This window comes from Thermoanaerobacter wiegelii Rt8.B1 (assembly GCF_000147695.2).
In the GTDB taxonomy this organism is placed as follows: domain Bacteria; phylum Bacillota; class Thermoanaerobacteria; order Thermoanaerobacterales; family Thermoanaerobacteraceae; genus Thermoanaerobacter; species Thermoanaerobacter ethanolicus.
In genome coordinates this window covers 1,710,687-1,941,372 of the sequence record NC_015958.1, presented here as the reverse complement: position 1 = coordinate 1,941,372, position 230,686 = coordinate 1,710,687, and the positions used below count along the sequence as shown (strand labels likewise).

Genomic DNA, 230,686 nt, shown 5'->3' with positions numbered 1-230,686 from the left:
TCCATTTAAGTTGATGGAGAAATGGTATCTTTTACTATGTTAAAAGAGGCTATGTTCTATAAAAAACTAGAGAATAATGTTGTAGAATGTTTATTATGTCCTCACAATTGCCGTATAAATGAAGGAAAGTACGGAGTCTGCAATGTGAGAAAAAATATAAACGGAACATTAGTGACTGAAAATTACGGAATTATAACCTCTGTAGCAATGGACCCAATTGAGAAAAAGCCTCTTTATCACTTTTATCCAGGCAGATATATATTTTCTGTGGGGACTTATGGCTGCAATTTAAAGTGTAAGTTTTGTCAAAATTGGGAAATAGCACATCAAAAATGGGAGGGAGATTACATCTCTCCTCAACAATTGATTGCTGCAGCAAAAAGACAAAGAGACAATATAGGGATTGCTTTTACTTACAACGAGCCTTTAATATGGTATGAATATGTACACGATGGATTGATTGAGGCTAAAAAAGAGGGGTTAAAAACTGTACTTGTGACAAACGGATATATAAATTTAGAACCATTAAAAAAGATACTTCCTTATGTAGATGCCATGAACATAGATGTAAAAGCCTTTATAGAAGATTTTTATAAAAAGATTGTCGGCGGAAGATTAGAACCCGTTTTAAAGACCGTCGAAGAAGTTTCGAAATATTGTCATGTAGAGGTTACTAATTTAGTTGTTACTGATTTAAATGACAAAGAAGAAGAAATAGAAAACTTAGTAAAATGGCTTTCTCAAATTGACAAAAATATACCTTTACATTTTTCAAGGTATTTTCCACGCTACAAACTAAATAATCCTCCTACTCCTATTTCTATTCTTGAAAAAGCCTATCAAATTGGGAAAAAGTATCTAGATTTTGTCTATGTAGGGAATGTAATGGGATTTGATAATAATACCCATTGTCCTTATTGCGGTAATTTGCTTGTAGAGAGGCAAAACTGGTATGTTAATGTGAAAGGATTGGAAGGCAATAAGTGTAGGAAATGTGGTAACAGTATAAATATAGTTAATTAAAGATGCAAATCAGTATCCATGCCTTAAGGTGCCCGCCTCCGCCCTCCTTGGCTTCGGCCCTGCCTCTACCATCGGTCTTGCTAAGTTTCCCGGCACTCAAGTAGGAGAGTTTGATAAAGCAAAAATAGAAAAAACAGGCATACTTACTTGAGTGCCGAGTCGCTTTGCAACAAGTCGCTCCTTATGCAAAATATCTCCTTTTACGAAAGTTTGTCTACAGTCTGTAAAAAGACTACAAAGCCTTTTCTTTTTTTGTGGCACTATCGTGATAATTTTCATATATTATCTTTAGATTATACTTTTTTGGAGGTAAATAATAATGGATGACATAAAAAAAGAATTTCAAAAGGCAGTTGATGCCTTAAAATATGCGATGGAATTGTCTTTTAAGGAATATAAAAAAGACCCGTCTAAAAAGAATGAAATAGTAAATTTATGGCAAGAGACAATAGGAGAATTTTTACAATATTTTTCTAAAATTAGTGAAAAATATAATGCAAAGGATTTATATAAAGCGATAACAAAAGTTATGATTTTTGGTAAATAACACATTAAATTATATAAAAAATTGAGGGCAAAATATTAATGGAACAAAAGAGAGGAGGAGAGAAGAAAATGGGTATTTTAAAATTTCTTTCCTCCAGAAAGCTTTACTGGGGGATTGGAGCAGCAGCTTTAAGTTTAATGCTCTACCCAAAAGCAAAAGAAAATATGAAACCATCAATAGAAAAGAGCATAGAAGAGATGCAAGATGCTGTTAATAGAGCTATGGAATTTTTTGACAATAGCAAACAAAAAATAGTTGAAACAGTTAAAAGTAAGATGGAAGAATTAAGGCAGCAAGGCAGTCAAAAAGAAGAGATGATGCAACAAAAACAACAAGCACTACAGCAATTAGAATACCTTAAAAATAAGATACAAGCTCTTGAAGAGCAGATAAAAACATTAGAATGATAGTTTTGCTCAACCGATAAGGTTGAGCTTTTTCGGTTCACAAAGAGGCGGAATAAATTTGTTTTGTATAAAAACTTAGCAATATGTACATACTGTACATATTGCACATAATATGATATAATGGAGGTGAAAAAGGGGGAATGAATGAAATGTTTACAGTGAATGCAACAGATGCTCGAAATGAATGGAGTGATTTTATCAATTCGGTCATTCGTGAAAAGCCAAAAATTATTAAGCGCACAAAAGATTATATTTTTGTTTCAAACTTAGAAATGGCAAAAGAAATGTTAAAAGTATATACATTTACAGCAAATATTTTTAAAGAAGAGGATGGGAGTGTAACAATTTCATTAAACGAAATTGATATTGTTGCTAATGGAAAAAACGAAGAAGAAGCTTTAAATCGTTTAGTAAATGATTTAATTGAATATGCAGAAGATTTTTATAACGACTTTCAATATTGGTATTCAGCTCCTAACCGTAAAAAACATTTACCATATATTTTAAATGTCTTATTACAAGATAGTCATGAAGGAGTAAAAAAACTAATAAAATGCCAACGTGGAGAGAATTAAAGCGTTTTTGTGAAAGAGACGGTTGGGAGTTATATAAACAAACGGATCATTATTTCTACGTTAAACGTGATAAAAATGGCAATGTTAGACGGACAAAAGTTTCAATGGGAAGTGGTGAAATTCCAAAATATTTATGGAAAGAGATTTTAAAAAATCAGCTTCAAGTTTCAGAAGAATATTTTAACAGCAAAATATAGTATCGAGGTACAGTATTTTTACTTCGATGCTTTTTATTTTGTTAGACTGCTTCGGCAGTCTTTTTTAAATAAAAAAACAAAATTTAAAATAAAAGTATGAAAATTTATTTGTTGCTATTGATTTTTTTTAATTTAGAGGTATAATAGTAAATGTAATGCGTTACACATTTTATTAGCTATGTCTCTGAAAATCAATGAAAAATATTATGTAATCTGTTACACAGGAGGTTACAATGGCTAATATTAGAGAAGTTGCTAAAAGAGCGGGAGTCTCTGTTGCAACAGTATCAAGAGTTTTAAATGGCAGTGACTCGGTGTCTGAAGAAACAAAGGAAAGAGTATTAAAAGCGATAAAAGAATTAAATTATCATCCAAATCTCCTTGGAAGAAATTTAAGACGTTCTGAAACGAAAATGATATTGGCTTTGATGCCTAATGTCTCAAATCCTTTTTATGCAAGGGTTGTAAAAGGAATAGAAGATGTAGCCCATAAAAATGGTTACAATGTAATGCTTTGCAATACTGATTCTGATATTAACAGAGAAAAAGTATATCTTGAAATTTTAAAAAACAGATTAGCGGATGGCGTTATTTTTATGGCGCCTGTGATGGGAAAAGAAGAATTGACATTGATAGGCCAAAATTATCCTGTCGTTCAGTGTTGTGAATACATAGAAGGAGCTGGCGTTTCATATGTATCTATAGACAACTTTTCTGCAGCTTACAAAGCGGTGAAGCACTTGATAAGTTTGGGACATAAAAGAATAGGAATGATAAGCTGTGAAAATAACTTTGTATCTACAAAGCAGAGGGAAGCGGGTTATAAAAAAGCTCTTGAAGATTCAGGGATAGAATTTGACGAAAAGCTTATAAAATACGGAGATTACAGCTTTAAAAGCGGAGTAAGAGCAGCGAAACAGCTTTTGGCGATGGAAGAAAGGCCTACTGCTATATTTGCAATCTCTGACATCATGGCTATTGGAGCTATAAGAACGATAAAGGAAGAAGGGCTTAAAGTCCCTGAGGATATAGCGGTTGTAGGCTTTGATGATATAAGCTTTGCTTCTATGTATGACCCTATGCTTACAACTATTTCACAGCCAAAATACGATTTAGGGTGTGTTGCTATGGAACTACTGATAAAACACATGAGTGGCAAATTAGAAGAACCACAGAGGATTTTTTTAGAGCATGAGCTAATAATAAGAGAGTCGACAGTAAAATAAAGAATAAAGTTTTGTCTTAAAAATACAAATTTAAATATAATTAGGGGAGGAATTTTTATGGTAAAAGAAAAACTTAGAGTAGGAATTATAGGTTGTGGAGGAATTGCTTTTGGCAAACACATGCCCTCTTTGACAAAACTAGACAATGTTGAAATGGTGGCCTTTTGTGACATCATAGAAGAGAGGGCTCAAAAAGCGGCAAAAGAATATGGAACAAAAGACGCGAAAGTATATACGGATTACAAAAAACTTCTTGAAGATAAAACGATAGATGTGGTTCATGTTTGCACTCCCAACAAGTCTCATGCAGACATAACTGTTGATGCTCTTTATGCAGGAAAACATGTAATGTGTGAGAAGCCTATGGCTAAGACTGCTGCAGATGCCAGAAGAATGGTGGAAGCATATAAGAAAACAGGTAAGAAACTCACTATAGGGTATCAAAATCGCTTTAGACCAGATTCTCAATATTTACATAAAGTTTGTCAAAATGGTGAACTAGGGGAAATATATTTTGCTAAGGCTCATGCTATACGTCGCCGCGCGGTACCTACATGGGGTGTTTTCTTGAATGAAGAAGAGCAAGGCGGTGGGCCTTTAATCGATATAGGAACACATGCCCTTGATTTGACATTGTGGATGATGAATAACTATAAGCCTAAAGTTGTAATGGGAAGCGCCTACTATAAATTAGGCAAAAGAGCAAATGCTGCGAATGCTTGGGGGCCATGGGACCCTGAAAAGTTCACAGTTGAAGATTCAGCTTTTGGATTTATAGTAATGGAGAATGGGGCTACCATTATATTAGAGTCCAGTTGGGCTTTGAATACTTTAGAGGTTGGCGAGGCTATGACCACTTTGTGTGGAACAGAAGGCGGAGCTGACATGAGAGATGGACTTCGCATAAATGGAGAGAAATTTGGAAGACTTTATACAACTAAAGTTTCTACTGATGTAGGTGGAGTAGATTTCTATGAAGGTAAATCAGATGACCCAGGATTTTTAGAAGCAAAAGCTTGGATTGATTGCATCATAAACGATACAGAGCCGGTTGTAAAGCCAGAAGAAGCTCTTGTAGTAACTGAGATACTAGAGGCTATTTATATATCTGCGAAAACAGGAGAACCAGTATATTTTAACAGGTAAATGGAGGCTTTTGTATGGAAAAACTTAAATATGCATGTGTTGGTGCAGGGTCAGTTGCTGATTACAAACACTTAAACGGTTATTCAAAAGTAGAAGATGTTGAAATTGTAGCCATATCTGATCCGGATATAGAGGCTGCAAAAAGATTAGCGGAAAAGTACAATATACCTCACGTTTATGCAGATTATGAAGAAATGTTTGAAAGAGAAAAACCAGACTTAATAAGCGTATGTACTCCTAATTATTTACATGCGCCTATTTCTATAAAAGCGATGGAAAATGGAATTCATGTGCATTGTGAAAAACCTATAACTCTAAACGCAAAAGAAGCTTATGAGGTCATTGAATCAAAAAATAAATACAAAAGGAAGTTTATGGTTGGACTAAATAATAGGTTTACAGATGAATCTTTCTTTGTAAAAAGATATATAGAGGAAGGGTATATAGGCGAAATATACCATGTAAAAAGTGGCTGGAGGAGAAGGAGAGGCATTCCTGGAAAGGGCGGATGGTTTACCAATAAGAAATTATCTGGGGGAGGCCCATTAATTGATTTAGGTGTACATTTTTTAGACTTAGTCTTGTATTTCATGGGATACCCTAAAGCTCAATCTGTGTCAGCAGCTACTTATTCTAAGTTTTCAAATAGCAATAGTTTAAACAGCTGGAATTATGCAAAAAGCGGGGATGGAATTTACGATGTGGAGGATATGGCAGTAGGCTTTGTAAGGCTTAAAAATGGTGCCACAATTGACTTTGAATTCAGCTGGGCTTCCAACATTGAGGGAGATTACAATTACTATGAAATTTTAGGTGATAAAGGTGGCATATGGTTTAAAAACGGACAGCTTAAAGTATTTTCGGAAATTGTTGATACATTGATTGACATAGTTCCCGACACCAATTATCCAAAATCGCCTTTAAATGAATTTGAACATTTTGTTGACTGTATAAAAAATGACAAAGAGCCTCTGGCTTCTGCTGAAGAAGGGGCAAAACTCATGGAAATAATAGACGGTGCCTATGAATCAGCTGAAAAAGGTAAGGAAATAGTTTTAGGTTAAAGGGGGAAAAATTAAAATGAGTATACCTATAGCACTTCAACTTTACACTTTGAGAGAGAAGACACAAAAAGATTTTACAGGTACTCTTGAAAAGGTTGCGGAAATAGGATACGAAGGAGTGGAGTTTGCAGGATATGGCGGTTTAAAAGCATCAGAATTAAGAAAAACGCTTGATAAATTAGGATTAAAAGCTGCTGGTAGTCATGTAGGAATAGATTTATTGAAAAACAATCTTGAGGAAGTGATAGATTATAACCTCGAAATAGGCAATAAATACATCGTCTGTCCATGGAATGAGTACAAGTCAAGAGAGGATTACATTGAAACAGCAAAGTTGTTTAATAGAATAGGTGAAAAGTGTAGGGAAAAGGGACTTGAGTTTTGCTATCACAACCACAATCACGAATTTGAAATATACGATGGAGAATATGGACTTGATATACTTTACAAAACTACAGATAAAGACCTTGTAAAAGCTGAAATCGATGCGTATTGGGTTACATATGCGGGAGTTGACCCGTTAGAATATCTTAAAAAATTCTCCAATAGACTACCTTTAATTCACTTAAAAGACATGGATAAAAAGGACAGGTCTTTTACTGAAATAGGAAATGGAATTATCAATTTTAAAGAAGTAATAAAAATTGCAAAAGAAAATGGAGTTAAATGGCTAATTGTTGAACAGGATGTGTGTAAAAGACCTCCAATTGAAAGTGTGAAAATTAGTTTTGAAAATTTAAAAAAGATTTTAGAGGAGGAAATGTAGATGTATTTAGGATTTTTAACAGTATGTCTTGGGAATATGCCTCTTAAAGAAAAAGCTAAGTGGGCAAGTGAAAATGGGTTTAAATCACTGGAAATTGCCTGCTGGCCTAAAGACAATACGAGGGATTATTCTGCCAGTGACATAGATGTAGAAAATCTCACACCTGAAGAGGCGGAAGAAATAAAAAAATATTTTAAGGAGTACGGGCTCACAATTTCATCTCTTGCATATTATGACAACAACCTTGACAGAGACCCAGAAAAGAGAAAGTTTATAAACAATCACTTAAAAAAGTGCATTGATGCAGCTAAAATGCTTGGGACTGACATGGTGGGAACTTTTGTAGGAAGAAACATTGAAAAGAGCATAAAAGACAATTTTGATGAATTTGAAAGAGTCTTTACTGATATAATAAGCTATGCGGAAGACAAAGGAATAAAAATTATAATCGAAAATTGCCCTATGGAAGGATGGCAGGTACCTGGCCTTCCAGGAACCATATCTTTTACACCAGAGCTTTGGGAGGAGATGTTTAGAAGGATACCTTCTAAAAACTTTGGTTTAAATCTTGACCCTTCCCATCTTGTTTGGCAGTTTATAGACTATATAGATGTGATACCAGAGTTTAAAGATAGAATATTTCATGTACACGCAAAAGACACAGAAGTGTTTGAGGATAAATTTAAGCGATATGGAGTTTTCAACAGACAGCTTTACACAGGAACGCATGGCGAATTTGGATACTGGAGATACCGAATGCCAGGTATGGGAAATGTAGATTGGGGCAAGTTTATAAAGGCGCTAAAAGACAATGGATATGATGGGGTAATAAGCATAGAACATGAAGACCCTCTATATGAAGGCAGTGAAGAAAAAGTAAAAGAAGGGCTTCTTTTAGGATTAAACCATTTAAGTCAGTTTGTAAAATAGGAACAAAAGAGCTCAACCACAGCGGTTGGGCTCAGACTGTAGACAAACTTTCGTAAAGGAGATATTTTGCATAATGAACGACTTGTGACAAAGCGGCAACAAAACTTAGCGAGACCAAGGGTGGAGGCAGGGCCGTAGCCACGGATGGCGGAGGCGGGCACTAAGACAAGGATGTCGAATGTGCCCGGTACCCTGCCGGAACCCGAAGGTCGAGTTTAGTTTTGTCGCTTTGGAACATCGGAGTGACGATGCAAAATATCTCCTTTGAATATTTTTTAACTTTGTCAATCGAGTAGGAGCTGAATAATTATTTTATTCAGCGTCCTCTCACACCACCGTACGTACCGTTCGGTATACGGCGGTTCATTAGGAATTATGTACAATTCTTAGTACATCATTTCTTCCATCCCTTGACGCCGATGATATACTATGCACTTCCGTTGTCTTTTGAAATTCCCTTTCTCTATCCAACGGATAGCCTCTTTGTTGAGTTGTCTGCAGTCTTCGCATATCTCTCGAGTTCATAAGATTTCCGAAACCTCCTAATGTTCAGTCCTTCCTTATCTATTCATGTCTAGATAAGTACTATGACCTCTGCTGACTTCTCAAGGTTCAGCCATACATCACTGTATGGGTTGTCACTTCATATTTTACTTCCATGACTTATCCTTGAGACCTCCCCGGGTAAGAACGATTGCTTTCATCTCATATATCTGCCAGATTTACTGTATGGGATTCGGGTAGTGTTGGACTTTGTTTTGATGTGCAAACTCATCCATCCCAATTCAGCCTCTTATCTGGTTCTTGTTCATCAGACCGAGATTTTGCCTTAAGCTTCCTTCAGATTCCACCTCACGATGGACACCCTTGCTCTCGGCTAGTGGTTCCCACTACCAAGCCCACAGCGGACTTTCACCGCCTAGCTATCGCCCATGCCGGGCGCACACAAACTGAGCTCAACCACAGTGGTTGAGCTTTTGCTTTTATTTATATAAAGTTAAAATTTATGGTATAATCAAAAGTAAGAGCAATTGAGGTGGAATAAAATGGTCATATCAAAAATGGCAGAGATACTTGTAGAGATTTTTATTGTAATGGCAGCAGGATATTATATCACCTATATAAAATTAGTTAAGCAAGAACATTTTAAAATGCTGGCGGATTTAATCATTTTAGTTACAACACCTTTACTTATCTTTCACAACATGTATTCTAATTATACGCCAGCACTACTTAGAACTGTTTACATACTGCCTTTTGTAAGCGCCTCCACGTTAGTTTTGACATTATTAGTTTCAATGGCTTTTTTTAAATTACTTAAAGCTCCAGAAGAAAAGAAAAACGTGTTATATGCGATTTCCTCTTTTAGCAATACTTTATTTTTAGGGCTTCCCATAAACATTGCCTTATTTGGAGATAAAAGTATACCTTATGTTATCCTTTACGATTTAGGGCACACAGCTTTATTTTGGACTTTGGGAATATGGGTTTTATCTGAAGAAAAATCTTTTGACATAAATGGTTTAAAAAAACTTCTAAATCCTTCTTTTGCTTCTCTTGCTTTGAGTTTTTTAATAGTGATATCAAGAATCAAAATACCAGATGTAATACTGAAAAGTGCACAAATGATAGGTAGTGTAACTATTCCTCTGGCTATAATGTTTATAGGGATGAACATGTATATAATCAAGAAAAGCAATATAGACTATTTTGTTTATCTTGCAGCAATAATAAAGCTCATTTTGTCTCCTTTAATAGCTTTTGGGATTGTGTACTTTTTAAATTTACCCCTTAATGCTAAAAAGGTTGCAGCTTTAGAGGCAGCAATGCCAACGATGATGACAGTAGCCATTGTTGCGAGGCAAATGAGCGAAAAAAATAGTTTTGCTTCTGCAGGGGTGTTTGTTACAAACTTGGTTTCGTTTTTGACAATACCAATATTTTTGGTATTGATTAATATATTTTAATTGGAGGAGTGATACAAATGTTTAAAGTCTTTGTGACAAGAGCTATTCCTGAAGAGGGACTTAATCTTTTGAGAAAGTATTGCGAGGTAGAAGTAAGCCCTTACGACAGAATGCTTACAAAAGAAGAGTTACTTGAAAAAGTACAGGGCAAAAATGTTGTAATTACACAGCTTACAGACAAAGTAGACAAAGAGTTTTTTGAAGCTGCAAAAGAAGTAAAAATTGTTGCAAATTATGCTGTAGGATTTGACAATATAGATTTAGAAGAAGCTACAAGAAGAGGAGTTTACATAACAAATACTCCTGACGTGTTGACAAACGCTACTGCGGAACTGGCTTGGGCTCTTCTTTTTGCAACTGCAAGAAGAGTGGTAGAATCTGATAAATTTATGAGAGCAGGAAAATTCCAAGGTTGGGCGCCAATGCTTTTCTTAGGAAAAGGCGTAACAGGCAAGACATTAGGAATAATAGGTGCAGGTCGCATAGGACAAGCTTTTGCTAAAATGGCAAAAGGCTTCGACATGAAGATTTTGTACACTGCACGAAGTCCTAAAAAAGAGTTTGAAGAAGAGACAGGAGCTCAATATGTAGACTTGGATACTTTGTTAAAAGAATCTGATTTTGTTTCCATACACGTGCCATTAACTCCTGAAACAAGACATTTGATTGGAGAAAGGGAATTAAAATTGATGAAAAAGTCTGCTATATTGATAAATACAGGGAGAGGTCCTGTTGTAGACGAAAAAGCCCTTGTAAAAGCGTTAAAAAACAAGGATATATATGCAGCAGGATTAGATGTGTACGAAAGAGAGCCTCTCTTTGAAGAAGAACTCGCACAGCTTGACAATGTCGTAATGCTTCCTCATATAGGAAGTGCAACAGAAGAAGCGCGAAGGGACATGTCAATACTTGTGGCTCAAAACATAATTGATGTAATAGAAGGAAGAGTGCCTCGCACTTTAGTAAATAGAGATGTATTGAATAAATAATAATTTAAAGGAATCCTTTTTGGAATTCCTCAGAATGTAGACAAAATCTTTATATAGGAAATATTTTACATAAGGAGCGACTTGTTGACAAAGCGTTAACTAAACTTAGCGAAACTGAGGGTGGAGGCGGGGCCGAAGCCAAGGAGGCGGAGGCGGCCACCCTGAGCCATGGAGGGCGAATGTGGCCGGCACCCCGCCGTAACCTCTAAGTTTCGCTTTAGTCTAGTCGCTTTGCAACTCTGGAGCGACAATGCAAAATACTTTCCTGTAAAACTTATTTTGCTACAAAACTCGGGAATCCTTTTATGGATTCCTTTTTTCAATTCCAGACATTCCATAAAAACCAAGAAAAAAATTTTAAAACAAAGAAGGATTTTTTGGATTTATGTAGAATTAGTACACTAAAAGCAATAGAATCCACAAACAAAATGTGTGTTTTTAATTTGTGCCCCGGAGAGGTGTTGGATTACGTTCTTTATGGAAAGAATAAAAATGACTAATAAGTGTAGGAGAGGAAGTAAATGCTTGTTTCAACGAGAAGAGATAAGATTAAAGAGATTATTTTAAAAAAGAAAGTCGTTAAAGTATCCGAACTCTGTGAGATGTTTAATGTTTCTGATGAGACAATAAGAAGAGACTTGGAAGAGTTGGAAAGACAAGGACTGGTGGAGAGGAACTATGGAGGAGCAGTATTGAAAGAAAATATCATTATACCTCCCCTTGTCAAAAGATTTAAAGAGCATATAGAAGAAAAACAAAAAATAGCAGCAAGGGCTGTGGCAGAAATACAAGAAGGCAATGTCATATTTTTAGATGCCGGTTCTACCACATATCACATAGCCCGTGCCATCAGAAATTTCAAAGGCATAACGGTAGTGACGAATGCATTAAACATTGCTACAGAATTAGCCAACAATACTGACATCAATCTTTTTATTACCGGCGGCAAATTAAAGCCTGATAATCATTCAATGGTAGGATTTGAAACCTTAAATTGTATAGGTAAATACAACATCGATATATTATTTTTAGGGACAGGTGGCATTTCATTAGAAAAAGGGCTTACCACCTCTGATATTTTTGAAGCGGAAGCGAAAAAAGCCATGATAAAGTCAGCCAGCAGAGTAATTGTAGTAGCAGATAGCAGCAAATTTGGGAAAGTCGCAATGGTATCTTTTGCTACTTTTGAAGATGTGGAGAAAATAATAACTTCTGGAGAGGAAAACAAAGAGATAATAGAGGAATTAAAAAATTATGTGAAGATTGAAGTCGTGTGAAAATAGAAAAGGAGTAGTAAACTGAATTTTAAATAAATACGAACACGAGCACTATGATTTGGTTGCAAAAAACATTGAAAATCACTTGAAAGAAATATTTAACATATAAAGAAAGGAAGATAAAAATGAGTGTAAAAATTGCGATTGTCAACTCTAGCAGTTTTGGCAAGCATTTCCCTGACCATATTGAGAAGTTAAAAGCATTGGGGGAAGTGGAAAGATTTGAACTTCCTCATGACATGAGGGGGAAGGCTTTAGCAGAAAAATTAATGGGCTATTCTGTGATTATTGCTAGTGTAAAACCTTATTACGACAGAGAATTTTTTGAATACAAAGATAAGACACTTTTAATAACACGCCACGGTATAGGATATGATGCTATAGACATAAAAAGCGCCACAGAAAAAGGTACTCTTGTCACAAAAGTTGCTGGAATTGTAGAAAGAGAAGCAGTGGCAGAAAATGCAATTGCCCTTCTTATGGATGTAATGAGGAGAGTAAGAGAAGCATCTTTAAGGGTAAAAGAAGGCAAATGGCAGGAAAGAGCGAGTTTCATGGGGTATGAAATAAAAGATAAAGTTGCAGGAATAATCGGTATTGGAAATATTGGAAGTAGAGTTGCAGAAATATTAAAATATGGATTTGGTGCAAAAGTAATAGCCTATGACCCTAATCTTTCAGAAGAGGAGATACAAAAAAGGGGAGCGCATCCTGTTTCTTTAGAAGAGCTTTTACGAACTTCTGATATTATTTCATTAAATTCCTCACTCAATGAAAAAAATTATCACATGCTGTCTCATAAAGAGTTTTCTATGATGAAAAAGGATGTATTTATTGTTAACACTGCAAGAGGTGAGCTTATGGATACAGAAGCTTTGATAAAAGCACTGAAAGAGGGGAAAGTTGCAGGAGCAGGATTGGACGTAGTAGAAGGTGAACCCATTGATGATAATCATCCCCTTTTAGCCTTTGACAATGTTATAATCACTCCTCATACATCCGCTTACACTTACGAATGTTTAAGAGGTATGGGTGACAAGGTTGTTTCAGATGTAGAAAAAGTCTTAAGGGGAGAAATTCCTGATGGCGTTATAAATAAAGAAGTCTTGGAGAGGGAGTCATGGAAAATTTAATTCTTTCTGTTGACATAGGTACTACAAATTTAAAAGCAGGTGTAGTGGACGAAAAAGGAAATATTTTAAGTTTATATAGAAAAGAAACGCCTATAGAAAGAGACAATGAAGGAAAAGCGGAGCATAATCCATAAGTCCTTTTTGGTGCTTTTGTAGAAGCAGTTAAAGAGGCGGCAAAAGGATTTGAAGATAAAATTTCTTTAATTGTGCCTTCTTCCTACATGTTTGGGCTAATACCTGTGGATGAAAATTTAAATCCCCTGATGGGTATGATGACTCTTTTGGACTTAAGGGCAAGAATCTCTTTTTTCTTTCCTATATAACTGGAGAAAAGGTTAAAGCGATAGGCAATATTGCTTCTGGAGTGTTTTTTGGATTGAAAAACACTCACAATAAAGGCCACATGATAAGAGCCGGCATGGAAGGAGTTGCATTTTCCCTAAGGATGCTTTATGAAGCTTTAAAGGATAACAATGTAAAAATAAAAGAAATTAGAGCGGGAGGAGGAGGCACAAAGTCGCCCATATGGATGGAGATTTTCGCTTCTACTTTAGGTTTGCCAATTAAGGTGTCTAATTTAGAAGAACCTGCTCTTGTAGGTTCTGCACTTTTAGGCTATTATGCAATGGGAAGGTACAAAACTTTGATTGAGGCCACAAGAGAAATGGTAAAAATAGAAAATACTTATGTGCCTTCCAAAAAAAAATAGAGTATCACGAAAAGAAATTTCAATTTTTTAGAGTTTTAACTAAAAATCTCAAAGAACTTTTTGAACTTCACAGCAAATTATAAAAACAGGAGGTAAAGTAAATGAATGAAATAGGTTTAATCGGCTTAGCAGTAATGGGACAAAATTTGGCTTTAAACATTGCCAGAAAGGGCTATAGCGTATCTGTATTTAATAGAACACCTGAAAAAGCACAAGAATTCATGCAAAACAAAGTAAAAGATGAACAAATTAAGCCTTATTATGACATCAAATCTTTTGTGGAATCTTTAAAAAGACCGAGAAAAATCATTCTCATGGTTAAAGCAGGAAAACCCGTAGATGATGTAATTCAAGAGCTTTTGCCTTATCTTGACAAGGGAGACCTAATCATTGATGGAGGAAATTCTTATTTTAAAGATACTTCAAGGAGAATTAAAGAACTAGAAGAAAAAGGCATACTCTATTTGGGAATGGGAGTATCAGGTGGTGAAGCTGGAGCTTTACACGGCCCTTCGTTAATGCCAGGAGGAACACAGGATGCATATGAAATGGTTAAAGATGTTCTTTTAAAAATTGCAGCTCAAACAGAAGCAGGGCCATGCTGTACATACGTTGGAAATGATTCAGCTGGACATTTTGTCAAAATGGTCCACAATGGAATAGAATATGCCATAATGCAAGCAATAGCTGAGGTTTACGATGTACTTCGAAAGGTGTTAAAACTTTCTCCCGAAGAGATAGGAGAGATATTTGAAAAATGGAATAATGGGGAGTTAAACTCCTTCCTGATGGAGATTTCTTATAAAATAATGAAGTACAAAGACAAAGAAACAGGAAAATACCTCGTTGACCTCATATTAGACGAAGCAGAACAAAAAGGCACAGGCAAGTGGACTTCCCAAACTTCTTTGGATTTAGGAATACCAACTCCCTCTTTGAACCTTGCAGTAGAAGCGAGAAGTTTATCTTTCTTTAAAGAGGAAAGAGTACAATTAGCTAAAAGAGTTACAAAAATATATCCTGAAATTGATATAGATAAAGAAAAAATAATAAAGGATTTAGAAAATGCATTACTTTTTAGTGTTTTTGCATCTTTTTCTCAGGGATTATGGGTTATATCTGAAGCTTCAAAAGTTTTTGAGTATAATATTGACCTTTCAGAAGTATTGCGTATTTGGAAAGGTGGCTGCATCATAAGAGCAAAGATTTTAGATTTCTTAAGAGACATTATTAAAGAAAATAAAGAAAATGTAAATCTTCTTAACAGTGAAAAGGCGTTATCTTTCCTAATGGATAAAATTGATTCAATAAAATATATCACTAATTTAGCAAAAGATTTTTACCTTCCAACACTTGTACTTAATTCTTCATTAGATTATTTTTTGAGCATGATAGAAGAAAACTTGCCTGCTAATCTAATCCAAGCTCAAAGAGATTTCTTCGGTGCTCACACTTACAGAAGAATAGACAAAGAGGGAATTTTCCACACTGAATGGGAGGCAGAATAATCAACATTGAATTAATAGGAATTTTTTGCTCTCCCTTTTCCTTTCAACAAAAATTCAATAAAAAAACTAAAAGAACACGAATAATTTTTTGGATTTGTGTAGAATATATATGATAAACACAAGATAATCTACAAAGTAAATAACTGAGAATTAAGCTGAACGCTTTAAACAATCAAAAGATTTGATCTTATCAAAATTGCCTGAAACGTTTAAAATTTGTTGAAGCTTATACATGTAGGGTTTTCATACTTAAAAGTAGTTTACTTAGGTTTTGGCAGAACCCCAAAATCCTCATAAATTAAGGGGTTCTGCTATATATTTTCAAAGAAATTCCCCTGATTTTGTCGAATTTTGTATATAGAAATACAAAATCCACAAAACGTAGGAAAACCTATGAAAAATAAAGCTAAACAATTTGTCTGAAATTATTCCGCCTTCTGTATTTGTCAAGTAAAAAATATACAGGGAAAACCTTGCCTCTTGAAGTTAATTTAAAAAGGTACTGGATTATTGATGAATTTTCTGCTATTCTTTTATTATGAGACATTTGCTCCACTCCCGACATAAATATTGTTATGGTAGTGTCTAACAATGTATAGCAATATTTATACAATGGAAACGGGCATTTGTCTCTACTTTTTTATAAATTTATTGCATATAAATTTATTATGGAAATTTATGTTATCAAATCTTCTCATCTATAGTTAATTGTTTAATTTGAGAAATTCTATAGGCTTTGAGCTAAATTAATTTGAGAAATAGAGTTTCACAACAACTTAGAAACTGGCTGATGAAATGGGGGCCGAATAGCATGTCAATTTTAAAAAGGAAAGATAAGATTTACAGAAAATTAAGAGAACTTACTGCTTCATTACCACTAAGTGTTGACAATAGCAAATTAGGATTTGAAGCTGGTTACATAGGCGAATTAATTGGAATCGATCGGGCTAATACAAGCAGAGAACTTAATAATTTATTAAAAGAAGGGAAAGTTCTAAAAATTAAAGGTAAACCTGTTTTATACTTAGATAGAATGTACTTACAAGAAAAGTGGAATATAAGCTTTGCTAATCCAGTTATAGAAAGTCAAGAAGAATTTACTTTGATGCTTAAAGAAAAGGGGGTATTAAAAAGTATAAAAAAAGAGACCGCAAAAAATAATATAACCACAAATAAGGTTAATCTCAATTTTGAGTTTTTAGAAAATAGTTTTGACAACCTTATAGGAGCTCAAGATAGTTTAAAAGACCAAATAACAAAAGCTAAAGCTGCAATATTATATCCTCCAGATGGACTCCATACATTAATTGTTGGACCAACAGGTGTTGGTAAAACTACCTTTGCGGAAGCAATGTACAAGTATGCAGTTCAGATAGGGATATTACATGAGAAGTCTCCATTTGTTGTTTTCAATTGTGCGGATTATGCTGAAAACCCTCAATTATTATTGTCTCAGCTGTTTGGATATGTAAAAGGAGCTTTTACTGGTGCAGATAAAGAAAAAAGAGGTCTTGTTGATGAAGCTGATGGAGGAATTTTATTTTTAGATGAAGTACATCGTTTACCTCCAGAAGGTCAAGAAATGCTTTTCACATTAATGGATAAAGGAATGTACAGAAGAATGGGTGAGTCAGAAAATACAAGAAAAGCAAAGGTAAGGATAATTGCAGCTACAACCGAAGAACCGCAATCAGTCTTATTGCATACTTTTTTAAGAAGGGTTCCTGTTATAATTCAACTTCCAAGTTTGGAAATGCGAACATTGAAAGAACGACTGATGTTTATATATCAATTTTTTTGGGAGGAATCTCGTCGTATTAAAGTGCCTATAAAAGTATCCAAAGAAGTTATAAAAGCCTTACTATTATACGATTGTCCAGGGAATATAGGTCAATTAAAGAATGATATTCGGCTTATATGTGCAAGAGCCTTTCTTGAATATATGATGTCTCCAAATACAGTAGTTGAGGTGAAACTTTCAATACTTTCGCGTCATATTCAAGAAGGGTTATTTAAAATAAGAGATAATAAAAGAAACGAAAGAATAATAGCAGAAATTAATAATTATAAAGATAAAGATATAGTATTTGATGGATATAATACGGAACTTATGAATGAATTTAATGATAAACTTTTTATAGGTGATTATAAAACAGAAGATAATTTTTATGAGATAATAATAAATAATTGGAAAAAATATAATGAAGAGGGATTATCTTCTGGGGAAATTAGAAAAAAAATAGAAAACCAGATTAAAGAATATTTTGATAAGTATTTATTTCCCAGTGAGTCAGAACTTAACATTATTAATCGAGATGTAGTATTAAAATTTGTAAGTCCCAATATACTAGAAGCTGTTGAATTTGCTTTAAATAGTGTAAAAGATAAATTTAAAGGGCTTATTGATCAACGAGTAACCTATACTATTGCACTTCATATTGCAACACTTTTAGAAAGATTAAAAATGGGTACAGTAATATCTCATCCGGATAGAGAAAATATAGCAAAAGATTACCAATTTGAATATACTGCTGCAGAAGAAATAAAGGCGAAATTAGAAGAGAAGCTATATATAAAAATACCAGAAGATGAAATAGCGTTTATAGCTATGTTTTTGCATGCGTTAAGAATAGGTAGAAGAGATGAAAGCATTGGTGTATTAGTCATAATGCATGGAGATTATGCGGCAAGCACAATGGCGAGTGTGGCAAATGCCCTTCTTGGGGTAGATCATGCAAAGGCTTTGGACATGCCTCTTAATGAAAAAGTTGAAGTTACCTTAAATAAAGCTATTAACATTGTTAGGCAAATAGATAGAGGGAAAGGCGTACTTATATTGGTAGATATGGGATCACTTACAACTTTTTCTGATATAATTTCAGAAAGAACGGGGATTATAACAAAAACGATAGAAATGGTAAGCACGCCCATTGTTATTGAAGCTACGAGAAAAGCTTTAATGCCTGATATGACTCTTGACGAACTGGTGCAAGAAGTTATAAGTTTGGGTTCTGCCATATATAGTAGTTGTAATAATAAAGTAATAGAATATACGCAAATAGATTTTGAAAATAATATACCTTTTTTAAAGAAAAACTTGATTAATATACTTGATAAAACGTTAACTTTCTTAAATCCCAATAAGGCATATAACATTCTAGAGAATGTATTAAAAAATATATTATCGGATATTGGTTCTGATGTGGACGAAGAAATATTGATAAAGTTCTTATTTCATTGTTCATGTATGGTAGAAAGAATTATAAAAGGTGATAGTTTGCCTTATAATAATTTGAATTTTATTAAAAATAATCAAAGTGTTATGTTTGAACTTATAAAAAAACATTTTGAAATAGTAGAAGAAGTTTTTGGAATTTTAATTCCTGACACAGAAATTGCGTATATAGTAGAAATGATCAGCACATATTATGGCACGCTTTTGACTAAGAACTGACACACATATTGAGATAAATATTTAAAGACAGCTACACAAATAAAGTTTTTTAACATACATTAGTGCTAATGCTTTAAAATAATAGCACTAATTTTTTTTCTATTGTATATACTAAGCAAAGACTTTCTTGAGGAATTTTTAATTAGCATTCATATGACAAAATACTTGGCATGAAATTTGCTAAAAAAATTAATAGAGATTTTAAAGAACCAACAATTATCATAATAAAGGGGTAATTTCATGATAGGAATTTTAGTAGTTACACATGGAAATTTGGGCAAGGAACTTTTAAAAAGCGCAGAACTTATTGTGGGAAAGCAAGAACGAACAATGGCTTTAGGACTTTTTCCAGGTGATAATATTGAGGAATTAAAAGACAATATATTAAAAACAATTGAAATACTCGATGAAGGTGATGGGGTTTTAATATTTATAGATTTTTATGGTGGGAGTCCAGCAAATGCTACTATTATTAGTAGTAAAGATCTAGGGGAAAATGTAAAAGTCGAATATATAACGGGTGTTAATATGCCTATGATTATAGAAGCATTGACAATGCGAAAAATTTATAATTTAAGTAGTTTAAAAGAACATTGTATTGAGAGAGGAGTCTGCGGAATAAAAGATTTGCGAAAGTTGTATTTCTAACCACAAAATAGTTTGTGAAGGAAGCTGATGTTATGGTAGATATTGTTTTGGCAAGAATTGATGATAGATTAATCCATGGGCAAATCATGGCTTCTTGGGTACTGCATACCCAAGCTCAAAAAATTATTATTGTTGATGATGAAGTTTCCAATGATGTGTTTCTTAGCAAAGTAATAAAAATGGCAGCTCCTCCAGGTATAAAAGTAGAGATTTATAGCATTAAAGGGGCGATTCATGTCTTAAAAGAGAAGTTTGTTGATAAGGAGAAAGTAATATTATTAGTGAAGAGCCCTTCTACAATGTATTCTCTGATAGAAGGAGGAGTTAAATTAAAAGAAATAAATATAGGTGGTATGAGTGCAGGACCAGGAAAGAAAATATTAGTTAAAAATATTTTTGTCTCACTTGAAGAAAAAGAAATATTAAAAAATATCTTAACAAAAGGTATACCTGTTTATTTACAGACTTTGCCTGATGACCCTAAGCTTAAGATAGACAAATATCTATGATATTTGCAATATTAGTGATTAAAAGCAGAATAAGGTATTCCCTCTTTTTGTAAGTTGTGTTTATATAATATTTAACAAAAGAGGGGGAATTCCTTTGAAAGTATATAACTGAACCACTTAATTTAAGGATTTTGGGGATTTGCAAAAGTTTAAAAATAATTTAAAACTGAAGGAGGTGGCGGGGGTTTTTGTTCACAATAGGAACTGCAAAAGCCTAAAAAATAATTAAAATGAAGGAGGATGTAAAGATGGATCAACAAATTACTCTTAGTGCTGGACAGGCAGCTTTAATAGCTCTATGGGTAGCAATAGTAGAAGCACGTGCTCTTGGATACTCTACGTTAATGCTTCGCTTTACTCCTATGATGACAGGTTTGATAGTTGGCATAGTTCTGCATAATATTCCTACTGCTATGACTGTTACTGCTGCTATTCAACTAATTTACATGGGTTTAATTGCTCCAGGTGGTACAATGCCAAGCGAACCGGCTGTGGCAACTGCTATAGCAGTACCGGTCGCGATTTTGGCAAAGCTAAGTCCAGAAGCAGCAATTGCTGTAGCTGTTCCTATAGGGCTTTTAGGTAGTTATCTTTATACTTTTAGGTTTTTTGTTAATACCTTTGTCGTTCGTTTAGCTAATAAATTTGCAGATCAGCTAAATGAGAGAGGTATAACTTTCTCTATTGTCGTTCTCCCCATCATTGTGAGTTTAGTTATCTTTTTTCCAACAATTTTCATTGCACTTTATAAAGGGACACCTTTAATAGCTGCATTAGTGAAAACAGTTTCTGCTGGCAAAGTTTTTCATATGTTGTCGGTTATAGGAGGAGGGTTGCCTGCGTTAGGAATTGCTTTGACATTAACTGTTATAGGGAAAAGAAAATTCGTTGTATTTTTCCTTCTGGCTTATTTTATGACAGTAATTTTGAAACCTCTTAATGTAAATACTGTAACATATGCAGTCTTAGGGGGAATAATAGCTTATTTGTATGTTATGTTAGCTAGCCCGCAACAAGTCGAAGAATAAAAATGATTAAGGAGGTAGATGAGAAATGGGGACAAACGAAAAGAGTAAAGATTTAAGTACTGACCAGGCTAATGGTTTTCCAGAGAAGATTACTAAGAAAGATTTACACCGGGCTTGGTTTCGATGGTGGTATGTAAATGAGATTCCTCATAATTATGAAACAATGATAGCTCCTTCATTTTTGTGGGCTATGATGCCTATTTTAAAGAAATTATATAAAAAGGCAGAAGACTTAAAAGAAGCATATAAAAGACACCTCCTATTTTTTAATACCCAATGTATCTGGGGAGGAGGTACTATACTTGGAATTACGATTTCTTTAGAAGAAGAGAGAGCTAAAGCAATAGCTGAAGGAAGAAAAGAAGAAGCCGTCACTCCTGAAGTTATTAATAATACAAAAGTTGGTTTGATGGGGCCGCTTGCGGGTATAGGAGATGCGATAGATTCTGGGACTGTTCAATATATTTTAATAGCTCTTGCTCTTCCTTGGGCACAAGCAGGCAATCCTTTGGGTGCTTTGATTCCGTGGGTTGCATTCGTTACAATAACATATCTTTACGGATTTTACTTTGTTAGGGCAGGGTATAGTTTGGGACGAGCTGCAGTAGCGGAGATAGTTAGTGGTAAACGCATAAGAAGCATCATAGATGGATTATCGGTTTTGGGTACCTTTATGATGGGCGTTTTAGCAGCTTCATATGTGAATGTAAGTACTCCACTTAAGTGGACTATTTCAGGGAAAGAATTTGTGCTTCAACAGATACTGGATAAAATATTACCTGGTATGCTACCTTTACTTGTGGTAATGTCAGTTTATTTATATTTCTCTAGAAAAGGATTGAAAATTATACAAGTGCTTATGTGGTTAATAGTTATCTTTGCTGTGTTAGGGTTTATAGGTATACTCTAATATTAAATATTAATGGTTTTTAAGAGTTAAAAATATAGACTTAATTGATATATTTTGTAATACATTAGTAGAATAATGAAAGATAAAATTTTAAAAGTTGACTATGATAAAATCGCAAATTGATAAACTTGTAATTCTCTGAAATTATAAGGGAGGAGGGATGTTTTGTTTCTCCCTCTTACCTTGTTTAGGGATAAACATATATACTAAAAAACTTGAATGAAAGACAAGCTATTTAATTAAAGAGTGAATATGCTATGTATGAATGAAACATTTTAACATTTAACGCCATTAAAAATAGAAAGAGGGGGAACAATGAAAGAGAAGGCTATTTTGATTATTACGCACGGAAATTTTGGTAAAGAGTTATTAAAGAGCGCTGAATTGATTATGGGAGACCAAAAAGATGTAGTTGCACTTGGACTTAATTTAGGGGATGATGTTGAATCATTACGGATGGACGTCGAAAAAATTGTTAAAGACAACCAAAAAGCGAATAAAGAAACAATTATTCTTGTAGATCTGTTTGGTGGAAGCCCATCAAATAGTGCTTTATCTGTTTCAAAGCAATATGATGTAAAAATTTTGACAGGGGTTAATTTGCCAATGTTGATAGAAATGTTATCATCTAGGGATAATTATGATACAGAAGATTTGATTGAAATAAGCTATAAATCAAGTGTTGATGGAATTAAAAAATTAGGATACAAAATTAGTAAAAAGGAGGAAAATAACTAGAAATGGGAGAAATACTTTTTGCTAGAGTGGATGATAGATTAATTCATGGCCAGGTTATGACTAAATGGTCAAAAGGATTTGGTTGTAATGCTGTTTTTGTAATTGACAATAATCTTGCGAAGGATGAATATATGAAAAGTATTTATTTAATGTCAGCTGCGACATCTAATTTAGCGGTAAAAATACTTGGCGTGGACGAAGCAATCTCGTTATGGAATAATGATAAGTTTGGGAATTACAGAGTTATTTTGCTTTACAAAGATATTGCTACAGTGAAAGAATCTATTACTAAAGGCTTGCCTATAAAAAAGTTGAATGTAGGAGGACTTGCTAAAAGTCCAGAGAAAAAATTTGTGATTCCGAGTGTTAGTTTAAAAAAGGAAGAAGCGGAGATGCTGTGGGAATTGGCAAATAATTTTGATGTCGAGGTATTTTTTCAAACACTTCCAGAAAGCAAAAGAGTTAACTTAGACGCTGCTCTAAAGCTATTTGGAATAAATATGTAAGTTTAGATACAGTGATAGAAAGGGTGATGTTAATGCCAAAGATTATAGATGCAAAAAAATTAATAGAATTAGAAGTAGAAATTTTTAAAAAACGGGTTTTAAAGAGTCAGATGCCAAAATAATAGCGGAGAACCTTATATATTCAGATTTAAGAGGAATAGAATCTCATGGAATATCTAACTTACCTATTTATGTAAAAAGAGCAAAATTAGGCTTGTATAATTTATCAGGTGATATAGATATCTTGAATTTAGATAAAGATATACCATTATTATTGATAGATGGTAAAAATAACATGGGACAGGTGGCTGCATATAAAGCGGTGGAACCTTTAGTAAATAAAGCAAAGAAAAGTGGGATTGCAGCAGCATTTATAGGGAATACAAACCATTGTGGTTCATTAGGGTATTATGGAAATATGATAGCAAATAATGACTGCATCTTTATAGGTATGACAAATGCTCCTGCATCAATGGCACCATGGGGTGGGAAAGTCAAATTTGTTGGGACAAATCCTTTATGTATTACAATTCCGTATAACGGCCAAGTAATAAATTTAGATATGGCAACTTCTACTGTAGCAAAAGGAAAAATTTATGTTGCATTGTCTAAAGGTGACAAAATACCAGATAATTGGGCTTTTGATGCAAATGGGAAGCCTACAACTGACCCTCAAGAAGCTTTAAAAGGAACACTATATCCGTTAGGGGGATATAAAGGATTTGGACTAGCAATGTTGATTGATATTATATCCGGTTTACTAACAGGTTCGTCATGGGGACCGGAGGTAGGATCACTTCATAACACATTAGATCGTGGTCAGGATGTAGGAATAGTATTTATAGCAATTAATATTACTGATCTAATGCCAATAAAAGAATATAATGAGAAAATTAATTGTTATATTGAAAAAATGAAATCTGTTCCAAGGTCAGATGATAATATTGAAATTATGTTTCCAGGTGAACCAGAACTAAGAAAGATGGAAGAGCGTTTGAAAAACGGAATTCCGATAAACGACAAAACGTATGAAGAAGTAATAGAGTTGGCAAAAGAGTATAATATAAATTTTGAAGTGTAAGGTAAAGTGAGTAGCAAATGTAAAGTTGACTAAATCGTGGTGGGTTAACAAAGGGCAATCCTATAGGAATTACAATTAAAGTAAAACAAAATATGTTATATTTTTAACGTAAATTATGTGTCTTGGTATTATAAAAAAACTATAACATGGGTGGTTCGAGATGAGAAAAAAGATATTAATAACACCAAGATCTTTTGGCAAGACAAGTAATGTTCCATTTGAAATGCTAAAAAAATACGATTATGAAATTATAAGAAATGAATCAGGGAAACCATATGAAGAATCTGAATTGATTAATATTATAAAAGATATAGATGGTATTATTGTAGGTTTAGACAAAATTACAAGTAATGTATTAAAAAACGCAAAAAAGCTAAAAGTTATAACAAAGTATGGAGTTGGGATGGATAATATAGATATTGAAGAAGCTGAGAAGTTAGGAATAAAAATCACTTTTACTCCTGGTGCGAACAAAGAATCTGTAGCAGATTTAGCCTTTTCTCTGATGCTGTGCTTAAGCAGAAATGTTATTAAGTTGGATAATATAGTGAGGAGCAATAAATGGGAAAAGATAGTTGGTTATGAGGTGTATGGTAAAACTTTAGGAATCGTTGGTACAGGGAGTATTGGCAAGGGCGTTGCCAAAAGAGCCGCAGGTTTTGACATGAAAATATTAGCTTATGATAAATACCCTGATTATGATTTTGCAGATAAAATAGGCATGAAATATGTTGACAAAAAAACGCTATTGGAAGAATCAGATTTTATAACATTGCATATACCGTTAAGTGATGAAACATATCACTTTATAGATGAAGAAGAATTTAATATTATGAAAAATACGGCATATATAATTAATACTTCTCGGGGTGGAATTATAAACGAGAATGCATTATATAACGCTTTAAAAAACAAAAAAATAGCAGGGGCAGCATTAGATGCTTTTGAAGAAGAGCCACCACTAAATAGCAAATTGTTTGAATTAGATAATGTAATTTTATCACCTCATTGTGGAGCGTCTACTAAAGAAGCTACAGACAGGATGGGAATTATGGCGGTAGAAGGGCTTATCAGTGTGTTAGAAGGTATGGAACCTAAATATCTTTATAAGAAATAAAAATTAAGAGGAGGATGCGAAATGAAAAAGCAGGAAATAATTGAAAAACTTAAACAACTTAAAATAACAGCTGTAATTAGAAATAGCGATATAAACACAATGTTTTCTTTAGCTGATGCCTTAAAAAAAGGTGGTATTGAAGCATTAGAAATAACTGTTGAAACTCCTGGTGCTTTAGATGTAATTAAAGAATTAAATAAAGAAAATAAATATTTTGTTGGAGCTGGAACAGTATTAGATGGAGAAACAGCGAGGGCTGCTATTATAGCTGGTGCGAAGTTTATATTCACACCAGTTATGAGACTTGATGTAATAAAATTGTGCAATAGGTATGGTATACCTGTAATTCCCGGTGCTACAACACCCACAGAAATTTTAACAGGTTATGAGGCAGGAGCAGATTTCATTAAAGTTTTCCCTGCGGGTGTATTTGGACCTCAATATTTAAAAGAAATTTTAGGACCACTTAAACATATACCTATTTTTGTAACGGGAGGAATTAATAAAAATAATATTAAAGATTTTATTTTAGCAGGTGCAACAGGTGTATCATTAGGTGGAGCATTAGTAGATAAAGATCTTATAGCAAAAGGCATGTTTGACAAAATAACCGAAAGAGCCAGGGAATTTGTAAATTTAGTAAATCAAGTTTAAATTTACGTTGGTAAGTAAAATTAGGTATACAATGCTTAATTTTACTTACCATATTTAATTTAATAAATGGGGGATTTAAAATGGAGAGGGGAAAGAAACGATAGAAAGAGCATTTGCAAGATTTTATCCAATATTTATCAAATTTATTCAAAAACAACGAAGACCCCACTTTTTGTATGAGTTAAAAATGGAGTTTGTCTTAAAACTGAAGTGCAGAGATTTCCTCTGCACTTTTAAAATATATTTTTCAAATCAATTTTTAAGTCATCGAATATCACCGATTTTAATACCTCATCTTTTGAAAAATTAATTGGTTCACCGTATACGCCGTCTTGCAAACTAAATATCTGAATTTCTTGGTTTTTTGGTGATACTATCCAGTATTCTTTTATTCTAAACCTCATATATAAATCCATTTTTATGATATAATCTTTTGATGCTGTGGAAGGAGATAGTATCTCCACCACAAGTTCAGGTACTCCAGTATAGTTATTTTCAGTGAGTCCTTTTTCATCACAAATAACAGTTATATCTGGCTGTACTTTGTGCTTTTCTTGGTCATTTTGTAGTATAACATCTAAAGGGGCAACAAAATGTTTGCACTTTTTATCTATAAAATATATTCCAAATTCTGTCGATAAGTTCGTTAAAATTCTTTGGTGTGCCACTGAAGGGGCGGATAACAAATATATTTCGCCGTTTATGAATTCGAGCATTTCATCAGTTTTAGAGTCTATTTCTTCGAATTCTTCATAAGTAATTTTTTTGTTTTTAGGTATTATATTTTCCATTATATCATCCCCATTTACTACGTTCTAAATATATTTTAGCACATTTTTCAATATTAACAATTATTCATTACCTTTATAAAAATATCTAAAAAACTTTTTATAAACTAGAAGGAATTTTTAAATATGTGTCGAATATAAAATAAAAAGAGGTTAATTAAAATAATAAACAAACTCTTTTAAATGTTTTTCATTGCATGTGAATGTCATGTTTTAATAAATCTGCTGTTTTAACAAAGTCATTGTATACTGTAGATTTCTTTTTTATTACAGACTTAATTAAAAAATATAATAAAGTCACTGGAGGATATATTATGGATTCCAGAGAGGTAGCATTACACATCGAGCGGCTTATAAAGTTTGCACTTAAAAAAGGCTTGATAGAGGAATTAGATGTGATTCCAAGCCGCAATGCACTTATGGATTTATTTAAAATAGAAAAACCTTATGAAGGTGAGGTTTCTGAGGAGGAATTAGAAAGCCCTTCTCCTATTTTAAACAAATTATTGGACTATGCGGTGGAGATAGGCCTTATTGAGGATACTGTTACCTATAGAGATTTAATGGATGCAAGAATTATGGGGCTTTTAATGCCAAGAGAATCAGAAGTTGTAAAAAAGTTTAATACCATTGCCTCTGAAAAGGGGATTGAAAAAGCCACAGAGTATTTTTACAAATTATCTCAAGCCTCCAATTACATCAGGATGGATAGAACTTCGCAAAATTTATATTGGCGTACTCCCACAGAATACGGTTCTTTAGAAATCACTATAAATCTTTCTAAGCCAGAAAAAGATCCAAAAGAAATTGAGGCGGCAAAGAAAATTCCTCAGTCAGGATATCCAAAGTGCCTTTTATGCATTGAAAATGTAGGTTTTGCGGGAAATTTAAATCATCCAGCAAGGCAAAACTTAAGAATAATCCCAGTAAAAGTTGCGGGAGAGCAATGGTATTTCCAGTATTCACCTTATGTATATTACAATGAGCACTGCATTTTACTTCATGAAGAGCACATTCCAATGAAAATATCAGAAAAAACTTTTGTGAGGCTTTTTGATTTTATTGAGCAATTTCCCCATTATTTTATGGGCTCCAATGCGGATTTGCCAATTGTGGGAGGCTCAATTTTATCCCATGAACATTTTCAAGGGGGAAGGCACATTTTTCCAATGGAAGAGGCTTCTATAGAAGAATACTTTATACATCCTCAATATCCTAACATTAAAGCAGGAATAGTCAAATGGCCTATGTCTGCCATTCGCCTTTCAAGTAAAGACAGGGATAAACTAATAGAGCTTTCTTCACATATATTGAATACCTGGAAGGACTACAGTGATGAATCATGTGACATATTGGCATATACTAAAAAGAATGGGGAACTCATCCCTCACAATACGATTACACCAATTGCGAGGATTAATAAAGATGGTGAATTTGAAATAGACCTTGTTCTACGAAATAACAGGACAACAGATAAATATCCCTATGGAATTTTTCACCCTCATGAAGAACTTCATCACATAAAAAAGGAAAATATCGGACTTATAGAAGTCATGGGGTTAGCAGTTTTGCCAGGCAGGTTAAAATTTGAGCTGGATGAGATAATGAAATTTTTAACAGGCGAACAAAAATTTGATCCAACTTTGTATGATAAGGATCATCCTTTATATAAACACATTCCATGGGTGGAAGAATTGCTTTTAAAATATGGCAATAAATGCACCAAAGAGGAGGCAGAAAGCTATATAAAGCAAGAAGTTGGGAACAAATTTTTGCAAGTTCTCTTTGATGCAGGAGTGTTTAAAAGAGATAAAAAAGGAAAAGAAGCCTTTGAAAGATTTATGAAAGAAGTAGGCTTTGAAAAAATAGATATGAAAGGAGATTTGGAATGAAAACTGCTGTAATTGAAGCACTTGAAAAATTCTATGGTAAAAATGATGCTGAAATACGGGTTTTCTATGCTCCGGGGCGAGTGAATCTCATTGGAGAGCATACAGATTACAATGGAGGCTATGTTTTTCCCTGTGCTCTTGACTTTGGAACATATGCTGCGATTAGAAAGAGAAATGACAAAAAAGTCTTTATGGCTTCTTTAAATTTTGATTTAAAGGTGGAGTTAGATATTGACAATATAATTTACGATAAAAGTCACGATTGGGCAAATTACCCTAAAGGAGTTTTGCAAGTATTGCAGGATGAGGGATATACCTTTTCAGGATTTGAAATTGTATTTGAAGGCGATATTCCAAACGGCGCTGGGCTTTCTTCTTCTGCATCAATTGAGGTTGTCACTGCTGTGGCGATAAATGAAGTTTTCAACTTGAATATTGACCGGATAGAATTAGTTAAAATGTGTCAAAGAGCTGAAAATACTTTTGTGGGAGTAAACTGCGGCATAATGGATCAATTTGCTGTTGGAATGGGAAAAAAAGATCATGCTATCCTTTTAAAAAGCGATACATTAGAGTATTCTTACGTGCCTTTGAAATTAGAGGATTATAAAATTTTGATAACAAATACAAATAAAAGAAGAGGACTATTGGATTCAAAATACAATGAAAGAAGAAGTGAATGTGAAAAAGCACTTTTCTACCTTCAAAAGGCTTTGCCAATACACAATCTTTCAGAGATTTCAATTGAACAGTTTGAAGAATACAAACATTTAATACCGGAGGAAGTGCTTATAAAAAGGGCAAGACATGTTATAACAGAAAACCAGAGGGTGTTGGAGGCTGTTAAGGCACTTAATGATAAAGACTTAATCAAATTTGGAAAATTAATGGTTGAATCTCACAATTCTCTAAGAGATGATTACGAAGTTACAGGGAAAGAACTGGACACATTAGTAGAAGAAGCGTTAAAATTAAAGGGAGTAATAGGTTCCCGTATGACAGGAGCAGGTTTTGGAGGATGTACTGTAAGCATTGTCAAAGAGGAGGCAGTACCAGAGTTTGTAGAAGTGGTTTCTAAAAATTACAAACAAAAAATTGGGTATGAGCCTACAGTTTATATAACTGGTATAGGCGAAGGGGCAAGAGAAATTGATTTAACAAAGGAGTGGTAGAATGGCAATTCTTGTATGTGGTGGAGCAGGATACATTGGAAGTCACACAGTGGTAGCACTTCTTAGAAGGAAAGAAGAAGTTGTAATTATAGACAATCTCATAACAGGCCATAAAGAGTCTGTTTTAGGTGGGAAGTTGTATATAGGGGATTTAAAAGATGAAGTTTTTTTAGACAAAGTATTTACAGAAAATGAAATTGAAGCAGTAATTGACTTTGCGGCATTTTCTCTTGTGGGAGAAAGTGTTTCTGAGCCTTTTAAGTATTATGAAAATAATGTCTGTGGTACTCTTAGCCTTTTAAAAGCAATGAAAAAACACAATGTTGGAAAAATTGTATTTTCCTCTACTGCTGCAGTATACGGAGAACCAGAAAGGATTCCTATAAAAGAAGAAGATAAAACCAATCCTACTAGTCCTTACGGTGAAACTAAATTGGCAGTTGAAAAAATGCTTAAATGGGCAGATGTAGCTTATGGAATTAAATATGTTGCACTGAGGTACTTCAACGTTGCAGGTGCTATTGAAACAGGTGAAATTGGAGAGGACCATTCCACAGAGACCCATCTCATACCGATTATACTTCAAGTTGCATTAGGGAAAAGAGAAAAAATTATGATTTACGGTGATGATTATCCTACAAAGGATGGAACCTGTATAAGAGATTATATCCATGTGATGGACCTTGCTGATGCTCACATACGTGCACTGGATAAATTGAGAAAAGATAATGAAAGTGCAATTTATAACCTGGGAAATGGAGAAGGATTTAGTGTAAAAGAAGTTATTGAAGTTGCAAGAAAAGTGACAGGACATCCTATTCCTGCAGAGGTCACAGGGCGCCGCCCTGGAGACCCCGCAGTACTTGTAGCTTCCTCAGAAAAAATTACAAAGGAATTGGGATGGACTCCTAAATACACTTCTTTAGAAGAAATAATTGAAAGTGCGTGGGAATGGCACAAAAATCATCCACAAGGATTTGGAAGAAAATGAAAGAAGGGATGTAGATGGAAAACTTGATACCTGTTAGCTATAAATTATTAAAAGGAATGAATGAATCGCTTATTTTAAATATTATAAGAAAAATGGGGCCAATATCCAGAGCAGACATTGCAAAAGAGACAAATTTAACTCCTCCAACTGTAACTAACATTGTAAACAAACTTATTGAAGAAAGAGTAGTTGTTGAATATAAAGTTGGAGAATCAAACGGTGGCAGGCCTCCTGTGCTTATCAAAATAAATCCGGAATTTATGACAATTATTATTGTTCACATAAGTACCAATAATTTGCATGAATATACTCTTGATGCTGAACTTAACAGAAAAAATGGGCAAAAGCATTCTATAAAAGGTTTAAAAGAAGAAGAAGTATTGGAACTATTGATGTCTACTCTTGATAAAGCGATAAAAGAATCTTCAGCCAATGTATCAGGAATAGGAATTGTTGTAAGAGGTCCTGTTAAAACAAAAGAAGGTATTTCTGTATTTGCGCCTAATATAGGTTGGAGAAACGTACCTTTAAAAGCATTGGTAGAAGAAAAATTTGGCATACCTACCTATGTCATGAATGACGTGAGGGCTATGGCATGGGGAGAATTTCAAATGGGAAAAGCTAAAGATGTTGAAAACATGATATTTTTAAAAGTTGGATATGGTATAGGATCAGCCATAGTAATAAATGGGAAATTATACACAGGTATTAACGATAGTGCAGGAGAAATAGGACATACCACAATTGATGTAGCAGGTCCTCAGTGTAGTTGTGGTAATTATGGCTGTTTTGAGGCTTTAGCTTCAGAAAGAGCTCTTGTAAATTTGGTTGTTAAATCTATCAAAGAAGGAAATGATTCTATTGTATACCAGATGGCAGAAGGGATGCTTGAGAGCGTCACACCAGAAATGATTTACGAGGCTGCAAAAATGAATGATGTGTTGGCTATTAATGCATTAAATACCATAGGAAGGTATTTAGGGATAGGTATTGCAAACATAATAAATTCTTTTAACCCTGAACTTATTTTAATAGGAGGTGGAATTGTACAAGGACGTGAGTTTTTTGAAGATATAATGAGAGAAACTGCTAAAAGGAAAGCTTTTGAAAATTCCTATTCTGCCTGCAGAATAGATTTTGCTGAATTAGTGGATAATGCTACATTGATTGGTGCCGCCAATATGGTTATGGATGAAGTTTTGTAAAAGGAGGATAACTATGGCAATAAAAATTGAAAAAATAAATTTTTCGGGATGGGAAAACAGTATTAAATTGTCAAATGGAATTATTGATGTTGTTGCTACAACTGATATAGGACCCAGAATTGTTAGATTTGGTTTTGAAAATGATGTAAACGAATTTAATTTGGACCCTAAAACTATTGGCTTAAAAGGAGGTGACGAATACAGATATTATGGCGGCCATAGACTGTGGCATAGCCCCGAAGACAGAAAAAGGACATATGTACCAGACAATGATGAAGTTGATTGGAAGGAAATTGAAAATGGAATAAGGCTTATTCAAAAGCCAGAGAAATGGGTCAACACGCAAAAACAAATTGATATAATATTAAATCCTAATGAAGGTAAAGTAAAGCTAATACACAGAATAACTAATCTTGGTGCATGGCCTATTGAACTTTCAGCATGGACAATAACAGTATTAAACACAGGAGGAATAGAAATAATACCTCAGCCAAACAAAGATACAGATTTACTTCCAAATAGGCAAATTGTACTCTGGCCTTATTCTAAGATGAATGACGAAAGAGTGTACTGGGGAGAAAAATACATTGCATTAAGGCAAAATCCTAACAATAAAAATCCTTTCAAATTAGGAATTAATAACGAAGCTGGTTGGGCTGCTTATGCCAGAGGAAGACATTTATTCCTTAAAAGATATTACCCACAACAAAATTTGATATATCCTGATTTTGGTGTATCTTTTGAAACATACACAAATGATTGGATGCTTGAAATAGAAACATTGAGTCCATTTACAAAATTGCAACCAGGTGAAACTGTTGAACACATTGAAGAATGGGAACTTTATGACAATGTAAGTGTGAAAGATGTAAATGAGGATTTGTTTGATGAAATTGCAAAAAAATATTGTGAGAGGTAAAATTTGGGCAACAAAAAGTTTATAAAAATTTTTAATAAATTACGTTTTAGAAGAAGGAATTTTTAAGTTCATGTCGAATATATAATATAGGAGTTAGTTAAAATAAAAAATAAACTTGCGCACATAGAAGCAAGAAACTGTTTAATATGTTGATATAATGATACAAATTTTATGTAAAGTATACAAAGCAAATAAAAATGTTTTAAATAAGTCAATAAATCAGGAAAGATTTTCGAGGATATGCCAAATATATTATATTAAAATAATTAATAAAGTCTGCATAGTATTCAATTAACTCAAAAACTCGAAGTTATTGTAACATTTGACAACGTTATCTATAAATTTTATCATCATAATCTAGTCCAAGATGAAAGAGGGTGAGACATTTTTAAAGACGACTTTATATTAATGTGTGAAGATAAAATTATCTAAAGGAGGAAAGTTTATGAAAAAGTTTGTTGCTTATGTTATTTCAGGCATATTTCTGCTGACAATTCTTTTGACAGGATGTGGAAGTTCGAGCAGTTCAACTTCTTCTAAAAATTCTGCTCAACAATCGAATACCACAACTTCTAGTACAAAAAAGATTACTGTATGGGCTTGGGATCCAAATTTTAATATTGCCATAATGAATGATGCGAAAGCAATTTATACTAAAGAACATCCCGATGTTCAAATCGATGTAGTAGAAATGGCGAAAGGCGATTTGGAACAAAAATTAAATACGGTTCTAGCATCTGGTGTTAAAGAGGGTTTGCCGGATATAGTATTAATAGAAGATTATAATGCACAGAAATACCTGCAAGCATATCCAGGCGCATTTGCGGATTTAACAGATAAAATTGATTATAGCAAATTTGCAAAATATAAAGTTGAACTCATGACTCTTAATGGGAAAATTTACGGTGTTCCATTTGATTCAGGAGTAGCTGGATTTTTCTACAGAAGAGATATATTAGAGCAAGCAGGATATAAGGCGGAAGATTTAAATAATATAACATGGGATCAATTTATAGAAATAGGCAAAAAAGTGAAAGAGAAAACAGGGAAATATATGCTTGGTTTTGATCCTGCTGATGGTGGGTTAATGAGAATAATGCTTCAGTCTGCTGGAGAATGGTATTTTGACAAAGATGGGAAACCTAATTTTACAAATAATCCTGCATTAAAAGAAGCAGTAATAACCTACAAAAAGTTACTAGATTCGGGTATAGTAAAAAAGGTAAGTGGATGGAATGAATGGGTTGCTGCGTTTAACAAAGGAGATACAGCTGCAGTTGTTACGGGCGTTTGGATTATTGGCTCAATTAAAGCGGAATCAAGCCAAAGTGGAAAATGGGGACTTGCTCCCGTGCCACGTTTAAACATTAGTAGCTCAGTTAATGCTTCTAATCTTGGAGGTTCAAGCTGGTATGTGATTAATAGTTCTAAAAATAAAGATGTCGCAATAGATTTTCTTAAAGAAATATATGCGGGAAATAACGATTTTTACCAAAAAATACTTGTAGAACGAGGAGCATTTGCTACTTATTTGCCTGCTCAGACAGGAAATGCTTACTCTGCACCTGATCCATTTTTCGGTAATCAAAAAATATATTCAGATTTATCGGAATATATGAAAAAAATTCCTCCAGTAAATTATGGTGTATACACATATGAAGCAGATTCAGCAATCATGGGTATAATGCCGGATGTATATTCAGGAAAAATATCTGTGGATGATGCTTTGAAAAAGGCAGAAGAACAATTGAAAAATCAGATTAACCAATAAATAATTACCTAGATTTAAAAATGGAATGAGGAATAGCAATTAGCTTTAATTGCTATTCCTCGGATTAAATAAGGGGTGAAATAATTTATGGTTGGAAATGAAGCACAAACTCCGTTAAAAAGCAAAAATGTTAGTTATGAAAGAATTTTAAACAGATATGGATGGGGCTTTACATTTTTCGCATTAATATTGCTTATAACTTTTCTATTTTATCCAATAATTTATTCTTTATATCTTTCAACTATGTCTTCTAGAGGTATTGTACAAAAATTTGTTGGATTAAATAATTATTTAAGACTTTTTAACGACCAAATGTTTTTGATAGCTTTGAAAAATACTTTTACGATTTTAATAATACAAGTGCCTATAATGCTCTTTTTAGCATTAGTCCTTGCCAACATTCTTAATGATAAAAGTATTAAATTTCGAAGTTTTTTTAGAACAGGTATATTTTTACCTGCAGTTACTTCACTTGTTGCATATGCTGTTTTATTCAAAATGATGTTTAGCTTGGATGGTTTTATAAATACAAGTTTGATAAATTTACATATAATAAAAGAACCTATTCCTTGGTTATTGGATCCTTTTTGGGCAAAAGTTACACTTATTATAGCGATGACATGGAGATGGACAGGGTATAATATGGTTTTTTATCTATCAGGGTTACAAAATATTCCATATGAGATATATGAATCGGCAGAAATAGATGGAGCAAATAAAATACAGCAATTTTTTTATATAACTATCCCGATGCTTAAACCTATTATTGTTTTCACAACTATCATGTCAACGATAGGAACTTTACAATTATTTGATGAACCTATGAATCTTTCAAGTGGTGGTGTAACGGCTTCTAGCATAGGTCCAGGGAATTCGTTACTTACGTTATCTGTGTATATTTATAATCTTGCATTCAAATATATGCCCAATTTTGGATATGCTGCTGCTGTATCTTATATCATAGTATTTTTTGCTGCTATACTTACTGTTATTCAATTTAAAGTGGCAGGTGAGAGAAGTTGAAATCAAAAAATTTTTTATTCACAATTATCATATACGTTTTTTTAGTTACAATGTTTATAATTTCTGTATTTCCGTTTTACTGGATGATAGTAGGGATGACAAATAGTGCTGTTGATGTGATAAAGGGGAAAATGACTTTTGGTGATCAATTAATTCATAATTTCATAACTCTCAATACGTCATACAATTTAGGCAGAATATTATTAAATTCAATAAAAATATCAGGTCTAACTGTGATTGGTACTTTAATAGTAGCATCGATGGCAGCATATGGGTTTGAAATATATAGTTCCAAACGCCGCGAAATTGTTTATGGAATAATACTTTTAACAATGATGGTACCATTGGCAGCACTTATGGTTCCTTTATTTAGATTGATCGTGGAACTCAAACTTTTAAATACCCATGCTGGAGTTATTTTGCCAAGTATTGCATCAGTCTTTATAATATTCTTTTTCAGACAAAGTTTCAAATCTTTTCCTAAAGAAATCATAGAGGCAGCGCGTGTTGATGGTGCAAGTGAAATAAGAACCTTTTTTTCTATAGTGGTACCATCAATGAAATCTACTTATGCTGCAGCAGCAATTTTTTCTTTTACAACAAGTTGGAATTCTTATTTATGGCCACTTATAGTGCTTCAAACAGATAATCAAAAAACAATGACTCTTTTGATATCAAACTTGTCATCTGCATATTTTCCTGAGTATGGAGTTATTATGACCGCAATTGTAATAGCTACATTACCTACCCTAATTATATTTTTTGCACTACAGAAATATTTCGTGCAAGGTATGACTGGAGCTGTCAAACAATAAAATGCTCAATTTTAAACTGGTCTTGATTTTTTACAGAAAGGAGGGAATGGCTTTTACCCAACCAAAATGGCTATATATTATGATGAAAAAACAAAAACGTTTCACCTTGTAGCAAAGGATACAAGTTATGTAGTATATGTGAGTACTTATGGTCGTCTGTTTCATGTTTATTTTGGCAAAAGGATAAAAGATGAAAGTACTATTCATTTAAGTTCTGAAGTAGAAAAAGTATATGTAGCAGTTGTGGAGCAAAGGAGAAATTTTTCATTTGAGGTAATGCCTCAAGAATATCCTGCGTATGGCAATACTGATTTTAGAAGTCCTGCGTATCAAATTCAGCTTGAAAATGGTTCTACTATTTCTGATTTAAGATACCTATCTCACAAGATCTATAAAGGTAAACCTAAATTAGAAGGGCTTCCGGCTACTTATGTTGAAAATGAAGATGAAGCTGATACTCTTGAAATAGAGTTATATGATAAAGTAGCAAATTTAAAAGTAAATTTAATTTACACGGCATTTAGAGATTATGATGTTATCACAAGGTCAGTGAGATTTGAAAACATGGGAAAAGAAGACATAAAATTGTTAAGAGCTTTGTCTATGAATGTTGATTTTAGTGATGATAAGTTTGACATGCTTCAATTGTCAGGGGCTTGGGCGAGAGAAAGACATGTTATAAGAAGACCACTTACTCTTGGAGTTCAGTCTATTGAAAGCAGAAGAGGTGCAAGCAGCCATCAGCAAAATCCTTTTATAGCACTTTTAAGGAAAGACGCTGATGAATGGCATGGAGATGTGTATGGATTTAGCCTTGTTTACAGTGGCAATTTCTTGGCACAAGTAGAAGTGGATCAATATAAGATGGCGAGAGTCTCTATGGGAATTAATCCATTTGATTTTTCATGGCTTTTAAAACCAGGTGAAACATTTCAAACACCAGAAGTCGTTATGGTTTATTCGGATAGTGGCTTAAATAAAATGTCAAATACCTATCACAAACTGTACAGAAATAGACTTATGAGAAGTAAATTTAAGGACAAAGAAAGACCAATTCTTATAAACAATTGGGAAGCCACTTATTTTGATTTTACCGAAGAAAAACTTAAAGAACTTGCTAAAGAAGCTAAAGATTTGGGTATTGAATTGTTTGTTCTTGACGATGGATGGTTTGGAAAGAGAAATTCTGACAATTCTTCACTGGGAGATTGGTTTGTAAATAAAGAAAAGATTCCAAGTGGTTTGGATGGCCTTGCAAAAGGGATAAATTCTTTAGGTTTAAAATTTGGATTATGGATGGAACCAGAAATGGTGTCTCCTGATAGTGACCTCTATAGAGAGCATCCCGATTGGTGTATACATGTACCTAATAGGCCGAGAAGTGAAAGCAGAAATCAACTTGTATTGGACTTATCACGAAAAGATGTACAAGATTATATTATAAAAGTAGTGTCAGATATTTTGGAAAGCGCCAACATAAGTTATGTAAAATGGGATATGAATAGAAATATGACAGAGATAGGCTCTGCACTTTTGCCTCCTGAAAGACAAAGAGAAACTGCTCACAGATATATTCTTGGACTTTACAGAATATTAGAAGAAATAACGACAAGGTTTCCTGATGTTTTGTTTGAAAGTTGTGCTGGTGGTGGCGGTCGTTTTGACCCTGGAATGCTTTATTATATGCCCCAGACTTGGACTAGTGATGATACAGATGCAATTGAAAGACTTAAAATACAGTATGGTACAAGTATAGTTTATCCTCTTATTTCCATGGGAAGCCACATATCTGCTGTACCAAATCATCAAGTTAACAGAATTACGCCGTTAAAAATACGTGCACATGTAGCAATGTCAGCTAATTTTGGCTTTGAACTTGATTTGGCAAAATTGAGCAGTGAAGAAAAAGAGGAAATAAAGAAGTATGTTGAGAAGTATAAAGAGATTAGGAAACTGGTGCAATTTGGAGATTTTTATCGATTGTTAAGTCCCTTTGAAGGGAATGAAACTGCTTGGTTGATTGTTTCTGAGGATAAAAGAGAATTTTTGCTCTATTATTTTAGAGTTTTGGGAGGAGCAAATGAACCTATTAAAAGACTTTATCTAAAGGGAATAAAACCAGATTTCAATTATGTTTTAGAAGATGATAATAGTGTATATTGTGGTGATGAGTTAATGTATGCAGGAATAATACTTCCAGAACTTAAAGGAGATTTTCAGAGCATTATGATGCATTTTAAGGAGGAGAGTATTAAAGATGGGTAGAGAAGTATTGAATTTTAATGTAGATTGGCTATATATTCCTGAAGACTTAAATGATGCATATAAATTTGATTTTGATGAGAGCAATTTTGAAGTTGTTAGTCTTCCTCATGCAAACAAAACATTTCCTCACCACTATTTTAAAGAAGAAGACTACAGGTTTGTTTCATGGTACAGAAAACACTTTAAAGTAGATGAGAGATACAAAGGGAAAAAGGTTTATATTCATTTTGAAGGTGTTATGACTGTTGCGAAGGTTTATGTAAATGGCGAATTCGTAGGAGAACATAAAGGAGGATATACTCCTTTTGAATTTGACATTACAGAATATGTCAAATATGGCAATTTTGAAAATTTAATTGCTGTACAAGTGGATTCAAGAGAACGTAAAGATATTCCTCCGGAAGGTCATCTTGTAGATTATATGTTGTTTGGTGGAATATACAGAAATGTATGGCTGAAAATTTTAAATGATACCCATATAAAAGATGTTTATTTTGTTGTTGATAAATTGCAAGATTCTGTTGCGGAAATTTCAATTACTACAACCATCGAAGGTAAAGAGGTAAGGAATGCAAAAATATTGACAGAGGTTATAAATAAAGAAGGTGTTGTGTGTTCATCTTCGGTTACTGATGTTAAAGACATGCAAAAGGAGATTGTACAGCGAATAAAGATGGAGAATCCATTAACTTGGCATCCAGATCATCCGTATTTATATAATGTGTCTGTAAAACTTGTTGCAGAGAATGAAATTTTAGATAATTATACTTTTAGAACAGGAATAAGGACAGTTGAATTTAGAGATGACGGCAAATTTTATATTAATGGTGAACCTTTAAAATTAAGAGGATTAAACAGACATCAGACTTTTCCTTATGTTGGCGGTGCTATGCCGGATAGGGTTCAAAAAAAAGATGCAGATATATTAAAGTATGAATTGGGATTAAATTATGTTAGGACGTCACATTATCCGCAGGCTGTTTCATTTTTGGATAGATGTGATGAAATAGGCTTGTTAGTTTTTGAAGAGATACCTGGATGGCAGCATATAGGCGATGAAAATTGGAAAAGTATTGCGAAAGAGAATTTAAAAGAAATGATTTTAAGAGATAGAAATCATCCTTGTATATTTATGTGGGGTGTGCGAATTAATGAGTCTCTTGACGACCATGACTTTTATGTACAAACAAACGAGATAGCGCATAAGTTAGATAGGAGTAGACCAACAGGTGGTGTTAGATATTTAAGAGATAGTGAAAAACTTGAAGATGTATTTACATATAACGACTTTATATACAATTTAGAAGGCAAAATACAACTTCCAAATCACAAAAAGTATATGGTAACAGAATATATGGGTCACATGTATCCGACAAAATCTTATGATAACGTTAATCGACTTATTACTCATGCAAGGTTGCATGCTCTTATCCAAGACAAACAATATGGGATACCAAACATGGCTGGTGCATCAGGATGGTGTGCATTTGATTATAATACCACAAGTGCTTTTGGTTCAGGAGACAATATATGCTATCATGGAGTCTGTGATATATTTAGACTTCCAAAATTTGCAGCTCATTTTTACAGAAGCCAGGCCGATCCTCACTTATATGGGCCCTATGTGTTTATAGCTTCGTACTTAATACCATCATTTAGAGAAGAAAACGGTGACAAATTGCTTGTATTTAGCAATTGTGAAGAAATAGAACTTTATATAAACGATAAGTTTGTAATGAAGCAAATGCCTAATAGAGTTGACTTTCCAAGTCTGCCCTATCCGCCATTCGAATTTTCATTAAATCAACTGGGAGTTAACTATATGGATATGGCGATAAAAGCTAATAATGCTTCTATTACTGCGGTAGGTTTAATAAATGGTAAAGAAGTAGCAAGGCATACATTAAGGACATATGGAAAACCCAATAAATTAATTCTCTCTTGTGATGATAATGAGATTATGGCAGATGGCGCTGATTGTACAAGGGTTGTTGTAAGTGTTGTAGATGAAAATGGATCTATTCTTCCATATGCTAATATACCAGTATCATTTGAAATAGAAGGTGAAGGAATACTGATTGGGGAAAATCCATTGACATTAGAAGCAGGAAGAGGAGCAGTTTATGTAAAATCAACACGGAAGCCAGGAGAAATTATTCTAAAAGCTAAATCTCATTATGTAGCGGAAGAAAGCAATGTATCTATAAAAACTAAGTCAATAGGATATTAAAAACCCACCCTTTGTGGTGGGCAAATTTTTTAATGTTCTTTTTTACACGTTAAGTTCTTCTGGTTTAAGTTTTAACACAAATTTTAACACGATATAGTAAATTATTCCTATTAAAATCCAGGCAGCGCCAAGAATTTTGGCATGTAGGTTAAGATTTATCCAAACATAGAAAATAACTAAAAATCCCAAAATTGGATATACTAAATGGTTTAATATATTCTTTGAATACTGCTTTATAACAAAGTATGTTATAACTGTAATATGCAAAACTAAAAATGAAGTTAATGCACCAAAATTTATAACAGAAGTCAGATCAGCTATTTTATCACTATAAATGATTACAAGAATAGCAGAAAGTACAGCGATTGCGATTGTTGCTATATAAGGAGTTTTATATTTCGGATGGACTTTTGACAAAAATTCAGGCAAGTTTTTGTCTCTAGCCATGCTGAACAGCACTCTTGAAACTGCAGCCTATGCTGCTAGTGAATTGGCTATTCCCCAAGCAAAAGCTGTTGCTAAAGAAGTAGTGAGCATAAGCCATTTTCCGCCTGCACGGTTAGCAACCTCATAAAAAGCAACATCGAGATTAGAAAAAGTTCTATAGTCAGGCCATATCATTGATGCTATCCATGTCTGAAGTATAAAGAGTGTGCCGGCGAATAAAAGCGCTAATACAGTTGCTCTTCCTACGGTTTTTTTCCCTCCTACAGTTTCTTCTGCAAGGGTGCTTATTCCATCAAATCCAAGAAAACTTAAAACTGCGATAGAGACAGCGCTCATTACAAGGCTTAAGCTAAAATTTTGGGGGTCATAAAAAGCTTTAAATGAAAATTTTGCTCCGCCAACGCCATGGGAAATTGCAAAAGCTCCAACAGCAATGAATACAGCTAATACTAAAAGTTCAAGTATTAATACAATTTTATTAAACTTAGCAGTAACTTCAATTCCTACAATATTGATTATTGTATTTATTACAATAAATGCTAGTGCCCATACTATGACAGGGACAGAAGGAAATATTCCATTCAAAGCGGCTGCACTGACAACATAAAGGAGCGCAGGTACTAATAAATAATCCAATAAAATGACCCATCCGGTAAAAAAACCGATAACTTTATTCAAACCTTGAGTTGCATATGAATAAACAGAGCCAGCAATCGGAAAAGCTTCAGACATTGACGCATAGCTAAAAGCAGTAAATATCATTCCCACTATTCCAATTGCATAGGCAAGTGCGACCATTCCTTTTGAGATATCAGCGACAAACCCATAAATACCAAAAGGTGCAATAGGAACCATAAATATAAGTCCGTATATTATTAAATCCCAAATTATCAAACTTCTTTTTAGTTCTTGCTTATATCCAAAACTTTCTAATGAGGTATCGTTTTTGTTTTCCATATCTTTTTCCTCCTCTAAAATGCTATTCCGTAACTATCTAATACCCAGTTTGGCAAAGAAAAGCGCACAGTTTTAAGTGGATCTACTACTTGTGAAATCTGTACATTTCCTGCTATGCTAAAAAGTGTAGCTATCTCTTCTATTGATAATTTAGTAAAGCTTCGGAATAGTTTTGCCATATCGTGAACTGCTACTTTTACTGCTTCATCTAAAGATTCATTTGATACTATTGTTGCTGTTACATCTTTTGTTTTTACTATTGGGTTAGAAAGTTTGAAGTTCTTCAAAACTCTAAACTCTACGGTAACAGAACCTGCCACTTCTACACCTGATACTCCTACTTCTCCATCTCCCATTGCAGCATGTAAGTCTCCCAAAGCGAACAATGCACCCTCTACGAATACTGGCAAGTAAAGTTTTGCGCCTTCACCAATAAGTGTTGTGTCCATGTTTCCACCATGAGAACCTGGTGTTCCACAGTTTATATTACCTTCTTTTGGTGAAACCCCTATTACTCCTATCATAGGTTTAATTGGCAGAGAAACTTTTTCGTTAAAAATAACGTTCCCATCTTTTATATAAACTACTCTGGAATACAGTTCCTCCATTAAATCTCCCAATACCCCTAAATCTTTACCTGTTGCTACTACTCCTTTATCTGCTATTTCAATTTTTTTAATTGTAATTTCCAAAACATTTCCTTCTTTTGCACCTTCAACATAAATAGGGCCTGTTGCAGGGTTTACCTTGTTCCAATCCATTGATTCGAGCTTATCTTCATTTGACTTGATTTGATTTGAAAAGCAATCTAATGTTTCAATCTCTACTTCATCGCCTTCTTTTACAAATAGTACAGGTTTATTATCTTTTGAAAAAATAAATATATGATTTTCGCTTGATATTTTGTAATGCATTAACACGACTCCCCTTTCGCATTTGTGGTGATTTTAATTTTCAATTTTGCAATTTGCAATAACCCCTTCTTTCTTTGGACATATTGCTTTCAAAAACTTTTATTTTCTAATTGAGAATATTATACTATCCCAAAATTCATTTTTGAAGTTAAAAATTTTTAAGAAAGACTAAATTTTTAAGTATTTCCTGCAAACGCGAAATGAATGATTAAGTAGATTTGATAAATGGTTAAATCTTCTATATTGACAGGTTTTTCTTGAATAAATATAATTAAAAATAAATAAGTAGATGGGTAAGAGACGGAAAGAACATAAATAAGTGTTTAAAATGACTGTAAGGGTTCATATTTATGGAATTAAATCGGAGAGGAGAATTAATTATGAAGCGATTGTATTTGTTAATTATTGCAGTAATTACATTTAGCATCATTTCTTCAGGTTGTTCTAATTCAAATTCACAAGAAAATCTGTACACAGGCACAATAGAAGCCACAACCGTATATGTACAATCAGAAGTTTCTGGTCGTATCACTGATTTATATGTAAAAGAAGGAGAAGAAATTAAAAAAGGAGATAAAATAGCTTTAATAGATGTAAGTCAATACAAGGAGCAGGCTAGAATTGCCAAAGCCAATTTAGAGATAGCTAAACTAAAATATGACCAGATTAAAAATGGGCCTAAAAATCAAGCGGATATAGCAAAATTAAATGTAGACGAGGCTCAAGCAAATTATGATTTAGCAAACCTTATGATTGAAAAGGGTACAATAACTTCTCCGATTGATGGTATTATAACTAATATTTACATTAATGCTGGAGAAATAGCAATGGCAGGAGGAAATATTGCACAAATATCTGATTTAAGCAATCTTTTTGTAAAGATTTATATACCAGAGAAATATTTATACAAGGTTTCTTTAAACCAGGAAGTAAGTATAAAAGTAGATTCTATAAAAGATTCAATTAAAGGAAAGATTACTTATATTTCATCAAACGGCGAATTCACTCCCAAAAATACTGTGACAAAATCATCGAAAGAAGATGTAGTATACCAAGTAAAAGTTCAAGTCCTCGATCACGTAAAGGATTTAAAACCTGGAATGCTGGCAGATGTAATTATCAATGAATAGAAGGTGGAGCTATGAAATATGTTATAAATTTAAGAGAATTGACAAAGCGATTTGGCAATATAACTGCTGTAGACAAGCTTACGTTACAAGTTCCACCTCATAAAATATTCGGCCTCTTAGGTCCAAATGGTTCAGGAAAATCCACGACAATACGAATGATTTGCGGTATTTTAAAGCCCACATCAGGAGAAGGAAAAGTATTAGGTTATGATATTGAAAAAGAAAGTGAAAAAATAAAAAAATCTATAGGGTATATGTCTCAAAAGTTTAGCCTTTACGAAGATTTAACTGTTATTGAAAATTTAAATTTTTATGCGAGTGTTTATGGACTTAATAAGAAAGAAACAAAGGAGAAAATTAAGCAGATTGTTGAATTGATGGGACTTCTTGGTAGAGAAAAACAGATGGTTTTTGCGCTATCAGGTGGATTAAAACAACGTCTTGCCTTAGGTTGTGCTATATTGCACAGTCCTAAGTTGTTAATTCTTGATGAACCTACATCAGGAGTTGATCCCTTATCAAGAAGGATGTTTTGGGACATTATAAAAAGCCTTGCTAATGATGGCATGTCAATTTTAGTAACTACTCATTACATGGAAGAAGCAGAAATATGTGATCTGACGGCATTTATATTTAATGGAAAATTGATGGCTTTTGGTACGCCTTCTGATATAAAAAAGGCTAATAATCTTGAGTCACTTGAAGATGTTTTTATTAAATATGTAAGGATGATGAATAATGAATAAAACTAGGCTTTTTGCAATTATTAAAAAAGAAATTATACATATAAAAAGAGACAGGATAAGTTTAATCATTTCCTTTATTATGCCTATAACAATGCTTTTGCTTTTTGGTTATGCTGTTGCGACAGAAGTTGAACATATACCTATGGCAGTTTTTGACCAAAGCAAGACATATGAAAGCAGAAGCTACATTGAAGCCTACAAAAATTCTCTGTATTTTAATCCAGATTTTTATGTAAGTAGTATAGATGAGTTAAATCGGTTGCTGGATGAAGGAAAAGTAAAAGCAGGTCTTATCATACCTCCGGATTTTTCACAGTACAAAGTTAAAACCGTACGACCGTTACTTAAAATTGACGGGTCTGATCCTACAACAGCAAGGACTGCTTTATCAAGTGGTATTATGGTATCTCAAATGTTTTCAAGCAATATTGTGCAAAAAGAATTGAAAGTCAAAGGCATGAAAATGCCTTCCATTGGAATAGACCTTTCTACAAAAGTAGAATACAATCCAGAACTCAACACGCAAGTGTTTACAATTCCGGGGCTTTTAGGTCTTATCATGCAAAACATCACCATAATATTGACGGCTTTTACACTTGTGAGAGAAAAAGAAAGGGGTACAATAGAACAATTGATTGTAACCCCTATAAAATCTTCAGAACTAATGCTTGGGAAACTTTTACCTTACATTCTAATTGGTTACACAGATTTTTTAATGGTTTTAGGACTTAGCATGTATTGGTTTGGTGTTCCTGTAAGAGGGAATATGTATTTATTACTACTTCTCGGACTTGATTTTATAACCTGTGCTCTTGCAATAGGAATACTTATTTCAACAGTTGCACAGACTCAAACGCAAGCAATGCAAGGAGCATTTTTTGTGCTGCTTCCCACTATAATATTGTCAGGCTTTATATTTCCGAGGGAACAAATGCCTACTGTCATAAGAGCAATTGGAGATATTTTTCCACTTACATATTTTCTAGTTATTTTGAGAGGGATAATAATAAAGGGAATTGATGCTTCTCTTCTTGTACATCAAATAGTGATAATTACTCTTATGTCAGTTTTTCTTTTGACAGTGGCCATGTTGAGATTTAGAAAGAGACTGGACTAATTTGAAAGAGTATTTATTACGAAGAAAGTTTTTATGATAAAATTAACATAGGAAAAAAGTATTTTAAAATTTTTTAGCAAAGGAAGGATTTTTATGAAAGGGACTTGCTATTTTTGTAAGAAGGAATTTGAAAAATCTTCAATATTGAGGCATATTCTTTCATGTAAGAGTATGAAAGAGTATTTTTCAAAACTGTCAGATAAAGAAGGGATAAAAGAAAAGGAAGTTTTTATTTTAAGCGTATATCCTAAATATGATTCATCACTTTATTGGCTATATGTTTCTGTGGATACAAAAGCCACCTTAAGAGATATTGACAAGTTTTTGCGTGATTTTTGGCTTGAATGTTGTGGACATTTGAGCCAATTTAAAATTGATGGGGAAATATATGATATAGATCCGAAAGGGTGGTTAGATGAACCTTTCTTTTTTGGGCCAAAACCGAAAAGTATGAACTATAAATTAGAAAATGTTATAACGGAAAATATGAAATTTGACTATAAGTATGACTTTGGTTCAACCACTTACTTGGAATTGAAAGTTTTAAAAAGACAATTACTTCCACAGAAAAAGAAAATAGTTGTTTTGGCACAAAATATTGCCCCGATTTACTATTGCGATAATTGTCAAGAAAAAGCTAAATATTTTTGCTATGAATGTGGAGAATTTTTGTGTGAAAATTGTATAGAAGAACATTTATATCATGAGGAAATGATAGAGAAAATTGCGAATGGCATTGCAAATTCTCCTCGTAATGGCGTTTGTGGATATGGCTTTCAAGATATGTCTTCTATGATGAAAAAATATTTACCTACGGAGTAGATGCTGAAATATGGTTTAATCATATAATAAATTTAAGCTAAAGTTTTTGCAAGTTTTGTCAATGAATAAAATAAACAAAAACAAAAGAGAATTAGGGGTGAAAATATGGCAAGCCTCATTGATACAAATTATTGGTATATGTATCCTTATTACAGTGAGTATAGTTATCTTTTTAATATGACCAATCCATTGACTTCAATACAAAATATTACACCAAGTAATATATTTGAAATTGCACAGCAAGCGATGTATATAAATAATGAGAATCAACAATTGCCAACGCAAATAACTAATGTTCTTGTAATGTTAAATAGTTATGCAAACAATCTAGCTGAGACAGCAACTCAACTTCAACTTACATCACCAAATAGTGTCTTTAATCAGATGATTGCTACATCCAGTGACCCAAATTCCATAAGTGCGACTGCTCAAGCGGGTGCAACTGCTTCTACTTATAATGTCTCTGTAAACCAGCTTGCCGTGGCTCAACAAAATATTGGAACGAGTTTAGCAAGTAATAGCATTACAAGCCTTACACCTGGGACTTACAGCTTTACTGTACAAGTAGGTGGTAAGCAGTATAATATATCCTTCAATGTTAATCAAGGAGATACAAATCAAACTGTTTTAAATAATATGGCTCAAGCAATTAACTTTGCTAACATAGGAATTACAGCTATTGTAAATAATGATCCGTATCTTGGTACAAGCCAGTTAGTATTGAATGCAAATAGTACTGGAACAAATAATGCATTTACGTTGACTGATGTTACTGGCAATGCAGTTTCCTATACCGGTGCAAATACAGTATCAGTGGCAGCAGCAAATGCAACTTATGCTATTAATGGTATAAGCAATACCTCTCAATCAAATACTATTTATCTTGACAATAACAATTTAGCCATAACATTTAATAAAACGGTAAGTAATGTCACTGTTACAGTTACACATGATATACAAGCTATAAGCAACAGTATCAATAATTTTGTCAATGAATACAACAAAATAATAACATATATAAATCAAAATCAGCAATATATAAGTCCCATTGTTACTTCGGAACTTGTACAAAGCTATGAATATCAAGCAGCAAATTTGCAAGCGATCGGAATTACTCAAAATCCAGATATGACTCTCTCTATAGATCAAAATACCTTAAACAATGCGCTGCAAAATAATTTTAATACGGTCCAAACAGCTTTTGCTGGTTACAATGGTCTAGCTGTAAATGTGGGTCAAATTGCCGAGCAAATAGCTGAGAGCCCCCTCACAGCCTATGCAAATGAAATGGTGCCAATAGGTAATAATTATATGGGGCTTTATAATTCACTTGGAATGCTGGATACTTCTTTAATCTGGTCAATGTTGCTGCCATCAGGGCAATTTGTAAATTCATTTATTTAAATTAAGGACAGCTCTATTGATTAAATATTTCTTAATTTCTATGTTGCTGTTTTTGGCATATGTAAAAACTAAAAGAACTATTTTTAGAATACCCCATTAAAAATTATGCATGCTTTCGAATAAAATATAAAAAATAAAAATGGAGGGAGATTTAATGTTTAAAAAAATTTTATCAATGATTTTAGTTTCGTCCATGACAATTTTTCCTGTTGCTGCATTAGCTAATGATACCACAAGTATTTTACAAAACAACTATATGACTAGTTATACACAATTATCAGATAATAACACCGTAAATAGCACTGTATACAACCAGGTATACAGCCAACCATCAAATGATACTACCACAACTTCACCGATGGATAACACTACCATAACAGAACCTTCGAGTTCACAATCGTCAGATCAGGGAACTACTGAAAAGATTAATGAAGTAAACAACCAAATTCAAAAACTAGAACAAGAGTTAGAAACTGCATTGGATAAAAATCAATTTGAGAAAGCTTTACAAATATCAAATAAAATAAAAGAACTCGAACAAAAACTTAAAATACTTAACCAAAGTAACAACATAGAATCACAAATTGCAGAACTAAAGATAGAAGCTATAAATTACTTACAAAGTGGACAAATAGATGAAGCAATTAATACAATAACAAAAATTCTTAAACTTAAACATTCGAAAGATAACTACAAACTACTTGGAAAGTTATATCATCAAGCTAAAAAAGATAAAAATCCACATGTTTTTGTAAATGGCAACGAGATTAAGTCAGATGTAAACCCGATAATCAAAAATGGAAGAACGTACATTCCTTTAAGAGCAGTGGCTAATGCCATTGGTGTTGATAGCAAAGCAATAAATTGGGATCAACATAATCAAGCTGTAAGCATTAAAACAGGTAATATAAACATATATATGCCTATAAATACTACACAAATAATAGTTAATGGACAAAAAGAAACAATCAATGCTCCTGCGTTTGAAACTAATGGAAGAGTTATGGTTCCGTTAAGAGCAATAAGTCAACTGTTTGGCAAAAATGTAGATTGGTATCAAGAAGGACAAATTGCAACAATAGGTGATTGAAAAAGAGGAATAATATAAATTCATTCTGTTTCCTTTTTACCCCACTTTTTGCTGTATATAAAAAGTGGGGTTGTGTTTATTTATTGAATTATTATAATTATGGATTTCTGCCTTACTTAATTTTGCTAAGTTCCTCAATAAATGCTGGTCTTTTTTTATATAAACTCATTAGCTCATTTATAATTTCTTTTTGGCTTTGCTTTCCTGCTATTTTTTTATATCTTTTAAGTATTCCACATACTTTTTGATAGTCTTTTCTATTTGATGAAGAGCTTGCAGCAAGTTTTATATATTTTTTGTACACTTCAATAACTTCATCTTTAAATCTATCTTTTAGCTTATCTGCATATTCTTCTATTCTTAGTGGGTTTTCTTTTACAAACTCCATAAGCTCATCTAAGTCATTTTCTTCTAATATAACCTTAAGATAAATATCTTTCCCATGCCATCCCTTATAGCTCTTTAATTCTTGTTTTAAATTATTGTAAAACTCTACCTTATCGCCAGTAATTAATTCCTTTAGTTCTCGAAAGTATTCAAAATTTCCATCAAACAAAAGCTCTTTTGCCAATTTCATTTGTTCTTCTTTTAATGAAAGCTTTTTATAGGCTTCATATCTCATCTTTTTCCATTTTGATACTAAACCAGGATATTGCCTGTCTTGTATCTCCCACTTTAAAGCTAACTCTATGACTTTCTCATAGTCTTTTTCTCTAAAAATCTTTTGAATAAACACTTCTTTAAAAAAGTCAAATTCAAGATGTTCTTGTACGAATTGTTCTGCTTCTTCTCTACTTCCATATCTCTCTTTTATCACAAAAAGAATTTGAAGTAATTTTTCAGTAATATATTTTCCATAGCGATTTTCGGAAGACCAATTACTTACAAGATATTCTATTTTCGATGCCAGTTTATCTCTCAGTTCCTCTATGTCGACAAAGTCAGCACAAAGCCGAAGTATATCAATTCTGTAACTTACCCATTCATCAAAAATTTTACTTTCACTTAATGTCAATAACCTATTAAATATTTCCTTTTTAAATTTATATCTAGGTTTTCGCTCCGGAATACTATGTCTCCTATAACTTCTATGGTTTCTGATGCCAACAAGCCTATACTTCCACCCGAATCATCTGCGTATTCAAAAGCCTGTATCGCTTCTTCAAGTACTAAAAATGCAATATCCAATGCTAAAAATATATCTTCAGTATCTCTGGCTTTCCACAATAAATCTCCCATTTCACTTACAAAATCATATGTTTCATTATAGGAAATAAAACCATCTCTGTCCTTATATTTCCTAACAATAGAATTTATTAGTTTTCTGCACCTTATAAGTTCCTGTTTACTGTCAACCTTTGAATATCTTAAGACAAGCCTATTTTTTAAAGTTTCATCGTCTCCTATTAAATCCATTATGATATCTATTAACTCTTCTTTTGAAAGACTGTCTAATACTTCTTTTATATCTTGTTGTTCTTTAGCTCTTTTTTGTACATTTGAAGCTTCGTTTTGATTGCCAAAAATCTCAACCAGTTTATAAAAAGCGGCTACCTGATGTTTACATACAGGACCATAATCATATGGGCAATTACATTCTGAATAGAGAATTTCTCCATTGTCATCTAGTTTTACCATAACCTCATAGTCATCACTACCTTGAATTTTAAAAATATATTCATTTTTTCCATGATTATAAAGGTCTATTATGTTTCCTCCAACATAATAATCGTAACCTCTATCTAAAATTATTTCATCGATATAGTCTTCAAAATCATATATAGTCATTTATACTTTCTCACCACTCTTTCTCAAAAAGACAACATTTAATAATACTGTGCAACACTCACTAAACTAATTAGCTATGCAAACAATTTTTTGCACTTTTATTATTTGGTCAATAATGTATACAATTGACCAATGCATTTACGATTGCATTTATATTATCATATATAATTGCCTTTTGCTCTTCAATTTTATCGTAGAGATGTTTTAAATATTGTACTTCTTCAAAATCCTTTGACTCTAAATAGGCTATGTAATCATTAAAAAATTTTCTTGATAATAGCTGTTCTAAATTTTCTAAAATCATATCGCTATCATCTATTCTTTGAGGTAAAGTATTAATATAGTTGGCTAGGGATATAACAAATCTTATCTTCATTAAATTGATCTGGAAAGTTGTTGGTATAGCTAAAAATTCTAATATGTTTTGGAACTTTTTTTTGAGGTCATCATCTTTTGTAGTTTTTTCTATTTTTACTATTTTGTCTAATATAGAAAAATACACTTTTTCTGCAACTATATCTTCATCAAAAATTTCATCTACCACTTCATCAAATATAGAATCAAAAAGTTCTTGTTGTTCTGTGTTTTTCTTTTTTAAGAATTCAACAGCTTTTGCAAAGAACTTTAAATAAAAAACATAAAATACATAAAATGGGATTTTAATTTCCATTTCAGGGTCTAAAATATAATTTAAATCATCTCCCATTTCCATAAGCATATTGGCACTTAAATATTCGGCAAATATAGGATATTTATAGAATATTTCAATTACTTTTTTATTTATTAAGTCTTGAGGTAATTTTTCTACATCATTTAAAACGTTTTCTAATTCATCTTCTCCATCCAAAATGTCAAATTCCGTTGCTTCTAAGATAGGTGTTGCAAATATCTTATAAGTTTTATCTATGACTGCTATCGAAAGCCAGATAAAGATATTTTTCATTTCTTCTTCGGTAAATTTTTCTGTACGTAGAGAATAGGCTAGATCCAATAAATAGTTTTCTAAAAAAGATATATTAGATATTTCTTCTAAAACTCCTTCCATTTCTTCCTCATTATCAAGGTCTACGTTTATTATAATATTAACCGGAATTCTTAATTCTTTCAATCCTTCATTTTTTCTGAATATACTTACAATTTTTCTAAATAACTCTTCACTTATTTCATCTTCATTTTCTTCATTAAGTTTTTCTAGTTGTTGTTTTCTTTCTCTCAATGATTCTATTAATAACACTTTTAATTTTTCTAAATTTAAAGTTTCACTTTTACTATCTAGCTTAATTCCGTACATTACACTTAATATTCGTATAAATTCATAGTCATAAGGCAAAAATACATCTTCTTTTTCTATTTCTTTTAAGAGGATTTTTTCCATTTTTTCTATGTTAGGAAGACAGCATTTTTTGTATTTTTTCCCACTTCCACAAATGCATTCATCATTTCTATCAATATCAAAAATTTTACTCATTTAAAGCCCTCCAAATTGATTTTTACTTTCTTTTTATAGATTATCACATTGTTTTTTTCTTGTCTATTATTTTTAAATATTTGTTTAAAGGAGATATTTTGCATCGTCACTCCGGTGTTCCAAAGCGACAAAACTAAGCTCGACCTTCGGGCTCCGGCAGGGTTACGGGCACATTCGACGTCCTGTCTTAGTGCCCGCCTTCGCCATCACAAGGCTACGGCCCTGCCTCCACCCTCGGCCTTGCTGAGCTTTGTTGACGCTTTGTCACAAGTCGCTCCTTATGCAAAATATCTCATTTACGAAAGGTTGTCATCAGTCTACCATATTTTTATGTAAAAATATGGTAATTTATAATATAATAGAATTTATAAAAGAATGATAAAGGACGCTGATTGTAAAAAGATGAAGACCTTTTACAAAGGGGTACTTATGAAACATATAAAACAATGCCAGATAAAAAACTGAAAAATATCTTTTCATATGTAATATCTTAATTATTATACTTTTAAGTATAATAATTTGTAGTATAATAATATTGAGGTGAAAAATTGTGAAAAAATTTGTTAATAGAGAAGCTGAAATTCAATTTCTAGAAACCCAATTCTCTAAAGAAGGGTCTTCATTTGTTGTTATTTATGGAAGGCGAAGAGTAGGTAAAACTGCACTCATTAAGGAGTTTATAAAAGACAAAAAAGCTATATATTTTTTAGCAACTGAAGAAATAGAGAGTCAAAATATTAATAATTTTAAAATTTTGGCGGCAAAGTTTTTTAATAATAGCTTACTAGAAAAAGCCCAAAATATTATGTGGGATGAAATCTTTGAATTTTTAGCTGATAACGTAAAAAATGAAAAGCTGGTCATAGTTATTGATGAATTTCAATATCTTTGCAAAGTAAACCCCTCTTTTCCATCAATTTTGCAGAAGATATGGGATGAAAAGTTAAAAGGAAAGAATATCTTTTTTATTGTTTGCGGTTCATTAGTAAATATGATGGAACAGCATGTTCTAAATTATTCAAGCCCATTGTATGGAAGGAGAACTGGTCAAATAAAATTAAAACCCTTAAAATTTAAATATTTAAAAGAGTTTTTCCCACAGTCGACAGAGGATGAACTTATCTGGCTTTATGCTATATTGGGTGGAGTTCCAAGGTATTTGGAAGTATTTAATTACAAGGGTAATATTTTTGAGGCTATAAAAGAGAATATGCTGAATAAACAAAGTTTTTTATATGAAGAACCTTTGTTTTTGCTTGAAAGGGAGATTCAAGATATTGGTACTTATTTCTCTCTTATTAAGAGTATTTCTTTGGGCAACCATAAACTTCAACAAATAGCTCAAACCCTTTCCGTTCCTCAGACAAGACTGACAAAATATATAAATACACTGATAGATTTGGATATACTACGGAGGGAAACCCCTGTAACAGAAGAATATCCTGAAAAAAGCAAAAAAGGATTATATTTTATTAATGATAATTTTTTAAATTTCTGGTTTAAATTTGTTTATACTTTCAAGGAACAACTAGAACTTGATAATGTGGAATTTGTTTTAGAAAACATAAAGAAAAGAATTATAACTGAGCACATAAGCTACGTGTATAAAGATATCTGCAAGGAATATGTTTGGGAATTGTCACAAAAAGGAGATATACCTTTGAAAATAAGCAAAATTGGAAAGTGGTGGGATAAAAATAATGAAATTGATATTGTAGGAATAGATACAACAACTGGCTCTTTTCTCTATGGAGAATGCAAATATACAAATTCTAAAGTAGATATTGATTTGTTCTACTCTCTAAAGCAAAAAGCAAGTAAAGTAAATGCAAAAAATAAAGCCGAGGAGTATTATATTATCTTTAGTAAATCAGGATTTACAGAAAGATTCTTGAGTTTTAGCAAAGAAATTGAAAATTTGATTCTTATTACTTTTCCTGACAAGACAAATTTAAATTTTTGAATTTATAGGGCTTAATTAAGCCTTTTTTATTTTGACCTAGTTGATTTAAAGTGTCTATCACCACCATTACAAACAATATATTGTAGAGATAGTTTTCAATAAAAATGTTCCAGATGGTAATTAATTATACATTACAAAGGCAAAAAAAGTACTTAAAAGAGCAAATTAATGTTCAAAACTGAAAAATTTATAAAAAAAACAAAATACTTTTGTTCAAAAAGTTTAGAATTATTGCTTAAATTATTTGGAATTAATTGAAAATAGATAGATTAATAGCGTAATTTTGAGTAAAAATTTAAAATAACTATAATTAATGATATATTTAGCTGTATAAAGATAAATTTAAGTTTTTTTAGTCAAAATCAAATAAAATTATAGTTTGACATATTTTCTAAAGAGAATTAAAATGAACGTAAATCAATCAATTACAATCATTTTATTGAACAATAATGTGAACAAGAGGTGGAGTTGTGAACAAAGCAGAGAGAATTCAAAAAATATTTGAAATTCTTTCAAGTGAAGGTAATGCATCAACAAAATATCTTGCAGAAGCATTGGGTGTGTCTGAGGCGACGATTAGAAGAGATCTTATAAATCTATCCCAAGAGAATACCTTTCCTTTCCAAAGAGTACGAGGAGGAGTAATTTATTCATTAGAAAAATCAGGTGTTGAACCAATGTTTGATCTTAAACTTTCTCAAATGGTTGATGAGAAAAAAAAGATAGCTAAAATGGCATTGGATTTGATTGAAGATGGTGATTCTCTTTTTCTTGATTCAGGGACAACTATTTATTATCTTGCTAAAATAATTGGAAGTAAAAAAGGTTTAAAAGTTGTTACGGTGGATGTAAAAGTTGCAGCGGAGCTTGCGAAGCATCCAAATATTAAAACAATTTTGGCAGGCGGGGAGGTGAGATCTGGATATTATAGTATAGGGGGAGACGATACAGTTAATTTTTTAAAACAATTTCGTGTAGAAAAAGCATTTTTAGCGACGGATGGCTGGAATATCGATGGTACTTTCAATTCTTCTAATTTTGAAGTTGGAATTAAGAGAAAAATGATTGAATTATCAAAAAAGAGATATCTTTTAGCGGATCATACAAAATACGGGAAAGATGCATTTATTAAAGTATCTGACCTAGATGTTTTCGATGCAATAATTATGGATGTTCCACTCTCTGATGATATAGTAAGTCGCCTAAAAGACAAAGGAATTTCTATAATTTTCTGATTAAGAAGGAGGATAAATATGGATATAAATAAAATATTTAAAAAGGATAAAGTTGTAATTGGGATGGTACATTTTCCGCCTTTACCCGGTTCTCCACTTTATGAAGATGAATCTGGTATAAAGAGCATTGTTGAAAGAGTAAGAAATGATCTAGTTAATCTTCAAGATGGTGGAATAGATGCTGTAATGTTTTGTAATGAGAATGATAGGCCATATAGGTTACATGCAGATTATGCTACTGTTGCTACGATGGGAAGGGTGATTGGAGAGATAATAGAGGAAATTAAAGTACCATTTGGTATTGATGTACTGTGGGATCCAGCAGCATCTATTGCACTTGCTAAAGCAACTGGAGCAAAGTTTATTAGAGAAGTATTAACTGGAACGTATATTTCAGATATGGGATTATGGAATACAAATATAGGAGATATTTATAGATATAAGAAATTATTAGATGCAAATGAAGTTGCAGTATTTTTTAACATTTCAGCTGAATTTGCTTATAATTTGGATAGAAGACCTATTGAAGAAATAGCGAAAAGTGTAGCTTTTTCTTCTCTAGCAGATGTAATTTTAGTATCTGGTCCTATGACAGGTGTTCCTCCTACTGCTGAAATGCTTAAGAAAGTTAGGGAAAACGCGAAGGTTCCTATTTTTATAAATACAGGAGTAAATGTTAATAATGTGCATGAGCTTTTACAATTTGCAGATGGTGTGATAGTGGGAACAGGATTGAAAAAAGATGGGATCACATGGAATCCAGTTGATAAAGAACGCGTGAAAAACTTCATGAAAAAGGTGGAAAATTTGAGATGAAAGATCTTACTTTGGGTATTGATATAGGAACAACAAGTGTTAAGTCAATTCTCATAAGTAAAGATGGCGATGTATTATTTGAGACTTCTAGACCGCACGATCTTATTTCTTCTGAACCTGGTTTTGCAGAGGAAGATCCCAATATATGGTGGAATAGTGTAAAATCAATATTAAAAGAAATATCCGAAAAAAAATTATCTAATAGAATTGCAGCGATAGGTATAACAGGGATGGTCCCTACTTTGGTTCTGATTGATGAAAAATTAGATGCTATAAGAAATTCTATTCAACAAAATGATGCTCGTTCTACGGCCGAAATAGCAGAACTAAAAAAATTTATTAAAGAAGATGAATATTTTTTCGAAACGGCAAACACCTTAAATCAACAAGTTATTTTTCCTAAAATTTTATGGTTAAAAAAACACGAACCGGAAAACATTGATAAAACTCGATGGATAATGGGATCATATGATTTTATTTCTACAAAACTTACCGGAAATCCTCATGTTGAGATGAACTGGGCTTTAGAAAGTGGGATGTGGCTTGTAAAAGAGAAAAAATGGCATGATGATATTTTAGAAGTTGCTGATATTAAAAGGGGAATTCTTCCGCCTGTTTTTGAACCAATCGAAATTGTTGGTGAAACAATTCCAGAAATAGAAAAAGAAATAGGATTTCCTGCTGGCGTTCCCGTAATAGCAGGTTCAGCAGATCATATAGCTTCTTCACTTGCTGTAGGTCTTAGAGATGAGGGGGATCTCCTACTAAAATTTGGCGGTGCAGGAGATATAATGTTTGTTACTGATTCATTAAAGATGGATAGAAGATTGTTTCTTGATTACCATGATATTCCATCAAAATATATATTAAATGGGTGCATGGCAGCAAGTGGTTCATTAGTTAAATGGTATATGAACATTGTACAAGAAAAAAGCTATGATGAACTTACAAAGATGGCAATGGAAAGTAGCATAGGATCTAGAGGACTGTTAACGTTACCGTATTTCTTAGGAGAAAAAACACCGATTTTTGATACTAAGGCTCGAGGTGTAATATTTGGATTAGGTCTTCATCATAATCGCGGTGACATTTTTAGGTCAATTTTAGAAAGCGTTGCTTTTGGGTTCAAACATCATATTGAGGTGCTTAAAGAAATAGGACTTGAAATTAAACGAGTTTTTATATCCGATGGAGGAGCTAAAAATCCACTTTGGAGACAAATTACGGCCGATGTAGTGGGAATGGATGTAAAATATATATTAAATAACCCAGGCTCTTCTCTCGGAGTTGCTTTTCTGGCAGGTGTTTCTGCAGGAATTTTTAAAAATTGGAATGAAATCGATAAATTTATTACAGAATCGGAAATAGTAATTTCAAATCAAAAAAGTAATTCGCAATATGAGAAGTATTATTATATTTACAGAAAATTATACGAAATTTTGAAACCGCTCTATGAAGAGCTTTACAATATTAAGGAGGGGAAATTAGATGAGGTTTGAAAATAAGGTTGTTTTTATTACAGGAGCTGCAAAGGGAATAGGGAAAGCAATATCTCAAGGATTTGCCGAAGAAGGCGCATTGCTAGCTTTATCAGACTTGGATATTGATGAGTTGGAACGAACTGCAAAAGAACTTAGTAATGTTGCTAAAGTAATAAAAACTTATAAACTTGATGTTACTAAAGAAATAATGGTAGAAAAAGTTATTGAAAAAGTTATAAAAGATTTTCAAAAGATAGATATTTTAATAAATAATGCTGGAGTTTCTACAATGAACTATTTTTGGGATTTAACCGAAGAAGAGTGGGATTTTAATATGAATGTAAATGCTAAAGGTGTATGGTTAGTAAGTAAATATGTGGTACCATACATGATTAAAGAAAAAAAGGGAAAATAGTTAACACTGCGTCAATGGCTGGGAAAATAGGAGCGCCTCTTTTGGCACACTATTCTGCTTCAAAGTTTGCTGTTATTGGATTTACCCAAGCTGCTGCAAAGGAATTAGCACCATATGGAATAAATGTAAATGCTGTATGTCCAGGATTTGTTAAAACTTCAATGCAAGATAGAGAAGTTATTTGGGAAGCAAAATTAAGAGGCATATCTGATCCAGAGGAAGTACGAAAAGAATATATAAAGCAAACACCTCTTGGAAGACTTTGCTATCCAGAAGATGTTGCAAGAGTTGTCCTATTTCTTGCATCTGATGATGCTGACTTTATGACTGGTCAAGCTATAAATGTAACAGGAGGAGCTTGTATGCATTAAAGCTAGTTAACCTAGTTATTATAATAATTAAATATATGAATTAAATATATGGAGATTGTGACTTGAGCAAAGTGGAGGCTGAATTGGGGCGGATGAGTTTGCACAGCAAAACGAAGTCCAACACTACCCGAACCCCATACAGTAAATCTGGCAGATAGATGAGATGAAGGTTTCGTTCTTACCCTGCAAGGTCTGAATGATATGCTCAAGTCGAGAATAAATTTTTCCATGAGTAACCTATATCGTGAGATATAGCTGAACATTCAGAAGCCAGTTCAAGTCATAGTACTGTTTGAACCTACCGAAAGGATAGGTAATGGAAGGACTTGACGGTAGTAATTAAGTAGATATTAGGATGGACTATTCATGCTTGAAAGCTGTCAACCCTGATAGGGACTGCCTAACAGAAAATAGAGTGGAACTCGAAGATAAAGGTTAGGAGTGCTTAGTGAAATCTATGCCTAATATATGGAGGTAATCTCACTTATTTACTTACCGAACCGCCGTATACCGAACGGTACATATGGTGGTGTGAGAGGACGGCGGTTAGTCACCGCCTCCCACTCGATTGCCATTAAAATATTTAGGATGCTTTGTAGGACAGGCAGAGTCTTCTTTAGAATTACAGAACTTGCAAACAAATTTTTGCTTTATAAATCCATCAAAATACTGCTTGCCGTCTTTGAGCATTTTAATACCCGCTTCACAGACCATATAACCATCTTCTAATAAAAAAGCAAGGGGGTGAATAGGGAATTTATATTTTTTGAAAATATTATATTATTTAGATTTATTTCAATAGAAAAGGAGGAGTAAAAATGTCAAACCAGTCTCATATGTTTGTGCGAAATGCTACGGGACTAGTAAGAGAATTAACAGCTTTTGATGCATTTAATTTAGTTTTTGCAGCTATATTAATTCCTGTAGGAATTTCACAGGCTTTAAATTTTGGTGCAGCTGCTTTCCCGGGTGCTAATGTTGCTTTAGCGTTTATTTTAGGAGCAACTTTACTTCTCATAGGGTTTGGAGCCGTATATATTTATTTTACAATGGCAATGCCACGTTCTGGTGGCGATTATGTATGGGTAAGCCGAACTCTGAGTCCTTTTTTAGGATTTGTAGTTAATGTGACATTAACCTTTGTTTTTGTAAATTGGGTGTCATTCAATTTTACTACAATGATGACTCTTTTTGGACCTGCAGCTGGTTATGTAATGGATTGGTCACCGAATGTTATTCAATGGTTTAATGTTCCAGTAAATCAATTTATAGTAGCTACTATTTTGACGATACTTTTCACATTATTGATGATTCCAGGTACTAAGTTTGTTGCTAAATTTATGCGAATTCTGTTTATTGTAGTATGGGCAGGAATGGCGTTGTGGTTTATTGGTTTATTAGTAACACCTAACGATGTTTTTGTAAAAAACTTTATTGAAATTACTAAGACAAATCCTACGCAGATTATCGAATTAGCTAAAAATTCTGGTTTTTCTGTACCAACAGGGCTTAATTGGGGAATGACTATATTAGCGATGTTATGGGCTTTCCAAAATCTAACAGGATTTCAATGGAGTGGTTATTTTGCCGGTGAACTTAAAAACGTGAGGCGAACAGTTGTGATTTCTGTATTAGGTGGATTAATTGTTGGAGCAATTTTATATGCTGCTGGGTCTTTCTTGGTATATAGAACAGTTGGATTTGAACTTTTTTCTAGTCTCTCATATATAGGAATAAATATGCCGGACAAAATGCCTTCTAATGTAACGTATATACTTCCATCTCTGACGAAATTTTTTGCTTTACCGACAATAATTAAAGATTTAATCGCTTTAACATTTATGCTAAGTATAATTTGGTGGACTCCAGCTGGTTTTATGCTAGGTACACGTAATTTATTTGCTTGGGCATTTGACAACTTGGCACCAAGTTGGGTAGCAGACGTCCATCCTACTTTTCATACCCCTGTTAATGCCACTATAATAATGGGGATTTTTATTGAAATTCTTAACTTTTTAAATATATATGGAGGATTAAGCAATTATCTGATTAATATTATCGCTGTCATGGCTTTAGCTTTTGTTGTTGTTGGATTAGCAGCGGTGATATTCCCATATAAACGCAAAGATTTATATGATAATGCTCCCGAAGTTGTTAGAAGTAAGATCGGTGGTATTCCTGTTATGACTATTGCTGGATTAATAACAATGTTGAGTTGGTCGTTTGTGTTAATTGCTGCATTTTCGACTTCACAATTTGGCCTTAGTGTTACTCCTATAGCTATGATCGAAGCATTTTCTGTTCCAGTCTTAGCATCAATATGGTATTTTGTAGCAACCTCAATTCGTAAACGGCAAGGTATCGATATAAGTAAAGTATTTTCTGAAATACCACCAGAGTGATATGGAGTGATGTTATGAGTTATTCTGTAGAAAAACTTCTCAATCTTGCAATAGAATTAATAAAAGAGGCGGAACAGCGAGGAGTTACTCTCCGCCTCTTAGGAGGATTAGCGTTTTATTTTAATTCGCCTACTGCTAGAAAGTTGCCAGCATTTCAACGCCAATACAAAGATTTGGATTTTGCTGTGAATCCTAAAGGAGCACGCTATTTAACAGAAGTTTTTAAAAAATTAGGATGGAAAGATGACCAGTATTTTAATGCTCTTCATGGAGCCACACGTATGCTTTTTTACTTTGAAGAAAATCAAGAACTTCAAGCAGATATTTTTATTGGCGTATTCGAGCAATGTCATAAACTAAATTTTGAAAAAAGATTATCTTTATCCTCAACAACATTACCTATTTCAGATTTGCTACTCACTAAATTACAAATTCATCAGTTAAATAGGAAAGATATCCTAGATATTATAATGCTTCTTTATGACCATGATTTTGGTCGTGTTACTCCAACAGAAAAGAATGAATTGGCTTATATAGTTGAATTAACTAGTAATGATTGGGGTTGGTATACTACAATTTCGGATAATTTAAATATAATTGAATCTATGATTTCAGAATTTGTTGAAGATACTAATGATTTAAAGCGAATCCAATCTAATATCAAATGGATTTATAATGCTATCCAAGAAGCCCCAAAATCAATTAAATGGAAATTGCGTAACATTATAGGGAGGAGAATTCGTTGGTATGATGAACCAGAAGAAATAAAACGGTAAAGGAGGATGACTGTGCCATTCAAAATTTTTTTTACAACTGATATTCATGGTTCGGAACGTTGTTTTAGAAAATTTATAAATTCTGCAAAGTTTTATGATGCTCAGGTGTTAATCCTAGGTGGTGATATAACAGGTAAAGTAATTATTCCAATACTAAAAAATGCAAATAAAATGTATCGAGCTGTAATTTCTAATCGCCCTCGAGAAGTAGCTGAGGATGAATTGAACGTGCTAATTGAGGAAATACGCTTTAATGGTTATTATCCGTATATAACAACTGCAGAGGAGTTAGCTGAGATTGAGGCTGACCCTAAAGGGAAAGAGAGACTTTTTAGATTAGCTATAAAAGAAAGTTTAGAAAAATGGATTGCTTTAGCTGAAGAAAGATTGAAACCATTAAATATTAAAGTATATATTTCCCCAGGAAATGATGATGATTTTATTGTGGATGAGGTATTGAAGTCATCGGATTTTATTATAAATCCGGAAGAAAAAGTCGTTGAAATAGCACCTGGTGTTGAAATGCTTACATTTGGATTTGCTAATCCTACGCCGTGGAATAGCCCGCGGGAATTATCTGAAGAAGAGCTAGAAGAAAGATTGACTGTTCTAGCAGATAAGATGTCATATGAGGGAATTTCTATATACAATATTCATGTTCCTCCTTTTAATACCCCGATTGATCAAGCACCTAAATTGGATTTTAATCTTAAACCTGTTGTAGAAGCCGGGCAAATCGTGATGACAGGGGTAGGCAGTAAAGCTGTTAGGAATTTAATTATGAAATATCAGCCGACTCTTGGATTACATGGGCATGTGCATGAATCAGCTGGTATAGTCCGTTTAGGTAAAACTGTCTGCATAAACCCTGGAAGTGAATATAATGATGGGGTACTGCGAGGTGCATTAATAACAATTGATGAAAAAAAGAAAAAAATTTCATATCAATTGACGGTGGGATAAAAGATGAAAGATGAGAAAGGAATTGTAGTAGATATTATAAAAAAAGCAGGAGAGATTCTTCAAGATGGGTGGAATAAAAAAAATTTTAAAATTTATCGGAAAGGAACAATTAATTTAGTTACAGAAATAGATAAGAAAATTGAATTTCTTATAATACAACTTTTAAAACAATATTTTCCTGATTATGGTATTCTTACAGAAGAAAGCAAAGAAATTAACAGCAAAGCAAACGTGCGATGGATTATAGATCCCCTAGATGGTACTACTAATTATATAAAACAATATCCGTTTGTAGCCATATCAATTGCTTTAGAGAAAGAAGGAGAATTAATTTTGGGAGTTGTTTATAATCCGATTTTAAATGAAATGTTTATAGCTCAAAAAGGATGTGGTGCGACTTATAATGGGAAGTCAATTCATGTTTCTAAAATAAAAGAATTGGGATCGGCAGTTCTAGCATCGGGCTTTCCTTATGATGCGTGGGAAAATCCTGATAATAATGCTAAACAATGGAGGCAATTTCTTACTCGTAGTTTATCTCTTCGATGCGATGGATCAGCAGCTCTCGATCTTTGTAGAGTAGCTTGTGGACAATTGGATGGTTATTGGGAAAAGGGAATTAGCCCGTGGGATGTTGCAGCTGGTATTGTAATATTGCGCGAAGCAGGAGGAATAATTACTGATTATTTGGGTGAGGAAAATTTCTTTAAACGTGGAGAAGTTGTTGCTGCAAATCCTGTTCTCCACGCACAAATGTTGAAAGTTTTAAATAATTAGTGAAGTTTTATTTTACTTTAGAATGAAAATCATGGCTTTCAGGATATTTCTCAGTTTGTTGACAAAATTAAAAAATTTTTCAAAGGAGATATTTATACTCAGTCTTGCAAAGTTTCCCTGTACTCAAGTAGAAGAGTTTGATAGTGCAAAAATAGAAAAAACAAGCATACTTACTTGAGTGCCGGGTCGCTTTGGAACAAGTTACTCCTTATTTCAAAATATCTTCTTTAGGAAGGTTTGTTTACAATCTGAGAGCCTTCAAGATAAGGCTCTCTTTTTGTGTGTGCTAGGCACATGATAAATTTAAACAAGTAAGCTATTTACGGTAGTGTGAGTGGGTGCTTAATAAAATATTCTTTAACCTTTTACTCAATATGTAATGATGGGGGTATGACAACATAAATTTTAGAAAATATCTTTTTTATGATATAATTTAATAGAATAAAGAGATAAAGTAGAAATTTTCAAAGTACGGTATAGGAGATGATATAATTGGAGAGTAAAGAAGAATTAAGAAATATTTTAAATAGGCTAAATGAAATAGTGATTTATAGAAATATCATTACTCATAGTCTGATAAGAAAAATGATTAAAATTTTACAAGAGCTTTCAAAAGAAAAACCCTCTATTGAGCTTATTTATGCTGAATATAGCAGTTTTTACAAAGATATTACTGAATATGCTTTTAAAAAGAGAATTTATAAAAACATTTGGCCTACTTTTTTAGCAGAAGAAATTGCTTACGATGAAAACCCCTTTAGCCGCATTTCAAAAAAACATGGTTTTGATGCTGTGAATGATTTAATGATTAAGGCTGTCGAAAAAGAAATAGGGATTTTAAAGGAATTTTGCTCTATAAACATAGCGGAAAGTGCAAATAATTTATTAAATACGGAATTGCCTGACTTTGAAAGGTGTATTGATGGGAGCTTTTTCAAGTCAGAGATTAGCTTCACGGAAAATCTCAATACTAGTCATACATTAGAGGATTTATGGGAACTGAGAGGAGATAACTTTGCTGAATATCTAGCTGATTATTACCATTCAAACGGCTGCGGCATTTTTGGAAAGTATAAAGCTTTTCGCTGGGTTACAGAAAATGGTTCAGGACAATTAAAAGGAATAGAAAATGTTGACCCTATAACCTTTGAGGATTTGATAGGATATGAAGAAGAACATAAAATAGTTATAGAAAACATGAAAGCTTTCTTAAAAGGTTTTCCTGCAAATAATGTGCTTTTATACGGCGATAAAGGTACTGGGAAGTCTTCTACTGTTAAGGCTTTGCTCAATGAATTTTACAAAGAAGGCTTGAGGCTTATTGAAATTAATAAAAATGATGTAAAAGAGTTATCATACATAATTGATATAATTAAAGACAGGGGAATGAAATTTATATTGTTTTTTGACGATTTATCTTTTGATGAAAGTGAGGCGGAGTATAAAGAACTTAAGTCAGTTTTAGAAGGTGGAGTAGAGATTCTTCCTTCAAATGTAGTAATTTATGCCACGTCAAATAGGAGACATATTGTCACAGAGAATATAGAGGACAACGAACTTCATAATACAGATGCGAGAGAAGAAAAACTTTCTTTAAGTGATAGATTTGGAATAACTATTACTTTTGTCACTCCAAGTCAAGAAGAGTATTTAAAAATTGTTAAAAGGTTAGCTCAAAAGTACAACATAGAAATAGAATGGAATTTTTTAAAAGAAAAAGCATTGCAATGGGCTATATGGCATAATGGAAGGTCTCCAAGAAGTGCAAAACAATTTATAGACCATTTGAGATATGAGTTATCTAAAAATACTGTTTGAGTTTTTGAAAGCTTGTTTTACAAATAAAATAAAATTGCACAGTATAAAGCATGGCTTTTATTTTTTTAAAGTTAGATATATAATAAAGGTAAATAAATTGATAACGGAGGGATGAAGTGATGAAATTTTTTCTTGACACTGCAAATGTTGACGAAATAAGAGAAGCTAATGCATTAGGTGTAATAGCAGGTGTTACTACAAACCCATCTCTTATTGCAAAAGAGGGAAGAGATTTTAAGGAAGTAGTAAAAGAAATTACTCAAATTGTAGATGGTCCTATAAGTGCAGAAGTTATAAGTGACGACCACGAAGGTATGATAAAAGAGGCAAGAGAACTTGCTAAGATACATAAGAATATAGTAATAAAGATTCCTATGACGGCTGAAGGCTTAAAAGCTGTAAATGTTCTTTCCAAAGAAGGAATTAAAACAAATGTGACGTTAATATTTACAGCAAATCAAGCATTACTTGCAGCTCGTGCAGGTGCGACGTATGTAAGTCCTTTTGTAGGAAGGCTTGATGATATAAATACAGATGGGATGCAGATTATTGAGGATATTGTTACGATATTCAATAATTACGACATAGATACAGAGATAATAACTGCAAGTGTAAGACATCCTATACATGTTTTACAGGCAGCAAAACTAGGAGCACATATAGCGACAGTACCATATAAAGTGCTCATGCAGATGGTAAAACATCCGCTGACAGATGCCGGAATAGAAAGATTCAAAGAGGATTGGAGAAAAGCGGGACTTAAAATATGAGGTAAAACATGAAAGAAAGCAGGGTAGATTTAATTCTATCCTGTTTTTTTAAGTTATTTATAGTCAATTTTTAGAATATAGATAGTAAGAGGTGATGCGTATGAAAAAACCTTTTACTATCTTTTTATATTTGTTAGTGATATTTTTTCTTATATATTGGCCTTACTATATGAATCTTTATGAAAAAGGGCAAATACAAGAGAAAAGCCAGGAAGAAAAGGAGTTTAGAGGAATAATAACTTTTTGGGATTTTCCTCATCCATCAATAGGAGATGTGGGAGGATTTGAATTTATAAAAAGAAAAATAGAAGTCTTCCAGTACAAATACCCGGGTGTGGTAATAGATTTTGAGCCTCTTTCATACAAAGACGGATATGAGAAACTGATTAACTCTTCTAAAGATGGTTCTTTGCCAGATATTTTACCTGTGGGTGCAGACTTTTACTTTATTTCAAATGATTATTTAAGCCCTATTAATAAATATATTGACGAAGAACTAAAAAAACAGTACAAAGAAGAAGTTTATAATGCGATAAGCTATAAAGGCAATATTTATGGAATGCCTTTAGGAATGTATACTAATGTGCTTTTTTTAAATGTGGATATGTTTGATGAAAAAGAAATTAAACTTCCTGAAAACGGCGAGTGGAATTACGAAGAATTTGTGGATAGTATGACAAAATTGACTTATACTGAAGGTAAAAAAGATAAAAAATACTTTTATGGATTAGGCATTTCTCTTGCACCTGATAATTATAATTTATGGGGGTTTTTACTTTTAGATGGCGCGAGGGCTTTTGACAAAGAAAAGTATTCTTTTTTTGGTCCTCAAGCAGTTTCAGGTGTGCAAAAAGTTTTAGATTTATTCAATAAATATAACGTGGTCAATCCTTTTTCACTTGATGGAGACAGAGAAAAGTTGTGGCAAGACTTTGTTACTACTAGAAACACTGCAGTATTAGTAGAGGAGAGCTATAAAATAGCGCAGCTTAAAAACTTACAGTCAAAGGGAAAGCTGCTTGAGTTTGATATAGCTATGTACCCCGAAGGGGAAAGTGGCATACCATTGACATTGTCACCTAAAATATATGCCTATGGCATAAAGAAGGAAAAAGATGAAAAAAAGCTTGAGATGGAGTATAAATTTATAAAGTTTCTTACAGAAGACCAACAAAAGGTGATTGAATTAGGTTATGTACCAGTTAAAAAAGATAAAATTATTGAAGACGATAAAATGAAAAGAATTGAATTAGCTATTAGTTATACAAATATCATCCCACGATTTGGCGGATGGAGAAAAATAAACAACACAGTGATGGCAAAAATAAAAGAAGGAATAGAAAATAGCAAAAATGCCTTTGATATAACAGAGGAAATAAAAAATAGTGTAAGTCAGTTGGTGCAGTACAAATAAGGGGTATTATTATTTTTTATTTTTTACTGTGTCATAATACCTAAGAGTATCTCTTAATATTTCTTGTGCTATTGGCGCGGCTACTTCTCCTCCCATATGTCCATTTTGTGTTGGATTTTTAACAAGAACTAATACGGCAATTTTTGGGTTTTCAACTGGTGCAAATCCAGCAAAAGAGGCTACGTATTTTCCAGGAGCGTAATTTTCAGTTGTACCTGTTTTTCCTCCAACTCTATAGCCGGGTACTTGTGCGGCTTGACCAGTACCCTCTGTTACTGTTTTTTCAAGTATATGTCTCATTGTATCGGAAGTTTCTCTAGAGATAACTTGTCTAACTATTTGAGGCTTATATTCTTTAATTATTTTATCACCGTTTTCGATATATTTCACAATATGTGGAGCCATGAGGTTTCCACCGTTTATCACGGCAGAAAAAGCTGTAATCATTTGGATTGGAGTTACAGCGATTCCCTGGCCAAAGGACATAGTAGCGAGGTCAACAGGATATATCTTAGATTTTGGCAAAATCATTCCACTGGCTTCTCCAGGAAGCTCAATTCCTGTTGGAGTACCGAAACCAAAAGCTTGTATGTATTTATAAAAAGTATCAAGACCTAATCGTTCTACTACCTGCATAAAAACTGTGTCACTAGATTTTTCTATGGCTTCTTCAAAGTTTATCTTCCCTAATTTTGTCCAGCTGTTAATTCTATGCCCCGATACAATATAATAACCGGGGTCGTCAAATTGCTCATCAGGTGTAACTACAGCTGATTCCAGCGCTGCGGAAGCAGTTATCACTTTGAATACCGAACCAGGTTCGTAAATACTTGATATTGAAGGATTTGACCAATATTCCTGTGAAGATACCTTTTGGGGATTATTGGGGTCAAAATCAGGCAAATTAGCCATTGCAAGTATTTCACCTGTTTTTGGATTCATAACTATTGCTGTTATACCATCTTCCGGTTTATATTTTTCATAAGCATTTTTTATAGCTTTTTCAGTATAACTTTGTATTACAGAGTCAATTGTAAGGACAATATTATTACCGTTTGTAGGTTTGTAAAACTTGTTTGGGACTCCTATTTTTCTACCTTCTGCATCCACAAGAGAGATTTCACGACCAGGTACGCCACTTAAGTATTTATCTAAAGAATATTCAAGGCCATACAAACCGTTGCCATCAATTCCTGCAAAACCTAATACTTGTGATAGCATTTTGCCGTTGGGATAATTTCTCATAAAAGTATCTTCTACATATATGCCTGGTATGTTAAGACTTTTTATTTTGTTTATATTTTCCAGAGGAATGGACCTGCCAAGTACAGCCCATTCTGAGTTTTTATTTGAAAGAATTTTATAAAGGGAATCTTTGTCCATATTTAAATAACTATAGAGTTCTTCTGAAACTTTTTTGGGTTTTTTATAAATTTAGGAGCCGCAAATACATCTCCTGCTGGAACATTACATGCAAGGATATTCCCGTTTACATCATAAATATTGCCCCGTTGAGGCTTTAATATGACATCAGCAGTACTTTGCCTTTCGACTGCCATGGCAAGTTTTGAAGAATTTATACCCTGTATCCAGATAAGCCTTACAATAAGGGCAAAAATCATGATAGTAAAAAAGATAAATATAACAAAAGTTCGTTTTTTTACATATGATGTCAATTTTATTCTAACCCCTTTTATAAAGATTTTGTTTATTCCAATATAATTATACCATAGATATTTTGTGGGATAATTAGATAAAAAGATAAAAATAATTAAGATTTATTAAATGTTAAGCAAAAATCATAAATCCAAACCGAAAAACAGTCTTTAATATGTAGCCTTTTCACTTGTATTTTTGTTTAAAAAATGTATAATATTATTATAGAGAAAAATTAAATAACGGTGATGAAGCTCACCTTATTGCCGTGAAGGCTAATGGCTTCTACGCGCTTTCGTAGAAGCCATTTTTGTGTGCGCCCGGCATGGGCGATAGCTAGGCGGTGAAAGTCCGCTGTGGGCTTGGTAGTGGGAACCACTAGCCGAGAGCAAGGGTGTCCATCGTGAGGTGGAATCTGAAGGAAGCTTAAGGCAAAATCTCGGTCTGATGAACAAGAACCAGATAAGAGGCTGAATTGGGATGGATGAGTTTGCACATCAAAACAAAGTCCAACACTACCCGAATCCCATACAGTAAATCTGGCAGATATATGAGATGAAAGCAATCGTTCTTACCCGGGGAGGTCTCAAGGATAAGTCATGGAAGTAAAATATGAAGTGACAACCCATACAGTGATGTATGGCTGAACCTTGAGAAGTCAGCAGAGGTCATAGTACTTATCTAGACATGAATAGATAAGGAAGGACTGAACATTAGGAGGTTTCGGAAATCTTATGAACTCGAGAGATATGCGAAGACTGCAGACAACTCAACAAAGAGGCTATCCGTTGGATAGAGAAAGGGAATTTCAAAAGACAACGGAAGTGCATAGTATATCATCGGCGTCAAGGGATGGAAGAAATGATGTACTAAGAATTGTACATAATTCCTAATGAACCGCCGTATACCGAACGGTACGTACGGTGGTGTGAGAGGACGCTGAATAAAATAATTATTCAGCTCCTACTCGATTTATTTTGGCAAAAAAGAGAGGATGAGAATCTGCATGAAGTTAGAATTTATTCCATTGTATGAGGTTTTTGAAAAATATAAGGGAGGGTGTCCAATATGCAAGATTATAAAAGACGAAGAAAAAGCATATTGTGAGCATTTGTTTGAAGATGAAGTTTTAAAAGATCCTGAAATGTATGTCAAAATAAGAGAGACAAATTTCTGCCATTATCATTTGGAATTATTGAATAATTCATATGATAAATTGGGTTTGGCAATTGCATTAAAAGCAAATATCAGTTATAAATTACAGCGGATTACAGACAAACGTAAGTCTTTAAAGAAAAAAAGAGGGAAAGAAACAAAAAACAAATGCCTTATTTGTGATTATTTAAGTGAAAGAGATAAATACCAGATGCACATATTAATGGATATTTTACATGCTGATAAAGAATTTGTTGAAAAGCACAGTGAAGGGTTGTCTAAATTGTGTTTTCATCACCTAAATATGCTTATGGAAAGTGCAAAGGATGTTACACCACAAATTGAGAAAATAATTAAAATAAATGAAACGGCAATTGAAAAAAATATTACTGACCTCGAATGGTTTATAACAAAATTTGATTATAGATTTCAGGATGAACCATGGTATGACTCTAAGGATTCAATTGAAAGAGCATTGAAATTATTGCGAGGTGGCTATTATGATTAGGATTTCTTTTGAAATTACTGATGAAAGCTTTGAAGAAATCAAAGAGTTAGTTGCTGACTTTGAAAAAGACGGTTTTACAGAAGAAGACGCATATAGAGCTATTTTTGAAATGGGGATTAAAGCATATCAAATAGAACGTGATAATCCTAATGAAGATGATTTAAGAAGACAGCTTATTTCTATGGCGTCTAAATACTCTGCAATGAAATTTAAAAATTTTCAGTTGATGCGTGACAACCAAACCCTTGAAATAAGATTAAAAGGTTATGAGTCTGAAAATAGATATCTTAAAAAAACTTTAGGTATAAGGGCTGATGAATGATGAGATATATATGTCCTGTGTGTTTTAAAATAGCTGAAATTGGAGAAGAAAAGTGCTCAAATTGCGGATATGATTTTAAAAATATATCAGATGACGATTATAGTGAAAAACTTATAAAAGCCATAAATCATCCGGATTATAATGTCGCTTATATGGCAGCAAAAATAATTGGAGAACTTAAAATAAAGAAAGCGGAAAAAGTATTGATAGAACATTTACGCAATAATGGGGGTAAAAAGGACCCATATATTGAACAAATTATTGTTTGGGCTCTTGGAGAGATTGGCGAAGAAGAGTCTCACAGGTTTCTTTTAGAAAACAAAGATAAATTCTCAGTTTTAACAAAAAATATCATTGAAAATTCCTTGGAGAAGATTAAAACAAGAGTGGCAAATAAGGAGGGTGAGTCAATTGGAAAATAAAGGAATAAAAAACAATGAGAATAATAACATTAAAGTCTTGGGTTGGGTTGCATTTTTTGGTGGGTTAAGTCAGGATATGATTGTACCTATTTTGCCTACTTTTTATACGCAGATTCTAGGACTGAGTAAAGAGATGGTAGGTTTAATAGAGGGAAGTGTCACTACAGTTGTAAGCCTTATGAGAATAATATCCGGAATAATTTCAGATAAAATTGGAAAAAGGAAATCTATTGTGTTTATTGGATATCTATTCTCTGCCATTGGAAGAGTATTACTGCCATTGTCGAATGGTGCTGCAATGGTTTTTGGGTTGAGACTGGTTGATGGTATTGGGAAAGGTACAAAAGATGCGCCGAGAGATGCGCTTGTGGCAAAATCTTCTAAAATGAAAAATATGGGCTTTTCATTTGGATTTCAAAGAATGCTTGACACATTAGGTTCCTTCCTTGGACCATTGATTACTGCTGGATTAATGATCTTGTTTGCCAAATACATAGACTCTATAAAGTACAGATTAATATTCTTGATTGCTGGCCTTGTAGCTTTTATAACAATAATCCTCATAGGTTTATTTGTAGTGGAGCAAAATGGCGAAAGAGTAAGTTCATCTTTCAAATTAGATTTGTCTGTTTTTAAGGGAAAATTTCTGCTGTTTTTCATTGTAATGCTGATATTTACGCTTGGCAACAGTAGTGATGCATTTTTGATTTTAAGAGCACGCAGTGTTGGTGTAAAAGATTCAACTATACCGATAATTATAGCTATGTTTAATCTATTTTATGCTTTATTATCAGTACCAAGTGGAGTATTGTCTGACAAAATAGGAAGAGTTAATGTAATAAGGTTAGGCTGGATTATTTATGCAGTTACATATCTCGGTTTTGCATTAGCAAAATTGCCGTGGCATATTTGGGTTTTGTACGCGATATATGGAGTTTACTATTCAACAACGGAAGGTGTTGCAAAGTCTCTTGTTGCACATATAGTCGATGATAGTAATAGAGGAACTGCATTTGGGCTGTATAATGCATCGATGGGACTACTCGCACTTCCCGCAAGTTTTATTGCTGGATATTTGTGGGATAAAGTATCTCCTGCTGCACCCTTTTACTTTGGAGCAATATGTTCCATAATGGCAGTTTTTTTAATAACACTGTTTAAAATTGAAAAAAGTTAAAAGTGAGGTGAGAGAAATGCCGTCTGATATAGATTCCTGGGCAAGAAATGTGAGAGACTACAGTGAAATTCCAGAAATGTTTAAATTTTACTATGATTGAGAACTTTAAAGATTCAACCCAGTTTTTAAATGCTATATATGCTCCTGCTGATAGCTGGGGCAGAAAAAAAACAAATGATAAACTTATACTTTTGTATGAAAATAGCATCGTTTTTCTTGAAAGTGTAAAAGGTAATATTAACGTTGTTTCATATCCCATTCAAAATATTAACTATATTGAAAACGGTTCTATATTGTTGTACTCGTGGTTAAAAATAAATGGAGATGTAAATGGTGAAACAAAATCATCTCTTGTTGAGTATAATACTGTTGTTGAAAATATATTTAAGCCTATAATCGATGAATTGCGAATATCATTGTGTGATATAGATGTGCGGGAGGTAGAAGATGAACTACATACTTTTGACTGCTTAAGGGATGTAAACTATAAATTTATGAATTATGCAAAAAAAGCTGTATTGAATGGAGAAAAAGTAATAGATTTTTTATATCAACGGGAAATAAAAGTACCATACCTAAAATTTTTTACAAGAATAAAATCCACTTCTCATATGATTATATTTACAAATAAAGAATTAATAATATTACAAGAAGAAAATGCAAAGTCTATAAAAGATGTAAAATATGGTGGTATATGGATTTACATTCCTGTACATAAGATTTTAAATTCGCACATTGATGAGGAAGAAACTGGGTTTTTAAATTTATCTATTAAGGTATCTGGCTCTAATGTTTTTAAGTCACGATTTGAATCTTCCCAAAAGGAAAAGGTAGAAGGATTAGTTGAACAAATTAACAAAATAGCAAGATACAATCTATTATAATATTAATAAGTTTCAAAAATGTCAACCGTATTATAAACGGTTGACATTTTATCAAAAAATTTATGTCAAACGGTTGACATATAAAAATTAATTAAGTATAATAAGAGTAAATCTAAAAAATTTAAAGAAAGGGGATTGTCATGAAGAGAAAAATTTTATCCATTATGTTGACGTTTGCATTGGTTTTTTCGCTCATGGCAGGCTGTGGTACAAAAAGCAGCGACAATGGAGAAAGTAATAGTACTGCCACGGCAACAAAAACTGTAAAAATTACTTTGCTAAATTCTAAGGGGGAAATTCAGGCTCAATTAGAAGATGCAGCTAAAGCTTTTACAAAAGAAAATCCGAATATTGCTGTAGAAGTCATTCCTGCAGCAGCTGGTCAGTCACCTTTTGAAAAGGTTACCTCCATGTATGCATCTGGTAATGCACCAACAATGGCAATGTTAGATCCAGGTGATATAGCAAAATTCAAAGATAAATTCTTAGATTTAAGCAGTGAAAAGTGGGTAAAAGATGCAATAGATGGTGCTTTAAATGCAGCTACAGTGGATGGAAAGGTTATAGCGTTTCCGTTTGCTGTTGAAGGATATGGACTTATTTACAACAAGGCTGTACTGGACAAGGCTTATGGTGGAAACTTTGATCCGAGTTCTATAAAGACGAGAGATGCTTTAGAAGAAGCATTTAAAAAAGTAGAAGCAACAGGTGCTAAAGCACTAGAAATTTCTCCAATGGATTGGTCTTTAGGCGCACATTTCCTTTCAATAGCGTATGCGGATCAATCTAAAGATCCTGCTCAAGTAGCTCAATTTTTATCAGACTTAAAAGCGGGAAAAGTTGATTTAGCAAATAATAAAGTGTTTAATGGCTTAATGGATACTTTTGACATGATGAAAAAGTACAACATAGATAAAAATGATCCATTATCTCCGACTTATGATAGAGGACCAGAGCTTATTGGTAAAGGTGAAGTTGGATTTTGGTTTATGGGAAATTGGGCATGGCCACAGATAAAAGAATTTGATACTGCAAATGGACAATACGGCTTTATACCTGTACCAATCAGCAATAACCCAGATGACTATGGTAATTCAGGTATACCTGTAGGTGTAACAAAATTTATCGGCATAGATAAAACACAAAATAGTGCTGAGCAGCAAGATGCAGCTAAGAAATTTTTAGATTGGTTGGTATACAACTCTACAGGTCAAGACATGCTTGTGAACAAACTTAACATTATACCTGCATTTAAAAATATAACTTTACAACCGCAAGATCCCCTTGCTAAATCTATTCTGCAGTATGTTAAGAGTGGCAATACTTTAGAGTTTATGACTACATTGCCACCAGACCACTGGTCAAAGTTAGGAGCTTCAATGCAAAAGTATTTGGCAGGCAAAATTGACAGAAAAGGCTTGATTGATGAAATAGAAAATTATTGGAAAAATGTTCAATAATACGTAAGATTTGATTGAATAACGGATAGAATGTTATTGTCTATCCGTTATTCAATATAAAAGTGAAGGAGGATATGAGTGTGGAACAAGAAAAAACTTTGTTGGCTAAACTCAAAACGTACTTGATATTTGCAGGACCTACTACCTTTGCTTTTCTCACAGTAATAATACTACCGTTTTTATATGGAATATATTTAACTTTTACTGATTGGAATGGTATTTCTGCTACACATGCTTTTGTAGGTTTTTCAAATTATTTACAAGTATTTAAAGATAAAGTATTTTGGACATCTTTTTTATTGACACTAAAATATGTATTTTTCACAGTAATATTAATTAATGTCATAGCTTTTTTCTTGGCTTATATGTTAACGAGTGGCGTAAAAGGCCAAAATTTCTTTAGAGCAGGGTTTTTTACTCCCAATTTGATAGGCGGAATATTGTTAGGTTTTATATGGCAATTTATTTTTTCAAACATTTTAGTATATTTAGGAAAATCATATAATATACCAATTTTGTCAGGCTCTTGGTTGTCAGATCCTGACAAAGCTTTTTGGGCTTTGGTTATTGTGACAGTTTGGCAGTATACTGGTTATATGATGGTGATATATATTTCAGGTTTTATGAATATACCGAGAGATTTGTTAGAAGCAGCAAGTATAGACGGAGCAAATACTTATCAAAGACTAAAAAATGTGATACTTCCATTAATGGTACCTTCTTTTACTATAAGTGTTTTTTTGACTTTACAAAGAGGGTTTATGGTTTACGACATAAACTTGGCTTTGACAAATGGAGGGCCTTACAAAAGCACCGAACTCATATCTCTTCACATATATAACACTGCTTTTTTAAGTCAACAGTATGGTATTGGTCAAGCAGAAGCGTTTTTCCTCTTTTTTGTAGTAGCGGCTGTCACGTTGCTTCAAGTGTATTTTAGCAAAAAGCTGGAGGTGGAAAACTAATGGAAAAAAATAATCGCCTACTTAACGGCATAAAGTTTTTTGCTTTAAGTGTTTTTTTGGTGCTTTATATATTTCCATTTTTTATAGTTTTAATTAATTCTTTTAAAGAGAGAAAGGAAATACTAGAAAATCCACTTAAACTTCCGTCGGTGCTGAATCTAAGCAATTACCTTGATGCTTTTACAAAAATGAATTATATGCATGCTTTTTTAAATTCTTTGATTATAACTGCTTTTAGTGTATTTTTGATTACGTTGTTGTCATCAATGACTGCTTATATATTTGTGAGAAAAAAGTGGAAATTTAATCAGTTTATGTTCTTCTTTATGGTGGCGTCTATGATTATTCCTTTTCAAGGGATAATGATACCCCTTGTAAAAATATATGGTTCTATCGGCATGATGAATAGCAAATGGGCATTGATTTATATGTACGTAGGTTTTGGTGCATCTTTGGCTGTATTTATGTATCACGGTTTTATAAAGAGTATACCACTGGAATTAGAAGAAGCTGCTATGATTGATGGAGCCGGTCAGCTTAAAACTTTTTTTACAATTGTTTTTCCACTTTTGAAGCCTGTAACAACAACAATTGCTATCTTGGATATTTTGTGGATATGGAATGACTTTCTATTGCCATATTTAGTACTTATGGCACCAGAGCAGAGGACTCTACCGCTATCTGTTTTCTATTTTTATGGAACTTACACGATTGAATATGGGCCTGCTATGGCAGCTCTTATGTTAGCTACTATTCCTGTAATAATTGTATATTTACTAATGCAAAAGCAGATTATAGAAGGCGTTTTAAAGGGTTCTATAAAATAAAGGTCTGGAGGTAGTAGAATTGGAATTGATAAATATAAATGACGCAAATAAATATATTCAAGAAAATAAGTGTAGATTAAATTTGCAGTATAGATTAAAATACCATCTAATGGGTGAATATGGTTGGATCAATGACCCTAATGGATTTATATATTACAAAGGTAATTACCATTTGTTTTATCAGCACAACCCTTATGATGCAGTTTGGGGTCCAATGCATTGGGGGCATGCTATTAGTAAGGATTTGGTTAAATGGACTTATCTTCCAATAGCGTTAGTGCCGGGAGAGGATTTTGACAAAGATGGGTGTTTTTCAGGTAGTGCCATTGAAAAAGACGATATGTTATGTTTACTGTATACTGGACACATATATACAGGACCTGATAAGAGTAAAGATTATAGACAGGTTCAAAATTTGGCTTACTCGAAAGATGGCATTAATTTTATAAAATATAGTAAAAATCCTGTAATTGGAGAAAAACAAATTCCAGAAGAAGCAAGTAAAAAAGATTTTAGAGACCCTAAAGTTTTTAAAAACGGACAGTATTATTACATAATGTTAGGTTCAAATGATGGAAAAGGACACGGGCAGGTATTATTGTATAAATCAACAAATTTAAAAGATTGGGATTTTGTAAATATACTGGCGAGAGGGAATGAAAACACAGGTTACAATTGGGAATGTCCTGATTTATTTGAATTAGATGGAAAATATATATTAATGGTTTCAGTGGAAAGGGAAAACCGCTCATCTATTTATTTTGTGGGAGAGTTTGAGATAGAGAAAGGTATATTCAAATTTGATATAGATGACTATCAACCGATTGACTATGGATTTGACTTTTATGCCCCACAAACTACTAGTGATGAACAGGGAAGAAGGCTTATAGTTGCATGGATGGATACGTGGGGGGAAGTTATGCCAACACAGGAAAGAGGCCATAATTGGGCGGGAGCCATGACATTACCAAGGGAAATTTTAATGGTTAATGGTAAATTATATTTTAGGCCGATTAAAGAAATAGAAAACTACAGAAAAAATCATTATAAGCTTACAAACTTAATGATAGATGGAGAAAAAAACTTAAACACATGTGGTGAGAGTTATGAACTTGAAGTTGAGTTTGAGGCGGACAAAGCAGAGGAATTTGGTTTAAAAATAAGAAAAGGTGATAATGAAGAAACTGTTTTATCATATAAAAGATATGAATCATTATTTATATTTGACCGCAATAAATCAGGTATAGGACCTAAAGGAGAAAGGAAAATAAATGTAGCTTTAAAAAATAATAAACTTAAACTCAGAGTATTTGTAGATGTAAGTTCGGTTGAGATATTTATTAATAATGGGGAAAAAGTAATGAGTGGAAGGATATATCCTAGCAAAGATTCGGTAGATATATCTTTATATTCCAAAGGGGAGTGTAAAATTAATTATTTAAATAAATGGGATATTGTTGTAAATTAAATTTATGATAAATTTAAAGTGAGTGTTACCACAGTGTAAAGTAAAATCTATGTGGGGTGATTATAATGTATGATGTTGTAGCTTTAGGTGAGTTGCTGATCGATTTTACTCCTGCAGGGTTTTCTGATAATGGAAATACACTATTTGAAATGAATCCTGGGGGTGCACCTGCAAATGTGTTAACTGCTGTTACAAAATTAGGAGGTAAAGGTGCTTTTATAGGTAAAGTAGGTGATGACCAATTTGGATATTTTTTAAAAAAAGTGCTTGAAAATAATCAAATTAATACTGACGGTTTAAAATTTACTACAAAAGCAAATACAACTCTTGCTTTTGTGCATCTTGATGATAAGGGAGACAGAAGCTTTACTTTTTATCGGAATCCGGGAGCTGACACAATGTTGGAAGAAGAGGATATTGACCTGGATTTAATAGAGAAAGGGAAAATATTTCATTTTGGGTCTTTATCTATGACAGATGAACCCTCAAAAAGTACCACATTAAAAGCTATTGAATATGCAAAACAAAATAAAAAAATTATTTCATATGACCCAAATTGGAGACCACCTTTATGGGAAAATGAAACTGTTGCGAAAAAAGAAATGGTTTTGGGATTACAATATGCAGATATAGTGAAATTATCTGAAGACGAACTACAATTTCTAACTGGAGAATCAAGCTTGGAATATGGCAGTAAAACATTATTTGATATGGGGATAAAACTAGTTTTAGTAACTTTAGGAGCAAAAGGTTGTTATTATAGACATACATCAGGCACAGGACATATACCTGCATATCGTGTAAATGTGGTAGATACAACAGGAGCTGGAGATGCTTTTTTAGGAGGAGTTCTTTATAATATATCAAAAATAGATTATCCCCTAGAGAAATTAAAAACTCAAGAACTCGAAAAAATTATTGACTTTGCTAATGCTACCGGTGGCCTATGTACAACTAAAAGAGGAGCAATTCCTGCAATGCCAACGTTAGAAGAGGTAAAATATTTACTAGTACATGGTGTAAAATCGTTGTAAAATATGCCATCATGAAGACTTTAATTGTAATGACGATAAAGGTATAATAGAAGAGGAGATAAAAAGTGGTATTAGAAGGTGATAGACATGCCAACTATAAAAGACGTAGCGAAAAAAGCAGGAGTTACTGTTACGACTGTATCAAGGGTTTTAAATAACAGAGGCTATATAAGCGAGGTAACGAGAAAAAAAGTCTATGAGGCGATGAAAGAATTAAATTACCAGCCTAACGAATTAGCAAGGTCCTTATACAGAAAAAAATCCTATTTAATAGGTTTATTAGTTCCAAATGTATCGCACCCTTTTTTTGCAGAATTGACCGGTTATATAGAATATTATGCTTATCAAGAAGGTTATAAAATTTTGTTGTGCAATTCTGGGCAAGATAGTAGCAAAGAAAAAGGATATATAGATATGCTGAAAAGACATCAAGTTGATGGTATAATTATTGGCAGTCATACCTTAGAAGCAGAGCAATATTTAAATGTGAAACTTCCTATAGTAGCAATTGATAGATATTATTCCAATATACCTTATGTAGCTTCAGACAATTATAAAGGTGGAATTTTGGCTACAAAACTTTTAATACAAAAGGGATGTAAAAAAATCGCCCACATAAGCGGACCGTTGATTTTGAATACACCAGCTAATAACCGTTATAAAGCCTTCAAAGATGTAGCAACACAAGAGGGTGTGGAACATTACGTTGTAGAAACAAAATTAAATAGGTTTGAAATAGATGAATATAAAAAAATAGTAAGAGGCCTTTTTAAAGAACATCCAGATATCGACGGCATATTTGCTAGCAGTGACTTAATTGCTGCTTCTGTAATAAGTGTGGCAAAAGAGTTAAATAAAAAAATACCTCAGGATTTGAAAATTGTAGGTTATGATGATATAAATGTTGCTAATTTGGTAGTTCCATCTTTAACAACCGTAAAACAGCCAATTAAAGAAATAGCAAGAAAAGCTATTGAACTTTTGTTACGCCAAATAGATGGTGAAAAGGTGGAAAAAGAAAATATTTTGCCTATAACTCTGATAGAGAGGGAGACTACGTAATTTTGACCTCTCTTGACTTTTTTATTGAATTAAATGTATAATTTTATGTGCCGGCCTCAATATTGACTTAAATGGAATATACCCCTGTATGGTATTTTGAAGGTGTAAAAAGCTTGTAGAAATACTATTATGGGGGTGAGAAGATGGAAAGTCTACAAGATATAGCGCGCCAAATCTACCAAAAAACAGGGGTTATGACTTCCTCTAAGGATGTGGAAAAAATATTGTCAGCTGCTGCAGCAACTCCGCATTTTTGGGAGATTATAACCTTATCTCAAAAACCTTTTTCAGTTGTAGCAGAAATAATTGAGTTACTACGTCAAAAAAATTTGTTGGAAGTTAAGAAAAATGGAAATATAAAATTTAATTCTAAAGGTTTAGAATATCTCAATGGCTTTAAAATAGCTCCAAAAAGAATATATACTTGTTACGCGTGTGAAGGACGAGGGATAGACCTTTCTAAATTAGAAGACTTGATTAAAAAATTTGACCAAGTGACAGAAAATCGCCCAAAAGCTATTAGCGATTATGACCAAGGTTTTGTTACGACACAAACAGTGGTAAGCAGAATAGCTCTCATGGCTGAAAGAGGAGATTTAGAAGGAAAGAAACTTTTAGTTTTAGGTGATGATGACCTTGTAAGTATAGCTGCAGGACTTTCAGGTATGCCAACTGAGATTATAGTGATGGAAATAGACGATAGGCTAGTGCAATACATCAATGATGTGGCAAATGAATATAATCTGCCTATAAAAGCTATGAAATACGATTTTAGAGACAAACTACCAGAAGAATATGTAGGGTATTTTGATACTTTTATTACTGACCCGCCAGAAACAATAGAGGCTTTGGAAATTTCCATAGGAAGAGGGATTTCTGCTCTTTCTAAAGTAGGGTGTGCGGGGTATTTTGGACTGACGTTGATAGAGGCCTCATTGGAAAAGTGGAATGTTTTCCAGCAAATTTTAGCAAGCAAATTTAAAGTAGTTGTGACCGATATAATTCATGACTTTAACCATTATGTAAACTGGGATTACCTTTTAAAAACTGTTGGCAAGGATTATACCTTTGTGCAAGTAGAACCGAAACTTAATTGGTACAGGTCTTCTATGTATCGTGTAGAAACCTTAAAAGATTCAAAAGGAATTGAAAATGAGTATAAACCTTGTGAGTTATACGTAGACGAAGAGGCTTTAATTTACAAAGGAAAGAAAGCATAGGCTTCCATGTAGCCCATGGAAGCCTATATTTATGTGCGCCCGGCATGGGCGATAGCTAGGCGGTGAAAGTCCGCTGTGGGCTTGGTAGTGGGAACCACTAGCCGAGAGCAAGGGTGTCCATCGTGAGGTGGAATCTGAAGGAAGCTTAAGGCAAAATCTCGGTCTGATGAACAAGAACCAGATAAGAGGCTGAATTGGGATGGATGAGTTTGCACATCAAAACAAAGTCCAACACTACCCGAATCCCATACAGTAAATCTGGCAGATATATGAGATGAAAGCAATCGTTCTTACCCGGGGAGGTCTCAAGGATAAGTCATGGAAGTAAAATATGAAGTGACAACCCATACAGTGATGTATGGCTGAACCTTGAGAAGTCAGCAGAGGTCATAGTACTTATCTAGACATGAATAGATAAGGAAGGACTGAACATTAGGAGGTTTCGGAAATCTTATGAACTCGAGAGATATGCGAAGACTGCAGACAACTCAACAAAGAGGCTATCCGTTGGATAGAGAAAGGGAATTTCAAAAGACAACGGAAGTGCATAGTATATCATCGGCGTCAAGGGATGGAAGAAATGATGTACTAAGAATTGTACATAATTCCTAATGAACCGCCGTATACCGAACGGTACGTACGGTGGTGTGAGAGGACGCTGAATAAAATAATTATTCAGCTCCTACTCGATTATCCGTACAAGCACAAGACAAACTATAAAATCATATATAAAAATGAGTATATAAAATTTTAGTGAAAAGAGTGATTGCTATGAAAGAAGAAAAAGAAGGGTTTAATGCTTATTTGTTTGTTATTGTACTCTCGTTGATTCTCTATTTCGGTTTAGGCTATGCAAGGCCTGAAGAGCCAGCGATAATAATTTTTCCACTGCCAATAAGATGACATAAAAGTTATAGGGGGAGAAAATACATGTTATCGTCTGATAATTTGGAGTCCCAATTGAAAGATTTGCTATTAAAGTTAGGAATAAAAGAGAATAATGGTGATATTGTAGAAGATGATAAAAATAAAAATAGTGGAGAACCTGAAAATGAAACTGGCGATGATTCAAACAATGGAAATAACGACAAAAATAATGGTGGAAAAGATGACAAGGGTGGAGAAGGGGAAGATAAAGCAAAAAAAGGAGTTTTAACTCCTTCTCAAATAATGGTTATTTTAGGAATATTAAGCGGGGCTCTTGAACCTATCTCAATAATTGTGGATAGAAATCAAAATGTGCAAATTATTTTATCAGGTACATTGAGAGAAAAAATAGAATCAAAAGAAGGCACACAACCCAAAGATGAGAATTTTTTAGATAACGCAATAAAAGCTTTGCTTTAAAAAGCATAGTTAAAATGTCATTTTTTAGCACTTATTACTATGAAAGAGCCTTTACCAAAGCCATGTCTTACAGGTTCTTTTTCTTTTATTTCATCAAGTTTTTTAAAAATGGTCTGTGAGAAATTGAAATTTTTAAATCCTGCTTCGTAAAGCAATTCAACTATTTCACTTGTAGAATAAAATGTCGCTTCTTTGTAAAATAGACTTTTTTCCTTATTTGCTTGATATATTTTGCCAATTGTACTCTCTCTATCTACAAAGCCTATTAAAATTGTACCGTTATTTTTAAGGACTCTAAAACATTCTTTGAAGGATTTTAGCACATCATCTACAAAACATACAGTCGTCACCATTAAGACCAGGTCAAAAGAGTTGTCACCAAAAGGAAGATTTTCTGCTACTCCATCTACTACATTAAGGCCACGCTGCATAGCTATTTTTCTCATTTCTGAAGAAGGTTCAACGCCATTTTTTATATTAAAAGGTACCGCAAATCTTCCTGTGCCAATTCCTACTTCTAATCCCTTTTCAAATTTCGGCATGAGTAATTTCACTGCGTCTAATTCCGATTGATAGGCGTATTTATTTTCCAAAAACCACTCTTCATATCTGTCAAAATGTTTTTCAAAAGCAGATATTTTAGGCATAATTTTTCATCCTTTCTAAAACTTTTTTCTATTTTATTCTTCTTGTCTTTTAAAATTTATAGACTTATTCTTTGGAAGTCACACTTTAAAAGTCAAACACATTCTTTAATAAATCTTCCCTTTATTTCATTATATCATATAACAGAAATATACTGCACGCATATCATTTAGCTTTTGCTATCTTGCAAAGTTTTTACATTTTGGGTATAATGATATTGACAATTGTATAAAAAGTGATGGAACTCACTTCAACCGCCGAAAGGCTGATAGTTCCTACTTGGTGTAAAAACCAGTAGGAACTATTTTGCTTTTTAGGGGGTGATAGTAAGGTAAAAAATGTCACTCCATATCTGAATTTCGATTATACTGTGGCTAGGAGGTGAGGTTATGAAGAAACAATATGACCAGATTAAAAAAAGTCTAGATGTGATATTTGAAAAAATAGAAAGAATATCAAAAGATATCAATATTAAAGCAATAGGAGAAGCTGTTTCAGAAGTTAAAAATAAGTTTTGCAATAATATTTTTTATCTTATGGTATTAGGTCAATTTAAAAGGGGAAAATCAACATTTACTAATTATATGTTAGGAGCTGATATACTTCCAACAGGTGTTGTCCCTTTAACATCTGTTATAACAAAAATCAAATATAGCACTGATATATGGGCGAAAGTTCTATATAATGATGGCAGAAATGAAAATATTGACATTAAAGAATTGGATTTGTATTGCACAGAAAAAAACAATCCTAAAAACATAAAAGGAGTCAAGGAAATACATATAGGATATCCTTTTGAGTTTATAAGTAATGACGTAGTGATCATAGATACACCGGGAATTGGTTCAGTCTATAAACATAATACAGATGTTGCATATAGTTATATAAATAAAGCTGATGCTGTGATTTTTTTGCTTTCAGTAGATCCTCCTATAAGTGAACTGGAAAAAGAGTTTTTGTCTAAAGTATCTGAAAATGTCAATAAAATATTTTTTGTTTTAAATAAAATTGACTATGTAAATGAAATGGAGTTAAGGGAAATAATTAATTTTAATGAAAATATTGTAAGAGAAATTGCAAAGAATGATAGCATTAATATTTATCCGATTTCTGCTAAATTAGCATTAGAAGGGAAAATATCAAAAGATGATAATGCGATTGAAAAGAGTAGAGTCCAAAAACTTGAAATTGATTTGCAAAATTTTCTAATGAAAGAAAAAGAAAAAGTATTGCTTGAAAGCTATGCCAAAAACATTGAAAGAATTATTTCGATGTGCCAAACTTTTTTTGAAAGCAGTATAAAATTGAGACAAGTTCCATTAGAGCGTCTTGAGTCTAATATAAAAGCATTTGAGAACTTTATTAAAGAAGTTGAAAAAAACAAAAAAGAAATATCACTATTGTTTCAAGGCGATATGAGAAATATTTTACAGAATTTTGATGAAAAGGTGGAAGAATATAAACAGTTTATCAGTATCAGAGTATCAGAAAAGATAAAAGAGTATTACCATAGTATCCGTGACCTTAGCCGTATTAATCAGAAAAAAGAGCTTGAAAAGTACCTTGAAAAAGCTATTATAGAGGAATTTGAAAAATTAAAAGGTCGCATTGAAAGAGACATTGAAGAACAGTATAGTAAAGCTTTGTCTAATTATCTTTTACGGCTCAATGCAGTCATTGATGAGGTAAAAACAGTAGCAAACGAATTGTTTGGCATAAATCTGGAATATTTTAGAAGTGCAGGTGGCATTACTGCGGAGAGTAAATTTACATACAAGATAGGATATGATGTTGGGGCATTGGAAATTGACCCTGTGTATTTTACCTATTTTTTGCCTAAAAAAGTTGCTGGAAAAATTATTTTAAAAAGGATTTTAGATAGAGTAGCAATTGATGTTGACAGAAACATAGGTCGCATTCGTTATGATTTATTAACAAGGATTGAAGAAAGTTTTAGTGAATTTGAAAAAGATATGAATTTTAAATTACAAACGATGTATGATACTATAAAAGAACTACTTGCTAAGTCAATAAAGGATTATAAATTTGATAGAGATAGCTTCGAAAGAGAAAAAGCTTGTTATCAGACATTGCTAAAAGATATTGAAAAAATACGTGAAGAATTAGAGCATGTTTTAAATATGTTGAAATAATATAGTGAAGTATATAAGTGAAAGAATTTAAAAATTCAACAATAAAAAATATTTTTTTGGGTAAAATATTATTGACATAAGTCCAAAACGGTGATATTATATAGCTAGGTAATGGTCATATGACCAAAATAAAAAAGAGGAGGGATTGATATGCCAAGAGGAGATGGAACAGGTCCAATGGGATTAGGCCCAAGAACAGGAAGAGGCTTAGGATATTGTTCAGGATATAATGTACCTGGTTATTTAAATCCCGTAAGAGCATACTGGGGATTTGGTAGAGGCTTCGGTTGGTTCGGCAGAGGAAGAGGATTTAGACATATGTACTATTTAACAGGACTTCCTGGTTGGGCAAGAGGATGGTATGGTTATGGGTATCCTCAATATCCTGGCTACAATATAAATGAAAAAGATGTTTTAAGTGCTGAAGCAAAATATTTGGAAGACCAATTAAAATATATAAAAGAAAGATTGGACCAATTAGAGAAAAAAGATGATAAAAAAGAGGAATAATTAGTTTTAAAAGTCGCAGTCACGCAAGTGGCTGCTTATTTTTATGCTTTAATTTGATATAATTTGGCTAAAATGCTAGTACCATTTTTGTTTAATGATAGTGCAAAATTATCGGAGGTAGGAAGGCTAACATTTTGCACACGAGAAGCGACTTGTGACAGAGAAGCAACTAAACTTAGCGAGATCGAGGGACGCAGGCGGGGCCGCAGCCTTGTGATGCCGGAAGCGGGAACCTTAAGGCTAGATGCCGATTGTGCCCGGAACCCCGCCGGCGTCTGAGATCGAGCGCTAGTTTAGCCTGCTCTGTCACCGGAGCAAGCTGTGCAAAATGTTAACTTTATACATACTATATTTTATATTGTTACGAAAATTTTGCTAAAATGATTGTCACTATCACTAAAAATTATCCTACAGTATCTTGATACTATCTTGCTTTATAAATTTATTGACATATGACAAAAATAATAATATATTAATTAATGTAAGTAACATATGTCAATAATGAAATGGAGGATGCAATATGAAAATAGCTATTTCCTCAGAAGGAAAAACTCTTGAAGCTAAGGTGGATTCAAGATTTGGACGAGCTCAATATTTTATTATAGTTGATAGTGAGACGATGGATTATAAAGTTATTGACAACGCTGCAGTAGCCCAAAGCAGTGGTGCGGGAACTAAAGCGGCACAGACTCTTATAGATGAAGGCGTGCAAGTTCTTATCTCAAGTAATGTAGGACCAAACGCTATGGAAGTATTTAAAGCAGCAGAAATTCCAGTTTATAAAGCAGTAGAAGGAGATGTAAAAACAAACATAGAGCTTTTTAAAAATGGAAGTCTTGAAAAGATAACAGAAGCGACAAATCAAGGACATCATCATCACTAAAAGGAGCATTGAAGATGAGAAGAGTCAAAATTTCTGTATTGAGCGGTAAAGGTGGGACAGGGAAAACAACCGTTTCTGTCAACCTTGCGAAAACTTTTAATAATAGCGTGTATGTTGATTGCGATGTAGAAGAGCCCAACGGCTATTTGTTTTTAAATCCTCAAATAGAAGAGGACAAAACTGTTGAAGTCATAATACCTGAAATAAACAACGACAAATGCACTTTATGTGGTGAGTGTGTAAAAGCGTGTAGATTTGGAGCATTGACAAAATTAATCAAAAAAATTCTTGTATTTGACCATTTATGTCATTCCTGCGGAGCTTGTTTTGAGATGTGCCCTTATGATGCCATAGTAGAAAAATATAAACCTATTGGTACGATAAGGAAGGGCAAAGCCCAAAGCATAGATTTTATAGACGGAAAATTAAATTATGGAGAGGCCACTGGAGTGCCTATTTTAAAAGAGATTAATAAATTGATTGAGAATGCAGATAAACCTGTAATAGTGGATAGCCCTCCCGGGACTTCTTGCCCAGTTATACATTCTATTGAAGGAAGTGATTTGTGTATTCTGGTTACAGAACCTACTCCTTATGGTTTGCACGACTTTGATTTAGCTGTACAGCTTGTAAAGCAGATGGGCATTCCTATGGCCGCTGTCATTAATAAAGCTGGGGAAGGGGACAATATTATCGAGGAATACTGCGAAAAAGAAGGGATAAAAGTTTTAGCGAAGATTCCTTTTAAAAAAGAGTTTGCAGAGGCCTATTCAAAAGGAAAATTATTGATTGAGGTTGATGAAGAGGCAAAAGAAATATTTGAGAAGTTGACAACTGATGCATTGGAGTTGATAAAAAAATGAAGCAGTTAGCAATTTTAAGCGGGAAAGGTGGTACAGGGAAGACCACAGTTGCCACTACTTTGAGCACCATTGTTAAAAATAAGATTATGGCAGATTGTGACGTAGAAGCTCCTAACCTAAATATAGTTTTGCAGGGGGAAATAATAGAAAAACAAGACTTTTATGGAAAAGAGACGGCGGTTATAGATAGAGACAAATGTATTGAATGTGGACTTTGCGAAGAACTTTGTAGGTTTGACGCTATTTCAAATTTTGAGGTATATCCTTATTATTGTGAAGGTTGTGGCCTTTGCATGTATAAATGCCCTGTTGAAGCGATTAAATTGGTAGAGGAAAAAACAGGCCATGTAATATATGCCAAGACAAAGTCGGAAGAAAAAGTAGTGTATGCAGAGCTTTTTCCTGGAGCAGATGGTTCAGGAAAATTGGTGACAGAGGTGAGAAAGAAGGCGAAGGAAGTAAGTGATGACAACGATGAGTATTTGATAATTGATGGAACTCCAGGAATAGGATGTCCTGTCCTTGCTTCTGCTACGGGTGTAGATTTGGTATTAATTGTTACAGAACCTACACTTTCTGGTTTTGCTGACATGAAGAGAGTATTGTCAGCGATAGAAAGCTTTAAAATTCCTTCCGTGGTGTGTGTCAATAAATGGGATTTAAATAAAGAAGTATCACAACAAATAGAAAAATATTGTGAGGAAAACAACATTGTGGTTGTTGGGAAAATAGATTTTGATGAAACAGTTGTAAAAGCTTTAAAAAATTTACAAAGCTTAAGTAGTTATCCTGACAGCACTGCTTACCAGCAAATTTATAAAATGTGGCTTAGGATTAAAGAAATTTTAGATGAAGGGGTGGAAAGTAAATGAAAATTGCTGTTGCTTCAGAAGGCGAAGAAGTTTCAATGCATTTTGGACATTGTGAAGGTTTTTGGATTTTTGATGTGGAGGATGGTAAGATAAAAGACTCTACTTTTTTACCTAATCCCGGTCATAGACCAGGATTTCTCCCAGAGTTTTTAAAAGACAAAGGAGTTGATTGTATAATTTCTGGAGGAATGGGGACTAGTGCTATTGAGCTTTTTAATAGTTATGGAATAGATGTAATAACTGGCGCTGAAGGAAATGCTACAGAAGTGGCAGAGAAGTACATCAATGGTACTTTGATATCTTCTAACAGTCCTTGTGAAAAACACGAACATCATCATTAAAGAAGGGAGGAGAGAATAATTGGAAATACAAGTGCTTATAGAAAATGTGGTTTTTAATAAAAATTTTGTAGCAGAACATGGATTATCAATTTTAGTAAAAAAAGATGATAAAGAAGTTTTGGTGGATACCGGCCAGAGTGAAAACTTTATAAAAAATTGTGGTTTAATGGGTATAGAGGTAGAAAGAATGCAAAAAGTGGTTCTCACCCATGGGCATTATGACCATATTGGTGGGCTCAAAGGTTTGCTTGAAAAGAATCCCAATGTAAAAATATATGCTCATAAGCGGATTTTAGATAAAAAATATGCATTGAGGAAAAATGGAAATATAGATGAGATAGGTTTTAACTTAGCAATTTACAATAAATACAAAAATAATTTTGTGCTAATAGAGGAAGATACAGAAGTAGAAAAAGATTTTTTTGTGATCACAAGCACTGACATAGTTTATGACAATGAATTCACTACTAAGAATTTTTTAATTGAAGAAAAAGGAGAAAAAATAAAGGATAATTTTTTAGATGAGGTTTTTGTGGTAGTAAAAGAGGAAGATGGAATTAATGTAATTACGGGATGTTCCCATGCAGGTATATTAAATATTTTGGGAACGGCAAAAAGGCGTTTTGAAGGAAGTTCTCTCAAGTCATTAATTGGAGGTTTTCATTTAAGAGGTATGCCAGAAGAAGAAATCATAGAAATAGCCAAAAAAATAGATAGCTATGGAATAAAGAAAATATATACAGGTCATTGCACGGGAATAGACGAATATGGGATTTTAAAATCAGTGCTAAAAGACAAACTGTCCTATTTAACTACGAGTTCTTCCATTATTGTTTAAAACCTTAATAAGTTTAACATAAGAGGAGGCATTTGTTTTGATTAAAGTTGCAATTGGAACTAATGATAAGGTGCATTTATCAGATAAGCATTTTGGCATGAGCAAGTATTTTATAATCTTTGAAGTAGATGAAAATAATAGCTACAAAAAAGTTGAAGAAAGGGAAAATCCCTATGGGGGAGATAAACATAAACATGCTGAGACAGATGAGATAATGGAAGTTTTAAAGGACTGTCAAGTTTTTATTGGCAAGGCAATGGGTAAAGAGAGCCAAAGGAGAATAAAAGAGGAATGGAATAAAACTCCTATAGTTGTAAAGGATGTAGATACTGTGGAAGAGGCTATAAAATTTTATTCACAAAAATATTTGTGAAGGGAGGAACAATTGTTATGCCTGGTTTTGGAAGAGGATTTGGAGGTAGAGGTGGAGGATTTGGCGGAGGAGGTGGCTTTGGAAGAGGAGCAGGTTTCGGACCTGATGGTAGCTGTGTGTGTGAAAACTGTGGCCATGAGATTCCTCATCAAAGAGGTGTACCTTGTTATACACTAAGGTGCCCTGTATGCGGCGGGCCAATGATAAGAAAAGCTGCAGGCTATAATGTATCTTATCAGAATTTTCCTACTACTAACACTAATAATCCTGTGGCAGAAGAGAAAAAAGAAAGTGGCCTAAAATATACAAAACCACTTAAACCTAAAGTGGATGAATCGGTCTGCATTGGGTGTGGTAATTGCGTGAGAGTATGTCCTTTTGATGCTATAGAGTTGAAAGATGGAATTGCATATATAGATCCTAATAAGTGCAGAGACTGTGGCAGATGTATTGATATTTGCCCTGTAGGAGCGATTTCATAGAAAAAAGGCTATCGCACATCAATTTAATATTTTTTTACGATAGCCTTTATCTTTTCCAATTGTCCTATTTTGGGATAAAATAAGCTTTTTGATATTTTCAAGGCTATTTACAGCTTCAGAGGGATTGTCAGGTACTTTTCCAGGATAAAGTTTATATAATTTTTTATACTCATCTATACCTATATTTGGCATTATTACATTAGCTCCACACTTTAGTCCTTTAATATAACCTGCTTTGTCTTTAACAGCCAAAGCAGTAGTAGCAGGTATGTTAATGTCAGGCAATAGTAGTCTTGATAAAGCCAACATTTTTAATACAATTTCCACATTGCCGCCTTTTTCCCTTTCTAAAGGTGTGTTTTCGCAAGGTATAAAAGGACCTATTCCTAGCATATCTGCATCTATTTTTTTAAAAAATATGAGATCTTGTGCCAGCATTTCTAAAGTTTGTCCCGGGAGGCCTATCAGGCTTCCTGTTCCGACTTCATAATCTAATTCTCTTAAATCCATAAGGCACCTTACGCGATTTTCATAACTCATGCCGGGATGTAATTTTTGATAAAGCTCTTTGTTTGTAGTTTCAATGCGAAGTAGATATCTATCGGCTCCTGCTTTTTTTAATTCAGCGTAGTCTTTAGTGGAAAGTTCTCCAATACTTAAAGTTACTGCAATATCTAATTTTTTAATTTCTTCTATTATTTTACATAAAGTAGTTATTTTAAAATATTTATCCTCACCGCTTTGAAGGACTATTGTTTTTAGTCCAACTGATGCTCCATATTTTACACATTGTAAGATTTCTTCGGGTTCCATTCTGTATCGTTTAATTGTCCTGTTAGGACCTCGAAGGCCACAATAAAAACAAGTGTTGCTGCAGTAGTTACTGAATTCTATGAGACCTCTTAAATGTACTTCATCTCCTACATATTTTTTTCTAACTCTATCCGCAGCTTGATAAATCTTGGAAGGGTCTTCTAAAGCTAAAAGTGTTACAAGTTCTTCTTTATCAATGTTGTGATGTGTTTCTAATTTTTCAATTAACGCATCAATATCTTTTTCTTTTATCATGAATATCACTCTCTCTTTCCCTAATTAGTATAAAACAATTGTTAATAAAAAATCAATAAAATTGTTAAACTATTTTCTTAACAAATTTTTGATATTTTATTGACATAAGTTTATTATAATCCTATAATTTACGTAGAGGTACCCTACAGGGTAGGGGGTAGTTTCTAGCAAAATGCAAAATATAGGAGGTAATAGAAGTGATGGAAACTGATGTTTTGGTCATTGGAGGAAGCGCAGGTGGAATTTTAGCAGCTTTATCTGCTAAAAAAACTTACAAAGATAAGAAAGTTACTGTTGTAAGAATGGGAGAACGGGTAATGGTTCCTTGCGGTATTCCGTACATTTTTGGAACATTAAAAGACACATCTAAAAATGTTATACCCGATGCAATGCTTACCAATGCTGGTATTGATTTAATAATAGATGAAGTTCTTTCAATTGATAGGGAAAACAAAAAAGTTAATGCTAAAAAGAGTGGAGAAATTTCCTACAAAAAACTAATTTTAGCGACAGGTTCTTTGCCAATAGTTCCTACTTTTATACCAGGGCATGACTTAGAAAATGTATTTACAATAAAAAAAGACGAAGAATACTTAAAATTTGTTCAGCAAAAGATTAACGAGGCTCAGGATGTTGTAGTAATTGGCGGTGGATTTATTGGTGTTGAAATGGCAGAGCAGGTGCAACTTCTTGGCAAAAATGTAACAATAATTGAGGTTGCTGACAAGCTTTTGTGGCAAGCCTTTGACCCTGAATACAGTGATATGGCAGAAGCTACATTAAAAGAACATGGTATAACAATAAAAACAAATACAAAAGTTACAAAACTTATAGGGGATACAAAAGTAAAAGAAGTAGAACTGCATACAGGTGAAAGAATAAAAGCTGACGTTGTCATATTAGCTATGGGAGTGAAACCAAATACTAAGTTAGCTGAAGCTGCAGGTATAAAACTCAATGAAAGAGGAGCAATAACAGTTGATGAATACATGAGAACTAACGATCCAGACATATTTGCTGTTGGTGACTGTGCAGAAAAGAAATGTTTTTTCACAAGAAAGAATGTACCTATACTTCTTGCCTCAATTGCTGCTAATGAAGCAAAAATTGCAGGTGTAAATGTATTTCAATTAAGATTGGTTAGGGAAAATAAAGGCACAATAAGTGCTTTTTCTACAAAGATATACAATACTGTTTTTGCTGCTGCAGGTCTTACAGAAACGCAAGCAAAAGCTGAAGGCTTTGATATAGTAATCGGAGAATTTAGCACAATGGACAAACATCCTGGAACTTTGCCTAATGCAAAGAGTGTGAAGATAAAATTGATTTTTTCTAGATATTCTGGAGTCATATTAGGAGCTCAAATAGCAGGTGGAGAAAATGTTGGTGAAATGATAAATATTTTAAGTCTTGCAATACAAAAAGGAACAACAGCGTCAGAATTAAATACCTTCCAAGTGGCGACACATCCACTACTCACATCTTCTCCTGTGTCATACCCAATAAATTCAGCGGCTTTAGATGCTATGTCAAAAATATGAGAATTTTAAGAATAAAAAAACAGACCAAATTTGGTCTGTTTTTTTATGACTATTGTTTTCTTCTTTTTTTCGTGTTATAATTTTTAAAAAAGTAACACCATATTGCGCTATTCGTATACCTTATACATGGATCGATAATAAAAATTTATTAATGGAGCATTCCTGTAATGAATAAAAAATAAAGAAGAATGGACTTTGAAAAAATAAGTACCTCCTGATAAAATACAGAGTGTAAGTTTAAGAACTTACCTCGAATTATCAAAATAAACAGGAGGTACCTAAAATGAAGTATACACAAAATGAAAAGATTTTGCAAGTAACAGAAGACACATTAATTGTAGGAGTAGACATAGCAAAAGAAAGCCATTATGCCAGAGCATTTGACTACAGAGGAGTAGAATATGGGAAATACCTAAGATTTGAGAACAATAGAGAAGGTATGACAAAATTTTCTAAATGGGCGAAAGACTTGATGGAGAGACATAAGAAAAACAAACTAATAGTAGGGATGGAACCGACAGGACAATATTGGGTATGTTTAGTCCAATACCTTAAAGACAATAACATAAAGGTAGTAATGGTTAATCCATTTCATGTAAAGAGGAGCAAAGAATTAGATGACAATTCTCCCACAAAAAGCGATAGAAAAGACCCAAAAACAATAGCAATGCTAGTAAAAGATGGGAGATATGTAGAACCGACAATACCTGAAGGAGTATATGCAGAATTAAGGATAGCGATGGACATAAAAGACAGGTTGAACAAACAAATAGGGATGATAAAGAATCAAATAACAAGATGGATAGACATATACTTTCCAGAGTTTAACAGCGTATTTTCAGACTGGGAAGGGAAAGCAGCACTTATCACATTAAAAGAAATTCCAACACCAGAGAAGATAGCAGAAAAAAGCAGTGGAGAAATCCTATCGATATGGAAGAAAGAAGTACAAAGGGGGGTAGGAGAAAAAAGGGCTATAAAGCTAATAGAAACTGCGAGGAAGAGCATAGGGAAGAAGCAGGGAATGAAGATGGCAGAATATGAGATAAAGACCCTCATTGAACAATACGAATTTTTTAAAAAACAAATTGAGGAAATAGAGAAGAAGATAGAAGAATTAATAGTTGAGATACCAGGGGTTAAAGAACTGCTAGGAATCAAAGGGATAGGAGTAAATACAGTAGCAGGTTTTATTGCAGAAGTAGGAGATATTGAAAAATATGAACATCCGAAACAGATACAAAAACTAGGAGGATTAAACCTAGTAGAGAATAGCTCTGGTAAGCATAAAGGAGAAACGACAATAAGTAAAAGAGGGAGGAAGCGATTGAGGAGAGTACTATTTACTGCAGTAATGGCTTTGGTGGCAAAAAACGAAGAATTTCGTGAACTTCACAAATATTACACTACCAGAGCGCAAAACCCGCTAAAAAAGAAGCAATCATTAATAGTATTGGGCAACAAACTAATAAGGATATTTTATGTCATATTAAAGAAAGGAGTAAAATATGACCCAATCAAGATGATGAAGGACATAAAGAGGCCAGCATTACAGGAAGTTGCATAAAAAGTGCAATATACTATCAAATCAATTAAGGGTTAATCATCTTTTCTTCAGCTTTAACTTAATCACATCTAAAGAGCTGACCCTTAAGAAGAAATCAATTTTTAGGGAAAGCGAAAGTATGAACGACGTTATATAAAAGGTAACGGAAGGAATAAAATAAAAACAAGTAATCAAGAGATGGGATATTGACAACAAGAGCGGGAATTGTCATACAAGAATAATCACCATACGGGCAAAGACCCTGCAATGGAGCAGAAATGACATCCACCTCATGGCAGGTAGAACGAAGGAATTAAGGACAGAGATCCAGTGAGACATGGGAGGGTAAACCCCATGAGATAAGTGGAGCTATCCCGCCATAATATGGAAATAAGATATGAGGTTTATTAAACTTACCTATTTAATGGTTAAATAAGTAATAAATGATAATATAAGCCATGAGATGCTCTTGTTGTAATGAGAAATTTAAAGAAAAACTAAGATATTAAGAGAAAATAAAAGATAATAGAGGGAGGGGTAATTAGTGTCAAAACAATTAAAGAAATTTAATGGGATAGTTGCTATTTTGTTAGCGATTGTCATTTCTTTGACAGCTTGTAGTAAAGCTTCACAAAATCAATTTCAAACTTCTCAAACTTCCAAGGGAACAGTTCAAACAATTACAGTTACAGATTTAATCGGAAGACATGTAGAGATAAAGACTCCAGTACATAAAGTAGTAGGTATAGGTCCAGGAGCTTTAAGACTTATAACCTATATAGATGGGATTGATAGAGTCGTAGGAGTAGAAAACATAGATAAAAAAGTTGTAAATGGTAGAGCCTACAACATGATTTTTCAAGAGAAATTAGTACAACTTCCAACTATTGGGCAAGGAGGTCCTGATTCTACGCCAGACGCAGAAAAATTAGTGGAAGTAAATCCAGATGTTATTTTTGTGATATCTTTGCTCGACAAAGCCAAAGCTGACAATTTACAAGCTAAAACAGGAATTCCTGTGGTAGTTTTAAGCTATGGGAAACTCGGGACTTTTGAAGAGGATGTATATACCTCGCTAGAGATTATAGGAAAGATTATGGGAAAAGAGGATAGAGCCAAAGAAGTAGTGGACTACATAAAAGGAGTTCAAAAAGAGTTACAGGATAGAACGAAGAATATACCAGAGGATAAAAAGCCATCTGTCTATATAGGTGCGTTAGGATTTAAAGGTGACCATGGCATAGAGAGTACACAAAGTAATTATCCTCCTTTTATGGATGTAAATGTAAAAAATGTAGCTGATACTTTAGGGCAAAAAGGAAGCGTTATGATAGAAAGAGAGAAATTATTGGCTTGGAATCCTGATATAATGTTCATTGATGAAGGAAATTTTGACTTGGTAAAACAGGATTATCAGAAGAATCCTATCTTTTATAAAAGCTTAAAGGCAATAAAAAATGGCAATGTATACGGCATTTTGCCGTACAATCAGTATAATACAAATATTGATACAGCTTTAGCAGATTCTTATTGGGTAGGAAAAGTCCTTTATCCTGAACAATTTAAAGATATTGACCCTGTAGAAAAGGCTAAGGAAATTTACACCTTATTCTTTGGAGAAGCTGGAAAAAGTGTTTATGATAAGATGAAAGAAGTGTACGGTGGCTTTGAAAAAATTAAATTTTAGTGTAAAATAAATTCCTCCACTAAAAGCGGGGAATTACAAAGATAAGGGGATGAAGCCTTGAGACAGTCATTTGTAGATACTGTACCGGATAGTTATAACAAATATATAAAAAGAAAAATATTGATTATATCTTTAACAGCTTTGGTTATACTTGTACTTGTAATATATGCTATAAATGCAGGCTCTGCTGGTATTGGTACTTATGATGTCATAAAAGCGTTATTAGGTAAGGGAGAAGAGAGATTTCATATCATAGTTTGGAACATTAGGTTGCCAAGAATTTTATCAGCAATTGTGGCGGGAATTGGTTTATCTGTTGCAGGATGTGTAACCCAAAGCATTCTGAGAAACCCCCTAGCTTCTCCTTTTACTTTAGGTATTTCCCAAGGGGCTGCTTTTGGAGCGGCAGTAGCTATCATTGCATTTGGAGCAGGTAGTACTACAAACCCTGATTCTGTAATTATAAATAATCCATATTTAGTAGTCCTTTTTGCTTTTTTGGGTTCAATGGGTTCGACAGTAGTTGTATTGATGTTGGCAAAAAGCTTTAGAGTAACTCCTGAAGCGATGGTTTTGGCAGGAGTAGCTTTAGGGTCTTTGTTTTCAGCTGTTACTATGATTTTGCAGTATTTTGCTGATGATGTAAAAGTGGCTTCTGTAGTTTTTTGGACATTTGGAGATATAGGAAGGGCATCATGGAAAGATTTAGGTATAATGTCTGTAGTTGTAGGTATTTCTCTGATATATTTTATGTTTAACAGATGGAACTATAATGCTTTAGACAGTGGAGAAGAAACGGCAAAAGGTCTTGGAGTTGACGTGGAAAGAGTAAGATTATTGGGCATGTTTGTCTCTTCTTTAATTGCTGCCGTTATTACCTCTTTTGTAGGAATTATAGGCTTTATTGGACTTGTTGGACCTCACATAATGAGGAGATTAATTGGAGGAGACCATAGATTTTTGATTCCTGCTTCTTCTGTAATGGGAGGTTTAATACTTTTAGCATCAGACACTTTAGGCAGAACTATTATTTCACCGGTAGTATTACCTGTGGGCGCTATAACCTCCTTTTTGGGAGCACCGGTTTTCCTCTATGTGCTTTCAAGGGGGTATAAGAGATGATTTTAGATATAGATGGTATTGAATTCAGTTATACCAGTGTACCCGTTTTAAAAGATGTTAAATTTAATCTTCAAAGAGGGGAGTTACTTTCTATTTTAGGAAACAATGGGGCGGGGAAATCTACTCTTTTGAAGTGTATAAATAAAATTCTAAAACCTCACAAAGGAGCAATATATATCGAAAAAGATGAAATTTCAAAATTAAGTAGAATAGAGGTAGCTAAAAGAATAGGATATGTGGCGCAAAGGAATGAGAATGGTCGATTTACTGTATTTGATGCGGTACTTTTAGGAAGAAAACCTCATATAAAGTGGGATGTGACTGAAAGGGATATAAAGATTGTAAATGAGGTGTTAAAAAAATTTGATTTAGAAAAATTATCACTGTGCTATTTAAATGAGTTAAGTGGAGGAGAATTGCAAAAGGTAGTCATAGCGAGGGCTTTAGCACAGCAACCTATTGTAATGCTTTTGGATGAGCCGACAAATAATTTGGATTTGAAAAACCAAATCGAGGTTTTGAGAATTATAAAAGAGACGGTGAAAGAGCAAAATATAGCAGCAATTGTTATAAGCCACGATTTAAATTTGGCACTTAGATTTTCTGATAAATTTTTACTTTTAAAAGATAATACCATTTTTGCCTATGGTGGAATGGAAGTCATGACTGAGGAAAATATAGAAGCTGTTTATGGTATACCTGTTGCAGTAGAAAAATGCCGTAATATACCAATAGTTATACCGCTCTAAATTGTAGAAAGGGGTAGTTTAGCTTGGATTTAATACCAATAGGAATTATTCACAGTCCTTATACAGACAAGGGGGACGGTTCCTTCCGTCTGAACTTTCATTCCACTTTAACGGAAAGGAAGGGATAATTGACGTGGAATTGATACCTATAGGTGTGATACACAGTCCCTATAAAAAGAGAGGGGAAGCGCCTCATCAAGGAAGGGTGAGCGATAAGGAAGCAGTGTTGGAAATATATCCTGAGTTTCAAGAAGGGCTTCAGGATATAGAGAGTAAAAAGCACATAATAGTTCTTTACTGGTGCCATTTAGGGAAAAGAGATGTCATAAAAACTGCCACTCCATGGGGGCCAGAGATAAAAGGAGTATTTGCCACTCGTTCTCCTTCAAGGCCAAACCCTATAGCTTTTTGTGTGGCTGACCTTGTAAAAATTGAAGGAAATAAACTTTATGTAAAAGGTGTGGATGCCTTAGATGGAAGTCCTATACTGGATATAAAGCCTTATGTTTATGAACTTGACAGCATAAAAGGTCCAGAGGATACATTGTAATATACCCTTCAATACAGTTAAAATATGTGGCAATACGCTGCGGAGAATGAGATAAGATTTAAAGACGGGAAAAAGGTCTGTATAGATTGCTTTGAAGAATAACCCCCTTGCACAGGGGAGAGGGATATGCTATAATTTTTTTAGCGAATATTGTATACAGTATACAAGAGGTGAATAAAATGAAGTCAATTTATACCTGTGGAGTATGTCCAAAAAAGCCTTGTGCTAAAGGGGAGGGGAATTTTCCTAAAAATTGTCCTACTATTGAAAAAAGAGATATTGTAGAACAGTCAGTTGCGATATACAAACAAGATGAAATGGTTCATAAGATAATGAACTTCGCCAATACTCTTCCTAAGAAGGAAAATGGAGAATTGAGAAGTAGGGCAGAAGAAATAATAGAGTTTATTAAGCAGATGGGATTTAAAACTATTGGCGTTGCATTTTGTTATTCTACGAGTAAAGAAGCGAAACAATTTGTAAAATTATTAGAACAATATGATTTAAAAATTGTTCCTGTTTGCTGTAAAGTCGGTTCTATTGATATAGAAGATATAGACATTCAAAAAGATAAAGAGGGATTTGTTGCTACTTGCAATCCTATAACACAGGCAGAGATAATGAACCAAGAAAATACAGAACTTAATGTAGTGATAGGACTTTGCGTAGGGCATGACATACTTTTTAATAAATATTCTAAAGGATTAGTAACAACTTTAGTAGCAAAGGATAGAAAATACTCCCATTGTCCTGTAAAAGGATTAGAAGCTGTTAATGTATAACACTAGGGTTTATAAAAAACGGGACATCCGCAGAAGACGGCTGTCTCAGCTTTTTGACAAAGTCAAAAATTTTTAAAAGCAGATATTTTGCATCGTCGCTCCGGAGTTCCAAAGCGACAAAGCTAAAGCTCGACCTTCGGATTTCGGCAGGGTCCCGGGCACATTCGACATCCTGTCTCAGGTGCCCGCCTCCGCCATCACAAGGTTGCGGCCCTGCCTCCATCCTCGGTCTCGCTAAGTTTTGTTAACGCTTTGTCACAAGTCACTCCTTATGCAAAATATCTACTTTCCGAAAGTTTGTCTATAGTCTGGGACATCCGCAGAAGATGTGCGGGTGTCTTTTTTATATTGACTTAAAGTAAGATATGTGGTAATCTTTTATATAGATAATGAGAAATATTATCAATATCATTTGTAATTAATTTTCAACATGTTTCATACATAATTGCTTTTGAAAAAGTGATTGTTCAAGTAATTTATTAAAACAGATAAACCATAGGAAAAGAGGCGGAAATTATGGGGACTCAAAATGTAACTACCTTAAATAAATTGCCAATAGGTACAAAAGCAATAGTTGTTAAAATTGCAGCTAAAGGAGATTTAAGGAGAAGGCTTACAGACATGGGAGTCATTCTAGGGACTGAACTGAAAGTAGAAGGCGTTGCACCCTTAGGAGACCCAATAGAAGTTACAGTTTTGGGCTATCGTTTAAGTCTTAGAAAGAGTGAAGTAGCTTTGATAGAAGTAGAGGTGATGTAAATTGATAGGGAAAGAAGGGATAATAGTGCCATTAGCCATGCTTCCAGCAGGAAAGAATGCTGTTATTGTGGATGTTGTTGGAGGAGAAAGCATTAGAAGAAGGCTTACGGATATGGGGCTTATTAGAGGAGCTGTTATACGAGTAATAAAAAATGATATCGGGCCTCTTATTGTAGCATTAGGTGAAAGTAGAATGGTTTTAGGCTTTGGAATGGCTCAAAAAATTATGGTGGAAGAAAGATAAAAAGGAGGATAAGGATGGGAGAGGTATCTACCTTGCAGGGAAGAAGGGAGCTTGTAATTGCTTTAGCTGGCAATCCTAATTCAGGTAAAACAACTTTATTCAACGATTTGACTGGCTCAAGGCAACATGTTGGGAATTGGCCAGGAGTTACAGTAGAGAAGAAGGAAGGGAAATTAAAATTTGAGGGTGTAGATATCAATGTTGTAGACCTTCCTGGTACCTATAGTTTAGGAGCTTATACAGAAGATGAAGTCGTAGCTCGCAATTTTATTATTTACGATAAGCCCGATGTGGTTGTAAATGTAGTTGATGCTACTAATTTAGAGAGAAATCTGTATTTGACAATGCAGCTTTTAGAAATGAATGCTAATGTGGTACTAGCATTAAACATGTATGACGAGGCAAAAGCTAAAGGCATCCAAATAGATGTGGAGAAACTATCAAAACTTTTAAAAATACCTGTTATCCCTACTGTTGCGACAAAGAATGTAGGGATAAAGGAGCTTTTACAAGCTGTTTTGAAAGTTTATGAAAGCAAAGAAAAAGAGGTTTATAAAGTTGATTATGGAAAAGAGATAGAAGAAGAAATTGATAAGTTAAAAAAATTGATTGAGAAAGAAGAAAATTTAACAAAAAGATTTTTGGCACGCTGGTTGGCTGTAAAATTATTAGAAAATGATGAAAACATCATAAAAGAGATAGAAAATTATAAAGATATTTTGTCTCAATTAAAAGAGAGCAAAAAGTATTTAGAAGAGGTATTGGGAGAAGATGCAGAAATTCTTATAGCTGACAAAAGATACGGTTTTATATCTGGCATTATAAAAGAATGCGTAAGAAAACACTATACAGTAGAAGACAGGTATACCCTTTCGGATAAAATTGATAAAATTGTTACAAATCGTTATTTAGGGATACCCATTTTTCTACTGGCAATGTGGGGAGTTTTCCAATTTACCTTTGTTATTGGAGATCCTTTAGTAGGCTGGATAGAGACATTTTTTGGGTGGTTGGGAGAAGTTACAAATACTGTATTAGCAAATATTGGAGTTCCAGAGGTAGTGGCTTCTTTTATAACTGATGGGCTTATAGGTGGTATAGGTTCAGTTCTTGTATTTATACCTCCAATATTTTTACTGTTTTTTGCTATATCTATTTTAGAAGACAGTGGATATATGGCTCGTGCAGCTTATGTGATGGACAGATTAATGAATGCACTTGGTTTACATGGGAAGTCTTTTATTCCTATGATTATAGGTTTTGGATGTAATGTGCCAGGTATAATGGCTACAAGGACATTAGAAAACAAAGAAGATAGGCTTATAACTATTTTGATAAATCCGTTAATGTCCTGTACTGCTAGGCTTCCTGTTTATGTGTTATTTGCTGGGGCGTTTTTTACTGCAAATCAAGGATTGGTAGTATTTTCTATATATTTATTGGGAATTGTTCTTGCAATAATAGTAGCAAAATTGTTTAAAAAATACCTTTTTAAAGGAAAAACTTCTCATTTTGTTATGGAGTTGCCTCCATATAGAATTCCTACTTTAAAAGGGCTTTTTATTCACATGTGGGAAAGAGGAAGTGAGTTTATTAAAAAAGCAGGTACGATAATTGTGAGCGTTGTAATCCTTATATGGGTACTTTCAAATTTACCTGTTGGAGTGGAATATGCCAGTGAAAACAGCTTAATAGGCCGAATAGGGTCTTTGATTGCGCCAATTTTAAAGCCAGCCGGTTTTGGAAAGTGGGAAGCGGCATCAGCCCTTATATTTGGCATTTTGGCAAAAGAAGTAGTTGTTGGAACTTTTGGGGTTGTATATGGAGCTGAAGGGGCTGCACTAACAGAGGCAATCCGCCAAAACTTTACCCCACTTTCTGCATATGCCTTTATGGTAATGACCTTGATTTATATTCCTTGTGTTGCAACAATTGGAGCTATTAAAAGAGAAACAAATTCCTGGAAATGGACTGCTTTCGCAGTTGGATACACCCTTGTGTTGGGATGGCTTATGGCTGTGATTGTGTATCAAGGTGGAAAACTTTTAGGACTTAATTGATTTTGAAAGGATAGATTTGTATGGTAGAAACAATTGTTTTAGGTTTACTGGGTGTTTTATCTGTTTTTGTGATATATAAAGAGTTAAAAAAACAGCTTAGTTCGAAGTCATGTGCATATTGTTCTAATTACAAGAATTCTTGCGGCAACTGCCCTGTAAAAAATATAGAGTATATACTCAAAAGAAGCAATCCCAATTTATAATGGGATTGCTTTTTTTGAAATTTAACAAAGGAGGAAAATAAATGTTTAGAAAAACAAATAAGTTCTACCATGATATTGTTGAGTGCTTAATTGCTGCATTAGAAGCAAGAGATGTTTATACAAAGGGGCATTCTACAAGAGTTGCTGATATGACAGAAGATTTAGCGCGAAAAATATGACTCAGAGGTAAAGAACTTGAGAAAGTACATATCGCTGCCCATTTACATGACATAGGGAAAATTGGCATTTCAGATCAAATATTAAATAAAAATAGACTTGTGCAAAATTCAAAAGCCTTCATTTAAGCCACTTTGCAGACATATTTTTTCCCTATCACTCTTGAATTTTTTATCTTTTATGTAGGATTTCCCCTCCCATTTGTCGAATTATTATATATACCGCATGAAAATATTTTTTAAGGAGGGGGAAATCCTACATGTACCAGCTTCAATTACTTTTAAATATACCTGAACTCTTTACTTCTCTGTCTAAAATTGATTTCTATTCTTCTATGTTTAAAAATCTAGACTTGTCTTCAATACCTGAATTCCCTTCCTCTAGTCCTGGCCGTAAGGGTTATTCTCATCATGCAATGTTTAGAGCTTTTATTGTTATGAAAGCTGAAAGATTCGGTACAATTTCTGACCTTTTAGATTATCTCCGCAATAATCTTATCATTGCTCATCTTTGTGGCTTTAACATCCTTAAACCTCTTCCTTCTTATTGGACTTTCCGCCGTTTTATTAATGAGTTCTCTCATGATTATTTGACCTCTATCTTTCAAAATCAAGTCAATATCCTCAAAAATATGGGCATTATCTCTGGTGAGTTTATTTCCATGGACTCTACCCCTATTAAAGCTAACACTAAGTTAAATAACCCTAAGTCTTTTTCTAAAAATAAATTCTCTAAAGATAATCAGCCTAAGTCTGATAAGGATTGTAAATTAGGCGTTTATTCTGCTTCTAATGATTCTTCTAATAAACGTTATAAGTTTTATTGGGGCTATAAAAATCATATTATTGTTGATGCTATCTCTGGATTACCTATCGCTGAAACTACTACTCCCGCTGATGTCCCTGATTTTTGAAGTTGCTTTGTCTTTACTTGAAAAGACTAATAAGTGGTTTAACCTTAAGTATGTTAATTTTATTGCCGATAAGGGGTATGATGTTAAGAGAGTTTATAATTTTGTTAGAGATACTCTCCATGGTCATTGTTTTATTCCTCTTAACAAGCGTAATTCTAAAAGTCCCCCACTGACTGATGATGGTTATATGGTTTGTGAAGCAGGTATTAAAATGCTCAAAGACGGCAAGCAGTATTTTGATGGTTTTATTAAGCAAAAATTTGTTTGCAAGTTCTGTAATTCTAAAGATGACTCTGCCTGCCCTATAAAGCATCCTAAATATTTTAATGGCAAAAAGCATAGAGGCTGTACTAAGTATGCTATTATATCTTCTGATTATAGGTCTTCTATTAATAGAGACTCCCTATATTTTAAAGCTGTCTATAGATTGAGAATTGAATCAGAAAGATAAATTTAGCTTTAAAGCTCTGGATTTTGAAAAGGCTTATGTTAGAAATATTAATTCTGTGAGCAACCTTAATACTTTTGGCCATATTACTTTACTCACTGTCGCTATTGTAGCTATTAAATTGGGCAAATATGATGAGTTTAGATCTCTCGTTGCTTTGATGCAATCGGCTTAACTTTTACTGAATCTAGTTCATGTCATTTTTTAACATTTGACTTCTACAGGATATTTATACCCTTTTTTAGCCCTCTTTTTGTCTTTTCTTTTCCCTTACCACTTCCTTTATGTTTAATTGTCAGTGTTGATTACTATATATTGTATGTCATACATATTTTGGTTTTTTGTCGTGACTATTTTTATTAATTTTGCACATCCCTATTAAATAAAAAAGGTAAACTATTGCCTCATGAATTTGAGATTATAAAGACTCACCCTGTGATAGGTTACAATATTCTAACCAGATCCAGTAGACTTAAAGAAATCGCTAGAATAGTTCTTTATCATCATGAGCGCTGGGATGGGAAGGGATATCCTGAAGGATTAAAAGGTTTAACTATTCCTTTGGGAGCAAGAATAATTGCTATCTGTGACAGTATAGATGCCATGGCTTCCAAAAGACCTTATAGAAGCCCGCTAGATTGGGGAGAGATAAGAGAAGAAATCATTTTCAATAAAGGTACACAGTTTGATCCGGTATTAGTGGAGGAAATAGATGAAATATTGTGGGATAAGTGGAGAAAAATGTACAAATAGTTATTGACATATGTCAATAAAAGGTGTATATTTAAATTGAACATATGTTTGAAATTTGGTGATTCATTATGAATGATATTAAAAGTAAAAATGATTTAATGTCTCTTTTAATAAAGGCTTTGAAAGCAAATGGTTTAAAAATAACTGAAAAGCGACAAATCTTACTAAATGTGTTTTTAAAAAATCCCGATACACATTTTGACTTTGACACCCTTTACCAAGAAGCAAAGAAAGAATGGTCCCATTATGGTGTAGCAACTCTTTATAGGAATTTAAAAATTTTTGTAGACAAAGGAATATTATCAGAAAATATAATAGGAACCAAAAAGTACTATGAGCTTAAAATGTTTAACAAGAAAAAGATTCACGCTCATTTAATTTGCAAATATTGTGGTAATATAGACGAATATTACAGTCCTGATTTGATTAAGTATATAAAAATGATAGATAAAAAATATGATTTCGACGTATATTATGGAGAATTAAATTTTTATGGAATATGTAGTAAATGCAAAAAAACTCCAAAAAATGAGAAACATTAATATTGGCGAAATTAATAATTTTTAGGAGAAGGCAGGAAAATCCTGCCGTTTTCATTTATGGTATTTTCTACACTTTACAACAGAGGATGTTAAAAAAATATTTATTGTTGACAAGTTTATAAGGGGATGATATACTAAATATTGAGTTATAAATATTTTTATACACTATATTTTGTAGAAAAATTAATATTCTCAGATACAGGTGCCCAATTTGGAAGCTAAAATTGGGTTAAAAGGGAAGCAGGTGAAAGTCCTGCACGGTCCCGCCACTGTGATGGTGAGCTCTTTACATTATGCCACTGCCTGTTCAAACAAAAGGAACCGTCCCCGATGTTTGAAGGGTGGGAAGGCGTAAAGAGTGATGAGCCTAAGTCAGGAGACCTGCCTGTATTTGTTACCACTTCTCTACGGTGTATAGAGGAGGTGAGGTACCTTTGTATACCTCTTAACTGGCCGTAGGAGTTAAGAGGTTTAATTATTAACCAAAGAATTGTTAAAAAATGGAGGTTTTAAACTATGAAAATTGCTATGAAAGTTATAAAAAGGAATGGAAATGAAGTTGAATTTGATAAGTCTAAAATTGCGAATGCTATATATAAGGCTTTTAAGGCAGTAGGAGAAGGGGAGTATGAGCAAGCAGTGCAAATAGCTGATGAAGTTACAGACTATGTTGAAAAGCATTTTGAAGGGATAGCCACTGTAGAACAGATTCAAGATATTGTAGAGCAATATTTGATAAAATATGGTCATGCCAAAGCAGCAAAAGCTTATATTTTATACAGAAAGCAGCATCAAGACATAAGAGAATTCAAAAAGATGTTTATGGATATTGAAAGAATGGTGGATGAATACATAGGAAAACAGGACTGGAGAGTAAATGAAAATAGCAATATGAGTTATTCTCTTCAAGGCTTAAATAACCATATTTCCAGTACGATAACGGCCCATTACTGGTTAAATAAAATATACCCTCCAGAAGTTAGAGATGCCCACGTAAATGGAGATTTGCACATTCATGACTTAGGGCTTTTATCTGTATATTGCTGTGGATGGGATTTAAGAGATTTACTGCTTTCTGGATTTACAGGAGTAGAAGGAAAAGTTCAAAGCAAACCTCCAAAGCACTTTAGGTCTGCTCTTGGGCAGATTGTCAACTTTTTCTATACACTTCAAGGGGAAGCAGCAGGAGCTCAGGCTTTTTCCAACTTTGATACTTATTTAGCGCCTTTTATATATTATGATAATCTTTCCTACAAAGAGGTAAAACAGGCTTTGCAGGAATTTATATTTAATATAAATGTGCCTACAAGAGTAGGATTTCAAACCCCTTTTACAAACATAACTATGGACTTGGTGGTACCGGAGATTATGGCAGATGAACCTGTCATAATTGGCGGTCAATTGATGGACAAAACTTACAAAGAATTTCAAAAAGAAATGGATATGCTAAATATGGCTTTTGCAGAAGTCATGATGGAGGGAGATGCCAGCGGCAGGATATTCACTTTTCCAATACCCACTTATAATATAACTAAAAATTTTGACTGGGATAGCCCTGTAGCAGATAAAATAATGGAAATGACTGCAAAGTATGGTCTTCCTTACTTTAGCAATTTTGTAAATAGCGATTTGGATCCAAATGATGTTCGCAGTATGTGCTGTCGCCTCAGGTTGGACAACAGAGAGCTGAGAAAAAGAGGGGGAGGACTTTTTGGTGCAAATCCTTTGACGGGTTCAATAGGTGTCGTAACAATAAATATGCCTAGGATTGGGTATTTATCAAAATCAAAAGAGGAATTTTTCAAAAGGTTAGAAAGGCTCATGGATATAGCTAAGACAAGCCTTGAAATAAAAAGAGAAGTGTTAGAAAAAATGACTGAAATGGGACTTTATCCTTATTCGAAATTTTACTTAAGGGATATAAAGAAAAGATTCGGTTATTACTGGCAAAATCATTTTAACACAATAGGACTTATTGGCATGAATGAAGCGCTATTAAATTTCATGGGAGTAAGCATAGCTACTGAAGAAGGAAGAAAATTTGCTCTTGAAGTATTAGATTTTATGAGGCACAAATTAGAACAATATCAATTAGAATCAAATATGATGTACAATTTAGAAGCTTCTCCTGCAGAAGGAGCTTCCTACAGATTAGCTAAAAAAGATAAAGAATTATTCCCAGATATAATAACTGCTGGTAGCGATGTGCCTTACTATACTAATTCCACCCAGCTTCCTGTGGACTTTACTGAAGATATATTTACTGCTTTAGACTTGCAAGAAGAGTTACAAACAAAATACACAGGAGGTACGGTATTTCATGGGTTCATTGGAGAGAGTATAAACGATGTAGCTACTTGTAAGGCTTTAGTCAAAAAAATAGCTTATAATTACAGACTTCCCTATTACACGATAACTCCAACCTTTTCAATTTGTGAGGACCATGGTTATATATCAGGAGAACATTTTGAGTGCCCATATTGTGGGAAAGAATGTGAAGTTTACAGTCGAGTTGTTGGCTACTACAGACCAGTTAAGAATTGGAATGAAGGTAAGAAAAAAGAGTTCAAGGACAGAAAGGAATTTGTTGTATGATATACGATTTTATGCCTGTTTCTTTTATTGATTTCCCAGGAAAAATTGCAGCCACTGTTTTTATAAGTGGCTGCAATTTTAAGTGTCCTTATTGCCACAACAGTTATCTAATTCCTATAAGAGAAGGTATACGGAGTGAAAAAGATTTTTTTAATTATCTTAAAAAAAGAGCAAACCTCATAGAGGGTGTATGTATCACAGGAGGGGAACCTACTCTTTGGAGAGGATTAAAAAATTTTATAAAAAATATAAAAGATTTACATTTCAGTGTCAAATTAGACACTAATGGTTCAAGGCCACAGGTTTTAGAAGATTTGATAAAAGGAGAGCTTGTTGATTATATAGCTATGGACATAAAAGCTCCAATAGAAAAATATGGCATATTTTTGAAAAATAAAAAAGATATAGATAATATTCAAAAAAGTGTAGAGATAATTAAAAATTCTCATATAGATTACGAATTTAGAACTACTGTAAATGACAAACTACTTACTTTAGAAGATTTTGAGGCTTTAGCTGATTGGATTTCTCCTGCAAAAAGATATGCTTTGCAAAGGTACAAGTATGCTGAAAGTATATTGGATAAGGAAAAAAGTGGAATTCAAGATTGTGATATTAACTTTTTGAAAAAAATAAAAGAAAAACTGAATGGAAAATTTGGTGAGATATTAATAAGAGAATGAGAGAGGTACCTCTCTCTTTTTTGTTTTTCGGAAAAATGAACTTGATAATGGACATAAATTAAAAATGGATTTATAATGTATTTAGAAACATTTGTTTTTATAGGGAGAGAGGAAATGGGATGGTTAGCAATATAAATATTTCAATAAATTACCAGATATTAATTTTGTTGATTTTAGCAATATTTTATTTATTAGTGCATAATGCAGAAAAGGAAAAATATATTCTTTTTTGGGGAAGTGCATGGGGCTTTGATTTAATAAGATATGTCATGGAATATGCAATAGAATATGGGGATTTGCCTAATACAATTTTGTCACAGATGATAATATATGGTTTGCTTGTAATAAGTTCTATATTGTTTACTTATGGTTTTCAATCTTTTTTTGAAGTAAATTTTTTGCAAAAGAGTTTATGGATTATTTCACTAAGTTTAGGATGGTATGCAGTAAATAAAATTTTAGGAAGCAGTAATTATATGGCTGTGATTCCAATGTATATTTTTTTAGGGGTTATGAGTATATTTGCTGGTACGTTGATATTTAAAAATTTCAAATCCTCAAAAGTGATTTCTAGTTTTGTAATAGGAATATTACTTATTTTAATGGGCGTTCGTGAGGCTACTTTTCCTCTTATAAAACACTTTAATTTGACAAATTATCTAGTTGACTTTGACCTTTTGTATTCCTTAAAAGTTATATTAGCAATTGTTTTATTAATGCAATTTTATGAAATTGCAAGCAATATATTAGCTATTATTTTTCACAAACAAGAAGAACTTATGAAATCTTTAAATAAAGAAAAAGAATGGCTTCGGGTTACATTAATGAGTATTGGAGACGGAGTTATTGCTACAGATTCTTATGGCAATATAGAATTTATGAATCCTACAGCCGAAAAGCTTACAGGGTATAAGGAAGAAGAGGTATTAGGTAAGAAAATTGATGAGATTTTTAATATAATCAATGAAGATACAAAAGAGAAGGCAGAAATTCCAATAGAAAAAGTTCTAAAAACTGGTGAGATTACAGGACTTGCAAATCATACTGCCTTAATATCAAAAAATGGGCAAGTTATTTCTATTGCTGATTCTGCTGCTCCAATAAAAGATGAGAAAGGAAACGTCATAGGTACGGTGATGGTTTTTAGAGACATAAGCGATAAAAGAGAGTATGAAAAGCTATTAAAGCAATACGAGTTTATTGTAAAGTCTTCTGCGGAAGGAATAGGAAGTTTTAATTTAGAAGGTATTATTCAAACCTGGAATAAAGGTTGTGAAAAAATATACGGTTATAAAGCCGAGGAAATAATAGGTAAGAGCATATACACTCTGATTCCAGATTTTGAAAAAGAAAAAATGGAAAATATTTTAAAAAGTTTAATGAAAGGAGAAGAAGTAAAAAGTTATGAGGGAATAAGGATTAGAAAAGATGGGAAATTCATAAATGTGTTCGTTTCAATTGCGGCGTTAAAAGACGAATTAGGTAGATATGTTGGTGTATCTTTTATCTCTCACGATATAACAGAGAATAAAAAAGCTGAACAAATTTTAAGAAGATATAAACTGCTTTTTGACAATATAAATGACATAATTTTATTTGCAAAATATGAGAATGGCAAGATTATAGAGGTAAATAAAGCTGCAATGGAGGCATATGGCTATGAAATGGAAGAACTTTTAAATATGGATATTTTTGAGCTTTGTAATTGTGATAAAGAGGAGTTAACTCAATTGTTAGATGTTGAAGCTGAAAAGGGGGTTTTACTGAACTTACAACATAAGAGAAAGAACGGCAGCAAGTTTTATGTAGAGGCTAATATAGTAAGTGTCGATTTTGAAAATGAAAAGCTTATTATGACGATAATAAGAGATATAACAGAAAGGAAATTAGCGGAAGAGAAGCTTGAACACATGGGTACTCACGATATTTTGACAGGCCTTTATAATAGGAACTTTTTCGAAGAAAAAATGTCATTTATAGAGAAAAACAATATCATACCAACAGTAATCATAGTATGCGATGTAGATGGTCTAAAGCTTGTCAACGATACAATGGGACACAAAGCGGGAGATATGTTGTTAAAAACAGCGGCTGAAGTGTTAAGAAAGTGCTTTAGAGGGCAGGACATTTTAGCAAGGATCGGAGGGGATGAATTTGCAATTATACTGCCTCATACAAGCAGCGATATTGTAGAGAAAATTGTTAGCAGAATAAAAAAAGTGATTGAAAATAGCAAATTCACTATTGAGAACTACAACATAGCTTTGAACATGTCAATAGGATATGCTGTGAAAAATAATAGTTTTGATAAAATGGAGGAAGTTTTTAAAGAAGCAGATAATAATATGTATAGAGAAAAATTGTTTCACAAAAGAAGCAGCTATAGAAAGGTATTAGATTCTATCTTAAAGATGTTTGAAATTCGACAGCCGAGATTACAAAAGCACCTAAAGGGCGTCAAAGAAGTTTTAGTGAATTTTGCTGAATATTTAAAACTTTCTCGAGTACGTATAAAAAATTTAGAACTTTTGGCTGAGTTTCATGATATTGGAATGATAGGAATTTCAGATAAAATACTAAGTAATATAGATAACTTAAATGAAGAAGAAAAACTTGAATTTCAAAAGCATTGTGAAATAGGTTATAGAATTGCTATGTCTTCCCCTGATTTAGCTCACCTTGCAGATATGATTTTAATGCACCATGAATGGTGGAATGGACAAGGTTATCCACTTGGTGTAAAAGGAGAAGATATTCCTTATGAATGCAGAATTTTGGCTATAGTAGATGCTTATGTGCAGATGATAGATGAAGAAGAGAAGGGGCTTTCTAAAGAGCAAGCGCTAAAAGAGATTAGAAAGATGGCGGGGATACAATTTGACCCTATTCTTGTTGAAAAATTTTTAGCCTTTATGAAGGATTGATATTTTTCTTTAAAAAGTATAAAATATTAAAGTAATCGTCATTTATTAAACAATAGGGTGTGATAAAATGCCAAGACCTCCAAAATGCAGATGGGTTAGAAGTGAACCAAATGTAACTCATTTTAAACCAGTAGGCGTGCCTATGTCTATGTTAGATGAAGTTATACTAACAGTAGAGGAATTAGAAGCTATAAGGCTTAAGGATTTAGAAGGTTTAGAGCAAGAAGAATGTGCTGATATGATGAAGGTGTCGAGACCTACCTTTTTTAGAATAATCAATTCTGCTAGACAAAAAGTGGCAGATGCTTTGGTTAATGGTAAAGCGATAAGAGTGGAAGGTGGAAATTACAGAGTTTATGAAGAAGAGCAAAGAGGTCATAGAGGTATGCGACATAGACATGGCCACTGGGGTGGAGAAGATTAAAATTCTATTAAATTTTCATATTTTTTTACAAAACCTTTCATATATATAGTATAATTAATGCTGTGAATAAGAGTTACTATATATATGAAAGGATGAAGTAAATGGACCTTATAAAAAACTTCATTGATATTGTATTGCATCTTGATAAGTATTTAGGCAGTGTTATTCAAACTTATGGCACATATACTTACAGCATTTTGTTTTTTATTATTTTCCTTGAGACTGGCTTTGTGGTGACGCCTTTTTTGCCTGGAGATTCTCTTCTCTTTGCAGCAGGGACTTTTGCAGCAATTGGCAGTTTAAATATATTTTATGTCGTTATACTTTTGGCCTTTGCTGCCATATTAGGAGATACAATAAACTATCATATAGGGAAATTTGTGGGGGGAAAAATTTATGAAAGAGAAAACCTACGGTTAATAAAAAGAGAGCATTTGCTGGAAGCTCGTGACTTTTATGAAAAGTATGGTTCTATTACTATTGTTGTAGGAAGATTTATACCAATTATTAGAACTTTTGTCCCTTTTGTAGCGGGTATTGGACAAATGAGATATTTTAAGTTTTTATTTTACAATGCATTAGGAGGAACGCTGTGGGTTTTACTTTTTACTTTAGGTGGGTACTATTTTGGGAATTTGCAAATAGTGAGAGACCATTTTGGATTGGTGACAATTGCGATAATTGTCATATCGTTAATACCCGCAATTGTAAGCTTTTTAAAAAGGAAAAAACGTTGATGCAGGAAGTTTTTTGATAAAATGTGTGCTGCTTCGATATAATATATTTAATATATTTTAAATTTTATGAAAGGGGAATATGGATTATGGGCTGGTTTGGAACTAAAGGTGAGACTATTGTCATAAATGTTAAAGGGATGACATGCAACCATTGCAAAATGTCTGTTGAAAACGCACTAAAGAAGTTAAATGGGGTATCGAAAGCTGTTGTTGATCTTGACAAAGGTGATGTTACGGTAACATATGATCCTTCCAAAGTTTCTGTAGATGATATGAAAAAAGCAATTATTGATACAGGATATGAAGTGTAATACAAATTAAAAAATTTAAAGTGAAAGAAAAGCATTGAATAGAATATCAATGCTTCAGACTGTAGACAAACTTTCGTAAAGGAGATATTTTGCATAAGGAGCGACTTGTTACAAAGCAACCCGGCACTCAAGTAAGAGAGTTTGATAAAGCAAAAATAGAAAAAACAAGCTTACTTACTTGCCGGGAAACTTAGCAAGACCGAGGGCGTAGGCAGGGCCGAAGCCAGGGATGGCGGAGGCGGGCACCTTAAGGCATGGATGCCGATTGTGCCCGGTACCCTGCCGGAGCCTGAAGGTCGAGCTTTAGTTTTGTCGCTTTGGAACATCGGAGCGACGATGCAAAATATCTCCTTTGAATATTTTTTAACTTTGTCAACAAACTGAAGCATTGAATAGAATATCAATGCTTTTCTTTGCGTTATCTTGGTTTAAATGTTGTGCATTCTGTTTCTGCACTAGTTTTTGCAGACATTACTTTTGAATTTATTTCAATCGATGGAGCATGACATTTCATATCTTTCCAGTAACTACAAGTATTTACTGAACATTTAACTACATTTTCTGCTGACATGTAACACACCTCACTTTTTATTATCAAAAAATAGTATTTGCATATATTATTTTATTATACTTTTTTATAAACAAAATAACAGGATGTTTTGTGGAACTTATGAAATATCTGTGTTAACTTTACTAAATGATTTGCTCTGACTAAGGAAAAGATATTTGAGCGGCTTGTACCGCCCATTAAGTTTGATAAAGGCTAAGATATAAGTCGTTTTTCCCCTTCTATTGCTTTTATAGGAGCAATATCTTGTGTCACCTCTAAAGTCCCCATGTATTCGCCACTTTTATCTCTTATAGCGAAATACCTTATAAATACATATTTGTTACTCATCTTTATCCAGAAATCTTTGTGTTTTTTGACTGACTTAAAGTCATGAAGCAGTTGTTTTACTACATGAACACTTGCGGGTGGATGACAATATTGAACCTTTCTTTGCGAATGTATTACTTCAACTTACAGACAATGTTTAATAACATGACAATTTAGATACGTAAATGAACCTATTGACATTGATATAAGATTGTGATACCTTAAAAAGAGGAAATTTATAATTCTTATCGGAATACTCGGAATTAAAAGGAGGCAAAAAATTATGTCTGAAAGAGAAGACAAAATTTATGAGGATATAACCCAGCTTATAGGCAATACACCTATGGTTAGGTTAAATAGAATTGTTCCAGAAGATGCATCAGAGGTCATAGTAAAATTAGAGTCTTTTAACCCAGGTGGAAGTGTTAAAGACAGAATTGCATTAAATATGATAAAAAGGGCTGAAGAAGAAGGGAGATTAAAACCTGGTGGGACAATTATTGAAGCTACCAGTGGAAATACTGGCATTGGCCTTGCAATGGTAAGTGCTGTAAAAGGGTATAAGTTGATTCTTGTAATGCCTGATACGATGAGTATAGAACGAAGAAATTTACTTTTGTCATATGGAGCAGAGCTTGTTTTAACACCCGGTGCTGAAGGCATGAAAGGGGCTATAAAAAAGGCGCAAGAAATTTTAGAATCTAACCCTGACTATATAATGTTAGATCAGTTTAAAAATCCTGCGAATCCAAAAATACATGAACTTACAACGGCAAAAGAAATATTAAAAGATACAAATGGAGAAATAGATGCATTTGTGGCCGGAGTAGGCACAGGTGGGACGATATCTGGAGTAGGAAAGATTTTAAAGCAATATAACAAAGATATAAAGATTTTTGCAGTAGAACCGGAAGAATCTCCTGTATTGTCAGGCGGCAAACCTGGGCCTCACAAGATACAAGGAATAGGAGCTGGATTTGTTCCTGATACACTAAATCTTGACGTTATCGATGAAATTATAAAAGTAAAAGAGAAAGATGCTTTTTTAATGTCAATGAAACTTGCAAAACTGGAAGGAATTCTTTGTGGTATTTCCTCAGGAGCAAATGTTTTTGCGGCAATTGAAGTTGCAAATCGCCTCGGGAAAGGAAAACGAGTTGTAACTGTGTTGCCTGATACTGGGGAAAGATATTTAAGTATGCACAAACTTTTTGAATATTGAACTCCCTTGTGAATAAAAAATGCAGAACATATACTAAGACGTAAAAAACAATAGAAAGAGGCGATTTTTGTGGAGAAAATTTATTTAGATAATGCGGCAACTACTCCAGTCGACAAAAATGTATTAGAGGCGATGCTGCCATATTATAGCGACATTTTTGGAAATCCATCTTCTTTGCATTCACATGGTCAAGAGGCGAAAAAAGCTATTGAAGAAGCGAGGGAAAAAGTAGCAAAAGCGCTGGGGGCAGATGCTGAGGAAATATATTTTACTAGTGGAGGATCTGAGTCTGATAATTGGGCATTAAAAGGTGTAGCATATGCATTAAAAGATAGGGGAAATCACATTATTACAACGGAAATTGAACATCATGCAGTACTTCATACTTGTCAGTATCTTGAAAAAGAAGGCTTTAAAGTAACATATCTTCCTGTTGATGAATATGGACTTGTAAAGCCCGAGGATTTAAAAAAAGCAATTACAGACAAAACAATCCTTGTTTCTATCATGTATGCTAACAATGAGATAGGTACGATAGAGCCAATTGAGGAGCTTGTCAAAATAGCTCATGAAAAAAACATATATTTTCATACTGATGCTGTGCAAGCAGTTGGGAATATACCGATAGATGTAAAAAAATTAGATGTAGATTTGTTATCTCTCTCTGCCCATAAAATATATGGACCTAAAGGTGTAGGAGCATTGTATATAAAGAAGGGAGTAAAGCTTCATTCGTTTATACAAGGTGGAACACAGGAAAGTAATAGAAGAGCAGGTACAGAAAATGTTCCAGGAATAGTAGGATTGGGGGAAGCGATAGAACTTATAACGAAAGATTTAGATTCTCATATAAATAAACTTACATTTTTAAGAGATAAACTTATAAATGGAATATTAGAAAAAATACCTTATACGAGGTTAAACGGGCATCCAACAAAAAGGCTTCCAGGCAATGTTAATGTATCATTTGAATTAATAGATGGCGAATCCCTTATTTTAAACTTAGATATGGCTGGAATATGTGCTTCCAGTGGGTCAGCATGCACTTCTGGCTCACTTGAGCCCTCTCATGTGCTTCTGGCAATTGGGCAATCAAGGGAATTAGCTCGAGGGTCGTTAAGACTTACAATTGGTAAAGATAACACAGAGAGCGATATAGACAAGGTTTTAGAAGTACTTCCACAAATTATTAAAAGATTAAGGTCAATGTCACAGATTGTATGATAGAATCTACAAGGAGGTTAGAGAATTTATCTATGCAGAAAAACAACAGAGTAGTTGTGGGAATGAGCGGAGGTGTTGATAGCTCTGTTGCAGCATATCTTTTAAAAGAACAGGGATATGAGGTTATAGGTGTTACGATGCAAATATGGCAGGACAAAGATGAGGAAGCAGTAAGAGTTGAAGGCGGCTGTTGTTCATTAAGTGCTGTTAATGACGCTAGAAGAGTAGCGAATAAGATTGGCATTAAATATTATGTAATGAATTTTAAAGATGTTTTTAAGGAAAAAGTAATAGATTATTTTGTAGATGAATATTTGAAAGGTAGGACTCCCAATCCCTGTATTGCTTGCAATAAATATATAAAATTTGAAGAACTTTTGAAAAGAGCCTGGATGATAGATGCGTATTACGTAGCGACGGGCCATTATGCGATTAAAGAGTACGATGAAGAAAGAGGAAGGTATTTATTAAAGAAGTCTGTAGATACTTCAAAAGACCAGACGTATGTACTATATAATCTTACTCAGACTCAGCTTGAGCATATTTTGTTTCCACTGGGTAAATATAAAAAAGATGAAGTTAGAAAATTGGCCCAAAATTTAGGTCTTCCGGTTGCATCAAAGCCAGACAGTCAAGAAATTTGTTTTGTAACTGATAATGATTATGGAAAATTTATTAGAGAAAATGCCAAAGAAGAGATAAAACCAGGAGAATTCCGCGATACGAGAGGTAGATTTTTAGGTTATCATAAAGGGATTATACATTATACAATAGGACAACGGAAAGGTTTAGGAATTTCTGTTGGCAAACCCCTCTATGTTGTCGATATTGATGCAGAAAATAATGTGGTAGTATTAGGATACGGTGACGAAGTATTTGGGGATGAACTCATTTCCTATAATAACAACTTTATTTCAATTGACAAACTTGAAGGAGAGATGAGAGTAAAAGCAAAGATACGGTACACTGCAAAAGAGCAGGATGCAGTAATACGACCACTTGAAGATGGGAGGGTTTTTGTGAAATTTGACAATCCACAAAGGGCTATTACACCAGGGCAGTCAGTAGTTTTTTATGATGGAGATATTGTTGTAGGAGGGGGAACAATAGAAAGAAAAGTTAGATAAAATTTCGGAATCTCCTTTTATGTGGAAGAATTTCCTATAAAAATACTGAGAGATGAAGAGGAGATGAAAATATGGCCGAAAAAGCTAATTTAAAAATAACAGGGATGTCTTGTGCAGCTTGTGCAACAAAAATAGAAAAAGGGCTTAAAAGCTTAGATGGAGTTTTAGATGCAAATGTAAATCTTGCGATTGAAAAAGCAACGGTTATATATGATCCAGATAAAATTAACATATGCGATATTGAGAAAAAAATAGAAGATATAGGATATGGTGTAATAAAAGATAAAGCAGAGCTTGCACTTGTGGGTATGTCCTGCGCATCATGCGCTGCCAAAATCGAAAAAACCTTAAAAAACCTGCCTGGTGTAAGCAATGCATCAGTTAATTTTGCGACTGAGACAGCAATTGTCGAATATGATTCAAATGAAGTTGATACAGAAAAAATGATTAAAGCGATAAAAGATATAGGATATGATGCAAAGGAAAAAACTAGAGTAGGTATTGATACAGGAAAAGAGATAAAGGAGAGAGAAATAAATACATTAAGGAAACTTGTAATATATTCAGCGATTTTAACTGTGTCGTTAGTAATATCAATGGTTTTTAGAATGTTTAAAATTTCAGGAGGAATACTTGATAATCCGTGGTTACAGGTATTTTTATCTTCACCTGTTCAGTTTATCGTAGGTTTTAGATATTATAAGGGTGCGTGGAACAATTTAAAAAATATGACGGCAAATATGGATACTTTGGTAGCGATGGGAACATCTGCAGCGTATTTTTATAGTTTGTACAATGTATTTACCAAACCCTCTCATGAGATACACAATTACTTGTATTTTGAGGCATCAGCAGTTATTATAACGCTTGTAACATTGGGTAAACTGCTTGAAGCTACAGCCAAGGGGAAAACATCTGAAGCAATAAAAAACCTTATGGGACTACAAGCAAAGACCGCAAGAGTGATAAGGGATGGGCAAGAATTAGATATACCTATTGAAGAAGTCAAAGTTGGGGATATCGTTGTTGTAAGGCCGGGTGAAAAAATACCAGTTGACGGAAAAATAGTTGAGGGTAGTTCCACAATAGATGAATCTATGATAACTGGTGAATCTATTCCTGTAGAAAAAGGCGTTGGTGATGAAGTAATTGGTGCTACGATAAATAAAACAGGAACGTTTAAATTTGAAGCGACAAAAGTGGGTAAAGATACGGTACTATCGCAAATTATTAAAATGGTGGAAGACGCCCAAGGATCAAAAGCGCCAATTCAACAAATTGCTGATAAGGTCTCTGGTATTTTTGTACCCACAGTTATGGGTATAGCTGCTACCACATTTTTAATTTGGTATTTTGTGCATGGAGATTTTAATGCGGGCATAATAAATGCAGTATCAGTACTTGTAATTGCATGCCCGTGTGCCCTTGGACTTGCAGTTCCGACCTCTGTGATGGTAGGGACAGGAAAAGGAGCAGAAAATGGTATACTCATAAAAGGAGGAGAACAACTGCAGAAAGCAGGAAAAATAACGACAATAGTGCTTGATAAGACTGGGACGATAACAAAAGGAGAACCGGAAGTTACAGACATAGAAGCTTTTGGAGATTTCACCGAAGATGAGATACTAAAAATAGCGGGAATTGCAGAAAAAAATTCTGAGCACCCATTGGGCCAAGCAATTGTTAATAAAGCAAAAGAAAAATTCAAAATATTGGAAGATCCTGAAAAATTTGAGGCTATACCAGGCTACGGTATATGCATTACGATAAATGAAAAAGAATTTTATATTGGCAATAGAAGGCTCATGGACAGACAAAATATTGATATAACGTCAATTGAAGATAAGGTCACAGAACTAGAATCACAAGGTAAAACAGCAATGATATTGGCATCTCACGACAGAGTTTATGGCATTATAGCTGTTGCAGATACCGTAAAGAGTGACTCGGCAAAAGCTATTAAAGAGTTACAAGCTATGGGTATCGAAGTATACATGATTACGGGAGATAATAAAAGGACTGCTGAGGCAATAGCAAAACAAGTTGGTATAAAAAATGTGGTGGCAGAAGTATTGCCAGAACATAAAGCTGAAGAGGTTATGAAGCTTCAAAAAATGGGAAAAGTAGTTGCAATGGTGGGAGATGGTATTAATGATGCTCCTGCTTTAGCTACTGCGGATGTTGGCATAGCGATAGGTACAGGTACAGATGTGGCGATAGAAACCTCGGATATAACGTTGATAAGTGGTAATCTTATGGGTATTGTGACCGCCATAAAATTAAGCAAAGCTACCATGAGAAATATATATCAAAATTTATCCTGGGCTTTTGTATACAATACAATCGGCATACCATTTGCCGCAATGGGCCTTTTAACTCCAGCTATAGCAGGAGGCGCAATGGCATTTAGCTCAGTATCAGTTGTATCAAATGCCTTGAGATTGAGAAGATTTAGGGAATGAGTTTGGAATTGTCCAAACTCATTCTTTCGCTTATTTCTGTTGCTACTTCAGTCATATGACTGATTGGGTTTAATGCTTTGTTTGAGATGATTATTCCTCCTAAAATTGCAATTGCAATTAAAATTGGAATCATAATAGTTTAATGGATCATCCGGTTATGAGTTATGAGATTATAAATAAGATGAAGGTTATGGAAAATATCGCAAAGATAATTCGTCATCATCACGAAAGATATGATGGCAAAGGTTATTCCGATGGATTAAAAGGAAAAGAGATACCTTTAGGTTCACGAATAATAGCTGTGGCTGACAGTTTTGATGCCATGACTTCTAAAAGGTCTTACAGAGATTCATTTACAATGGCTCAAGCTATTGAAGAATTGAAAAAATGCGGGAAAACAGTTTGACCCCAAAGTTGTTGATGGATTTATATCTGTTATAGAAAATTTGGGCATTGATTTTTAAGATTTTCTAATTTGTTTTTAATGAAAATCTAATTTTCCTTTAAGACTTCACCTCTATAATATTTCGTGAGGTGAAGAAACATGAATTTGACACTTTTTCACATGATAAATGGCTTAGTAGGCCATAATATTTTTTTGGACAAGATTATGACTTTTATTGTTGTGTATTCTCCAATTTTGTATGGGATGCTTATGTTGGTTCAGTGGTTTATAGGTGGTGATAAGGGTAAAAAGACTTCTATGAACGCCTTAGAGGGGAGACTTTTGGCTGTAGCTAGAGAAACTTTTTTCAATATGTAATACATTATGTTTAAGAATTGTTTTTATGGTATAATTTTGGTAAGAATAAACATATAAAGGGGTGTTTTTTATGAATTTTGACAGTTTTTTGTATAACACAAGGCCATTTTTAAATTACCTTTTTGATTTTTATAGCAACCTAGAAGAAAAAAGTTTAAGCAGTGTGATATACAATGCTGGTGGAGAGGATAAGGTTTCAGTTTTGGTTGTAGATATGCTAAACGGTTTTTGTAAAAGCGGTCCTTTAGCAAGTCCAAGAGTTGCAGGCATAATAGAACCCATAAAAAATTTATTGAAAGCCTGCTACAGAATGGGGATAAAAAATGTGTTCTTTTTAAATGACGCCCATCCTTCAGATGCAGTTGAATTTGGAGAATTTCCACCTCATTGTGTAAAAGGTACTTTTGAAAGTGAAATTGTGGACGAATTAAAAGAAGTAGTTGAAGGAGAACCTGTGATTGTAGAGAAAAATTCATTAAATGTGTTTTTTGGTGGGGAATTAGAAGGCGGGAATGAGTTTTTGAAGAAAGTTGTTGAAATGATAAAGGAAGGAAAATCTACTTTTATTGTTGTAGGAGATTGCACTGACTTATGCGTTTACCAGACGGCTATGTCTATAAAAATGATTGCAAATGCCAATAATCTTAAAGCAAATGTAATTGTACCGGAAAATTGCGTTGAAACGTATGATACATCTGTAAAAACTGCTCAATCCCTCAAGATACTGCCTCATGATGGCAATTTGATACATACCATGTTTTTGTATCACATGAAATTAAACGGTATAGAAGTTGTAAAAGAGCTGTTGGAGGAGTAATAAAATTCTATATTGACTTTAGGAAATTTTAGTATATAATATTAATAGAGATATTAGGACGGATGTCCGAATTAATTTTGAAAGGGGTTATATATATGACAAGTTTGCTTGAAAAATCTATCAATTTTGGTTTGGGATTATTTGCATTATCGCGAGAGAAAATAGAAAAAATAGTGGAAGAACTTGTAGATAGAGGAGAAGTTGCAAGAGAAGATGCACAAAAAATGGTAAAAGACTTAGTAAAAAAAGGTGAAGAACAGAAGGAAGAATTGAGAAAAATGATTAAAGACGCAGTTGCTGAAACGTTAGATTACATGAACATCGCCAAAAAGGAGGACATTGTTAGTAAAGAAGATATAAGAAATATTGTTCGTGAAGAAATTAAAAAAGTGCTGGAGGAAATGCAAAACACAAAGAAATAAGTAACTATAAAATTTTGATGACAGGTGTGAAATAATGCAACATTTAAGAAGATACAGAGAAATAGTGTTTGTATTTATCAAATATGGGTTTGGTGCTATAATTGACAATATTGGCATTCTAAAACATATTAATGTAAGAAGAAAAATCTTGAAGCAAACAAATGATGAAAATATTGCGAAACTTTCCCGTGGAGAAAGATTAAGACTTGCTCTTGAAGAATTAGGACCTACTTTTATAAAAATGGGGCAGATTTTAAGTACCAGGCCTGACATTTTGCCAAAGGATCTTATAAAAGAATTGGAAAAATTACAGGACAAAGTTCCTGCTTTTTCTTTTGATGAGGTGAAATCAGTTATACAAAATGAATTTGGCGAAAGTTTGGAGGAAGCCTATGCTGAATTTGAGCCTACTCCTTTAGCGGCTGCTTCTATAGCACAAGTTCATATGGCTAAGTTGTGGTCAGGCAAAACTGTTGTTGTCAAAGTTCAAAGGCCAGGGATAGAAAAAATCATAGCCCAAGATATGAGGATATTAGAAGATATTGCCAAATTTGTTGATAATCGTACAAAATATGGCAAACTATATAATTTTACAAAAATGGTAGAAGACTTCAAAAAGAGATTGGAAGAGGAATTAGATTTTAGAATAGAGGGGGAAAACGCAGAAAAGTTCAAAAAGAATTTTTTAAAAGACAAAAAAGTCAAAATTCCTTCTATACTCTGGACCCATACGACAAGACGTGTATTGACGATGGAATACATTGATGGCATTCCGTTAAATGATTTTAATGCAATTGATGAGGCTGGATTAGACCGCGGTGCAATTGCAAGAAACCTTGCAAAATCTGTATTGAATCAGATTTTAAGGGATGGTTTTTTTCATGGAGACCCTCATCCGGGAAATATTATGGTGCTAGGGGATGGGACAATAGCATTTTTAGATTTTGGAATGGTAGGTAGCTTAAGCCCAGAAAGAAAAAGGCAGTTTTCTAAAATGTTGTTGGGGATTGTTTACAAAAATAGCAGGATGATTACTGAAAGCATTATAGATTTAAATGCTGTGACTCTAAATGTTAATATGAAAAAGCTAGAAAAAGACATAAATAATTTGCGAAATAGATATGTTGAAATACCATTAGAAAAGCTCAAAGTTGGGGAAGTCCTCAATGGGGTATTTGACCTTGTATTTTCGTATAATATTGTAATTCCCAATGAATTTAATATGCTGGCTAAAAGCCTTATAACGTTAGAGGGAATAGTAGAAAAGTTAAATCCCAAAATTAGCGTTTTAGAAGTGGCAAAACCAATTGCAAAGCAGTTGATACCTAAAATGTTTTCTACTCAACATATGAAAGAAGAGATAATAAATGCCACGATGGATTATAGCAGATTGATAAAAGAGTTGCCATCATTTTTATTGAATTTTTTAAGGAAAACAGAAGAAGAAAATTATGCTGTAGAATTGAAAATAAGAGACTTTGAAAGTTTAGAGAAACGCGTTGATAAGGTATTTAATCGACTTTCCACCAGTATTATACTTTTGGCTTTAAGTATTGTTATTGCCGGGATTTTAATAGGGTCAGGAATGAGTGCTAATGCTGGCGCAGAAATGTATAAGCTTAATGTGATAATTTTAAAGATTGGTTTAGCAATAGCTTTTGTCATAGTTTTAGGTTTAGCAATTTCTATTTTCCGATCTGGGCGGCTTTGATAAATAAACTTCAAAAGGGGAAATCCAAGATGGAAGAAAGAAACCAATCGCAAAGAATATTAAATGCTGCATATAAGTGTATTTCAACTAAAGGATATGCTAATGTTTCCTTAAGAGACATTGCAGAGGAAGCTGGTGTTGTATTAAGCCAATTGCATTATTATTTTGGCAGTAAGGAAGGACTTTTTACGGAGGTAATAAAGATGATGATAGATAAATATTTAAAAGAAATAAATGAAGCTTTGAGTGTTGGAGAAACTGCAAAGGATAAGATGCTATCCTTAGTGAAATTTTTTAAAGACCTGCTTAAAAATAATCCGGGACTTTTTAAACTGTTGTACGACTTTACAGGTTTAGCCATGTGGTCCTCTTCTTTTAACAGTTTATTAAAAGATTTATTTAATGACTTATCTAAAATGATTGAGGAAAAAATTCTAAGTAACAGTGCTTTAGGAGAGAATTTTAAAAATTATTCTCCACGAGCAGTGGCGAGAATGATACTTGGTGCAATGTTTGGTACGGGAATTCAAGTGATTTTAGATTCTAATGAAAATGAAATTTTGGATGCGTTAAATGCCACACAAATTATTTTTGAGTAAAAATGGTGATGGAAAATGAGACCAAAAGTAGGACTTATACTAGGCGGTGGAGCAGCAAGAGGATATGCGCACTTAGGTATACTAAAAAGATTTGAAGAAGAAAATATTCCTATTGATTTTATAATAGGCATAAGTATGGGAGCGATAATAGGAGCAATCTATGCTTCAGGACATAATGTAGACAAACTTATAAATGATGCAAAAAAGATTAATATGTTAAAATTTTTAAGTTTATTGGATTTTAAAGCCTCACAAACCGGTTTGGTAAAGGGTGAAAAAATAGAGAAATACTTGCGGGGTTATGTAAAAGAAAGTTTTGAGGAACTTAATGTCCCTCTGTATATTGTGGCTACTGATATTCAAACAGGAAAGGGAGTAGTATTTTCAGAGGGAGACTTGATAAAAGCTATAAGGGCAAGCATTTCTATCCCCGTCTTTTTTGAACCCGTGGAGTACAATGGAACCAAGTTAGTTGATGGGTCAATTGTTGATTCTGAGGCAATAGAATTAGCAGCTAAATTGGGTGCAGACATAATTATAGAATGTGATGTGAGCTCTAGCATAGATATGGGAGTTTTTGAAAAAACCTTTTATTCTTTAGCTAATAGTGATAAGTTGCTGCCTCTAAAAAAATATTTCAATTTAAAAAGGACAGCGCCTGAAATTATATCCATTACAGCTACAACTATGAAGTTATTAAAAGACAGCTCTAACAAAAATTCCGAAAAAACAGAGAGGGGTAAAAAAGTCTATACAATAAAACCTAATGTTAATAATATTCGCTGGTATAGGTTTGACCAGGCGGGAAAATGCATAAATATGGGATTTGAAGCTGCCGATTCTATTGTTTGGAGAATAAAGAGAGAACTGGAAGTATAGAATAAACAACCCCCATTGATGTGAAAAAAGGAACGGAAAATACTTTTATAGCTTTAAAAATCATATTGAACATCTCATATAATTATGCTCTAAGTTTTAGCAAAAAACATAGAAAAACGGATATTTTTTTTGATAAAGGGAGAAATATTGAATAAATATAAGGAAAAATTCAAAATATTAGAAGATATAAGGGAATTTCAAGCTATATCCGATTTCTTTCGTTGTGGTATAATAAAAATTGGAATAGAAAGAATCTTGACGGGTACATAAAATATTCAAAATTTTGAGATTATTTAATGCACAAATCAAAAGCTGCTTAGACTGGAATAAAACTAATTACAGGAGGTGTAATGTTTCCTTTTGATAGTTTTAGAGTGTAAGCAGCTAATGAAGAGGTGATTGCCGTGGAATGCCCTAATTGCAAAAGTACGAATGTGGGCAAAATAGGGAATAACCTGTATTTTTGCAGGGATTGCAATTGCGAGATAAAGATAAAAAAGTGTACAGCTGTTGTGAGCATGTATGATTCGGAGGGTTGCATAAGCAAGAGATTTAAAGTTTGTTACAATGCATAAAGGAGGGGTAGTCCCCTCTATTTATTTTGTGAAAAAAAAGTGATATTATAAAATTGCATATAAAGTTTCATTTTGGAATGAAAACAATATATTATTGATAGACTATAGATGGAATAATTAATTAACTTTAAATTTTAAGGAGTGGTACAGTGATTGAGATAGTTGACAAATTGAAGGATATCCTTAGAGAAGGGAAATTGTATTTAAACGAGCCCATGAAAAGACACACTTCTTTTAAAATAGGTGGACCTGCAGATGTGTTAGTTGTGCCAAATAATCGAAAAGAATTATTGGAAGCCATATCTTTGTTGAAACGAGAAAACATACCTTTTTTTATACTAGGAAATGGCACTAATCTATTAGTAAGTGAAAAAGGTATAAGAGGAGTTGTAATAAAATTATCCTCTTTGAGAAATGTAATTGTAGAGGGTAATAGGATAATCGCTGAAGCAGGAGCGCCTCTTTCCTATATTGCCAATGTGGCACTTGTACATGAACTTGCGGGATTTGAATTTGCTAGCGGGATTCCTGGCACTTTAGGTGGAGCAATAGTGATGAACGCAGGAGCTTATGGGCCTGAAATGAAGGACGTGGTAGAAAAAGTAGAGGTTTTAGATGGAGAAGGCAATATATTGATTTTATCAAATGAAGAAATGAATTTTTCCTATAGACATAGCATTATTCAAGAAAAGGATTGGATTGTTTTAAGAGCGTGGCTTAGTTTAACAAAAGGGAAATACGAAGAGATAAAAAGCAAAATGGAAGAACTAAATGCAAAAAGGAAGGAAAAACAACCTTTAGAGTATCCCAGTGCCGGAAGTACTTTTAAAAGGCCACCTGGATATTATGCTGGAAAATTGATTGAGGAAGCAGGACTTAAAGGCTATTCAATTGGAGGAGCTAAAGTTTCTGAAAAGCATTCGGGATTTATTATAAATACTGGCAATGCAACTTTTTACGATGTTTTAAATTTGATTGAGCATATACAAAAAGTAGTAAAAGAAAAGTTTGGAGTGGAACTTGTACCAGAAATAAGAATAATAGGAGAGAAATAGGTGATTTGACAAATGAAAATTTTTGCTGATTATCACACCCATACGGTATACAGTCATGGGAAAGGCACAATAGAAGATAATGTAAAAAGGGCGATAGAAATTGGGCTTGAGGAGATTGCAATCACTGACCATGGACCAGCTCATGTATTTTATGGCTTAAGAAAAGGGGATTTCAAAAAAATGAGAGAAGAAATAGATAAGATTAATGAAAAATATCCCCAAATTAAAGTGCTGATGGGAGTAGAAGCTAATTTAATCAGCTTAGAAGGGGATATTGATGTTCCAGATGAACTTATGAAATATTTAGATATTTTGCTTATGGGATATCATGAAGGAGTTATGCCTAAAGACTTTAGAAGTGCTTTACAGCTTTTTGGTAAGAACATGGCAAGTAAATATTTTATTTCCTTGCGGGAAGAGATGAGAGAAAAAAATACTCAAGCGATGATTAATGCTATAAAAAAGTACAAAATTGACATAATAACACACCCAGGGGCTAAAATAGACATTGATACACAAAAGCTTGCAAAGGCAGCAAAAGAGAAAGGAACGGCTCTTGAAATTAATTCTAGTCACGGTTATATGACAGTTGAATATGTAAAGATAGCTAAAAAAGAGAGGTGCAAATTTGTAATAAACAGCGATGCCCATACGCCTCATAAAGTAGGAGACTTTGAAAGAGGAATAGAAATTGCAAAAGAGGCAGGACTAACAGAAGAAGATATAATAAACGCAAAGGGGTGATATTTTTATGAGGTTTGTAATAATAACAGGGCTTTCTGGTGCTGGAAAAACACAGGCATTGAAGGCTATGGAGGATATGGGCTTTTTTTGTATAGACAATTTTCCACCTGCTCTTCTTCCAAAACTTGCTGACCTTTTTTATCACTCAAAAAATGTTGATAAGGTAGCCCTTGGCATGGATTTAAGAGGTGGCCAGTTTTTTGAGGACATCTATTCTAGCCTTGAGTTTTTGAAAAAAAACAACTACGATTACGAAATAGTTTTTTTGGAAGCTTCTGACGAGGTTTTGATAAAGAGGTTTAAAGAAACCAGAAGAAAACATCCTCTCTCTGAGGAAGGTAGAATAGTTGATGGAATAAATGAGGAAAGAAAGAGACTTGCAGAAATAAGGAAAATTGCCAATAGCATAATAGATACTTCTAATTTAACTTCTTCTCAGTTAAAAGAGGAATTGTCTAATATCTTTTTAAAAGGGAAAAAGTTTAAAGGAATCATAATAGATATTATGTCTTTTGGATATAAATATGGAATACCTCTTGATGCTGACCTTGTATTTGATGTGAGGTTTTTGCCTAATCCTTTTTATATTGAAGAATTAAGACCTTTAACAGGAAATGATGATAAGGTAAAAGAGTACGTGATGAAGTGGGAGGAAGCAAAGGAGTTTTTAAAGAAATTAGGGGACATGATTAAATTTTTAATCCCGTATTATATAAGAGAAGGTAAATCTCAACTTGTTATAGCTATTGGATGCACAGGAGGAAAGCATAGGTCTGTTACTATTGCAAATGCCCTTTATGAGTTTCTAAAAAAAGAAGATTATTCTGTTATTTTGCACCATAGAGATATAGGAGAGGAGTAATATGATTATGAAAAATAATTCTAAAGGGGGACTTCATATTGTTGCTATTGGTGGAGGTACAGGGCTTTCTACTATGCTAAGAGGATTAAAACTTTATACAACCAATATTACTGCGGTAGTTACAGTAGCAGATGATGGCGGCGGCTCGGGAATCCTAAGACAGGATTTAGGGATACTGCCGCCTGGAGATATAAGAAATTGTATACTGGCTTTAGCAAATACAGAGCCTACAATGGAACAACTTTTGCAGTACAGGTTTACTGAGGGAATGTTAAAAGGCCAAAATTTTGGGAATTTGTTTTTGGCAGCCATGATAGGTATTTCTAAAAATTTTGAAGAAGCTGTAAAAAAGATGAGTGATGTGCTTGCTGTATCAGGAAAAGTTATTCCTGTAACTCTTGATGATGTAAGGCTTGTAGCAGAGCTTGAAAACGGAACTATCATTAAAGGGGAATCGCAAATTCCTGTTGTACAGCAAAAAGAAAACAGTAAGATAAAGAGAATATATATTGAACCTTCTCATGCAGAGCCTTTTGAAGAAGTGTTAGTGGATATATTAAATGCTGATGCCATTGTATTAGGTCCTGGAAGTTTATATACGAGTGTAATTCCTAATCTTTTGGTAGATGGAGTGTGTGACGCCATTGAAGCTTCCAAAGCGGTTAAAGTTTATGTTTGCAATATCATGACACAGCCAGGAGAGACTTTGGGCTATACTGCTTGTGACCATGTGAAGGCTCTTTTTGAACATGGGCTTAAATCTCTAGATTACATTATTGTCAACAATGGCGAAATTCCCCATGATTATATGGAGCGCTATATAAAAGACATGTCACAACCTGTTGAATACGATAAAAATCAGTTAGAAAGTATGGGAATTAAAGTGGTAGAGGAAAATTTAGTAGCTTTAAAAAAGGAATTTATAAGGCACGATGAGCAAAAGCTTGCAGAAGTAATTGTAAGCCTGCTTAAGTAAACGAGGAATTTTAGTCTATGTTGTACAAAAAAACATATTGACATTTGTTAAATTAAGATATACAATAATATTGAAAGCAAGCGCAAGCGATTGCAACACTGTTGCAATTGGGCGCTTTTAAAAAATACAGTTCAAGAAAGCGATTGCTGTAATATATTAGCAATAACTTGTAAGGGGGAAAGTGATGGGAAAGAATGTAAAGCTATTTGCGGCAATAATTTTAGTCTTTTCTTTATTGCTGACCAGTTGTGGTATTAAAGAGACTAGTTCTAATAATTCCGCTGAATCGGATGTAATATATCAGGTTATGATAGATAGGTTTTACAATGGGGATAAGTCCAACGATGACCCGGAAGTAAGTAAAGGTATGTTTGATCCAACACATACTAATTGGAGGATGTATTGGGGTGGAGATTTAAAAGGTTTGACAGAAAAAATTCCTTATATAAAAGGGATGGGAGTAACAGCTATTTGGATTTCTCCTGTTGTAGACAACATCAACAAACCGGCAATATATAATGGCGAAATAAATGCACCTTATCACGGATATTGGGCAAGGGACTTTAAAAGAGTAGAAGAACATTTTGGTACATGGGAGGACTTTGACAGTTTTGTAAAGACTGCTCATGCTAATGGGATAAAAGTTATACTAGATTTTGCTCCAAATCATACGAGTCCTGCAGATGAAAACAATCCTGACTTTGCTGAAAACGGTGCACTTTATGGCGATGGGAAATTATTGGGAACTTATAGCAATGATGTCAATAAACTTTTTCATCATAATGGTGGAATTACCAACTGGAATAATTTAAAGGACTTGCAGGATAAAAATTTGTTTGACCTTGCGGACCTTGATCAAAGTAATCCTATTGTTGACAAGTATTTAAAGGATTCTATCAAGTTATGGTTTAGTCATGAAATTGATGGGGTAAGGCTAGATGCAGTAAAGCATATGCCTATGGAATGGGTAAAAAGTTTTGCTGATACCATATACGGCGTTAAAAAAGATGCTATTCTTTTTGGCGAGTGGATGTTAAACGGTCCCACTGATCCTTTGTACGGTTATAATATTCAATTTGCCAATATGAGTGGTTTTTCTGTATTGGATTTTATGCTCAACAATGCGATAAAGGATGTTTTTGAAAAAGGTTATGGCTTTGACAGATTGAATGATACTATTGAAGAGACAAATAAAGATTATGATAATCCTTATAAGTTGGTTACTTTTGTGGACAATCACGATATGCCGAGGTTTTTATCAGTCAATGATGATAAGAACAAATTGCATGAAGCTATTGCGTTTATAATGACATCTCGTGGGATTCCGGCTATATATTATGGGACAGAACAGTATTTGCATAATGACACAAATGGCGGAAATGACCCTTACAATAGGCCAATGATGGAAAAGTTTGATGAGAATACTACGGCTTATGTTTTAATTAGAGAATTGTCAAACTTGCGCAAGGCTACACAGGCGTTACAGTATGGGAAGACTGTGGCAAGGTATGTTAGTAATGATGTTTACATCTATGAGAGGCAATATGGGAAAGACATAGTTGTAGTTGCAATAAATAAAGGAGAAGAGACTACTATAAAAAATATAGAGACTTCTCTTCGAAAAGGCAAATACAGTGATTATTTAAAGGGTTTATTAGAAGGAGTTAATTTAAAAGTTGAAAGAGGAGATAGTGAAAACAACATTTTAAGTATAACTTTACCTAAAGACAGTGTAAGCATATGGACAAATGTAAAAGTGAAATAAGATTTTGGGTTTTTCCCAAAATTATAATAAAATTAAAAATTAAGAGGAGGATTTGTATGAAGAAGTACACAAAAATAATTGCATTGCTGACTGTGATGGTATTCGTTTTGTCAGCTGCTTTAACAGGTTGTGGCGGCAGCAAGACAAGCGAAAATACTTCATCACAAGGTCAGACAGAACAAAAGAAAGAGCCTGTAGAACTTGTAGTATGGTCACACTTAACAGATCCTGAAATAGCAAAGGTTCAAGAGATTGCAAATAAGTGGGCAGAGCAAACTGGCAACAAAGTAAAAGTTTTGGCAGACCAGAGTGACTTCCAAGCTTTCTCAACAGCTGCTCAAAGTGGTAAGGGCCCAGACATCATGTTTGGTTTACCACACGATAACTTGGGTACTTTCCAAAAGGCAGGACTTTTAGCTGAAGTACCAGACGGAGTTATAAACAAAGACGACTATGTTCCAATGAGCATAAGTGCAGTATCCTATGATGGAAAAATGTATGCTGTACCAATTTCAATGGAGACTTATGCACTTTTCTACAATACAGAGAAAGTTCCAACACCACCAGCAACACTTGATGATTTAATTAAGCTGGGCAAAGAAGTAGGATTCCAATACGATGTAAATAACTTCTATTTTAGCTTTGCCTTTATATCTGCTTATGGCGGTTATGTGTTCAAGGATACAGGCGGTGGACTTGATCCAAACGATATAGGATTGAATAACGATGGTGCAAAGAAAGGCTTAGAACTTATAAAAGACTTTGTGACAAAGTATAAATTCATGCCTGCAGATATAAATGGAGATATGGCAAAAGGTAACTTCCAAAGTGGAAAGACTGGTTTGTATATAAGTGGTCCATGGGATGTGGATGGCTTCAAGAAAGCTAATGTTCCATTCAAAGTTGCTCCACTACCACAGGTTGATGGTAAACCAATGCCTTCCTTTGCAGGTGTGCAAGCTGCTTTTGTAAGTGCAAATTCAAAACATCAACAAGAAGCATGGGATTTAATGAAGTATCTTGCTGAAAATACAGGATTGCCATTATTTGAAACAGGTAACAGGATACCAGCTCTTAAATCCCTCTTAGACAATCCAGAAGTTAAGAATAATGAGATTTTGAATGCATTTGCTGAGCAAGCTACACATGCTATTCCAATGCCTAATATACCGCAAATGGCAGCAGTCTGGACTCCTGCAGGCAATGCATTACAGCTTATTACATCTGGAAAAGTTCCAGTTGACAAAGCTGCTGACGATATGGTGAATCAAATCAAGCAAGGCATTGCAACACAGCAATAACAAAAAGGGGCTTTTAGCCCCTTTTTTTAGAGAAGGAGGTTGCTAGATGAAAACAAACAAAACTATGCGGGATAAATTAAGACCTTATGCTTATTTGTCTCCTGCTATACTATCTATGACTGTATTAAGTTTTGCCCCTATTTTGTATACTATTTATATTGCTTTTACAAACTTTAATTTATATCATTTTAAAAATTATCAATTTGTAGGATTTAAAAATTTTGTTGATATACTTGCCGGCCCTTTCAAAGTAGTTTTTGCTCCTGTATTTGTGTGGACAGTTATTTTTGCTCTTTCAGCTACATTATTGAGTTATATTATTGGCCTTCTTTTAGCGGTTATTTTGAATAACAAAAATATGTGGGAAACAAATTTATATAGAGCAATATTGATTATTCCATGGGGACTTCCTGGCACAATTGCCGCACTTACCTGGACAGGACTTTTAAATCAGCAGTATGGGGGTATAAATCTGATACTGCAAAAGTTGCACCTTCCCATGATACCATGGCTTCTTGATCCTTTTTGGGCAAGAGTTGCGATTATAATTGTCAGTGTGTGGATGGGTTATCCTTTTATGATGAATGCCTCATTAGGAGCTTTGCAGGCTATTCCACCTGAACTTTATGAAGTTGCAGATATTGATGGTGCTACGTGGTTTCAAAAGTTTAGAATGATAACAGTACCAATGTTGACATCTTCTACTTTGCCACTTATTATTTCATCTTTTGCTTATAATTTCAACAATTTTGGTGCAGCGTTTTTAATTACAGGAGGAGGACCTCCAAGGACAGATACTTCTTTTGCAGGTCATACTGATTTGCTTGTAAGTTCAGCTTATAAAATGACAATGCAGTTTAATAGGTATGACTTGGCGGCAGCTTTGTCTATAATTATATTCTTGATAATTGGTACACTAAGCCTTATCAATATGAAGATGACTCGTGCTTTCGAGGAGGTGGATTAAGGTGGAATATGCAAGTGTTAAAATTGGTGACAAAAAAACGACTAAAAAGATTTATTATAGGGAAAAATTAAAACCCCATGAAAAAGTATCTCTTTGGATTAGCCGACTTATTATATGGGCTGTAATTGCAATAATGATGTTTCCTGTGGCTTGGGTAGTAGGAGCCTCTATGGCGTCTGGAGATGCTTTTTTCTCTGGCTCTATTTTTCCACAGCATATGACCTTTCAAAATTATGTTGATGTATTGCAAAAAACAAATTTTTTACTTTGGATAAAAAATAGTATGATTTTAAGCGTTGGTGTAGCAACTATTCAATTATTTTTGACTGCTACGTCAGCTTATGCTTTCAGTAGAATGAAGTTTGCTGGAAGAAAAAATGGCTTAAAGACTCTCTTAATACTTCAGATGTTTCCTACGTTTATGGCATTACCTGCTATATTTGGTATAATGGCAAAATTAAACCTTCTGGATAATCTCTATGCCCTTATGCTGGTCATGGCAGGTAGCAGCGCTTTTAGTATATGGCTTTTAAAAGGCTATATTGATAGTCTTCCAAAAGAGTTGGACGAAGCTGCTTTAGTTGATGGAGCTACTCATTGGCAAATTTTCACGAAAATAATTCTTCCTTTGGCGACTCCCATGCTTGTAGTTATATTCTTATTTAGCTTTATGGGAGTATACAGTGAATTCATTTTGTCCAGTGCGGTACTAAAGTCACCTGAAAATTACACAATAGCGTTAGGGCTTCAAAGGTTTATTCAAAACCAATTTTCGGCTCACTGGACTCAATTTGCGGCAGCCTCTGTTATGGCATCTTTGCCTCTTGTAATACTCTTTATGGTATTGCAGAGGTATTTGCAAGCTGGTCTTGCAGCAGGTGCAGTAAAAGGATAAAAAATTGTTACACATGGAACAATTTGTAAATACCGGATTATTTCCGGTATTTTTATTTTTGTATATAAATAAAAACTTATGGCAAAAATAAATATGTATTTGTTTTTGAAGGAGGTCAAAAATGAGCAAGACTGTAGGAATACCTAAAGGACTTTTATATTACGATTTTTATCCAATGTGGAAGACTTTTTTTGAAGGTGTGGGAGCAAAAGTAGTGGTTTCCCAGGATACAAATAAAAAAATTCTTGATGAAGGAGTAAAAAACTGTGTTGAAGATGCTTGTCTTCCTGTTAAAACTTATGTAGGACATGTGATAAATTTAAAAGAAAAAGATGTTGATTATATATTTATTCCGAGGATTGTAAGTGTAGAAAGAAAAAAATACCTTTGTTCAAAGTTTTTAGGACTGCCAGATTTTATAAAAAGCTTAATTGGTGATTTACCACCTATTATAGATATTGAGATTAATTATTATAAAAATAACGATGAATTTACTCAAAATGAATTTATAAAAGTTGGTAGGATGTTTGGGAAGACTAAAGACCAATCTTTAAAAGCCTATTTTGAGGCTACCCACCAACAAAAAAGTTCGAGAGTTTGTTGAAAAAAGGTCTTACCAATTTAGAAGCTTTAAAAGTTTGGGAAGGAAAGAATTTGGTAAAAGAAGAAAGTAATTATGACCTTAAAATAGCCATCATTGCTCATCCTTATGATATTATGGATGAATACATAAGTATGGGGATTATTGAGAAGCTAAAAAACATGGGAGCACAAGTTTATACCATGGAAATGCTACAGAAAGATCTAATATTAGAAGGAGCATCAATGCTTTCAAAAGAAATGTTTTGGAACTATGAAAGAGATATTTTGGGAGCGGGATTGTATTTTTTAAAACAAAAGAATGTAGATGGGGTAATTATGGTTTCTGCTTTTGGATGTGGACCTAATTCTATGACAGAAGAACTATTGGAGAGGCTGTACAAAAAAGCGAAGGAGGTACCCTTTATGTTGATTACAATTGATGAACATTCTGGAGAGGCTGGCATTATGACGAGGTTGGAGGCCTTTACAGACCTTTTAAGATTTAATAAAAAGGCGGTGATGGTATGAAAATTACTTATCCCCACATGGGTTCTTTAAATATGATTTTAAAAACGATGTTTGAAGGAATCGGGGTAGAAGTGATAGACCCACCACCTTCTACTAATAAAACCTTGACCTTAGGAGTTAGAAATTCTCATGAATTTGCATGTTTACCCTTTAAAATCAATGTCGGAAATTTTATTGAGGCTCTTGATAGGGGAGCAGATACGATTATAATGTTAGGTGGAATTGGGCCCTGCAGATTTGGGTATTACGGTCAGGTGCAAAGAGAGATATTAAAAGATTTGGGCTATGACTTTAAAATGATAATTGTTGATCCACCCCATGGCAGGTTAATAGACTTTTTAAAAGAATTAGCTTCATATTTTCCTAATGTAGATGGAAAAACGGCTTTAAAATCTTTTGTATTTGCAGTGAAAAAAATGATAGCGGCTGATAAATTAGAAAAGTTTTTATTAAAATACAGAGCCCATGAAGATAAACCAGGTGTAACTACAAAAATATATGAAGAATATATGAAAAAGCTAGAAAAAGCCCAAAATGGCAAAGAAGTGGACAAAATAGTATCAGAGGCTATGAAAAAAATAAAGGAAAATGCAAATGTACGGAGGAAAATACAGCTTAAAGTAGCACTAGTGGGAGAAATTTATATGCTATTAGAACCCTTTACTAATATGGATATCAGCAAATCTTTAAATGAATTAGGGGTAGAAGTTACAAAAACAGAATATCTTTCAGATTATTTAATTAACAGCGCTTTTAAATTGCCTCAAAGGATGGAGTTTAAGAAAAACGCAAGAGGATATTTAGAAAGAGATATAGGAGGACATGGGCTGAACACTGTTGCAAATACCGTAAAATATGCTAAACTAAATTATGATGGTGTGATTCACATACTTCCCTTTACCTGCACCCCTGAAATAGTAGCTCAAGGAATAATTGCAAAAATTAGCCGAGATTACAATATTCCAGTAATGTCTTTAGTATATGATGAAAACACTGGGCAAGCAGGTTACCAAACCCGTTTGGAAGCTTTTGTGGATCTTTTGTATAGAAAAAGGATGGAGGTAATTTGCTGAAATCATCCTTTTAATTTTTATTTTTCCGAAAATAATGAAGGAAAAATGTATTTTGTGTGGAATATATAATAAGTGGATGGTTAGTAAGGGGTGATAGGTATGAATGAATTGGGAGAATTTTTAAAAAGTGAAAGAATTAAGAAGGGATTGACTCTTGAAGAAATTCAAGAAATAACTAAAATACGGACACGCTATTTGAAAGCTATTGAAGATGGAGATTTTAGCGTAATGCCTGCCATTGTATATGCCAAGGGCTTTGTGAAAAGTTACGCTGAGGCTTTAGGGTTAGATGGCAATGAGTTAGTAAAAAAGTATGAATATTTGTTTCAGGAGAAAGAGGAGGAAGCCATGCCTAATATAGAGACCACATCTTACAAAAAAGAGGGGAGAGATTTTTCACAATTTTTTTTGACTTTAAAAAAAGCAATAATTATTGTTTTAATAATAGGTATTATAGGATACGGTTTTTACTATTTTCTAAATCAAGTTAAAAAAGGACTTGCACCAATTCCACAACAAAATCAAAGTGAAGCTTCAACAATTTCGGAAGACAAAACAAATCCTTCACAGGAAAGCAATGCTTCTCAATCTACAGTAAAGACGTCGATTGAAAAAATAGCAGAGACTTCTAAAAAAATAGAATATAAAGTTGTTCCCTTTGGAGAAAGTTATAAAGTAGAAATAAGCGTACCTGGTGAAAAATGTTGGTTTAGTGTAAAAGTAGATGGAAATGTCGTTTATGAAGGCCTTATGACAAAGGATATGTCTAAAATTTTTGATGTAAAAGATAGTATTACTATCTTGATGGGTTATCCGCCAGCTGTTAAAATAACTGTAGATGGTGAGGAGCTACCAACAGTGCAAACACCGTCACCAGTTACAATAAATATACATACATAGAAAGGGGAAAGAGATGATAAAAGAAGCTATATTTCATAAAAGTGATATACCTTTCGCATATCCACTGAATGAAAATCAATTAAAGATAGTACTAAGGACTGCTGTATTTGATGTAGATAGGGTGTATGTTTTATACAAAGACAGATACGATTGGCTGGGAAAATTCAAAATAAAACCAATGGTATTAACTCATACCAACGAGTTATTTGATTATTATGAGACTACTTTAGAGCTTAATAAAAAATTTGTGTATTTTTTCTATTTGGTAGCTGAGGGGGGCGAGAAGTTATATTATACAGAAGCAGGATTTTACAAAAAAAGGCCAGAAAATCAGTTTTGGGGATTTTTCCATTACCCGTATATAGGAGAAAAGGATGTTTTTTTTGCTCCAGAGTGGACAAGCGATTGCATGGTGTATCAGATATTTCCTGAAAGGTTTAATAACGGTGATAAATCAAATGACCCTGAAAATGTAAAGCCCTGGGGTGAAAAACCTACTGCAGATTCTTTCTTTGGAGGAGATTTGCAAGGAATAATAGATAAAATAGATTATTTAAAGGATTTGGGTATAAATACTATTTATCTAACCCCCATATTTTTATCGCCTTCCACCCACAAATATGATACTACTGATTATTATACAATTGACCCCCACTTTGGTGATACGCAAAAAGCGAGAGAACTTGTGCAAAAATGTCATGACAATGGCATAAAAGTTATATTTGATGCCGTTTTTAATCACTGCGGATATGACTTTTTTGCATTTCAGGATGTTATTAAAAATGGTAAAAAATCAAAATACTGGGATTGGTTTAATATATACGAATGGCCAATTAAAACTCATCCAAAACCTTCCTATGAAGCTTTTGCAGATACTGTATGGAGAATGCCAAAACTTATGACAAAAAATCCAGAAGTACAGAAGTATTTATTGGAAGTAGCGGAATATTGGATTAAAGAAGTGGACATAGACGGCTGGAGGCTGGATGTTGCTAATGAGATAGACCACCATTTTTGGAGAAAGTTTAGAGAAGTTGTAAAGGCAGCTAAACCGGAGGCCATAATTGTAGGAGAGGTTTGGCATGATGCTTCTCCTTGGCTTAGAGGGGATCAGTTTGACAGTGTAATGAACTATCCTTTTAGAAATGCGGTTGTGGACTTTTTTGCAAAAAGGAAAATAAGTGCTTCTCGCTTTAATACAATGATTACAGAGCAACTTATGAGGCATATGGATAGTGTAAATAGGGTTATGTTTAATTTAATAGGAAGTCATGATACTGAGAGGTTTTTGACTTTAGCTAATGGCATGGTTGCGAGAATGAAGTTAGCATTAGTGTTTCAATTTACCTTTGTTGGAATCCCATATATTTACTATGGGGACGAGGTAGGAATGGTGGGAGATTATGACCCTGATTGCAGAAGATGCATGATATGGGAGGAGGAAAAGCAAAATAAAAGTATTTTTAATTTCTATAAAAAGTTGATTTCTATAAGGAGAGAAAATGAGGAGCTCAAATACGGAAGTTTCTGTACTTTATATGCTATAGGAAGGGTGTTTGCTTTTAAGAGGGAATACAAAGGTAAATCAATAATTGTTGTACTAAATAACAGTAGCAAGCAGGAAGTGATATTTTTGAATGAAGCAGAAGGGAAAGAAGATATTTTAAAGATGAAGGAATTAAAAAGAAGTGGAAATCTCCTTTATTTGCAACCTAACTCTGCCTATATTTTAAAGTAACCAATCTGAGTTTAAGTGAATAATATGAAGGTAGAAAAATAAAGGGGAATGAAAATTCCCCTATATTTTTTAAAAAACAGGGGTGATGGTATGAAAGATACATCCCGCTATGGCAGAGATTATCAATACTATAAGGATTATGAGAGATTGTATGGAAGTTACGACATTACAAAGCTTATCACATTAAAAAAATTAGTTGAAGCAAGTGAATATGAAGAGTGGAAAGATTACAAAGAGTTCAAGGAATGGTGTAATTCTGAAGAAAGACATAATTGGAAAAATTCACCTAAATATATTGAATGGGAAAAGAAAAATTATTGTAGTTTGTTATAGAAGTGTAAAAACCCCTTTTATTCATTTGTTTTTGAAAGGGGTTTTTTTTGAAATAATGTAGTATAATAAAGATAAGCCTGTTGAGGTGATGCTTTATGTCATTTTCTTCAGATACAAAAGACGAATTAGCAAGGATTTATCCTGAAGATGAAGAAAGTAAAATAGCAGAGTTAGCTGCTTTGATTAGGACGATAGGCAGCATTTCGATATATGGCAATAGGAAAATTTCTTTAACCTTTACTACAGAAAATGCCTCTGTGGCGAGATTAGTTTTTAAGTTAATAAAAGATTTATTTGGGATAATTCCTGAGACAATGGTAAGAAGAGGTAAGTATCTTAAAAAAACCTTAACCTATCTCATATTTGTACCTGATACAAAAATTGTAGAAGAAATTTTGGGTAAAGTTAAGATATTGAATTATGAAAAAGGTCATATAAAATTAAATTATGGGATAGACAAAAAGATTGTAAAAAACAGTAAAGCAAAAAAAGCTTATTTAAGAGGAGCTTTTTTAGGGGGTGGTTCAATAAGCGATCCTGAAAAAGCTTATCATATGGAGTTTATTACTCATAATTTAGAACACGGAAAAGATTTAAGCAAATTGATAAATTCTTTTGACTTAAATTCAAAGGTTATTGCAAGAAAAAATAATTATGTAGTATACTTAAAAGAAGGAGAGCAAATTGTTGATGTTTTAAATATAATGGGGGCCCACAGTGCTCTTTTGAACTTGGAAAATATACGAGTATACAAAGAAATGAGAAACAATGTAAATAGAATTGTAAATTGTGAAACTGCAAATTTGACAAAAACTATTAATGCATCTTTAAGGCAAATAGAGAGTATAAATTACATTAAAGAGACAGTAGGACTTGATTATTTGCCGCCTAATTTGAAAGAGGTGGCGGAACTCAGGATTAATTATCCTGATCTGAGCTTAAAAGAATTAGGACAAATGCTAGTTCCTCCTGTCGGTAAGTCAGGAGTGAATCATAGACTTAGGAAAATTGAAGAAATTTCAAAGAAATTGAAAGAGAGGAGAGTTCAATAATGAAAGAAGTTACGATTGAAATTAAAAATAAGACGGGGCTTCATGCAAGACCTGCAGCATTATTTGTACAAACTGCTAGCAAATTTTCCTCACAAATATGGGTAGAGAAGGATAACAAAAAAGTAAATGCCAAAAGTATAATGGGAATTATGTCTCTTGGAGTTTCACAAGGCAATGTTGTCAAATTGAGTGCCGAAGGAGACGACGAAGAGGCTGCTATAAAAGCATTGGTCGACCTCATTGAATCAAAATTCGGTGAGGAGTAAACAAAAAAGGTTTCTTTTTAGAAACCTTTTTTGTATAAAGGATGATAGTTATGAAAAAAAATGAAATTGTATTGGAATATATAAAAAATTTACCTGAAGGTACAAAAATTTCAGTAAGAGGTCTTGCACAGGCTTTACATATAAGTGAAGGTACTGCTTACAAAGCTATAAAGGATGCAGAAAATTTAATGCTTGTGACTACGATTCCAAGAGTGGGAACTATAAGAAGGAAACAAAAAGATCCATTTTTTGACCGTCTTACTTATGAGGTTATTACAGATGTAGTAGAAGGGACAGTATTAGGCGGCCATGGTGGAATGGGGATGGAACTTCACAAGTTTCTAATTGGAGCCATGACCATTGATGAAATGGTGAAGTACATAACTCCAGGGGACCTTGTAATTTTGGGAAATAGAGAAGATGCGCAGGAAGCGGCTTTGAAAGCAGGGGCAGCAGTGATGATTACAGGAGGTTTTGATACGTTACCTCACATAAAAGAACTGGCGGATAAGCTTTCATTGCCGCTTATATCTACTTCTTATGACACTTTTACTGTAGCGACTCTTATAAACAAGGCGATCAATGAAAGTATGACACGAAAAAAGATTTTGTACGTCAGCGACGTAATGACATATAATCCAATCTATATGACGCCTCAACAAACAGTAAAAGATTGGAAAAAATTATATACAGAGACTAAACATACCAGATATCCCGTTGTTGATTCTAAAGGGATGTTAGTCGGTATGGTAACTTCAAGAGATGTTGCCACTGCATCGGATGATGATAAAATTGGGAGTATTATGACTCCTAACCCTGTATTTGTAACGGATACTACTACGCTCTCTTATGCAGCCCATCTGATGATATGGTGGAATGTAGAGATACTACCTGTGACTCGTGGCAGAGAATTGATAGGACTTATAAGCAGGGAAGATGTAATTAAGGCCCTACATTATACGACAAAACAGCCCCAGATTAGTGAAGCTATTCAAGATACAATTTTTAAAGATTTTGATATGGAAAAAATAGAAAATGGAGTAAAATTTAAAGGTAAGATTCCTTCGATGATGATTAACCAATTTGGTACAGTAAGTAGCAGTGCCTTGATGATGTTAATGTGTGAATCTGGTATTTTTGCTATAACGCAGAATAAAAGATATGATGCAGTTTTGGATAATTTCTCAATTTATTTTATAAAACCCATGCGCACAGAAGAAGTAATAGAAGTTTTCGCAAAAATAATAGAGGTTAGTAATAATTTTAGTAAGTTGGAAATTCAAATCATTCATGAAAAAGAAGAAATTGCAAAGGCGTTGATGTCTGTCAGGCTTTCTAAAAGAATAAAGATGGCTTAGGTGATATATTATGTTTGTCCATTTACACGTTCATTCTGAATACAGTTTACTTGACGGTTCTTGCAGAATCAAGGATTTAATTGCTAAAACTAAAGAGTTAAACATGAAAGCCATAGCTATTACAGACCATGGAGTGATGTATGGCGCAATAGATTTTTATAAAGAAGCAGTAGCACAAGGAATAAAACCTATTATAGGCTGTGAAATTTATGTAGCCCCTCGAAGCATGCAGGATAGAGAATATGGGATTGATAATGAAAATTATCACTTGGTGTTACTGGCAAAAGATATGACAGGGTATAAAAATTTAATGAAGATAGTGACTGTGGCTTCAATTGAGGGCTTTTATTATAAACCGCGAGTTGACAGAGAGTTTTTAAAAGAGCACAGTGAGGGGCTAATCGCTTTAAGTGCTTGCCTTGCAGGAGAAGTTCCCTCTTATATCTTAAGAGGTGAGTATGAAAAAGCGAAAGAGGCAGCACTTTTTTACGACTCTATTTTTGGACGAGGGAATTTTTATTTAGAACTGCAGGACCATGGAATTTTAGAACAGCAAAAGGTAAATAAAGAGCTTATAAGACTATCCAAAGAGACAGGAATACCTTTAGTTGCTACTAATGATGTACACTATCTTGAAAAAAAAGACGCAAAAGCTCATGAAGTGCTTTTGTGCATTCAAACAGGGAAGACAATTGATGATGAAGATCGCATGTCTTTTCCAACTGATGAATTTTATTTAAAATCTCCAGAAGAGATGGAGAATCTTTTTTCTTGTTGTAAAGAGGCCATTGAAAATACTGAGAAGATTGCAGACATGTGCAATGTAGAATTTGAGTTTAATAAGACGAAATTGCCCAAATACGATTTGCCAGAAGGCGTTGATTCCTATGAATATTTGAGAAATTTATGTTATGAAGGATTGTACAAGAGGTACAAAAATCCAAGCAAAGAAGTGATTGAAAGATTAGATTACGAACTTTCTGTGATAAAGCAAATGGGATATGTGGATTATTTCCTCATAGTGTGGGACTTTATAAAGTTTGCAAAAGACAACGGGATTATGACGGGACCAGGAAGAGGTTCTGCGGCAGGTAGTTTGGTAGCCTATACGTTGGGAATAACCAACATAGATCCTATAAAATACAACCTTCTTTTTGAGAGGTTTTTAAACCCTGAGAGGGTCAGCATGCCTGATATTGATTCAGACTTTTGTTATGAGAGAAGACAAGAAGTAATTGATTACGTTGTAAAAAAATATGGTAAGGACAATGTGGCTCAAATTATAACTTTTGGTACAATGGCGGCGAGAGCGGTTATAAGGGATGTAGGAAGGGCTTTAAATTATCCCTATGCAGAGGTAGATACAATAGCTAAAATGATTCCTTTTGAATTGGGAATGACTATTGATAAAGCTTTATCTTTAAACCCTGAACTTAAAGCGCGATACGAAAATGAAGAAAAAGTAAAACAGCTTATTGATATTTCCAGGTCTTTAGAAGGCCTTCCTAGACATGCCTCTACTCATGCTGCGGGAGTAGTAATATCAAAAGAACCCCTTGTCAACTACGTGCCACTGCAAAAAAATGAGGATTCCATAGTGACCCAATTTCCGATGACCACCCTTGAAGAGTTAGGACTTTTGAAGATGGACTTTTTGGGACTGAGAACTTTGACGGTTATAAGGGATACAATTGAAATGGTAAAAAAGAACAAGGGTGTGATTATAGACTTTGATTCTATGGAGTACGATGACCCTAAAGTTTATGAACTTATATCAAAAGGGGAAACAGAAGGAGTTTTTCAATTAGAGTCTCCAGGAATGAAACAGTTTATGACAGAATTAAAGCCTAAAAACCTTGAGGACATAATAGCAGGAATTTCTCTCTATCGCCCCGGACCTATGGACCAAATTCCAAGATATCTTGCAAATAGAAATCACCCAGAGAGTATAGTCTATGACCATCCTCTTTTAAAGCCAATTTTAGACGTAACTTATGGCTGCATGGTGTATCAGGAGCAAGTTATGCAAATTGTAAGAGATGTCGCTGGTTACTCTTTAGGCAGGTCTGACTTGGTAAGACGAGCTATGGCTAAAAAGAAAATGGATGTAATGGAACAAGAAAGAAAGAATTTTATCTATGGGATAGTTGATGAAGAGGGAAATGTGATAGTTCCAGGGGCTTTAAGAAATGGATTAGACGAGGCAACTGCTAATAAACTTTTTGACGAAATGCTAGATTTTGCAAACTATGCTTTTAATAAATCTCATGCTGCGGCTTATGCTGTTATAGCTTATCAGACTGCATATTTGAAAAGGTATTATCCTGTAGAATTTATGGCAGCTCTTTTAAACAGTTTTGTAGATAACTTGGACAAGATTGCTTTTTATGTTCAGGTGTGTAAAAAAATGGGTATAAAAGTGCTACCGCCAGATATAAATGAGAGTGATTCATATTTTACAGTGGTAGAGGATAAAATAAGGTTTGGCCTTAGTGCAGTAAAAAATGTTGGTTTAAATATGACAATGGAAATCGTAAGTGAAAGAGAAAGAAATGGGAAATTTAAATCTGTAGTCGACTTTTTTGAGAGGATGCAGGACAGTCAATTAAATAAAAAAGCAGTGGAAAGCTTAATTAAAGCAGGAGCTTTTAGTTCTTTTGGAGTGCGGCGTTCTCAACTTCTATCAGTATATGACAAATTAATGGAAAATATAAAGAAAAATAGAAATAATAATTTAAATGGGCAGATTTCTTTATTTGGAGAAGTAGAACAAAGTCATGGGGTGGAATTTGAATTTCCTGATTTAGAAGAATTTCCTAAAAACAGATTGTTGTCCATGGAAAAAGAAACTTTAGGTCTTTATATAAGTGGGCATCCTCTAGAAGAATACATGGAGGATATTCCTAAAATTACTAATGCCACTACTTTGGATTTTAAAGTTAGCGAAGAGGAAATGTTTCAGCCTAAATTGCAAGATAACCAAGAAGTAGTGATAGCAGGAGTTATAGCTACAAAAAAAATTAAATTTACCAAAAATAACAATATGATGGCTTTTGTCACAATTGAGGACTTATATGGTACTGTAGAAGTAATAGTATTTCCAACTGTATATGAAAAGTATTCCAGTATAATAAAAGAAGACAACCCGGTTGTAGTGAGAGGAAAGGTTAGTTTAAAGGAAGAGGAAGAGCCTAAGATTTTATGCGATGAAATTAAGCTGTTGTCACAAGCGATAGTGAAAAAACTTTATCTTAATTTGCAGGATTCTACAAAGATTGAGATTGTTAAACAAATATTACGTAAAAATCCTGGTAATATGCCAGTAGTTTTAAAGCTTAATAGTAAAAAATTATTGGCGGCTAATAGAGACTTGTGGGTAAATGGAAGTAAGGAATTAATTAAACAACTGTATGTTGTTTTAGGAGAGGAAAATGTCAAAGTAATTTGAAATAAGCATTTGCAAATTTTTGAGTTGATAACTGCAAAAAAATAGATTAAAATATAATTTAGAAATACTAAGGAGGCCGTTTTATGTGGACGGTAATATACATGGCACAAGATATGGAGACAGCAGAAAAGGTCAAAGACGTTTTAACAAAAGAAGGTTTTTTGGTAAAATTGCGTCAACTTAATAAAAAAATAGACAAAAAAGGTTCTTATTGTGAGGTTTTGGTTCCAAAAGCAGAAGCTCAAGATGCGCAAAGCATTATTATTGAGTATGGCTTATAATTTTTTGCCCGAAAGGGCTGCTTTAACGAAAATGGGACAAGTAAAGTCCATGTGGGATAAAATGAGGAGGTAAAGTATGAAAACAATTGGTATACTTACGAGTGGTGGAGATGCACCAGGGATGAACGCAGCTATAAGGGCTGTGGTGAGGACAGGAATTTATTATGGGCTTAAAGTAAAAGGTATTATGAGGGGATATGCAGGCTTAGTAGAGGATGAAGTTATTGACTTAAATCTTTCTTCAGTAGGAGATATATTGCAAAAAGGCGGTACTATTTTGAGAACTGCTAGATGTGAAGAATTTAAGAAAAAAGAGGTGCGCAAAAAAGCTTACGAAACCCTTCAAAAACATGGAATAGAAGGTCTCGTTGTAATTGGAGGAGATGGCTCTTTTAGAGGAGCCCAGCTTTTGAGTGAAGAATGGAATGTAAATACAATTGGAATTCCAGGTACAATTGACAATGACATACCTTGTACAGATTATACAATAGGTTTTGATACAGCTTGTAATACTGTTATTGATGCAATAAATAAAATAAGGGATACTGCTACTTCCCATGAGAGAGCAAATATAATAGAAGTGATGGGAAGAAATGCGGGTTACATTGCTTTGTATGCTGGTCTAGCTGGTGGAGCGGAGATGATTATACTTCCTGAAGTGGAATGGAGCATCGATGAACTTTGCGATAAAATTACTTACGGGATAAAGAGAGGAAAGCTTCATCATATAATTGTCCTTGCAGAAGGAGTTATGAGCGCTCCAGAACTAGCGAAAATGATTAAAGAAAGGCTACCAAAATTAGACTTAAGGTATACTATTTTGGGGCACATTCAAAGAGGTGGAGCTCCTACAGTGATGGATAGGGTATTGGCAAGCCAAATGGGAGCAAGAGCAGTGGAGTTGCTTTTGGAAAATAAAACTAAGAGGATAATAAGTATACGAAACAATCAAATTGTAGACGATGATATAGATGAAGCCCTTTCCATGAAAAAGGAGTTTAACAGAAAACTTTATGAGCTCAGCAAGATATTGTCTATATAAATAAATTTTAGGGAGTGAAGGTATGCGCAGAACAAAAATAGTGTGTACAATAGGACCTGCCAGCGAAGACTATAATATACTGAGAAAATTAATTGAGAAGGGCATGAACGTTGCTCGATTGAATTTTTCTCATGGAGATTTTGAAGAGCATGGGGCAAGAATTGACAATATTAAAAAGATAAGAGAAGAATTAGGGTTACCTGTTGCTATTTTGTTGGATACTAAAGGTCCAGAGATAAGGACAGGAAAGTTTAAAAATGGCGGAGTGGAATTAAAAGAAGGACAAACTTTTGTCATTACGACAAGAGATGTATTAGGAGACGAAACTATATGCAGTGTATCCTATAAAGGGTTGCCTCAAGATGTGGAAAGAGGTAGCCGCATATTAATTGACGATGGGTTAATTTCTCTAAAGGTTACTGATGTTAAAGGAGAAGATATAGTTTGTATTGTAGAAAATTCTGGTGCTGTAAAAGACCATAAAGGAGTAAATGTTCCAGGAGTAAAACTCAATCTTCCTGCTTTGACTCAAAAAGACGTAGATGATATAGAGTTTGGAATTCAAAAGGGCATTGATATAATTGCGGCTTCTTTTGTTAGAAAAGCAGCTGATGTTTTGGCAATAAGAAGACTTTTAGAAGAAAATAAGGCAGAGCATATTTTAATTATTGCTAAAATAGAAAATCGCGAAGGAGTAGAAAATATAGACGAAATTATAAAGGTTTCAGATGGAATAATGGTAGCCAGAGGAGATTTAGGGGTTGAGATTCCTCTTGAAGAAATACCAATCGTTCAAAAAATGATTATACAAAAATGTAATAAAGCAGGGAAACCGGTAATTACTGCAACTCAAATGTTAGACTCTATGATGAGAAATCCAAGGCCTACAAGAGCAGAAGTTACAGATGTAGCAAATGCTATTCTTGATGGAACAGATGCTATAATGCTATCAGGGGAGACAGCTCAAGGTAAATACCCAATAGAGGCCTTTGAGACAATGGCAAAGATTGCAGAAAAGACAGAGGCTTATGTGGGATATAGAGATATCATTGATAGAAATATTGATACAAATGTTTCTATTACAAACGCTATAAGCCATGCAACTTGTACTACTGCAAGAGATATAGGAGCAGCTGCTATAATAACTTGTACTAAATCTGGTTATACAGCGAGAATGGTATCGAGGTACAGACCTCAAGCTCCAATTATTGCTACTACTCCAAGCGAAAGTGTTGCGAGGAAGCTCTCTATAGTCTGGGGAGTATATCCTTTAGTTACAGAAGAGGTTTCTACTACAGATGAAATGATAGATGTTGCAATACAAAGTGCTTTAACTGCTGGACTTATAAGAAATGGCGATATCGTAGTAATTTCTGCAGGAATTCCTGTAGCTATGACAGGTACCACCAACATGTTGAAGGTACATATAGTAGGAGATGTTTTGTTGAGAGGAATAGGTATAGGTTCTAAGGCTACTACAGGTGTTGTATGTGTTATTAATGATATCAGCAAAGACAAAGATAAATTTAGAGAAGGCGATATAATAGTAACTGCAAAGACAGAAAGAGATTTTATGCCTCTTATAGAGAAAGCTTCTGCTATAATCACAGAAGAAGGAGGGCTTACTTCTCACGCAGCTATTGTGGGATTAAACTTAGGAATTCCTGTAGTTGTAGGTTGTGAAGGAGCGACTTCTAAATTAAAAGATGGCATGACTGTAACGGTTGACACAGTTAGAGGATTTGTGTATAAAGGAATTGTAAATATTAAATAAATAAGACAAGATTTTCTCTTGTCTTTGTTTTTTTAAGGAGTGATTTAAATTATGCATGTATGGGATGCCGAGGTAAGGGTTCGATACGGAGAAACGGACAAAATGGGTATAGTTTACTATTCCAATTATTTTAATTGGTTTGAAATTGGCAGGACGGAGTTTTTTCGCTCTTTGGGGATGTCCTACAGAAGCTTAGAAGAAAAAAATGTAATGCTACCTGTAATTGACGCTCAGTGTAAATATTTTTCTTCTGCTTTGTACGATGACCTCATAATAATACGAACACGATTAGAATTTGTGAAAGGAACTCGTCTTAAATTTTTATATGATATAATACGCAAAGAGGATAACAAACTTTTAGCACAAGGTTATACAGAGCATCCCTTTACAAATCTTGAAAAAAAGCCTATCAATTTAAAAAAAGTAATGCCAGAAGTTTATGAAATGCTTGCAAAATGCTGTGATTAAAATTTATAAAAAATGGTATAAAATACTATTAAAATGAGTTATAATAAATAATAGGGTAACCGATTTTTTCTCAATACACTTTCTAAGTGTATTTTTTCTTTTTTATTCATAACAAACGTTTGCACAAAGTTATGATTTGAGATAAAATAGAGATATAAGACGGAGGTGTTATTAGATGAATAGAAAAATTGTAGCGATATTATTTTTAATAATTTTTTCAATAACTATTTTTTCAGGATGTTCTTCTGATGTTTCTTATGTAAAAATTCAGCACTTAACTGCTAATGAAGCACCACAGGCACCTGGCAAAGAGGACACTTGGGCATCTGCTCAAAAACAAGGCATTGGAACTGCAAATAATGATGTTTCAAAGGTATGGTTTACTTTGACTCATGGTGCAATATCAGAAGTTTACTATCCCACGATTGATATGGCTAATAGCAAATTTTTAAAATTTTTAGTAACTGACGGAAAAAGTTTTGTTTCTGATGAGACAAAGGATACAGTGAGCAAAGTGGAGAAACTCAACACTAGGTCTTTAGCATTTAAACTAATAAATACTGACAAACAAGGAAGATATAGGATTACAAAAGAGATATTCACTGATCCTAGAAGGAATTCTGTTATTATGAAGACAACATTTGAAGCATTGAAAGGGAATGTATAAGATTATAAACTTTATCTTGCTTATGACCCTCATATTGCTAATCAAGGTAAATACAATGAGGGGTATGTTATAAAGGCAAATGATAAGGAAATTCTTATAGTACATAGAGAAAAAATATATTCAGCTTTGACAACTGATGTAAAATGGAAAGGGTATTCTATAGGATATAATCAGGTGAATGACCCGATATCAGATTTAGAAAAAAACAAAACTATGACACAACATTTTGACAAGGCAAGAGGGAATATTATTGAAGGAATAGAGATAGATTTAAGCGATAAGACAGAGTTTAAAACAGTGCTTTCTTTTGGAGAAAGTGAAGAGGAGGCAGCAAAAACTGCTTTGAGTACATTAAAGGACAATTATGATAAAATGCTTGGCATATACATTGCTGAGTGGAATAAATACTGTGATGGGCTTAAAGATTTTAAAGAAAAAGCTAATGAGTTATACTACACGAGTATGATGATTTTAAAAGCTAGTGAAGATAAGACTAATAAAGGTGCCTACATTGCTTCTCTTTCAATTCCATGGGGTGAAGGTCAAGGAGATGAAAATAAAGGGGGATACCACTTAGTTTGGGCAAGGGACTTATATCACATTGCGAATGCTTTTATTGCAGCTGGAGACAAAGATTCTGCTAATAGAGCTTTAGACTTTTTAACTATGGTAGTAGAGAAAAATGGGTTTATTCCACAAAATACCTGGATAAATGGGGGGCCTTATTGGAATGGCATTCAAATGGATGAGCAAGCAGACCCTATAATACTGGCATATCAGCTAAAGCGGTATGATTTGTACGAAAAATTGGTAAAACCTCTTGCGGACTTTATTATAAAAATTGGCCCCAAAACAGGGCAAGAAAGATGGGAAGAAGCAGGGGGATATTCACCTGCTACAATGGCAGCTGAAGTTGCGGGACTTGTATGTGCTGCGGACATAGCAAAACAAAATAAAGATATGGAAAGTGCACAAAAATATTTGGATAAGGCTGATAAATGGCAAAAATTAATTGATGAGCTGACTTATACAACAAAAGGACCTTATGGAAACGGGCAGTATTATATAAGAATAGCAGGACTACCGGATCCAAATTCAGACTTTTTAATAAGCATCGCTAACGGCGGTGGAGTCTATGACCAAAAGGAAATTGTAGACCCAAGTTTTCTTGAATTGGTGCGGTTGGGAGTAAAACCTGCCAATGACCCTAAAATATTAAGCACTATTTATGTAGTAGACAACCTCATAAAAGTTAATACTCCAAAAGGTCCTTGTTGGTATAGGTATAATCATGATGGCTATGGAGAGCCCTCTAAAACAGAACCATATCATGGCACAGGTAAAGGAAGATTATGGCCTCTTCTTACTGGTGAAAGAGGTATGTATGAAATAGCGGCAGGTAAAAGTGCTGATGAATACCTTAAGGCAATGGAGAATTTTGCAAATCAAGGCTATGTGTTGTCTGAGCAAGTTTGGGAAGATACAGGACTTCCTACAGATTCTGCATCGCCTCTTAACTGGGCCCATGCAGAGTATGTAGTATTGTTCGTTTCAAATATAGAGCATAAAGTTGTAGATATGCCTCAAACAGTTTATGATAGATATGTGTTAGGGAAAAAATAGCGGGGATGTATTATTCCTCTCAGACTGTAGACAAACTTTTGTAAAGGAGATATTTTGCATAAGGAGGGACGATGCAAAATATCTCCTTTGAAAATTTTTTAACTTTGTCAACAAACTGTGGGGATGTATTATCCTCTATATTTTTTTGCTATATAAAGGTATAATAATTGTGAAGGAGGCGTTTTTGAATTGCACGACATAAAAGTAGGGGAAAAATACGAGGTATATATTGACAATATGGCCCATGAAGGCCAAGGAGTTGGAAGAATTGAAGGAGTGGCTGTCTTTGTAGAAGGAGCATTGACAGGAGAGAGGGTCGTTGCACAAATAGATAAAATTTCCAAAAATTACGTTATAGGTCATGTAGTAGAAATATTAGAAAAGTCCCGTGATAGAGTAGAACCTTTATGTCCTTATGCAGATAAGTGCGGTGGCTGTTCTTTACAGCATTTAAGCTACGAAGGGCAGTTAAAATATAAAACACAAAAAGTCAAAGACAATTTAGAGAGAATAGGCAAAGTGTATACTAGAGTCCACGATACCATAGGGATGGAAAAGCCTCAGCGGTATAGAAATAAAGCACAATTTCCAGTTGGAATGGTTGAAGGGAAAGCTGCTGTTACAGGTTTTTACGCTCCTCGTTCTCATGACATTGTGCCTGTGGAAAGTTGTATGATACAGCATGAGATTAGTGATGAGATTGCTAGGATTGTAAGGAATTGGATTAGAAAATACAACATATCTGTATATGACGAAAAAACAGGAAAAGGTCTGATAAGGCATATTGTCACAAGAGTTGCTTTTAAAACTGGGGAAGTTATGGCTGTTATTGTGATTAATGGAAAGGACATACAATATAAAAAACAACTGATTGATGCTTTAAAAGAAGAGATAAGGGGGCTTAAAAGTGTAGTAATAAATATTAATACCAAAAAAACTAATGTGATTATGGGGGAGGAAAATATAACTATTTACGGAAGCGATAATATTATTGACTATATAAAAGACATAAAATTTGAAATATCCCCTTTGTCATTTTTTCAGGTAAATCCTGTTCAAACAGAAGTCTTATACGGAAAAGCCCTTGAATATGCTGATTTAAAAGGTGAGGAGACTGTAATAGATGTGTATTGTGGTATAGGGACTATATCTTTGTTTGCAGCACAAAAGGCAGCCTTTGTCTATGGTATTGAGGCTGTCCACCAAGCAGTGGAAGACGCAAAGAGAAATGCTTACATAAATGGCATTAAAAACGTGGAATTTATTTCAGGGGATGCGGAAAAAGTAATGCCTGAGTTGGCTGATAAAGGAGTCAAAGCAGATGTAGTTATAATGGATCCTCCAAGAAAGGGCTGTGATACATCTGTTTTAGAAGCAGTTATAAAAATGAATCCGAAAAAAATTGTATACGTCTCTTGCAATCCTTCCACATTAGCACGGGATTTAAGATACCTTGAGGACAATGGATACAAAACGATGGAAGTTCAGCCTGTTGATATGTTCCCTTATACGCACCATGTGGAAAGTGTGGCATTGGTGTTGCCTTCATTTTTTTAAAGATATATCAAATTAATGGAGCATTCCTGTAATGAATAAAAAATAAAGAAGAATGGACTTTGAAAAAATAAGTACCTCCTGATAAAATACAGAGTGTAAGTTTAAGAACTTACCTCGAATTATCAAAATAAACAGGAGGTACCTAAAATGAAGTATACACAAAATGAAAAGATTTTGCAAGTAACAGAAGACACATTAATTGTAGGAGTAGACATAGCAAAAGAAAGCCATTATGCCAGAGCATTTGACTACAGAGGAGTAGAATATGGGAAATACCTAAGATTTGAGAACAATAGAGAAGGTATGACAAAATTTTCTAAATGGGCGAAAGACTTGATGGAGAGACATAAGAAAAACAAACTAATAGTAGGGATGGAACCGACAGGACAATATTGGGTATGTTTAGTCCAATACCTTAAAGACAATAACATAAAGGTAGTAATGGTTAATCCATTTCATGTAAAGAGGAGCAAAGAATTAGATGACAATTCTCCCACAAAAAGCGATAGAAAAGACCCAAAAACAATAGCAATGCTAGTAAAAGATGGGAGATATGTAGAACCGACAATACCTGAAGGAGTATATGCAGAATTAAGGATAGCGATGGACATAAAAGACAGGTTGAACAAACAAATAGGGATGATAAAGAATCAAATAACAAGATGGATAGACATATACTTTCCAGAGTTTAACAGCGTATTTTCAGACTGGGAAGGGAAAGCAGCACTTATCACATTAAAAGAAATTCCAACACCAGAAAAGATAGCAGAAAAAAGCAGTGGAGAAATCCTATCGATATGGAAGAAAGAAGTACAAAGGGGGGTAGGAGAAAAAAGGGCTATAAAGCTAATAGAAACTGCGAGGAAGAGCATAGGGAAGAAGCAGGGAATGAAGATGGCAGAATATGAGATAAAGACCCTCATTGAACAATACGAATTTTTTAAAAACAAATTGAGGAAATAGAGAAGAAGATAGAAGAATTAATAGTTGAGATACCAGGGGTTAAAGAACTGCTAGGAATCAAAGGGATAGGAGTAAATACAGTAGCAGGTTTTATTGCAGAAGTAGGAGATATTGAAAAATATGAACATCCGAAACAGATACAAAAACTAGGAGGATTAAACCTAGTAGAGAATAGCTCTGGTAAGCATAAAGGAGAAACGACAATAAGTAAAAGAGGGAGGAAGCGATTGAGGAGAGTACTATTTACTGCAGTAATGGCTTTGGTGGCAAAAAACGAAGAATTTCGTGAACTTCACAAATATTACACTACCAGAGCGCAAAACCCGCTAAAAAGAAGCAATCATTAATAGTATTGGGCAACAAACTAATAAGGATATTTATGTCATATTAAAGAAAGGAGTAAAATATGACCCAATCAAGATGATGAAGGACATAAAGAGGCCAGCATTACAGGAAGTTGCATAAAAAGTGCAATATACTATCAAATCAATTAAGGGTTAATCATCTTTTCTTCAGCTTTAACTTAATCACATCTAAAGAGCTGACCCTTAAGAAGAAATCAATTTTTAGGGAAAGCGAAAGTATGAACGACGTTATATAAAAGGTAACGGAAGGAATAAAATAAAAACAAGTAATCAAGAGATGGGATATTGACAACAAGAGCGGGAATTGTCATACAAGAATAATCACCATACGGGCAAAGACCCTGCAATGGAGCAGAAATGACATCCACCTCATGGCAGGTAGAACGAAGGAATTAAGGACAGAGATCCAGTGAGACATGGGAGGGTAAACCCCATGAGATAAGTGGAGCTATCCCGCCATAATATGGAAATAAGATATGAGGTTTATTAAACTTACCTATTTAATGGTTAAATAAGTAATAAATGATAATATAAGCCATGAGATGCTCTTGTTGTAATGAGAAATTTAAAGAAAAACTAAGATATTAAGAGAAAATAAAAGATAATAGAGGGAGGGTATTAAACCCTCACATTAATTTGATAAAAAATTATTACATCATTAACTGATTTAAAATTTAAAACTAAGATATTACATAAAGAAAATTTTTATTTTTTTGTTGAACATGTATTAATGCCAAATAAGGCATATAATGGGCAGAAACCAAAAGCAGCTGTTAATATTGGTACAAGTCCTATTAATCCCAAAAATCTTATGTTACTATGAACTAAAAACAACAGACTCAACAAAGCTATTCCTATTATATATCTGATTATTTTATCAATTTTTCCAACATTTTTCATTTTTATAACCTCCTCCATTTATTTTTCCTATCTTGATATCTATTATACAAGACTATACAATTTAATTCAGTGACAAAGTCACATTTCTGCAATTCTTTTTAATTTTTCTTCATTTTTTATGATAATTTTTCCTCGTAAAAGTGTAACAATATTTTCTTTTTCGAAGTCTTTAAGTATTCTACTGATTACTTCTCTTGCGGTACCCAATTCTCCGGCGATTTTTTCATGGGTAATTTCCAAGCTTCCTTTTTGCCCATTTTCAGCTGATTTTTTTAATATAAATTTAGCCAATCTTAAGTTTACATTTTTAAATACAATTTCATCAATTAACAATATAACTTCTTGAAACCTTGTAGATACAGTATTAAAAATGAATTGTTGGAATGATGGCTCTGTAAAAAATAAATCATTATAAAATGAAACTGGAATAAGACCAACTAAAACTTCTTGTTCAGCTTCAGCAGTTGCAGGATAAGGTGTATTACTCATAATAGACGCTACATTTAGGACACAGGTTTCGCCATCGTAAAGTCTGTAGAGAGTTATTTCCTTTCCTTCAGGAGAAAGTTTATATACTCTTACTACTCCATTTATAACAAAAACTATGTCGGTACAGTAATCTCCTTCTTCTAAAAGTTTTTCTTCATTTTCTAACTTGATAATTTTGATGATTTTCATAAAATTGTCTAACTTATTTTTATCCTTTAGGTTTTTAATAAAAGGGAATTTATTTCTGATTTCATGGATTAAACCATCGTCAATCATTTTCTTTCCTCCCAGTTAATTTTATAATGCTTAAATGGTGATAAAAAGGTGCAGTAAAGCGTATTAAAAATCTTTTACTGCACTTTTTAATTTATTTATTTCTTTTCTAAAGTATAAATACATTGTAGTTCCTTCAAAAGCCCATTGGATAGCTGTTACAAACCATACATATACAACTCCTAATTTTAAGATGTAAATGACTACGTACATAAGAGGAAGTCTTATAAACCAGCTGGATATTGTGGAGATAATAAAGGGAGTCTTTGTATTTCCACTTCCTTTAAGGCCTCCTCCATAAACCATACCAACTGCCATAAAAGGCTGTTCAATGGAGGCTACCATAAGGCAAAGGATGCCGACAGCTATTACGTCAGCATCTTTTATAAAAGCTCTTATAAAGAGATGGGGTATTGTCAGAAATAGTATAGACATTGTACCCATAATTGCTACAGCAAATAATGCCGAAATATTTGTATACCTTTTTGCACTGTCATATTTTTTAGCTCCTACCATTTGACCTGCCATTGTGGTTGCAGCGACTGCAAAACCCCATCCTGGCATAAAGGATATAGATTCAATCGTAGTTGCAATTTGATTTGCTGCAAAAGCTACTGTCCCAAGGTGCATTATCATGAATATTGAAATAAGTCGACTTATGTCAAAGGCAGCTTCTTGAAGAGAAGCAGGGAAGGCAAGTTTCAGTATATCTACAATTATTTGCCTGTCAAAGTTCACTATATCACGAAGCTCGATATTTAATATTTTTTGGTTGAAGTAATATAACATTATAAATATAAAGCCAGTAATTTGTGCTATAGTAGTAGCAATTGCAGACCCTTTTGCACCTAAAGGAGGAAAGGCTAATTTTCCAAATATTAAAATCCAGTCCAATAAAATATTAATAAATATGACTATACTTGCTCCTATCATAGGTGTTTTTGTATTTCCTTGAGCTCTTAAAATTGCGTTTAATACATTCATAAGCATATTAAAGAAAATACCTATTGATGCAATTTTTATAAATATCCTTCCTAAGACAAGCACATTACCAGTAGCGCCAGCTATTATTAAAAAATTTTCTGCAAAGGTAAAAAGTATTAAAGAAATGAAAATAGCAAAAATAAATCCTAAAAGAATTCCTTGAGATGCGTATTTTTCGGCAGCTTCAAAATCTTTCGCTCCTATACTGCGGGCGACATAAGAAGTTACTCCTATGGAGATTCCCATTGCTATAAAAATATTAGAGAAGGTATATATAATTTCTGATGCAAGGCCTACAGCGCTGACACTATCTTTACCGCCAAAATGCCCTACCATCATTGTATCTATTACCCACACTACCATGTATAATAGCATTTCTCCAACTGCAGGTAATGCTAAATTAAGTATTTCTTTTATTTCTTTTTTAGTTGCCATGTAACACCTCCTGTTTGCTGAGGAATTAGCGGAGTTTATACAACCATTATTTTATATTAATTCCTTTTTAAATTTATCTATTGTATTCTTCAAAAATTCCACTTTTTAATTGCTAATAGTATTATAGCACAAAAGGGAAAATTTACAGTAACTAAGACTTGTGTTAATAAGAGCTTCTTATTAGATGATAGTATGGAGCATCTGAGAGAAATTTTCATTGAGTTTTTAAATGAAAATAGTATAATAATATGGCAGGAATAAAATAAAAACAAGAAGTTTAAAATTAACTATAATTTTTAAGAGATGAGATGGAGGCACATTTTTATGTCTGAAATCGTAAGGCCTAGATATGAGTACATTGCTTTTGATATTGCTAAAAGAATTGTAGAGGGCGAGTTTAATGAGGATGAGAGATTGTACGGCAGGTCAAATCTTGCAGGACTTTACAAAGTTTCACCTGAGACAATACGGCGTGCTATTTCCCTTTTACAAGACATGGGAGTAGTTGTTTCAGAACAAGGTAAAGGAGTAATTGTTAAATCGAAAGAAGCGGCACAAAGATATATAAATCAATTTAATGAAAAACAAACCTTAGAGGTCTTAAAAAATGAATTGGTTAAAATCGCTGAAGAAAGAAAAAAACTTGATGAAAGGATGGAAACTATTTTACTAAAATTTATAGAATACGCTAATAGATTAAAAAATATTAGTGACTTTAATCCTGTTGAAATTCGCGTCAATGAGAAAAGCACTGCTGTAGGTAAGACTTTGGCTGAGTTAAAATTTTGGGATGTTACAGGTGCTACCGTAATAGCTATAAGGAGAGGAGAAGAGGTAATTATTTCTCCTGGTCCCAATGAGCAAATTAAAGGTGGAGATTATTTAGTTCTTGTAGGAAGTAAGGAGGCTTTCAAAAAAAGTATATCTCTAGTCGATAACTATACTGTTATTAGTTTTCCCTAGCAACAACATTAGTTGCTAGGTTATTTTTTGTAATCCCTTTTATTGACATACTGACAACTTTATTATATAATATAGGTTGTCACTTAGAAAGGAGGCGTGGTAGCATTGATAAGATTTGAAAATATAGTAAAAACATATGGAGAAACTGAAATATTAAAAGGAATAAATTTAGAAATAAAAGATAATGAATTGGTGGTTTTGATAGGACCGAGTGGTTGTGGGAAAACCACTTCGTTGAAAATGATAAATCGCTTAATTGAACCAACCTCTGGCAAAATATATATAAACGGACAAGACATTTCTCAGATAGACCCAATCCAACTTCGCAGGAATATTGGATACGTGATTCAGCAAATTGGTTTACTTCCACACATGACAGTAGAACAGAATATAGAATTAGTTCCTTTGCTTAAAAATTGGCCAAAAAAGAAGAGAATTGAAAGAGTAAAGGAATTAATGCATCTTGTAGGAATGCCTCCAGAAGAGTATATGAACAGATATCCAAAAGAATTATCTGGTGGGCAACAACAGAGGATAGGAGTTGCACGGGCTTTGGCTGCAGATCCAGACATCATTTTAATGGATGAACCTTTTAGTGCCCTGGACCCTATTACAAGGTCTCAGTTACAAGAAGAACTTTTTGAATTGCAGCAAAAGTTGCAAAAGACCATTGTATTTGTAACTCACGACATGGATGAGGCGTTAAAATTAGGTGACAGGATCTGTATAATGAAAGATGGAAAAGTAGTGCAATTTGATACTCCCGAAGAAATATTGAAAAATCCAGCAGATGAATTTGTGGAGAATTTTATAGGGAAAAAACGAATGTGGATACAACCAGAGCATGTTTTAGCAAAAGATATTATGATTACCAATCCAATAAAGGCTCTTCCTTCCAGAACTCTTGCACAAGCGATAGAAATTATGAGTAATAGTGGTGTTGACAGTATTTTAGTGGTTAATAAAGAAAATCAACTTTTAGGCATAGTAACAGCGGAGGATATAAGGGCTAATAAAAACACTGCAAAACGGATAGAAGAGATTTATACTCGAAATGTTTATACAGTCAAACCTGATGATTCAATTTTAGATGTTCTTAAATTAATGGCGCAAAAAAATATAGGTTATGTACCAGTAGTGAATGAAAATAATTTGCTCCAAGGCTTGATCACGCGAAGTGCCCTGGTAAATTATTTAGGTGCAAATTATGCAGAATAGGAAGGAGGACTTTTAAATAGTGTTGGCAGAATATATAAATTTTATGAAAGATAGAGCTGACGATATTTTAATTTTAACAACTCAGCATATTCAATTATCTGTTATGGCTCTGATTATAGCTATAGCTATAGGAGTACCATTAGGTATCTTGATTGCAAAATTTCCTTCAACTTCTTCATTTGTCATTGGATTAGCCAATGCTGTACAAGCAATTCCAAGTTTAGCTTTGTTGGGATTTTTGGTGCCTTTTTTAGGTATAGGTTCAACTCCTTCAATAGTTATGATAGTTATGTATACACTACTACCAATTATAAAAAATACCTATACCGGTCTTGTCAATATAGATAAAGCTATTCTCGAAGCAGGTAAAGGTATGGGAATGACGGAGATACAATTAATGAGGATGGTGCAACTGCCATTGGCTTTACCTGTTATAATGGCAGGTATTCGAATAGCAGCTGTGACAGCCGTTGGATTTACTACTTTGGCGGCGTTGATTGGAGCCGGTGGTTTAGGTCAATTGATTTACAGGGGGATATCTATGGTGAATAACCAGATGATACTAGCAGGTGCAATACCAGCAATGATTTTGGCACTATTGATAGACTATATTTTACTTTTAGTAGAAAAAATAGTAACTCCAAAGGGAATAAAATAGAAAAAGGAGGAGATTTTAAATGAAAAGAATTTTGCTATTAAGTTTGGTTTTTATTTTAGCTGTTACTTTCATGGCATCTTGCGGTATTGGCAGTTCTCAAAGGAATGCAAATGATACTGTAGTTGTAGGATCAAAAAATTTTACAGAGCAAATTATCGTAGCTAATATGGTTGCCGACATGATTGAAGCACATACTAACCTCAAAGTAGAGCGAAAACTAAACCTTGGCGGTACAAATGTAAACTTTGAGGCGATAAAAAGGGGAGGTGCGAATAACGGAATAGATATTTATGTTGAATATACAGGGACAGGTTTGGTGGACATATTAGGGATGAAACCTACTACTGATCCAGAAAAAGCTTATGAAACAGTGAAGAAAGAATATAAAGACAAATGGAATATAGTATGGTTGAAGCCACTTGGATTCAATAATACCTATACTTTAGCTGTAAAGGATGAATTGGCAAAGCAATATAATTTAAAGACTTTTTCAGATTTAGCTAAAATTAGCGATAAGTTAATCCTGGGAGCTACAATGGAATTTTTGGAAAGGCCTGATGGCTATCCTGGTCTACAAAAAGTGTATAATTTTAAGTTTAAAGATGCAAAATCTATGGATTCGGGTATAAGATATACAGCGATAGATAATAATGAAGTTCAGGTTATTGATGCTTTTTCTACTGATGGATTGCTAGTATCTCATAAACTAAAAATACTAGAAGACGATAAACACTTTTTCCCACCTTATTATGCTGTACCAATTATTAGGCAAGATGTGTTAGACAAACACCCGGAATTAAAAGATGTTCTCAACAAATTGGCAAATCAAATTTCTGATGAAGAAATGCAAAAACTTAATTACAAGGTCGATGGTGAAGGGCAAGATGCAGCAAAGGTGGCAAAAGAATTTCTAAAAGAAAAGGGATTAATTTAGCAGCAGAAATGTAAAGCTTCCTGAATTTAGTCGGTCAGGAAGCTTTATTATTTTATTTTAAGAATTAAAAATAAATTTTCTTCACTTTATCAGTTCAATTTGATAAAATATGTACTATACATAGAAAAGGTATAAAGGGGGATGCATTGTGAAGAACCTACGCATATACGATACAACATTAAGAGACGGAGTTCAAGGACAAGGTATATCTTTTACTGTGGAAGATAAATTAAAAATAGTTAAAGCGCTTGATGAGTTTGGTGTGGCCTATATTGAGGCAGGTAATCCTGGGTCTAATCCTAAAGATATTGAATTTTTTGAAAAAGTTAAGAATATTAAATTAAAAAATGCTAAATTAATTGCTTTTGGTAGCACAAGAAGAGCAAATACAACTACCGAAGAAGATGCTAATGTAATTTCACTCTTAAATGCTGGCACAGAGGTAGTAACTATCTTTGGCAAGTCATGGGATTTTCAAGTTATAGAAATTTTGAAAACTACTTTAGAAGAAAACTTAAAAATGATTTATGATACAGTAAAGTTTTTTAAAGACAAAGGTAAGTCAGTTATATTTGATGCAGAGCATTTTTTTGATGGTTACAAACAAAATCCAGAGTATGCTTTAAAGACATTAGAAGTAGCATTAGAGGCGGGAGCAGACAGTGTATGCTTGTGCGATACAAAAGGCGGAGCTTTTCCTATGGAGGTTTATGAAATAACAAAAACTGTTGTGGATAAATTTAATACAGAAGTAGGAATACACTGTCATAATGATAACGGAATGGCTGTCGCAGATTCTATAATGGCAGTACAAGCAGGGGCAATACAAGTACAAGGTACAATAAACGGTTATGGTGAAAGATGTGGCAATGCGAATTTATGTACCTTGATACCGAATTTGCAATTACTTATGGGATATAAATGTGTGCCTGATGAAAATCTAAAACAATTGACTCATTTAGCCAGATTTGTAAGTGAAATTGCAAATGTCACTTACGATGAAAGGGCGCCTTATGTTGGGAAAAATGCTTTTTCCCACAAAGCGGGGATGCATGCTGATGCTGTAAATAAAAATACTTATTCTTATGAACTGATTGACCCTTCTTTAGTGGGAAATAGTAGGACCTTTTTGATTTCTGAAGTTGCAGGCAGAGGAACAGTGCTAAATGCCATAAATGAAATAGATCCAACTATTACAAAGAATTCTCCTGAAACAAAGTTAATTTTAGATAAATTAAAAGAAATGGAGTATTTAGGGTATCAATATGAAAATGCAGGAGGTTCTTTAGAACTTTTGATAAGAAAGGTTCTTGGAAAATATAAACCAGCATTTAATTTAAAAGAGTTTAAAGTTATTGTAAATGAGCCTTCTGTAAATAGTGTTAATTCTTCAGCACTTATAAAAGTGGAAGTCGATAGTATAGAGGAGATAGCTGCAGCTGAGGGAGATGGGCCAGTACATGCTCTTGATAATGCTGTAAGAAGAGTACTGGAGAGATTTTACCCACAGATAAAAGAAATGAGGTTGACAGATTATAAAGTGAGGGTTTTGGATTCTAATTCTGCAACTGCTGCTAAAGTTAGAGTTATAATAGAGTCGACAGACGGAAAAGATTCATGGAGCACAATTGGGGTTTCTACAGATATTATTGAGGCCAGTTGGAGAGCCCTTGTTGATTCAATAGAGTACAAACTTAACAAAGAAAGTTAATTCAAAAGCGGAGAAATTGACATGAATTGTCATTGATGTTAAAGTAAAAATGAACATGTCAATTTCTCTTTTTTTGAAAGGAGAAATTTGAATGATAATAAGTGCAAGCAGGAGAACGGATATTCCGGCTTTTTACAGCGATTGGTTTTTTAAAAGAATTGAGGAAGGCTATGTTTTGGTGAGGAATCCTTTTAATTTTCATCAAGTCAGTAAAGTTTCTTTAAAGAAAGATGCAGTAGATGGCATTGTGTTTTGGACAAAAAATCCAGAAAAAATGATAACGAAATTGCATTTGATAGAGGACTATGCTTATTATTTTTTATTTACTTTAAATCCCTATGATAAAAGAATAGAGAGGAATGTGCCAGAAAAATCACATATAATTGAAGTTTTTAAAAAGCTGTCTAGCAAAATAGGGAAAGAGAGGGTAATTTGGCGTTATGACCCTATTATTTTAACTCCCGAATTTGATATAGAATACCATGTAAAAAGCTTTAAGGAAATAATGTCTGAACTTTATGGATATACATCAAAATGTATAATCAGTTTTGTGACTCTTTATCCTAAAGTTTACAAGACTTTAGAAAAAATAGGGGCTTATGAGATAAACAAGGAACAGAAGTTAGAAATTGCATATAGATTTTATGAAATAGCGAAAGAGCACACAATTAAACTTGAGACTTGTGCAGAAGAATTGGATTTATCGCCATATGGTATAGAGCATGCGAGATGTATAGATAAAACTTTAATAGAAGAGCTTTCAGGTAAAAAACTCAATATAGGAAAGGATAAGAATCAAAGGAAGTTTTGTGGTTGTGATGAAAGTATAGATATTGGTGCCTATGATACTTGTCTACATGGCTGTATTTATTGCTACGCAAACAGTAGTATCAGTACTATAAAAAGAAATACAAAGCAGTACAATGTAAATTTTCCTTTGTTGTGTAGCAAATTGACAGAAGAGGATGTAATAAAAGAAAGGGAAGTTAAATCTTGTGCTGTTTGGCAAACTTCAATTTTTGATAGATAAAAAATCTGTCTATGTGGAAAAGTTTTCTTGACTGTAGTATAATTGAATTATGAAATATTTGGAGGTGTTATTATGCAAAAGGCTGTTGAAATTACATATAACGGCAAAACTTTAAGAGGAATGATGCATTTGCCTGATGATGTTAAGGGTAAAGTGCCTATGGTAATAATGTTTCACGGTTTTACAGGCAATAAAGTAGAGTCTCACTTTATTTTTGTGAAGATGTCAAGAGCTTTAGAAAAAGTAGGTATTGGGAGTGTAAGGTTTGACTTTTATGGTTCTGGAGAAAGTGATGGGGACTTTAGTGAAATGACATTTAGCAGTGAATTGGAAGATGCAAGACAAATTTTAAAGTTTGTGAAAGAGCAACCTACGACTGACCCTGAGAGAATAGGACTACTTGGTTTGAGTATGGGAGGAGCTATTGCAGGGATTGTAGCAAGGGAATATAAAGATGAAATAAAGGCGTTGGTGCTATGGGCTCCAGCTTTTAATATGCCTGAGCTTATAATGAACGAAAGTGTAAAGCAATACGGAGCTATTATGGAACAATTGGGCTTTGTAGACATAGGAGGACATAAACTGAGTAAAGATTTTGTTGAGGATATTTCAAAATTAAATATATTTGAGCTGTCAAAAGGATACGATAAAAAAGTGCTTATAGTTCATGGGACAAATGATGAAGCGGTTGAATATAAAGTTTCTGATAGAATCTTAAAAGAGGTTTATGGGGATAACGCTACAAGAGTGACAATCGAAAATGCAGACCATACTTTTAAGAGTTTAGAATGGGAGAAAAAGGCGATTGAGGAGTCAGTAGAGTTTTTCAAAAGGGAATTGTTAAAGGGATAGCTCCATCGCTATCCCTTATTTTTCTGCGTAAAGCTCAATTATTTTTATTATTACTTCGACTGCTTTTTCCATTGCATATGTCGGTATAAATTCATATTTACCGTGAAAATTATGCCCTCCTGTGAATAAATTAGGTGTTGGAAGCCCCATATAGCTTAATCTTGCTCCATCAGTGCCTCCTCTTATAGGCACTATTTTAGGTTCCACTCCTACTAATTTCATTGCTTCTAATGCTGTATCGACTATGTGCATATGCTTTTCAATTATTTCTCTCATATTGTAATACTGGTCTTTAAGTTCAAGCTCTAGTGTGCCTTCACCATATTTTTTATTTAATGTTTCTACAATGCTTTTTAGGTATTCTTTTTTATCTAAAAAAGTTTGCTTATTAAAATCTCTGATAATATAATACATTTTAGTTTGTTCTACATTGCCTTCAAAATTGTTCAAATGATAAAAACCTTCATATCCTTCAGTATGGGCAGGAGTTTCATGTTCAGGTAACATATTTTGGAGTTCTATTCCAATCAAAATGGAGTTTTTCATCTTGCCTTTTGCTGTTCCAGGATGCACATTTCTGCCATTAATTTTGATTTTAGCACTGGCAGCATTGAAATTTTCGTATTCTATTTCTCCAATTCCACCGCCATCTACAGTATAAGCAAAATCACAATTAAATTTTTTTACATCAAATTTGTCTACACCCCTACCAATTTCTTCATCAGGTGTGAAGGCTACTTTTATATTGCCATGCTTTATTTCAGGATGATTTATTAAATATTCCATAGCTGTTATTATTTCTGCAATTCCTGCTTTATCATCAGCTCCCAAAAGAGTTGTTCCGTCTGTGGTGATTAAAGTTTTTCCTATGTAATTTTTAAGCTCTGGAAATTCAGTAGGAGATAATACTATGTTTTTTTCTTTGTTTAAGATTATATCTTTGCCATCATAATTTTCTATTATCTGAGGCTTTACGTCTTTGCCGCACATGTCAGGACTTGTGTCCATATGAGCTATAAATCCTATTGTAGGGAGTTTTTTGTCAGTATTTGAAGGAAGTAAAGCCGTAACATAACCGTTTTCATCTACATTTACCTCTTTAAGGCCTATTTCTTCAAGCTCATTTGCTAATTCTTTTGCAAATATTACTTGTCCCTCAGTGCTGGGATAAGTTGTTGAGTTTTCATCCGATGTTGTATGATATTTTACATATTTTAAAAATCTCTCCACTACTTTTGACATATTATAACCCTCTTTCATTTAAAATTTTTCCCAATGTAAAACTTCAGATAAAGCTTTTTTATATTTTGGTTGTGGCTCTTCTGCGGGATATCCTAATGATATAATAGAAATCATTCTTAAGTTGTCAGGAATGTTGAGGTATTCGTTTATTTCTTTTTCATAGGTTCTGTTATACCCAGCTACCCAACAGGAACCTATGCCGTAGGCAGTAGCTGCGAGTAATATATTTTCTGTTGCTGCTGAACCATCTTCTAAGTGATGTCTGTTATTTTTATCGCAGTAGACGATGACACAAGCTCCTGCATCTTTAATAAATTTCCCATATGTAGCTTTTTCTGCTATGAATTTAAGTCTTTCTTTGTCTGTTATAACGACGAAATGCCAAGGCTGTGCGTTATTTCCACTGGGAGCAAGCCTTGCGCAGTCTATTATGTCTTCTAATATTTCTTTTGGAATAGGTTTATCTATGTATTTCCTTATACTTCTTCTCTTTTTTAAAGCCTCTAATGCCTCCATAACTTTTGCACCTCCTCTTTATATTATATCCCATAAAGTAAAAATTCCAAAAAGATTGACAAAAATTTATGGGTATGTAAAAATAAAGCTGAATAAAAGGAGGGTAAAAGTATGGGCAAGGTTGAAGGAAGAATTGGAGGCTTTATATCCGGTTATGATGTTCATGCTAGTATAGATAATGGGAGAATAGCTGGTCGAATTGGAGGAACACTTTTGGGAGCAGACCTTGATATAAAATATTCTTTTGAGATAGGGACAATTGAAGGGAGGATAGGGGGTGTTATTATAGGAAGGAGTATTTCTGGGGCTATTGGAAAAGACTTTGTCTCTCTGAGATTGGGAGGAGCTATTGATGGCAATGACCTTAGTTTGAGAGTTAGCGATAAAGAAATACATGGAAGGTGTGGGGGAAATATAATAGGTTTTGATGTAAAATTGACTTTTGACAATGGAAAGATATCTGGAAGAATGGGTGGAGAGGTAATAGGTTTTGATGTAAATGGAACGTATGTAGATGTAGAACCTATTATCGCAGGGCTTTTATTTGCTACAGCTTACTACATTTATAAGGTAAATCATAGGGGAGGACAAGGTGGATCCGACAATGGAAATTAATTAAGTAAACTTATACATACTTTTGAAAAACTTGAACAACATAGATTTATGGTATAAAATAAGTATGTAAATAAGGAATGGAGGTTTACATATGAAGAAATTGATAGGTTTTGATTATTCAAAAGCTCTACAATTTGTAAGTCAAAAAGAAATTGAATATATGGAAAAGCATGCAAAATTATCTCTTGATATGGTGCTTAATAAAAATGCTCAAGGGAATGACTTTTTAGGATGGGTAAGTCTTCCCAAAGATTATGATAAGGCAGAGTTTGAACGCATTAAAAAAGCAGCAGAGAAGATTCAATCAGATTCTGATGTGCTTGTAGTTATAGGTATAGGTGGGTCTTATTTAGGGGCAAGAGCGGCAATTGAAATGCTTTCTCATTCCTTCTATAATTTGTTGCCAAAAGGTAAGAGGAATATGCCGGAGATTTATTTTGCTGGAAACAGCATAAGCTCTACATATTTAAGTGATTTATTTGAACTTATAGAGGACAAAGATGTATCAATAAATGTGATTTCTAAATCTGGTACTACCACAGAATCGGCAATAGCTTTTAGGGTTTTTAGAGATTTTCTTGAGAAAAAATATGGAAAAGAAGGGGCTAAATCGAGAATATATGTGACAACAGATAGAGCGAAAGGAGCTTTAAAAAAATTAGCTGATGAAGAAGGATATGAAACATTTGTGATTCCTGACGATGTTGGAGGAAGATACTCAGTTTTGACAGCTGTAGGCCTTCTACCAATAGCAGTAGCAGGCATTAGCATAGACGATATGATGCAGGGTGCTTACGATGCTTCAACAGTCTATACCAAAGACAACCTTAATGAAAATATAAGCATGCAGTATGCAATTTTGAGAAATATTTTGTACAGAAAAGGCAAAGCTATAGAAATACTTGTAAATTATGAGCCAAAGCTTCACTATTTCTCTGAATGGTGGAAACAGCTTTTTGGAGAAAGTGAAGGTAAAGACAATAAGGGAATTTATCCTGCTTCAGTAGATTTTACGACAGATTTACACTCAATGGGGCAGTTTATACAAGAGGGAAGCAGAAATATTTTTGAAACAGTTTTAAATGTTGAAAAACCTGTTAAAGATATAGTTATAAATGAAGACAAGGACAATATAGATGGGCTTAACTTTTTAGCAGGAAAAACTATAGATTTTGTCAATAAAAAGGCTTTTGAAGGTACATTATTGGCTCATACAGATGGGAATGTTCCTAACCTTGTAGTAAATATCCCTGAAATATCAGCTTACTATTTTGGCAATCTGGTCTACTTCTTTGAAATGGCTTGTGCTATAAGCGGATATATAAATGGGGTTAATCCATTTGACCAACCAGGGGTAGAGGCTTACAAGAAAAACATGTTTGCACTTTTAGGAAAACCAGGATATGAAAAAGAAAAAGAATTGTTAGAAAAGAGATTGGGAAAATAAATTAAAGGCCGGGCAATTGCGCGGCCTTTTTAAATAAGGGTTGACTTATTTTTTTGTGTACATTAAATCGTAGTATTCTTTTAACATTCTATTAGCTGAGAAAGCTTCATAAGTCGTCCTTATGCTTTCTCTCATCATATTTTCCCATTTTGCTTTATCATTGTAGTATGTGGGTACTACTTTATTTAAAAGAACGTCGTAGAGTGCTTCAAGGTCGTGTTTGTCTAATTCTTCTATATTGTCAGACTCAAAACCATCTCCAAATTGCCAGCCATTTACTCCGTCTATACAAGCTTCTGGCCACCATCCATCTAAAATGCTTAAATTTAGTACTCCGTTCATGGCGGCTTTCATGCCGGAGGTACCACTGGCCTCCATTGGCCTTCTTGGATTGTTTAACCACACATCAGCGCCTCGAGTAAGCATTTTTCCTATTGTCATGTCGTAATCTTCTAAGAATACTACGCTTTCAGGATATTTCTTTGTCATCTCTATTAATTTTGTGACAATTTTTTTACCCACATCATCTAGTGGATGACCTTTTCCTGAGAACACCATTTGTATTTTTTTAGACCTTAGATAATTACCTATGACTTCGTCATTTGTAAATATAAGGTCGCTTCTTTTGTAAGGAGCAGCTCTCCTTGAAAAACCTATCAAAAGTTTATCAGCGTCTAATTTGACTCCTGTCCTTTGATATACAAAATCAATTAATTCTTGTTTTAAAATATTATGAGTTTCTAAAAGTCCTTCACCTTTGTTGTAGGCTTCTATTATTCTTTTATCTACCCAAGTGTTTCTATCAATTCCGTTTGTTATTGAAATTATAGGAGCCTTGTTGTCAACATGTTCCCACATTTTGTTTGCAGTTTGACCGTGAAGTTTTGAGACACCGTTTGCAATGCGAGAAAGTCTCAAACCTGCGACTGTCATATTAAAAGGAACGCCACCAATTTGGGCCATTTGCTCAATTGAAAGGCCATTGTTTGCACCCATATACATAAGAAGTTCTAAATCGTGAGATTCGTTTCCTTCCTTAACAGGGGTATGGGTTGTAAATACTACTTCTTCCCTTGTGGCTTTCCATGCTTCTTCAAAACTCATATTTTGATTTTCCATTTTTTCTCTTATAAGCTCAATGGCTGCTAATACTGCATGCCCTTCGTTAAAATGATAAACATCTACATCAATTCCCAAAGCTCTTAAAGCTCTTACTCCGCCAATGCCTAACACCATTTCCTGTGAAACTCTTTCTTCACCAAACCATCCATAAAGCTGACCTGTTATCCATCTATCTCCATTTTCTGGTATATCTGTGTCAAGCAAATACAAAGGCGCATTGTCAAAGCTGTTTACTAACCATACTTTGCAGTATACATCTTTGTTTCTTATTTTTACTTTTACCTTTACTCCTGTGTCCTTTAAAAAGTCGTACTTACGTGTGTAATTGCGATAGGCATCATAAGGGTATCCGTCTTCACCGATATGTTGTTCTGTATAACCTTGTTTCCACAGTATGCCTATTCCTACTAAAGGCATACCTAATTCTTTTGCGGCTTTTAGATGGTCTCCTGCTAAAATGCCAAGACCACCTGCGTATAGTTTGAAATCTGATTGTAAGCCGTATTCCATGCAGAAATAGGCTACTTTTGGCAATTTTTCATTACTCATATTAAACCTCCTCATTTCCCAAGTATTAAGTATATTATAATATTAAAAAATCTATTATGCAAGTGCTTGCACAGATCCAAAAGGAAAGATTTTAGAATGAATGTGTAAAGGATTTAAGCATTAAAAAAGTTTTTAATTTTATTCGAAACCATAAAAAATTTTTTATTGACAGGGGAGTAAAACCATAGTATTATATAGCTTAAATAGTTTAATAAGTTAATACTTTAAAATCTCTTATCGAGAGTGGTGGAGGGACTGGCCCGATGAAACCCGGCAACCGGCATTTTATATGCGTCTTGGTGCCAATTCCAGCAGCGTTTCGCTGAAAGATGAGAGAGTTTTGGTGTCTCTTCTTTTGGCGAAGAGACTTTTTTATTTTTAAAAATGGAGGCGATGTAGATGTTGAAAAATGAAAATTTGTGTACTAAACTTAAGAAAAGGAAGTTTGTTGTGACAGCAGAAATTTCTACGCCAAAAGGGGTAGATATAACGAAAACTATTGAAGAAGCGAGAAAATTAAAAGGCATTGTAGATGCCTTAAATATAACGGACTGTCCTATGGCGAATATGCGGATGAGTCCTATAGCAGTCGCTCACCTTTTACAAGACCACTTAAACATTGAAGCTATTTTTCATTTGACCTGTAGAGACAGAAATCTGATAGGCCTTCAGTCAGAGCTCTTAGGAGCTTATGCGTTAGGTGTGAGAAACATACTAGCCTTGACAGGAGATGACCCTTCCCGTGGAGATACTCCTCAGGCTAAAGGGGTATATGATGTAGATTCTGTTGGGCTTTTAAAGATTATCAGTGCTTTTAATAGAGGTTATGATTACAATGGAAATAAATTAGATTCCCCAACAGAATTTTGCGCCGGTACGACTGCAAATCCAAATGATTTAAGGGATGAAGCACTAGAGAAGCTTAAAGTTAAGATAGAGGCAGGGGCAGAATTTATTCAAACACAACCGGTTTATGATGAGGAAATTTTATTTAAGTTTATTGAAAAGATTAAAAATTTCAATGTACCACTTTTGATAGGCATATTACCTCTTAAAAGCTATAAAATGGCAGTCAATTTAAATGAAAAAGTGCCAGGTATAGATATTCCAGAAAAAGTTTTAGAAAGGCTAAAGGATGGAGGAAGAGAAGAGGGAATAAACATAGCTGTAGAGTTTATAAAGCGGATACGCAGTGAAGTTGCAGGAATTCACATTATGCCTTTAGGGAGTACAAATGTTGTGTTAGAAATAATTTCAAGAGTCGATGATTTAGTCTGTGATTTTGCAGAAAATAACGTACAGATGAATTAAATGGAGGTTAAAAATGTTAGACATTTTTAAAGAACTTTCAAATAGAGTGATTGTTTTTGATGGAGCAATGGGGACACAACTTCAAGAGAGGGGTTTAAAAACTGGAGAGTGTCCCGAATATATGAATATAACCCATCCAGAAGTAGTATTTGATATCCACAGGTCCTATATAGAAGCAGGAGCGGATGTAATTGAAACAAATACCTTTGGCGCTAACAGGATAAAATTAGCAAAGTATGGACTGGAAAATGAAGTTTTCAATATCGTCACTCAAGCTGTCAAAATCGCAAAAAGAGCGGCAAGAGATAAACCTGTGGCACTTTCTATAGGACCTACTGGAGAGCTTTTAACTCCTTATGGAGACATGACTTTTGACGAAGCTTATGATGTTTTTAAAGAAGTAGTTATAGCTGCAGAAAGAGCGGGAGCAGATATTGTTTTAATTGAAACAATGTCAGATATGCTGGAGGCAAAAGCTGCCATTCTTGCTGCTAAAGAGAATTCAAACATGAAAGTTATATGTACAATGACTTTTCAAGAAGATGGAAGGACTCTTATGGGGTCAGACCCTATAACTGTAGTAGTTAGTTTACAAGGGTTAGGATTAGATGCCATTGGCGTTAACTGCTCGACAGGTCCCGATAAAATGGTAAGTGTAGTTGAAAAAATTTCACAGGTTGCTCGCATACCTATTATTGCGCAGCCTAATGCAGGTATGCCTGTGATTAGGGATGGAAAAACAGTTTACGACTTAAAACCAGAAGAGTTTGCCAGTTTCTTTCCTTTACTTGTTGAAAAAGGCGCTTCTATAGTGGGAGGGTGCTGCGGTACTACTCCTCACTATATAAAACTTGTTAAAAAAGCTGTAAAAGATTTAAAGCCAAAAGTCAAAGTCAACAAATTTACAGCTGTAGCTTCCAATACAAAAACAGTTTTCATAGGTGAAAATTATCTTTTAAGGGTTATAGGGGAATGTATAAATCCTACTGGAAAAAAGAAGTTAAGTGAGGCTTTTTTGGCGGGAGATGTAAGTTTAGCAGTAGAGGAAGCTATAAAACAGCAAAAATGCGGAGCGGAAATATTGGATGTAAATGTGGGAGTTCCTGGGGTAAACGAAGAAGAATTACTTCCTAAAGTAGTTTCTGAAATACAAAATGTGGTAGACATTCCTCTTCAAATAGATAGCACTAATATTAAAGCTGTAGAAAAAGCTATAAGAATTTTAAGAGGTAGACCCATAATCAACTCTGTAAGTGCAAAAGAGGAAAGTTTAAAAGAAGTGCTTCCTATTGTCAAAAAATACGGAGCTTGTGTTGTAGGACTTACTGTAGGAGATAAAGGGCTTCCCAAAGATAGGCATGAAAGAATTGAAAATGCGAAAAAAATTATAAAAAAAGCGGAAGAGTATGGCATACCTAAAGAGGACATATTGATAGATTGTATTGTGCTGACGGTTTCTTCTGAGCAGGAGGCTGCAATTGAGACTTTAGAAGCGATAAAATTGGCTAAAGAAGAGTTAGGAGTAAATACTGTTGTGGGACTTAGCAATGTTTCCTTTGGTTTACCTGAAAGAAGGTTGATAAACTCTACTTTTTTAGCAATGGCAGCATCTTATGGGCTTACTACTGCTATTATAAATCCCTGCGATGAAGCCATGATGGACACTTTGAGGGCTTCAATGGTTTTACTAAATAAAGATAAAGGCAGTGTGAATTATCTGAATATATATGGGAAAAAGCAAAAAGAGGAGATCAAAGAGAAAGAACAACAAAAAATTCAAGAAGAAGATTTAAAATCAAAACTCTATATCCAGATTTTAGAAGGCAAAAAGTCAGGAGTAGAAGATATAGTAAAAAATATTTTAGAGGAGGAAGTTCAGCCTCTTTCTATAGTTGATAACATAATAATTCCTGCCTTAAAAGAAGTGGGAGATAGATATGAAAAAGGCATATATTTCTTGCCACAACTTTTGAGCTCTGCAGAAGTGGTGCAAAGCGCTTTTAAGATAATAAAAGAAAAGCTTCCAAAAGGTTCAGTATCTAAAGGCAAAATAATACTTGCTACAGTTGAAGGAGATGTACATGATATAGGAAAAAATATAGTAAAAGTTTTGCTTGAAAACTATGGATATGATGTAATTGACTTAGGAAAAGATGTAAAAGGAGAAGTGATATTAGAGGAAGTAAAGCGAACAGGGGCACCGTTAGTAGGTCTAAGTGCTTTGATGACGACAACTTTGTTTAATATGGAGAAAATTATCAAACTGCTTAAAGCAAATACTGATGTGAAAATAATGGTAGGCGGGGCTGTTTTGACTGAGGAATATGCCTATAAGATTGGAGCAGATTATTACGGAAAAACGGCTCAAGATGCAGTTAAAATTGCTGATAAGTTTTTCTTAAAAAATGCTCTTTTATGTAAAACTTGTGGTATTTAAAGGTGGTGTAGAGGTGTCAGTAGAAGCGGTGAAAGAGTTTTTTAAAGAGAAAGGATATGATATTAAAATAAAAATTTTTGAAGATACAAGCACTGTGGAAAAAGCAGCTAAATCTTTAGGGGTAACTCCTGGGGAAATAGCAAAGTCTATGCTTTTTAGATTAAAAGATAAATATATTATGATTATAACAGCAGGGGATAGAAAAATAGACAATAAAAAATTTAAAGATACTTTTAAAACAAAAGCAAAAATGGCATCCCCAGAAGAAGTGTTAGAAGTTACAGGGCATCCTGTTGGTGGCGTTTGTCCTTATGGGCTGAAAAATCCGGTTGAAGTATATTATGATGTGTCTTTAAAAAATTATGAGGTAGTATATCCTGCAGCTGGTGATACAAATGCTGCTGCTACCATAAAAGTCGAAGACCTTGATAAAATAGTAGAAGGAAAATGGGTAGATGTATGCCAATAGACATACATCTACTTTTTTAAAAGAATTTTTTACTTTCCATATATTCTCTTACCTGTACTAAAGTTTCTCCAAATCTTTGAAAGTGTACAATCTCCCTTTCTCTCAAAAACCTTAGAGTATCTTTTACACAAGGGTCATCTGTGAGATTTATTAAATGTTCATAAGTTGCTCTTGCTTTTTCTTCGGCTGCCATATCTTCGTGTAGATCAGCGATTGCATCTCCTTTAGCCTGGATATAGGCGGCGGTCCATAACATTCCTGTTGTATCTGCATAGAATAGGCCTCTATCATGTTCTGTATAGTATTCCCCTAATCCTTCTCTTTTTAATATTTCTACTGGTACTCCCTTTAAAAGCTTGAAAACAAGAGTTGCTATTATTTCAAGGTGTGCTAATTCTTCTGTAGCAATGTCTGTCAAAACTGCTTTTGCTTTTCCTGTAGGCATGACGAATCGCTGAGTTTGATATCTTAAAGCGGCTGCCAATTCTCCATCAGGGCCTCCATATTGGGCGATGAGGTATTTTGCCATTTTTACATCTGGTTTGCATACTTTAGCAGGATATTGCAGTTTCTTTTCATAAACCCACATAGCAAAGTCCTCCTCAATATTCTATTTCCCAAGGCCATGGGTCATCTACCCATTTCCAAGGATATTGACTTTGTGAATGACCAAAAACCATCAAGGGCCCGTAAAATTGTTCATATTGTTGTTTCAACATAGACAATTGGTTGGAATAATAGTTATAGTCTTGAAGGGCTTTTTGGTCATCGGGATGGGTGTCTAAATATAGATTCAAATCTATACAGGTAAACTCTATTTCCATGATTTTCTTAAGCAAAGATATTTGATTGCCATCCATTTTATCACCTCATTTTTTCGCCTACATAAGGCATATCAAGTTCAGGAAAAACAGTGCCTTTTTTAATGGCTTCTTCTGGAGGATAAATAGATACATATTTCTGTAAAGGTACATAAGCTTGTGCAAGCTTTAGAGGAGGAAAAGCATAATCTTGTACATAAGGATTATAGTCGTACATTTTTAAACCTCCCAAATCTATATATTTACTAATATAATATTCTTGCATATATCTTTGTGATACAATAAAAAACAGCCATTTTGGCTGTTTTAATGAACTCCTAATAGTACAAGCATTATTCCACCTGCTATTGCCGTTCCAAAAACTCCGGCAAGGTTTGGCCCCATGGCGTGCATTATTAAAAAGTTGTAAGGATTTTCTTTTATGGCTACAGAGTGGGACACTCTCGCAGCTATTGGAACAGAAGCTATACCTGCAGAGCCAACAAGAGGATTTATTTTTCCACCAGAAAGTTTATTTAAAAATTTTGCTCCCAGTACACCTCCAGCTGTTCCTGTCATAAAAGCGATAAGCCCTAAGGTGACTATCTCTAATGTCTTAATGGTCAAAAAAGTGTCTGCTTTCATGGTGGAGCCTATGGAGACTCCTAATAATATCGTAATTACGTTCATAAATTCTCCACTGACTGTTTTTGCAAGCCTATCTACAACTCCCGACTCTTTTAAAAGATTTCCTAACATCAACATTGTTATAAGAGGAGCAATTGGAGGAAGTAGTAAATCTATTAAAACAGTTATTACAATAGGAAAGGCGATTTTTTCTGTTTTTGAAACGGGTCTCATCTGTTTCATCATTATTTGCCTTTCCTCTTTTGTAGTAAGTAACCTCATGATAGGAGGTTGTATTAAAGGCATTAACGCCATATAAGAATACGCAGCGACAGATATTTGAGCCATAAGGTGGGGAGCTAATTTTTGAGTTACGTAAATTGCCATTGGTCCATCTGCACCGCCAATAATCCCTATAGCCCCCGCTTCAAATATACTAAAACCTAAAAGTTTTGCGCCTATTAATGCTATAAATATTCCTATATGGGCAAAAGCACCTAAAATCATTAAACTAGGATTCGCAATCATAGGACCAAAGTCCGTCATGGCACCTACGCCGAGGAAGATAAGGGGAGGATAGATAACCTTTTCAACCCCTAAGTAAAAAAAGTGTATAAGTCCTCCAGGTTCCAATAAATCAGTAGCTGGTATGTTTGCTACAATACTGCCAAAACCTATTGGAAGAAGTAAAAATGGCTCATATTTTTTTACAATAGCTAAGTATATGAGGAATATACCTACCAATATTAAAAACACATTACCCCAAGTTAAATGAACAAGACCGGTAGTTTGTATCATATCATTAAATAGTTTTAACAGAAACTCCATTTGTGTCACTCCTTATTTTTTGTTAATAAATTTTTCGATTTTACTAAATAACGGAAATATCTTTGATAATATAGCACCAATTACTAACAGAAGCATTGACAACAAAACCATGTCTATGATTGACAAATAAATAGCTCCTAAAACTGTATCTGGTACCATTATTTCACCTCCTGAAAAAATAAAAGAGCCATAGTATTATGACTCTTTCCCTCTGTCTCCCCTTATGTACTTTATAAGTGCATTATTCCAAAACCCAACCTTTCATGATTTGTGAGAGGATGTAAAGCTGATTTTCCAAACATTGAAACTGCAATCCAACTATTATCTGCTACAACTGCAATTTTCATCATAAGGCTTACGTCTAAGGGCAAAGTCAAGGATAAGGATTTTACAGCTTCAATTGTAGCATGTAAGAGGGCGTGCATAGAAGTTGGATTTTTTTCAATTACATTATTGTTTAAAGCTGCTCCTACCACTGCAGAGACTATTTTTTCATTGAATTCGCTACTTTTACCTCCCAGCTCTGTTACAGCGCATTTGTAACCTTTTTCTAAGAGAAGTTTTTTGATTTCTTCTTCTTCCTCTCTATTTGAGGAAAGAGACAATACTATGGCTCCTTTTGCAACTGTTAGGTTGTTTATAAACACTTTAATTCTTCATCCTTTCTCACTCTTTCACTCTCTCACCCAGTATTAGTATACAACGTTATTAAAATTATGTAAAGGTTATTTTATTTTTTGATGAAAACATTTTAATAAGTAATATTAGAATTATTGAGCAAAATAAGGTATAATCTAGATAGCAAAGGAGGAATGACAGTGAGAAAAAACGATGTTATCACAGTTGACGTAAAAGAGATGGAATTTGGTGGATTTGGGATAGGCTATTTTGAGGGGAAAAAAGTAAAAATAAAAGGAGCACTTTTGGGGCAAAAAATAAAGGCAAAAGTTAAAAAAGTAAAAAAGGATATGGTAGAAGGCGAAATAGTAGAAGTAATAGAGAATTCTACTTTGGAGAAGCAAAGCCTTTGCCCTCACTTTGGAGATTGTGGCGGCTGTACTTATCAAAATGTTAGCTATCAAGATCAACTTAAGATAAAAGAAGATATTATGAAAAAGCTTTTTGAAAAAGAAGAAATAACAGAGTACGAATTTTTAGGTATTGTAAAAAGTCCTAAAGAGCATGGTTATAGGAATAAAATGGAATACACTTTTGGAAAAGATAAAGAAGGCAATGCGGCGTTAGGACTTCATAGAAAAGGTCGATTTTATGAGGTAATCATGACAGACAAATGTAATATTGTTGAAGATGATTTTCTCAAAGCTTTAAATCTTACTTTTGATTATGCAATAAAAAAAGGACTTCCTTTTTATGACAAAAAGACTCATGAAGGTTTTTTGAGACATTTGGTTGTGAGAAAGGCATCAAAATCAGGAGAGATTTTGTTAAACATTGTGACGACAACACAGTTGCAACATGACTTTACAGAGCTTATTGAAAGATATAAAAATGCGAATTTTGAAAGTCGGCTTGTAGGTGTACTACATACTCAAAACGATTCCTGGTCAGATGCTGTAGTATGCGAAAGATTGGAAGTGTTATATGGAAGAGATTATCTCATAGAAGAGATTTTGGATTTAAAATTTAAAATAAGTGCATTTTCTTTTTTTCAAACTAATTCATACGGAGCAGAAAAACTTTATGAGACAGTGAGGGAATTTGCAGGAGATGTATCTGACAAAATAGTTTTTGATTTGTACTCTGGTACAGGAACCATAGGCATAATTATGGCTCCAATGGCTAAAAAGGTAATTGGGATAGAACTAGTAGAAGAAGCAGTTATGTCAGCAAGAAAAAATGCTGAGCTAAACGGCCTTGAAAATTGCACTTTTATTGCTGGCGATGTATCTCAAAAGTTAAAGGAGATAAAAGAAAAACCTGATGTAGTAATTGTAGACCCCCCCAAGGTCTGGAATCAATCCAAAAGCGCTTGAAGACATTGTGAAATTTAACGCTGAAAAAATAGTGTATGTTTCGTGTAATCCTGAATCTCTTGTAAGGGATTTAAAAACCCTCAGTGAAGATGTATATAAAGTGAAAAAAGTAAAATGTGTAGACATGTTTCCTCATACCTATCATGTTGAGACGGTAGTTTTAATAGAGAGAAAGTAAGAATGAGGAGGTGAGCCGTTTGGCCAATCAGAATTTAAAAAGGATTATTTTAGAGGTTGTAAATAACCAGATTAGAGACAATAATCCACCAATTACCAAAGTGACACTGGAAAGACTAAAAAAATCAGGATACACAGAACAACAGGCAAAAGAAAAAATCGCCGCAATATTAATAGAAGAAATATACGAGGTGCTAAAAAATGGTGAAGCCTACAATGAAGAACGATATGCTAAGAAACTGTCGACTTTGAAATAGATGTCATAGTAAAAAAATTGACACTCATGCTATTATATTTGACATCATGGAAAGAAGAAATTATGGAGCTAAAATATCGTAGAATTCAAAAAGCTTTAAAATAAGATTTTATTGAAAAGGACATTAAAGTAATAATCAATTATATTTTAAATATAGGAAAGCCCAGAAGGATTTTTGTAAGAGATGAATATTTGCTTTATCTATTGACGGATTTATGTGAACGTGGAAAAATAGATTTACAGGTTAAAGAAAGGTTAAAAGCTATTGATAGATTTGTAGAAAGCTTTTCTGAATTTCAATTTTAATAAGTAAGCAGATAATTTTGCGAGAATGAATGGCTATCTGCTTTTATTTATTTTCTAGGTAATATATGGTATACTTAATAGTGCAAAGTAGCGAAAAGGCAGGGATATAAAATGTATGGAGTAGTATTAGAAGGTGGAGGAGCGAGAGGGGCCTATCAAATAGGAGTTTATAAGGCACTGATAGAGGAAGGAATAGAAGTAGGAGGAATTGCAGGCACTTCTGTAGGCGCTTTAAATGGGGCTGTATTAGTGCAAGGAGATTTTGAAAAGGCTTATGAGCTATGGTATGATATTTCTTATTCCAAAGTCATAAAGGCTGAGGATGAAGAGATAGAGAAATTGAAAAAGGGTAAGCTGGAAAGAGAAGATATCCTTTTATTAGTTCAAAGATTAAAAGGCATCATTGGAGATGGAGGCTTAGATATAACTCCTTTGAGGAATTTATTACAAGAAGTTATAGATGAAGACAAGATAAGAAGGTCAGGGAAGGATTTTGGCATTGTGACAGTGTCTTTAAGTGATTTAAAGCCGTTGGAATTATACATTGAAGACATTCCTCAAGGGAAATTGGTAGATTATTTGATGGCAAGCGCTTACTTGCCTGTTTTTAAGAGGGAAAAAATTGATGGAAAAAAGTATATTGACGGAGGGATATACAACAATCTTCCTGCTAATTTGCTAATGGACAAGGGATACAAGGACTTGATAGTCATAAGGACAGGAAGCTTTGGAATCGTGAGGAAACTTGATTTTAAAGGCTTAAATGTTTTGGTCATTTCTCCAAAAGAGGATTTAGGAGGGATATTAGATTTTGATAAAAATCTTTCTAGGTATAATCTTAAATTAGGGTACTTTGATGGTCTAAAAGCTTTAAAAGGACTAAAAGGATATAAATATTATATACACCCAGAGGAAAAAGAAGAATTTTTTATAAATTATCTTTTAAACTTAGAAGGGGAGAAAATAAAAGATATAAAGGAGATTTTTAGAATCAATCAAGAAATACCTGACAAAAGGGCTTTGTTTGAATTTATAATACCAAGACTTTGTGGAATCTTGGACTTAAAAGATACTGCTGATTACGAAGAAATATTTTTAGCATTGTTAGAAAATTTAGCAGAAACCTATGATGTAGATAGGTTTAAAGTTTACACCTATGCTGAACTTATAGAAGAAATAAAGAGAAAAGTTAGAATAGAGGAAGAGGAAGAAGAGGGCAATATAATCGAGAAAATAATTAAAAAAGTGGATGTGCTTTCTTTGTTTACAAAAAGTGAAGTCATAAAAGAATTAGGTAGGATTATTTTTAGTTAAATTTATGACAAATTTTTTTTATTCCAATAATAGAGTATAATAAGTGTGAATACTAAAATATAAAACTGGAGGTAGTAAAAGTGTCAGAAGAAAAGGCAAATAAAATATACGATGTAAAAACATTTTATAAGTTTGTAGAAGATTTATTGACCCATGGAGGGCAGCCTAAACCTTCTAAAAAAGTGAAGTTAAGCAAAGATTTTATGGAAAGGATTATGCTGGCGGTAACACAAGTGAATGGTTGCCCCTATTGCAGTTATTTTCACGCCAAAGAGGCTTTGAAGTCAGGTATGTCAAAGGAAGAGATAAAAAATTTGTTAAATGGAGAATTTGGAGATGTTCCGGAAGACCAAGTGGTAGCTTTAATGTTTGCTGAGCATTATGCTGAGACTGCAGGACATCCTGATCCAGATGCCTATAAAAGACTTTTGGAGACTTATGGAGAGGACTATACTTATAGCATTATGAACGCTATAAGAGCTATTATGGTAGGTAATACTCATGGCAATGCTTTTCATGCTTTAAGAAGAAGATTAGGAGGTAAACCTCTTCCTAACAGCACATTGGGAAATGAATTAGGAGTAGTGTTTGGCATATTTGTATTTGTACCGGTCATACTAATTAAACAGCTTTTTAGAAGAAAGAATTAGCTTCTTATTTTCCTTTTATATGGCACGGTTTTTTATAGCCTAGTGTCAATCATTATGTATTTTGCTTTCTTCCTTACAAAGGCTGATGGTATCCTGCAAGAGTAATGGAACTATGTTGATAATGAGTTTTTGGTGTGATATTGCGAAAATAAAGGAAAGGGGGATTTAATTTTATTTATTTTAAACTTATTCCAATGTAAATCAGTAAAGGTATAGCTATTATATGGATAAGAAGCCACCAACCCCAACCTATAGAAGGAGTCCATTTTGTCATGTTATCACCTCCTCTTCCTATACAAACCTTATTGTGTTCAGTATAAGAAGTATTTATTCATTTATTGGAAGGAGATGAAAAGACTAAAAAAGTGTTTTTAAAAAATTCCTAAAATTAAAATAAAAGAGGGTCTTGTATGACTGTTTTGATTTTATCAATTATAGGAGTTATTAGTGGTTTTATATTATTTTCACGAGTTATTATTAAAAATGGTGTTCAACATTATACTGGTAATGTAAGGGTTTCTGTAATTATTCCTGCTAGAAATGAAGAAAAAAATTTACCATATCTTCTTGATAGTCTACAAAAACAAACTTATAAGCCTTATGAAATAATTGTAGTTGATGATTTTTCTGAGGATTCTACAAGCGAAATAGCTAAAACTTTTGGAGCTAAAGTGATAAAAAATAGGGAATTACCCAAAGGATGGGCAGGGAAAAATTGGGCTTTGTGGAATGGCTTTTTGGAGTCTAGTGGAGATGTACTTATTTTCCTTGATGCAGATGTGAGACTATCTCCTTTTGCAGTAGAGTCTCTTCTTAAGGAACAGGTGAAAGTTGGGGGAGCAATATCTGTAATTCCTTATCATTACACAGATAAGTTTTATGAAAGGCTTGCTCTTATAACTAATATTTTAGGGATATTTGCTTTTACTTCTCCTTTTGAAAGAAAAAGTCCAAAAGGCTTATATGGATCATGTATAGTAGTGGATAGGGAGAATTATGAGAAAGTTAAAGGGCACTATAGTGTAAAGGGAGAGCTATTAGATGACCTTAATTTAGGTAAAAAGTTCTCAGATGCCAAAATTAACATTAAAAATTTTATTGGATATGACCTTGTCTCTTTTAGGATGTACCCTTATGGTATTATAAGCGAAATACAGGGATTTAGCAAAGGAGCAATTTTGAGTGCAAATACTTTAAGTTTTGGAACGATTTTCTTGATAGTTTTATGGCTTTTAGGACTTGTATTAGTGGGATTTATAACTCCTTTTTTGGTTTTTTCTCATTCGCCTATTGCTATTTTTTACGAAATTGGCTATCTTTTTTATACTCTGCAAATACTATATTTTACAAAGTATACAGGAAGATTTGGTATATTTATTCCTATTTTTCATTTTATTTCGACAGCCTTTTTTATACTAGTAACTTTACATTCCTTTTATCAGGTGGCATTTAAGAAAAAAGTTTTATGGAAGGGTAGGGAAATAAGTGTAGAAAGAAGGAATAATGTATGATTATTCTGCTCAGTATATTGGAGTTTGGCTGTGGTTCATTGATGTTTTCATATTGGATGGGGCTTATGCTGGGAAAAAGATTAGAAGAAGTGAGGGATGGAAATCCCGGAGCTTTCAATTTAGGTCATGCAGCAGGCTTTAAAATGGGAGTCGTTGGCGCTACTTTTGATTTTATGAAGGGCTATTTTCCGCTGGTGTATTTTCTTGAAAAAGGGTATGTTACAGGAAATGCTATTGCAATTGTGGCAATAGCTCCTATTTTAGGCCACGCTTTTTCACCCTTTTTAAAATTTAAAGGGGGCAAAGCATTAGCCACTACTTTTGGAGTGTGGAGTGCCATTACTCGTTTTAAAGCTTCTTTGACCTATGCTGTCATTTTAGGTATTTTAAAATTAGGTGAGAGGCGGTATAATAGAGGAAAGCCTTCTATACCTGAAATAGATGCTGTATTAGACCTTGTAGGTTTTGGTATTCTAGGTGGGCTGTTGTTTTTGAGTAGTGTTGAAAGTTATTTACTTTTACTGTGGATGCTCAACTTTGTTGTGCTTTTATATAAAAGAAAGAATGATATGAATATTGTTTTAAAGGCCAAAATGGTAAAATAAAATATAATTTTAATTAAAATCAAGTTGGGAGTGTATGAGGTGGAATCTATTTATATTGCAATAACTGGATGTCAATATTATTACGGCACAAAAGTTTTGAAACCAGGCACGATTGTAAGATTAGAAAAGGATTTGTACAATGACTATGATGATGAAGCAATATCTGTTACCCTTGCCCCATTAGGACAAGTAGGATATGTAGCTAATAGTGTTGGAACTGTTCCAAGAGGTTGTTATAGTGCAGGGCGAATTTACGATAGATTTGGGAGCCATGCCTTTGCTGTGGTAAAATTTGTGACAAAGGACCTTGCTATTGCAGAATTTTTAGAAGAGGACTTTGTAAAAGTTACTATAAAGTTCCGACTAAAAGAAAAAAGAAAGAAAAAGTACAAAAAAATAAAACTTAGATGGTGAGAAAATATGGAATACAAACAAGCATCTATATTTGATAATGAAGTGAAAAAAATAAACCTTTGGCCGACAGGATGAGACCCAAAACTTTAGATGAGTTTGTAGGTCAAGAACATCTTTTAGGTAAAGGGAAATTACTTAGGGAATTGATTGAAAAGGACAATATTACTTCAATGATTTTGTGGGGGCCGCCAGGGGTAGGTAAAACTACCCTTGCTATGATTATAGCCAATATGACAAATTCTAAATTTATCACCTTTAGTGCTGTTTTATCAGGAATCAAAGAGATAAAGGAGATAATGGCAAAAGCTGAATTGGATGCTATGTATGGAACTAGAACTGTTGTATTTATTGATGAAATTCATCGCTTTAATAAAGCTCAGCAGGATGCTTTTTTGCCTCATGTGGAAAAAGGAAACATAATATTAATTGGTGCAACTACAGAAAATCCTTCTTTTGAGGTAAATTCAGCGCTTTTGTCTCGTTCTAAAGTTTTTGTCATGAAACCTCTTACAGAAGAAGATTTACTTGTACTACTTAAAAGAGCTTTAAGGGATAAAGAAAGAGGTCTTGGAATGTATGATATAGAAATTAGCGGAGATCAGCTTAAGAAGATTGCACTTTTTGCAAATGGAGATGCGAGAGTTGCTTTAAATACATTGGAGATTGCAGTTATGGCAGCAGAGGTAATTGAAGGGAAAAGAATTGTTACAGATGATATATTAGCAGATGCAATGCAAAAAAAGACTTTACTGTATGATAAAGAGGGAGAGGAGCACTATAATTTAATATCAGCTTTTCACAAATCTTTAAGAAATAGCGATTGGGATGCGGCAGTGTATTGGCTTGCAAGGATGTTAGAAGCGGGAGAAGACCCTCTCTATGTCGCAAGAAGGATGATACGCTTTGCTTCTGAAGATATTGGGCTTGCAGATCCTCAAGCTCTTGAAATGGCTGTTGCAGCATATAATGCTTGCCATTATATTGGAATGCCTGAATGTAGTGTAAATCTGGCACAGGTGGCAATATATTTAGCGTTAGCTCCTAAATCTAATGCGGTATACGTGGCATATAATAAAGCTAAAAAAGATGCAGAAGATACAATTGCTGAAAGTGTGCCTATGCATTTAAGAAATGCTCCTACAAAGCTTATGAAAGAATTAGGATATGGCAAAGGGTATAAGTATGCACACGACTTTGAAGAGAAAGTAACAGATATGCAATGTCTACCGGATAATCTTAAAGACAGGAAATACTATGTACCGACGGATTCTGGTTTTGAGAAGGACATACAAAGGAGATTAGAGCAAATCACCAACTTAAAAAAGAAAGGAAAATAATTTTGAGCTGTTTAATAAAAAGGGGCAGTTGCCCCTTTTTATTAAACAGCGTTTTTAGGTTCTTCCCATATGATGATGCCAGGTACAAATAACAAAATTATCAAAATGATGATTATAATCCAAATCCATTGGTTTTCATGGTGTTTGTGTTTGTCAGACATAAACTTACCTCCTTTTTTAGGTTGACTTCTACTTTATAATATGAAAGATATATTATAATGGCTACAAATTATAAAAGTCTCCTAGCAGTACGCACTGCAAGGAGACTTTATGCTTTTAAACATTTGGGCCTGATTTTTTAATTTCTTCAGTTACATCTTTGTATTTTTTAAAGTTTTCTGCAAATCTAGTTGCTAAATTTTTTGCTGCTTTTTCATATGCTTCTTTATCGGCCCATGTATTTTTGGGATTTAAAATTTCAGAAGGTACCCCTGGACAAGAGGTAGGTATGCTTAAATTGAAGATAGGATCTTTTACAAATTCTACGTTGTCCAATGAGCCATTTAATGCAGCTGCCACCATTGTTCTTGTGTAAGTTAAATTAATGCGGCTTCCAATCCCATAAGGTCCACCAGACCATCCAGTGTTTACTAAATAGACTTTTGTATTGTATTTTTCGATTTTTTCTCCTAACATTTTTGCATAGACCATTGGCTTTAAAGGTAAAAAGGGTGCTCCAAAGCAAGTAGAAAAAGTAGCTTGAGGCTCTGTGATACCTCTCTCTGTGCCCGCTAATTTGCTGGTGTAACCGGATAAAAAATAATACATCGCTTGCTCTTTTGTAAGTTTAGCAATCGGTGGCAAAACCCCAAAAGCGTCTGCTGTTAAAAATATAATTGCTTTTGGATGCCCTCCCATTCCACTCGGGATGGCACCAGGTATAAAGTCAATAGAATAGGCTGCCCTTGTGTTTTCTGTAATTTTATCACTGCTATAGTCGGGCTCTCTTGTATTTTCATCATATACAACGTTTTCAAGTACGGTGCCAAACTTTATAGCATTCCAAATTTGAGGCTCTTTTTCTTTTGAAAGATTTATGCATTTAGCATAACATCCTCCTTCAAAGTTGAAAATGCCTTTGTCTGACCATCCGTGTTCATCGTCTCCAATTAAAAACCTCTGAGGGTCTGCAGAGAGGGTAGTTTTTCCCGTTCCTGACAAGCCGAAAAAGAGGGCGGTATCTCCATCTTTGCCAATATTGGCAGAGCAATGCATTGATAACACGCCTCGTTTTGGCATTAGATAGTTCATGAGGGTAAAGATTGACTTTTTGATTTCCCCTCCATACTGAGAGCCACCGATTATAATTAGTTTTTTAGTGAAACTTAATATAATAAAAGCTTCAGAATTTACACCGTCTAATTCAGGTATAGAGTTGAACTTTGGTGCAGCAATTAGCGTGTATTCGGGGATGTGATTTCTAAGTTCTTCTTCATTAGGGCGAATGAACAATTGGCGTGCCAGTAAACTCTGATACGCATATTCTGTTATAACTCTTATAGGAATTCTATATTGAAGGTCAGCACCTACAAAACCGTCAAATATAAAAATGTCTCGATTTTGTAAATAAGCAGTTAAACGGTTGTACAACCTTTCAAATTTATCCATAGAAATAGCTTTATTATTTTCCCACCATATATCTTCATGAACTTCTGGTTCATCCACAATAAATTTATCATTTGGAGAACGACCTGTGTATTTACCGGTATAAACATTAAAAGCACCATTATTTGCAAGTACTCCTTCTCCTCTTTTTATAGCTTCTTCAACTAATTTAGGGACGGGAAGATTACGGTAAACGTTTTTAACATTGATTATATTTAGTTTTTCAAGACCGTACATTTAATATGCCTCCTTTTAATTTTATAAAAGCTAATTTGCATTTTAATGTGTTTAAAATTGCAAAAATATCTTATAAAGTTTAAAATTAACATTTACAATAAAATTCTAACATTGTTCAAATATTTTTTCAAGTGGTACAAAATTTTTGGCTAAAATTTAAGGGATTTATGTCGAAATTTATGATATAATAGAAAAAAGTCCTTATCAACTTGAAATCGACGTGACAAGGAGTGAAACTAATGGAAAAGTGCTTTTGTGGTGGCAAAATAGAGATACAAAATGTAGAATATAAGTTGGTAAGGGGGAAAAGGACTATAATAATTAAAGATGTGCCGGCATATGTTTGTCAAAAATGTGGTGCAGTCTATTATGATACGGAAGTGCTTGATGAGGCTTTTAAAAATAAAGATAAGTACGAATATATTTCAACAAAATAGCTTATAATTAAAATTGCCAAAAGGATAAAAGAGGTCAGGGGACAATTTATTATAAGTGTGTGTCAATACCTTTTTAATTAAATAGCGAGAAAGATAGACTACATTTTCATCATTTATGACTTTATCTATGTCAAAAAAAGCTGCGGCGTCATTTTCTATTCCGTCAGAAGTAGGAGTTCCTGAAACATAATCTAACAAAAAAACAATGTATATTTCCGAATTGCCATCGGGAAGTATTATACTTCTTATAGAAATGATATTTTTTACACGGGTTTCTATTGAAGTTTCTTCTTTTATTTCTCTTAAAACTGCATCGTCTATATTTTCACCGGTCTCCACATGGCCGCCGGGTATTATCCATTTGCCTTTAAATTGGCCGTAAGTATGCCTTACCAATAAAACTTTATTATCTTTTATGACAATACCGCCTACTCCTACAATTATTTGTTTCATAAAATCACCAACCGCTGTATTTTATTTATAAATTGATTATACCACATAAATTTTTTGCATTAAATAAATTAGAAAATGGTGGGAAAATGAGATTAATCGTTGGAGAAAATGAAAAAGGCGTTATATTAGAAAATTTTTTGAGGAACAAAGGTTTTTCTAAAAGACTTATTAGAATTTATAAGTGGCAAGGAGAAATATTAGTAAATGGCGTAAAAGAAAATGTACAAAGAATTTTACAACCAGGGGATGTGATTGATTTAATCCTTCCCGAGGTAGATTCTGATATTGCCCCGGAAAAAATGGGTTTGGATATATATTATGAGGACGAGGATGTTTTAATAGTTGATAAACCAGCTGGAGTAGTTGTGCATCCAACAAAAAGATATCAAAGTGGTACTCTTGCAAATGGGGTAGCGTGGTATTTTAAAGATAAAGGAATAAAGGCTTTGATTCGACCTGTTAATCGCTTAGATAAGGGTACGTCGGGTCTGGTTGTATTTGCCAAACGCCCTTTTATGCAGTATTATCTTCAAATTGTAAAGCCTATGAGTAAACTTTATTTTGCAGTAGTAGAAGGAAAAATGGAAGGGGAAGGTCGAATTGACCTTCCTATATCGAGAAAACCACAAAGTGGCATTGAAAGAATGGTATCCGAGGAAGGAGATAGAGCTATAACCAATTACAAAGTGGTAAAAAGCAGTGAAAGGTTTTCTCTTTTAAAGGTAAAAATTGAAACAGGAAGAACTCATCAAATAAGAGTACATTTGAGCCATATTGGACATCCTATTGTAGGAGATACATTGTACGGCTCTTCTGATGATTATATTAAAAGGCAAGCATTGCATGCTTACAGGCTTACTTTTGTACACCCTTTAGAAGAAAAAAGCATTTCTGTTTATTCGCCTTTGCCACAAGATATACAACATTTACTAAAATTATTCTAATCCTTCTAAATCAAAATCAGGGATGAAATCTTCACTGGCGCTTTCTATTTCTTGAATTAAGCCATTTTCAAGGCCTATCTCAAAGAAAAAATCTATAGCTTCATCATATTCTTGAGGAGTGATTTTTCTATTTATTTCTGGATACTTTTGAGCTTGATAATAAGGGGTATATTGACTCATTAAGCTTACATATATTTCTTTTGGGAGGTTTTCTTTAATCCACAAAAGAATTTTTTTAGTGTCCTCTACAAATCCCGGCATTATGAGATGTCTTATCACTAAACCTCTTTTTAATATTCCTTCTTCGTCAAATTGAGGTATTCCAACCTGCCTATACATTTCTAATATGGCTTTTGTTGCGTGTTCAAAATAATTAGGAGCTTTGGAATATTTTTTTGCAAGAGTATCATCGTAATACTTAAGGTCAGGAAGATATATGTCAATTAGTCCTTCCAACGTTTTTAAAGTTTCTAAATTTTCATAGGCGTTTGTATTATATACTATAGGTATTTGAAGTCCTTGACTTTTTGCTAATAAAATCGCCTCCTTTATGGCAAAGACATGGATTGTAGGAGTAACAAGGTTTATGTTGTGAGCTCCTTGCTTTTGCAAGTTTAAGAAAATTTGAGCTAATTCATCAACAGATATAAACTTTCCAAATTGATATTGACTTATTTCGTAATTTTGACAAAAGACACACTTTAGGTTACAACCACTGAAAAAAACTGTTCCAGAGCCTCTTGTTCCACTTATAAAAGGCTCTTCCCAATGATGCAAATAGGCTTTTGATACTTTTACCTGCCAAGGCATGTTACAAAGTCCTTTTGATTTTGACCTGTCTACATTGCAGTTTCTTGGACATATATTGCATTTTATTGCTGGTTCCATAGAAATTCCCTCCACTCAATATTATATCATTCTTTATTTTTTTGTATAAAGCTTGTATTTTCTATATTTTACACTTGCAATTTAGTAAGATTTGTCGTAAACTATAATTGTAAACGAAAAACCAAATGAATCCTGTGAAGTTTGTATTAGGCTAATTTGTTTTCAACCAACGCACCTTTTTCGGGAATCCGGGTTCATCAGTGGAAGAAATGCCTGCTAAGACAGGACTTCAGAAGCTGATGACAGGGTACCCACCTGCGAGAGCGGGTATGAAAACATAGCCTTACGGCTTCGTGGGATAAAAAGGATAAAAATTAAAAGTCCTTCCGGAAGGGCTTTTAATTTTTTTATTATTGGTATATAATAAAAAATGAATACGCTTAATAAAAAGGATAAAAGCAAAATATATTTGTTTTATATTGAAAGCCAATTATTTGTAAGCAAGTATTGATTTTGAAACCGTTTTACGATATTTTGATTTACTATAGAAAAACTTGCTCTACATCCTTACTGTCTCAAGTGTGCATCTGCAATTTCTTCTACAAAGATTTAGGTATGGAATGTTCGGTGCTGTTACTGTAACTTTCCTAAGAACTATTTGACACTCTTCTGAAAGATAATACTTCACTAACGATAAGAGGGGTTCCATTACATTACATAATTTGTGAATATTCTTCCTAATTAATTATAATATTACTTTCTTTATTCGTTTTTAAGAGTTTCTCTGTTAAGAAAAAATAAATGTAATAGGATAATAAAAAACTCTTACTTTATAATAGGTTATAAGTGATAAATACTTAAAAAGTTAAGACATAAAATCAAGAAGCGAAAAATATTTATTATAAGTATAAGTGTTATCAATATAAAAATAAGAATACCTTTATTGTTTTACAAACTAAAATATATTTAAGTACAAAAGGTGTGATTGTGTATGAAAGAAAAGATTACACGATTTATTAACAAAAAAATAATACTGATTGAAGAAAGAGAATTAAATAAAAATATGAGAGTTAATTTCGAAGAACACAATTATATAATTACATTAAATAATGTTCATTTGCCGATAAAAATAATTCCAATATCGGAAAATAGTGAGATAGTGGAAAAACTGTCGATAATGTCGTTTTTGACAATTAATGAAAATGAAAGCATTGATTTAGAAACTTATAATGGAGAGGTTTTTTTAGTGACTGGTAATTACAATGAAATAAAAGGTATTGTTACCTCTAGAGAAATAATATCTTTCTTATTAAATAATTTAAAATCTGTTAAGAAAGAATTTGACCTTGTCAAAACAGACCTCGATGCTTTTATGGCCTGTTCAGACGATCTAGCTTGTATTACAGACGGATCGGGTTTAAAAGTGAGAATTAGCTCTTCTGCTGAAAAAATATATGGATTAAAGCCGGAAGATCTCATTGGTAAAAATGTGAGCGACTTAGAAAAAAATGGTATGTACTTTCCCTCGGCTACGAAAATTGCTATTGAAGAAAAAAAGAAAGTTACTGTGATTCAAAAAACAAAGACTGGCCGAAAATTATTGGTAACAGCTACACCATTTTTTGATAAAGATAATAACATTAGGAGAATTGTAAGTATTTCAAAAGACATTACAGACGAAGAAAAACTAAAAGTTGAGTTACAACAAACAAAAGAGTTACTTCAAAAATATGAAGAGGAATTATCTTCACTTAGAATTGCACACCTTAAGAATTCTGAGCTTATTTATAGAAGCAAGCAAATGGAAAAATTGATAGAACTAGTAAACAAAGTTGCACCTACAGAATCTACTATTCTTATTTATGGTGAAACAGGAGTAGGAAAAGAAGTTTTATCGAGATATATTCACAATATCAGTAGAAGTAATGGACCGTTTATAAAGATAAACTGCGGAGCGATACCTGAGAATCTTTTAGAAGCAGAATTATTTGGTTATGAAAAAGGTGCATTCACAGGTGCAAAAAGCGAAGGCAAACCAGGACTTATTGAAATTGCTGATAAGGGAACTTTATTATTGGATGAGATTAGTGAACTGCCTTTATCGCTGCAAGTAAAATTATTGAGAGTTTTACAAGAAAAAGAATTTATTCGAGTAGGGGGTATAAAATCTATTAAAGTTGATGTGCGAATAATTGCAGCTTCAAATAAGGACTTAAAAGAATTAGTCAAAGAAGGGAAACTTAGACAAGACTTATATTATAGATTGAATGTAGTTCCTATTACTATACCTCCGTTAAGAGAAAGGACTCAAGATATACCTGTTTTAGCTTATCATTTTCTTAACATATATAATGAAAAATATGGACGTTCAAAACAGCTAACTAATGAAGTGATGGAAGTATTTATGAAATATCCATGGCCAGGTAATGTTCGTGAATTAGAAAATGTTATAGAGAGAATTGTGATAATTTCTGAAAATGATCAAATAACGAAAAAAGATTTACCCGGTGAATTGCTTAATCAAGAAGAATCGAATCATTTGCCTGGAGTTTATGTTTCTAGATTAATGCCATTAAAAGAAGCTAGTGCTCTTGTGGAGTACCAACTTATAAAACAAGCTATAGAAGAATGTGGAAGCAGTTATAAAGCAGCGGAAGTATTAGGAGTAGATCAATCTACAATAATAAGAAAATTAAAGAAATACGAATCTATGCAATTATAAATTTTAATGCAATTTTGCAGTTATTAGAATGTTTAAATGCATAAAATCATTAATTAGACTTAAGATATTTGAGTGAATAATATTATAGGTTCTAGTTAAAATAAGACCTTTGCACTACACTGCAAGGTCTTATTTTTTTGGCATGAATATTGCTTAGATAAGAGATAGAGAAGTTGCTAATGGGAGGGTTACTAAATGGATAAAAACAAAAATTATAAACCTAGCTCCATGGAAAAGCTTAACTCATTGTCACCAGATATAGAATTATGGTGGGATTCAAATCCTTTAATTTATGAAAAATGGTGTAATGACTTTTTAAATTCAATAGAAGATAAAGACTTAAAGGATTTAATAAGCTTTCAGCTAAAAAAGCTGTGGGACCAAGAATCTGATCCAAAAGATTGGGTTTTTAAAGGAGTAACCACAAATCCCCCGCTTACAAAAGCGGTATTTGATAATTTGAAAGATGAATGGACAAAGATTATACAAGAAATTATAAAGGATAATCCTCGAATGGATTATACACAAGTAACATGGAAGGCATACAAAGAAGCGTGTAAACGTGGTGCAAGTCTTTACATGCCACTTTTTGAGAAATCAGGTTATAAATACGGTTATGTATCAGTGCAGGTAGATCCAAGAATTTCAGTGGATACCAAAGAAATGGTAAATCAAGCTCTTGAATTAAAAGCATTGCAGCCCAATATTATGGTTAAAATTCCAACAACTAAAGCAGGTGTTTTAGCAATATATATTCTCACTGCCTTAGGAGTGCCTACAAATGCTACTCTTTGTTATACTTTACCGCAAATAATGGCAGTAGCTGAAGCTGTAAAACAAGGGAAAGCACTAGGAGAAAGATATGGAACCGATTATTCTAAGTGGCGTTCTGTCATTACCATTATGATAGGAAGATTTGAAGACGCAAAAATTTTTGAAGAACAAGCAAAAGAAAGAGGAATAGAATTAACTGAAGAAATGAAAAGGTGGGCAGGAATTGCCATAACTAAAAAAGCATGTAAGATATTGGCTAAGAGGAATTATCCGAGCAAAATGCTGGTAGCATCCAGCAGAGTTAGTCCTAAAGTAAATGGAATACAGTATATATGGCATATAGAAAAACTTGCAGGTTGTAACTTGGTCTATACGATGAATCCAGAATTAATAAAAGCATTTATGATGCTATATATGGGCAGACCGATTGAAAACAAATGTGAAGAGCCTATTCCAAATGAGATAATGGAAAATTTGTTGAAGATTCCATATTTTGCAGAAGCTTATGGTGAAACTACAATAGCACTTGAAGATTTTGAAAAACTTGAACCGACTATAACTACTTATACTCAGTTTTCAAAAGCTGTTATAGACCTTGAAAATTATGTAAAAAGTTTATTTTAAAAATAAAAAGGGATTGAAGGAGTTGATTCTTTTGAACATTTCTTTTGAACAAATTGATTTGATAAAACAGACTGCTAACTTAATAAGAAAAGACTGCATTTGGATGAGTACACGAGCAGGGACGGGGCACCTTGGGCCCGCACTTTCATTAGCAGAAATTTTAGCTACTTTATATAAAAGTGTATTAAAGGTAGATCCACAGAATCCAAAATGGCCTGATAGAGATAGGTTAATACTCAGTAAAGGCCACGGATGTTTGGCACTTTATTCTATACTTTCACAAATGGGATTTTTTGAAAGAAAATTATTAGGGGATTTTTGCACTAAATATGATACTATGCTTCCGGGCCATCCAGAAACTAAACTTCCAGGAGTGGAATCTAATACGGGCTCTTTGGGACATGGAATAGCTCTTGGTGTAGGGATGGCTTTAGCAGCTAAAATGGACAAAAAAGAATACAGAGTTTTTGTAATAACTGGAGATGGAGAATTACAGGAAGGAAGTAATTGGGAAGCGGCCATGACTGCTGCTTATTATGGACTAGATAATTTAATTGTAATAGTAGATAGAAATATGCTGCAATTAGGAGATTTTACAGAAAATATAACCCGGTTGGAACCTTTAGCTGAAAAGTGGAAAAGTTTTGGATGGTGTGTAGAAATAATAGATGGTCACGATATAGAAAAGTTACTTACAGCTTTTAATAAAATTCCGTTTGTTAAAGGTCAGCCCTCTGTTATTATTGCTAATACTGTAAAAGGAAAGGGCTTAAAAATTGCTGAAAATAAGGTTGAGTGGCACTATAAGGTTCTTTCATATGAACAATATGAAGAATTAAAAAATGAAATGTCATTGGAGGAGCTTTATCATGAGTGAGCTAAAGAAATCAACTAGAACATCATTTGCTGAGGCACTTGTTGAGATAGGAGAAAAAAATCCTGATATTGTTACTATAGCAGCAGATTCAGCCTCACGATATGGGGATTTTATAAAAAAATTTCCAGAGAGAAGTTTTAATGTTGGTATAGCAGAACAAACCATGGTAGGCGTAGCTGCGGGAATGGCCCTTTGTGGTAAGGTGCCAGTTGTTACGTCGTATGCTAACTTTCTAGTATTCAGAGCTGCTGAACAAATACGTGTAGATATAGCTGGTAATAAATTAAATGTCAAATTGATAGGGACCGATACTGGATTTTCGGCAGCATGGCTAGGGTTTACACATCTAGCTTTGGAAGACATTGCGGTGATAAGAGCAATCCCTGGAATAGTTATAATAGATCCAGCTGATGCGGCAGAAACCTATAGTGCTACAAAAGCAATCTTTGATTATAATGGACCTGTCTATATGCGTCTTAGAGGAAGAAAGGAAGAACCGTTAATTTTTAATGAAGAGGTAAATTTTGAAATCGGAAAGGGGCAAATCCTAAAAGAAGGGAAAGATGCTTTAATTGTTGCTTGTGGTGGTGCTGTATATGATTGTTTAAAAGCTGCTGAAATATTGCAATCAAAAAACATTTATACAACTGTAGTAAACATGGCTACTATAAGACCCTTAGATGAAAACTTGCTGAGAGACCTTACGAGTTTTATTGATAACATCATTACTGTTGAACATCACAATATAATCGGTGGCTTAGGAAGTGCGGTAGCAGAATTTTTAACTGAAAAGAAACCAGGTGTTAAACACTTGAGAATAGGAGTAAAGAATAGATTTGGGACCGCGGGTTCAGAAGATATGCTAAAACGTGAGTTTGGTATAGATAGTGAATCAATAGCTAAAACTATTGAAAATTTTCTAAAAAAGCAGTAAATTAAAACGAGAGGAGAGAAAGAAATGAAAATAATTTTGGGTAGTGATCATTTTGGATTTGATTTGAAAGAAGTTATTAAAGAACATTTGCAATCAAAAGGAGTTGAGGTGGTTGATATAGGGGTTTATGATAAGACTCCAGTAGATTATCCGGATATTGCTTTAGCTGTGGCAGAAAAAATTGCAGCAGGGGAATTTGAGAGGGGCATTCTTATATGCGGTACAGGAATTGGGATGGCTATCGTAGCAAATAAAGTTCCAGGGGTAAGGGCTGCTACATGTCATGATGTTTATTCTGCTGAGAGAGCTCGTAAAAGTAACAACGCTCAAATTATGACAATGGGAGGCCAAATAGTGGGACCAGAGTTAGCCAAAAAACTGGTAGATGTTTGGCTTGAATCAGAATTTCAAGGGGGACGTTCTTTACCAAAGGTAGAAAAAATTAACATGATAGATGAAAAATATCGTAGTGTGACAAAATAAAGGAGCGATTTGCTTTGAATGTTAAAACAATTATTTTTGACTTAGATGGAACTCTTATAGACTCAAAAAAAGATATCGTTATGGCCATTAACAAAACACTAAGGGATTTAGATATTCCTACATTACCTGAAGATGATATAATACCTTTTATGAGTTATGGACCCGAAGTGTTTATAAAACAATGCATTGGGGAAAAAAACGCAGATAAGTTTGAAAGGGCATTTGAAAAATTTAAAGAAAACTATAGTGAACGATGCATTGTTTATACTTCTTTATTTCCTGGGGTAAGAGAGGTCCTCGAATTTTTAAAAGAAAGAAAAATTAATATCGCACTTGCAACTAATAAAATGATGTCTTTAAGCAAGAAGATATTACAACATTTTGGGTTAGAGAAGTACTTTTCTATAATGTTAGGACCAGAAGATGTAACAAATAAAAAACCTCATCCTGAAATAATAGAAATTATATTGCAAAAATTAAATGTTAAGCGAGAAGAGGCCTTGTATGTAGGTGATTCTGAAATAGATGTTTTGTGTGGGAAAAGTGCAGGGGTTTACACATGTGCTGTAACATACGGTATAGGAGATATAAAATCCATAATTGCTGCAAATCCTGATTTTATAATCACTGATTTAACGAAGCTAATTTTGTTAGTATCATAATTTAAAGAAAGTAGTACTTTGCAAACTAAAATAAGTGAGACATAAAAATTGGAGGGGAGTGAGTTTTTATGCATACTTATTTCTCTTCTTTTGGGGAAGGTTCTATAGCGCCGGGTATTGTAACATCTTCTTCTTTAACAAGAAGAAAATATGAGTGTGATTTGCACTGTCATACTACCCGTTCTGATGGAAATGATACACCTCAGGAACTAATCGTTAACGCTGCCAAAAATGGTCTTAGAGTAGTAGCAATTACAGACCATGATGTACAACCACCACTTTATTTAGATACTACTAATGGCAAGATAGATATAAAAGATTTTGCAAGACAACAAGGAATAGAATTGGTATTAGGAATTGAATTTTCCTGTGATACTTATGTTGATGATGTTCATATTCTGGGATACCGAATGGATTGGAAGAATCCTTTATTAGAGGAAGCAATAGAAAGGATGAGAAAAAGTAAGACAGAAGCTTATAAAAAATTGTGTGAAGTTCTTACATCTAAGGGTATGCCAATTGATTACGAGAATGAAATATTAAAATATACTGATGAAAATGGTAATATAAGGTATAGAGATCCTGATGAGGTTGAGAGAAAACATATATTTGAATTAATGGCTAAAAAGGGCTATGCTCCGACATGGAAAGATGCCAAGATAATGGTAAGAGATGATCCAGAGTTAAATATCCGAAGAGAAAAAATAAATCCATTTGATGCTATCGATCTGATTAAATCCTGTGGTGGAACAGCAGTATTAGCCCATCCTTTTCTAATAGATGAAGTAATTCATTATCCGGATGGAAGTAATTTGACTAGAAAAGAATATATAGAAAGACTTATAAAGCATGGAATTGATGGCATAGAAGCCCGTTATGTTTACAGTAAAACAAGTTATAAAGGAACTTTAAAAGATTTTGAAATTGAAGAATTAATTAGAACAGAGTATAATGGGAAAGTAAAATTTTTTACTGGAGGTTCAGACTATCACGCAGATCATAAAAAGGGTGTAGCTAATCCAAGAGAGTTGGGAGAAGCAGGTGTAACTTTTCAAGAATTTAATGCTCTAAAAGAATATCTTGTATAAAGGGGTTGATATAATGCCACTTGTAAGTAGTAAAGAAATGCTTATTTATGCAATGGAAAATGGATTTGCTGTGGGGGCTTTTAATGCTTATAACATGGAAATGGTTCAAGCTATAATCGAGGCAGCTGAAGAGGAAAATGCTCCTGTGATAATTCAGATAAGTGAAGGAGCAATAGCATATGGAGGTGAGAAATCATTTGCGGCTCTAATTAAGGTATTAGCTGAGGAAGCTACAGTACCTGTAGTATGCCATTTGGACCATGGAGTAAACTTTTCTACAGTTATAAAAGCATTAAAAGCAGGATTTACATCACTTATGTTTGATGGGTCGTCTCTTACGTTTGAAGAAAACATAAGGATGACAAAAAGATTAGCAGAAATAGCACATGCAGCAGGAATTCCTTTAGAAGGGGAAATTGGGAAGATACCTGATGCAGCTAAGGGACCCCTTTCTCCAGAGGAAGTAAAAAAATACCTTACGACTCCAGAAGAAGCTCTAGAATTTTATGAAAAGACGGGAGTAGATTCACTAGCGATTTCAGTGGGAAGCGCTCACAGAATGAAAGTTCAGTCTGCGCAATTAGATATTGAAGGAATAGTACGAATAAAAGACAAAGTAAAAATACCATTAGTACTTCATGGTGCTTCTGGAGTAATGGATGACTCTGTTATTCAAGCAGTAAAAGCTGGGATTTCAAAAGTTAATTTTGCTACAGAATTAAATAAGGCTTTTACCCATGCTTTAAGGGAAGAATTATCAAATAACCCGGATTTAGTTGATGTTAGAAAATATGGTGCCATAGCAAGAGAAAATGTAAAAAAGACTGTAAAAGAAAAAATACAACTATTGAATGCTACTAATAAAGCACCAGAGGTTTTAAAACTTATCAATAAAAGAAGTTTTGCAATGGGGAATAAAGATGTGGAAGCTATAGAATAACGATAGCTTTAGTTTGCAAATGAGGTAATGATGGACTGTTTGTCAGCATTGCATTTATGCATTGAAATAAAAAATAAATGGCAAATTTGCATTATTGATTTTTAATGTAGACTGTGAAACGATAGGAAACTTCACTATCAAACGTTTTGCGTGCTTTGGCACAATTTTTGCTTTACTGCTTAAAGTAGAGGTTGAATATAATAGAAAACAAAACGAAAATAATGACTGTAAATTAAAAAAGGAGGATATTACTGTAATGAGTATAAGAGAAAAACTTACAGGAGTATTTGCACCACTTGTAACTCCTTTTGTTAATCAAGAAATTGATTATGGAAAGTTGAAAGAGAATATTCAGAAATTAAATAGTTCTAAATTAAAAGGTTATTTATGCTTAGGAAGCAATGGCGAATTTAGAAGTTTAACAGATGAAGAGGCAATTAAAGTTATAAAAACAGTTGCAAAGAGTAAATCGAAAGATAAAACTTTACTTGCTGGTACAGGAAGAGAATCAGCATGGGCTACAATAGAATTTACTAAAAAAGTGGCAGATTTTGGAGTTGATTTTGCCAGTGTTCTTACACCTCATTATTTTGCTAGTAAAATGACTGATGAAGCATTAATCAAATTTTATACTGAAGTCGCTGATAAATCTCCTATTCCGATAACAATTTATTGCATTCCAAGATCTGCAAATGGAGTATTAATATCCCCGCGTGCAATTTCTATACTTGCACAACATCCTAATATAGTTGGCATAAAAGATTCTTCAAAAGAAGATATAGGAAATTATGTAAATGCTGTACCTAAGGGAGCAGAGTTCTATGTACTTTCCGGCTCTATAAATAAATTTTTGGACGGACTAAAAAAAGGAGCTATAGGCGGTGTTCTTTCAATGGCAAATTACCTGCCTGACCTTTGCTGTGAAATTCAAGAATTATTTAATGATGGCAAGTATGAGGAAGCAGAAAAATTGAGCAATAGACTTTGTAAAATAAATGAAAAAGTATCAGGCAATGGCGGTGTTGCAGCTGTTAAAGTGGCAATGAATTTCCTAGGTTATTACGGTATGGAACCGAGACTTCCTTTGTTACCGCTGAAAGAGGACGAAATTGAGGAAATTAAAAAAGTTTTAAAAGGGGAAGGGTTGTTATCATGATAAAAGTACTGCTTTCAGAAGAAATACATCCGGAAGGCAAAAAAATATTAGAGGGAAGATTTGAAGTTCTTGTGGCACCAGATAGAAGTGAGCAAACGCTAATATCTATGGTAAAAGACGTAGATGCAATTATTTTAAGAACAACATCAAAAATTACAAGAAAAGTGATAGAGAATGCTCCAAAATTAAAGATAATATCCAGAACAGGTGCGGGTGTTGATAATGTGGATGTAGAGGCAGCAACGGAAAGAGGTATTCTTGTTTGTAACTTACCCGCGGTGAACAATATTTCAGTATGTGAACATACGATAGCGCTGATAATGCACTTAGCAAAACAATTGAGTTTCATGGATAAAGCAGTACGCACTGGTAATTGGAAAGCTCGAAACTCTAATGTATCTGTAGAGTTAGAAGGAAAAGTACTTGGCATTGTGGGGATGGGTAACATTGGTGCTTTAGTGGCCAAGAAATGTCATGATGGGCTTGGAATGAAGATTCTTGCTTATGATCCTTACGTAAAGGAAAAATTTAAAGATTACGACTATGAATTTACTGACTCACTTGAAAGGTTATTTAAGGAAGCAGATTTTATAACACTACATTCTCCAGAGACGCCTGAAACGAAAGGGATGATAACAAGAGAGCTTATATATTCGATGAGGCCTACAGCCTATTTAATAAATGCAGCAAGGGGAGGTATAGTAGACGAACAAGCTTTGATTGATGCTTTGAAAGAAAATAGGATTGCTGGTGCAGGCCTTGATGTGTTCCAACAAGAACCACCATCATGTGATAATGAATTGCTTAGATTAGATAATGTAATACTTACTCCTCATTCAGCAGCTCTTACGAAAGAAGCAACAATCCGCATGGCAGTAGAAGCTGCTAAGGCTGTTGTTGACTATTTTGAAGGACGTCAGCCAAAATATATTTTCAATATTAATGAATTGAAAAATAGAGGTTTGATGTAAAATTAAGTGCAAAAGCTAAAAATGATAAAAAAATAGAGACCAAATAATAAAAATCATTTAATTTTGTGAATTATGAATCAACTTTTGCATATATGCATACTTAATCTTATTAACAACAAAATAGGTTAGGAGGAGCATAGTACATGCAAACCTATGGTTTTAAAATTGATTTTCAACCAATAGTAGAAGTAGTTGATACTGTATCTATTCCTAAAATGTATAAAGTAAGGCAGAAGTTTAAAAAACATACAGGCTTTAATTTTAACAGAAAGCTTAGAGAGGAATTAAATAACAAACAAGAATTGTTAAAAACTCTTAAAGGGAAAAAAGTATGCATAGCTGCTGGGAGTCGCGGTATAAATAATATTGCTGATGTTGTACGCCAGGTAGTAGATACTGTTAAGAAATATGGAGGGCAACCATTTATAATACCTGCAATGGGAAGTCATGGTGGTGCAACTGCAGAAGGACAAAAAAATGTGCTTAAGGAGTTAGGAATATATGAAGAGAATGTTGGTGCACCAATAATTTCAAGCATGGATGTTGAATATATCGGTAGTACTGATGAAGGCATTCCAGTTTATACAAGCAAAGATGCTTTAAATGCGGATGCAGTGATTCTTGTTAATCGTGTTAAACCTCATACATCTTTTCGCGGAGATATTGAAAGCGGTCTTGTAAAGATGTGTGTTATAGGTTTAGGTAAACAAAAAGGTGCCGAATTGTGTCATAAAATGGGATTTTATAATTTTGCTGACAGACTAAAGGAAATGGCAAGAATTATAATGTTAAAGGTTCCAATATTGTTGGGAGTGGCTCTTATAGAAGATTCGTGTGATGAAACAGTTGATGTTAGAGTGTTAAAATCAGAAGAATTTTTTACTGTTGAACCAGAACTTCTTAATAAAGCAAGAAGTTTAATGCCTAAAATTTTAATAGATAATCTTGATGTTCTTATTGTAGATGAACTAGGGAAGGATATAAGTGGAGATGGAATGGATCCAAACATAACTGGAAGATTTGCGTCAGAATATGTAAAAGGAGAACTTAAGGTTAATCGTATAGTTGTTTTACGCCTTACAGATAAGACTGAGGGCAATGCTAATGGCATTGGTATGGCTGATGTGACAACGCTAAGGGTATTAAACCAAACTGATTTTACAAAAGGTTATATTAACTCTATTACAGCTGCAATAACAAATACTGTGCGTTTACCTATAGTTATGCCCAATGATTATTTGGCTATAAAAGCTGCTATAAAAACTTCAAACAATTTAGATTATAGTGGCGAAAACTGTCGTATAGTTAGAATAAAAAATACACTTAAATTGGAGAATATATACATTTCTGAAGCTCTTTTAGTAGAAGTAAAAAATAATCCACAACTTGAAGTGGTCGAAGGACCGTTAGATTTCAAATTTGACGAAGCAGGTCAATTGTTAACAGGATGGTAAGTTGGTGCTTTGTTATTTTAGAATAACAATAATGAAAACAAAATTGTGTCGATGTGAGGAAGTCTACATTACTAAGAGCTTATTTTAAAGGAAGTGGAAATTTTTGATTACAATTTCGTTGTGCGCCTAGCATGGGCGGTAGCTTGGTGGTGAAAATCCACTACGAGCTTCGCAGTAAGAATTAACGACAAGGATGTCCATCGTAAGGTGGAATCTAAGGCACAAATAATTTCTGGTTGTTATATAGAAATGTAATTAATTTTCTATACAAATGTAACTCTTTATTACAGTAAATATCATGCAAAAAATAAAATGATCAAACAATTAATCAGTTATGAAAGAGATTAAGAAGAGGTGGTAATAAAATATCAAACAAAGACTAAAATAAAAAATATTGGTAAAAGGTGGTTTATATGAGAGAATTAAAAGTTGTAGTTACTGATTTTGAATTTGGAGATTTGAGATATGAAGAAAGGGTATTAAAAGAAGCCGGTATTACTCTAATACCAGCTCAGTGCAAGAGTGAAGAAGAATTAATTTCAGTTTGTAAAGATGCTGATGGATTAATTAATCAGTATGCGAAAATTACCCGACGTGTTATTGAGGCTTTAGATAATTGCAAAGTAATTGCGCGTTATGGTGTTGGAGTTGATACCATTGATATAAAAGCGGCTACGGCGAGAGGTATTTGTGTTGTTAATGTTCCGGATTATTGTATGGATGAAGTTTCTGACCATGCCTTGGCCTTATTGTTGGGCTGTGCGCGTAAAGTAGTTTTAATGAATAATGCAGTGAAAGCGGGTACATGGGATTTTAAGATAAGCAAACCTATTTACCGTCTGAGGGGCAAAGTTTTAGGACTAGTAGGTTTTGGACGTATTCCCAGAACCTTAGCTGAAAAAGCAAGACCATTTGGTTTTGATATTTTGGTGTATGATCCTTACATTACCCAAGCAGATGTAGAACCATATGGTGCAACTTTAGTGGGTTTAGAGGAATTAATGGCTAAGTCCGATTTTGTTTCTGTGCATGCACCTTTAACCGAGAAGACGTATCATTTGATTGGAGAAACGGAAATTGGTTTGATGAAGCCGAGTGCTTTTATAATCAACACAGCAAGAGGACCAGTGATTGATGAGAAAGCATTAATAAAGGCGTTACAAGAAAAACGCATTGCCGGAGCAGGTTTGGATGTGCTTGAACAAGAACCGACCCCGAGTGATAATCCTCTTTTAAAAATGGATAATGTGATTATTACTCCCCACGTTGCTTGGTATTCTGAGGAAGCCGAAGCGGAGTTGAGAACAAAGGCAGCACAAGGAGTTGCTGACGTTTTACTTGGTTATTGGCCGAAGTATTTAGTAAACAAAGAGGTGAAGGATAAAATCATGCTAAAAGAACATTACTAAAAGACAATTGCTTGTGAGGAGGATTATCATCTATTTCAAAAAGCACAAATTCAGAATAAAAAACTAGCAATTAAAATTGTTAAATGTAGGGATGTGCAAAATTAAATAAAATAATCATAATCAAAAGCCAAAATATGTATGACATACAATATATAGTAATCAAGACTGACAATCAAACATAAAGGAAGTGGTAAGGGAAAAGAAAAGATAAAAAGAGGGCTAAAAAAGGGCATAAATATCCTGTAGGAGTCAAATGTTAAAAAATGGCATGAAATAGATTCAGTAAAAATTAGGCCGATTGCATCAAAGCAACAAGAGATCTAAACTCATCATATTTGCCCAACTTAATAGCTACAATAGCGACAGTAAGCAAAGTAATATGGCCAAAAGTATTAAGGTTGCTCACAGAATTAATATTTCTAACATAAGCCTTTTCAAAATCCAGAGCTTTAAAGCGGGAATTATATCTTTCTGATTCAATTCTCAATCTATAGACAGCCTTAAAATATAGGGAGTCTCTATTAATAGAGGACCTATAATCAGAAGATATAATAGCATACTTAGTACAGCCTCTATGCTTTTTGCCATTAAAATATTTAGGATGCTTTATAGGGCAGGCAGAATCATCTTTAGAATTACAGAACTTGCAAACAAATTTTTGCTTAATAAAACCATTAAAATACTGTTTGCCATCTTTAAGCATTTTAATACCCGCTTCACAAACCATATAACCATCATCAGTCAGAGGGGGATTTTTAGAATTACGCTTGTTAAGAGGGATAAAGCAATGACCGTGGAGAGTATCTCTAACATAATTATAGAGTTTCTTAACGTCATAACCTTTATCAGCGATAAAATTAGTACCAGTCAGTTTAAACCAATTATTAGTCTTTTCAAGTAAAGACAAAGCAACTTCAAAATCAGGGACATCAGCGGGAGTAGTAGTTTCAGCGATAGGTAAACCAGAGATAGCATCAACAATAATATGATTTTTATATCCCCAATAAAACTTATAACGTTTATTAGAAGAATCATTAGAAGCAGAATAAACGCCTAATTTACAATCCTTATCAGACTTAGGCTGATTATCTTTAGAGAATTTATTTTTAGAAAAAGACTTAGGGTTATTTAACTTAGTGTTAGCTTTAATAGGAGTAGAATCCATGGAAATAAACTCACCAGAGATAATACCCATATTTTTGAGGATATTGACTTGATTTTGAAAGATAGTGGTTAAATAATCATGAGAGAAGTCATTAATAAAACGGCGAAAAGTCCAATAAGAAGGAAGAGGTTTAGAAATATCGAAGCCACAAAGATGAGCAATGATAAGATTATTGCGGAGATAATCTAAAAGGTCAGAAATTGTACCGAATCTTTCAGCTTTCATAACAATAAAAGCTCTAAAAAGTGCATGATGAGAATAACCCTTACGTCCATGATTAGAGGAAGGGAATTCAGGTATTGAAGACAGGTCAAGATTTTCAAACATAGAAGAATAGAAATCAATTTTAGACTGAGAGGTAAAGAGTTCAGGTATATTTAAAAGTAATTGAAGCTGGTACATGTAGGAATTCCTCCTCCTTAAAAAAATTTTTATAGTGTATATATAATAATTCGACAAATGGGAGGGGAAATCCTACATAAAAGATAAAAAATTCAAGAGTGATAGAAAAAAAGCATGTCTATGAAATGGCTTAAATGAAGGCTTTTGAATTTTGCACAAGTCTATTGTTAAATGTAATAAGGAGTGAATTTACAATGAACAAGACGAAATTTCATGGAATTATTCCACCAATGCTAACCATATTTAAGGAAGATGGATCATTTGACTGGGAAGGTAACAAAGCACTTATAGATTTTTTTTATAAAAAAAGGGGTACATGGAATATTTGTATTAGGGAGTTTAGGCGAATTTGTTCATTTATCTTTTACTGAAAGAAAAGAATTTGCGAAATTCGCAGTAGAATATGTTAATAAGCGAGTACCTATTCTTATAGGTACTGGAAGTACTAATACCGAGGAAGTTATAGAGCTGACAAAGCATGCGAAAGAAATTGGTGCAGATGGGGTAGTAGTGGTATGTCCTTACTATGTAAAACTTTCAGATGAAGAATTATATCAACATTTTGCTACAGTAGCCAAATCAGTAGATATCCCTATAATTCTCTACAATTTTCCGGATGTAACAGGTCAAAATCTTTCTCCTTCGGTTGTTGCACGACTAGCAATTGATTTTCCTAATATTGTAGGAATAAAAGAAACTATTGCTAGCATTGCACATATAAGAGATATAATTTTAGAAGTTAAAGCTGTGAGACCTGATTTTTGTGTATTAGCAGCTTATGATGATCATCTCTTCCCAACTTTAGCTATGGGTGGCGATGGAGCTATACCAGGTATTGCAAATTTTGCACCACATATTCATGTGAATATTTATAAAACTTTTATATCTGGTAACGTTGAAGAGAGTATAAATTGGCACCGAAAACTTTTGAAACTACTGCGTGTATACGATTTAGATAAACCTTTTATTGGGATACTCAAAGAAGCTTGTAAACTTTGCGGAGTGCCAATTAGTACTTATGTTCGCCAACCTGTAAGTTGTGCAGAGAAATTTGCAGTTGAAAGTCTTAAGGCTCTTTTAAAAGAGGTAGGTTTAATTAATTGAATAACTTTTATGGACGAGGTTTTAATGTATTATGTTCATCAACTTATATGGTGTCTTGTAAAATGCTATTTGAAGATTGTGAGAGGTTAAAATCAATAAGAAAAATTTAGTTATTGCTGTAATTTTCTTATTTTGCATTGAGAACGTAATATGTACCAAAAAAGTTTAAACTTAAGTTGGCAAACGAATCATGAAAATTAATAGTTGTATGAGGCAGAAAATTTTTAAAATATATCAAATCTTGTCTTATCAGGATTATCTAATTTAATAGCTGTGTTAAAAAACAGCATATTTATAAGGTGACTTCTGCAATTTTCTCGTAAAAAATTTTAGTAATTGGTTTAATGGATAGAGATCAACATTTAGATTACAACGTGTGTGTAAGATTGCAAATATGCATTGTAGAGTAAAAGTTAATTAGCAAAAATGCATCGAATTATATGTTTGCTCTTATTTTAAAGTATTTATTTTATCGATGTTTGAGAATATTTACATTTGGCATGTAATTTGCAATTAACCATAGTGTAGTAGCAAAGTTTTTTATAAATTTAATGTTGGAATAAATCAAAGAATTTAGAAAGGAGAGTTGTTGAGGTGTATGTACTCTCTATAGATTTTGGAACATCTTCAGTTAAGATGGGTGTATTTAATGAAGAAGGTGAGGTTTTAGCAGATACGAAAGTTGAATATGACTTTGAGGTTATAGATAAATTGAAGATACAAATTGATGCAGAAATAATGTTTAAAGCTTTTCTTGAGGGGATGAAGCGATTAGAGGAATATAGTAAGAAAATAGACGTAGTAGTGCCCGATGTTGCGTTGTCATTAATAGCGATGGATAAAGAGGGTAATCCTGTCTATCCCGTTATATTACATCTGGACAGGAGGAGTTATGCGCAGTCAGAATTCGTTCTAAAGACTGTAGGGAAGGAAAAATTAATGGAGATCAATGGTAATTTGCCATTTCCTGGTGGTATTACCTGCACAAGTATTCTTTGGATCAAAGATAATCTACCAGAAATTTACAACAAGACCTATAAATTTGGGCATTTCAATACATTTTTTTTAAAGAGAATGGTTGGAAAATTTCTTATAGATCCCTCGAATGCATCTCTTACTGGGTTATATGAAACAGTAAAAGCGGGAGAATGGTCTAAGGAGATTTGCGAAGGTTTAGGCATTGATTTGGGGAAGCTACCTGATATCATGCCATCCATGAGTATAGCTGGTTATTTAACGGAGGAAGCGGCTAGGCTAACTGGATTAAGAGAAGGTATCCCTGTTATTGTAGGAGCTAATGATACCTCAAGTGCGTCTTATGGTGCAGGTGCTGTTGAGAGAGGAGATATTTTAAATGTTTCTGGGAGCAATGAGATTATTCATGTTACTACAGACAGACCTGTTCCTAATGAGAAATATTACCTTAGGTGTTCGGTTGAGCCTGGGAAATGGCTTTATCTTGCTATTACAGTGGGTGGTACTGCAGTAGAATGGTTTAGGAAAGAGTTTTATAGGGAGATGAGTGAAGAGGAATTTTACTCGAAATACCTTCCTGAATTTTTTGAGAAATATTCAAAGGAAGATGTTTTGAATATAAATGAGAAATTTGAGCCACACCTTGCTGGTGATAGACATAGTCTTCTCAAGAAGACAGCATCTTTTTCTGGCCTTACTTTTGATAGTACAAGGGAGAGTCTATTATTAAGTCTTTTTATAGGAATTCATGAACCTGTTTTTAACACAATTAATGTTTGCAAAAGCCAAATGAATCTTAATCCATGTATTTTTTGGACTGGTGGGATGGTAAGCGATTCTTATCTTAAGTTTAAAAGGAATATTTTAAGGGAATTTGACTTCAAGGTGAGAAAGGATTGTTCTTTAATTGGAAACGTTAAAATTGCAAGTAAAGTTTTAAAAAGTTAAGTGCAAATAATTAGAGGCAATATTCAAAAGTTGAATAATAACAAAGTGCGATTTTAGCAAAATTCATAAGAATCATGTTTACAGTTGCTAAGAAGAAAAAAGCACGATTCTCAAAAAAATTTTGGGAGGGAATATCGCATAAGTTTGTCTTGCTTCACAACATCTTCGTTAGAAATAATATTAAAGCAGTTTAATTTAGCGAAAAAGAGATTTTAAAGGCTTAATTGAATTAATCACAAAGTATTGAGATAGGAAGGTGAAGGAGGATGAAGTCTTATATTCAAAGAAGCAAAGATGTGCGAAAATTATGGATACAAAGTGATGCATTGCATACAGGGATAGGTTGGAATTTGGAAGATTTGGAGAAACCGCAAATACTTGTTGAAGATGCTTATGGCGAAAGCCATCCTGGTAGCTATCATTTGTCGGCGTTATCTGAACAGGTAAGAATAGGCATTTATGAAAAGGGAGGGCGACCTGCTAGATTTACTACAACAGATATATGCGATGGATGGGCTCAAGGCCATGATGGTATGAATTATATTTTAGCTCAGAGAGAAATACTATGCAATATGGTAGAATTACATGCTTCAGTTATTCCATGGGATGGAATGGTACTCATTTCGTCTTGTGACAAGGCTATTCCCGCACACTTGATGGCTGCGGGACGAATAAATATTCCTACTATTTTTGTGCCTGGAGGCAGCATGAGACCTGGTCCTAATATGGCTACATCATTAACAAAAGTGAGTGAAATAGGAAGGGGAGACATAACTTCCGAAAAAGAGATTAATAATTATCGATTGACTGGTTGTCCTTCTTGTGGTGCATGCCAATTTATGGGGACTGCAAGTACAATGCAATGCATGGCAGAAGCATTAGGAATGGCATTACCAGGTAGTGCTTTAATTCCAGCAACACTTAGAGATATACTAGATTGGTCAAGAAAAGCAGGACGTAAAATAATGGAACTTGTTAAAAAAATATTACACCAAGAGATATTTTAACTTCAGCAGCTTTTAGAAATGCCATTATAGTACATGCAGCTATTGGGGGATCTACAAACGCAATGATTCATCTTCCTGCGATTGCTCATGAAGTGGGGTATGATTTAGATATAGAACTGTTTGACGAATTAAATCATAAAATTCCTCATATTTGCAATATTACGCCTAGTGGAGAATATACTACAGAATTGCTTTGGTTTGCTGGTGGTATTCCAATGGTTCAGCTTGCTTTGAAAGATTATTTAGATTTAGATGTCATGACAGTTACAGGGAAGACGTTAAGAGAAAACCTTGAGGACTTAGAAAAAGAAGGATTCTTTGAACGTGTAATAGGTTATCTACATAATTATGGATTAGAAAGAGAAGATGTTATCAAACCTGTTCGCGAAACTAAACTTATTGGTTCTGTGGCAGTGTTAAGAGGAAATATTGCTCCGGAGGGTGCAGTAATTAAATATTCTGCTGTTCCTCAAAATATGTGGCATCATATAGGACCAGCGAGGGTATTTAATTCTGAGGAAGAGGCTTATAAAGCAGTTGTAGAAGGAAATATAGAGCCTGGAATGGTGCTTTTTATTAGATATGAAGGTCCACGCGGTTCAGGAATGCCAGAAATGCTTATGACAACAGAGGCTATTGCTGTAGATCCTAAATTAAATGCTTCTGTGGTTTTGATTACTGACGGGCGCTTTTCTGGAGGGACAAGAGGGCCATGTATTGGGCATGTATCCCCTGAAGCAGCTGTTGGTGGCCCAATTGCTCTTGTAGAGGATGGTGATCTTGTTGAGCTTGATATAGAAAAAAGAAAATTGAATGTTATCGGTATTAAGGGTAAAGAATGCCCAAGCGAGGTGATAGAGGAGGTTTTTAAAGAACGCAGAGCTAAATGGCAAAAACCTCAAAAACAAAGACGAGGAGTTTTGAAACTCTATACAGAAAAAGCTGTTTCTGCTACAAAAGGTGCATATATAGAATAACTTAGAAATAAATACTGTATAGATTTTAAAAGCCTGTGCGATGGCCTCTTAGTGATCATTCTATCATACTTGATTCCTTATCTGAGAACCAATCTGATAAAATTTCTTCCATTTTAAAATATATTGATTAACTTAATTGGTATCGATTATATTAAGCAAAGTTTTGGAAAGTAGGGAGGGGATTAAAATCAGCAAGAATAATGTAGTAATTATAAACAAGAATGATAATGTAGCCACAGCAATAAAAGATATAAAAAAAGATGAGATACTGATAGGAGATGTAGTCTTAGAGGTAAAAGCATTACAATCTATTCCTTTTGGGCACAAAGTGGCACTTAAAGACATTCAGAAAGGTGAAAAGGTTATCAAATATGGAGAAGCCATAGGGGTTGCCTTTACCAATATTCATGCAGGTGAACATGTACATATCCACAATATTGAGGGTCGCAGAGGACGGGGCGGTTCGAAGGAGGACAAGGATTTATGAAAGAGCTGCTAGGTTATTGGCGCCAAGATAATCAAGTTGGCATTAGGAACCATTTATTAATTGTATCATCTGTGGTGTGTGCAAATAGAGCCACGGAATTAATTGCGGAAGCAATACCAGGTGCTATACCGGTAACACATCAGCATGGATGTGCTCAGATTGGTGCTGATATGGAGATGGTTTTTCGTACTTTAGAAGGAATTGGCAAAAATCCAAATGTAGGGGCAGTATTAGTTGTAGGTTTAGGATGTGAAAGTATTGATGCAGCTGATTTAGCTTCTCGCATAGGTGAAAGTGGAAAACCAGTGGATTTTGTTTCTATTCAAAAAGATGGCGGAACAGCTCAAACTGTAGAAAAAGGGATAAAAAAAGCAAAAAAAATGGCAGAATATTTAGGAATGATGAAAAGAGAACCATTTGGATGGGAGAAATTAATCCTAGGGACAGAATGTGGTGGCTCAGATACTACATCTGGGATTGTGGCAAATCCTGTAACTGGTCGTGTAGCTGATCGCGTTGTAAATTTAGGAGGCACCGTTATTTTATCGGAAACAACTGAAATTATTGGCGCTGAACATATTATGGCTAAGCGAGCGGCAACTCCTGAATTAAGTCAAAAAATTTTAGAATTAATTAATCAGGTTGAAAGACGTTATATGAGGCTAGGAGTAGATTTTCGAGGTGGGAATCCATCGCCGGGCAATGTAAAAGGTGGCCTTACAACGTTGGAAGAAAAATCACTGGGTGCTATTCATAAAGCAGGAACCAGCACAGTTCAAGAAATATTAGTTTATGCACAAAGGCCATCTAAAAAAGGCTTAGTTATTATGGACACGCCAGGGCATGATGTGGAGTCTATGACAGGAATGGCTGCTGGAGGTAGTCAAGTAATTATTTTTACAACTGGTAGAGGAACACCTACCGGTTATCCTATTTGTCCTGTAATAAAAATTACTGGAAATCCCCAAACATGGCAACAAATGGGCGATGATATAGACATTAATGCAAGCACTGTAATATTAGGTAAAGAAACATTAGCAGAAGTAGAAGAAAAATTATTTTTATACTTGATAGATGTAATTAATGGAAGGTTTACAAAATCGGAGGTGATGGGGCACAAAGAATTTGGAATTACAAGGATATCCATGTCATTGTAAGAGTGAAAATTATGCTACAAAGTTGGAGGTGAGAAAACATAAAGATGTGTGACACTATAAATAAAAAATTCTAGATATACCCATTTTAAAAAATTCTAAAAGGAGGAGCGAAAGTATGATTAAAGAAGAGAAAAAAGATATGATAATTACTTATCCAGAGCCACCTCAAGAGTTAGTTAAAGGCAAATTCAAGGACCTGATAAAGTACTTTGGACCAGGTGCCATAATGGCTTCTATAACTATAGGTAGTGGTGAAGTGTTTTTCTCATCTAGAGGCGGTGCAGTATTCGGATATGTAATTCTTTGGACCTTTATAATAGGAGCAATAATGAAGGGGATAATGACTTATACAGCAAATCGATATATAACTCTTACCGGTGAACATCCTATGACCCGTTGGGCTTACGTTTTCCCGGGGCCGAAAGGATGGTTCCCACTCATGCTAGGAATACTCTCAATTATGTGCTTCCCGTTTTGGGAAGGTGGACTTGGTAGTATGCTAGGGAACTTCATGGTTAATAATACTCATGTTTTGTCACAACCTATATGGGCAACTATATTGATTTGGGGAGCATTTCTCCTTTTTATAACTGGTAGCTATGAAAGGATGGAAAAAATACAGACATTTATTGTTGCTGCAATGGTTATAAGTATTTTGGCAGCTGTAATTGCGGTAAAACCTGATTGGGTACAAGTGTTGATAGGGTCTATAATACCGCGAATCCCTTCGTATGAACCTTGGATAGTACAAAAATATCCAAGCGTTGCAGCACGTCCTGTATGGGTCGAAATAGTTACTTATATGGGAGCTATTGGTGGCGGAACATATGATTATATTGGTTATACTGGTATGCTGCGTGAAAAAGGTTGGGGTGCTTTAGGGAGAGAAGACCTTGATAATATTAGAGAGTATTTAATTAACTTAAAACCTGGTGAGCGTATTCCACTTAGCGAAGATCCTGAAGAAGTGAAAAAAGGATTGAGTTGGACCAAGGCTGCTTTGACTGATAATGTTGTTTCATATGGACTTCTTGTGTTGTTCACAATAGGTTTCATGGTAAATGGAGCAGTAATTCTTCATCCACAGCAACTAATACCAGCAGATAACGATTTACTCACATATCAAGTAAAATTTTTACAAGTAATTCATCCACTGTTAACTTATCTCTATTACGTTGCTGTTTTTCTTGCTTTGTTTGGAACTATGTATGGTGTCTATATAGGCTACACTTATACTACTTATGAAACATTTTCGCCTGTTATAGAAGGTATTAGAAAATTAGGGGTTCGTCGCTTACAATTACCAATTGCTCTTTATGTTGCTATAGGTGGTACTATTGCTGTTTGGACAGGTGCAAATCCCGTAAGTATAATTACCCCTGCATCACTTATAGGTGGCGTGTTAACGGGTGGTATTTGGTGTTTAGCAATGTACTGGACAGATCGAAAGATGTTGCCTAAAGCTTACCAACTTAACACAGTAACTTCTATCTTGCTTGTGATATCGGGAATTGTATTGACATTTATGGGTATTGTTGGAGTTCTCCAGTACTTTAAAATAATATAGTAATTTTAAAAAAGATCTACATTTGTAAATTTATTTAGCCAAAATGGCTTATGAATACCTATATAGAGGGCAAAAATATTGGATTTTTGCCCTCTATGAAATAGAGAGGCTCCATGTGTCATTAAAAAGTGTAATTTGGATTACCGTATACAAAGATACATAGAGTGAGGGGTTTACATGAAATGGAATTATTTAGTTGCTGGCATATCTTTTAGTATATTAGCAATTATACGTTTTATCTATTATAAAGATATTTTAATTGCACTTTTGTTTTGCTTAGGGGGGATATTTTACTTATATAGATTTTACAAGTCAGCAATTTTTAAGAAAAAAACTCATAACATAGCTTCGAACAGTGAATTTAAGAGTAAAGCTATAACATCATATAAGCCGACAAAAGAGCAATTAATGGATTATATTGACCTGAACAAGAAAATAGCAAGGAACTGGTTAATCCTTTCTTTAGTGGCTACGGGAATTATAGTTGCAAATTTTTTGTTTTTACGATATTTCCCTCTAAGTATAGTTATGATGCTAATTGGAATATATTGTACACTCCGCTATCGCAATACCATATATATGATTAATAAAGCGAAATTAGCGTTAAATAATCTCGATGAATAATAATAAATTGATATAAATGATATAGTAGTGGGTGATGGTTGTTTGATTTTGTAAGGATATAAAGTCAATAAAAAAGCTAAGTTCATAAAGAGAAAGTGAGAGATTTCTGTCTGATATCAGTAGTTATATAGATAAAGGTATAAGCTGTTAAAAGAGAGGGTGACAGATGAATTGACTAGTATAGGGAAAATGACAAAAGAAATGACCGAAAATAAAGTACATTTATTAGACAAGCATGAAGTTGTCGAAATGTTGAATGTATCTCTTACCGGTGGTCTTTCTTCTGATATTGCAAATGAAAGGCTGAAAACTTACGGATACAATGAGATTGTAAGTAAAAAGGAAGTTACATTATTTGAGATTTTTTTAAATCAATTTAAGGATTTTCTTGTTATAATTCTTATAATAGCGAGTGTAATTTCTATCTTGATAGGTGAGGTTACTGATTCAGTAGTAATCATACTAATTGTCATATTAAACGCTATTTTAGGAGCTGTCCAAGAATCAAGGGCTAATAAAGCGATGGAAGCCTTAAAAAGGATGGCAGCCCCAGAAGCAAAAGTAATTCGCGATGGGCATATAATAGAAATCCCTGCTCGTGAATTAGTTCCGGGAGATGTTGTTTTACTTGAAGCGGGAAATTATGTACCAGCAGATTTGCGACTAGTCGAATGTATCAATTTAAAGATTGACGAAGCATCATTAACAGGGGAGTCGGTTCCTGTAGATAAAAATGCAGACATTGTATTAAAAGATGAGGTATCTTTAGGCGACAGAATAAACTGTGCCTTTATGGGAACAGTAGTTACTCATGGCCGAGGTAAAGGTATAGCAGTAAATACAGGGAAGAACACCGAGATAGGAAAAATAGCTGAGATGATTCAAACAACTTCCGAAGAAGCTACACCTCTGCAAAGGAAACTAGCAGATACTGGTAAAATATTGGGTATTGCGAGTCTTGTAATATGCGGGGTAATATTTGTTATAGGGTTGATAAGAGGTATTCCCGTACTTGAAATGTTTATGACTGCGGTTAGTCTAGCAGTAGCAGCTATTCCAGAAGGACTTCCTGCTGTGATTACCATAGTTTTGGCTATTGGTATGCAAAGAATGGTAAAACGTCATGTAATAGTAAAAAAACTACATGCTGTTGAGACATTAGGCAGTGTAACAGTTATATGTTCGGACAAAACCGGTACTCTTACACAGAATGAGATGACAGTAACAAAAATATATACAAATAGAAAGTTTTATGACGTAAGCGGTGAAGGATATAATCCTGAAGGAAAATTTTATTTGGATGGTGTAGAAGTAAATCCTATAGAAGATGTTAATCTAAGGCAATTATTGACGATAGGTCTACTTTGTAATGACGCAAAACTTGAAGAAACGGTTGCAAATGAAGAGAAGAAATGGCGTATAATCGGCGATCCTACAGAAGGAGCTATTGTTGTAGCTGCAGCTAAGGGTGGCATGTATTCTAAGGATCTTGAAAAAGTTATGCCACGTCTTCAAGAAATACCATTTGATTCTGAAAGAAAACGAATGACTACCTTCCATCCTGCTGGGAAAGGGTATGTTGCGTTCATCAAAGGTGCACCTGATATAATAATCAATCTTTCTTCTCGTATATATAAGGAGGGTGAAATAGTACCTATAACCGAAAAAAATAAGCAAGAAGCTTTAAACGCTAATCACGAAATGGCAAGCCAAGCACTAAGAGTTCTTGCTATTGCGTATAAAGAATTAGAAAGTATTCCGAAAACTCCAGAACCAGAAAACATAGAAAAAGATTTAATATTTGTTGGCTTAATAGGAATGATTGATCCACCAAGGCCCGAGGTTAAGGAAGCAATAAAAGTATGTAAAAGAGCAGGAATAAAACCGGTTATGATAACAGGTGATTATAAAGATACTGCTGTAGCTATTGCTAAAGAACTTTCAATGATAGAAAATGAAAACCAGGTTCTTACTGGTTTAGAGCTTGATAAACTAGATGAAAAAGAACTAAGTGAGAATGTAAAAGATGTTTCGGTTTATGCGAGAGTTTCACCTATGCACAAATTGAAGATTGTAGATGCCATAAAGAGAAATATGCAGATTGTTGCTATGACAGGTGATGGTGTCAATGATGCGCCTGCTTTAAAGAAAGCTGACATAGGTGTAGCTATGGGAATTACTGGTACAGACGTTGCTAAAGAAGCCGCGGACATGATTCTAACTGATGATAATTTTGCGAGTATTGTAGCAGCAGTGGAAGAGGGTAGAATAATATACTCGAATATACGGAAATTCATATTTTACCTTTTATCATGTAATATAGCTGAAATTTTAATTATCTTTCTTGCAATGCTAATGGGTCTTCCAGTTCCATTAAAACCAATACAATTACTGTGGGTAAATCTACTCACAGATGCCTTTCCTGCTTTGGCTCTGGGTATGGAAGGTAAAGAGCCAGACATAATGCAAAAACCACCGAGAAAACCAGATGAACCTATTATAGACAAGAGTATGCAAATCCAGATCGCTGTTCAAGGCACAGCTTTAACTGTAGCTGTTCTTGGGACTTTCATTTATGGGTTACATTACACGAGTGAAATTCAAGCCGCGAGAACATATGCGTTTGCCACGATGATATTTGGGGAACTTTTAAGAGCGTATACTGCGCGTTCTGAAAGGTTCTCAGTATTTAAGATAGGTTTCTTTAAGAATAAATATATGGTAGCAAGTACAATGTTATCATTATTACTGCTCATAGGAGTTATATATTTACCATTTTTGAGAACTGTTTTTAACACTGTTACTTTATCATACTTTGATTGGCTCATAATTGTTGCCTTCAGTTTAATTCCATTTACAGTTGCCGAGTTAAGTAAACTTTTGTTAAGAAAATAAAGTGGTTTGCTAGGAATTAGTGTAAGTAACAAATAAAGTGAAGCGATAGTTTCAAACCATAATGTCAAGACTCTAAAAATGGAAATTAAAGTTTTTAAGGAAAAAAGTATAATAATACTCCTTCCTCTTCTCCAAACTCTATGATAAAAGTTGGGGTTCATTATAATTTATTTCATTTAAACTAAAATTAGCAAATCACCTCTTTCCCTTTGTATATTTGGCCTTTGCTCTAGCTAAGCAAAGGCCAGCTTTGTAAGCTTGCGCGTAGTCAATACCAGCGCTCTTTTATGTTGATGTTCGGTTACCTCACATACTTTGATTGATAATAGGTCCTGTATTCCTCGTTGTGCACCCACAACGAGTTGGTAGCTTGTGCCAAGTAATATCGGAAGTAGCGATTTCTATTTTTAGTCAAACGATGTTCTTCAGCGTCAAAATTACTTAACTGGTAGCAGTAAGAAGTATATGTCACATCGAATGGATCTTACCTTTTCCGAACAGTTACCAGATTACTGGACTACAGGAGATACTAAGAGTGGCCACAGAACAATCTAAATTAATTTTCTCAAAGGCACGCGCGTTATTAAGAACCTAAAATGGTTCTTTCAGATTGAAGAGAAACCCCACTTTTTATGCATGTGGACTTTGTCTACAGTCTAAAGTCCTTCATATCAAAAGGATAGTGCAAAATTTAAGTAGGTGGTCTAAGAAGGAAAAAGGCACTTAAGTATCGAAAAAAGACTTTACCGCAACTAGAAAAAGTAAAGTAGAAAATCAAAATTACTATGCAGAAATCTTCGATGAGTTTAATCTCGCTTTTTCAAAAGCTTTTAAATGTTCTTCAGGAGTAATTAACCTAAAAGGCTCTTCATCCCTTAATACAGCAAAAATGTACCTTGCATTATATTTCTTCAAAGCCCAATTGTAGCCCTTGCGGGCAAGCTTAGCAATAGTTTGCACTAAAATCTCCTTATCAGCATCTAAAAGCTTGCTAGGAGAACAAAAATTTTCAAGAATATACAAAGAGGACTCAAAAGTAATATCAGAGAATACTTTGTCATAACATGGAAAGAGTTGACTTACCAAAGCAGAGAGGTAATTTTTATACTTTGCAAAATCATCTGACAACCTAAAATATTGACGGCAAAGGATGTTTAAAGACCTATCATGCAAAATAGCTAAAATCCTTTAAAACGTCAATTCCCACAACAATATTATTGTTTATCATAAAAAATTACCTCATTTAATGCTTTTAGAAAGACTTCATAAGTTCCTCCCTACATTACTTGAGTATACAGCCTTGCATATGAAGCGAGGATACCCTAGGGGGCCTCAACTAACCCAATTGTATATACTCAAGGGATGGGCGACGTGCTATTTTGATGGAATAAGCTAGTAGAAGGCTTCCCAGAAGGCATTTATGTCGATGCCACTATCCTATGAGTATTATACAACAAAAACTCTTTGCAACACCCCTGGGGCACCTCAAAAGTTAATGTTCGTGTTTATATACTCTTTTGTATCTAAATATATCTTACAAGGAGGTATATATATGGTAACAGCATTAGTTGTAATTTTAGTACTTATTCTGTTATTGCCATTTGTGGTAAAGCAGGTAGAACACAATTTGGAATATTTTTTATTTACAATGGGAATTATATCTGTAATTGTGTCAAAACAATTTAGTGCAGAATTGTTTTTCCATATTTTTAAAAATCCACTCATTTACTATATTACTTTGGCAGTTTTGATTGCAGGGTTAATTTTTACATTGTTAAAAGAAAAATTGAAAATAGGTGTTGAAAAAGTTGCAGATAAAATATCTTTGAGGCTTTTCGCATTCATTATAATCGTGGTACTTGGGCTCATGTCAAGCATTATTACAGCAATAATTGCCTCTTTGGTTTTGGTTGAGGTCGTAAACTACTTGCCTCTTACTAGAAAAAACAAAATAAATTTGATTGTCATTGCTTGTTTCTCCATAGGCCTTGGTGCTGTTTTAACACCTGTAGGAGAGCCACTGGCTACTATTGTTGTATCCAAATTACATGCGGACTTCTTTTATCTTGCACGATTAATAGGTATTGATATAATAATTGCAATTTTAGCTCTTGGATTAATAGGAACATTTTTTGCAAAAAGAGAAAGTGGGATAGGTGAGCCTACAGAAGATGTTGAGGCAGATGAGAATATAAAAGAAGTATTCATTAGAGCTTTTAAAGTATTCGTCTTTATTTTTGCATTAGAGCTACTTGGAACAGGTTTTAAGCCTATAATTGATTTATATATTGTTAAAATGAAAAGTGAGCTTTTATACTGGGTAAATACAATTTCCGCAATTGTTGATAATGCTACGCTAGCAGCAGCAGAAATTTCTCCATCAATGACGCCGGAACAGATAAGAGCTATTTTAATGGGAATGCTTATTAGTGGAGGGATGTTAATTCCAGGTAATATTCCAAACATCATTTCAGCGGGAAAATTAAAAATAAAAAGTACAGAATGGGCACGAACTGCTGTTCCTCTAGGTGCAATACTTTTGATAGTGTATTATATTGTATTGTTTGTGATCTAAATAAGTCAAGGAGGATAGTGTAAAAGATAGTGTCAAGATACTGTAGGATTTTTTTAAGACAACCCCTGAAACTTAGTTAATTTCCGCCTTCAACTTATCATGCATTTTATATAACTTGCGCATATTTTATTGCTCTTAAAACCTTATATATTGGTGTTACTTTCCCTATATTCAAAACCGTAATATTATTTATTTTTTCATTTGTAGACGTTTTAACTCTCCTTACCGCCTCTTTTATTTGCTTCTTCGTTAATTTGTAGCTCCCTTCATTTATATTCTCTTTCTTACCCCATTCTATTTCTCGCAAATCTCCTCCATTCTTGCTGAATACTCTTAATTTCGCCATTAACTTTAATCCTTCTCTACTCCATCCTAATGGATTCCTACTTAATCTAGAAGAAAATACATGACTTATATGCCCTTCTGCACTGCACCCTATTACATCTTTGTCTTTACTGTATATCTCTACTCCTTCCCAATTATTTAGTATGTACCTCTTCGCCTCTTTTACCTTCTCTTTTTCTCTCTCTTCCTTTGTTACCTTTATTAGTTCATTAAATACCTTCTTTAGTTCTTCTTTATCTCCTTCATTTATTGCTCTCCATATCTTATCCCTGTATTTTGGCTCTTTCGATGTAGCTTTTAATACGTATTTGTTTAAATGATATCTGTCTAACACAAACCTTGATTTTACTATCCACTCTAATCCCTCTTTTATCCACGGCGCTCCATCTCCTGCTATGTATATCTTCTCTATCTTCTCTTCCTTGTAATTTTCTTCTATGTAATTTGCTACATCTATCCATATGTCTTCAGCTTTCTCTCCTACGTATGCCTTGTAATACACATTTTTCAGTACGTTTCTTCCGTTTCTCTCTTCCCTCCCTTCATGTATGTACACCAATCGAGGTGTTTCATCTCCACCCTCTTGTAAAGGTACATGGTCTTCATCTGCCTCTATGTATAATACCTTTACTTCTTTCTTCTCTTTTATTTCTCTCTTTACTTCTACTGTCAATTCTCAAATTAAATCTCCAAAGATTTTCAAATTATAATGGCATTTTTTAAGTGCATAAAAGTATTTTTTCTCAAATTATTACAGCCTGATTAAAAATTTTTTTCACTTTCCAAGAGCATTACCGCCAAAATATGTTAATATCTGTTATTGAAATTTTATTTAATTAATATATAATAAAATTGAGAGTAACACAAAAAGTGCTACTCTCATAAACTGATTTCATTTTGTGCCTGGTATATTACTTCTTCGTCTATTTCTCTTAGCCTTTTAGAATACGCATAGAGTAAAGAAGCTGTTACCAGGTTATTTATTATCCTTGGGAGCCCTTTTGTTAGGGAATATATTGCTTCATATGCTGATGGTGTAAATATATCATCCATCATTCCGGCTATTTTCATTCTTGTTTTTATATAATCTTGAATTTCTTCTTTTTTTAGCCCTTGCATCACATACTTTATAGAAATTCTTTGCCTTAGTGCACTGTTTACATTGAGAGCTAGTTTGTTTCTTATGTGTGGTTGTCCTGAAAGTATCAATATATACGGGTTTTGAGAATCCATATTAAAGTTAAATATTATTCTCAAATCTTCAAGAACATCATTAGAAACCAGTTGTATTTCATCTAATATTATGACAGGAGTTATTTTCTGGCTATAGTAAAGTTCTGTTATCGCTTTTTGTATCTGGTGAAAGAGCGTTACTTTTTTGTATGAGGGTGTTTCGCCTAAAATCATAGCCAATGCTTGATAGAATTCTCTCACTGTAAGTGTAGATAAAGCGAAATAACATGGTTTAAATGTAGAACGGTTGAGGCTTTCAGCATATCCTCTTAATGCAGTAGATTTACCTGAACCGGCCTCCCCAACGATAAGTCCTATACCCCTTGTTTCTTGTAAATATTTTAACCTGGCATTTAATTCAGCAATGTCTTCACTTATGTAAAGGTCGTTTACACTTATCTCTTTAGAAAATGGATTAAATTTCATTCCAAAATATTGGGTAAACACTTTAAGGCACCTCTCTTTCAATCAATGATATCGTTAAAAGAGATTACTTTATGCTTGGTAAATCACTTATTCTTCTATTTTCGTTTACGTTCATTTTTGCCTTTTATATACGCAGCAGGAATTTTAGCATTCTCATGAAAGTTCACTTTATACGCTTCCCCCACTTTTTTGCCCTCATAATAAAGTAGAAGCGGTGTATTATCCTTAAGCCACTCAGGGTCATATCTGACTTCTAAGTGCATATTTTTAAACTTTTCTTCTGTTTCATAAAGTATATTTTCCACTTTAAGTGTAGCATCCTTATTTACCTTACGATTTACTCTTATGAGAAAACATTCATTCAACATATCTATGTTACACATATTTATTCTTGATATTTGTGACATGAAAAAATCTAAAGGACTCATGCCAATACTGCTGTGTTCTTTTCTGTTGTAATCTTCCTCCAGCCATTTAAAAAACATCATGTTGAGTTCATCTATACTCTTTACGGAGGTAGGATCTATTGTGCTTAAGAATCTCATTCTCACCGTATGAAAGAATCTTTCTATTTTTCCTTTTGAATGAGGTGAGAAAGGCTCAGCGTGAATAAGAGATGTGCCTAGTGAAGCACAGATATATTCCAATTGACTGCTTCTATATATCTTTCCGTTGTCAGTGTAAAGCATTTTGGGTATCCCCCTTCTTTGCACCGCCTCTTTAAATGAGTCTCTTAAAGCTAAAAATTCTGGGTATAGTAAAAGCGAGCATAGGTACAAAGCCTTGAAGCATCATCTATATATGCAATAAGGTACGTTTGTCTTTTTGTTTTACCTTCTTTAATATATGGCCCATACATGACATCAGTTTGCCACAGTTCATTGATGTATTCATGGGAAAACCTCTTTGTTTTACCCTCTTTTTCTTTATCTAGAGATTTTACAGGAATGTTTTTCAAAAACCTATAGAATGTCGAAAGGGATACTTTATCCGGTGATATTATTCCTTCTCCTATCAATGTCTCATAAAGAAGTTTGTTGGGCATTTCAGGATGTTCAAGCTTCTTTTGCTTTATTCTCTCTGAAAGTTCAAAGTCTATCTTTCTGTATTTGCCTCTGTCACTTCGATAACCCGGCTTTAACGCTTCTATACCACCTCTTAAATACTGATACAGCCACCCTCTAAGTGTCTTAGGAGTATATCTTCTCATTCCAAGATAAGGTATCTCAATAGGTTTATCGGAAAGAGCATCAAAATATTCTTTCTGACTTTTTACCTGTCCGTTTAACACCGGACTTATCAGTGAAAATCTCTTTAATGCTATAGCTTCTCTCGCTTTTTCATCAAGCATTTATATGTTCCCCCTTCACTTTTTTGATTTCTTAATCGTAATTTTAGCTCATATCTGGGGGACATTAAAGGAAAAAGCTATGTTGCTAAGAAAAAATCAAAATTTTTATTTAAATCTTTCATGTTTAATGCTAAAATTATGTGAGAGGGGCCAGAAATGATTTTTGGCAATGAGCATAAAACCGTTGGGAAAAGAGTGGTACAATGTTTATTATGTCCAAAATCTCTCTGGCCCTCTCTCTTTGAGAACTAACCTCGAATAACTTTATGTAAGGGTCTATTTGCCTTAATCCATATATGATAAAACTTAAATTATCCATTATCCTTTTGGTGTAAAAATATATATGCTGTCTTGAAAATAGTATGGTAGGGAAGTTTCTTTTTAAGTCATTTATGAAAGAACTGAGAGTTTTTTCTCTTGTAAGTGTCTCTTTTAAAGACTTTACAATCATATTGAAAGAATACTGAAAATGAGGAATACAGAAATCAGGGAGGTAGGAAAGAGTCCTTTTGCACACAGGGCATATATACCTTCTTATGGCTATTTTTACACAGTTAGGTCCATCTAAATAGTAACGGTAGTAAAAACCGTGCTTTTTAGTTTTACTCTGCACTTGCAGTCAGAATGAGGGCATCTGTCTGGTGGGTCAGGAAAATTGTAATCTTTACTTCTTTGCAAATATTCTTCAATGTTATCAACATGAAAAATTATTTGCATAAAACAACATCTCCAATTAAAAAATTAATGCTAAAAGAATGTGATGAATTTTTTTCACATTCCTTTAGCATTAATTTTATCACAAGATTATTTAATCTGAAAAATTTTATCGGTTTTGGGCTGAATTAATTTGAGAAATGACACCTTGGTTTTAAACGTAGTTTTAAAGGTAAATCAATGTTTTTAACTTTTAATAATCCTCTATCTATATAGTTGTAGAGTGTTTTAGTACAAACAATGGTTTTATTATTCCAGCTTGGGTCCTTCTTACAATAACCTACAACTGCATCCGGCGACCATTTTTCATGTAATATTTTATTTTCAGCATATTTCAAAAAATCTTCTGCTTTAGCTGCTTTAAATTTAGCTCCACAATTTGAACGATTTTTTTCGTAGACAGCCTGACCAGTTTCAGGGAAATAGCTTGTATAAGAAGACAAATCACTTCTAAGTTGTGTAGTAGTTCCACGTTTAATTTCACGGCTTATGGTACTTGGAGATCGATTAAGTTTTTTAGCAATATACCGAATACTCCTTCCTTCCTTGAGTAATGCATAGATTTCTCCTCGTTCATAGCTACTTAAGTGTTTAAAAGAACGCTTTTTTGTGGTACAATTATTATGAACCATAGTGAAAATCCTCCTTGTATGATGTTGATTTGACACCTATATCATACATGATTTTCACTATGGTTTCTATTTTTTTATCTGTTGCATTTAATTATACAACTAACCTTTAATAAATCACCAAAAATTTCTATCACTTCTCTAGTGAAATTTAGAGCATTTTGTAGTATAATATCTTCAAAAATATATTTTTTCACAAGAGACACCCCTTTCTGTGATGTTTTGTTTCCAAGTTCTATTTTATCACAGGGGTTGTCTCTTGTTTTTTTCACTTTAAAAATCCTACGATAATTTTACACTATCAGTGTAAAATTTCAGTAAGTAATGAAGCAGGAAAATGAGGTATGAATATAGAAAAAACACCTCACCGCGAAAAAACAAAAATCAAATCAAAGGAAGGTGAGGTCTGATATGTTTATTGGATATTCGACACATAGTGGGTATAATCCTGCTTTTTGTTCAAGGTTTAATGAGAATAATAAGGGAGAGTAAAGATTTTTATGAACTGGAGAGAGGGATACATGAACTTACACAAGGAATATCGAAACAACTTCTTGAGTGGATAGCAGAAGAGATGGATAGAAAGTTAATGGAGAACCGAGAGAAAAGAGTGTGGGAAGTAATAGGATTTAGAGCAAAGCAGAGACTTGTCAAGAATTTTGTGTTTCCATTTCATAGCGCATATCGTAGAGATGTAATATATTGTAACTACATTTTTTAAGGATAGGCACTCCATTTTTCCACTTGCCCCGACGCAAGTTTTCTCGTTGTAAATAGATGTTTATTTCTAAAACTTCTACTGATTGAAAATAACCGCCTGAGTTTATTTTTATTTTTTCAATTATACTGTTGACACTTTCTACTGCATTGGTAGTATAAATGTGCTTTCTTAAATCCTCTGGATACTTCATATGTGCAAGATAAAACTCGGCTTTTTCATAAATTTCCTTTATAAAACGGGGATATTTTGAGGAATACTGATTACAAAGGAGTTTGAATTTGAAACAGCTTCGTCAAAATCAGAAGAGGAAGCTCTTATTTTATCTAATTCTTTGTTAAAGACAGATGCATCATCTTTTGCCATATGCTTTTTAACGTTACGCTGGAGGTGAACAAAACACAGCTGATGGTCAGCGTAGGGGTAAGCGAGTTTAACAGCATCAATGATTCCAGGGAAATCATCGCTTACAACTATTAAGACTTTTTTGAGACCTCTGGTAATTAAGTCTTCGAATACTTTCATCCAATCGGTTTTATTTTCTTTGCCAAAGAAAGTGTAGATACCGAAGATATCTTTTTTGCCTTCTAAATCGATACCGAGGACAACATAGCAAGTAGCTTGTTTGACTTTGGAATTATCTTTTACTTCACAGTGATAACCGTCAATGATGAGAGCAAAAGCACTTTCGGGTAATTCTCTCTGTTTATAAAGTTGAAGCTCATTTTTAAAGTCGTTTTTGATTTTTGCGATTTCGTCTTCAGAATAGGGCAGACTCAAGCTTTTGAGAGTTTGGACTAAAGAACTTTCGGAATAACCATTGGCAACTAAGGACATAAGTAAGTTAGTATAAGAGCTGTCAACTCTTTTGTAGGGCTCAGGGAGGATGGAAGGTCTAAAAGAAGCCGAGCGTGTGCGAGGAACGGAGAGTTCAAGGTTGCCAACAGGAGTTGCGAGTTTTCTCTCATAAAAGCCATTGCCTTTGTCATTTTCATTTTTTGCAAGATAAACTGATCTTTCTGATAACATGATGCATTCAAGTAAGCTTTCTAAAAGTTGTTTGAGAGCTGGGTGAGTAGGGTCGTCCTTGAAGCAATACATATTTAACACTTGTTCGATAGCCATATTTTTAGCTGTTTCAAAAATTTCACTTTTCTCCATAATCGTGAACCTCCTTTGTTAATTATTTCAATACTAATTATACAGCGGACACAATTTTATTTTAACTTCCCAGGATATTATCGGAGAAAGCAAATGACAGATTAGAAGACTATACAAAGCAATGGCGTTTAAAGCAAGAAGAAATAAAAAAGATAATACAGCCGGTAGAGCAGGAGGAAAAAAGAAAGTACACGGAAGAAGACATAGAAGAGTGGTTAAGAGTTTCATTACCGATACTAGAAGGTCCATTTGCGAGCAAGCCATGGATAAAATACGTTTTAAAGGAATTAACACGAGCAAATGGCTTAGCAGTAGGTATTTGAGGCAGGAATAGTTCCATTATTTTACATTAAGAAAAGCAAGGGAAAGGAGAAGGGACATTTGTGCTTTATTAAAGCAATGATTTAACATAAATAGTAATATATACAAATCACTAATTTAAACTTATAGATTTTTGGCGGTGAGGTTGATTATAAAATTTTTTACCTAGGCAGTGTAAAATTTAAGTAGGTGAAATGAAGCAGGAAAAAGGGGGTCAAATGTAGAAAAAAGACCTCACCACCAAAACACAATCAAAAACAAAAATGAAAAGGAAGGTGAGGTCTGATATGTTAGATATTCGACACATAGTGGGTGCAATCCTGCTTTTTGCTAATGGTTTAATAAAAATAATAAAAGAAAGCAAAGACTTTTATGAACTTGAAGAAGGTATACATGAGCTTACGCAGAGAATTTCCAATCAAATTTTTGCATGGGCTTTAGAAGAAATAGATACTCGTCTTATGAAGGAACGTGATCGTAACATATGGGAAGTAGTAGGATTTAGGGCGAAACAGGTTGTTAGTACATTTGGAGAATTTATTTACAGGAGGCGTCTTTACAGAAATAAACAGACAGGAGAGACAAAGTTTTTGCTAGATGAGTTATTGGGTTGGCCATCCCGTTCCCAAATAACGCCAAGGTTAAGAGAGATAGCTGTAAAACTAAGTACAGAAATGCCGTTTAGGCGCGCAGCAGAGATATTAAGTTATCTTTTTCCTGGCATTAGTCCAATGACAATTTGGAAAGCAGTACAGGAATTAGGGGAAATTTTAAAACAAGATAGTGAAGAAAGAAGGAAAGAAGTTTTTGAATATGGAGAGGTTCCTAAAGGAGAGAAGGTTACAAAGAGACTGTATATCGAAAGTGACGGGGTGATAATAAGACTACAAAGAGCAGATAAAAAGAGGGGAGAAATAAAGCATTTAATAGCCTATGAAGGCAAAGAGAAGATAGATAAAGAGCGATATAGATTGAAGAACAAGCTAGTAGTAAGTGGATTAGGTAATAGTGAAGAGATATGGGAAGAGACTTATGCAAAAGTGGGATGCAAATGGGATATAGAAGGTGTAGAGAAAGTATACATAGGAGGAGACGGAGCAGAATGGCCGAAAGAGGGTTTAGAATATTTTCCTGCTGCAGAGTATAGATTAGATCCATATCATCTTAACAGACAATTAACAGAAGCACTTTGGTATGACGAAGAAACTTATGACAAAGTACGTGAAGCTATTTATCAAGGCGACCTACAAAAAACTGAGGGAACATTAAGGGAGGCGATAAAGAGAGCCAAAGGAGAACGTAAGAAAAAACTTACTAAGCTTTTAAAGTATTTGCTGGATAACTGGGGAGGTATAGTAAATTCTCCTGGAACAGAACGATTAGGAGCCATAGAAGGGCAAATACAGCACAATATAGCTAGAAGAATGAAGCGGCTTGGTTGTAGATGGACAATAGAAGGTGGAGACAGAATGTCTCGCATATTAGCGGAAAAGGCAAATGGGGAATTAGAAAACTATACAATGCGTTGGCCTTTAAAGCAGGAGAAATTAAAAGAAGTAGTACAATCAAAAACAGGGAAGGATTATAAAGCTGAAGACATAGAGAAATGGTTAAAGGTGTCTCTGCCGATTTTAGAAGGTCCATTTGCAGGAAGGCCATGGATAAAATATGTTTTAAAAGAGATAACACGAGCTAATGGTTTGGCAGTAAGTGTTTAAAGCAGAAGGTTAATAGCCAGTATTTGTCATTTGAAAAGTAATAAAAAATTAGGATGTTTGTTGTTTTCTTTCGGAGTAATAATTTAACATAAATAGAACATATTTCATATTTAGTAAAGTGAATTACGTGTTGGTGGTGAGGTAAGTTAGGCAAAAAATTTTTAAAAAATTTACCTACGAAAACTTGACACAGACTTTTACCTACAAAATCTTGACACAGAACTATCAAAAGAAAGGGCTTTTAATTTTGTATTGTATTAGTATATAATAGGGATGTGCAAAATTAATTAAAATAATCACGAACAAAAACCAAAATATGTATGACATACAATATATAGTAATCAACACTGACAATCAAACATAAAGGAAGTGGTAAGGGAAAAGAAAAGACAAAAAGAGGAGCTAAAGAAGGGCATAAATATCCTGTAGAAGTCAAATGTTAAAAAATGGCATGAGCTAAATTCAGCAAAAGTTAAGCCGATTGCATTAAAGCAACAAGAGACTTAAACTCATCAAATTTACCCAGTTTAATAGCTACAATAGCGACAGTAAGCAAAGTAATATGGCCAAAAGTATTAAGGTTGCTGACAGAATTAATATTTCTAACATAAGCCTTTTCAAAATCTAGAGCTTTAAATCGAGAATTATATCTTTCTGATTCTACTCTTAGTCTATAGACAGCCTTAAAATATAGGGAGTCTCTATTAATAGAAGACCTATAATCAGAAGATATAATAGCATACTTAGTACAGCCTCTATGCTTTTTGCCATTAAAATATTTAGGATGCTTTATAGGGCAGGCAGA

The 230,686-nt window shown here is 33.8% G+C and carries 205 protein-coding genes, 1 other RNA gene, 17 pseudogenes and 4 riboswitches (1 of these 227 running past the window's edge); of the genes and pseudogenes, 184 read left to right on the top strand and 39 right to left on the bottom strand.

The genetic code is table 11. From position 1 onward, the window contains the following. Positions 1-21 precede the first annotated feature (21 nt). From amrS to THEWI_RS09550, 10 genes are all read left to right on the top strand, one after another. Positions 22-1,023 carry an AmmeMemoRadiSam system radical SAM enzyme gene (gene amrS / locus THEWI_RS09595; RefSeq protein WP_014063264.1) on the top strand — a complete coding sequence of 334 codons (1,002 nt, stop codon included), beginning with the start codon at positions 22-24 and terminating at the stop codon, positions 1,021-1,023. 319 nt (positions 1,024-1,342) lie between these two features. Continuing rightward, the gene (locus THEWI_RS09590) at positions 1,343-1,570 is read left to right on the top strand and encodes a hypothetical protein (protein WP_004404829.1); all 228 of its coding nucleotides are present in this window, start codon (positions 1,343-1,345) and stop codon (positions 1,568-1,570) included. Between the two features lie 68 nt (positions 1,571-1,638). Continuing rightward, positions 1,639-1,977 carry a hypothetical protein gene (locus THEWI_RS09585; protein ID WP_014063263.1) on the top strand — a complete coding sequence of 113 codons (339 nt, stop codon included), beginning with the start codon at positions 1,639-1,641 and terminating at the stop codon, positions 1,975-1,977. Positions 1,978-2,126: 149 nt separating this feature from the next. After that, positions 2,127-2,552 carry a hypothetical protein gene (locus THEWI_RS09580; RefSeq protein ID WP_003869405.1) on the top strand — a complete coding sequence of 142 codons (426 nt, stop codon included), beginning with the start codon at positions 2,127-2,129 and terminating at the stop codon, positions 2,550-2,552. Beyond that, positions 2,531-2,749 (top strand): type II toxin-antitoxin system HicA family toxin, encoded by a 219-nt coding sequence (locus THEWI_RS09575; protein ID WP_003869404.1) that lies wholly within the window; start codon positions 2,531-2,533, stop codon positions 2,747-2,749. Before THEWI_RS09580 ends, THEWI_RS09575 begins: the two co-directional genes overlap by 22 nt. Positions 2,750-2,982: 233 nt before the next feature. Continuing rightward, positions 2,983-3,975 (top strand): LacI family DNA-binding transcriptional regulator, encoded by a 993-nt coding sequence (locus THEWI_RS09570; protein ID WP_014063262.1) that lies wholly within the window; start codon positions 2,983-2,985, stop codon positions 3,973-3,975. Between the two features lie 57 nt (positions 3,976-4,032). Continuing rightward, a complete protein-coding gene (locus THEWI_RS09565; protein ID WP_014063261.1) occupies positions 4,033-5,121 on the top strand; it encodes a Gfo/Idh/MocA family protein in 1,089 nt (362 codons plus the stop codon). A 14-nt stretch (positions 5,122-5,135) separates the two neighbouring features. After that, the gene (locus tag THEWI_RS09560) at positions 5,136-6,185 is read left to right on the top strand and encodes a Gfo/Idh/MocA family protein (protein WP_014063260.1); all 1,050 of its coding nucleotides are present in this window, start codon (positions 5,136-5,138) and stop codon (positions 6,183-6,185) included. A gap of 16 nt (positions 6,186-6,201) precedes the next feature. After that, a complete protein-coding gene (locus THEWI_RS09555; protein WP_014063259.1) occupies positions 6,202-6,951 on the top strand; it encodes a sugar phosphate isomerase/epimerase family protein in 750 nt (249 codons plus the stop codon). Continuing rightward, positions 6,952-7,881 (top strand): sugar phosphate isomerase/epimerase family protein, encoded by a 930-nt coding sequence (locus THEWI_RS09550; protein WP_014063258.1) that lies wholly within the window; start codon positions 6,952-6,954, stop codon positions 7,879-7,881. Positions 7,882-8,247: 366 nt separating this feature from the next. Here the strand turns inward: THEWI_RS09550 and THEWI_RS14255 are convergent, their stop codons facing one another. Further along, positions 8,248-8,406: a hypothetical protein gene (locus THEWI_RS14255; protein WP_014062067.1), complete on the bottom strand. Its 159-nt coding sequence runs from the start codon at positions 8,404-8,406 to the stop codon at positions 8,248-8,250. A 521-nt stretch (positions 8,407-8,927) separates the two neighbouring features. Here THEWI_RS14255 and THEWI_RS09540 point away from each other — a divergent pair. The 17 genes from THEWI_RS09540 to THEWI_RS09460 all read left to right on the top strand — a co-directional run bounded on the left by THEWI_RS09540 (position 8,928) and on the right by THEWI_RS09460 (position 26,109). Next, entirely contained in the window at positions 8,928-9,848 is a 921-nt protein-coding gene (locus THEWI_RS09540) for an AEC family transporter (protein ID WP_014063257.1), read from the top strand. Positions 9,849-9,865: 17 nt separating this feature from the next. Continuing rightward, positions 9,866-10,837 carry a glyoxylate reductase gene (gyaR, locus tag THEWI_RS09535; protein WP_014063256.1) on the top strand — a complete coding sequence of 324 codons (972 nt, stop codon included), beginning with the start codon at positions 9,866-9,868 and terminating at the stop codon, positions 10,835-10,837. 521 nt (positions 10,838-11,358) lie between these two features. Further along, positions 11,359-12,114: a DeoR/GlpR family DNA-binding transcription regulator gene (locus THEWI_RS09525; RefSeq protein WP_014063255.1), complete on the top strand. Its 756-nt coding sequence runs from the start codon at positions 11,359-11,361 to the stop codon at positions 12,112-12,114. Positions 12,115-12,239: 125 nt separating this feature from the next. After that, entirely contained in the window at positions 12,240-13,247 is a 1,008-nt protein-coding gene (locus tag THEWI_RS09520) for a D-isomer specific 2-hydroxyacid dehydrogenase family protein (RefSeq protein ID WP_014063254.1), read from the top strand. After that, positions 13,235-13,381: an FGGY family carbohydrate kinase gene (locus tag THEWI_RS15845; RefSeq protein ID WP_004404789.1), complete on the top strand. Its 147-nt coding sequence runs from the start codon at positions 13,235-13,237 to the stop codon at positions 13,379-13,381. Before THEWI_RS09520 ends, THEWI_RS15845 begins: the two co-directional genes overlap by 13 nt. A gap of 185 nt (positions 13,382-13,566) precedes the next feature. Next, positions 13,567-13,956, top strand: a complete 390-nt coding sequence (locus THEWI_RS15840; protein ID WP_083820901.1) for an FGGY-family carbohydrate kinase — start codon at positions 13,567-13,569, stop codon at positions 13,954-13,956. 101 nt (positions 13,957-14,057) lie between these two features. Then, positions 14,058-15,464 (top strand): NADP-dependent phosphogluconate dehydrogenase, encoded by a 1,407-nt coding sequence (gene gndA / locus THEWI_RS09510; protein WP_014063253.1) that lies wholly within the window; start codon positions 14,058-14,060, stop codon positions 15,462-15,464. 811 nt (positions 15,465-16,275) lie between these two features. Further along, the gene (locus THEWI_RS09505; protein WP_003869392.1) at positions 16,276-18,918 is read left to right on the top strand and encodes a sigma-54-dependent transcriptional regulator; all 2,643 of its coding nucleotides are present in this window, start codon (positions 16,276-16,278) and stop codon (positions 18,916-18,918) included. A 240-nt stretch (positions 18,919-19,158) separates the two neighbouring features. After that, the gene (locus tag THEWI_RS09500; RefSeq protein ID WP_003866634.1) at positions 19,159-19,566 is read left to right on the top strand and encodes a PTS sugar transporter subunit IIA; all 408 of its coding nucleotides are present in this window, start codon (positions 19,159-19,161) and stop codon (positions 19,564-19,566) included. 32 nt (positions 19,567-19,598) lie between these two features. Next, positions 19,599-20,075: a PTS sugar transporter subunit IIB gene (locus THEWI_RS09495; protein WP_003866635.1), complete on the top strand. Its 477-nt coding sequence runs from the start codon at positions 19,599-19,601 to the stop codon at positions 20,073-20,075. 248 nt (positions 20,076-20,323) lie between these two features. Beyond that, a complete protein-coding gene (locus THEWI_RS09490) occupies positions 20,324-21,103 on the top strand; it encodes a PTS mannose/fructose/sorbose/N-acetylgalactosamine transporter subunit IIC (protein ID WP_014063252.1) in 780 nt (259 codons plus the stop codon). 25 nt (positions 21,104-21,128) lie between these two features. Beyond that, positions 21,129-22,013, top strand: coding sequence for a PTS system mannose/fructose/sorbose family transporter subunit IID (locus THEWI_RS09485; RefSeq protein WP_003866637.1), 885 nt, complete (start codon positions 21,129-21,131; stop codon positions 22,011-22,013). Positions 22,014-22,328: 315 nt separating this feature from the next. Then, entirely contained in the window at positions 22,329-22,751 is a 423-nt protein-coding gene (locus THEWI_RS09480) for a PTS sugar transporter subunit IIA (RefSeq protein ID WP_003866638.1), read from the top strand. Between the two features lie 2 nt (positions 22,752-22,753). Continuing rightward, a complete protein-coding gene (locus tag THEWI_RS09475; protein ID WP_003866639.1) occupies positions 22,754-23,257 on the top strand; it encodes a PTS sugar transporter subunit IIB in 504 nt (167 codons plus the stop codon). Between the two features lie 118 nt (positions 23,258-23,375). Next, the gene (locus THEWI_RS09470; RefSeq protein WP_341853104.1) at positions 23,376-24,338 is read left to right on the top strand and encodes an Ldh family oxidoreductase; all 963 of its coding nucleotides are present in this window, start codon (positions 23,376-23,378) and stop codon (positions 24,336-24,338) included. 160 nt (positions 24,339-24,498) lie between these two features. Further along, entirely contained in the window at positions 24,499-25,455 is a 957-nt protein-coding gene (locus tag THEWI_RS09465; protein ID WP_014063250.1) for a phosphoglycerate dehydrogenase, read from the top strand. Positions 25,456-25,476: 21 nt separating this feature from the next. Next, a complete protein-coding gene (locus tag THEWI_RS09460) occupies positions 25,477-26,109 on the top strand; it encodes a bifunctional 4-hydroxy-2-oxoglutarate aldolase/2-dehydro-3-deoxy-phosphogluconate aldolase (RefSeq protein WP_014063249.1) in 633 nt (210 codons plus the stop codon). 233 nt (positions 26,110-26,342) lie between these two features. On the opposite strand, the gene THEWI_RS09455 is transcribed toward THEWI_RS09460, so the two are convergent. Beyond that, positions 26,343-26,900, bottom strand: coding sequence for a Uma2 family endonuclease (locus THEWI_RS09455; protein WP_014063248.1), 558 nt, complete (start codon positions 26,898-26,900; stop codon positions 26,343-26,345). Between the two features lie 311 nt (positions 26,901-27,211). Between THEWI_RS09455 and THEWI_RS09450 the strand changes: the two genes are divergently transcribed. The 10 genes from THEWI_RS09450 (at position 27,212) to THEWI_RS09405 (ending at position 41,180) form a co-directional block, all read left to right on the top strand. Further along, complete coding sequence (locus tag THEWI_RS09450) at positions 27,212-28,789, top strand: UDP-glucose--hexose-1-phosphate uridylyltransferase (RefSeq protein WP_014063247.1); 1,578 nt, start codon at positions 27,212-27,214, stop codon at positions 28,787-28,789. Further along, a complete protein-coding gene (locus THEWI_RS09445) occupies positions 28,786-29,961 on the top strand; it encodes a galactokinase (RefSeq protein WP_014063246.1) in 1,176 nt (391 codons plus the stop codon). Before THEWI_RS09450 ends, THEWI_RS09445 begins: the two co-directional genes overlap by 4 nt. 1 nt (position 29,962) lies before the next feature. Then, positions 29,963-30,952, top strand: coding sequence for a UDP-glucose 4-epimerase GalE (gene galE, locus THEWI_RS09440; protein WP_014063245.1), 990 nt, complete (start codon positions 29,963-29,965; stop codon positions 30,950-30,952). Between the two features lie 14 nt (positions 30,953-30,966). Further along, positions 30,967-32,157 (top strand): transcriptional regulator GalR, encoded by a 1,191-nt coding sequence (gene galR / locus THEWI_RS09435; protein WP_014063244.1) that lies wholly within the window; start codon positions 30,967-30,969, stop codon positions 32,155-32,157. 13 nt (positions 32,158-32,170) lie between these two features. Beyond that, positions 32,171-33,076, top strand: coding sequence for a TTE1925 family mutarotase (locus THEWI_RS09430; RefSeq protein ID WP_014063243.1), 906 nt, complete (start codon positions 32,171-32,173; stop codon positions 33,074-33,076). Between the two features lie 445 nt (positions 33,077-33,521). Continuing rightward, complete coding sequence (locus tag THEWI_RS09425) at positions 33,522-34,847, top strand: ABC transporter substrate-binding protein (RefSeq protein ID WP_014063242.1); 1,326 nt, start codon at positions 33,522-33,524, stop codon at positions 34,845-34,847. Positions 34,848-34,934: 87 nt separating this feature from the next. Beyond that, complete coding sequence (locus THEWI_RS09420) at positions 34,935-35,870, top strand: carbohydrate ABC transporter permease (RefSeq protein WP_014063241.1); 936 nt, start codon at positions 34,935-34,937, stop codon at positions 35,868-35,870. Then, entirely contained in the window at positions 35,867-36,685 is an 819-nt protein-coding gene (locus THEWI_RS09415) for a carbohydrate ABC transporter permease (RefSeq protein WP_014063240.1), read from the top strand. Before THEWI_RS09420 ends, THEWI_RS09415 begins: the two co-directional genes overlap by 4 nt. Before the next feature lie 66 nt (positions 36,686-36,751). Continuing rightward, positions 36,752-38,950, top strand: a complete 2,199-nt coding sequence (locus tag THEWI_RS09410; RefSeq protein ID WP_014063239.1) for an alpha-galactosidase — start codon at positions 36,752-36,754, stop codon at positions 38,948-38,950. Further along, positions 38,943-41,180 carry a glycoside hydrolase family 2 TIM barrel-domain containing protein gene (locus tag THEWI_RS09405; protein WP_014063238.1) on the top strand — a complete coding sequence of 746 codons (2,238 nt, stop codon included), beginning with the start codon at positions 38,943-38,945 and terminating at the stop codon, positions 41,178-41,180. Before THEWI_RS09410 ends, THEWI_RS09405 begins: the two co-directional genes overlap by 8 nt. A 42-nt stretch (positions 41,181-41,222) precedes the next feature. Here the strand turns inward: THEWI_RS09405 and THEWI_RS09400 are convergent. After that, a pseudogene (locus THEWI_RS09400) lies at positions 41,223-42,482 on the bottom strand (APC family permease). Positions 42,483-42,598: 116 nt separating this feature from the next. Then, positions 42,599-43,498, bottom strand: a complete 900-nt coding sequence (locus tag THEWI_RS09395; protein WP_014063237.1) for an acetamidase/formamidase family protein — start codon at positions 43,496-43,498, stop codon at positions 42,599-42,601. 380 nt (positions 43,499-43,878) lie between these two features. On the opposite strand from THEWI_RS09395, the gene THEWI_RS09390 reads away from it, so the two are divergent. From THEWI_RS09390 to THEWI_RS09365, 6 genes are all read left to right on the top strand, one after another. Next, entirely contained in the window at positions 43,879-44,628 is a 750-nt protein-coding gene (locus THEWI_RS09390) for an efflux RND transporter periplasmic adaptor subunit (RefSeq protein WP_014063236.1), read from the top strand. An 11-nt stretch (positions 44,629-44,639) separates the two neighbouring features. Beyond that, positions 44,640-45,374: an ABC transporter ATP-binding protein gene (locus THEWI_RS09385; protein WP_014063235.1), complete on the top strand. Its 735-nt coding sequence runs from the start codon at positions 44,640-44,642 to the stop codon at positions 45,372-45,374. Further along, entirely contained in the window at positions 45,367-46,491 is a 1,125-nt protein-coding gene (locus THEWI_RS09380; RefSeq protein ID WP_014063234.1) for an ABC transporter permease, read from the top strand. Before THEWI_RS09385 ends, THEWI_RS09380 begins: the two co-directional genes overlap by 8 nt. A 93-nt stretch (positions 46,492-46,584) precedes the next feature. Further along, entirely contained in the window at positions 46,585-47,313 is a 729-nt protein-coding gene (locus THEWI_RS09375; protein ID WP_014063233.1) for a B-box zinc finger protein, read from the top strand. 105 nt (positions 47,314-47,418) lie between these two features. Next, positions 47,419-48,717 carry a flagellar filament capping protein FliD gene (gene fliD, locus THEWI_RS09370; RefSeq protein ID WP_014063232.1) on the top strand — a complete coding sequence of 433 codons (1,299 nt, stop codon included), beginning with the start codon at positions 47,419-47,421 and terminating at the stop codon, positions 48,715-48,717. Between the two features lie 154 nt (positions 48,718-48,871). Continuing rightward, a complete protein-coding gene (locus THEWI_RS09365) occupies positions 48,872-49,807 on the top strand; it encodes a copper amine oxidase N-terminal domain-containing protein (RefSeq protein ID WP_014063231.1) in 936 nt (311 codons plus the stop codon). A gap of 112 nt (positions 49,808-49,919) precedes the next feature. Here the strand turns inward: THEWI_RS09365 and THEWI_RS14965 are convergent, their stop codons facing one another. The 3 genes from THEWI_RS14965 to THEWI_RS09355 all read right to left on the bottom strand — a co-directional run bounded on the left by THEWI_RS14965 (position 49,920) and on the right by THEWI_RS09355 (position 53,063). After that, the gene (locus THEWI_RS14965) at positions 49,920-50,822 is read right to left on the bottom strand and encodes a hypothetical protein (RefSeq protein ID WP_244262204.1); all 903 of its coding nucleotides are present in this window, start codon (positions 50,820-50,822) and stop codon (positions 49,920-49,922) included. After that, positions 50,819-51,595, bottom strand: a complete 777-nt coding sequence (locus THEWI_RS14960) for an SWIM zinc finger family protein (RefSeq protein WP_244262203.1) — start codon at positions 51,593-51,595, stop codon at positions 50,819-50,821. Before THEWI_RS14960 ends, THEWI_RS14965 begins: the two co-directional genes overlap by 4 nt. A 109-nt stretch (positions 51,596-51,704) precedes the next feature. Continuing rightward, positions 51,705-53,063, bottom strand: coding sequence for an SEC-C domain-containing protein (locus THEWI_RS09355; protein ID WP_014063229.1), 1,359 nt, complete (start codon positions 53,061-53,063; stop codon positions 51,705-51,707). A gap of 550 nt (positions 53,064-53,613) precedes the next feature. On the opposite strand from THEWI_RS09355, the gene THEWI_RS09350 reads away from it, so the two are divergent. The 5 genes and pseudogenes from THEWI_RS09350 to THEWI_RS15615 all read left to right on the top strand — a co-directional run bounded on the left by THEWI_RS09350 (position 53,614) and on the right by THEWI_RS15615 (position 59,344). Continuing rightward, positions 53,614-55,026, top strand: a complete 1,413-nt coding sequence (locus tag THEWI_RS09350; RefSeq protein WP_014063228.1) for an ATP-binding protein — start codon at positions 53,614-53,616, stop codon at positions 55,024-55,026. A 470-nt stretch (positions 55,027-55,496) separates the two neighbouring features. Further along, complete coding sequence (locus THEWI_RS09345) at positions 55,497-56,261, top strand: DeoR/GlpR family DNA-binding transcription regulator (RefSeq protein ID WP_014063227.1); 765 nt, start codon at positions 55,497-55,499, stop codon at positions 56,259-56,261. 18 nt (positions 56,262-56,279) lie between these two features. After that, positions 56,280-57,077, top strand: coding sequence for a BtpA/SgcQ family protein (locus THEWI_RS09340; RefSeq protein ID WP_014063226.1), 798 nt, complete (start codon positions 56,280-56,282; stop codon positions 57,075-57,077). Beyond that, positions 57,074-58,576, top strand: coding sequence for an FGGY-family carbohydrate kinase (locus tag THEWI_RS09335; RefSeq protein WP_014063225.1), 1,503 nt, complete (start codon positions 57,074-57,076; stop codon positions 58,574-58,576). Before THEWI_RS09340 ends, THEWI_RS09335 begins: the two co-directional genes overlap by 4 nt. Continuing rightward, positions 58,566-59,344: pseudogene (locus THEWI_RS15615) on the top strand (SDR family NAD(P)-dependent oxidoreductase). Before THEWI_RS09335 ends, THEWI_RS15615 begins: the two are co-directional and overlap by 11 nt. A gap of 555 nt (positions 59,345-59,899) precedes the next feature. On the opposite strand, the pseudogene THEWI_RS13945 reads toward THEWI_RS15615, so the two are convergent. Beyond that, a pseudogene (locus THEWI_RS13945) lies at positions 59,900-60,076 on the bottom strand (transposase); the annotation flags it as partial. 86 nt (positions 60,077-60,162) lie between these two features. On the opposite strand from THEWI_RS13945, the gene THEWI_RS09325 reads away from it, so the two are divergent. From THEWI_RS09325 to THEWI_RS09295, 7 genes are all read left to right on the top strand, one after another. Continuing rightward, positions 60,163-61,746, top strand: a complete 1,584-nt coding sequence (locus THEWI_RS09325) for an APC family permease (protein WP_014063223.1) — start codon at positions 60,163-60,165, stop codon at positions 61,744-61,746. A gap of 14 nt (positions 61,747-61,760) precedes the next feature. Then, positions 61,761-62,522 (top strand): nucleotidyltransferase family protein, encoded by a 762-nt coding sequence (locus THEWI_RS09320; protein WP_014063222.1) that lies wholly within the window; start codon positions 61,761-61,763, stop codon positions 62,520-62,522. 12 nt (positions 62,523-62,534) lie between these two features. Next, positions 62,535-63,485 (top strand): metallophosphoesterase family protein, encoded by a 951-nt coding sequence (locus tag THEWI_RS09315; protein ID WP_014063221.1) that lies wholly within the window; start codon positions 62,535-62,537, stop codon positions 63,483-63,485. Between the two features lie 3 nt (positions 63,486-63,488). Then, entirely contained in the window at positions 63,489-64,262 is a 774-nt protein-coding gene (locus THEWI_RS09310) for an inositol monophosphatase family protein (protein ID WP_014063220.1), read from the top strand. Between the two features lie 492 nt (positions 64,263-64,754). Next, entirely contained in the window at positions 64,755-66,080 is a 1,326-nt protein-coding gene (locus THEWI_RS09305) for an ATP-binding protein (protein WP_014063219.1), read from the top strand. A gap of 119 nt (positions 66,081-66,199) precedes the next feature. Further along, the gene (gene fsa, locus THEWI_RS09300) at positions 66,200-66,850 is read left to right on the top strand and encodes a fructose-6-phosphate aldolase (protein WP_014063218.1); all 651 of its coding nucleotides are present in this window, start codon (positions 66,200-66,202) and stop codon (positions 66,848-66,850) included. A gap of 100 nt (positions 66,851-66,950) precedes the next feature. After that, the gene (locus THEWI_RS09295; protein WP_014063217.1) at positions 66,951-68,264 is read left to right on the top strand and encodes an ABC transporter substrate-binding protein; all 1,314 of its coding nucleotides are present in this window, start codon (positions 66,951-66,953) and stop codon (positions 68,262-68,264) included. A gap of 9 nt (positions 68,265-68,273) precedes the next feature. Here THEWI_RS09295 and THEWI_RS09290 read toward each other — a convergent pair. After that, a pseudogene (locus tag THEWI_RS09290) lies at positions 68,274-69,940 on the bottom strand (peptidoglycan D,D-transpeptidase FtsI family protein). Positions 69,941-70,155: 215 nt separating this feature from the next. Next, positions 70,156-70,215: riboswitch (Fluoride riboswitch) on the top strand. Positions 70,216-70,654: 439 nt separating this feature from the next. Here THEWI_RS09290 and THEWI_RS14245 point away from each other — a divergent pair. The 16 genes from THEWI_RS14245 (at position 70,655) to THEWI_RS09215 (ending at position 83,771) form a co-directional block, all read left to right on the top strand. Continuing rightward, on the top strand, positions 70,655-70,813 hold the full coding sequence (locus tag THEWI_RS14245) for a hypothetical protein (protein WP_014062067.1): 159 nt from the start codon (positions 70,655-70,657) through the stop codon (positions 70,811-70,813). Between the two features lie 113 nt (positions 70,814-70,926). Then, positions 70,927-71,583: a DUF6062 family protein gene (locus tag THEWI_RS09280; protein WP_014063215.1), complete on the top strand. Its 657-nt coding sequence runs from the start codon at positions 70,927-70,929 to the stop codon at positions 71,581-71,583. Further along, positions 71,576-71,905, top strand: a complete 330-nt coding sequence (locus THEWI_RS09275) for a hypothetical protein (protein WP_014063214.1) — start codon at positions 71,576-71,578, stop codon at positions 71,903-71,905. Before THEWI_RS09280 ends, THEWI_RS09275 begins: the two co-directional genes overlap by 8 nt. Then, on the top strand, positions 71,902-72,327 hold the full coding sequence (locus tag THEWI_RS09270; RefSeq protein ID WP_014063213.1) for a HEAT repeat domain-containing protein: 426 nt from the start codon (positions 71,902-71,904) through the stop codon (positions 72,325-72,327). The genes THEWI_RS09275 and THEWI_RS09270 overlap by 4 nt, the downstream gene beginning before the upstream one ends. Beyond that, entirely contained in the window at positions 72,317-73,504 is a 1,188-nt protein-coding gene (locus THEWI_RS09265; protein WP_014063212.1) for an MFS transporter, read from the top strand. The genes THEWI_RS09270 and THEWI_RS09265 overlap by 11 nt, the downstream gene beginning before the upstream one ends. A 62-nt stretch (positions 73,505-73,566) precedes the next feature. After that, entirely contained in the window at positions 73,567-74,388 is an 822-nt protein-coding gene (locus THEWI_RS09260) for a hypothetical protein (RefSeq protein WP_014063211.1), read from the top strand. A 140-nt stretch (positions 74,389-74,528) separates the two neighbouring features. Further along, positions 74,529-75,848, top strand: coding sequence for an ABC transporter substrate-binding protein (locus THEWI_RS09255; protein WP_014063210.1), 1,320 nt, complete (start codon positions 74,529-74,531; stop codon positions 75,846-75,848). Positions 75,849-75,928: 80 nt separating this feature from the next. Then, positions 75,929-76,813, top strand: coding sequence for a carbohydrate ABC transporter permease (locus THEWI_RS09250; protein ID WP_003870826.1), 885 nt, complete (start codon positions 75,929-75,931; stop codon positions 76,811-76,813). Beyond that, complete coding sequence (locus THEWI_RS09245; protein WP_014063209.1) at positions 76,813-77,640, top strand: carbohydrate ABC transporter permease; 828 nt, start codon at positions 76,813-76,815, stop codon at positions 77,638-77,640. The genes THEWI_RS09250 and THEWI_RS09245 overlap by 1 nt, the downstream gene beginning before the upstream one ends. Positions 77,641-77,659: 19 nt before the next feature. Next, a complete protein-coding gene (locus THEWI_RS09240) occupies positions 77,660-79,108 on the top strand; it encodes a glycoside hydrolase family 32 protein (RefSeq protein ID WP_014063208.1) in 1,449 nt (482 codons plus the stop codon). 65 nt (positions 79,109-79,173) lie between these two features. After that, entirely contained in the window at positions 79,174-80,142 is a 969-nt protein-coding gene (locus THEWI_RS09235) for a carbohydrate kinase family protein (protein ID WP_014063207.1), read from the top strand. A gap of 87 nt (positions 80,143-80,229) precedes the next feature. Then, positions 80,230-81,204, top strand: a complete 975-nt coding sequence (locus tag THEWI_RS09230; RefSeq protein WP_014063206.1) for a LacI family DNA-binding transcriptional regulator — start codon at positions 80,230-80,232, stop codon at positions 81,202-81,204. Between the two features lie 143 nt (positions 81,205-81,347). Beyond that, positions 81,348-82,424, top strand: a complete 1,077-nt coding sequence (locus tag THEWI_RS09225) for a bis-aminopropyl spermidine synthase family protein (protein ID WP_014063205.1) — start codon at positions 81,348-81,350, stop codon at positions 82,422-82,424. Between the two features lie 453 nt (positions 82,425-82,877). After that, complete coding sequence (locus tag THEWI_RS14240) at positions 82,878-83,036, top strand: hypothetical protein (protein ID WP_014062067.1); 159 nt, start codon at positions 82,878-82,880, stop codon at positions 83,034-83,036. 141 nt (positions 83,037-83,177) lie between these two features. Continuing rightward, positions 83,178-83,327: a hypothetical protein gene (locus THEWI_RS14235; RefSeq protein ID WP_156786937.1), complete on the top strand. Its 150-nt coding sequence runs from the start codon at positions 83,178-83,180 to the stop codon at positions 83,325-83,327. A 27-nt stretch (positions 83,328-83,354) separates the two neighbouring features. Next, positions 83,355-83,771, top strand: a complete 417-nt coding sequence (locus tag THEWI_RS09215) for a hypothetical protein (protein ID WP_014063203.1) — start codon at positions 83,355-83,357, stop codon at positions 83,769-83,771. Between the two features lie 17 nt (positions 83,772-83,788). Here THEWI_RS09215 and THEWI_RS09210 read toward each other — a convergent pair whose 3' ends face one another. Beyond that, positions 83,789-84,418, bottom strand: a complete 630-nt coding sequence (locus THEWI_RS09210) for a class I SAM-dependent methyltransferase (RefSeq protein ID WP_014063202.1) — start codon at positions 84,416-84,418, stop codon at positions 83,789-83,791. A gap of 223 nt (positions 84,419-84,641) precedes the next feature. Then, a riboswitch (Fluoride riboswitch) is annotated at positions 84,642-84,701 on the top strand. Between the two features lie 104 nt (positions 84,702-84,805). Here THEWI_RS09210 and THEWI_RS09205 point away from each other — a divergent pair. From THEWI_RS09205 to THEWI_RS09165, 9 genes are all read left to right on the top strand, one after another. After that, entirely contained in the window at positions 84,806-86,569 is a 1,764-nt protein-coding gene (locus THEWI_RS09205) for a dynamin family protein (protein ID WP_014063201.1), read from the top strand. A gap of 150 nt (positions 86,570-86,719) precedes the next feature. Further along, positions 86,720-87,079, top strand: a complete 360-nt coding sequence (locus tag THEWI_RS09200; protein WP_014063200.1) for a DUF5320 domain-containing protein — start codon at positions 86,720-86,722, stop codon at positions 87,077-87,079. Positions 87,080-87,599: 520 nt separating this feature from the next. Then, positions 87,600-87,962: a NifB/NifX family molybdenum-iron cluster-binding protein gene (locus THEWI_RS09195; RefSeq protein ID WP_014063199.1), complete on the top strand. Its 363-nt coding sequence runs from the start codon at positions 87,600-87,602 to the stop codon at positions 87,960-87,962. A gap of 14 nt (positions 87,963-87,976) precedes the next feature. Continuing rightward, a complete protein-coding gene (locus THEWI_RS09190) occupies positions 87,977-88,825 on the top strand; it encodes an ATP-binding protein (protein ID WP_014063198.1) in 849 nt (282 codons plus the stop codon). Next, on the top strand, positions 88,822-89,697 hold the full coding sequence (locus tag THEWI_RS09185) for an ATP-binding protein (protein ID WP_014063197.1): 876 nt from the start codon (positions 88,822-88,824) through the stop codon (positions 89,695-89,697). Before THEWI_RS09190 ends, THEWI_RS09185 begins: the two co-directional genes overlap by 4 nt. Beyond that, positions 89,694-90,038: a NifB/NifX family molybdenum-iron cluster-binding protein gene (locus THEWI_RS09180; RefSeq protein ID WP_014063196.1), complete on the top strand. Its 345-nt coding sequence runs from the start codon at positions 89,694-89,696 to the stop codon at positions 90,036-90,038. Before THEWI_RS09185 ends, THEWI_RS09180 begins: the two co-directional genes overlap by 4 nt. A gap of 19 nt (positions 90,039-90,057) precedes the next feature. Then, complete coding sequence (locus tag THEWI_RS09175; protein WP_014063195.1) at positions 90,058-90,876, top strand: MBL fold metallo-hydrolase; 819 nt, start codon at positions 90,058-90,060, stop codon at positions 90,874-90,876. 37 nt (positions 90,877-90,913) lie between these two features. Next, a complete protein-coding gene (locus THEWI_RS09170; protein ID WP_014063194.1) occupies positions 90,914-91,249 on the top strand; it encodes a NifB/NifX family molybdenum-iron cluster-binding protein in 336 nt (111 codons plus the stop codon). A 17-nt stretch (positions 91,250-91,266) separates the two neighbouring features. After that, positions 91,267-91,731 carry a 4Fe-4S binding protein gene (locus THEWI_RS09165; RefSeq protein WP_014063193.1) on the top strand — a complete coding sequence of 155 codons (465 nt, stop codon included), beginning with the start codon at positions 91,267-91,269 and terminating at the stop codon, positions 91,729-91,731. Between the two features lie 18 nt (positions 91,732-91,749). Here THEWI_RS09165 and hydE read toward each other — a convergent pair whose 3' ends face one another. Beyond that, positions 91,750-92,799: a [FeFe] hydrogenase H-cluster radical SAM maturase HydE gene (gene hydE, locus THEWI_RS09160; protein WP_014063192.1), complete on the bottom strand. Its 1,050-nt coding sequence runs from the start codon at positions 92,797-92,799 to the stop codon at positions 91,750-91,752. Between the two features lie 200 nt (positions 92,800-92,999). Between hydE and THEWI_RS09155 the strand changes: the two genes are divergently transcribed. From THEWI_RS09155 to copZ, 21 genes and pseudogenes are all read left to right on the top strand, one after another. Next, on the top strand, positions 93,000-94,340 hold the full coding sequence (locus tag THEWI_RS09155; protein WP_014063191.1) for an FAD-dependent oxidoreductase: 1,341 nt from the start codon (positions 93,000-93,002) through the stop codon (positions 94,338-94,340). A 283-nt stretch (positions 94,341-94,623) separates the two neighbouring features. Beyond that, positions 94,624-95,907 carry an IS110 family RNA-guided transposase gene (locus THEWI_RS09150; protein WP_014063190.1) on the top strand — a complete coding sequence of 428 codons (1,284 nt, stop codon included), beginning with the start codon at positions 94,624-94,626 and terminating at the stop codon, positions 95,905-95,907. A 523-nt stretch (positions 95,908-96,430) separates the two neighbouring features. After that, positions 96,431-97,573, top strand: a complete 1,143-nt coding sequence (locus THEWI_RS09145; RefSeq protein ID WP_014063189.1) for an iron ABC transporter substrate-binding protein — start codon at positions 96,431-96,433, stop codon at positions 97,571-97,573. A 57-nt stretch (positions 97,574-97,630) separates the two neighbouring features. Beyond that, the gene (locus THEWI_RS09140) at positions 97,631-98,695 is read left to right on the top strand and encodes a FecCD family ABC transporter permease (protein WP_014063188.1); all 1,065 of its coding nucleotides are present in this window, start codon (positions 97,631-97,633) and stop codon (positions 98,693-98,695) included. Then, the gene (locus tag THEWI_RS09135; protein WP_014063187.1) at positions 98,692-99,444 is read left to right on the top strand and encodes an ABC transporter ATP-binding protein; all 753 of its coding nucleotides are present in this window, start codon (positions 98,692-98,694) and stop codon (positions 99,442-99,444) included. Before THEWI_RS09140 ends, THEWI_RS09135 begins: the two co-directional genes overlap by 4 nt. 133 nt (positions 99,445-99,577) lie before the next feature. After that, positions 99,578-99,994, top strand: a complete 417-nt coding sequence (tsaA, locus tag THEWI_RS09130; protein WP_004401627.1) for a tRNA (N6-threonylcarbamoyladenosine(37)-N6)-methyltransferase TrmO — start codon at positions 99,578-99,580, stop codon at positions 99,992-99,994. Positions 99,995-100,173: 179 nt separating this feature from the next. Beyond that, positions 100,174-100,776 (top strand): DUF1847 domain-containing protein, encoded by a 603-nt coding sequence (locus tag THEWI_RS09125; protein ID WP_014063186.1) that lies wholly within the window; start codon positions 100,174-100,176, stop codon positions 100,774-100,776. A 516-nt stretch (positions 100,777-101,292) separates the two neighbouring features. Further along, positions 101,293-101,535 carry a FeoA family protein gene (locus THEWI_RS09115; RefSeq protein WP_014063185.1) on the top strand — a complete coding sequence of 81 codons (243 nt, stop codon included), beginning with the start codon at positions 101,293-101,295 and terminating at the stop codon, positions 101,533-101,535. Between the two features lies 1 nt (position 101,536). After that, on the top strand, positions 101,537-101,779 hold the full coding sequence (locus THEWI_RS09110; protein WP_014063184.1) for a FeoA family protein: 243 nt from the start codon (positions 101,537-101,539) through the stop codon (positions 101,777-101,779). A gap of 14 nt (positions 101,780-101,793) precedes the next feature. After that, positions 101,794-103,839 (top strand): ferrous iron transport protein B, encoded by a 2,046-nt coding sequence (gene feoB, locus THEWI_RS09105; RefSeq protein ID WP_014063183.1) that lies wholly within the window; start codon positions 101,794-101,796, stop codon positions 103,837-103,839. 244 nt (positions 103,840-104,083) lie between these two features. Beyond that, entirely contained in the window at positions 104,084-104,221 is a 138-nt protein-coding gene (locus THEWI_RS15835) for a hypothetical protein (RefSeq protein ID WP_244262200.1), read from the top strand. Between the two features lie 21 nt (positions 104,222-104,242). Beyond that, positions 104,243-104,347: pseudogene (locus THEWI_RS15830) on the top strand (HD domain-containing protein); the annotation flags it as partial. Between the two features lie 131 nt (positions 104,348-104,478). Continuing rightward, a pseudogene (locus tag THEWI_RS09095) lies at positions 104,479-105,755 on the top strand (transposase). Positions 105,756-105,979: 224 nt separating this feature from the next. Then, positions 105,980-106,333: an HD-GYP domain-containing protein gene (locus THEWI_RS15280; protein ID WP_208854392.1), complete on the top strand. Its 354-nt coding sequence runs from the start codon at positions 105,980-105,982 to the stop codon at positions 106,331-106,333. A gap of 68 nt (positions 106,334-106,401) precedes the next feature. Continuing rightward, a complete protein-coding gene (locus tag THEWI_RS09085; protein ID WP_014063181.1) occupies positions 106,402-106,875 on the top strand; it encodes a Fur family transcriptional regulator in 474 nt (157 codons plus the stop codon). A gap of 183 nt (positions 106,876-107,058) precedes the next feature. Next, positions 107,059-107,278, top strand: a riboswitch (cobalamin riboswitch). Between the two features lie 113 nt (positions 107,279-107,391). Continuing rightward, positions 107,392-109,470 carry a ribonucleoside triphosphate reductase gene (locus THEWI_RS09080; protein WP_014063180.1) on the top strand — a complete coding sequence of 693 codons (2,079 nt, stop codon included), beginning with the start codon at positions 107,392-107,394 and terminating at the stop codon, positions 109,468-109,470. Next, entirely contained in the window at positions 109,467-110,153 is a 687-nt protein-coding gene (locus THEWI_RS09075; RefSeq protein ID WP_014063179.1) for an anaerobic ribonucleoside-triphosphate reductase activating protein, read from the top strand. The genes THEWI_RS09080 and THEWI_RS09075 overlap by 4 nt, the downstream gene beginning before the upstream one ends. A gap of 119 nt (positions 110,154-110,272) precedes the next feature. Further along, a complete protein-coding gene (locus THEWI_RS09070; protein WP_014063178.1) occupies positions 110,273-113,077 on the top strand; it encodes a sensor domain-containing diguanylate cyclase/phosphohydrolase in 2,805 nt (934 codons plus the stop codon). Positions 113,078-113,144: 67 nt separating this feature from the next. Further along, positions 113,145-113,501 (top strand): DUF134 domain-containing protein, encoded by a 357-nt coding sequence (locus THEWI_RS09065; RefSeq protein ID WP_003868064.1) that lies wholly within the window; start codon positions 113,145-113,147, stop codon positions 113,499-113,501. A gap of 101 nt (positions 113,502-113,602) precedes the next feature. Then, positions 113,603-114,238 (top strand): VTT domain-containing protein, encoded by a 636-nt coding sequence (locus THEWI_RS09060; protein ID WP_014063177.1) that lies wholly within the window; start codon positions 113,603-113,605, stop codon positions 114,236-114,238. An 86-nt stretch (positions 114,239-114,324) separates the two neighbouring features. Further along, complete coding sequence (gene copZ, locus THEWI_RS09055) at positions 114,325-114,549, top strand: copper chaperone CopZ (RefSeq protein WP_014063176.1); 225 nt, start codon at positions 114,325-114,327, stop codon at positions 114,547-114,549. Positions 114,550-114,967: 418 nt separating this feature from the next. Here copZ and THEWI_RS13935 read toward each other — a convergent pair whose 3' ends face one another. Together THEWI_RS13935 and THEWI_RS13930 are read right to left on the bottom strand one after the other, a co-directional pair. Then, complete coding sequence (locus THEWI_RS13935; RefSeq protein ID WP_003870552.1) at positions 114,968-115,120, bottom strand: DUF1540 domain-containing protein; 153 nt, start codon at positions 115,118-115,120, stop codon at positions 114,968-114,970. A 192-nt stretch (positions 115,121-115,312) separates the two neighbouring features. Further along, entirely contained in the window at positions 115,313-115,561 is a 249-nt protein-coding gene (locus THEWI_RS13930; protein ID WP_083820900.1) for a PAS domain-containing protein, read from the bottom strand. Between the two features lie 148 nt (positions 115,562-115,709). On the opposite strand from THEWI_RS13930, the gene cysK reads away from it, so the two are divergent. The 35 genes and pseudogenes from cysK (at position 115,710) to THEWI_RS08880 (ending at position 155,910) form a co-directional block, all read left to right on the top strand. Further along, positions 115,710-116,648, top strand: a complete 939-nt coding sequence (gene cysK, locus THEWI_RS09050; RefSeq protein WP_014063175.1) for a cysteine synthase A — start codon at positions 115,710-115,712, stop codon at positions 116,646-116,648. Positions 116,649-116,717: 69 nt separating this feature from the next. Then, a complete protein-coding gene (gene nifS, locus THEWI_RS09045; protein WP_014063174.1) occupies positions 116,718-117,872 on the top strand; it encodes a cysteine desulfurase NifS in 1,155 nt (384 codons plus the stop codon). Beyond that, positions 117,869-118,999, top strand: a complete 1,131-nt coding sequence (gene mnmA, locus THEWI_RS09040; RefSeq protein WP_014063173.1) for a tRNA 2-thiouridine(34) synthase MnmA — start codon at positions 117,869-117,871, stop codon at positions 118,997-118,999. Before nifS ends, mnmA begins: the two co-directional genes overlap by 4 nt. Positions 119,000-119,070: 71 nt before the next feature. After that, a complete protein-coding gene (locus THEWI_RS09035) occupies positions 119,071-121,461 on the top strand; it encodes a heavy metal translocating P-type ATPase (protein ID WP_014063172.1) in 2,391 nt (796 codons plus the stop codon). Positions 121,462-121,618: 157 nt separating this feature from the next. Then, complete coding sequence (locus THEWI_RS09030; protein ID WP_244262199.1) at positions 121,619-121,867, top strand: HD-GYP domain-containing protein; 249 nt, start codon at positions 121,619-121,621, stop codon at positions 121,865-121,867. A 138-nt stretch (positions 121,868-122,005) separates the two neighbouring features. After that, positions 122,006-122,224, top strand: coding sequence for a hypothetical protein (locus THEWI_RS09025; RefSeq protein ID WP_014063171.1), 219 nt, complete (start codon positions 122,006-122,008; stop codon positions 122,222-122,224). Between the two features lie 70 nt (positions 122,225-122,294). Next, positions 122,295-123,041, top strand: a complete 747-nt coding sequence (locus THEWI_RS09020) for a cysteine hydrolase family protein (RefSeq protein ID WP_014063170.1) — start codon at positions 122,295-122,297, stop codon at positions 123,039-123,041. Positions 123,042-123,103: 62 nt separating this feature from the next. Then, on the top strand, positions 123,104-123,463 hold the full coding sequence (locus THEWI_RS09015) for a phasin family protein (RefSeq protein WP_003870540.1): 360 nt from the start codon (positions 123,104-123,106) through the stop codon (positions 123,461-123,463). 34 nt (positions 123,464-123,497) lie between these two features. Beyond that, complete coding sequence (gene ubiB, locus THEWI_RS09010) at positions 123,498-125,174, top strand: 2-polyprenylphenol 6-hydroxylase (RefSeq protein WP_014063169.1); 1,677 nt, start codon at positions 123,498-123,500, stop codon at positions 125,172-125,174. 29 nt (positions 125,175-125,203) lie between these two features. After that, positions 125,204-125,773, top strand: a complete 570-nt coding sequence (locus THEWI_RS09005) for a TetR/AcrR family transcriptional regulator (protein WP_014063168.1) — start codon at positions 125,204-125,206, stop codon at positions 125,771-125,773. Positions 125,774-125,788: 15 nt separating this feature from the next. Further along, positions 125,789-126,652: a patatin-like phospholipase family protein gene (locus THEWI_RS09000; protein WP_014063167.1), complete on the top strand. Its 864-nt coding sequence runs from the start codon at positions 125,789-125,791 to the stop codon at positions 126,650-126,652. A gap of 724 nt (positions 126,653-127,376) precedes the next feature. Then, positions 127,377-128,282, top strand: a complete 906-nt coding sequence (murB, locus tag THEWI_RS08995; protein WP_003870536.1) for a UDP-N-acetylmuramate dehydrogenase — start codon at positions 127,377-127,379, stop codon at positions 128,280-128,282. 12 nt (positions 128,283-128,294) lie between these two features. Then, positions 128,295-129,026: a PHP domain-containing protein gene (locus THEWI_RS08990; RefSeq protein WP_014063166.1), complete on the top strand. Its 732-nt coding sequence runs from the start codon at positions 128,295-128,297 to the stop codon at positions 129,024-129,026. A 7-nt stretch (positions 129,027-129,033) separates the two neighbouring features. Beyond that, positions 129,034-129,888, top strand: coding sequence for an RNase adapter RapZ (gene rapZ / locus THEWI_RS08985; RefSeq protein ID WP_003870534.1), 855 nt, complete (start codon positions 129,034-129,036; stop codon positions 129,886-129,888). 1 nt (position 129,889) lies between these two features. Next, positions 129,890-130,864, top strand: a complete 975-nt coding sequence (locus tag THEWI_RS08980; protein WP_014063165.1) for a gluconeogenesis factor YvcK family protein — start codon at positions 129,890-129,892, stop codon at positions 130,862-130,864. Between the two features lie 184 nt (positions 130,865-131,048). Then, the gene (locus THEWI_RS08975) at positions 131,049-132,629 is read left to right on the top strand and encodes an alpha-amylase family glycosyl hydrolase (protein WP_014063164.1); all 1,581 of its coding nucleotides are present in this window, start codon (positions 131,049-131,051) and stop codon (positions 132,627-132,629) included. 56 nt (positions 132,630-132,685) lie between these two features. Continuing rightward, positions 132,686-133,930, top strand: coding sequence for a sugar ABC transporter substrate-binding protein (locus THEWI_RS08970; protein ID WP_014063163.1), 1,245 nt, complete (start codon positions 132,686-132,688; stop codon positions 133,928-133,930). A 46-nt stretch (positions 133,931-133,976) separates the two neighbouring features. Further along, positions 133,977-134,897 (top strand): carbohydrate ABC transporter permease, encoded by a 921-nt coding sequence (locus tag THEWI_RS08965; RefSeq protein ID WP_003868311.1) that lies wholly within the window; start codon positions 133,977-133,979, stop codon positions 134,895-134,897. Position 134,898: 1 nt separating this feature from the next. After that, the gene (locus THEWI_RS08960) at positions 134,899-135,792 is read left to right on the top strand and encodes a sugar ABC transporter permease (RefSeq protein WP_014063162.1); all 894 of its coding nucleotides are present in this window, start codon (positions 134,899-134,901) and stop codon (positions 135,790-135,792) included. 121 nt (positions 135,793-135,913) lie between these two features. Next, a pseudogene (locus tag THEWI_RS08955) lies at positions 135,914-136,902 on the top strand (acyl-CoA dehydratase activase-related protein). Further along, on the top strand, positions 136,899-137,975 hold the full coding sequence (locus THEWI_RS08950) for a 2-hydroxyacyl-CoA dehydratase (RefSeq protein ID WP_004401584.1): 1,077 nt from the start codon (positions 136,899-136,901) through the stop codon (positions 137,973-137,975). The pseudogene THEWI_RS08955 and the gene THEWI_RS08950 overlap by 4 nt, the downstream one beginning before the upstream one ends. Before the next feature lie 99 nt (positions 137,976-138,074). Next, positions 138,075-138,875, top strand: coding sequence for a helix-turn-helix domain-containing protein (locus tag THEWI_RS08945; RefSeq protein ID WP_014063160.1), 801 nt, complete (start codon positions 138,075-138,077; stop codon positions 138,873-138,875). 13 nt (positions 138,876-138,888) lie between these two features. Next, positions 138,889-140,613 carry a glycoside hydrolase family 13 protein gene (locus THEWI_RS08940; RefSeq protein WP_014063159.1) on the top strand — a complete coding sequence of 575 codons (1,725 nt, stop codon included), beginning with the start codon at positions 138,889-138,891 and terminating at the stop codon, positions 140,611-140,613. Between the two features lie 90 nt (positions 140,614-140,703). Continuing rightward, positions 140,704-140,946 carry a hypothetical protein gene (locus THEWI_RS08935; protein WP_014063158.1) on the top strand — a complete coding sequence of 81 codons (243 nt, stop codon included), beginning with the start codon at positions 140,704-140,706 and terminating at the stop codon, positions 140,944-140,946. Between the two features lie 95 nt (positions 140,947-141,041). Continuing rightward, complete coding sequence (gene whiA, locus THEWI_RS08930) at positions 141,042-141,998, top strand: DNA-binding protein WhiA (protein WP_014063157.1); 957 nt, start codon at positions 141,042-141,044, stop codon at positions 141,996-141,998. Further along, positions 141,998-142,264, top strand: coding sequence for an HPr family phosphocarrier protein (locus THEWI_RS08925; RefSeq protein ID WP_003870522.1), 267 nt, complete (start codon positions 141,998-142,000; stop codon positions 142,262-142,264). Before whiA ends, THEWI_RS08925 begins: the two co-directional genes overlap by 1 nt. Positions 142,265-142,314: 50 nt before the next feature. Beyond that, on the top strand, positions 142,315-143,622 hold the full coding sequence (locus THEWI_RS08920) for a DRTGG domain-containing protein (protein ID WP_003870521.1): 1,308 nt from the start codon (positions 142,315-142,317) through the stop codon (positions 143,620-143,622). A 10-nt stretch (positions 143,623-143,632) separates the two neighbouring features. After that, positions 143,633-147,070: a DNA polymerase III subunit alpha gene (locus THEWI_RS08915; RefSeq protein WP_014063156.1), complete on the top strand. Its 3,438-nt coding sequence runs from the start codon at positions 143,633-143,635 to the stop codon at positions 147,068-147,070. A gap of 83 nt (positions 147,071-147,153) precedes the next feature. Next, positions 147,154-147,351 carry a hypothetical protein gene (locus THEWI_RS08910; protein ID WP_014063155.1) on the top strand — a complete coding sequence of 66 codons (198 nt, stop codon included), beginning with the start codon at positions 147,154-147,156 and terminating at the stop codon, positions 147,349-147,351. Between the two features lie 76 nt (positions 147,352-147,427). Beyond that, positions 147,428-148,393 (top strand): 6-phosphofructokinase, encoded by a 966-nt coding sequence (pfkA, locus tag THEWI_RS08905; protein ID WP_003868325.1) that lies wholly within the window; start codon positions 147,428-147,430, stop codon positions 148,391-148,393. A gap of 22 nt (positions 148,394-148,415) precedes the next feature. After that, entirely contained in the window at positions 148,416-150,167 is a 1,752-nt protein-coding gene (gene pyk / locus THEWI_RS08900) for a pyruvate kinase (protein ID WP_014063154.1), read from the top strand. A gap of 51 nt (positions 150,168-150,218) precedes the next feature. After that, on the top strand, positions 150,219-150,635 hold the full coding sequence (locus THEWI_RS08895; RefSeq protein ID WP_003868327.1) for an acyl-CoA thioesterase: 417 nt from the start codon (positions 150,219-150,221) through the stop codon (positions 150,633-150,635). Between the two features lie 175 nt (positions 150,636-150,810). Continuing rightward, positions 150,811-152,925: pseudogene (locus tag THEWI_RS08890) on the top strand (glucan 1,4-alpha-glucosidase). Positions 152,926-153,114: 189 nt separating this feature from the next. Next, a complete protein-coding gene (rlmD, locus tag THEWI_RS08885; protein ID WP_014063153.1) occupies positions 153,115-154,482 on the top strand; it encodes a 23S rRNA (uracil(1939)-C(5))-methyltransferase RlmD in 1,368 nt (455 codons plus the stop codon). A gap of 147 nt (positions 154,483-154,629) precedes the next feature. Continuing rightward, positions 154,630-155,910 (top strand): annotated as a pseudogene (locus THEWI_RS08880) (IS110 family RNA-guided transposase). A gap of 605 nt (positions 155,911-156,515) precedes the next feature. On the opposite strand, the gene THEWI_RS08875 reads toward THEWI_RS08880, so the two are convergent. The 3 genes from THEWI_RS08875 to THEWI_RS08865 form a co-directional block, all read right to left on the bottom strand. Further along, positions 156,516-156,710 carry a YgaP family membrane protein gene (locus THEWI_RS08875; RefSeq protein ID WP_014063152.1) on the bottom strand — a complete coding sequence of 65 codons (195 nt, stop codon included), beginning with the start codon at positions 156,708-156,710 and terminating at the stop codon, positions 156,516-156,518. A 78-nt stretch (positions 156,711-156,788) separates the two neighbouring features. Further along, a complete protein-coding gene (locus THEWI_RS08870) occupies positions 156,789-157,475 on the bottom strand; it encodes a Crp/Fnr family transcriptional regulator (RefSeq protein WP_014063151.1) in 687 nt (228 codons plus the stop codon). A 63-nt stretch (positions 157,476-157,538) separates the two neighbouring features. Beyond that, on the bottom strand, positions 157,539-158,891 hold the full coding sequence (locus THEWI_RS08865) for an MATE family efflux transporter (RefSeq protein WP_014063150.1): 1,353 nt from the start codon (positions 158,889-158,891) through the stop codon (positions 157,539-157,541). A 324-nt stretch (positions 158,892-159,215) separates the two neighbouring features. On the opposite strand from THEWI_RS08865, the gene THEWI_RS08860 reads away from it, so the two are divergent. The 7 genes from THEWI_RS08860 to THEWI_RS08830 all read left to right on the top strand — a co-directional run bounded on the left by THEWI_RS08860 (position 159,216) and on the right by THEWI_RS08830 (position 166,257). Next, positions 159,216-159,854 carry a GntR family transcriptional regulator gene (locus THEWI_RS08860; protein ID WP_014063149.1) on the top strand — a complete coding sequence of 213 codons (639 nt, stop codon included), beginning with the start codon at positions 159,216-159,218 and terminating at the stop codon, positions 159,852-159,854. Between the two features lie 96 nt (positions 159,855-159,950). Beyond that, a complete protein-coding gene (locus tag THEWI_RS08855) occupies positions 159,951-161,072 on the top strand; it encodes a betaine/proline/choline family ABC transporter ATP-binding protein (protein ID WP_279625590.1) in 1,122 nt (373 codons plus the stop codon). 19 nt (positions 161,073-161,091) lie between these two features. Next, positions 161,092-161,730: an ABC transporter permease gene (locus THEWI_RS08850; RefSeq protein WP_012995600.1), complete on the top strand. Its 639-nt coding sequence runs from the start codon at positions 161,092-161,094 to the stop codon at positions 161,728-161,730. Positions 161,731-161,749: 19 nt separating this feature from the next. Beyond that, positions 161,750-162,664, top strand: coding sequence for an ABC transporter substrate-binding protein (locus tag THEWI_RS08845; RefSeq protein ID WP_014063147.1), 915 nt, complete (start codon positions 161,750-161,752; stop codon positions 162,662-162,664). A gap of 148 nt (positions 162,665-162,812) precedes the next feature. Further along, positions 162,813-164,375 carry a citramalate synthase gene (gene cimA / locus THEWI_RS08840; RefSeq protein WP_014063146.1) on the top strand — a complete coding sequence of 521 codons (1,563 nt, stop codon included), beginning with the start codon at positions 162,813-162,815 and terminating at the stop codon, positions 164,373-164,375. A gap of 91 nt (positions 164,376-164,466) precedes the next feature. Continuing rightward, positions 164,467-165,405, top strand: a complete 939-nt coding sequence (locus tag THEWI_RS08835) for a DUF1848 domain-containing protein (RefSeq protein ID WP_014063145.1) — start codon at positions 164,467-164,469, stop codon at positions 165,403-165,405. 72 nt (positions 165,406-165,477) lie between these two features. Beyond that, a complete protein-coding gene (locus THEWI_RS08830; RefSeq protein ID WP_014063144.1) occupies positions 165,478-166,257 on the top strand; it encodes an alpha/beta hydrolase family protein in 780 nt (259 codons plus the stop codon). 15 nt (positions 166,258-166,272) lie between these two features. On the opposite strand, the gene pepT is transcribed toward THEWI_RS08830, so the two are convergent. Both pepT and THEWI_RS08820 read right to left on the bottom strand, forming a co-directional pair. After that, positions 166,273-167,499, bottom strand: coding sequence for a peptidase T (gene pepT, locus THEWI_RS08825; protein ID WP_004401542.1), 1,227 nt, complete (start codon positions 167,497-167,499; stop codon positions 166,273-166,275). An 18-nt stretch (positions 167,500-167,517) separates the two neighbouring features. Then, positions 167,518-168,015, bottom strand: coding sequence for a nitroreductase family protein (locus THEWI_RS08820; RefSeq protein WP_004401536.1), 498 nt, complete (start codon positions 168,013-168,015; stop codon positions 167,518-167,520). Between the two features lie 111 nt (positions 168,016-168,126). On the opposite strand from THEWI_RS08820, the gene THEWI_RS08815 reads away from it, so the two are divergent. Further along, positions 168,127-168,630 (top strand): hypothetical protein, encoded by a 504-nt coding sequence (locus THEWI_RS08815; protein WP_014063143.1) that lies wholly within the window; start codon positions 168,127-168,129, stop codon positions 168,628-168,630. Positions 168,631-168,721: 91 nt separating this feature from the next. Further along, positions 168,722-170,077, top strand: coding sequence for a glucose-6-phosphate isomerase (locus THEWI_RS08810; RefSeq protein ID WP_014063142.1), 1,356 nt, complete (start codon positions 168,722-168,724; stop codon positions 170,075-170,077). A 45-nt stretch (positions 170,078-170,122) separates the two neighbouring features. Here THEWI_RS08810 and glgP read toward each other — a convergent pair whose 3' ends face one another. Beyond that, the gene (glgP, locus tag THEWI_RS08805) at positions 170,123-171,748 is read right to left on the bottom strand and encodes an alpha-glucan family phosphorylase (protein ID WP_014063141.1); all 1,626 of its coding nucleotides are present in this window, start codon (positions 171,746-171,748) and stop codon (positions 170,123-170,125) included. A gap of 231 nt (positions 171,749-171,979) precedes the next feature. Further along, positions 171,980-172,084, top strand: a riboswitch (SAM riboswitch). A gap of 63 nt (positions 172,085-172,147) precedes the next feature. Here glgP and THEWI_RS08800 point away from each other — a divergent pair. Genes THEWI_RS08800 through THEWI_RS08790 form a run of 3 tightly spaced genes read left to right on the top strand, consistent with a single transcriptional unit; the run spans position 172,148 to position 175,965 of the window. Next, on the top strand, positions 172,148-173,059 hold the full coding sequence (locus THEWI_RS08800) for a methylenetetrahydrofolate reductase (RefSeq protein WP_006569949.1): 912 nt from the start codon (positions 172,148-172,150) through the stop codon (positions 173,057-173,059). Positions 173,060-173,072: 13 nt separating this feature from the next. Beyond that, the gene (locus THEWI_RS08795; protein WP_014063140.1) at positions 173,073-175,496 is read left to right on the top strand and encodes a homocysteine S-methyltransferase family protein; all 2,424 of its coding nucleotides are present in this window, start codon (positions 173,073-173,075) and stop codon (positions 175,494-175,496) included. Beyond that, positions 175,465-175,965: a YbaK/EbsC family protein gene (locus THEWI_RS08790; RefSeq protein WP_006569951.1), complete on the top strand. Its 501-nt coding sequence runs from the start codon at positions 175,465-175,467 to the stop codon at positions 175,963-175,965. Before THEWI_RS08795 ends, THEWI_RS08790 begins: the two co-directional genes overlap by 32 nt. Positions 175,966-175,981: 16 nt before the next feature. Here THEWI_RS08790 and THEWI_RS08785 read toward each other — a convergent pair whose 3' ends face one another. The 6 genes from THEWI_RS08785 to THEWI_RS08770 all read right to left on the bottom strand — a co-directional run bounded on the left by THEWI_RS08785 (position 175,982) and on the right by THEWI_RS08770 (position 178,867). Continuing rightward, positions 175,982-176,554: a manganese catalase family protein gene (locus tag THEWI_RS08785; RefSeq protein ID WP_003868341.1), complete on the bottom strand. Its 573-nt coding sequence runs from the start codon at positions 176,552-176,554 to the stop codon at positions 175,982-175,984. A gap of 13 nt (positions 176,555-176,567) precedes the next feature. Then, the gene (locus tag THEWI_RS08780; protein WP_003868342.1) at positions 176,568-176,825 is read right to left on the bottom strand and encodes a spore coat protein CotJB; all 258 of its coding nucleotides are present in this window, start codon (positions 176,823-176,825) and stop codon (positions 176,568-176,570) included. Positions 176,826-176,829: 4 nt separating this feature from the next. Then, the gene (locus tag THEWI_RS13925) at positions 176,830-177,003 is read right to left on the bottom strand and encodes a spore coat associated protein CotJA (protein ID WP_014063139.1); all 174 of its coding nucleotides are present in this window, start codon (positions 177,001-177,003) and stop codon (positions 176,830-176,832) included. Between the two features lie 89 nt (positions 177,004-177,092). Continuing rightward, on the bottom strand, positions 177,093-178,220 hold the full coding sequence (locus tag THEWI_RS08775) for a sodium ion-translocating decarboxylase subunit beta (RefSeq protein WP_014063138.1): 1,128 nt from the start codon (positions 178,218-178,220) through the stop codon (positions 177,093-177,095). A gap of 12 nt (positions 178,221-178,232) precedes the next feature. Further along, the gene (locus THEWI_RS14375; protein ID WP_004400040.1) at positions 178,233-178,379 is read right to left on the bottom strand and encodes a hypothetical protein; all 147 of its coding nucleotides are present in this window, start codon (positions 178,377-178,379) and stop codon (positions 178,233-178,235) included. Between the two features lie 71 nt (positions 178,380-178,450). Continuing rightward, positions 178,451-178,867: a HutP family protein gene (locus tag THEWI_RS08770; protein ID WP_014063137.1), complete on the bottom strand. Its 417-nt coding sequence runs from the start codon at positions 178,865-178,867 to the stop codon at positions 178,451-178,453. Between the two features lie 165 nt (positions 178,868-179,032). Here THEWI_RS08770 and rlmD (THEWI_RS08765) point away from each other — a divergent pair. The 9 genes and pseudogenes from rlmD (THEWI_RS08765) to THEWI_RS08730 all read left to right on the top strand — a co-directional run bounded on the left by rlmD (THEWI_RS08765) (position 179,033) and on the right by THEWI_RS08730 (position 186,784). Next, positions 179,033-180,392: pseudogene (rlmD, locus tag THEWI_RS08765) on the top strand (23S rRNA (uracil(1939)-C(5))-methyltransferase RlmD). A 19-nt stretch (positions 180,393-180,411) separates the two neighbouring features. Further along, complete coding sequence (locus THEWI_RS08760) at positions 180,412-180,648, top strand: hypothetical protein (RefSeq protein ID WP_014063135.1); 237 nt, start codon at positions 180,412-180,414, stop codon at positions 180,646-180,648. 110 nt (positions 180,649-180,758) lie between these two features. Then, positions 180,759-180,953 (top strand): DUF6930 domain-containing protein, encoded by a 195-nt coding sequence (locus tag THEWI_RS15605; protein WP_394214524.1) that lies wholly within the window; start codon positions 180,759-180,761, stop codon positions 180,951-180,953. 111 nt (positions 180,954-181,064) lie between these two features. After that, a complete protein-coding gene (locus THEWI_RS08755; protein WP_014063134.1) occupies positions 181,065-182,267 on the top strand; it encodes a patatin-like phospholipase family protein in 1,203 nt (400 codons plus the stop codon). An 80-nt stretch (positions 182,268-182,347) separates the two neighbouring features. Then, complete coding sequence (locus tag THEWI_RS08750; protein ID WP_014063133.1) at positions 182,348-182,917, top strand: carboxymuconolactone decarboxylase family protein; 570 nt, start codon at positions 182,348-182,350, stop codon at positions 182,915-182,917. Positions 182,918-183,327: 410 nt separating this feature from the next. Further along, on the top strand, positions 183,328-184,428 hold the full coding sequence (locus THEWI_RS08745) for a glycosyltransferase family 2 protein (protein WP_014063132.1): 1,101 nt from the start codon (positions 183,328-183,330) through the stop codon (positions 184,426-184,428). Further along, entirely contained in the window at positions 184,425-185,033 is a 609-nt protein-coding gene (locus THEWI_RS08740) for a glycerol-3-phosphate acyltransferase (protein WP_014063131.1), read from the top strand. The genes THEWI_RS08745 and THEWI_RS08740 overlap by 4 nt, the downstream gene beginning before the upstream one ends. A gap of 39 nt (positions 185,034-185,072) precedes the next feature. Continuing rightward, positions 185,073-185,447: an HIRAN domain-containing protein gene (locus THEWI_RS08735; RefSeq protein WP_014063130.1), complete on the top strand. Its 375-nt coding sequence runs from the start codon at positions 185,073-185,075 to the stop codon at positions 185,445-185,447. A gap of 6 nt (positions 185,448-185,453) precedes the next feature. Next, a pseudogene (locus THEWI_RS08730) lies at positions 185,454-186,784 on the top strand (replication-associated recombination protein A). A 276-nt stretch (positions 186,785-187,060) separates the two neighbouring features. Here the strand turns inward: THEWI_RS08730 and pckA are convergent. Then, a complete protein-coding gene (gene pckA, locus THEWI_RS08725; protein WP_014063128.1) occupies positions 187,061-188,626 on the bottom strand; it encodes a phosphoenolpyruvate carboxykinase (ATP) in 1,566 nt (521 codons plus the stop codon). A 239-nt stretch (positions 188,627-188,865) separates the two neighbouring features. Between pckA and THEWI_RS08720 the strand changes: the two genes are divergently transcribed. Beyond that, positions 188,866-189,063, top strand: coding sequence for a YgiT-type zinc finger protein (locus THEWI_RS08720; RefSeq protein WP_003868657.1), 198 nt, complete (start codon positions 188,866-188,868; stop codon positions 189,061-189,063). Here THEWI_RS08720 and THEWI_RS08715 read toward each other — a convergent pair. Further along, the gene (locus THEWI_RS08715; protein WP_003868658.1) at positions 189,052-189,516 is read right to left on the bottom strand and encodes an NUDIX hydrolase; all 465 of its coding nucleotides are present in this window, start codon (positions 189,514-189,516) and stop codon (positions 189,052-189,054) included. The two genes, THEWI_RS08720 and THEWI_RS08715, sit on opposite strands and share 12 nt — an antisense overlap. 86 nt (positions 189,517-189,602) lie before the next feature. Between THEWI_RS08715 and THEWI_RS08710 the strand changes: the two genes are divergently transcribed. Next, positions 189,603-190,460: an RluA family pseudouridine synthase gene (locus tag THEWI_RS08710; protein ID WP_014063127.1), complete on the top strand. Its 858-nt coding sequence runs from the start codon at positions 189,603-189,605 to the stop codon at positions 190,458-190,460. Here THEWI_RS08710 and THEWI_RS08705 read toward each other — a convergent pair. Beyond that, the gene (locus tag THEWI_RS08705) at positions 190,452-191,348 is read right to left on the bottom strand and encodes a radical SAM protein (protein WP_014063126.1); all 897 of its coding nucleotides are present in this window, start codon (positions 191,346-191,348) and stop codon (positions 190,452-190,454) included. The two genes, THEWI_RS08710 and THEWI_RS08705, sit on opposite strands and share 9 nt — an antisense overlap. Positions 191,349-191,474: 126 nt before the next feature. Between THEWI_RS08705 and ssrS the strand changes: the two genes are divergently transcribed. From ssrS to THEWI_RS08645, 13 genes are all read left to right on the top strand, one after another. Beyond that, positions 191,475-191,652: non-coding RNA, 6S RNA (gene ssrS / locus THEWI_RS13920), on the top strand. 627 nt (positions 191,653-192,279) lie between these two features. Next, complete coding sequence (locus THEWI_RS08700; RefSeq protein ID WP_014063125.1) at positions 192,280-194,010, top strand: sigma-54 interaction domain-containing protein; 1,731 nt, start codon at positions 192,280-192,282, stop codon at positions 194,008-194,010. 195 nt (positions 194,011-194,205) lie between these two features. Next, entirely contained in the window at positions 194,206-195,408 is a 1,203-nt protein-coding gene (locus THEWI_RS08695; protein WP_014063124.1) for a transaldolase family protein, read from the top strand. Between the two features lie 31 nt (positions 195,409-195,439). Further along, positions 195,440-196,285, top strand: a complete 846-nt coding sequence (locus THEWI_RS08690) for a transketolase (protein WP_014063123.1) — start codon at positions 195,440-195,442, stop codon at positions 196,283-196,285. Then, positions 196,278-197,219, top strand: a complete 942-nt coding sequence (locus THEWI_RS08685; RefSeq protein ID WP_014063122.1) for a transketolase family protein — start codon at positions 196,278-196,280, stop codon at positions 197,217-197,219. Before THEWI_RS08690 ends, THEWI_RS08685 begins: the two co-directional genes overlap by 8 nt. 24 nt (positions 197,220-197,243) lie before the next feature. Then, positions 197,244-197,702: a ribose 5-phosphate isomerase B gene (gene rpiB / locus THEWI_RS08680; RefSeq protein ID WP_014063121.1), complete on the top strand. Its 459-nt coding sequence runs from the start codon at positions 197,244-197,246 to the stop codon at positions 197,700-197,702. 14 nt (positions 197,703-197,716) lie between these two features. After that, complete coding sequence (locus THEWI_RS08675) at positions 197,717-198,364, top strand: HAD family hydrolase (RefSeq protein ID WP_014063120.1); 648 nt, start codon at positions 197,717-197,719, stop codon at positions 198,362-198,364. Between the two features lie 68 nt (positions 198,365-198,432). Further along, positions 198,433-199,452: a PHP domain-containing protein gene (locus THEWI_RS08670; RefSeq protein WP_014063119.1), complete on the top strand. Its 1,020-nt coding sequence runs from the start codon at positions 198,433-198,435 to the stop codon at positions 199,450-199,452. 13 nt (positions 199,453-199,465) lie between these two features. Continuing rightward, complete coding sequence (locus THEWI_RS08665) at positions 199,466-200,392, top strand: class II fructose-bisphosphate aldolase (RefSeq protein ID WP_014063118.1); 927 nt, start codon at positions 199,466-199,468, stop codon at positions 200,390-200,392. A 256-nt stretch (positions 200,393-200,648) separates the two neighbouring features. Next, positions 200,649-201,548, top strand: a complete 900-nt coding sequence (locus tag THEWI_RS08660; RefSeq protein ID WP_041589226.1) for a dihydrodipicolinate synthase family protein — start codon at positions 200,649-200,651, stop codon at positions 201,546-201,548. Further along, positions 201,545-202,519 (top strand): hydroxyacid dehydrogenase, encoded by a 975-nt coding sequence (locus THEWI_RS08655; protein WP_014063116.1) that lies wholly within the window; start codon positions 201,545-201,547, stop codon positions 202,517-202,519. Before THEWI_RS08660 ends, THEWI_RS08655 begins: the two co-directional genes overlap by 4 nt. 143 nt (positions 202,520-202,662) lie before the next feature. Continuing rightward, on the top strand, positions 202,663-203,973 hold the full coding sequence (locus tag THEWI_RS08650) for a nickel pincer cofactor-dependent isomerase, group 22 (RefSeq protein ID WP_014063115.1): 1,311 nt from the start codon (positions 202,663-202,665) through the stop codon (positions 203,971-203,973). Between the two features lie 413 nt (positions 203,974-204,386). Then, positions 204,387-205,382: a C-terminal binding protein gene (locus tag THEWI_RS08645; protein ID WP_014063114.1), complete on the top strand. Its 996-nt coding sequence runs from the start codon at positions 204,387-204,389 to the stop codon at positions 205,380-205,382. Between the two features lie 289 nt (positions 205,383-205,671). On the opposite strand, the gene THEWI_RS08640 is transcribed toward THEWI_RS08645, so the two are convergent. Further along, a complete protein-coding gene (locus THEWI_RS08640; RefSeq protein WP_014062211.1) occupies positions 205,672-206,949 on the bottom strand; it encodes a transposase in 1,278 nt (425 codons plus the stop codon). A gap of 291 nt (positions 206,950-207,240) precedes the next feature. Here THEWI_RS08640 and THEWI_RS08635 point away from each other — a divergent pair, with 291 nt between their 5' ends. The 9 genes from THEWI_RS08635 to THEWI_RS08600 all read left to right on the top strand — a co-directional run bounded on the left by THEWI_RS08635 (position 207,241) and on the right by THEWI_RS08600 (position 218,690). Next, complete coding sequence (locus THEWI_RS08635) at positions 207,241-208,053, top strand: dihydrodipicolinate synthase family protein (RefSeq protein WP_341853103.1); 813 nt, start codon at positions 207,241-207,243, stop codon at positions 208,051-208,053. A 594-nt stretch (positions 208,054-208,647) separates the two neighbouring features. Further along, the gene (locus THEWI_RS08630) at positions 208,648-209,976 is read left to right on the top strand and encodes an FGGY-family carbohydrate kinase (protein ID WP_014063112.1); all 1,329 of its coding nucleotides are present in this window, start codon (positions 208,648-208,650) and stop codon (positions 209,974-209,976) included. 266 nt (positions 209,977-210,242) lie between these two features. Beyond that, a complete protein-coding gene (locus THEWI_RS15825) occupies positions 210,243-210,983 on the top strand; it encodes a dihydroxy-acid dehydratase domain-containing protein (protein WP_208854391.1) in 741 nt (246 codons plus the stop codon). Further along, complete coding sequence (locus THEWI_RS15820) at positions 210,962-211,960, top strand: dihydroxy-acid dehydratase domain-containing protein (protein WP_208854415.1); 999 nt, start codon at positions 210,962-210,964, stop codon at positions 211,958-211,960. The genes THEWI_RS15825 and THEWI_RS15820 overlap by 22 nt, the downstream gene beginning before the upstream one ends. Positions 211,961-212,096: 136 nt before the next feature. Further along, entirely contained in the window at positions 212,097-212,447 is a 351-nt protein-coding gene (locus THEWI_RS08620; protein ID WP_014063110.1) for a UxaA family hydrolase, read from the top strand. Then, positions 212,444-213,604 (top strand): UxaA family hydrolase, encoded by a 1,161-nt coding sequence (locus tag THEWI_RS08615; protein ID WP_014063109.1) that lies wholly within the window; start codon positions 212,444-212,446, stop codon positions 213,602-213,604. Before THEWI_RS08620 ends, THEWI_RS08615 begins: the two co-directional genes overlap by 4 nt. Before the next feature lie 115 nt (positions 213,605-213,719). Further along, on the top strand, positions 213,720-215,171 hold the full coding sequence (locus THEWI_RS08610; RefSeq protein ID WP_014063108.1) for an Nramp family divalent metal transporter: 1,452 nt from the start codon (positions 213,720-213,722) through the stop codon (positions 215,169-215,171). 177 nt (positions 215,172-215,348) lie between these two features. After that, complete coding sequence (locus THEWI_RS08605) at positions 215,349-215,795, top strand: hypothetical protein (protein WP_014063107.1); 447 nt, start codon at positions 215,349-215,351, stop codon at positions 215,793-215,795. A 201-nt stretch (positions 215,796-215,996) separates the two neighbouring features. After that, positions 215,997-218,690, top strand: a complete 2,694-nt coding sequence (locus THEWI_RS08600; protein ID WP_041589337.1) for a calcium-transporting P-type ATPase, PMR1-type — start codon at positions 215,997-215,999, stop codon at positions 218,688-218,690. Positions 218,691-218,923: 233 nt separating this feature from the next. Here the strand turns inward: THEWI_RS08600 and THEWI_RS13915 are convergent. After that, a pseudogene (locus tag THEWI_RS13915) lies at positions 218,924-219,141 on the bottom strand (IS110 family transposase); the annotation flags it as partial. Between the two features lie 332 nt (positions 219,142-219,473). After that, the gene (locus tag THEWI_RS08595) at positions 219,474-219,863 is read right to left on the bottom strand and encodes a hypothetical protein (protein ID WP_041589225.1); all 390 of its coding nucleotides are present in this window, start codon (positions 219,861-219,863) and stop codon (positions 219,474-219,476) included. A 379-nt stretch (positions 219,864-220,242) separates the two neighbouring features. On the opposite strand from THEWI_RS08595, the gene THEWI_RS08590 reads away from it, so the two are divergent. Further along, a complete protein-coding gene (locus THEWI_RS08590) occupies positions 220,243-221,265 on the top strand; it encodes a DUF1646 domain-containing protein (RefSeq protein ID WP_003869952.1) in 1,023 nt (340 codons plus the stop codon). A 106-nt stretch (positions 221,266-221,371) separates the two neighbouring features. Here the strand turns inward: THEWI_RS08590 and THEWI_RS08585 are convergent. From THEWI_RS08585 to THEWI_RS08560, 6 genes and pseudogenes are all read right to left on the bottom strand, one after another. After that, positions 221,372-222,277 (bottom strand): annotated as a pseudogene (locus THEWI_RS08585) (ISLre2 family transposase); the annotation flags it as partial. A gap of 212 nt (positions 222,278-222,489) precedes the next feature. Further along, positions 222,490-223,290 carry an ExeA family protein gene (locus THEWI_RS08580; protein WP_014063105.1) on the bottom strand — a complete coding sequence of 267 codons (801 nt, stop codon included), beginning with the start codon at positions 223,288-223,290 and terminating at the stop codon, positions 222,490-222,492. Positions 223,291-223,307: 17 nt separating this feature from the next. Next, positions 223,308-224,620: pseudogene (locus THEWI_RS15460) on the bottom strand (DDE-type integrase/transposase/recombinase). Between the two features lie 136 nt (positions 224,621-224,756). Further along, positions 224,757-225,337 (bottom strand): annotated as a pseudogene (locus tag THEWI_RS08570) (DUF6431 domain-containing protein). Positions 225,338-225,480: 143 nt separating this feature from the next. Then, positions 225,481-225,966, bottom strand: a pseudogene (locus THEWI_RS08565) (transposase); the annotation flags it as partial. Between the two features lie 74 nt (positions 225,967-226,040). Beyond that, entirely contained in the window at positions 226,041-226,235 is a 195-nt protein-coding gene (locus THEWI_RS08560; RefSeq protein WP_014063101.1) for a hypothetical protein, read from the bottom strand. 146 nt (positions 226,236-226,381) lie between these two features. On the opposite strand from THEWI_RS08560, the gene THEWI_RS14930 reads away from it, so the two are divergent. Continuing rightward, positions 226,382-226,684 carry a UPF0236 family transposase-like protein gene (locus THEWI_RS14930; RefSeq protein ID WP_041589224.1) on the top strand — a complete coding sequence of 101 codons (303 nt, stop codon included), beginning with the start codon at positions 226,382-226,384 and terminating at the stop codon, positions 226,682-226,684. Here the strand turns inward: THEWI_RS14930 and THEWI_RS08550 are convergent. Continuing rightward, positions 226,614-227,842: pseudogene (locus THEWI_RS08550) on the bottom strand (IS256 family transposase). The gene THEWI_RS14930 and the pseudogene THEWI_RS08550 overlap by 71 nt on opposite strands. A 608-nt stretch (positions 227,843-228,450) precedes the next feature. Here THEWI_RS08550 and THEWI_RS08540 point away from each other — a divergent pair. Continuing rightward, positions 228,451-229,881: an ISLre2 family transposase gene (locus THEWI_RS08540; RefSeq protein ID WP_014062134.1), complete on the top strand. Its 1,431-nt coding sequence runs from the start codon at positions 228,451-228,453 to the stop codon at positions 229,879-229,881. Between the two features lie 472 nt (positions 229,882-230,353). Here the strand turns inward: THEWI_RS08540 and THEWI_RS08535 are convergent, their stop codons facing one another. Then, positions 230,354-230,686: the final stretch of a transposase gene (locus THEWI_RS08535; RefSeq protein WP_014062090.1), read on the bottom strand. Its footprint extends 945 nt past the window's final position; the window shows 333 of its 1,278 coding nt (coding positions 946-1,278); its start codon lies beyond the right edge, outside the window; the stop codon is at positions 230,354-230,356.

Bases quoted from the DNA above. Each gene is read 5' to 3' on its own strand.
- amrS (WP_014063264.1), top strand. From the start codon at position 22: ATGGTATCTTTTACTATGTTAAAAGAGGCTATGTTCTATAAAAAACTA.
- THEWI_RS09590 (WP_004404829.1), top strand. From the start codon at position 1,343: ATGGATGACATAAAAAAAGAATTTCAAAAGGCAGTTGATGCCTTAAAA.
- THEWI_RS09585 (WP_014063263.1), top strand. From the start codon at position 1,639: ATGGGTATTTTAAAATTTCTTTCCTCCAGAAAGCTTTACTGGGGGATT.
- THEWI_RS09580 (WP_003869405.1), top strand. From the start codon at position 2,127: ATGTTTACAGTGAATGCAACAGATGCTCGAAATGAATGGAGTGATTTT.
- THEWI_RS09575 (WP_003869404.1), top strand. From the start codon at position 2,531: ATGCCAACGTGGAGAGAATTAAAGCGTTTTTGTGAAAGAGACGGTTGG.
- THEWI_RS09570 (WP_014063262.1), top strand. From the start codon at position 2,983: ATGGCTAATATTAGAGAAGTTGCTAAAAGAGCGGGAGTCTCTGTTGCA.
- THEWI_RS09565 (WP_014063261.1), top strand. From the start codon at position 4,033: ATGGTAAAAGAAAAACTTAGAGTAGGAATTATAGGTTGTGGAGGAATT.
- THEWI_RS09560 (WP_014063260.1), top strand. From the start codon at position 5,136: ATGGAAAAACTTAAATATGCATGTGTTGGTGCAGGGTCAGTTGCTGAT.
- THEWI_RS09555 (WP_014063259.1), top strand. From the start codon at position 6,202: ATGAGTATACCTATAGCACTTCAACTTTACACTTTGAGAGAGAAGACA.
- THEWI_RS09550 (WP_014063258.1), top strand. From the start codon at position 6,952: ATGTATTTAGGATTTTTAACAGTATGTCTTGGGAATATGCCTCTTAAA.
- THEWI_RS14255 (WP_014062067.1), bottom strand. From the start codon at position 8,406: ATGAACTCGAGAGATATGCGAAGACTGCAGACAACTCAACAAAGAGGC.
- THEWI_RS09540 (WP_014063257.1), top strand. From the start codon at position 8,928: ATGGTCATATCAAAAATGGCAGAGATACTTGTAGAGATTTTTATTGTA.
- gyaR (WP_014063256.1), top strand. From the start codon at position 9,866: ATGTTTAAAGTCTTTGTGACAAGAGCTATTCCTGAAGAGGGACTTAAT.
- THEWI_RS09525 (WP_014063255.1), top strand. From the start codon at position 11,359: ATGCTTGTTTCAACGAGAAGAGATAAGATTAAAGAGATTATTTTAAAA.
- THEWI_RS09520 (WP_014063254.1), top strand. From the start codon at position 12,240: ATGAGTGTAAAAATTGCGATTGTCAACTCTAGCAGTTTTGGCAAGCAT.
- THEWI_RS15845 (WP_004404789.1), top strand. From the start codon at position 13,235: ATGGAAAATTTAATTCTTTCTGTTGACATAGGTACTACAAATTTAAAA.
- gndA (WP_014063253.1), top strand. From the start codon at position 14,058: ATGAATGAAATAGGTTTAATCGGCTTAGCAGTAATGGGACAAAATTTG.
- THEWI_RS09505 (WP_003869392.1), top strand. From the start codon at position 16,276: ATGTCAATTTTAAAAAGGAAAGATAAGATTTACAGAAAATTAAGAGAA.
- THEWI_RS09500 (WP_003866634.1), top strand. From the start codon at position 19,159: ATGATAGGAATTTTAGTAGTTACACATGGAAATTTGGGCAAGGAACTT.
- THEWI_RS09495 (WP_003866635.1), top strand. From the start codon at position 19,599: ATGGTAGATATTGTTTTGGCAAGAATTGATGATAGATTAATCCATGGG.
- THEWI_RS09490 (WP_014063252.1), top strand. From the start codon at position 20,324: ATGGATCAACAAATTACTCTTAGTGCTGGACAGGCAGCTTTAATAGCT.
- THEWI_RS09485 (WP_003866637.1), top strand. From the start codon at position 21,129: ATGGGGACAAACGAAAAGAGTAAAGATTTAAGTACTGACCAGGCTAAT.
- THEWI_RS09480 (WP_003866638.1), top strand. From the start codon at position 22,329: ATGAAAGAGAAGGCTATTTTGATTATTACGCACGGAAATTTTGGTAAA.
- THEWI_RS09475 (WP_003866639.1), top strand. From the start codon at position 22,754: ATGGGAGAAATACTTTTTGCTAGAGTGGATGATAGATTAATTCATGGC.
- THEWI_RS09465 (WP_014063250.1), top strand. From the start codon at position 24,499: ATGAGAAAAAAGATATTAATAACACCAAGATCTTTTGGCAAGACAAGT.
- THEWI_RS09460 (WP_014063249.1), top strand. From the start codon at position 25,477: ATGAAAAAGCAGGAAATAATTGAAAAACTTAAACAACTTAAAATAACA.
- THEWI_RS09455 (WP_014063248.1), bottom strand. From the start codon at position 26,900: ATGGAAAATATAATACCTAAAAACAAAAAAATTACTTATGAAGAATTC.
- THEWI_RS09450 (WP_014063247.1), top strand. From the start codon at position 27,212: ATGGATTCCAGAGAGGTAGCATTACACATCGAGCGGCTTATAAAGTTT.
- THEWI_RS09445 (WP_014063246.1), top strand. From the start codon at position 28,786: ATGAAAACTGCTGTAATTGAAGCACTTGAAAAATTCTATGGTAAAAAT.
- galE (WP_014063245.1), top strand. From the start codon at position 29,963: ATGGCAATTCTTGTATGTGGTGGAGCAGGATACATTGGAAGTCACACA.
- galR (WP_014063244.1), top strand. From the start codon at position 30,967: ATGGAAAACTTGATACCTGTTAGCTATAAATTATTAAAAGGAATGAAT.
- THEWI_RS09430 (WP_014063243.1), top strand. From the start codon at position 32,171: ATGGCAATAAAAATTGAAAAAATAAATTTTTCGGGATGGGAAAACAGT.
- THEWI_RS09425 (WP_014063242.1), top strand. From the start codon at position 33,522: ATGAAAAAGTTTGTTGCTTATGTTATTTCAGGCATATTTCTGCTGACA.
- THEWI_RS09420 (WP_014063241.1), top strand. From the start codon at position 34,935: ATGGTTGGAAATGAAGCACAAACTCCGTTAAAAAGCAAAAATGTTAGT.
- THEWI_RS09410 (WP_014063239.1), top strand. From the start codon at position 36,752: ATGGCTATATATTATGATGAAAAAACAAAAACGTTTCACCTTGTAGCA.
- THEWI_RS09405 (WP_014063238.1), top strand. From the start codon at position 38,943: ATGGGTAGAGAAGTATTGAATTTTAATGTAGATTGGCTATATATTCCT.
- THEWI_RS09395 (WP_014063237.1), bottom strand. From the start codon at position 43,498: ATGCATTACAAAATATCAAGCGAAAATCATATATTTATTTTTTCAAAA.
- THEWI_RS09390 (WP_014063236.1), top strand. From the start codon at position 43,879: ATGAAGCGATTGTATTTGTTAATTATTGCAGTAATTACATTTAGCATC.
- THEWI_RS09385 (WP_014063235.1), top strand. From the start codon at position 44,640: ATGAAATATGTTATAAATTTAAGAGAATTGACAAAGCGATTTGGCAAT.
- THEWI_RS09380 (WP_014063234.1), top strand. From the start codon at position 45,367: ATGAATAAAACTAGGCTTTTTGCAATTATTAAAAAAGAAATTATACAT.
- THEWI_RS09375 (WP_014063233.1), top strand. From the start codon at position 46,585: ATGAAAGGGACTTGCTATTTTTGTAAGAAGGAATTTGAAAAATCTTCA.
- fliD (WP_014063232.1), top strand. From the start codon at position 47,419: ATGGCAAGCCTCATTGATACAAATTATTGGTATATGTATCCTTATTAC.
- THEWI_RS09365 (WP_014063231.1), top strand. From the start codon at position 48,872: ATGTTTAAAAAAATTTTATCAATGATTTTAGTTTCGTCCATGACAATT.
- THEWI_RS14960 (WP_244262203.1), bottom strand. From the start codon at position 51,595: ATGACTATATATGATTTTGAAGACTATATCGATGAAATAATTTTAGAT.
- THEWI_RS09355 (WP_014063229.1), bottom strand. From the start codon at position 53,063: ATGAGTAAAATTTTTGATATTGATAGAAATGATGAATGCATTTGTGGA.
- THEWI_RS09340 (WP_014063226.1), top strand. From the start codon at position 56,280: ATGGATATAAATAAAATATTTAAAAAGGATAAAGTTGTAATTGGGATG.
- THEWI_RS09335 (WP_014063225.1), top strand. From the start codon at position 57,074: ATGAAAGATCTTACTTTGGGTATTGATATAGGAACAACAAGTGTTAAG.
- THEWI_RS09325 (WP_014063223.1), top strand. From the start codon at position 60,163: ATGTCAAACCAGTCTCATATGTTTGTGCGAAATGCTACGGGACTAGTA.
- THEWI_RS09320 (WP_014063222.1), top strand. From the start codon at position 61,761: ATGAGTTATTCTGTAGAAAAACTTCTCAATCTTGCAATAGAATTAATA.
- THEWI_RS09310 (WP_014063220.1), top strand. From the start codon at position 63,489: ATGAAAGATGAGAAAGGAATTGTAGTAGATATTATAAAAAAAGCAGGA.
- fsa (WP_014063218.1), top strand. From the start codon at position 66,200: ATGAAATTTTTTCTTGACACTGCAAATGTTGACGAAATAAGAGAAGCT.
- THEWI_RS09295 (WP_014063217.1), top strand. From the start codon at position 66,951: ATGAAAAAACCTTTTACTATCTTTTTATATTTGTTAGTGATATTTTTT.
- THEWI_RS14245 (WP_014062067.1), top strand. From the start codon at position 70,655: ATGAACTCGAGAGATATGCGAAGACTGCAGACAACTCAACAAAGAGGC.
- THEWI_RS09280 (WP_014063215.1), top strand. From the start codon at position 70,927: ATGAAGTTAGAATTTATTCCATTGTATGAGGTTTTTGAAAAATATAAG.
- THEWI_RS09275 (WP_014063214.1), top strand. From the start codon at position 71,576: ATGATTAGGATTTCTTTTGAAATTACTGATGAAAGCTTTGAAGAAATC.
- THEWI_RS09270 (WP_014063213.1), top strand. From the start codon at position 71,902: ATGATGAGATATATATGTCCTGTGTGTTTTAAAATAGCTGAAATTGGA.
- THEWI_RS09255 (WP_014063210.1), top strand. From the start codon at position 74,529: ATGAAGAGAAAAATTTTATCCATTATGTTGACGTTTGCATTGGTTTTT.
- THEWI_RS09245 (WP_014063209.1), top strand. From the start codon at position 76,813: ATGGAAAAAAATAATCGCCTACTTAACGGCATAAAGTTTTTTGCTTTA.
- THEWI_RS09235 (WP_014063207.1), top strand. From the start codon at position 79,174: ATGTATGATGTTGTAGCTTTAGGTGAGTTGCTGATCGATTTTACTCCT.
- THEWI_RS09230 (WP_014063206.1), top strand. From the start codon at position 80,230: ATGCCAACTATAAAAGACGTAGCGAAAAAAGCAGGAGTTACTGTTACG.
- THEWI_RS09225 (WP_014063205.1), top strand. From the start codon at position 81,348: ATGGAAAGTCTACAAGATATAGCGCGCCAAATCTACCAAAAAACAGGG.
- THEWI_RS14240 (WP_014062067.1), top strand. From the start codon at position 82,878: ATGAACTCGAGAGATATGCGAAGACTGCAGACAACTCAACAAAGAGGC.
- THEWI_RS09215 (WP_014063203.1), top strand. From the start codon at position 83,355: ATGTTATCGTCTGATAATTTGGAGTCCCAATTGAAAGATTTGCTATTA.
- THEWI_RS09210 (WP_014063202.1), bottom strand. From the start codon at position 84,418: ATGCCTAAAATATCTGCTTTTGAAAAACATTTTGACAGATATGAAGAG.
- THEWI_RS09205 (WP_014063201.1), top strand. From the start codon at position 84,806: ATGAAGAAACAATATGACCAGATTAAAAAAAGTCTAGATGTGATATTT.
- THEWI_RS09200 (WP_014063200.1), top strand. From the start codon at position 86,720: ATGCCAAGAGGAGATGGAACAGGTCCAATGGGATTAGGCCCAAGAACA.
- THEWI_RS09195 (WP_014063199.1), top strand. From the start codon at position 87,600: ATGAAAATAGCTATTTCCTCAGAAGGAAAAACTCTTGAAGCTAAGGTG.
- THEWI_RS09190 (WP_014063198.1), top strand. From the start codon at position 87,977: ATGAGAAGAGTCAAAATTTCTGTATTGAGCGGTAAAGGTGGGACAGGG.
- THEWI_RS09185 (WP_014063197.1), top strand. From the start codon at position 88,822: ATGAAGCAGTTAGCAATTTTAAGCGGGAAAGGTGGTACAGGGAAGACC.
- THEWI_RS09180 (WP_014063196.1), top strand. From the start codon at position 89,694: ATGAAAATTGCTGTTGCTTCAGAAGGCGAAGAAGTTTCAATGCATTTT.
- THEWI_RS09165 (WP_014063193.1), top strand. From the start codon at position 91,267: ATGCCTGGTTTTGGAAGAGGATTTGGAGGTAGAGGTGGAGGATTTGGC.
- hydE (WP_014063192.1), bottom strand. From the start codon at position 92,799: ATGATAAAAGAAAAAGATATTGATGCGTTAATTGAAAAATTAGAAACA.
- THEWI_RS09155 (WP_014063191.1), top strand. From the start codon at position 93,000: ATGGAAACTGATGTTTTGGTCATTGGAGGAAGCGCAGGTGGAATTTTA.
- THEWI_RS09150 (WP_014063190.1), top strand. From the start codon at position 94,624: ATGAAGTATACACAAAATGAAAAGATTTTGCAAGTAACAGAAGACACA.
- THEWI_RS09135 (WP_014063187.1), top strand. From the start codon at position 98,692: ATGATTTTAGATATAGATGGTATTGAATTCAGTTATACCAGTGTACCC.
- THEWI_RS09125 (WP_014063186.1), top strand. From the start codon at position 100,174: ATGAAGTCAATTTATACCTGTGGAGTATGTCCAAAAAAGCCTTGTGCT.
- THEWI_RS09115 (WP_014063185.1), top strand. From the start codon at position 101,293: ATGGGGACTCAAAATGTAACTACCTTAAATAAATTGCCAATAGGTACA.
- feoB (WP_014063183.1), top strand. From the start codon at position 101,794: ATGGGAGAGGTATCTACCTTGCAGGGAAGAAGGGAGCTTGTAATTGCT.
- THEWI_RS15835 (WP_244262200.1), top strand. From the start codon at position 104,084: ATGTTTAGAAAAACAAATAAGTTCTACCATGATATTGTTGAGTGCTTA.
- THEWI_RS09085 (WP_014063181.1), top strand. From the start codon at position 106,402: ATGAATGATATTAAAAGTAAAAATGATTTAATGTCTCTTTTAATAAAG.
- THEWI_RS09080 (WP_014063180.1), top strand. From the start codon at position 107,392: ATGAAAATTGCTATGAAAGTTATAAAAAGGAATGGAAATGAAGTTGAA.
- THEWI_RS09075 (WP_014063179.1), top strand. From the start codon at position 109,467: ATGATATACGATTTTATGCCTGTTTCTTTTATTGATTTCCCAGGAAAA.
- THEWI_RS09070 (WP_014063178.1), top strand. From the start codon at position 110,273: ATGGTTAGCAATATAAATATTTCAATAAATTACCAGATATTAATTTTG.
- THEWI_RS09065 (WP_003868064.1), top strand. From the start codon at position 113,145: ATGCCAAGACCTCCAAAATGCAGATGGGTTAGAAGTGAACCAAATGTA.
- THEWI_RS09060 (WP_014063177.1), top strand. From the start codon at position 113,603: ATGGACCTTATAAAAAACTTCATTGATATTGTATTGCATCTTGATAAG.
- copZ (WP_014063176.1), top strand. From the start codon at position 114,325: ATGGGCTGGTTTGGAACTAAAGGTGAGACTATTGTCATAAATGTTAAA.
- THEWI_RS13935 (WP_003870552.1), bottom strand. From the start codon at position 115,120: ATGTCAGCAGAAAATGTAGTTAAATGTTCAGTAAATACTTGTAGTTAC.
- cysK (WP_014063175.1), top strand. From the start codon at position 115,710: ATGTCTGAAAGAGAAGACAAAATTTATGAGGATATAACCCAGCTTATA.
- mnmA (WP_014063173.1), top strand. From the start codon at position 117,869: ATGATAGAATCTACAAGGAGGTTAGAGAATTTATCTATGCAGAAAAAC.
- THEWI_RS09035 (WP_014063172.1), top strand. From the start codon at position 119,071: ATGGCCGAAAAAGCTAATTTAAAAATAACAGGGATGTCTTGTGCAGCT.
- THEWI_RS09030 (WP_244262199.1), top strand. From the start codon at position 121,619: ATGAGTTATGAGATTATAAATAAGATGAAGGTTATGGAAAATATCGCA.
- THEWI_RS09025 (WP_014063171.1), top strand. From the start codon at position 122,006: ATGAATTTGACACTTTTTCACATGATAAATGGCTTAGTAGGCCATAAT.
- THEWI_RS09020 (WP_014063170.1), top strand. From the start codon at position 122,295: ATGAATTTTGACAGTTTTTTGTATAACACAAGGCCATTTTTAAATTAC.
- THEWI_RS09015 (WP_003870540.1), top strand. From the start codon at position 123,104: ATGTCCGAATTAATTTTGAAAGGGGTTATATATATGACAAGTTTGCTT.
- ubiB (WP_014063169.1), top strand. From the start codon at position 123,498: ATGCAACATTTAAGAAGATACAGAGAAATAGTGTTTGTATTTATCAAA.
- THEWI_RS09005 (WP_014063168.1), top strand. From the start codon at position 125,204: ATGGAAGAAAGAAACCAATCGCAAAGAATATTAAATGCTGCATATAAG.
- THEWI_RS09000 (WP_014063167.1), top strand. From the start codon at position 125,789: ATGAGACCAAAAGTAGGACTTATACTAGGCGGTGGAGCAGCAAGAGGA.
- THEWI_RS08990 (WP_014063166.1), top strand. From the start codon at position 128,295: ATGAAAATTTTTGCTGATTATCACACCCATACGGTATACAGTCATGGG.
- rapZ (WP_003870534.1), top strand. From the start codon at position 129,034: ATGAGGTTTGTAATAATAACAGGGCTTTCTGGTGCTGGAAAAACACAG.
- THEWI_RS08980 (WP_014063165.1), top strand. From the start codon at position 129,890: ATGATTATGAAAAATAATTCTAAAGGGGGACTTCATATTGTTGCTATT.
- THEWI_RS08975 (WP_014063164.1), top strand. From the start codon at position 131,049: ATGGGAAAGAATGTAAAGCTATTTGCGGCAATAATTTTAGTCTTTTCT.
- THEWI_RS08970 (WP_014063163.1), top strand. From the start codon at position 132,686: ATGAAGAAGTACACAAAAATAATTGCATTGCTGACTGTGATGGTATTC.
- THEWI_RS08965 (WP_003868311.1), top strand. From the start codon at position 133,977: ATGAAAACAAACAAAACTATGCGGGATAAATTAAGACCTTATGCTTAT.
- THEWI_RS08950 (WP_004401584.1), top strand. From the start codon at position 136,899: ATGAAAATTACTTATCCCCACATGGGTTCTTTAAATATGATTTTAAAA.
- THEWI_RS08945 (WP_014063160.1), top strand. From the start codon at position 138,075: ATGAATGAATTGGGAGAATTTTTAAAAAGTGAAAGAATTAAGAAGGGA.
- THEWI_RS08940 (WP_014063159.1), top strand. From the start codon at position 138,889: ATGATAAAAGAAGCTATATTTCATAAAAGTGATATACCTTTCGCATAT.
- THEWI_RS08935 (WP_014063158.1), top strand. From the start codon at position 140,704: ATGAAAGATACATCCCGCTATGGCAGAGATTATCAATACTATAAGGAT.
- whiA (WP_014063157.1), top strand. From the start codon at position 141,042: ATGTCATTTTCTTCAGATACAAAAGACGAATTAGCAAGGATTTATCCT.
- THEWI_RS08925 (WP_003870522.1), top strand. From the start codon at position 141,998: ATGAAAGAAGTTACGATTGAAATTAAAAATAAGACGGGGCTTCATGCA.
- THEWI_RS08920 (WP_003870521.1), top strand. From the start codon at position 142,315: ATGAAAAAAAATGAAATTGTATTGGAATATATAAAAAATTTACCTGAA.
- THEWI_RS08915 (WP_014063156.1), top strand. From the start codon at position 143,633: ATGTTTGTCCATTTACACGTTCATTCTGAATACAGTTTACTTGACGGT.
- THEWI_RS08910 (WP_014063155.1), top strand. From the start codon at position 147,154: ATGTGGACGGTAATATACATGGCACAAGATATGGAGACAGCAGAAAAG.
- pfkA (WP_003868325.1), top strand. From the start codon at position 147,428: ATGAAAACAATTGGTATACTTACGAGTGGTGGAGATGCACCAGGGATG.
- pyk (WP_014063154.1), top strand. From the start codon at position 148,416: ATGCGCAGAACAAAAATAGTGTGTACAATAGGACCTGCCAGCGAAGAC.
- THEWI_RS08895 (WP_003868327.1), top strand. From the start codon at position 150,219: ATGCATGTATGGGATGCCGAGGTAAGGGTTCGATACGGAGAAACGGAC.
- THEWI_RS08875 (WP_014063152.1), bottom strand. From the start codon at position 156,710: ATGAAAAATGTTGGAAAAATTGATAAAATAATCAGATATATAATAGGA.
- THEWI_RS08870 (WP_014063151.1), bottom strand. From the start codon at position 157,475: ATGATTGACGATGGTTTAATCCATGAAATCAGAAATAAATTCCCTTTT.
- THEWI_RS08865 (WP_014063150.1), bottom strand. From the start codon at position 158,891: ATGGCAACTAAAAAAGAAATAAAAGAAATACTTAATTTAGCATTACCT.
- THEWI_RS08860 (WP_014063149.1), top strand. From the start codon at position 159,216: ATGTCTGAAATCGTAAGGCCTAGATATGAGTACATTGCTTTTGATATT.
- THEWI_RS08845 (WP_014063147.1), top strand. From the start codon at position 161,750: ATGAAAAGAATTTTGCTATTAAGTTTGGTTTTTATTTTAGCTGTTACT.
- THEWI_RS08835 (WP_014063145.1), top strand. From the start codon at position 164,467: ATGATAATAAGTGCAAGCAGGAGAACGGATATTCCGGCTTTTTACAGC.
- THEWI_RS08830 (WP_014063144.1), top strand. From the start codon at position 165,478: ATGCAAAAGGCTGTTGAAATTACATATAACGGCAAAACTTTAAGAGGA.
- pepT (WP_004401542.1), bottom strand. From the start codon at position 167,499: ATGTCAAAAGTAGTGGAGAGATTTTTAAAATATGTAAAATATCATACA.
- THEWI_RS08820 (WP_004401536.1), bottom strand. From the start codon at position 168,015: ATGGAGGCATTAGAGGCTTTAAAAAAGAGAAGAAGTATAAGGAAATAC.
- THEWI_RS08815 (WP_014063143.1), top strand. From the start codon at position 168,127: ATGGGCAAGGTTGAAGGAAGAATTGGAGGCTTTATATCCGGTTATGAT.
- THEWI_RS08810 (WP_014063142.1), top strand. From the start codon at position 168,722: ATGAAGAAATTGATAGGTTTTGATTATTCAAAAGCTCTACAATTTGTA.
- glgP (WP_014063141.1), bottom strand. From the start codon at position 171,748: ATGAGTAATGAAAAATTGCCAAAAGTAGCCTATTTCTGCATGGAATAC.
- THEWI_RS08800 (WP_006569949.1), top strand. From the start codon at position 172,148: ATGTTGAAAAATGAAAATTTGTGTACTAAACTTAAGAAAAGGAAGTTT.
- THEWI_RS08795 (WP_014063140.1), top strand. From the start codon at position 173,073: ATGTTAGACATTTTTAAAGAACTTTCAAATAGAGTGATTGTTTTTGAT.
- THEWI_RS08790 (WP_006569951.1), top strand. From the start codon at position 175,465: ATGCTCTTTTATGTAAAACTTGTGGTATTTAAAGGTGGTGTAGAGGTG.
- THEWI_RS08785 (WP_003868341.1), bottom strand. From the start codon at position 176,554: ATGTGGGTTTATGAAAAGAAACTGCAATATCCTGCTAAAGTATGCAAA.
- THEWI_RS08780 (WP_003868342.1), bottom strand. From the start codon at position 176,825: ATGGATGGCAATCAAATATCTTTGCTTAAGAAAATCATGGAAATAGAG.
- THEWI_RS13925 (WP_014063139.1), bottom strand. From the start codon at position 177,003: ATGTACGACTATAATCCTTATGTACAAGATTATGCTTTTCCTCCTCTA.
- THEWI_RS08775 (WP_014063138.1), bottom strand. From the start codon at position 178,220: ATGGAGTTTCTGTTAAAACTATTTAATGATATGATACAAACTACCGGT.
- THEWI_RS14375 (WP_004400040.1), bottom strand. From the start codon at position 178,379: ATGGTACCAGATACAGTTTTAGGAGCTATTTATTTGTCAATCATAGAC.
- THEWI_RS08755 (WP_014063134.1), top strand. From the start codon at position 181,065: ATGTATGGAGTAGTATTAGAAGGTGGAGGAGCGAGAGGGGCCTATCAA.
- THEWI_RS08745 (WP_014063132.1), top strand. From the start codon at position 183,328: ATGACTGTTTTGATTTTATCAATTATAGGAGTTATTAGTGGTTTTATA.
- THEWI_RS08740 (WP_014063131.1), top strand. From the start codon at position 184,425: ATGATTATTCTGCTCAGTATATTGGAGTTTGGCTGTGGTTCATTGATG.
- pckA (WP_014063128.1), bottom strand. From the start codon at position 188,626: ATGTACGGTCTTGAAAAACTAAATATAATCAATGTTAAAAACGTTTAC.
- THEWI_RS08720 (WP_003868657.1), top strand. From the start codon at position 188,866: ATGGAAAAGTGCTTTTGTGGTGGCAAAATAGAGATACAAAATGTAGAA.
- THEWI_RS08715 (WP_003868658.1), bottom strand. From the start codon at position 189,516: ATGAAACAAATAATTGTAGGAGTAGGCGGTATTGTCATAAAAGATAAT.
- THEWI_RS08710 (WP_014063127.1), top strand. From the start codon at position 189,603: ATGAGATTAATCGTTGGAGAAAATGAAAAAGGCGTTATATTAGAAAAT.
- THEWI_RS08705 (WP_014063126.1), bottom strand. From the start codon at position 191,348: ATGGAACCAGCAATAAAATGCAATATATGTCCAAGAAACTGCAATGTA.
- THEWI_RS08700 (WP_014063125.1), top strand. From the start codon at position 192,280: ATGAAAGAAAAGATTACACGATTTATTAACAAAAAAATAATACTGATT.
- THEWI_RS08695 (WP_014063124.1), top strand. From the start codon at position 194,206: ATGGATAAAAACAAAAATTATAAACCTAGCTCCATGGAAAAGCTTAAC.
- THEWI_RS08685 (WP_014063122.1), top strand. From the start codon at position 196,278: ATGAGTGAGCTAAAGAAATCAACTAGAACATCATTTGCTGAGGCACTT.
- rpiB (WP_014063121.1), top strand. From the start codon at position 197,244: ATGAAAATAATTTTGGGTAGTGATCATTTTGGATTTGATTTGAAAGAA.
- THEWI_RS08670 (WP_014063119.1), top strand. From the start codon at position 198,433: ATGCATACTTATTTCTCTTCTTTTGGGGAAGGTTCTATAGCGCCGGGT.
- THEWI_RS08665 (WP_014063118.1), top strand. From the start codon at position 199,466: ATGCCACTTGTAAGTAGTAAAGAAATGCTTATTTATGCAATGGAAAAT.
- THEWI_RS08660 (WP_041589226.1), top strand. From the start codon at position 200,649: ATGAGTATAAGAGAAAAACTTACAGGAGTATTTGCACCACTTGTAACT.
- THEWI_RS08655 (WP_014063116.1), top strand. From the start codon at position 201,545: ATGATAAAAGTACTGCTTTCAGAAGAAATACATCCGGAAGGCAAAAAA.
- THEWI_RS08650 (WP_014063115.1), top strand. From the start codon at position 202,663: ATGCAAACCTATGGTTTTAAAATTGATTTTCAACCAATAGTAGAAGTA.
- THEWI_RS08645 (WP_014063114.1), top strand. From the start codon at position 204,387: ATGAGAGAATTAAAAGTTGTAGTTACTGATTTTGAATTTGGAGATTTG.
- THEWI_RS08640 (WP_014062211.1), bottom strand. From the start codon at position 206,949: ATGTACCAGCTTCAATTACTTTTAAATATACCTGAACTCTTTACCTCT.
- THEWI_RS15825 (WP_208854391.1), top strand. From the start codon at position 210,243: ATGAAGTCTTATATTCAAAGAAGCAAAGATGTGCGAAAATTATGGATA.
- THEWI_RS08615 (WP_014063109.1), top strand. From the start codon at position 212,444: ATGAAAGAGCTGCTAGGTTATTGGCGCCAAGATAATCAAGTTGGCATT.
- THEWI_RS08610 (WP_014063108.1), top strand. From the start codon at position 213,720: ATGATTAAAGAAGAGAAAAAAGATATGATAATTACTTATCCAGAGCCA.
- THEWI_RS08605 (WP_014063107.1), top strand. From the start codon at position 215,349: ATGAAATGGAATTATTTAGTTGCTGGCATATCTTTTAGTATATTAGCA.
- THEWI_RS08600 (WP_041589337.1), top strand. From the start codon at position 215,997: ATGACCGAAAATAAAGTACATTTATTAGACAAGCATGAAGTTGTCGAA.
- THEWI_RS08590 (WP_003869952.1), top strand. From the start codon at position 220,243: ATGGTAACAGCATTAGTTGTAATTTTAGTACTTATTCTGTTATTGCCA.
- THEWI_RS08540 (WP_014062134.1), top strand. From the start codon at position 228,451: ATGTTAGATATTCGACACATAGTGGGTGCAATCCTGCTTTTTGCTAAT.